At 72.5% G+C, this 165,613-nt stretch carries 113 protein-coding genes, 5 pseudogenes and 1 riboswitch (1 of these 119 cut by a window edge); of the genes and pseudogenes, 71 read left to right on the forward strand and 47 right to left on the reverse strand.

The genetic code is table 11. From position 1 onward, the window contains the following. A protein-coding gene (locus ACFZBU_RS20455) for an SDR family NAD(P)-dependent oxidoreductase (protein ID WP_391585032.1) crosses the window boundary here: on the forward strand, nt 1-578 show its 3' portion. The gene continues 214 nt to the left of window position 1, outside the view; 578 of the gene's 792 nt are visible here — the last part of the coding sequence; its start codon lies beyond the left edge, outside the window; the stop codon is at nt 576-578. 238 nt (nt 579-816) lie between these two features. Here the strand turns inward: ACFZBU_RS20455 and ACFZBU_RS20460 are convergent, their stop codons facing one another. Further along, nucleotides 817-2,406, reverse strand: a complete 1,590-nt coding sequence (locus ACFZBU_RS20460) for a PucR family transcriptional regulator (RefSeq protein WP_391585033.1) — start codon at nt 2,404-2,406, stop codon at nt 817-819. A gap of 367 nt (nt 2,407-2,773) precedes the next feature. Between ACFZBU_RS20460 and pruA the strand changes: the two genes are divergently transcribed. The 5 genes from pruA to ACFZBU_RS20485 all read left to right on the forward strand — a co-directional run bounded on the left by pruA (nt 2,774) and on the right by ACFZBU_RS20485 (nt 7,375). Continuing rightward, nucleotides 2,774-4,402 carry an L-glutamate gamma-semialdehyde dehydrogenase gene (gene pruA, locus ACFZBU_RS20465; RefSeq protein WP_391585034.1) on the forward strand — a complete coding sequence of 543 codons (1,629 nt, stop codon included), beginning with the start codon at nt 2,774-2,776 and terminating at the stop codon, nt 4,400-4,402. A 36-nt stretch (nt 4,403-4,438) separates the two neighbouring features. Continuing rightward, a complete protein-coding gene (locus tag ACFZBU_RS20470; RefSeq protein WP_391585035.1) occupies nt 4,439-5,368 on the forward strand; it encodes a proline dehydrogenase family protein in 930 nt (309 codons plus the stop codon). Nucleotides 5,369-6,069: 701 nt separating this feature from the next. Further along, the gene (locus ACFZBU_RS20475; protein ID WP_391585147.1) at nt 6,070-6,636 is read left to right on the forward strand and encodes an HD family hydrolase; all 567 of its coding nucleotides are present in this window, start codon (nt 6,070-6,072) and stop codon (nt 6,634-6,636) included. 233 nt (nt 6,637-6,869) lie between these two features. Next, entirely contained in the window at nt 6,870-7,133 is a 264-nt protein-coding gene (locus tag ACFZBU_RS20480; protein ID WP_391585036.1) for a hypothetical protein, read from the forward strand. Further along, nucleotides 7,130-7,375: a hypothetical protein gene (locus ACFZBU_RS20485; RefSeq protein ID WP_391585037.1), complete on the forward strand. Its 246-nt coding sequence runs from the start codon at nt 7,130-7,132 to the stop codon at nt 7,373-7,375. Before ACFZBU_RS20480 ends, ACFZBU_RS20485 begins: the two co-directional genes overlap by 4 nt. Nucleotides 7,376-7,418: 43 nt before the next feature. On the opposite strand, the gene ACFZBU_RS20490 is transcribed toward ACFZBU_RS20485, so the two are convergent. Beyond that, a complete protein-coding gene (locus ACFZBU_RS20490; RefSeq protein WP_391585038.1) occupies nt 7,419-7,841 on the reverse strand; it encodes a hypothetical protein in 423 nt (140 codons plus the stop codon). Nucleotides 7,842-7,879: 38 nt separating this feature from the next. After that, complete coding sequence (locus tag ACFZBU_RS20495) at nt 7,880-13,102, reverse strand: tetratricopeptide repeat protein (RefSeq protein WP_391585039.1); 5,223 nt, start codon at nt 13,100-13,102, stop codon at nt 7,880-7,882. A 211-nt stretch (nt 13,103-13,313) separates the two neighbouring features. Between ACFZBU_RS20495 and ACFZBU_RS20500 the strand changes: the two genes are divergently transcribed. Then, the gene (locus ACFZBU_RS20500; RefSeq protein WP_391585040.1) at nt 13,314-13,877 is read left to right on the forward strand and encodes a hypothetical protein; all 564 of its coding nucleotides are present in this window, start codon (nt 13,314-13,316) and stop codon (nt 13,875-13,877) included. 27 nt (nt 13,878-13,904) lie between these two features. Here the strand turns inward: ACFZBU_RS20500 and ACFZBU_RS20505 are convergent, their stop codons facing one another. After that, nucleotides 13,905-14,867, reverse strand: a complete 963-nt coding sequence (locus tag ACFZBU_RS20505; RefSeq protein ID WP_391585041.1) for a LysR family transcriptional regulator — start codon at nt 14,865-14,867, stop codon at nt 13,905-13,907. Between the two features lie 198 nt (nt 14,868-15,065). Between ACFZBU_RS20505 and ACFZBU_RS20510 the strand changes: the two genes are divergently transcribed. Continuing rightward, nucleotides 15,066-16,139, forward strand: coding sequence for an alpha/beta hydrolase family protein (locus tag ACFZBU_RS20510; RefSeq protein ID WP_391585042.1), 1,074 nt, complete (start codon nt 15,066-15,068; stop codon nt 16,137-16,139). A 9-nt stretch (nt 16,140-16,148) separates the two neighbouring features. Here the strand turns inward: ACFZBU_RS20510 and ACFZBU_RS20515 are convergent, their stop codons facing one another. The 3 genes from ACFZBU_RS20515 to ACFZBU_RS20525 form a co-directional block, all read right to left on the reverse strand. Continuing rightward, nucleotides 16,149-16,796 (reverse strand): response regulator, encoded by a 648-nt coding sequence (locus tag ACFZBU_RS20515; protein WP_391585043.1) that lies wholly within the window; start codon nt 16,794-16,796, stop codon nt 16,149-16,151. Beyond that, the gene (locus ACFZBU_RS20520) at nt 16,793-18,010 is read right to left on the reverse strand and encodes a sensor histidine kinase (RefSeq protein WP_391585044.1); all 1,218 of its coding nucleotides are present in this window, start codon (nt 18,008-18,010) and stop codon (nt 16,793-16,795) included. The genes ACFZBU_RS20515 and ACFZBU_RS20520 overlap by 4 nt, the downstream gene beginning before the upstream one ends. An 88-nt stretch (nt 18,011-18,098) precedes the next feature. After that, nucleotides 18,099-20,624 carry an ABC transporter permease gene (locus ACFZBU_RS20525; RefSeq protein ID WP_391585045.1) on the reverse strand — a complete coding sequence of 842 codons (2,526 nt, stop codon included), beginning with the start codon at nt 20,622-20,624 and terminating at the stop codon, nt 18,099-18,101. A 135-nt stretch (nt 20,625-20,759) separates the two neighbouring features. Here ACFZBU_RS20525 and ACFZBU_RS20530 point away from each other — a divergent pair. From ACFZBU_RS20530 to ACFZBU_RS20545, 4 genes and pseudogenes are all read left to right on the forward strand, one after another. Beyond that, nucleotides 20,760-20,978: pseudogene (locus ACFZBU_RS20530) on the forward strand (putative quinol monooxygenase); the annotation flags it as partial. 259 nt (nt 20,979-21,237) lie between these two features. Beyond that, nucleotides 21,238-21,543, forward strand: a complete 306-nt coding sequence (locus ACFZBU_RS20535) for a cupin domain-containing protein (protein ID WP_391585046.1) — start codon at nt 21,238-21,240, stop codon at nt 21,541-21,543. 264 nt (nt 21,544-21,807) lie between these two features. Beyond that, nucleotides 21,808-22,074 carry a hypothetical protein gene (locus ACFZBU_RS20540; protein WP_391585047.1) on the forward strand — a complete coding sequence of 89 codons (267 nt, stop codon included), beginning with the start codon at nt 21,808-21,810 and terminating at the stop codon, nt 22,072-22,074. Nucleotides 22,075-22,078: 4 nt separating this feature from the next. After that, nucleotides 22,079-22,327 (forward strand): hypothetical protein, encoded by a 249-nt coding sequence (locus ACFZBU_RS20545; protein ID WP_391585048.1) that lies wholly within the window; start codon nt 22,079-22,081, stop codon nt 22,325-22,327. Nucleotides 22,328-22,418: 91 nt separating this feature from the next. Here ACFZBU_RS20545 and ACFZBU_RS20550 read toward each other — a convergent pair whose 3' ends face one another. From ACFZBU_RS20550 to ACFZBU_RS20560, 3 genes are all read right to left on the reverse strand, one after another. Further along, on the reverse strand, nt 22,419-22,514 hold the full coding sequence (locus ACFZBU_RS20550) for a DUF397 domain-containing protein (protein ID WP_391585049.1): 96 nt from the start codon (nt 22,512-22,514) through the stop codon (nt 22,419-22,421). Between the two features lie 259 nt (nt 22,515-22,773). Beyond that, nucleotides 22,774-22,968 (reverse strand): DUF397 domain-containing protein, encoded by a 195-nt coding sequence (locus tag ACFZBU_RS20555; RefSeq protein WP_391585050.1) that lies wholly within the window; start codon nt 22,966-22,968, stop codon nt 22,774-22,776. Next, nucleotides 22,965-23,789 carry a helix-turn-helix domain-containing protein gene (locus tag ACFZBU_RS20560; RefSeq protein ID WP_391585051.1) on the reverse strand — a complete coding sequence of 275 codons (825 nt, stop codon included), beginning with the start codon at nt 23,787-23,789 and terminating at the stop codon, nt 22,965-22,967. Before ACFZBU_RS20560 ends, ACFZBU_RS20555 begins: the two co-directional genes overlap by 4 nt. 469 nt (nt 23,790-24,258) lie before the next feature. Between ACFZBU_RS20560 and ACFZBU_RS20565 the strand changes: the two genes are divergently transcribed. The 8 genes from ACFZBU_RS20565 (at nt 24,259) to ACFZBU_RS20600 (ending at nt 30,809) form a co-directional block, all read left to right on the forward strand. After that, nucleotides 24,259-24,576, forward strand: coding sequence for a hypothetical protein (locus tag ACFZBU_RS20565; RefSeq protein WP_391585052.1), 318 nt, complete (start codon nt 24,259-24,261; stop codon nt 24,574-24,576). Between the two features lie 143 nt (nt 24,577-24,719). Next, nucleotides 24,720-25,349, forward strand: coding sequence for a phosphotransferase (locus ACFZBU_RS20570; RefSeq protein ID WP_391585053.1), 630 nt, complete (start codon nt 24,720-24,722; stop codon nt 25,347-25,349). A 430-nt stretch (nt 25,350-25,779) separates the two neighbouring features. Then, nucleotides 25,780-26,202 carry a molybdopterin-binding protein gene (locus ACFZBU_RS20575; RefSeq protein ID WP_391585148.1) on the forward strand — a complete coding sequence of 141 codons (423 nt, stop codon included), beginning with the start codon at nt 25,780-25,782 and terminating at the stop codon, nt 26,200-26,202. Between the two features lie 26 nt (nt 26,203-26,228). Beyond that, nucleotides 26,229-27,077, forward strand: a complete 849-nt coding sequence (gene modA, locus ACFZBU_RS20580) for a molybdate ABC transporter substrate-binding protein (RefSeq protein WP_391585054.1) — start codon at nt 26,229-26,231, stop codon at nt 27,075-27,077. A gap of 80 nt (nt 27,078-27,157) precedes the next feature. Continuing rightward, nucleotides 27,158-27,964, forward strand: a complete 807-nt coding sequence (locus tag ACFZBU_RS20585; protein WP_391585055.1) for an ABC transporter permease — start codon at nt 27,158-27,160, stop codon at nt 27,962-27,964. After that, a complete protein-coding gene (locus ACFZBU_RS20590; protein ID WP_391585056.1) occupies nt 27,961-29,226 on the forward strand; it encodes an ATP-binding cassette domain-containing protein in 1,266 nt (421 codons plus the stop codon). The genes ACFZBU_RS20585 and ACFZBU_RS20590 overlap by 4 nt, the downstream gene beginning before the upstream one ends. A 17-nt stretch (nt 29,227-29,243) precedes the next feature. Next, nucleotides 29,244-29,696, forward strand: a complete 453-nt coding sequence (locus ACFZBU_RS20595) for a very short patch repair endonuclease (protein ID WP_391585057.1) — start codon at nt 29,244-29,246, stop codon at nt 29,694-29,696. Between the two features lie 9 nt (nt 29,697-29,705). Next, nucleotides 29,706-30,809 (forward strand): DNA cytosine methyltransferase, encoded by a 1,104-nt coding sequence (locus tag ACFZBU_RS20600; RefSeq protein WP_391585058.1) that lies wholly within the window; start codon nt 29,706-29,708, stop codon nt 30,807-30,809. A 109-nt stretch (nt 30,810-30,918) separates the two neighbouring features. Here ACFZBU_RS20600 and ACFZBU_RS20605 read toward each other — a convergent pair whose 3' ends face one another. The 3 genes from ACFZBU_RS20605 to ACFZBU_RS20615 form a co-directional block, all read right to left on the reverse strand. Next, nucleotides 30,919-31,644: a hypothetical protein gene (locus ACFZBU_RS20605; RefSeq protein ID WP_391585059.1), complete on the reverse strand. Its 726-nt coding sequence runs from the start codon at nt 31,642-31,644 to the stop codon at nt 30,919-30,921. Nucleotides 31,645-31,809: 165 nt separating this feature from the next. Then, on the reverse strand, nt 31,810-33,225 hold the full coding sequence (locus tag ACFZBU_RS20610) for a tetratricopeptide repeat protein (RefSeq protein WP_391585060.1): 1,416 nt from the start codon (nt 33,223-33,225) through the stop codon (nt 31,810-31,812). Between the two features lie 282 nt (nt 33,226-33,507). After that, complete coding sequence (locus ACFZBU_RS20615) at nt 33,508-34,431, reverse strand: NAD-dependent epimerase/dehydratase family protein (protein ID WP_391585061.1); 924 nt, start codon at nt 34,429-34,431, stop codon at nt 33,508-33,510. Nucleotides 34,432-34,549: 118 nt separating this feature from the next. On the opposite strand from ACFZBU_RS20615, the gene ACFZBU_RS20620 reads away from it, so the two are divergent. Next, nucleotides 34,550-35,578: a GlxA family transcriptional regulator gene (locus ACFZBU_RS20620; protein ID WP_391585062.1), complete on the forward strand. Its 1,029-nt coding sequence runs from the start codon at nt 34,550-34,552 to the stop codon at nt 35,576-35,578. A gap of 218 nt (nt 35,579-35,796) precedes the next feature. After that, on the forward strand, nt 35,797-37,026 hold the full coding sequence (locus tag ACFZBU_RS20625; protein WP_391585063.1) for a hypothetical protein: 1,230 nt from the start codon (nt 35,797-35,799) through the stop codon (nt 37,024-37,026). A gap of 68 nt (nt 37,027-37,094) precedes the next feature. Here ACFZBU_RS20625 and ACFZBU_RS20630 read toward each other — a convergent pair whose 3' ends face one another. Continuing rightward, nucleotides 37,095-37,826, reverse strand: a complete 732-nt coding sequence (locus ACFZBU_RS20630) for an ArsR/SmtB family transcription factor (protein WP_391585064.1) — start codon at nt 37,824-37,826, stop codon at nt 37,095-37,097. A 102-nt stretch (nt 37,827-37,928) separates the two neighbouring features. Between ACFZBU_RS20630 and ACFZBU_RS20635 the strand changes: the two genes are divergently transcribed. The 6 genes from ACFZBU_RS20635 (at nt 37,929) to cobM (ending at nt 46,997) form a co-directional block, all read left to right on the forward strand. Continuing rightward, a complete protein-coding gene (locus ACFZBU_RS20635; protein ID WP_391585065.1) occupies nt 37,929-39,077 on the forward strand; it encodes a CaiB/BaiF CoA transferase family protein in 1,149 nt (382 codons plus the stop codon). 303 nt (nt 39,078-39,380) lie between these two features. Continuing rightward, nucleotides 39,381-39,581 (forward strand): cold-shock protein, encoded by a 201-nt coding sequence (locus ACFZBU_RS20640; protein WP_026218153.1) that lies wholly within the window; start codon nt 39,381-39,383, stop codon nt 39,579-39,581. Between the two features lie 95 nt (nt 39,582-39,676). Then, entirely contained in the window at nt 39,677-40,804 is a 1,128-nt protein-coding gene (locus tag ACFZBU_RS20645) for a threonine aldolase family protein (protein WP_391585066.1), read from the forward strand. A 155-nt stretch (nt 40,805-40,959) separates the two neighbouring features. After that, nucleotides 40,960-41,058: riboswitch (cobalamin riboswitch) on the forward strand. A 197-nt stretch (nt 41,059-41,255) separates the two neighbouring features. Further along, nucleotides 41,256-44,903, forward strand: a complete 3,648-nt coding sequence (gene cobN, locus ACFZBU_RS20650; RefSeq protein ID WP_391585067.1) for a cobaltochelatase subunit CobN — start codon at nt 41,256-41,258, stop codon at nt 44,901-44,903. A 100-nt stretch (nt 44,904-45,003) separates the two neighbouring features. Then, nucleotides 45,004-46,239: a precorrin-6y C5,15-methyltransferase (decarboxylating) subunit CbiE gene (cbiE, locus tag ACFZBU_RS20655; protein ID WP_391585068.1), complete on the forward strand. Its 1,236-nt coding sequence runs from the start codon at nt 45,004-45,006 to the stop codon at nt 46,237-46,239. Then, nucleotides 46,236-46,997, forward strand: a complete 762-nt coding sequence (gene cobM, locus ACFZBU_RS20660) for a precorrin-4 C(11)-methyltransferase (protein WP_391585069.1) — start codon at nt 46,236-46,238, stop codon at nt 46,995-46,997. Before cbiE ends, cobM begins: the two co-directional genes overlap by 4 nt. 158 nt (nt 46,998-47,155) lie before the next feature. Here the strand turns inward: cobM and ACFZBU_RS20665 are convergent, their stop codons facing one another. Beyond that, nucleotides 47,156-48,382 carry a cobalt-precorrin-5B (C(1))-methyltransferase gene (locus ACFZBU_RS20665; protein ID WP_391585070.1) on the reverse strand — a complete coding sequence of 409 codons (1,227 nt, stop codon included), beginning with the start codon at nt 48,380-48,382 and terminating at the stop codon, nt 47,156-47,158. Between the two features lie 200 nt (nt 48,383-48,582). On the opposite strand from ACFZBU_RS20665, the gene ACFZBU_RS20670 reads away from it, so the two are divergent. Further along, nucleotides 48,583-49,332, forward strand: coding sequence for a cobalt-precorrin-6A reductase (locus ACFZBU_RS20670; protein ID WP_391585149.1), 750 nt, complete (start codon nt 48,583-48,585; stop codon nt 49,330-49,332). Nucleotides 49,333-49,551: 219 nt separating this feature from the next. Here ACFZBU_RS20670 and ACFZBU_RS20675 read toward each other — a convergent pair whose 3' ends face one another. From ACFZBU_RS20675 to cobG, 3 genes are all read right to left on the reverse strand, one after another. After that, nucleotides 49,552-51,096 (reverse strand): precorrin-2 C(20)-methyltransferase, encoded by a 1,545-nt coding sequence (locus tag ACFZBU_RS20675; RefSeq protein ID WP_391585071.1) that lies wholly within the window; start codon nt 51,094-51,096, stop codon nt 49,552-49,554. Nucleotides 51,097-51,244: 148 nt separating this feature from the next. After that, nucleotides 51,245-51,871, reverse strand: a complete 627-nt coding sequence (locus ACFZBU_RS20680; protein ID WP_391585072.1) for a precorrin-8X methylmutase — start codon at nt 51,869-51,871, stop codon at nt 51,245-51,247. A gap of 179 nt (nt 51,872-52,050) precedes the next feature. After that, nucleotides 52,051-53,388 (reverse strand): precorrin-3B synthase, encoded by a 1,338-nt coding sequence (gene cobG, locus ACFZBU_RS20685; protein WP_391585073.1) that lies wholly within the window; start codon nt 53,386-53,388, stop codon nt 52,051-52,053. Nucleotides 53,389-53,490: 102 nt separating this feature from the next. Here cobG and ACFZBU_RS20690 point away from each other — a divergent pair, with 102 nt between their 5' ends. Then, nucleotides 53,491-54,003 (forward strand): Fur family transcriptional regulator, encoded by a 513-nt coding sequence (locus ACFZBU_RS20690; RefSeq protein WP_391585074.1) that lies wholly within the window; start codon nt 53,491-53,493, stop codon nt 54,001-54,003. A gap of 118 nt (nt 54,004-54,121) precedes the next feature. Here the strand turns inward: ACFZBU_RS20690 and ACFZBU_RS20695 are convergent, their stop codons facing one another. Both ACFZBU_RS20695 and ACFZBU_RS20700 read right to left on the reverse strand, forming a co-directional pair. Continuing rightward, nucleotides 54,122-54,844, reverse strand: a complete 723-nt coding sequence (locus ACFZBU_RS20695; protein ID WP_391585075.1) for a polysaccharide deacetylase family protein — start codon at nt 54,842-54,844, stop codon at nt 54,122-54,124. A 505-nt stretch (nt 54,845-55,349) separates the two neighbouring features. Next, nucleotides 55,350-56,864 (reverse strand): MFS transporter, encoded by a 1,515-nt coding sequence (locus ACFZBU_RS20700; RefSeq protein ID WP_391585076.1) that lies wholly within the window; start codon nt 56,862-56,864, stop codon nt 55,350-55,352. 83 nt (nt 56,865-56,947) lie between these two features. Between ACFZBU_RS20700 and ACFZBU_RS20705 the strand changes: the two genes are divergently transcribed. Continuing rightward, a complete protein-coding gene (locus ACFZBU_RS20705) occupies nt 56,948-57,667 on the forward strand; it encodes a TetR/AcrR family transcriptional regulator (RefSeq protein WP_391585077.1) in 720 nt (239 codons plus the stop codon). Between the two features lie 93 nt (nt 57,668-57,760). Here ACFZBU_RS20705 and ACFZBU_RS20710 read toward each other — a convergent pair whose 3' ends face one another. From ACFZBU_RS20710 to ACFZBU_RS20730, 5 genes are all read right to left on the reverse strand, one after another. Next, nucleotides 57,761-58,018, reverse strand: coding sequence for a hypothetical protein (locus ACFZBU_RS20710; protein WP_391585078.1), 258 nt, complete (start codon nt 58,016-58,018; stop codon nt 57,761-57,763). A gap of 244 nt (nt 58,019-58,262) precedes the next feature. Beyond that, nucleotides 58,263-59,414 (reverse strand): cytochrome P450, encoded by a 1,152-nt coding sequence (locus ACFZBU_RS20715; protein WP_391585079.1) that lies wholly within the window; start codon nt 59,412-59,414, stop codon nt 58,263-58,265. Nucleotides 59,415-59,598: 184 nt separating this feature from the next. Continuing rightward, complete coding sequence (locus tag ACFZBU_RS20720; RefSeq protein ID WP_391585080.1) at nt 59,599-60,495, reverse strand: RNA polymerase sigma-70 factor; 897 nt, start codon at nt 60,493-60,495, stop codon at nt 59,599-59,601. Nucleotides 60,496-60,588: 93 nt separating this feature from the next. Continuing rightward, a complete protein-coding gene (locus ACFZBU_RS20725; RefSeq protein WP_391585081.1) occupies nt 60,589-61,791 on the reverse strand; it encodes an NAD(P)/FAD-dependent oxidoreductase in 1,203 nt (400 codons plus the stop codon). 167 nt (nt 61,792-61,958) lie between these two features. Further along, nucleotides 61,959-62,864 (reverse strand): alpha/beta fold hydrolase, encoded by a 906-nt coding sequence (locus tag ACFZBU_RS20730; RefSeq protein WP_391585082.1) that lies wholly within the window; start codon nt 62,862-62,864, stop codon nt 61,959-61,961. Nucleotides 62,865-63,191: 327 nt separating this feature from the next. Here ACFZBU_RS20730 and ACFZBU_RS20735 point away from each other — a divergent pair, with 327 nt between their 5' ends. The 7 genes from ACFZBU_RS20735 to ACFZBU_RS20765 all read left to right on the forward strand — a co-directional run bounded on the left by ACFZBU_RS20735 (nt 63,192) and on the right by ACFZBU_RS20765 (nt 70,311). Next, complete coding sequence (locus tag ACFZBU_RS20735; RefSeq protein WP_391585083.1) at nt 63,192-64,655, forward strand: 2-hydroxymuconic semialdehyde dehydrogenase; 1,464 nt, start codon at nt 63,192-63,194, stop codon at nt 64,653-64,655. Nucleotides 64,656-64,683: 28 nt separating this feature from the next. Then, a complete protein-coding gene (locus ACFZBU_RS20740) occupies nt 64,684-65,502 on the forward strand; it encodes a 2-keto-4-pentenoate hydratase (protein ID WP_391585084.1) in 819 nt (272 codons plus the stop codon). Next, nucleotides 65,499-66,323, forward strand: coding sequence for a 2-keto-4-pentenoate hydratase (locus ACFZBU_RS20745; protein WP_391585085.1), 825 nt, complete (start codon nt 65,499-65,501; stop codon nt 66,321-66,323). The genes ACFZBU_RS20740 and ACFZBU_RS20745 overlap by 4 nt, the downstream gene beginning before the upstream one ends. Continuing rightward, complete coding sequence (locus tag ACFZBU_RS20750; RefSeq protein ID WP_391585086.1) at nt 66,320-66,790, forward strand: RidA family protein; 471 nt, start codon at nt 66,320-66,322, stop codon at nt 66,788-66,790. The genes ACFZBU_RS20745 and ACFZBU_RS20750 overlap by 4 nt, the downstream gene beginning before the upstream one ends. 34 nt (nt 66,791-66,824) lie before the next feature. Beyond that, complete coding sequence (locus ACFZBU_RS20755; protein ID WP_391585087.1) at nt 66,825-67,409, forward strand: 3-hydroxyanthranilate 3,4-dioxygenase; 585 nt, start codon at nt 66,825-66,827, stop codon at nt 67,407-67,409. 199 nt (nt 67,410-67,608) lie between these two features. Then, nucleotides 67,609-68,676: an amidohydrolase family protein gene (locus ACFZBU_RS20760; protein WP_391585088.1), complete on the forward strand. Its 1,068-nt coding sequence runs from the start codon at nt 67,609-67,611 to the stop codon at nt 68,674-68,676. Nucleotides 68,677-69,174: 498 nt separating this feature from the next. After that, nucleotides 69,175-70,311 carry a glycoside hydrolase family 19 protein gene (locus ACFZBU_RS20765; protein WP_391585089.1) on the forward strand — a complete coding sequence of 379 codons (1,137 nt, stop codon included), beginning with the start codon at nt 69,175-69,177 and terminating at the stop codon, nt 70,309-70,311. A 130-nt stretch (nt 70,312-70,441) separates the two neighbouring features. On the opposite strand, the gene ACFZBU_RS20770 is transcribed toward ACFZBU_RS20765, so the two are convergent. After that, a complete protein-coding gene (locus ACFZBU_RS20770) occupies nt 70,442-70,828 on the reverse strand; it encodes a DUF427 domain-containing protein (protein WP_391585090.1) in 387 nt (128 codons plus the stop codon). Between the two features lie 272 nt (nt 70,829-71,100). On the opposite strand from ACFZBU_RS20770, the gene ACFZBU_RS20775 reads away from it, so the two are divergent. Continuing rightward, nucleotides 71,101-71,331: a hypothetical protein gene (locus tag ACFZBU_RS20775; RefSeq protein WP_391585091.1), complete on the forward strand. Its 231-nt coding sequence runs from the start codon at nt 71,101-71,103 to the stop codon at nt 71,329-71,331. A gap of 132 nt (nt 71,332-71,463) precedes the next feature. On the opposite strand, the gene ACFZBU_RS20780 is transcribed toward ACFZBU_RS20775, so the two are convergent. From ACFZBU_RS20780 to ACFZBU_RS20810, 7 genes are all read right to left on the reverse strand, one after another. Beyond that, the gene (locus tag ACFZBU_RS20780; RefSeq protein ID WP_391585092.1) at nt 71,464-74,379 is read right to left on the reverse strand and encodes a Z1 domain-containing protein; all 2,916 of its coding nucleotides are present in this window, start codon (nt 74,377-74,379) and stop codon (nt 71,464-71,466) included. Then, the gene (locus tag ACFZBU_RS20785; protein ID WP_391585093.1) at nt 74,376-75,428 is read right to left on the reverse strand and encodes a PD-(D/E)XK motif protein; all 1,053 of its coding nucleotides are present in this window, start codon (nt 75,426-75,428) and stop codon (nt 74,376-74,378) included. The genes ACFZBU_RS20780 and ACFZBU_RS20785 overlap by 4 nt, the downstream gene beginning before the upstream one ends. Further along, nucleotides 75,425-76,954 (reverse strand): ATP-binding protein, encoded by a 1,530-nt coding sequence (locus tag ACFZBU_RS20790; protein ID WP_391585094.1) that lies wholly within the window; start codon nt 76,952-76,954, stop codon nt 75,425-75,427. Before ACFZBU_RS20790 ends, ACFZBU_RS20785 begins: the two co-directional genes overlap by 4 nt. A gap of 159 nt (nt 76,955-77,113) precedes the next feature. Then, nucleotides 77,114-78,631 (reverse strand): CHAD domain-containing protein, encoded by a 1,518-nt coding sequence (locus ACFZBU_RS20795; RefSeq protein ID WP_391585095.1) that lies wholly within the window; start codon nt 78,629-78,631, stop codon nt 77,114-77,116. A 159-nt stretch (nt 78,632-78,790) separates the two neighbouring features. Next, nucleotides 78,791-79,189 (reverse strand): GNAT family N-acetyltransferase, encoded by a 399-nt coding sequence (locus ACFZBU_RS20800; RefSeq protein ID WP_391585096.1) that lies wholly within the window; start codon nt 79,187-79,189, stop codon nt 78,791-78,793. A gap of 254 nt (nt 79,190-79,443) precedes the next feature. Then, on the reverse strand, nt 79,444-80,994 hold the full coding sequence (locus tag ACFZBU_RS20805) for a hypothetical protein (RefSeq protein ID WP_391585097.1): 1,551 nt from the start codon (nt 80,992-80,994) through the stop codon (nt 79,444-79,446). Nucleotides 80,995-81,637: 643 nt separating this feature from the next. Continuing rightward, nucleotides 81,638-83,104 carry a DHA2 family efflux MFS transporter permease subunit gene (locus tag ACFZBU_RS20810; RefSeq protein ID WP_391585098.1) on the reverse strand — a complete coding sequence of 489 codons (1,467 nt, stop codon included), beginning with the start codon at nt 83,102-83,104 and terminating at the stop codon, nt 81,638-81,640. Between the two features lie 290 nt (nt 83,105-83,394). Here ACFZBU_RS20810 and ACFZBU_RS20815 point away from each other — a divergent pair, with 290 nt between their 5' ends. Beyond that, nucleotides 83,395-84,009 (forward strand): TetR/AcrR family transcriptional regulator, encoded by a 615-nt coding sequence (locus ACFZBU_RS20815; protein WP_391585150.1) that lies wholly within the window; start codon nt 83,395-83,397, stop codon nt 84,007-84,009. Here the strand turns inward: ACFZBU_RS20815 and ACFZBU_RS20820 are convergent. The 4 genes from ACFZBU_RS20820 to ACFZBU_RS20835 are packed head-to-tail and all read right to left on the reverse strand — an operon-like array spanning nt 83,987 to nt 89,343. Next, on the reverse strand, nt 83,987-85,852 hold the full coding sequence (locus tag ACFZBU_RS20820) for a dipeptide ABC transporter ATP-binding protein (RefSeq protein WP_391585099.1): 1,866 nt from the start codon (nt 85,850-85,852) through the stop codon (nt 83,987-83,989). The genes ACFZBU_RS20815 and ACFZBU_RS20820 overlap by 23 nt on opposite strands. Beyond that, nucleotides 85,849-86,709, reverse strand: a complete 861-nt coding sequence (locus ACFZBU_RS20825; protein ID WP_391585100.1) for an ABC transporter permease — start codon at nt 86,707-86,709, stop codon at nt 85,849-85,851. The genes ACFZBU_RS20820 and ACFZBU_RS20825 overlap by 4 nt, the downstream gene beginning before the upstream one ends. Nucleotides 86,710-86,713: 4 nt before the next feature. Further along, nucleotides 86,714-87,682: an ABC transporter permease gene (locus ACFZBU_RS20830; RefSeq protein WP_391585101.1), complete on the reverse strand. Its 969-nt coding sequence runs from the start codon at nt 87,680-87,682 to the stop codon at nt 86,714-86,716. Further along, nucleotides 87,679-89,343, reverse strand: coding sequence for an ABC transporter substrate-binding protein (locus ACFZBU_RS20835; protein WP_391585102.1), 1,665 nt, complete (start codon nt 89,341-89,343; stop codon nt 87,679-87,681). Before ACFZBU_RS20835 ends, ACFZBU_RS20830 begins: the two co-directional genes overlap by 4 nt. A 791-nt stretch (nt 89,344-90,134) precedes the next feature. On the opposite strand from ACFZBU_RS20835, the gene ACFZBU_RS20840 reads away from it, so the two are divergent. The 7 genes and pseudogenes from ACFZBU_RS20840 (at nt 90,135) to ACFZBU_RS20870 (ending at nt 127,195) form a co-directional block, all read left to right on the forward strand. Continuing rightward, complete coding sequence (locus tag ACFZBU_RS20840) at nt 90,135-93,056, forward strand: AAA family ATPase (RefSeq protein ID WP_391585103.1); 2,922 nt, start codon at nt 90,135-90,137, stop codon at nt 93,054-93,056. Nucleotides 93,057-93,255: 199 nt separating this feature from the next. Continuing rightward, nucleotides 93,256-102,843 carry an SDR family NAD(P)-dependent oxidoreductase gene (locus tag ACFZBU_RS20845; RefSeq protein ID WP_391585104.1) on the forward strand — a complete coding sequence of 3,196 codons (9,588 nt, stop codon included), beginning with the start codon at nt 93,256-93,258 and terminating at the stop codon, nt 102,841-102,843. 86 nt (nt 102,844-102,929) lie between these two features. Continuing rightward, nucleotides 102,930-112,502, forward strand: coding sequence for a type I polyketide synthase (locus ACFZBU_RS20850; protein ID WP_391585105.1), 9,573 nt, complete (start codon nt 102,930-102,932; stop codon nt 112,500-112,502). Nucleotides 112,503-112,629: 127 nt separating this feature from the next. Then, a pseudogene (locus ACFZBU_RS20855) lies at nt 112,630-124,918 on the forward strand (acyltransferase domain-containing protein); the annotation flags it as partial. A 171-nt stretch (nt 124,919-125,089) separates the two neighbouring features. Beyond that, a pseudogene (locus ACFZBU_RS20860) lies at nt 125,090-126,199 on the forward strand (alpha/beta fold hydrolase); the annotation flags it as partial. 52 nt (nt 126,200-126,251) lie between these two features. Further along, nucleotides 126,252-126,716, forward strand: coding sequence for a nuclear transport factor 2 family protein (locus ACFZBU_RS20865; RefSeq protein ID WP_391585106.1), 465 nt, complete (start codon nt 126,252-126,254; stop codon nt 126,714-126,716). Next, nucleotides 126,713-127,195, forward strand: a complete 483-nt coding sequence (locus tag ACFZBU_RS20870; protein ID WP_391585107.1) for a nuclear transport factor 2 family protein — start codon at nt 126,713-126,715, stop codon at nt 127,193-127,195. The genes ACFZBU_RS20865 and ACFZBU_RS20870 overlap by 4 nt, the downstream gene beginning before the upstream one ends. Before the next feature lie 258 nt (nt 127,196-127,453). Here the strand turns inward: ACFZBU_RS20870 and ACFZBU_RS20875 are convergent, their stop codons facing one another. Beyond that, nucleotides 127,454-128,134: a 4'-phosphopantetheinyl transferase gene (locus ACFZBU_RS20875; RefSeq protein ID WP_391585108.1), complete on the reverse strand. Its 681-nt coding sequence runs from the start codon at nt 128,132-128,134 to the stop codon at nt 127,454-127,456. After that, a complete protein-coding gene (locus tag ACFZBU_RS20880) occupies nt 128,131-129,030 on the reverse strand; it encodes a metallophosphoesterase (RefSeq protein WP_391585109.1) in 900 nt (299 codons plus the stop codon). The genes ACFZBU_RS20875 and ACFZBU_RS20880 overlap by 4 nt, the downstream gene beginning before the upstream one ends. A 218-nt stretch (nt 129,031-129,248) precedes the next feature. On the opposite strand from ACFZBU_RS20880, the gene ACFZBU_RS20885 reads away from it, so the two are divergent. The 3 genes from ACFZBU_RS20885 to ligD all read left to right on the forward strand — a co-directional run bounded on the left by ACFZBU_RS20885 (nt 129,249) and on the right by ligD (nt 132,078). Continuing rightward, nucleotides 129,249-130,031, forward strand: coding sequence for a BTAD domain-containing putative transcriptional regulator (locus ACFZBU_RS20885; protein ID WP_391585110.1), 783 nt, complete (start codon nt 129,249-129,251; stop codon nt 130,029-130,031). Nucleotides 130,032-130,161: 130 nt separating this feature from the next. Further along, nucleotides 130,162-130,932 (forward strand): thioesterase II family protein, encoded by a 771-nt coding sequence (locus ACFZBU_RS20890; RefSeq protein ID WP_391585111.1) that lies wholly within the window; start codon nt 130,162-130,164, stop codon nt 130,930-130,932. A gap of 177 nt (nt 130,933-131,109) precedes the next feature. After that, a complete protein-coding gene (gene ligD, locus ACFZBU_RS20895) occupies nt 131,110-132,078 on the forward strand; it encodes a non-homologous end-joining DNA ligase (protein ID WP_391585112.1) in 969 nt (322 codons plus the stop codon). Between the two features lie 22 nt (nt 132,079-132,100). Here the strand turns inward: ligD and ACFZBU_RS20900 are convergent, their stop codons facing one another. Next, nucleotides 132,101-132,349 carry a hypothetical protein gene (locus ACFZBU_RS20900; RefSeq protein ID WP_391585113.1) on the reverse strand — a complete coding sequence of 83 codons (249 nt, stop codon included), beginning with the start codon at nt 132,347-132,349 and terminating at the stop codon, nt 132,101-132,103. Nucleotides 132,350-132,855: 506 nt separating this feature from the next. Here ACFZBU_RS20900 and ACFZBU_RS20905 point away from each other — a divergent pair. From ACFZBU_RS20905 to ACFZBU_RS20915, 3 genes are all read left to right on the forward strand, one after another. Continuing rightward, complete coding sequence (locus tag ACFZBU_RS20905) at nt 132,856-133,665, forward strand: SGNH/GDSL hydrolase family protein (protein ID WP_391585114.1); 810 nt, start codon at nt 132,856-132,858, stop codon at nt 133,663-133,665. 174 nt (nt 133,666-133,839) lie between these two features. Next, the gene (locus ACFZBU_RS20910; protein WP_391585115.1) at nt 133,840-134,115 is read left to right on the forward strand and encodes a hypothetical protein; all 276 of its coding nucleotides are present in this window, start codon (nt 133,840-133,842) and stop codon (nt 134,113-134,115) included. Beyond that, nucleotides 134,112-134,327 carry a hypothetical protein gene (locus ACFZBU_RS20915; protein WP_391585116.1) on the forward strand — a complete coding sequence of 72 codons (216 nt, stop codon included), beginning with the start codon at nt 134,112-134,114 and terminating at the stop codon, nt 134,325-134,327. Before ACFZBU_RS20910 ends, ACFZBU_RS20915 begins: the two co-directional genes overlap by 4 nt. 48 nt (nt 134,328-134,375) lie before the next feature. Here the strand turns inward: ACFZBU_RS20915 and ACFZBU_RS20920 are convergent, their stop codons facing one another. After that, nucleotides 134,376-135,515 (reverse strand): acyl-CoA dehydrogenase family protein, encoded by a 1,140-nt coding sequence (locus tag ACFZBU_RS20920; RefSeq protein WP_391585117.1) that lies wholly within the window; start codon nt 135,513-135,515, stop codon nt 134,376-134,378. 101 nt (nt 135,516-135,616) lie between these two features. Next, a complete protein-coding gene (locus ACFZBU_RS20925) occupies nt 135,617-139,216 on the reverse strand; it encodes an indolepyruvate ferredoxin oxidoreductase family protein (protein WP_391585118.1) in 3,600 nt (1,199 codons plus the stop codon). Between the two features lie 367 nt (nt 139,217-139,583). On the opposite strand from ACFZBU_RS20925, the gene ACFZBU_RS20930 reads away from it, so the two are divergent. After that, complete coding sequence (locus ACFZBU_RS20930) at nt 139,584-140,414, forward strand: GNAT family N-acetyltransferase (RefSeq protein WP_391585119.1); 831 nt, start codon at nt 139,584-139,586, stop codon at nt 140,412-140,414. Then, nucleotides 140,411-140,944 carry a GNAT family N-acetyltransferase gene (locus ACFZBU_RS20935; RefSeq protein WP_391585120.1) on the forward strand — a complete coding sequence of 178 codons (534 nt, stop codon included), beginning with the start codon at nt 140,411-140,413 and terminating at the stop codon, nt 140,942-140,944. Before ACFZBU_RS20930 ends, ACFZBU_RS20935 begins: the two co-directional genes overlap by 4 nt. An 8-nt stretch (nt 140,945-140,952) precedes the next feature. Here the strand turns inward: ACFZBU_RS20935 and ACFZBU_RS20940 are convergent, their stop codons facing one another. Beyond that, the gene (locus tag ACFZBU_RS20940) at nt 140,953-141,513 is read right to left on the reverse strand and encodes a hypothetical protein (RefSeq protein ID WP_391585121.1); all 561 of its coding nucleotides are present in this window, start codon (nt 141,511-141,513) and stop codon (nt 140,953-140,955) included. Nucleotides 141,514-141,683: 170 nt separating this feature from the next. Between ACFZBU_RS20940 and ACFZBU_RS20945 the strand changes: the two genes are divergently transcribed. The 14 genes and pseudogenes from ACFZBU_RS20945 (at nt 141,684) to ACFZBU_RS21010 (ending at nt 159,479) form a co-directional block, all read left to right on the forward strand. Next, nucleotides 141,684-142,016: a hypothetical protein gene (locus tag ACFZBU_RS20945; RefSeq protein ID WP_391585122.1), complete on the forward strand. Its 333-nt coding sequence runs from the start codon at nt 141,684-141,686 to the stop codon at nt 142,014-142,016. A 202-nt stretch (nt 142,017-142,218) separates the two neighbouring features. Next, nucleotides 142,219-144,042: a glutamine--fructose-6-phosphate transaminase (isomerizing) gene (gene glmS / locus ACFZBU_RS20950; RefSeq protein WP_391585123.1), complete on the forward strand. Its 1,824-nt coding sequence runs from the start codon at nt 142,219-142,221 to the stop codon at nt 144,040-144,042. A 467-nt stretch (nt 144,043-144,509) separates the two neighbouring features. Further along, complete coding sequence (locus ACFZBU_RS20955) at nt 144,510-146,198, forward strand: AMP-binding protein (protein ID WP_391585124.1); 1,689 nt, start codon at nt 144,510-144,512, stop codon at nt 146,196-146,198. After that, on the forward strand, nt 146,195-146,716 hold the full coding sequence (locus ACFZBU_RS20960; protein WP_391585125.1) for an acyl-CoA thioesterase: 522 nt from the start codon (nt 146,195-146,197) through the stop codon (nt 146,714-146,716). Before ACFZBU_RS20955 ends, ACFZBU_RS20960 begins: the two co-directional genes overlap by 4 nt. Nucleotides 146,717-146,845: 129 nt before the next feature. Further along, a complete protein-coding gene (locus ACFZBU_RS20965; RefSeq protein WP_391585126.1) occupies nt 146,846-149,236 on the forward strand; it encodes an FAD-dependent monooxygenase in 2,391 nt (796 codons plus the stop codon). Between the two features lie 22 nt (nt 149,237-149,258). After that, nucleotides 149,259-150,308, forward strand: coding sequence for a carbon-nitrogen hydrolase family protein (locus tag ACFZBU_RS20970; protein ID WP_391585127.1), 1,050 nt, complete (start codon nt 149,259-149,261; stop codon nt 150,306-150,308). After that, the gene (locus tag ACFZBU_RS20975) at nt 150,305-151,414 is read left to right on the forward strand and encodes a cupin domain-containing protein (protein ID WP_391585128.1); all 1,110 of its coding nucleotides are present in this window, start codon (nt 150,305-150,307) and stop codon (nt 151,412-151,414) included. Before ACFZBU_RS20970 ends, ACFZBU_RS20975 begins: the two co-directional genes overlap by 4 nt. Before the next feature lie 43 nt (nt 151,415-151,457). Next, nucleotides 151,458-152,435, forward strand: a complete 978-nt coding sequence (locus ACFZBU_RS20980) for a fumarylacetoacetate hydrolase family protein (protein WP_391585129.1) — start codon at nt 151,458-151,460, stop codon at nt 152,433-152,435. A gap of 50 nt (nt 152,436-152,485) precedes the next feature. After that, nucleotides 152,486-153,298 (forward strand): Asp/Glu racemase, encoded by an 813-nt coding sequence (locus ACFZBU_RS20985; RefSeq protein ID WP_391585130.1) that lies wholly within the window; start codon nt 152,486-152,488, stop codon nt 153,296-153,298. A 29-nt stretch (nt 153,299-153,327) separates the two neighbouring features. Then, nucleotides 153,328-153,610 (forward strand): annotated as a pseudogene (locus tag ACFZBU_RS20990) (carboxylesterase family protein); the annotation flags it as partial. Nucleotides 153,611-153,625: 15 nt separating this feature from the next. Beyond that, nucleotides 153,626-154,420, forward strand: a complete 795-nt coding sequence (locus ACFZBU_RS20995) for a carboxylesterase family protein (RefSeq protein ID WP_391585131.1) — start codon at nt 153,626-153,628, stop codon at nt 154,418-154,420. Further along, the gene (locus ACFZBU_RS21000) at nt 154,365-156,008 is read left to right on the forward strand and encodes a hybrid sensor histidine kinase/response regulator transcription factor (RefSeq protein WP_391585132.1); all 1,644 of its coding nucleotides are present in this window, start codon (nt 154,365-154,367) and stop codon (nt 156,006-156,008) included. The genes ACFZBU_RS20995 and ACFZBU_RS21000 overlap by 56 nt, the downstream gene beginning before the upstream one ends. A 184-nt stretch (nt 156,009-156,192) precedes the next feature. Further along, nucleotides 156,193-157,524 (forward strand): serine hydrolase domain-containing protein, encoded by a 1,332-nt coding sequence (locus tag ACFZBU_RS21005; protein ID WP_391585133.1) that lies wholly within the window; start codon nt 156,193-156,195, stop codon nt 157,522-157,524. A 407-nt stretch (nt 157,525-157,931) separates the two neighbouring features. Then, nucleotides 157,932-159,479 carry an MFS transporter gene (locus ACFZBU_RS21010; protein WP_391585134.1) on the forward strand — a complete coding sequence of 516 codons (1,548 nt, stop codon included), beginning with the start codon at nt 157,932-157,934 and terminating at the stop codon, nt 159,477-159,479. 131 nt (nt 159,480-159,610) lie between these two features. Here ACFZBU_RS21010 and ACFZBU_RS21015 read toward each other — a convergent pair whose 3' ends face one another. After that, complete coding sequence (locus tag ACFZBU_RS21015; RefSeq protein WP_391585135.1) at nt 159,611-160,357, reverse strand: SDR family oxidoreductase; 747 nt, start codon at nt 160,355-160,357, stop codon at nt 159,611-159,613. A 224-nt stretch (nt 160,358-160,581) separates the two neighbouring features. Here ACFZBU_RS21015 and ACFZBU_RS21020 point away from each other — a divergent pair. Together ACFZBU_RS21020 and ACFZBU_RS21025 are read left to right on the forward strand one after the other, a co-directional pair. Continuing rightward, nucleotides 160,582-161,301: pseudogene (locus ACFZBU_RS21020) on the forward strand (low temperature requirement protein A); the annotation flags it as partial. Between the two features lie 133 nt (nt 161,302-161,434). Then, complete coding sequence (locus ACFZBU_RS21025) at nt 161,435-161,740, forward strand: hypothetical protein (RefSeq protein WP_391585151.1); 306 nt, start codon at nt 161,435-161,437, stop codon at nt 161,738-161,740. A gap of 96 nt (nt 161,741-161,836) precedes the next feature. On the opposite strand, the gene ACFZBU_RS21030 is transcribed toward ACFZBU_RS21025, so the two are convergent. From ACFZBU_RS21030 to ACFZBU_RS21040, 3 genes are read right to left on the reverse strand one after another with little or no spacing between them, the layout of a single operon-like run. Further along, on the reverse strand, nt 161,837-162,007 hold the full coding sequence (locus ACFZBU_RS21030) for a hypothetical protein (protein ID WP_391585136.1): 171 nt from the start codon (nt 162,005-162,007) through the stop codon (nt 161,837-161,839). Next, nucleotides 162,004-163,056 carry an ATP-binding cassette domain-containing protein gene (locus ACFZBU_RS21035; RefSeq protein ID WP_391585152.1) on the reverse strand — a complete coding sequence of 351 codons (1,053 nt, stop codon included), beginning with the start codon at nt 163,054-163,056 and terminating at the stop codon, nt 162,004-162,006. The genes ACFZBU_RS21030 and ACFZBU_RS21035 overlap by 4 nt, the downstream gene beginning before the upstream one ends. A gap of 13 nt (nt 163,057-163,069) precedes the next feature. Further along, complete coding sequence (locus tag ACFZBU_RS21040; protein WP_391585137.1) at nt 163,070-165,196, reverse strand: protein kinase; 2,127 nt, start codon at nt 165,194-165,196, stop codon at nt 163,070-163,072. Nucleotides 165,197-165,613 lie beyond the last annotated feature (417 nt).

Below are 165,613 nucleotides of genomic sequence, written 5' to 3' on the forward strand. Positions count from 1 at the left end.
CCGACGAGGCGCAACGGGCCAGGATCGTCCCGGCCGCCGAGGAGAGCCTCGGCGGGCCGATCGACATCCTGGTCAACAACGCGGCGATGGCCTCCTACGCGTCGTTGCGGGTGTATCCGCAGCGGCGTGCCCGGCTGCACTTCGAGGTGAACGTGCTCGCCCCGATGGAGTTGTGTCAGGCGGTGGTGCCGGCGATGGCCGGCCGCGGCGAGGGCTGGATCGTGAACGTGACCAGCGGCACCGCGCGGCCGTGGGCGGGGCCGCCGTTCGAGTTGGGCGTGTTGGGCACCAAGACCGCGGTGTACGGGGCGTCCAAGGCCGCGTTGAACCGGATCACCAACGCGTTGGCCGCGGAGCTGTACGGGACCGGCATCCGGGTGAACACCATCGAGCCGCGGGCCGCGGTGCTCAGCGAGGGTGCCGAAGAACTGGTCGGCGGGCAGTTGCGGCCCGATCAGATCGAGACCATGGACCAGATGGTCTCCGCCACGCTCGAACTGTGCGACGGCCCGGCGTCGCGCACCGGGGGCGAGTACGTGAGCCTGGACCTCCTGGCCGAACTGGGCATCCGGGTCTGAGCGTTCCGCCACGGGGCGACCGCAGTCGACCACCGGTTCGCCCAACCGACCCGGGCTCACGGCTCGTTGACCGGGCCGATCGCGTCTCGAGCCACGTGCGCCGCGCCACGTGCACCGAACCACGTGCACTGAACCGGCCGCAACCCACGCTTCGTTCGTCGAACGGACCGGCACCCCCCGGCCCGTTCCGCGGAGCGACCGTTCACCGAACGCCCCACCGCCCAACCGCCCCGCGCCCTCAATCCGGCAGCCGCAACAACAGCGCGGCGAGCAGACGGGTCTTGGGGTCGGTCCAGTCCAGGCCGGTGAGTTCGCCGGCCCGGCGGATTCGGTAGCGCAGCGTGTTGGGGTGGATGTGCAGCCCAGCGGCGGCGGCCCGCACGTCGCCCAGCGCATCCAGCCAGGCCAGCACCGAGTTCGCGTACTCCGTGTCGTGCTCGGCGTCGTGCGCCCGCAGCGCGATCAGCCGGGGGTCGCGGATCTGCCGCTGGTCGGTCAGCAGCGCCTGGACCTCGCCGTACAACACCTCCGGGCGCACCTCGGACAGCGCCGCCACCTCGGCCGACACTCCGCCGGCCGCCATCGCGTCCAGGACCCGATCGGCCGATTCCCGGGCCGCCACCGTGCGGGCCAGGCTCGGCGCCGGATCGCCCACCGCGCCGCGCACGGTGAGGCCCAGGTGCCCGTGCGCAGCCTCGGCGATCTCGTGTGCCCAACCGAGCGCCACCGATTCGGCCGGCGGCGCGGACAGCAGAACGTACAGCCGCGGGCCCAGCGGCGCGACCTGCGCGTGGCTGTGCCGGGCCGCCGCGTACACCGAGACCAGGTTGGCCAACTCGGTCCTGGCCAGTTCCTGGGACGACTCGTCCGGCGTGCTCGCCCGTACCGCGAAGCCGAGGACCAGCACCGGCCGCACCGGATCCAGAGCCAACTGCGCGGCGGCGGTCCGGGCCGCGACCGCGCCGGTGAGCAGGCCCGCGACGCTCTCCCGGGTCACGCCGGCCTCGGCGGGCAGCCGGGTACGTCGCCGGACCAGGTGCAGGGCGGCCACCCGTGCCGCGCCGAGCAGCACCTCCTCGGCCCGCTCGGCGAGCGGCTGCCGGCCCTCCTGGACCCAGATCGTGCCCAGCCAGCGCCCGCCCGCATGCACGCCGACCGCAAGCCGGCGGCGGATGCCCAGGTCCGGGCGCTCCTCGACGGCGACCACCTCGGTCGTGCTGCGCAGTCGGTGGAAGACGCCCCAGTCGCGCAGTCGGGCCATGTACTCCTCCGGCCCCTGCCAGCCCAGGATGGACAACCGGCGCAGTTCGTCCGCCTCGTCCGGCCCGGTGGCGCGCGAGTAGGCGAGCACCCGGTTGGCGCTGTCCTCGATGCTCACTCCGCCGCCGGTGAGCATCGCGGTGGTCTGGGCGAGCGAGAACAGGTCGCCGCCGTCCGGGGGTTCGGCGTCCGGCCGTTCGTCCAACGCGGCGTGCGCGAGGGCGGCGACCTGCTCCCAGCGGGCCTCCGGGCGCACCGAGAGCAGCACCACGCCGGCCGCGTCGGCCACTTCGCGCAGCACCGCGTGTTCGCCCTTGACCGCGACCGCCACCGCGCCGGCCGCGCCCGCCGCCCGGACCGTGCCCGCCGCCGCCCGGCCGCGCAGGCCGACCACCAGGAGCAGGTCGCCCTGCATCGCGTGCGGCTCCTCCTCGGGGTCGAGGATCGACACGTGCCGGACCAGGCCCTCCAGGCCGCCGCCGGCCGTGGCCACCCGGACCGGGCCGTCGCCGACCGGGCCGCCGAGAGCGGCCAGCAGTTCGCGGAGTGGGACGCCGCTTTCGGGCACGTGCGGCCCCTTCGTGGATGTTGGCCGATGAGCCAAGCGGGAAGTTTCGAGTTTAACCGATCGGATAAACACCCGGAGTCATGTCCGGCCTACCGTTGAGCGCGGGATCCGTGCCCGAATCGCTCGCGGATCAGGCATTCGGCGGCGCGCCGAACACCTGACCGGCGGGCCGCCGGACACCATCCCCCGCACCGCCGGACACCTCGACCGCCGGGCCGGCGCACCACCGGCGACCCGGACCAACCGGACCACCCGGACTGCCGGATCGCCGCACCACCCGGACCGCCGCACCGCCGACGACCCGGGCCGCGGCACCGCCGGACACCCGGATCGCCGCACACCCAGATCACCGAACAGGAGCGCCGTTTTGGACGCTGTGACCCAGGTCCCCGCCCCGGTCAACGAGCCGGTACACGACTACGCCCCCGGCACGCCCGCGCGGGCCCGCCTCGAAGCGAAGCTCAAGGAACTGGCCGCGGCCCCGATCGACCTCCCGATGACGATCGGCGGCGTGCGCCGGATGGGTTCCGGCGAGCGCGGCCACGTGGTCCAGCCGCACAACCACGCCGCCCGCCTGGGCACCTTCGCGCACGCCGGCACCCAGGACGCCCGGGACGCGATCGACGCCGCCCTGGCCGCCGCGCCCGCGTGGGCCGACCTGTCCTTCGACGACCGCGCCGCGATCTTCCTCAAGGCCGCCGACCTGCTGGCCGGCCCATGGCGGGAGACGCTCGCCGCCGCGACCATGCTGGGCCAGGGCAAGAACGCGCAGCAGGCCGAGATCGACTCGTCCTGCGAGCTGATCGACTTCTGGCGCTTCAACGTGCACTTCGCCCGCCGGGTGCTGGCCGAGCAGCCGATCAGCAGCCCGGGCGTGTGGAACCGGACGGACCACCGGCCGCTGGAGGGCTTCGTCTACGCGATCACCCCGTTCAACTTCACCGCCATCGCGGGCAACCTGCCCACGGCACCGGCGCTGATGGGCAACGTGGTGGTCTGGAAGCCCTCGCCCACCCAGACCTTCTCGGCCGTACTGCTGATGCGCCTGCTCGAAGAGGCCGGGCTCCCGGCCGGCGTGATCAACCTGGTCACCGGCGACGGGATCGCGGTCTCCGAGGTCGCGCTCGCGCACCCCGCGCTCGCGGGCATCCACTTCACCGGCTCCACCGCCACCTTCCAGCACCTGTGGCGCACGGTCGGCGAGAACATCGCCGGCTACCGCACCTACCCGCGGATCGTCGGCGAGACCGGCGGCAAGGACTTCGTGGTCGCGCACCCCAGCGCCGACCACGACGTGCTGCGGACGGCGCTGGTGCGCGGCGCGTTCGAGTACCAGGGGCAGAAGTGCTCGGCCGCCTCGCGCGCCTACATCCCGCGCTCGATCTGGGAGAGCGGCTTCAAGGACGACTTCCTGGCCACCGTCGACGGTCTGTCGATGGGCGACCCCACCGACCTGAGCCACTTCCTGGGCGCGGTCATCGACGAGCGCGCGTTCGCCAAGAACAAGGCCGCGATCGACCGCGCGCACGCCGACGACACGGTCGAGGTCGTCGCGGGCGGCAGCTACGACGACAGCGTCGGCTGGTTCGTCCGGCCCACCGTGCTGGTCTCGGCGAACCCCGACCACGAGATCTTCAAGGACGAGTACTTCGGCCCGATCCTGGCCGTGCACGTCTACGAGGACGACGCGTACGAGGCGATGCTCACCCAGATGGAGTCGGTGTCCGCATACGGCCTGACCGGCGCGATCATCGCGCAGGACCGCGAGGTCATCGCGCACACGGCGCACGTGCTGCGCTTCGCGGCGGGCAACTTCTACATCAACGACCGGCCCACCGGCGCGGTGGTGGGTCAGCAGCCGTTCGGCGGCGGGCGCGCGTCCGGCACCAACGACAAGGCCGGCGCGATGCAGAACCTGATGCGCTGGACCAGCTCGCGCTCGATCAAGGAGACGTTCGTCCCGGCGACGGACCACCGCTACCCGCACATGGGCTGACCCACCCTCACCCCACCGGTACTTCGGGAGAAGAAGATGCTCCGCAGCCCCATCCTCGCGGCGGCCCGCTCGCCGCGGACCCGCTCGCTGGTCGAGCACCTGCCGCCGACCCGGGCGATCGTGGACCGCTTCGTGGCGGGCGACGTGCTCGCGGACGCGATCCGGGTGACCCGCGAACTGGTCGACTCCGGACGCAAGGTGACGCTCGATCACCTGGGCGAGGACACCACGGACCGGTCCCGGGCCGACGCGACGGTGGACGCGTACGAGGCGCTGCTCGACACCCTCGGCGCGACCGGGCTCGCGCGCAGCGCCGAGGTGTCGGTCAAGCTCTCCGCCGTCGGGCAGTTTTTGCCCGGCGACGGTGAGCGGATCGCCTTGGACAACGCCCGGCGGATCTGCGTGGCCGCCGCGCGGGTGGGCACCACGGTCACCCTGGACATGGAGGACCACACCACGACCGACTCGACGCTGGGCATCCTGCGCGAGTTGCGTGCGGACTTCCCGTGGGTGGGCGCGGTGCTCCAGGCCTACTTGCACCGCACCGAGCAGGACTGCCGGGACCTGGCCCACGAGGGCTCGCGGGTACGGCTGTGCAAGGGCGCCTACCAGGAGCCGGAGTCGGTCGCGTTCCAGGACAAGGGCGACGTGGACCGCTCGTATGTGCGGTGCCTGCGGATCCTGATGGGGGGCGCCGGCTACCCCATGGTGGCCTCGCACGACCCGCGCCTGATCGCCATCGCGCGACACCTGGCGGACCTGGCCGGCCGGGCGCCGGGCAGCTTCGAGTTCCAGATGTTGTACGGGATCCGCCCGGAGGAGCAGGCCCGGATCGTCGAGCGCGGTGACCTGATGCGGATCTACCTCCCGTACGGCGCCGAGTGGTACGGCTACTTCATGCGACGCCTGGCCGAACGCCCGGCCAACCTGACCTTCTTCCTGCGGGCGATGGCCACGAAGAGCTAGCACCCGGATGCCCCACAAGCGCCGGACGGACCAACCAGGCCCGTCCGGCGCTTGCGCGTCCGGGGGCGGCTCGGCTCGGTTGCACCGTCGGCATCGCGCCTTCGACGGAACAATGCCCTTCTCCCGGCAAACACCCGAACGACCTGCCACGTACGTTCGCGATCCGCACGGGCGACTCCGAGGGGCTGGAAGTATCGAGTCGGCCGAGCCCACCACGGAAGCGTTGCCGAAAAGGGGCTTCGGGCCCGGCCGCGCGACGCCGCGGGTGGGGTGAACCGCTCCGGCCGGCGCCGCCATTTTGACCGGCCGGGTGATGGGGCCGCCCTTGTACATCTCGGCAGCGGGCGCGGTGACCGTCTCTCGTGCTCGGACGCCGTGTTCGTATTCGACCATCCACCGGGTGCCGTCGTGCCAGATCCTGGTGATGGTGCCGAGGTGGTGGTCGCGGGGGCCGAGCTTGCGCCACAGGTGGTCGCCGACCGACCAGGGGGGTTGGGCGGACATGAGCGCTCCTCGGATGCGGAAGGTGATGGCGGGGGGTGTTGCGGGCTGGGTGACGCGGCCCTGGGGTGGTAGTGCCTCGTTTGTGTGGCCCGGCTCCGGTACGACCGGCCCGGCCGAGAGCGGCGCCGCCGCGTGTTCGGATCCGCCTGTCGCAGACATAGAACACAGGTGAGGGGCACCGGGTGGGCGACGACGGCATGAACAGCGTGGCGAACTTCCTCTTCGAGGCGGGCACGCTCAAGAACCACAAGCGCACCGGATGGTGGATCGCCGGCGTCAAGGACCCGGAGTCGGTCGCCGAACACTCATGGCGGGCCGCGCTCCTTGCCTCGATCATTGCCGAACTGGAAGGCGCCGACCCGGCGAAGGCCGCGCTCCTGAGCGTGTGGCACGACACCGGCGAGACCCGCACCGGGGATCTCGCGCACATCAGCCAGAAGTACGTTGGCAAGGGTGACGCCGAGCGGATCGCCGCCGACCAATCGCTGGGTATGCCCGCGAGGTTGGGCGCGCTGATGCGGACGATCATCGGCGAGTACGAGGCCCGTGAAACCACCGAGGCTATCTGTGCCGGTGACGCCGACAAGTTGGAATGCCTCGTGCAGGCCTTGGAGTACCGCGATCAGGGCCACGTGAACGTCGATCGCTGGATCACCAACAGTCGGCAACGAATCCGAACCGAGTCCGCGAAGCGCCTCGCCGAGGAACTCTTGCGTACCGGCAGTCTCACCTGGCTGCGAAACGCCATGGGCGAAACCAAGTAGCGCAATCACAGGTGCACACCGGTTCGCGTACCGCACCCGTGTGCGACGGTCATCGATCACGGCCGGCGGCCGGGCCGAGGAGACGCACCGGCTGCGCGGGTTGTGACCTGCGGGGACTCCGGGAGCCGCCCGGGTGCACTCCGGGTCGTGTGTGCTCCACTCGTGTGCGCCGGGTGTCGATCGGGAATGGAGCGGTGCCATCCTGGGCGGTCACCGTGAATGGGAGGACGCCCATGCCCAGGACCACCGTCGTCCGCGGCGAGCGCATCGAGTTGCCGAACACGCTTGCGGAGATCCGCGCCGCTCTTCCCGAGGAGCGCCGCGAGGAGTTCGACAAGGTCATGTACGAGACCCCGCTCGATCGGCTCGAACGGGACGCCATCCTGCACTGGGCGCTCCCGCCGGAGGCTCAGGAGGACGACGAGGCCGCACACGAGCGTCTCAAGGCCGGCGACTTCGGCGACTGCGTGGACCGGGACGGGAACGCGATCACGTGAGCTACCGCGTGCAATACACGAATGAGGCCGAAGACGGCCTCAAGCCCCTGTCCTCCGGACAGGTCCGGTCCTTCAAGAACGCCGTGGACTCGTCCATCGGCCGTGACCCGTACGGGTCCGGCTCCGTGCAGGTCGGCGGCGATCGAGACCGCCGGGAGGCCACGATCTCAGGGGTGTTCGTCCGCTACACGATCAGCGCCGGAGTCCTGGTCGTCACCGTCACTCGCACCGTCGCACCGTGAACCCGGGCCGGGGATGGCCTCGTTTCGGGCGGGCCGTGGGGCGTCAGTGGGGGATGTCGATCGGGGGGAGGACTTCGGGGGTGGGGGTGAAGCGGGTGGGGGTGGCGAAGGTGCCGTTGGTGGGTGGGGGTTCTTGGTGGTCGGCGGTGGAGTCGGTGCGGCGGAGGACGACCAGGCCGGCGATGGGTGGGGGAGGGGCGTCGGGGGGCAGGAAGGGCTCGTCGGCGACGCCGGCGAAGGCTTCGCGGGCGGTGGTTGCCGGGTCGGGCGCGGCGTACTCCAGGATGTCGGCGCCCAATCGGCGGCCGGTGTTGCGCAGGTGCAGGTAGGCCGTCGTGCAGGCCTCGCGCTCGGCGGTGCCGACGGCCTGGGCCAGTGCCCGTTCGTAGGCGGCGTGCACCTCGGGTGGGGTGGCCGCCGGGGTGATTCCGAGGACGTCGTAGGGCGATCGCTCCGATGCGGGCATGTTCCGTGCTCCGAGGTGCGGGTGGTCGGGATGATCGGTCAGTAGTAGCCGTGGATGCGGGCTCGGATCTCGTCCAGGATCTCCCGGGTGCCGTCGGTCGGGTGATACTCGTTCGCGCGTTCCAGGTGGACGAGCGCCGTGTGGTTGTGGCCCATGTTCGCCTGCCGGACCCCCTCGTTGTGCAGCGCCAAGGCCAGCAGCACGGTGTTCTCGGGGGTCAACGGGATCGCCTCCAGGGTCCGGATCGCGTCCTGGTAGCGCTCCTCGCGCAGGTAGACCGCCACCAGAGCGTCCCGCAGTCGCGGCTCCTCGTGCTCGCCGAGCGCCCGGGTGAGCACCTCGATCGCCTCGTAGGCGCCGTCCTTGGCGAGCAGGTCGTAGGCCCGATCCACGACCACCACGATCCACGCCTCGCGCAGCGACTCGATCTCCAGGCCGCCGGCGATCTCGTGGCGCAACATCTCCTCGGCGACCTCGTAGTGCCGCGCGTAGTAGTGGTTGAACGCCAACGCGCGGCGCGTGGGCGGGTCGTCGCCGTAGTGCCGGGCCTCTTCGAGGAGGTCGATGGCCCGGTCGAAGTCCTCGTCCCGCTCGCGGGCCTGCGCCGCCGCCACCAACAACGCGGCCACCCGGCGACGCGCCTCGGCCGCAAGCGAGGAGCCGGCGATGGATGACCCGGTGACCGACGACCCGGTGACCGGCGAGTCGGTGACTGGGGACTCGGGCACCGCCGATTCCGGGGCGGGCGGACCCGCGACCGGCGATTCCGACGCCGAAGAGACGGTGGTGGCCGAGGAATCCGCCCCGCCGCCCGCAGCCGCGTCCGCACCCGCGTCCGCGAGTTCGAGTGCCTCGCGCATCGACGCCACCGCCTGTTCGCGCGCGCCGCCGCGCAAGGCGAGCCGTTCGGCGCTCAGGAACAGCGCGTTGGTCAGGCCGATCCGTCCCGCATCGCCGGGGTCCAGCGCGTACGCCTCGCGCATCGCCACGACCGCCTCCGCGACGGCCGCGTCGGTGTTCCTCGCCAACAACTCCATCACCAGCCCACGGAGTGCGCCGGCGGCCAACGCCCGGACCGACTCGTCGTCCGGAGTCAGCTCCAGTGCCCGGCGGACCAGTGCGATCGCGTCGCGGTACAGCTTGCGTTCGTGCGCCTGCCGGGCGAGTTGCGCGTACGCCCCGGCCAACGCCTCGCGCAGGCCCGGCCCGTCCGGAGCCAACGCCCACGCGCGTTCCAACAGCCCTGCCGCCTCGGTGTGTTCGCCCGGGTCGGCGGCCAACACGTCCTGCGCGGCCCGGATTCCGACCTCGGCCGCCAGGTTCGTCGCATCGGTCGGGAGCGGCGCGGCCTGCTCCAGACAGGCCAGCGCCTGTGACCATTCCCCGCGCCCGCCCAAGTCCCGGGCCCGGGCCAGCTGGGCCCGAGCGAGCAACGCGGCCACGCCGGGCGTCGCGGCCGGTCCGGCCAGTCCGGCCAGTGCGGTCAGGCCGGTGATCGCCTCGTCGAATCGACCCGCATCGATCAGGTGGTGGTACACGCCCAACGGGCCGAGCAGGTCGGCGGTGTGCGGATCCACCGCGGCCAGGACGGCGTCGGCGAGTTCGCGCCCGGCCGGGGAACCGTGCTCGGGATCGGTGACCCGTGCCAGGAACAGTGGACCGCACGCGATCGAGGCCGGTGCCGGCTCGATGCGCGCGACGCGTTCGGTCGCGGCCACCTCCAGGGCCCAGTGCTGCGCCAGTTCGCGATACAGCGCGGACACCGCGCCCTCGCTGCGTTCGGCGCGCTCACGCAACTCGCGGTGCACCCGCTCGATCTGCTCGGTGCGCGCGTTCCGGATCTGCTCGGCGGAGATCTCCCGCCCGGTGCGCGCCTCCAGGTCGATCCAGAACCTCGGGCTGTACAGCACCGCGGCCCACGTACCGCATACCAGTTGCCACATCGCGGTGGTGTGCCCCGCGTCGCCGGCCGAACCGGCGCGCAGTGCGGACAGCGCCAGACACTGGAGGTTGCGCACATCGGTGGGCACCGCGCGTTCGAGGTCGAGCCGGATCGCGATCGAGGCGTCGTGTCGATCCGCACGGGCGTGCGCGAGCGCCTGCCACGAGCGCAGCAGCGGCCGAGCCCGACGTACCTGCGGCAACTCCGGTATCAGCCGGGCGGCCCGTTCCACGTCCGCCGCCGCGGCGACCAGGTCGGCGCTGTGCACGGCGGCGCGGCGCACATACACCCGAGCCGCGATCAGCCTGCCCTCGTCGGTCGCCCCGGGGCCGGCCAACAACTGTTCCAGGCCTGCCAACGCCGCGTCGCGATCACCGCGTTGGGCACGCAGCAGCGCCAGCAGGTGGTGCGCCGAGGTGCGGTCGCTGCCGCGGGCCCAGCGGATCAGCTCGGCCTCCGCGGCATCACCCGCCCCGGCCCGATGGGCGCACGCGGTCAACGCGGCCAACATCGCATCCACGCAACCACCACAACGCGAGGGGAGTTCGGTCCCGGCAGCCCTCAGCCCGCCGACGTCACCAACTCCACCAACCCCACCGGTATCGCCGAGCCTGCCAGCCCCACCAGCCCCGCCAACCCCATTGACCCCGCCACCCCCACCCAACACCCCATGATCCCCGCAATAAGCCCGCCCACACTGACCGCAAGCCGCCCGCGCCGATGCCGCACACCCGGCCGTCTCGCACATCGCCGCGTGCGGTTCCGGCTCCGTCGGACCGGGCACCACCAGCGCCTGCCGGTATGCCTCCGCCGCGTCGTCCCACCGGCGCCCCCGCGCCGCATGCATCCCGCGCACCGCCCACGCGGCCGGTTCGGCCTCCACCAGCGCACCCAGCGGTACCGTGCCCGCGCCGAGCGCGAGCCGGGCCAGCGGTGCCAGGTGGCCCACCCGCGGATCGGCCACCGGATCGAGCGCGGCGGACAACCGCACGGCGACCGCCGGTTCGCCCGCGTACAGCGCCGCGATCGCCAGATGCACCCGGATCCGCCGATCGCCCGGCACCAGCGCGGCCGCCGCGCCGAGCCGATCCCGCGCGGCCGTCAACGGCGCGCCGCGATCGCGGCCGAACCGCAACAGCTCGGCGCCCTCGCGAAACAGCGTCTCGGCCAGCGCGACCCGGTAGCCCTCGTGGTCGGGAAAGGCATCCCGACACGCCTGCCAGTGCTCGCGCGCGAGCGCATGGTCGCCGGCGGTGAGCGCCGCGCGGGCCAGCATGTCCCGGGCAGTGGCCACGTTGTGCGCGCGGATCGCGTCGTTGACCCCGCCCGGCGCCGCCCACAGCTCGTCCGCCCGCTCCACCCGACCCAGCCGGGCATAACCCAGGCCCAGGTGGAAGCGCGCCGCGCCGGTCGGCTCGGTACGCACCGGCCCCAGCACCTCGATCCCGTCCGCGACCCGGCCCGCCGCGATCCGGGCCGCGCCCAGGCGCACCACGCCCGGCGTCCAGTCCGGCCGGGCCGCCAGTCCGCTCTCGTACGCCTCGGCGGCGCGGCTGTGCTCACCGGCGTGCTCGCGCACCAGGCCCAGCCCGAAGCGGGCCGGCGCGTATCCCGGGTCGACCCGGACCGCGGTCTCGAACTCGCGCTGCGCCAGCGTCCATTCGTCCTCCAGGACGGCCAGCTGTCCGCGCGCGTAGTGGGCCCGCGCATCCCCCGGTGCGGCGGCCACCGCGGCCTCGGCGTCGGCCCGCGCCGCGCCCAGGTCGCCCTCGTCCCGATAGGCGATGCCGCGGAACAACAACGCCTCGGCGGCCAACGGCGAATCGTCCTCCACCCGGTCCAACACCCGCCAGAACGAGGCGATCGCATCCTGCCGCCGCTCGCGCCGCAACCGCACGCACGCCTGCCGGTGGTGCGCGAGCGCGCTGTCGTCGCCCGCCTCGATCGCCGCCGAGAACGCGGCGTCGGCCGCCTCCAGTGCGTCGGTCGCGCTGTACGCGCGGGCCAGCAGGTGGTGCTGCGCCGCGTTGCGCCCGCGCACCTCGGCCAGGTGCGGTACCGCGCCCGCCGCGTCGCCCTGCTCGAACAGCGCACGGCCCAGGCCGAACCGGGCCCGCGCATGGCCGGGTTCGGCGGCCACCACCCGCTCGAAGCAGGGCGCCGCGGCCGCGAAGTCGTCGTCCTGGTCGTGCAGCGTGCCCAGGGTCAGGTTGGCCGCGAGGTGCCGGGGCTGCTTCGCCAACACCCGGCGCAACACCGGGAAGGCCGCCGAGCGTTCGCCGCGGGCCAGCGTGAGCGTGACGAACTCCATCTGTACGTCCGCGTGTTCGGGCAACAGCTCGGCCGCCCGGCGCAGCGGTTCCAGGGCCGCCGCGTCCCGGCCGAGCGCGTGCTGGGCGCGGCCCAGCCCGAGCCAGGCCTGGGCATGGGTGGGGGCCAGCGTGCAGGTGCGGGTGAGTAGGGCCACGGCGGCTTCCAGCGCCGCATCCCGGGACACCTTGTCGGCGGGCTTGCGGCGCAGGTGGGTCAGCGCCATCGCGTACAGCACCTCGGGCCGCTCCGGCTCGATGGTCAGCGAGCGCTCGAACGCGGCGAGCGCCTCGTCCGGACGACCGGCGTCGCGGTACAACCTGCCCAGTTCGTACCCGGTGGCCGCGCGTGGCACGAGCCGGTCGGCGCGCTCGAACGCGGCGATCGACTCGGCCGCCCGACCGAGGTCGCGCAGTGCGCAGGCGCGGGCGTACACGGCCCATTCCAGCCGCGGTGCGCCCGCCTCGATTCGGCCCGCGAGTTCCTCGATCGCCACCAGCTCGCTCTTCGGCAGGCCGGCGGCCACCGCGCACCTGGCCTCCAGGAAGTCGTACGCGACGTGGTCGGGGTCGGTGTCGGTGCGGACGACCAGGTCCACGCAGATCGCGACGTCCAGCGGCCCCGGCTCGGCCCGCCGGGTCGCTTCCGCGGCGGTCAGTTCCAGCGCGGCGGCGGGCAGCGCGGTCAGCGCGAACGCGGTGCGGAAGGCGGTGATCGCGTCGGCCGAGCGACCCTGCCTGCCGGCGACCTCGCCGAGCCCGATCAGCGCCCGCCCGCGCGTGCCGGAGAGCGTGTCCGGGGTATCGGGCCTGCCCAGGGCGTCGGCGACGCGTCGATAGCCGCGTTCGGCGGCGGCGAACCGGCCCGCCCGGTGCGCGGCCTCGGCCTGGGCCAACAGCGTCTCGGCGCGGGCCGCGACCGAGGCGGGTCTGCGGCGGAAACCGAACACCATCAGAGCGGCCACCAAGGCGATGAGGGCCGCGACGGCGGCGAGAAGCGGGACCGTCATCGGGCGGCCCGCGGGGTATGCCGAACTTCGTCGATCAACGGGTCCCCCGACCGTTTATCCCAACACCGTTCATGCAGATATCGAGCGCTCATGCTAGAACACCGATCATCGGACTTTCAGGTGCTCGGCGAGCCCGGGTTGGGCAAAATCGCGCCGCGTGCGGACAAGCCGACACCGATGCGCCGAACGGCTCCGACTACCCTCTGTGGCCATGACCTCCACACCGCCCCCGGATCGACCGACCGAGCAGGATTTCCGCCGGTTGTTGGAGCGTACCGGCGCCGAGCTCACCCCCGGACTGACGGTGGACGAGTTCGATTCGGTGGAAAAGCACTTCGGTTTCCGGTTCGCCGCCGATCACCGTCTGTTGTTGTCGGTAGGCCTGCCGATCGGGAAGGGTTGGCCGAATTGGCGCGATGGCAACGCGCGCGGCCTCAAGGCCCAACTGGGCTGGCCGGGCGAGGGTGTGCTGTACGACGTGGAGCACGGCGCGTTCTGGCCGCCCGTGTGGGGCGCGCGTCCGGCGCAGTTGCGGCACGCGCTCAAGTCGGCGCGCTACCACCTGGCGCGGGTGCCGACGATGGTGCCGGTGTTCGGCCACCGCTATCTGCCCGGCACCGAGGGCCAGTGGGGTCACCCGGTGTTGTCGATGACGCAGACCGACATCGTGGTGTACGGCGCGAACCTGACGAACTACCTCACGGTGGAGTTCGCCGACGGCGGGATCGAATACGCACCGGCGACCGTCCCGTTCTGGTCCGACCTGGTCTCCTGAGCTCCGAAAGCTCCGAAAGCTCCGGAGTCAGTCGGCGAGCCGCGCGTGGTCCGGGTCCGGCAGCCAGTCCCGGGTCGGGTCGTGGTCGAGCCAGCGTTCGCGGGCGCCGATCCGGGCGAACGCGCGGAGCAGGTCGGGCAGCCGCGGATGCGGCCGATCCGCGTTCCACAGCAGCGACCACGCGTACAGCGGGGTGGGCCCGACCAGTGGGATGGAGCGCACCCCGCGGGCGCCGGCCGGCAGCGGGCGGTCGGCGGGCAGCAGCGTGAAGCAGGTGGGATCGGTACGCAAATGGTCGACGAAGTGCTCCAGGCCCAGGTTGGGTCCGGTGGCCCACTCGGTGATCCCGAACGCGTCGGCGAATCGTTCGAAGAAGTCGAGTCGATCCACCGCCGCCGGGCACCACAGCACACTGCCGCGCAGCTCGCTCGGGCGCAGTTCGTCGGCGCCGGCCAGCGGGTGGTCGATGCCGAGCACGGCGTCCACCGGTTCGAGCCGGACCGGCCGATGGGTCAGCCCGTGCGGCGCGCCGATGGGCAGCGCGTGCACCCGGCCGAAGCCCGCGTCCACGTCGCCGCGTGCGATCGCGGCGGCCACCGTCGGCAGGTCGCGGCCCGCGCCCGGCTCCAGGTCCGGACCCGGCGCGGCGTCGATCACCCGAGCGAGTGTGCGCATCGGCCCGTACAGGTGCCCCCACGCGTCCAGCCGCAGGGCGGGCCGGGTCTTTCCGAGCGCACCGACCGCGAGGTCGGCGGCGGCCAGCGCCCGACGGGCCGGCTCCAGGAAGCGGGCGCCGGCGTCGGTGAGCCCCACGCCCCGGCCGCCCTTGCCGCCGCGGTCCACCAGCGCGACGTCGAGCTCGGCCTCCAGCCGGGCCAGCCGCTTGGACAGCGCCTGCTGGGTGATCGCCAACTGCTCGGCGGCCCGACCGAAGTGCCGCAGCTCGGCCACCGCGACGAAGGAACGAACCCGGGCGAGGTCTAGATCCATGCCGCTCACCATAGGCCGCCGCCATCCATGGCCGGCTGCCTGGCATGCACCGCTCCTCACCACGGGCGACAACCGACGGTTGTCGGTGACGCCGGGCGGTTGTTGGACCCCGGCCCGGCCCCCGATGTTCTCTGGTCGTCTTGATCCCGACCGGGAGGCCGAGCAGTCCCCGACGAACAAGAGAGCGCAGCCGCCACCATGACCCCGCCTTCCCCTTCCGTCACCTCCACCGTCTTCGAACTGCCCGGCTTCCTCCCGCAGTTCGTCGCCGGCAATCGCTCCCGGGCGATCGTGTGCGGGGTGGACCCGCACGAGTACGACCGGGTCACCGGCGGCCTCGGCACCCTCCACGACTGGCTGCCCGCGTTCCGACGGGTCGGCGAGGCGTACCGCGCGGCGGGTGAGCGGTATGCGGCGGGCGGACACGTGGTGTCCGCGGGGGACGCGTTTCGGACCGCCGCCCGCTGGTTGCACTGCGCGACGTTCCCGCCGCTCGCCGAGCACACGCGCACGATCGCGGCGGCGCGGGAGGCGGATGCCGCGATGGGGCGGGCGTTCGGCTACCTGGACCCGGAGGCGGTGCGGATCGAGGGGGAGGGGTTCGCCGGATGGTTGCGTCGGCCGGTCGATTCGGCGCGGCCCGTCCGGGTGGTGCTCGTGGTGCCCGGCCTCAACTCCGGCAAGGAGGAGTTCCACGCGGTCGACGAGGCCCTGCTGCGGCGTGGCGTCGCGACCTTCTCCTACGACGGGCCGGGCCAGGGCGTCCTGGTCGACGGCGCGCCGCGAGCCGACCACCACCGCGTGGCCGGTCGGGTGATCGACGCCCTGGCGACCCGCGCCGACCTCGACACGAGCGCCGGCGTGGGCCTGGTCGGGATGAGCCTGGGCGGCTTCCACGCGATCCTGACCGCCGCGCACGAACCACGCGTGGCCGCAACCGTCGCGGTCAGCGGCCCGTACCGGCTGGACTGGGCCGAGCTCCCCGTGTTCGTCCGGGAGACGCTCACCGTGCGGGCGGGAGGTGCGGGCGCCGCCGAGGAGTTCGCGCGCCGCGTCGACCTCGCCGGGATCGCCGCTCGCATCGGCACGCCGCTGCGGGTGGTCGAAGGCGGCGACGATGTCACGCCCGGGGTGCTTTCCGCCGAACGCGCCGGTCACGAAGCGGCCCGGGGCGAGGTGCTCGTGGTGCCGCACGGCGACCACCTGCTGTGCAACGCGCAGTCCGAGTGGCTTCCCGAGACCGCCGATTGGCTCGCGGACCGGCTCGGATAGCCGACGGCCTCAGCGGGTCAGCCCCGCGTCGTGGGCGATCAGGCCGGCCTGGGTGCGGTTGGTGCAGTCGAGCTTGGTCAGGGTCCGGGACACGTACGCCTTGACGGTTGCTTCGGTGAGATGGAGGCGGCCGGCGATCTGGGAGTTGGACAGCCCCTCGCCGAGGCAGCCCAAAATCTCGGTCTCCCGCTCGCTGAGGTTGCGGATGGCATGCCGGGCGGCCCGGCGCGCGCTGTCCCGGGCGGCGCTCGCGCCGATCAGATTGCGGGCGGCGGCGGGCGACAACACCGTGTTGCCGTCCGCGGCCACCCGCAGCAGCGCGACCAGGTCCTCGGGCGGGGTGTCCTTGAGCAGGAAGCCGACCGCGCCGGTGTGCAGCGCGCGCAACACGTGGTCGTCGGTGTCGATCGTGGTCAGCACGACGACCCTGGGCGGTGTGTCGAGCCGGACCATCCGGCGCAGCGCGGAGAGCCCGTCCACGCCGGGCATGTGCAGATCGAGCAGGACCACGTCGGGGCGGTGTCGGACCACCTGCTCCAGTGCCTCGGCGCCGTCGTACGCCTCGCCGACGATCTCGATGTCCGGGGCGCCGCCGAGGATGGTGCGCAGGTGCGCGCAGACCATGCGTTCGTCGTCCACGAGCAGGAGTCGGATCATGCGGCACCTTCGTGGAGGTCTCGGTGGGTCGGGTGGGTCCGGTCGGTGGTGACGGGTGTGGCGATCGGGACGAGCGCGTCCACGACGAAGCCGCCGGTGTCGTCGGGTTCGGCGCGCAGCCGGCCGCCCAGGAGTTCGACGCGTTCGCGCAGTCCGAGCAGGCCGGTACCGCCGGCGCCGAGGTCGACGTCCGGGGGCCGTGCCGCGGCGGTGTTCGCGACGGTGACGCCGATGCCGGCGGTCTCGTACCGGATCGACACCTCGACGTGTGCGCCGGGTGCGTGCTTGTGCACGTTGGTCAGCGCTTCCTGCACCACGCGGCGCCCGGTACGCACGGCGGCCGGCGCGTCGACGTCGCCCGGGGTGCCGGTCACGGTCAGCTCGATGGACACGCCCGCCGCCCGCGAGTCGGCGATCAGATCGGATACCTCCAGCCCGGTCGCCCCGCCGCCGCGCGCACTCGCGCCGGCCGGTGACGGGTCGTCCGGGTCCCGCAGCATCGCGACCAACTCGCGTAGCTCGGACAGCGCCTGACAGCCGGTCGACCGCAACTCCTCGGCGGCCGAGCGCACGTCCTCGCGCTCGGCGATCGTGCGCAGGGCGCCCGCCTGGAGCACCATCAGCGAGACCCGGTGGGTGATCATGTCGTGCATCTCGCCGGCCAACCGCCGTCGTTCCTCGGCGCGTGCCTGCCGGTCGCGTTCGACCTGTTCGCGCTCGACCCGCTCGGCGCGCTCGGTCAACGCGAGCAACAGGCCCCGGCGGGAGGCCAGGTACATCCCGAGTAGCAGCGGGGTGCCGATGGCGAGGAACTCGACGAACAGGTCCGAGCCCGGCTGGGTCCGCCACGGTTCGCACATGGTCAGCGCGAGCCCGGCGGCGAGTGCCCAGCGCACGGGCCGGGTCGGGGCGTACGCGCCGAGTGCGTAGGCCGAGAAGGGCGCGGCCAGGACCGGCCCGCCGAGCGACAGCGCGAAGACGACCCCGGCCGAGGCGAGCGGCCGGCGGCGGCGCAGCACGAGGGCGAGGCCGGCGACGACCTGGACGAGAATCCCCCACCACGGCACGTGTCGTGGCGTCTGCCACCCGTCGCCGTCGAAGGAGTCGAGCGCGCGCAGCAGTCCGGCCAGGGCGGCGACCGACGCCGCGAGCAGGACGTCGAACACGGCGGCGCGGGGGATCGACGCGGCGGGCGGGCGATGCACGTTCGGCACGTTCGCCAAGGTACCGGCACCCGTCCACCCGTCCGGCCAGTCGCCGGGCATGCCGACCGCGAGCCGGCCCGGGACGATCCGCCGCACCTCACTCGGTCCCGAGCGCGCCGAGCACCGACATGCGCGCCGCCCGCCGGGCCGGCCAGGCCGCCGCGAGCACGCCGACGCCGATCGCGCCGAGCACGAACAGGGCGATCCGCGACCACGGGACCGTCGCGCCGAGCGGTACGTTGCCCAGGTCGATGCCACGCACCGCCAGGACGCCCACCGCGACGCCGAGACCGACCCCGAGCAGGGCCCCGAACAGCGAGATCAGTGCCGCCTCCAGCCGGATCAGGTCGCGCACCCGGCGGGCGTCCAGGCCGATCGCGCGCAACAGGCCGATCTCGCGGGTGCGTTCGAGCACGGACATCGCAAGCGTGTTGACGATGCCGATGACCGCGATCAGGACGGCCATGCCGAGCAGACCGTAGACGATGTTCAGGAGCAGGTCGATGCCGGCCGCGAGACCCCGACGCAACTCGCCCTTGGACTGCACGCGCAGCGCCGGATCGGCGCCGAAGGCCCCGTCCAGGGTGTCCCGCAGCGCCTTGGCCTCGCCGGGCAGGCTGCGAACGAACACCTGGCGGCCGAGCGGGCGTTCCAGGTGCGGGTCGAGTGTGCGCGTGGAGACCAGGTAGGGGGTCACGATCGGGTTGCCCCGGTAGATGCCGCCGACGCGCAGGGTGCCCGAGACCCCGTCGGGAAACGTCACGGGTACGGTCGAGCCGACCTTCAGCCCGCGTTCCCGCGCCTCGATCCGCTCCACCAGCAGGTCGGTGGCCAGCGCCTCGGGGCCGCCCTCGACGAAGTCGAACCGCATCACCTGCGGGCCCGCGATCGGGTCCAGGGCGGCCAGTTCGCGTTCGCCGCCGGCGATCTCCGCGACGGTCGAGCGGTACACGCTCGCGGCGGCGACGTGCGGGAGGCGGCCGATGCGCTCGACGGTCGCGGGCGCGATCGGGTCGCGCAGCGTGGTGGACACCGCGTAGTCGGCGGTCAGCCCGCGGGACGCCGCGTGGTCGAGGCTGTCCCGCAGCGAGGCGCCGATCACGGTCAGTCCGGTGACCAGGAACAGGCCGATCATCAGGGCCGAGGCGGTTGCGGCGGTACGGCGCGGATCGCGCAGCGCGTTGCGGCTCGCAAGTCGGCCGGTCACGCCGAACACCCGGGTGAGCGGGCGGGCCAGCATGCCGATCACGGCCACGGACAGCAGCGGGATCAGCATCAGCACGCCGGTGACCGCCACCACCCCGCACACCACGATCAGCACGGACTTGGCGTCGCCGTCGGGCGCGGTTCGCACGGTCGCGTATCCGCCGCCGATGCCCAGCACGATCAGGAGCAGGCCGAGCAGATTGCGGCGCAGCAGTTTGGCCGGGCCGGGCAGGTGCGCCCGGAGCGCGGCCATCGGGGGGATCCGGGCGACCTTGCGGGTGGGCAGCCAGGCGGCGGCGACGGTGACGCCGACGCCCACGAGGAGGGACCACAGGATGGTGGCGGGCCGCACCACCAGTGGGCCGCGCGGCGGTTCGGCGTCGGTGCCCCGGAGCAGGGCGAGCAGTCCGGCGGCCAGCGCGATGCCCAGGAGGAGGCCGAGCAGCGCGCCGATCAGGCCGGTGGCCAGTGCCTCCAGGCGCACCGAGTTGGTGACCTGGCGCCGGGTGGCACCGACCGCGCGCAGCAGTGCCAGTTCGCGGGTGCGCCGGCCGATCAGCATCGTGAAGGTGTTGGTGATGATGAACGTGCCGACGAATAGCGCGATGCCGGCGAACACGAGCAGTCCGGTGGCCAGTCCGGCGGTGCCGGCGGCGGCCAGATCGCGGCGCTCGCTGGTGAGTTCGGCGCCGGTGACCGCCTCGGCGCCGGCGGGCACCAGGGCGCGCACGGCCTGGGTCAGTGCGGCGACGGGCGTGTTCGGCGGCGTGGAGACGGTGATCAGGTCGTAGGCGCCGGGGGCGGCGAACAGGCGCTGCGCGGTGGCGGTGTCGAACAGGGTGAGGGTGGCGCCGAGCCGGATCCGGGCGTCGTCGGCGTGCACGGTGCCGACGAGGGTGGCGTCCAGGGTGCCGCCGCCGGCGACCACGCGCAGCCGGTCGCCGACCCGGTAGCCGGCCTCGCGGGCGCCCGCGTCGTCGAGGGCGACCTCGCCGGCGGCGGTCGGCGCGCGGCCCGAGGTCACCCGGTACAGCGGATCGGCGCCGTCCGGACCGGGTGCGTGGTTGGTGCCGACCGCCTCCTCGACCCGGCCGACCAGGTGCCCGGCCCGGTCGACGACGACGGCGGGTCCGGAGACCGAGCCGCGTACGTCCCCGGCGCCGGGCAGCGTGCGCAGCCGATCCACCAACCGAGCGTCCAGGGCGGGGCGGTCGGGCGTGTCCCGGTCGGGGTCGGCCCGGATGCCGACGGCGACACCGGCGAAGTCGTCGGCCGCGGCCGACGCGGAGGCCTCGGTGATGCTGTCCTTGAGGGTGAGCACACCGGCCACGAACGCGACACCGAAGACGATCGCGAGCACGGTCAGGGCCAGCCGCGTGCGCTGCGCGGCGAGGGTGCGAAGGGCGTTCTTGAGCATGGGCGACGTCCTGAAAGCGGCAGATTTTCCGCGACCGACACCGGTCCGGCCGCACCACCCTCGCGCGGGCCCGGGTGCGACCGATACGGCCGAGCGAAGGCCGCCGACGCCGCCGATCGGGCCAAGCCCGGTCCGATCGGACCGGGGCGATCAACGAAGGGAGCACCCGGAGTCGGGTGGGCGAGCCGCTGGGCCGACCGGACCCTCGACGCGATGATCGCGCCGTCCCGGGCCGAGGAGGGCTGCGTCGCCTACCGGCCGTACGTCGACCCCGAGCGCGCCGACCGCATGATCATCGTCGAGGAGTGGGCGGACAGCGTGGCCCTGGAGCACCACTTCACCCTGTCCCACTTCAAGCACGTCGCCCGAGTCCTCGACGAAATCCTCGCCGAGCCCTTCACCCTGCGCCGCCTCACCGACGCCCCCGGCCTGAACGAGGGGCCGGCCGGGCGCCATTCGCCCCGGCCACCGGAGCTCGCGGGGTGCGCCCGGCAGGTTTTGCCGAACGGTCGACCACTTCCTCCTCCCGGCCGGATAGCTTCCAAGCCATCCATCGATCTCGTGTGCGGGCCCGTTCGGCATGACCGACCGGGTCCGGGAGGAGGGGTGTGTCATGAATGCGGTCAACCTTGCGGAGATCGCGGCCGGCCTGCCGCAGGCTTGGAGTTCTCGCGCGTTGGGCACGGTGGGGGCTGCCTGCGTGAAGGTACTGCGCATGGACGAGATGCCGGTGCGGGAGGAGAGCCACGCGGCCGGCGAGGCCTTGCTGGTCCTCGACGGCCGGCTGGAGATGAAGGTGGACGGCGAGCCGGTGTCGGTACGGGCGGGCGAGCTGTTCATGATGCCGGCGCGAACTCCCCACACCGTCCTCCCGGGAAGCCGCGGCACTCTGGTGATCGTGGACGTGCCGCAGGAGTAACGGCCTTCGAGCGGACCTGGGCGGGATACTTGCTCTCGATGCGGATGGACGACTCCGATGTGACGCACCCGGCGGCCTCCCGGCTGCTTTGGACGCGCTGTTCGACCGACACGGCCCGCATTCTCCATGGGTCGGCGACCCATCAAGTGCGTTCACCGCTCTCACAGCGCTCGCAACGGAGCCCATGGCGCATTGGGAAGCGCGTTTGTGTATTGCTCGCGCGCCCTCTTGTTGCTCGCGGCGCCCGAACGACACACTTGGATCATGGCGAAACGAACAGCGATCGTGCTTGGCGAAGAAGTCGAGTTGCCGGAGACCCTCGCCGAGATCATGGCCACTGTGCGGCCCCACGAGGTGGCCGACTTCATGGCCGATGTGTGGAACACACCCCTCGATCAACTAGAACGTCGGATGTCCCTGGGGTGGGCGATCGGCCCAGCCGCGCGCGATGCCGACGAGGCAGCGGCCGAGCGCGTGCAGGCCGGTGACTTCACCGGTTTCGGCGACATCAATGGGGATTCGGTGAGGTGATGCGGTGAGCCGATACCGAGTTCAATACGCGAACGAGGCGCGCGATGCCTTGTCGAAGTTGAGCGACGGTCAGCGCCGCTCGCTTGAGCGCGATGTCGAGAGCAGCATCGGCAATGATCCGTACGGCTGCGGCTCGTCACCGGTGAAAGGCAATCGCGACCGTCGAGACGTCACCGTATCCGGGGTGTTCCTGCGCTACGAGGTGAGCAACGCGGTTCTCGTGGTGAGCGTGCTACGAGCACAAACCTTCTGACCCCGCTGGAAGCCGGAGTTGGACCTGCGCTGGATCGGTCGCACGCCGAAGCCCCGTCACGTGAGGTGACGGGGCTCGGTCGGTTGGTGGATCAGGCAGTGCGCAGTGTGGACAACAGGGCCGACCAGGATGCTGGGGCGAACGCCAGGTGGCCGATGCTCGGGTCCTCGGAGTCCCGGACAGGCACCGCTGAGACGCCCGGGGCGACTTCGATGCACTCCGCTCCTTGGGGGCGCTGTAGCTCGACTTACGCCACATCGCATGACCGAGTTTGGGCTCAAGGGTCATAGTGACCTCCCTCTATTTTTCTGGACCAATTGTCGTGCCTCGTCCTCGATTTGGGCAGCGGGTCGGGGATGCTTAACGCTGCGGCGACACGGTCGGTTGCGCAGCCGCACGACGAAGCCCCGTCGCCTGAGGTGACGGGGCTTCGGTTCTGCGGTGTGTCAGGCGGTGCGCAGTGTGGACAGCAGGGCCGACCAAGCTGTGGGGGCGACCACCAGGTGGCCGACGCCCGGGTCTTTGGAGTCTCGGACAGGCACGGCGGAGAAGCCCGGGGCGACCTCAAGGCACTGTCCCCCGTCGCCGTTGCTGTAGGACGACTTGCGCCAGGTTGCGGCGCGCGCATCGATGGTGTTCATTGTTTGAACTCCCTTATTGCTGCGGTGATCATCTCTGCCGTGCGTGTCCGGTCGAGCGCATTGACACGCAGATGATCGTACGTTTGCTGGCGCATGTCTGCTTCCAGCGGGTCCTCGAATAGCTGCCCCGAATTGCTGTACTCCAGGTACGCGACCTTCGACCAGTCTGTGCGCGTCAGCAGGGTCAACGATCCCCCGAGCGCGGGATGCGGACCATGGGAGAACGGTAGGACCTGAATCGTGGTCTGTCCCGAGTCGACGAGTGGCAACAGGGATTCGAGTTGTTCGTGCATCCCTGGGTGGCCTCCGACCGGTCTCCGGATCGTAGCCTCATCCAAGATCACCCAGTAGCGCGGCGGATTGGCGCCGGTCAGCCGGTCCTGCCGCGCGAGGCGACCCGCGACCAAATCGTCGATCCGCTCGTTGCTCGCAGTAGGATTGAATGCTCGGATGAGGGAGCGCGCGTACGTTTCGGTCTGAAGGAGCCCCGGGATGGTCAGTGCTGCGTATTCGGCGATCGTCCGAGCCTCAGCCTCGATCCGCATGAATGCGTCGTACTTGTCCGGGTGCGCTTCGCGTCGCGCGGTCTCCCACATGCGTGTCAGGACGCCTGTCGTTTCGTAGTACGCGTCCATCTCTTCGCTGAATCCCTTCGGAGCGAGCCGTCGCGCTGACTCGATGTCTCCGATCTTTGTCTTCGCACATTTCAGCTCCTCGGCAACCTGTACAAGCGTTAGTCCGGCTGCCTCACGGAGTAGACGCAACTCGGTTGCATACAACTTTCGTGCCGACGAAGTATCCGGGCGTTCGGTGCCGTTCACACGGCGATCTTCCGCAGTGCGGGGCCTGCGACCCATCATCAACTCCCTGGTTGGCCAATTCCGCATTTCCGAATGCGGACGCTCCGCGGGTTCCAGTCGACCTAACGCGGTGCAACAGTCCTGTACACACGGTAGTTGGGTGCAGTCGGGCGGGAGGGAAGACTGATGAAAAACTCCGCTAAGCGGGACCAGTTGGACGCTGTACTTCCGGCCATCCCACGTCGCGAGCCGGTAGGCAACTCGGCGCCGTGGCCGTGGGGGGACGGTCTTCCCGATCGGGAGCCTCCGTGTGCGTGTTCGCCGAACTGCCGGTATTTGCACACGGATCACTGAACCGCGTTGTCGATTCCGTGAACCGGAAGAAAAAGACCAGGGGCCGAGCGTCGCCGCCCCGAAGAGCGACAGCGGCCGGGCGTCTCGATTCCAGGCGGGGGCCCGGCCGCTGTCTCCATCTATCCACCGTGAGGCAGTGATGGAGATTCAAGAGTATCGAGCGATCCGGGTCGGTTCGCGTGTTCGGCATGTGGATGGACATGCGGAATTGCCGGAGGGGACGGTTGTTGCGCTTCCGGCCGCGTCGGAGCGGGTTGCCGTTGTGCAGCCGTCCGGGGCCGGGCGGTCGCCCTACCTGTGCCCGGTCGGTCATCTGGTTGCGCTTGATTCGGATGGCGAACTGGCGCGAGTGGTGCGGGAATTGCGGCGCGTCGATCAGTTCGGGTGCGCCGCCGGCGGGCCGCTTTCGGTGCCGATCGTGCCCGGCGGCGAGGCCGTGCGGGAGGCGAGGTGAGCAGGCGATATGGGTGGCACGAACTGCCCTGCCAGGTAGCTGAGTTTGTGGAGAAGGCAGTCGGCCCGGTGCGTTCGGTCGAATCCGTCGCCGGGCCACACACCAGTTCCTTTGCCGCGACCGTCAGTGCTTCCACCGGTCTCGTGTTCGTCGAGGCCGCCGAGGAGGCCGGCGCGCCGTTGTCCGCGCGGGCGCAGACGAGTGAGGTCGCGGCGAGTGCGGTGACGGGCATCCTGTCTCCGCGCCTGTTGCATCACGGGGCAGTCGACGGGTGGCGGGTTCTGGTGTTCGACCATGTCGAGGGGCGGCCCGTGCGGCTGCGTCTCGGCTCGCCCGACATGGCCCAGGTGGTCGGGGTCGTGGACCGGATCGGGCGGATCCAACCGGGGCGAAGTGCCGGGCTGCCCACGCTTGTCGGGCGGCTTCGGGAGCACCTGCCGCCCGGACGGACCGGGCCGTTGTGCGGCAATCGGCTCCTGCACACCGATCTGACCTCGGCCAACATGATCATCCGTCCCGATGGGCGGCTGTCCGTCGTGGACTGGGGGCAGGTGGCCCTCGGTCCGAGGTGGGCGGAGGTCGGCTTTCTCGGCGCGGCCCTGCTGCGCGAAGGCCACAACCTCGGCGAGGTGCGTCGTTGGATGTGGCGATTCCCCGAGTGGCGTCGCACGCCGCCGACCGCCCGCCGTGCGCTCGCCGAAGCGATGGTCGGCCAGGCGTCCGGCCGGGACACGTGGTGGATCAGCCTGATCGAGCCGCCCATCGCGGGCTGACCGCGAGCGGGAGGTCGCCACGCATGCCGGCGAGGCGACCTCCCCCTGCGGCCTCCCTCTCGCGGTTCCGGCTACGCGAACAGGCGGAAGTGCCTCGGCGAAGGCGGGCACGGCTGGTGGCGCCGGAAGCCGATCCGCCCCGGTCTCGCTCATCCCCGTGTCGCGCGGCCGGGAGCGCGGCCCCGGGGCGGACGCGAGCATCGACACGACCGTGACACGACCGCCCACCTCACCGCCCTCCTTACCGCCGACACGTCCGACGCTGCGACCGCGCAGGGTATGCATGTGTATCGGATTTGCGAGGTGTGTGGCCATGAGCTGCTTGCATCTGCAAGGATGGGATTCGCATGTGGCGGCTTTTGCCGGGGCGTGTGGGTGTCGGCTCTGCTCTGTGGGGGAGGTGCTCGTGGCTAGGATCCCGGCCGTGAACATGTTCGGGATCGGTGATGCGGCGGCTCTGCTCGGGGTGAGCGCGGACACGGTGCGGCGGTGGGTGGACTCGGGTCGGCTCGACGCGCGGCGGGACGAGAACGGTCGGCGGGTGGTGGAGGGTGCGGCGCTCGCGGCGTTCGCCCGGTCGGCGGCGGCCGGTGACGCCCGTGCGGACAGTGAGCGGCTCGGCTGGTCGTCGGCGCGCAACCGCTTCCGCGGCATCGTCACCGACGTCCGCAAGGACACGGTGATGGCCCAGGTCGAGATCCAGGCCGGACCGTACCGGGTGGTCTCGCTGATGAGCGCCGAGGCCGCGGACGAACTCGGCCTGGAGGTCGGGGTGCTCGCCACGGCAGTGGTGAAGTCGACGAATGTCATGGTGGAGCGGACCGAGGGCGCGCGCGAGCACTCCCTCGAATAGCGGGGAGCGGACACACGATGGGCGCAATGGGCACGGTGCGGGCCGGACGTGCGGTCTCGGCCGCGCTGCTCGCGGGGGCGTTGATCGCCCTCGCCGGATGCGGCGGCGACGACGAGGGCAAGGACGACACGAAGGTCGGCGGGGCCACGCCGCCGGCCGGTGTCGGGGGATCCGCGTCCGCCGGTGACGGAAAGCAACTCAAGGGCACCGTCACCGTGTTCGCCGCAGCCTCGCTGACCGAGACGTTCAGCGCGCTGGGCAAGCAGTTCGAGGCCGCGCACCCGGGCGTCACGGTCAAGTTCAACTACCTCGGCAGCTCGGCGCTGGCCGCGAGCATCAACCAGGGCGCGCCCGCCGACGTGTTCGCCTCGGCCGACGCGAAGAACATGAAGCTCGTCACCGACGCCAAGAACGCCGACGGCACGCCCACCGCGTTCGCCAAGAACACGTTGCAGATCGCGGTCGCGCCGGGCAACCCGAAGAACATCAAGTCGCTCGCCGACCTCAAGCAGGGTGGCCTCAAGGTCGCCCAGTGCGCGCCGCAGGTCCCGTGTGGCGCCGCCGCCAAGACCGCCCTCGACGCGGCCGGCGTCAAGTTCACCCCCGCGACGCTCGAACAGGACGTCAAGGCGGCCCTGACCAAGCTCACCCTCGGCGAGGTGGACGCCGCACTCGTCTACCGCACCGACGTCAAGGCGGCCGGCGGCAAGGCGGTCGGCCTGGACTTCCCCGAATCCGCGCAGGCGGTCAACACGTACCCGATCGTCCCGCTCGCCAAGGCGCCCAACGCCGACGCGGCCAAGGCGTTCGTGGCCTTCGTGCTGTCCGAGCCCGGCCGGACGGCCCTGACGGCGGCGGGCTTCCAGGCACCGTGATCGAACCTCCCCGGGCCTCCCGCCGCCCACGAGACGCACGCACGCCGGCCGTACGCACGCGGGCCGGGCGCCCGCGGGCCATGCGCGGGCGAGCCGAACACCCCCGGCGCGCCGGCGCGCCGTTGGCCCTGCTCGTGCCCGGCCTGATCGGCCTGGTGTTCCTGGTGCTGCCGCTGGTCGGGCTGCTGGTCCGGGCGCCGTGGAGCGACCTGGGGAGTCAGCTCGGCAGTACCGAGGTCCGCGAGGCGCTCAAGCTCTCGCTGTTCACCGCGACCGTGGCCACCGGCATCGTGCTGGTCCTAGGCGTGCCGCTGGCCTGGCTGCTGGCTCGGACCGATTTTCCCGGCCGTCGGCTGGTCCGGGCGCTGGTCACACTTCCGCTGGTGTTGCCGCCCGTGGTGGGCGGCGTCGCGCTGCTTCTGGTGCTCGGCCGCAAGGGCATCGTCGGCGAGTGGCTGGACGACACGTTCGGCTACACGCTGCCGTTCACCACGACCGGCGTGATCGTGGCCGAGGCGTTCGTGGCGATGCCGTTCCTGGTGATCAGCGTCGAGGGCGCGCTGCGGGCGGCCGACCCGCGCTACGAGGAGGCCGCGGCGACGCTGGGCGCCTCCCGCTGGACCGCGTTCCGCCGGGTCACCCTGCCGCTGATCGCGCCCGGTGTGGCGGCCGGCGCGGTACTCGCGTGGGCCCGCGCGCTCGGCGAGTTCGGCGCGACCATCACCTTCGCCGGCAACTTCCCGGGCAAGACCCAGACCATGCCGCTCGCCGTATACCTGGCCCTGGAAACCGACCCGGAGGCGGCGATCGTGCTCTCCCTCGTGTTGTTGGCGGTGTCCGTGCTGATCCTGGCCGGCCTGCGCGAGCGCTGGATGACCACCTCGTGACCGGCGCGAACGAGCCGAGCGGAGCGGACCGGGCGACGGGCCCTGCCAAGCCGGGCCCGGACCGGGCGGCCGACCCGGACCACGCGACCGCCCCCGAGCAGCCCACCACCCGCGCCGCCGGCCTCGACGCCCACCTCGTCGTCGTCCGCGACGCGTTCCGCCTGGACGTGCACCTGACCGCCGCGCCCGGCGAGGTGGTCGCCCTGCTCGGCCCCAACGGCGCCGGCAAGAGCACCGCCCTGCGCGCCCTGGCCGGCCTCACCCCCCTCGGCGCCGGACACACCCGGCTGGCGGGCGTCGACCTGGAGGATCCCGAACGGCGGCTGTACACACCGCCCGAGCGGCGCCCGGTGGGCGTGGTCTTCCAGGACTACCTGCTCTTCCCACACCTGTCCGCGCTGGAGAACGTCGCCTTCGGCCTGCGCTGCCAGGGCGTGGGCCGACGCGAGGCCCGGAGCCTGGCGGCGGACTGGCTGGACGGGGTCGGCCTGGCCGAACACGCGGGCGTCAAACCCGGTCGGCTCTCCGGCGGGCAGGCCCAGCGGGTCGCGCTCGCCCGTGCGCTGGCCACCCATCCGCGGTTGCTGCTCCTGGACGAGCCGTTGGCCGCGCTGGACGCGCGCACCCGGGTGGCCGTGCGGGCGACGCTGCGTCGGCACCTGGCCGACTTCGACGGGGTCGCGGTGGTGATCACCCACGACCCGCTGGACGCGATGGTGCTGGCCGACCGGCTCACCGTGATCGAGGCGGGCCGCGCGGTCCAGACCGGCACGCCGGCCGAGGTGGCCCGCCATCCGCGCACCGACTACGTGGCGCGCCTGGTGGGCCTGAACCTGTACCGCGGCACCACCTCGGCCGGCGGCGTCGACCTGGCCGCCGGGCAGCGCCTGGTGGTGGCCGAACTCCCGGACGCTGCCGAGGTGTTCGTGGCCTTCCCGCCGGCCGCGGTGACGCTGTACCGGACTCGCCCGGACGGCAGCCCGCGCAACCTGTGGCAGGTCGAGGTGGGCGGCATGGAACCGCACGGCGACACCGTCCGGGTCGAACTGACCGGCCCGGTGCCGCTGCTCGCCGACGTCACACCGCTCGCCGTCGCCGAACTCGAACTCGCGCCGGGCAAGCCGATCTGGGCCGCGGTCAAGGCGACGGAGGCGCGAGCGTACCCGGCCCGAGCCCCGCACTCGGCGCGGCGATTCGGCCCGAGTGCTGCCTCCGGCCCGCTGCCTCCGGCGCGGCGCGCCGGCCGTCGCCGGGCGCGATGACAGTGTGACCGTGCACCATGGTGTCCGTGACGAGCCTGACCACCACGGAAGCGACCCGCGCGCGGATGAGTCGCCAGCGCAGCAAGGACACCGGCGTCGAGGTCGCGTTGCGGCGTCTGCTGCATGCCATGGGCCTGCGCTACCGCGTGCACCGCCGCCCGCTCAAGGGCATCCGCCGCGAGGCGGATGTCGTGTTCGGCCCGACCAAGGTCGCCGTCTACGTCGACGGTTGCTTCTGGCACGGGTGCCCGCAACACGCGACCTGGCCCAAGCGCAACGCCGAATTCTGGAAGGCCAAGATCGAGGGAAACCGCACCCGCGACGCGGACACCGACCGACGGATGGCCGAGGCCGGCTGGCTCGTCGTCCGCGTCTGGGAGCACGAGGACGCGGTCACCGCGGCGGCCAGGGTTCGGGATGCCGTGATCGCAAGGCGCACGGCCGGCCAAGTGCTGCGGCCGCAGCACTAACCTGTCCGCATGGCACGACCCATCACCATGATCGACCTGTTCGCGGGCTGCGGTGGAATGACGTCCGGATTCGCCGCCGCGAAGGGCTTTCGGCCGGTCATGGCGGTCGAGTGGAATCTGCACGCGGCCGCGACCTATGCCGCCAACTTCGGCGAGGCGCACATGCGCTGGGGCGACATCGCGGAGATCCCGGACCGGGACATCCCGCGCGCCGACCTGATCATCGGCGGCCCGCCCTGCCAGGGCTTCTCCAATCTGGGCAGCCGCAACGTCGAGGACCCGCGCAACAAGCTCTGGAAGGAATACCTGCGCTTCGTGCGCCGGGCCAGGCCCAAGGTGTTCGTGATCGAGAACGTGGACCGCTTCCAGAAGTCCGCCGAGTTCGCGCTGTTGCTCGCCGAGGCGCAGCCCGGCGGCCTCCTGGAGGGGTACGTGCTCACCGACGCGCTGCTCCCGGCGGTGGACTACGGCGTTCCGCAGCGCCGCAAGCGGGCGATCGTGATCGGCTCCCGGATCGGCGGGATCGCCGTCCCGGAGCCGACCCACGGTCCGGGCCTGTCACGGCGTTGGAACACCGTCCGGGACGCGATCGAGCACCTGCCGCGCGTGCCCGGGACGACCAGCCTGCCCGCCTCCAGGACCGAGTTCTTCGGGCGCACGGTGCCCGGCGTGTTCAAGGAGGCCGACCTGCACCTGGCCCGCACGCCGATCGAGCGCTCGCTGCTGCGCTACGACTGTGTCCCGCCCGGTGGCGGCCGGTTCGACCTGCCGGACCACCTGCTGCCGGACTGCTGGCGGAACAAGAAGTCCGGCACGACGGACGTGATGGGCCGGATGCGCTGGGACCATCCGTCGCTGACCATCCGGACCGAGTTCTACAAGCCCGAGAAGGGCCAGTACCTGCACCCGCAGTGGAACCCGGACGACCCGACCGACCGGGTCAACCGCCCGATCACGCATCGCGAGGCGGCCCGACTCCAGTCGTTCCCGGAGACCTTCGTGTGGTGCGGCTCCAAGACCGAGATCGCCCGGCAGATCGGCAACGCGGTGCCGCCGCGGCTCGCGGAGGCGATCGCCCGCCACCTGAAGCCGCGGTTGCAGGCGGCGGGGTAGGGCGAGAGCGGGGCGCGGCAGGCCGGGGACAGGCGTGGTGGGACGAGAGCCGGCGCAGTAGGGCGAGAGCCCGGAGCAACGTGCCCGGGCCGCCCGCGCCGGCCGAGGCTCAGGTGCTCGGGGCACCTTCGGCGCCGGCCTCGTCCTCGCCCGAGGCGTCGCCCTCGCCCGGACCGGCGTCGGCCGCCTCCGCGTCCAGGCCGTACATCCGAGGCGGCAGCTGCTGCTCCGCCCAATCGAGGTCGGCGTCCAGGTCGAGCCAGATCCGGTCGCGGCGGTCGGCGGGCGTGTCGAGGTGGATCGCGACCCACGTGAAGATGCCGCACACGGTGGCCCGGTCCCGGTCCGGCGCGGCGATCTGGGCGGCGAACCAGACGGACACGCCGGCGCGGGTGGGGATCAGGTACCGCTCGTCGTCCGGGGCCGGTCGGCCGGTGGTGGCGCAGCGCGGCGGTTCGAGGATCTTCATCCAGGTCAGGACCGCGCCGGGGGCCTGGTCCTCGAAGCACTCGGTGACCGACTCGCGGATCGCGCCGGCCGGGTCGTCGCCGAGCCAACCGAACCACGCGTCGTCCTCGACCAGCTTGGCGAAGTCGTCCTGTGGCGGCCCGTGCCGCGGGTTCTCCCGGTACTCGCCGGTCAGCAGTCCGTCCGGGCCGACCACCCACGCGCCGCGGATCGCCTCACCGGGGACGTAGCCGTTGGGATCGTCGGCGAACGCCGGGTCGATCTCGGCGACCGACCCGCCCGGGCTCCGGGCTGCCGCCGCCGCCAGTCCCGGATCGTCCGGAATCCGGCGTCGCGCTCCGGAGCCGGTTGCCCGGGACTCACCCATGTGTGCCACTCTCCCGTGTCGCCGATGCGGTCGATGTCGTCGCGGGTCGCTCGGCCCGGCCCGTGACGAGTGCGCAATTCTCGCGCATGCGACGCGGGCGCTCTCGGCCGACCCGCGGCGGGGCCGGGTACTGCGCCGCGATCAGTCCGCCGGCCGTCGGGCCGGTCAGCGGCCCCAGGCGACGGTGATCGCGGCGGTGTGTTCGGCGGCGCGCTCGCGGGCGTCGGCAGCCTCCGCCGGCCGGCCCAGGGCGTCGGCCAGGCGAGCGCGGCCGAGCCAGTTGTACGGGCTGGTCGGGCGCACGTTGATCCGTTCGCTCAGCAGTGTCCGGGCCAGGTCGTGCCGGTCGGCCCGCAGCGCGGCCTCGACCAGGGTCTGCTGGATCGCGTCGCGCTGGGCGTGGCTGCCGCCGAACGTGTTCAGGCGGTGCCGGATCGGGAGGAGGATGTCGACGGTGTCTGCGTACCGTCCCTGCTCGAAGGCCACCAGCGCCCGGCAGACCGGCAGGCCGACCTCCGCGGTCATCGTGTGGTTGGCCACGCGCGGATGCGGCTCGGCGAGCCAGGTCTCGCGGTCACGGACCACCGCCTGCGCGGCGGCGATCCGGCCGGCGCCGAGGTAGGCCATCACGGCGTGGGTGTCGTTGAACGCGTAGTACGGGCCGTCCGCCCGGGCCGCCCACGCGTCGGCGACCCGATTCCAGCGCTCCACCTGCGGGTTGCCCGCGAGGTGGATGCGCCACAACAGGGCCGAGGCGTCCAGGAGTTCCATGGCCAGGCCGGCGGACTTGTCGTGGTGCAGCACCGCGTCGTGGACGGCCAGCGCGCGGTCGATCGCGCCGGCCTCGATCGAGAACAGGCCGTAGTGCCACCAGTTGTGCACGTTCAGGTAGTTGCCGCTCGTCCAGTCGGCGGTGCGGGCGTCGAGGAAGCGGATGCCCTCGGCGAACCGGCCCTGCATCTCGTACGTGTGCACCACCGCGTGGATCGCCCACACATCGCGCGGATTCGCCGCCACGGCGGCCAGCCCGGCCTGTTCGGAGCGCGCGTAGTGGCCGGCCTCCTCCAGGCCGAACGCGGCCATGCCCAGCACCGGCCCGTAGTGCGGGTCGTCCCGATCCCACGCGCTCAGTACGCCGCCGACCCGGTCGCGCAGTCGGAGGGCGTCACCGGTGAGGAAGTCGATCTGATGGCCGACCGACAGCGCGAGCGCGTCCCGGGGATACGCCACGACCACCTCGTGCAGGATGTCGCCGGCCAGGTGGATGTCGCCCGCCAACCACGCATCCGCGGCCCGCATGTGCGCCACCTCGCGGGCGCCGACCCTGGTCGGGGTGGGCACGAAGGCGGCGTGGCGCGCACGCGCGGCGGCGGCGTCGACCGACTCGGTGCCCAGCAGGCCGAGATAGGCCGCGAACACGTTGGCCATCGGTGCACCCGGGTCGGCCGAGAGCATCGCCTCGACCTCTGTACTCACCTCCGGCCGGAAGAACAGCAGCGCGTCGAGCGCACGTTCGTAGTGCCGGATCGCCTCCGGGCCCATCCCGGACACTTCGAGCCCGTGCCGATCCACCGTGCTCATCGCGGGGTCCTTCCGTCGCGCCGTTCGCCGTGGATCAAAGATGGCACGTCGGGGCCCGCGGCCGGACCCCGACGGGCCACCGTGTGCGCCGCGGCCGGCGCCGGGGAGCCGGACCGGGCCGACGACGGGGCCGATGGGGACGACCGCGACGAACAACGGGCAACCGGGCCGGCTGCGGCGGCTCGCCGGCCGCGATACGGCGCGTGCCCCTCCGACGCCGCCCCACCCGCGTGCGGCACGGCGAGCCCGCGCGTCGTGGATCGCCGTGCGTGCGCCGACGTCCTACCCGCGTGGCACCGCGAACTCCGCCAATGCGGTGTCCAAGGGCGTGGCCACCACGTCCAGGGTCTTCGTGGTGAACGTCGCGTCGAGGGTGGAGCCGCCTTCGGAGAGGTAGAGCATCTCCTCGACCTCGGCCATGATCGAATTCTCCCGGCCGATCGTGCGCACCTCCTCGGCCGTCATCCGGGTCAGTCGTGGAACCGGCGAGCCGGTGAGTTCGGCGAGGCGGGCGGTGACGGCGCGGGTGGAACCGGTCGACGAGGGTACGTGCCACGCCCGGCCCCACGTCTCGGTGGAGCGTGCCGCCGCAACCAGCGTGCGGGCCACGTCGCCGATGTAGGACCAACTCCGCGGTGCGTCCGGGTCGCCGGGGAGTGCGGCGGGGGTGCCGGCGAGTACGTGCGGGACGACCAGGAAGTTGTACAGCGAGGCCGCATCCGCGCCCACGAAGTCGCTCGCGCGGACCTCGGTGACCCGGGCCCGCCCCGCGTCGTGCGCGGCGAGCGCCTGCGTCCACATCGCCGCCCGCACGCGGCCCTTGACGGTGGTCGGCGCCATCGGCAGGTCCTCGGTCATCGGCCCGTCCACCGGGCCGTAGCCGTACACGTTGCCGAGCATCACATAGCTCGTCCCCGTCCGCTCCGCCGCCGTGAGCAGCGCCGCGGCCAGCGGCGGCCAATCGATGGGCCAGCGGTCGTAGGCGGGCATCGCGCAGTTGAACAACGTCCTTGCTCCCTGCGTGAGTTCGACCAGACGGGCGGCGTCGTTCGCGTCGGCGGCGATGCGTTCGATCAGCGGATGCTCGGGGCCGGTGCCGCGGCGGGTGACGATCCGGACCCGCTCGCCGGACTCGGCGAGCAGCAGTGCGGTGGCCGAACCGGTGGCGCCGGCACCGACCACGACGTGGAAGACGGAGGAGGACATGTTCGCTCCAGGAAGGGGAGATGGGGAGGAAGGGCGTCCGAAGGGACGTGATCACCCTCCCGTCCGCGCCCGGTCGTACGGTAGTGGCCGGAATGCCAAACATCCGGAGGTTCGGGCCATGCATCGAATAGCCGTGGTGGCCGTGCCGCCGGTGACCACGTTCGACCTGTCCATCCCGGAACTGGTGCTCGGCGCGGTCGACGTGGTCGACGGGGTGGCCGGCTACCGGGTCCGGGTGTGCACCGCCGAGCCCGGCGCCGTGGTCGGCACCGGCAGCCTGGACATCGTGGTGCCGCACGGCCTGGACGCGATGGACGACGCCGACACGGTGATCGTCACCGGTACCGGCGCTCGGGCGGACGCGGACCCGCGCATCCTGGCCGCGCTGCGTACCGCCGCCGCGGCGGGAAAGCGGGTGGCCTCGATCTGCACCGGCGCGTTCGTGTTGGCGCAGGCGGGCCTGCTGGACGGGCGCGCGGCCACCACGTACTGGACGATGACCGAGGAGTTCCGCCGCCGCTTCCCGGCCGTGGACCTGCGGCCGGACGTGCTGTACGTCGAGGACGGGCCGATCCTGACCTCCGCCGGCCTGTCCGCCGGGATCGACCTGTGCCTGCACCTGATCCGGACCGACTACGGCGCGGCCACCGCCAACATCGTCGCGCGTCTGGTCGTCGCGGCACCGGTACGCCCGGGCGGCCAGGCCCAGTTCATCGATTCGCCGCTGCCCCCGGAAAGCGGCGTATCGCTCGCCGACACCCGCGCCTGGGCGCTGGCCCGACTCGACGAACCCCTCACCCTGGCCGACCTCGCCGCGCACGCGAACACCAGCGTGCGCACCCTGACCCGACGCTTCCACGCCGAGACCAGCCTCAGCCCGCTGCAATGGCTGCTCCACCAACGGGTGGACCGCGCCCGGGAGTTGCTGGAGACGACCGATCTGTCGATGGAACTGGTCGCCCACCACAGCGGCATCGGCACCACCGACTCGCTGCGCAAACACCTCGTGCGCCGCACCGGCCTGACCCCCAGCGGCTACCGCGCGGCATTCACCCGGATCCCGGCCGGCATCGGCGAAGTCCCCGGCGTGTCACGGGCCTTCCGCCGCCTTCCCGCCGACGGCGGATCGCCGACACAGAGTTCGTGAACCGGCGGCGGGAGCGGTGCGGGCGGCCCCGGTGACCGTGGAAGTACCGGCATCCGAGCCGGCGCGGTACCGGCGCTACTCGGCAACTGTCCGGTGCAGGATCGACCGCGGCGCGCAACCCGGCCCGAGCGCCGGACGGGGCCCGGGCCCGCGGCGGTCGGTTCGGGAAACCGGGGCTCCGGTTTACCCGACTCGCGCCTACGTGGGATCGTCGGACGATGTACGAACCAGGCCCGGGCAACAGCGCGCTCCCCGAGCCGCTTCGGGGGCACGGGCAGGACGACACGCCCTTCACCCATCGGGGCGTCGGCGACGCCGACGTGGTCCTCGACGTGCCGGTGCCGGGCCAGGTGGCGCTGATGCAGATCGAGAGCGCGCCGGGCGAACGCCTGCGCCTGTGGCGGATCGATCGGCCGGGTGGGCCGGCCCGTACGTGTGTGTACAACGGACCTCCCGAGGGCTCCGATGCGAGCATCCTGACCTCGGACGAGGGCCGGCGGGAGCTGACGGTCGTGCGCGTCCGGTGCGCCGGCGCGTGGACGTTGCAGCTCAAGAACCCGGATGCGGCACGGGAGTTCGATGGTTCGGTCGAGGGCTTCGGCAACGAGGTGCTCCGGTACACCGGGCCGCTCGGGGTGGGCAGGCTCAGCGGTGCGCCGTCGGGTGGTCCGGTCGACGTGCGGTTGGTGCCGCCGTCGACGGCGACCGACAGCGGGGCGTGGCAGGGGATCGACCGTCATTCGGAACGCCCTTGGCAGTCGGGGGAGTTCCAAGTGGTCGGGCCGCGAATGATGGTGGTCACCGCGAGCGGGCCCTGGTCGATCGACATCGAACCGACGACGCCGATTCGGCCCGATCTGTCGGCGGGCACCTTCGTGCTGCACGGCACCGGCGACCTCGCGGCGATCCTGCCGATCACGCATCCGAGCGAGACCTCGGTGTTGGAGGTGGTGTGGGTTTCGGGGGCCGCATTCAGCGTGAAGTGCGGGGAGTACGGGGTCCGGCGGGCTCCCCGCCACTGGCTGGGACCGAGACGCCCCTGTGTGCGGTTTCGGCTCGGCGTCGAACTCTGGGCGCGCGGAGTGCCGGTCCGGATCTTCGGGCAGGGCAGCGAGTGGGAGCTGCGGACGACCACACCCCGCGACGCGCCCTCGGGCACCGGTCTCGGCGTGGCCGACTACGACGCCGCCGACCTGGCCTGGTTCCGCAAGCTCCCGACGCCGGTGTTCCCCGGCCGCGACCGACCCGGCGCGGATGCGACGCCCGGGGCCGGGCGGTGGCTACGGCCGGTGTGGTCACCCGGGGCCGAAGCCGACGCGGAGCCCGACGTGGGGTCCGATGCCGGCCCGCACCACTCGCCGAACGCACCGGCTTCGCCTCGACCCGGGCGCTCTCGGGCCCGCCGCCTGCTGCATCGGTTGCGACTGCGGTCCCCGTCCGGCGACTGACCGACGAGCCGCAGCGAGCCGCCCGACGGCGTTCGCGCCGACCACGTCGCCGTCCGGGGCCGGCTCGGTCACGCCACCTCGAACTCCGCCTCCCGCATCCCCAACAACCTCCCCAGTTCGGCGCGCCCCAGGTCGGTGACGCGGACCGCGCGGCCCGTGCCGACCCGCTCCGTCCAGCCACGGTCGCGGAACAGCCGGCACAGTTCGGCGCCGGCCGTGCCCGCGAGGTGGTGGCGGCGTTCGGTCCAGTCCAGGCACGGGCGGGCCAACGGGCGTTTGCGCGACGTGGTCAGGTCGGCGCCCAGGTCGGTGAGCCAGTCGATGCCGGTGTCGGTGAGCGCGAAGCCGGCGTCCTGGCGGAGCAGGTCGCGGGCCGTGAGCGCGTCGGTGACGGCCACGCCGAGTCGGCCGGCCAGGTGGTCGTAGCAGGTGCGGCCCCTGGCCAGGGCCGCGCCGGCCGAGTGCGCGCGCAGCGAGTTCGCCGGTCGGGGGGTGGCGGGCGTCGCGTAGGCGGCCAGGTCCTCGACCATCCGGGCCACCCCCGCGTCGGCCAGCCGGACGTAGCGATGTCGGCCCTGCCGCTCCTGGACCAGCAGACCGCCCTCGACCAGCCTGGTCAGGTGCTCGCTGATCGTGGACGGCGCGACCCGGCAGTGCCGGGCCAGCTCGCCGCCGGTCCAGGCACGCCGATCCAGCAGGGCCAGGCAGACCGCCGCGCGCGTCTCGTCGGCGAGGAGCGCGGCCAGGGCCGCGAGTCGCGGGACCGAATCCGGGTCGGTGGCGCGTGCGATCGAGTCCATGCCGTCATCATCGGCCGGCCATGCTTCGGCACGCGCCGAAGGGTCGGCCGGACCTCCCCCCGACGCCTCGTCCCCCTCCTGACGCTCTGCCAGGATGGACGCGTGCTCCTACCTCTCGCGGGCGTCACCGTCGTCTCCCTGGAACAGGCCATCGCGGCGCCGTACGCGACCCGGCAACTGGCCGATCTCGGCGCACGCGTGATCAAGATCGAGCGACCCGGTGCGGGCGATTTCGCCCGGGCGTACGACGAAACCGTCGAGGGATTGTCGAGCCATTTCGTCTGGGCCAACCGGGGCAAGGAAAGCCTCGCGCTCGACCTCAAGGACGAGCGGTCGGCGGAAATCCTGGACCGGCTGCTCGCCCGCGCGGACGTGTTCGTGCAGAACCTGGCGCCCGGCGCGGCGGATCGGCTGGGCCTGGGCGCGGCGGATTTGCGGGCCAGATTTCCGCGGCTGATCGTCTGTGGAATATCGGGTTATGGGACTTCCGGTCCCTACCGCGACAAGAAGGCGTACGACCTGCTCGTGCAGTGCGAGGCCGGGTTGTTGTCGGTCACCGGCACGCCCGACGCGCCCGCCAAGGCGGGTATTCCGATCGCCGACATCGCCGCCGCGATGTACGCCTTCACCGGCATGCTGACCGCCCTGTACGAGCGCCGAGTCACCGGCGAGGGCAGCGCGTTCGAGGTGTCCATGCTGGATGCGCTCGGCGAGTGGATGGGTTTCCCGTACTACTTCGCGACCTACGGCGGTACGCCGCCGCCGCGCACCGGCGCCCGGCACGCGGCGATCGCGCCGTACGGCCCGTATCGCGCCGGCGACGGCGGCCAGGTGTTCGTCGGGGTGCAGAACGACCGCGAGTGGGCCGCGTTGTGCGAGCGGGTGTTGGGTCGGCCGGACCTGGTCGAGGACCCGAGATTTCGGACCAATTCGCTGCGGGTGGCCGGCAACGAGCGGCTCACCGAGCTGATCGAGGCGGTCTTCGCGGACCGCACCGCCGCCGAGATCGTGGCGAGCCTGGACGAGGTCGGCATCGCCAACGCCCGGATGCGCACCGTCGCCGAGTTCGCCGAGCACCCGCAACACGCCGCCCGGGACCGATTGCGGACGATCGACTCGCCCGTCGGTCCGCTGCGTGCGCTGCTGCCGCCGGTCACGGTGACCGGACGCGAGGCGGCGATGGGCGCGATCCCGGCGGCAGGCGAGCACACGGCGGCGATCCTGGCCGAACTGGGCATCGAGCCGACGTGAACGATCGGCCTGCCCGCCCGGGCCGGGGGGCTCGGGGCGCGGCGGCCGCAGGAGCGATCGGCGGGGTCGTCGGGGTGCCGCGGGAAGAAATATTTTCCCGGGTCCCCGGATCGGCGACTTTTCCGTGCTAGCCTCGAGGCAGTTGCAGTAGTGGTTCCCATGAATTTTGTGAGCGCCTTACGGTCGTGACCGTCGGGCGCTTTTTGTTTATGTCGAACCGGGTTCATGTGAAAAATGGATTGCTGTTGCGACTTGGACTTGTGCATGTGCACATTTCCATTTGGCACCACGAAGGAGATTTGTATGGCTACTGGAACCGTGAAGTGGTTCAACGCGGAAAAGGGCTTCGGCTTCATCCAGGCGGACGACGGCGGCCCGGATGTTTTCGCGCACTACTCGGCGATCCAGTCGCAGGGCTACCGTGAGCTTGTCGAGGGCCAGAAGGTCTCCTACGACGCTGTTCAGGGCCAGAAGGGCCCGCAGGCGGAGAACATCACCGTCTGACGGCACACATCATCGACAGGCACGGCCCGCACCGATTCGGTGCGGGCCGTGCCTGCGTTCGCTCCCCCCGCCGGCCCGCGGTGGATGATGCCTGCATGGCATACCTCGCAAACGACGACCGCACCGGCCGGCTGCGCGCGATCCGCGCATGCGACCGGATCCTGTCGGGAGTACGACCCGCCACGGTCACCGAACGACTGGCCCGGCTGTCCGCATACGCGCAGGAGCGGATCGACCCGGACGAATGGCCCGACATGTACGGCGACGGCGGCGCGGTCGCCCGTCTGGAGGCCCGCACGGCCGAGCTGCTCGGCACCGAGGCGGCGCTGCTGTTCCCCACCGGCACGATGGCCCAGCAGGTCGCGCTGCGGTGCCACGCCGGCGCGACCGGTTCGAACGTGGTCGGCATCCACCCCAGGGCGCATCCGCTGACCTACGAGCGCGACGCGGTGTCGGTCCTGTCCGGGCTGCGGCCACTGCCGCTCACCCAGGGCCCCGGTCAGATCACCGCCGAGGACATCGGCACCGCCGGTGAGCCATTCGGCACGCTCTTCTACGAACTCCCGCTGCGCGACCACGGGTTCGTGCTGCCCTCGTGGGACGAACTGCTCGCGACGGTGCAGGCCGCCCGGGACCGCGACGCCGCGCTGCACCTGGACGGTGCGCGGTTGTGGGAGAGCACCACCCATTTCGGGCGCGGGCTCACCGAGATCGTCGACCTGTTCGACTCGGTCTACGTCTCCTACTACAAGGGCCTGGGGGCGAGCGCCGGTGCGGCCCTGGCGGGCGGCGCCGAACTGATCGAGGAGGCGCACGCCTGGCGCCACCGCTACGGCGGGCGGCCGTTCCAGAACTGGCCGATGGCACTGGAGGCGCTCGCGGCGCTGGACGAGACGCTGCCGCGGCTGGCCACCTACGTCGCGCACGCCCCGACCGTGGCGGCCGGCCTGACCCGGGTGCCCGGGGCGATCGTGCACCCGGCCGTCCCGCACACCCACCAGTTCCAGATGTGGCTGCCGCACCCGGCCGAACTGCTCACCCGGGTCGGATTCGAGCACGCCGCCGAGCGCGGCGTGTGGCTGGCCGGCGGGTGGACCGAGCCGGGCCCGCCGGGCCTGTCGTACACCGAGATCACCGTCGCCGATCCCGCGCTGGAATGGACCGCCGACGAGGTCGCCGCCGAGTTCGGCGCGTTCGTGGACCGGGTGCGCGCGAGCCGCTGACCGACGGCGCCCGGGCCCGGATCGGGCCGTAGGCCGGTTTCCGCGGTGACATGTGTCACCACCGGTGCCGACGCCGATCCGGGCATGTTGCGTCAAGGCGGGCCACTGAGCGATGCTGGCCCCGCGCCGGCCCTACCGGCGCGGGGAGGGCGTGGCAGGAACCCGGTGCGATCCCGGGACGGTCCCGCCACTGTGACCGGCTCCGCCGTACGTCGTCATTCGACGGCCACGACGTGACCGGGAGTCAGGAACTGCGCGTCTCACCCCGAGTCCGATGGGGCGAGGACCCCGGAGAGGCGCTCCAGGTGACGATTTCGTCCTGCCGGCGTTCTTGCGTACGCAGCTTCGACTGCCATACCCACCTCAGCGACACCCCCGCGCGCCGCCGCGGCGCGTTCGACCGCGACATCCACCTCGTGGCTCGCCACGCCGGCATCGGCGGAGGCGCCCGGTGATTCTGCTCCTGTCGACATCCGACACCGACCTGCTCAGCGCCAAGGCGAGCGAGGGCGAATGGCGCCTGGCCAACCCGGCCCGCGTCGAGGTCGCCGACCTGCCCGCGCTCCTGGACGGCACCGACCTGGTCGTGGTGCGCCTGCTCGGCGGGCGCCGCGCGTGGGAGGCGGGCCTGGACGCGCTGCTGGCCGGCCCGCGCCCGGTCGTCGTGCTCAGCGGCGAACTCACCGCCGACGCCGCGCTGATGGAACTGGCGACCGTACCCGCCGGAGTGAGCGCCCAGGCACACGCCTACCTCGCCCAGGGCGGCCCGGCCAACCTGACCCAGCTGTACCGCTTCCTCTCCGACACGCTGCTGCTCACCGGACACGGCTTCGAACCGCCCGTCGAGGTGCCCTCCTGGGGCCGCCTGGACCGTTCGGCGCGCGAGATCGACGGCCCGGCCGTGGGCGTGCTCTACTACCGCGCCCACCACCTCGCCGGGAACACCGCGTTCGTGGACGACCTGTGCGCGGCGATCGAGGACGCGGGCGGCCGGCCCGTACCGATCTGGTGCGCGTCGCTGCGCGGTGCGGACGAGTCGTTGTTCGCGGCGCTCGGCGAACTCGACGCGCTGCTGGTGACCGTGCTCGCGGCGGGCGGTGCGGGCGGGGCCAAGCCCGCCGAGGTCTCCGCCGGCGGCGACGACGAGCAGTGGGACGTGGGCGCGCTCGCCGGCCTGGACATCACCATCCTCCAGGCGCTGAACCTGACCACCAGCCGGGCCGAATGGGAGGCCGGCGACGCGGGCCTGTCGCCGCTGGACGCGGCCACCCAGGTCGCGGTGCCCGAGTTCGACGGCCGGCTGATCACGGTGCCGTTCTCGTTCAAGGAGACCGGCACCGACGGGCTCACCCACTACGCCGCCGACCCCGAGCGGGCCGCACGGGTGGCCGGGATCGCGGTACGGCACGCCCGACTTCGGCACATTCCGGTCGGCGAGCGCAAGATCGGCGTGGTCTTGTCCGCATACCCGACCAAGCACTCCCGGATCGGCAACGCGGTCGGCCTGGACACCCCGGCGTCGGCGGTCGCGCTGCTGCGCGCGATGCGCGCGGCCGGCTACGACGTCGGCGCCCTCGACGGCGCCGACGCGCTGCCCGGGCTCGAACCGCCGGACGGCGACAAGCTGATCCACGCGCTGATCGCGGCGGGCGGCCAGGACCCGGAGTGGTTGACGGAGGGTCAGCTCGAAGGCAACCCGGTCCGCATCTCGGCGGCCGACTACCGCGAGCGCTACGCCAGGCTGCCGCTGGGGCTGCGCGCGAACATCGAGGAACACTGGGGCCCGCCGCCCGGCGAGCTGTACGTGGATCACTCGCGCGACCCCGAGGGCGAGATCGTGCTCGCGGCGCTGCGCGCGGGCAACGTGATCCTGATCATCCAGCCGCCGCGCGGCTTCGGCGAGAACCCGGTGGCCATCTACCACGACCCGGACCTGCCGCCGAGTCACCACTACCTGGCCGCCTACTGGTGGCTGGACGCACCCGCCGGACCGGGCGGGTTCGGCGCGCACGCGCTCGTCCACCTGGGCAAGCACGGCACGTTGGAGTGGCTGCCGGGCAAGAACCTGGGCCTGTCCGCGGAATGCGGCCCGGACGCGGTGCTCGGCGACCTGCCGCTGATCTACCCGTTCCTGGTGAACGACCCGGGCGAGGGCGCCCAGGCCAAGCGGCGCGCGCACGCGATCATCGTGGACCACCTGGTGCCGCCGATGGCGCGGGCCGAGACGTACGGCGACCTGACCCGGCTGGAGCAACTGCTCGACGAGTACGCCAACGTGCAGGCGCTCGACCCGGCCAAGGGCCCGGCGCTGCAGGCGCAGATCTGGACACTGATCCAGGCCACCAGGCTCGACCACGACCTGGGCATCACCGACCGGCCGCACGAGGCCGAGTTCGACGACCTGATCCTGCACCTGGACGGGTGGTTGTGCGAGGTCAAGGACGCGCAGATCCGCGAGGGCCTGCACATCCTGGGCAGCGCGCCCACCGGGGAGGGCCGGATCAACCTGGTCACCGCGATGTTGCGGGCGCGCCAGGTGTGGGGCGGCAAGGCCGCCGCGCTGCCGGGGCTGCGCGAATCGCTCGGCCTGGTCGAGGGCGGCAGCGCCTCGCGCACCGAGACCGACGACGCCGAGGACCGCGCGCATCGCCTGGTGGCGGCGATGGAGGCGGCCGGGTGGGACCCGACCCGGGCGCCGGCCGTCACGCACCGGGTACTGGGCGCCGAATCGGCGGCGGTCGCCGACGTGTTGGCGTTCGCCGCGACCGAGATCGTGCCGCGGCTGGACCGCACCGGGGACGAGATCGGCGCGGTGCTGCACGCGCTGGAGGGCGGCTACGTCGCGGCCGGGCCCAGCGGTTCGCCGCTGCGCGGACTGGTCAACGTGCTGCCGACCGGCCGCAACTTCTACACCGTGGACCCGAAGGCGATCCCGAGCCGGTTGGCCTGGGAGACCGGACAGGCGCTCGCCGACTCGCTGTTGGCCCGCTACCGCGCGGACAACGACGGCGACTGGCCGCGCTCGGTGGGCCTTTCGGTGTGGGGCACCAGCGCGATGCGCACCAGCGGCGACGACATCGCCGAGGTGCTGGCGCTGCTGGGCGTGCGCCCGCTGTGGGACGACGCGTCGCGCCGGGTGACCGGGATCGAGGCGATTTCGCTCGCCGAGCTGGGCCGGCCGCGGGTGGACGTCACGGTGCGCATCTCCGGCTTCTTCCGGGACGCCTTCCCACACGTGGTGCTGCTGCTCGACGACGCGGTGCGGCTGGTCGCGGAGTTGGCCGAGCCGGACGAGGACAACTACGTCCGGGCGCACGTGCGCGCGGACACCGCCCGACACGGCGACGCCCGCCGGGCGACCACGCGCGTGTTCGGCTCCCGGCCCGGCGCGTACGGCGCGGGGCTGCTGCCGCTGATCGACGCGCGCACGTGGCGCGACGACGCGGACCTGGCCGAGGTGTACGCGACCTGGGGCGGCTACGCCTACGGCCGGGGCCTGGACGGGGTGTTCGCGCGCGAGGACATGGAGGACGCGTACCGCAGGATCGCGGTCGCGGCCAAGAACACCGACACGCGCGAGCACGACATCGCCGACTCGGACGACTACTTCCAGTACCACGGCGGCATGGTCGCCGCCGTGCGCTCGCTCACCGGCACCGCGCCGGCGGCCTACATCGGCGACTCGACCATGCCGGACGCGGTCCGCACCAGGACGCTCCAGCAGGAGACCGCCCGGGTCTTCCGCGCCCGGGTGGTCAACCCGCGCTGGATCGAGGCGATGCGCAGGCACGGCTACAAGGGCGCGTTCGAACTGGCCGCCACGGTGGACTACCTGTTCGGCTACGACGCCACCACCGGCGTGGTGGCGGACTGGATGTACGAGAAGCTCGCGGGCGAATACGTCCTGGACGAGACCAACCGGGAATTCATGCGCACGTCCAACCCGTGGGCGCTGCGCGGAATCGCCGAGCGACTGCTCGAAGCCGCCGACCGGGGCATGTGGGAGAAGCCGGAGGCGGCCACGCTGGACGGGCTGCGCGAGGTGTACCTGGACGTCGAGGGCGATCTCGAAGGCGGCGAGGACGCCGGGGATGGCTGAGCGGGCTTCCGGGGCCGGGGCCGGGGTCGACGAGCCCGGTCCCGGCCCCGGTCCGGCGTCGGAGCCGGGGTCGGGGTCTTCGGGTGTCGGCTCGGTAGTCGTGGTCGGGATCGGGGACGACGGCTGGGCGGGACTCTCCGAGGCGGCGCGGGCATCGGTGCGCGCCGCCGACGTGTTGGTCGGCGGCGAACGGCACTTGGCCATGGTGGCGGACGCGTCGGCCGAGCGGGTCCGGTGGCCGTCGCCGTTCTCGGCGGCCTTCGTCGCCGACCTGGCCGGGTCCCGGAAGGTGTGCGTGCTGGCCAGCGGGGACCCGATGTTCTACGGCGTCGGGGCAACGCTGGTGCGCGGGTTGGGCGCGGAGCGGGTCACCGTGCTGCCGGTTTCCTCGTCGGTCTCGTTGGCCTGCGCCCGGCTGGGCTGGGCGGTGCAGACCGTCACGGTGATCAGTGCGGTGGGCCGACCGCTCGACACCCTGGCGGCCGAACTCGCCACCGACGCACGGGTATTGGTGCTGAGTGCGGACGGGCTGACGCCGGGGCGTGCGGCCGTGCTGCTGCGCGAACGCGGCTTCGGGACGAGCACGGTCACCGTGCTGGAGCACCTGGGTGGTCCGGCCGAGTCGGTGTGGCGGGGCAGCGCCGATGCGCTCGCGGCGTCCCCCGAGCGGCGATTCGCGGATCTGAACGTGGTGGCCGTGCGGTGCGCGGCGGGTCCGGGGCTGAGCCGGCTGGCCGGCCTGCCGGACGATGTCTACGCGCACGACGGCCAGTTGACCAAGCGCGAGATCCGCGCGGTGACGTTGGCCGCGCTCGGACCGCGACCGGGCGAGCTGTTGTGGGACGTGGGCGCGGGCAGCGGCAGCATCGGGATCGAGTGGATGCGGACGCACCCGACCTGCCGGGCCGTCGGCTTCGAGACCCGCGCGGATCGGGCCGAACGGGCGGCGGCGAACGCGATCGGGCTCGGCGTACCGGACCTGCGGATCGTGGTCGGCCGGGCGCCGGATGTGCTCTTCGGCCCGACCCCGGACGCGATCTTCATCGGCGGCGGGTTGACCGTGCCCGGCGTGGTGGAGCGCTGCTGGGCCGCACTGCGTCCGGGCGGCCGGTTGGTGGCCAATGCCGTCGTCGCCGAGACCGAGGCCGAGTTGGTGCGGCATCGCGCCGTGTACGGCGGGGAGTTGACCCGCATCCAGGTCACCCGGTCCGCGCCGGTGGGCCGGTTCACCGGGTGGCGGCCGGCGATGCCGGTCACCCAGTGGCTGGCCGTGAAGCCTGCGTCCGTGTCCACCCCAGACATGTCCACCTCCGACGAGGAGCAGTCCAGCCCATGACCGTCCACTTCATCGGCGCCGGCCCCGGCGCGGCCGATTTGATCACGGTGCGCGGGCTGCGGATCATCGCCGCCTCGCCGGTGTGCCTGTACGCGGGCGCGCTCGTGCCGCGCGAACTGGTCGACGCGGCACCGCCCGGAGCCCGTCTCGTGGACACCGCCGAACTGAACCTGGACCAGATCGTTGAGGAACTGCGCGCCGCACACGCGGCGGGGCACGACGTGGCCCGGCTCCAGTCGGGGGACACCTCGTTCTTCAGCGCGGTGGCCGAGCAGCAGCGCCGGCTCGACGCGCTCGGCATTCCGTGGGACATCACCCCGGGCGTACCGGCGTTCGCTGCCGCCGCGGCGGCGATGGGCCGTGAGCTGACGCTGCCCACGGTGGGACAGACGGTGATCCTGACCCGAGTGGCCGGCAACGCGACGGCGATGCCGCCGGGCGAGGACCTGGCCACGCTGGGGCGGTCCGGCGCATTGCTGGTGCTGCACCTGGCGGTGGGGCAAGTGGAGCGGGTGGTGGCCGAGTTGACCCCGCTGTACGGCGCGGACTGCCCGGTCGCGGTGGTCGCGCGCGCATCCCGCCCGGACGAATTGATCGTGCGCGGCGAACTGGCCGACCTGGTGTCCCTGGTGCGTGACAACGGGATCAAGGCGGTGGCGATCATCATGGTCGGCCGCGTACTGGGCGAACCGGGCTTCTGCGACAGCCACCTGTACAGCGAGATCCGCGATCGCACCGAGCCGAGGCCGGTGGGGTGAGCCGGGCGAGGCCCGGTCGGGTTGCGGTGGGACCGGGGGGCGGGTCGGGACTCGGATCGGGGCTTGGGCCGGAGCCTGGGCCGAGACTCCGGTCGTGGCTTGCGTCGAGACCTGGGCCGCCGCTCGTTTCGGAGTCGAGCCGGGTGGCCGGGTTCCGCCTAGGCCGGCGCGGCGCGGCCGACGATGGTGCCCGTGCGGTTGATCGCGATCACGTCGACGGTGATCGGGAGTTCGCTGCCGTGCAGCAGGGCCCGGGCGGCGTCGCGGGCGGCTTCCGCGACGGCGTCGCCGAGCGGGATGCCGGCTGCGCGGGCCAGTTCGAGCGCGTGCAGGGCGGTGTTCGCGGCGCGGATCCGCGCCGCCGACTCGGCATCGCCGCCGACCGCCGTGGCCCGGTCGGCGAGCGCGTCCAGGTTCACCTGCGAGCGGCCCGAGTGCAGGTCGAGATGACCGTCGGCGAGCTTGGAGAGCTTGGCGAAGCCGCCGGCGATGGTCAGCCGCGGGATCGGGTGCCGACGCAGGTACTTGAGCAGCGCGCCGGCGAAGTCGCCCATGTCCAACAGCGCGGTGCCGGACAGCCCGTACACCTCGGCGCCCACCCGCTCCGAGGTGGTGCCGGTCGCACCGAGCACGTGCGTCTCGCCGGTGGCCAACGCGACGTCGATGCCGCGGCGGATCGAGTCGATCCAGGCCGAGCACGAGTACGGGATGACGATGCCCGTGGTGCCCAGGATGGACAGGCCGCCCAGGATGCCCAGGCGCGGATTCCAGGTCTGTTCGGCGATCCGGGCGCCGTCGTCCACGGACAACTCGACGGTGACGTCGCCGGTGCCCCCGTGCGCGGCGGCCACCCGGGCCACCGCTTCCCGGATCAGCTTGCGCGGGACGGGGTTGACGGCGGGCTCGCCGACCGCGAGCGGCAGGCCGGGCAGGGTCACCGTGCCGACCCCGGGGCCGGCCCGGAAGGTCACGCCGGTACCGGGCGCCGCGTGCCGCACGGTGGCCCGGATCAGCGCACCGTGCGTGACATCCGGGTCGTCGCCGGCGTCCTTGACCACACCGGCCATCGCCGCTCGGGGTGCGCGGTCGTGGGCGGCGGGGTGCTCGATGGACGGTGCTTCGGCCGCGGGATCGTCGGTTGTGGGCTCGTCGATCGCCGGCTCACCGGTCACGGGTGCCTCGGCCTCGGGCCGGTCGGCCGTGGGCTTCGTCGTCGTGAGTTCCTCGACGGCGAGCGCGAACGCGGGTGTCTGGCCGCCGGGCAGCCATACCGTCACCGGGTCGGGGAACTCGCCGGTCAACAGGGCCTGGTAGGCGGCGGTCGTCGCGGCGGTCGCACATGCCCCGGTGGTCCAGCCTCGGCGCAGGCGATCGGGGCGGTTCATCGGTCGAGGAGCCAATCGTGAGCGGATCGAAGGAAACACGCACTGACGCGCCCGGCGGGCCGCCGACGAGCGCCGGGCCGGCGGACACGGCCTCGGGAGGCACACACGGTGCGGTGGACGCGGTCGGCACGCCCGGCCCGATCCGCGCGAGCGGTCCGCTCGACCCGCCCGGCCCGGACGCCTTCGGCGACGCCGGCCGCGTGGTGCTGCTGCTGGGAGGTACCGCCGAGGCTCGCGTGCTGGCCGCGCGGTTGGTCGAGGTACCGGGGCTGCGGGTCGTGTCGTCGCTGGCCGGGCGCACCGGCGCGCCCGTGTTGCCGGTCGGCGAGACCCGTGTGGGCGGTTTCGGCGGCGTGCCCGGTCTGGTCGCGTGGTTGCGGGCCAGGGCCGCGGTGGCGGTGGTCGACGCCACCCATCCGTTCGCGGCCCGGATCTCGGCGAACGCGGTCGCGGCGTGTGCCGAGGCGGACGTCCCGCTGCTGCGCCTGCAACGGCCGGGGTGGACCGCCGTACCGGGTGACCGCTGGTATCCGGTCGACTCCGCGGACGAGGCCGCGCGGGTGTTGCCCGGTCTGGCCCGGCGGGTGTTCCTGACCACGGGTCGGCTGGAGACCGCGCCGTACGCACACCTGGACGACCTGTGGTTCCTGCTGCGCAGCGTCGAGCCGCCCACCGGCGCTCTGCCGCGGGCCTGCGAAGTGCTGTTGTCCAGAGGCCCGTTCACGGTCGAGAACGAGATCGCGCTGCTGCGCGACCGGCGCATCGACGCGATCGTGACCAAGGACAGCGGCGGTGCCCTCACCGCGGCCAAGCTCACCGCCGCCCGCGAGCTGGGCCTGCCGGTGGTGCTGATCCGCCGTCCCGAGGTGCACGCGCCGGAGCAGGTCACCGACACGGCAGCCGCCGCGCGGTGGGTCCTGACCGGGTCGGCCGCGGCGGCCGGAACGTGAGTCGCGCACGCTCCTCACTGTGACACACGGCCGCCGCCGGTCGATCTTGGCACCTGCACCGGGTCGCGGGGCGGTCGTGCCGGGCGCCGGCTCCGGACCTGCTCGTGGGCCGGTCGCGCCGGGCGCCGACGCGGGACGCGGTCGCGCATCGCTCGCGCCGCGTGCCGGACGGGTCGGCCCGACCCGAAGGAGGATCGTGCACACGGGTCCCCCGGCGGGTCAGGCCGGGTAGCGCCGCGGCGTGTACACGCCGGTGCTGCCGTCCGGCCGGCGGTAGGTGCGGGTCTGCGACGAGCCGATGATCAGCAGCGTACGCATGTCGACCACCTCCGGGTCCAGGTCGGCCAACCGGACCACGTGTACGGCCTCGGTCGGGCCGCCGACGTCACGGCCCACCACGACCGGGGTGTCCGGGGCGCGGTGCTTGAGGAACAGATCGCGGGCGTCGGCGACCTGGGTGCGCCGGGTCTTGGAGGCCGGGTTGTAGATCGCGACCGCGAGGTCCGCCTCGGCGGCGGCGGTCAGCCGACGCTCGATCACGTCCCACGGCTTGAGGATCGCGGACAGGCTGATCACGCAGAAGTCGTGGCCCAGCGGCGCCCCCGCACGAGACGCCACGGCCTGCATCGCGGACAGCCCGGCGACCACCCGGACCGGGACCTCGGTCGCCGTCTCGTGCGCGGCCTCCAGCACGGCGGACGCCATCGCGAACACGCCCGCGTCACCGGAGGACACCACCGCGACCCGGCCACCCGCCTCGGCCAACCCGATGGCGTGGCGGGCACGTTCGGCCTCGACCCGGTTGTCGGTGCGATGCCGCTTCTGGCCGGGCCGGGGCTGGACTCGGTCCACGTACGGGCCGTAGCCGACCACGTGGTCCGCCGCGGCGAGCGCGGCGTGCGCGTCGGGGGTCAGCCATTCCGGACCGGCCGGCCCGAGCCCGACCACGTCGATCGAGCCGAGCTCGCCGGTGGGTTCGGGCACCACGTACGCCGGCTCGGGCTCACGCGGCGTGCGGTTGGTCGCGAACTCCCCGCCGGGGGAGGCCGATGGGGTGATCACGAGGGAGAAGTACGGGACCTCCTCGGGGACTACGTCGGCGAGCGGGCGCACCTGTTGCCGATCGGTGGTCGCGCGCTCCACGTACCACGTGCGATCGGCCAGCCCGGCCTGCTCGAACGCACCGCGTACGGCCGGGAAATGCCGCTTGCCGAGCTTGATCACCGCGGCCGAGTCGGTGGTCCGCAGCCGGGCCGCGAGCACGTCGGGCGGGAGCGTACCGGGCAGGATCGTGAGTACCTCGTCGTGCTGCACGAGCGGTCGGCCCAGCACCGCGGCGGCACCGCTGACCGAGGTCACCCCGGGGACGACCTCGACCGGGTAGCGGTCGGCGAGGCGTTCGTGCCAGTACATGTACGAGCCGTAGAAGAACGGGTCGCCCTCGCACAACACCGCGACATCGCGACCGGCGTCCAGATGCGCGGCGATCTCGGCGGCGGTCGAGTCGTAGTAGTCGGCGAGCGCGCCGTCGTACCCGCCCGGGTGATCGGTGCTCTCGGTGGTCACCGGGTATTCGAGCGGGAGGCGGACCTGAGTGTCGCTCAGATACGGCTCGGCGATGGTGATCGCGACGCCGCGCGCACCCTTCTTGACCGGATAGGCGACCACGTCCGCCGAGGTGATCAGGCGATGCGCCTTGAGGGTGATCAGCTCGGGGTCGCCCGGGCCGAGGCCGATGCCGTACAGGCGGCCGGTGGTGGTCACGCTGTGCTCCTGGGGGTGGGGGTGGTGTGGGCGGCGGCGTACGCGGGTCGGGTTCGTCGAAACTCGGGCGTGGGCCCGGGGGCACGGGACTCGGGGCTCACCGAGCCCGGGTGTTCGGGTCCGGACCCGGGTCCTCGGTCGTCGGTGCCTATTCTTGTTCGCTCGCCAGTGCGTTCAGTGCGGCGGCGGTCATCGCGCTGCCACCGCGGCGGCCGTGCACGACGAGGTAGGGGATGCCGGCGGGATGGTCGGCCAGGGCCTGCTTGGACTCGGCCGCGCCGATGAAGCCGACCGGGATTCCGATGATCGCGGCGGGGTGCGGAGCGCCCTGATCGATCAGTTCGAGCAGTCGAAACAGCGCGGTGGGTGCGTTTCCGACCGCGACCACGGCACCGGCCAGGTCGTCGACCCACAGGTCCACGGCGGCGGCGCTGCGGGTGGTGCCCTGTTCGGCGGCCAGGCCCGGCGTACGCGGGTCGGTGAGCAGGCAACGCACGTCGTTGTCCTTGGGCAACCGCTTGCGCGTCACTCCGGACGCGACCATGTTGGCGTCGCACAGGATCGGCGCACCGGCACGCAATGCCTCGGCCCCGGCCCGGGCCACCTCGGGGTGGAAGCCGACATCGCGGGGGAGGTCGGTCATGCCACACGCGTGGATCATCCGAACGACGACGCGCGAAACGTCCTCGGGGAAGCGGGCCAGATCGGCCTCGGCCCGGATGGTCGCGAACGAACGCCGATAGATCTCGGCGCCGTCCTTGATCCAGTCGTCCACGTCGGCTGCTCCTTTGCCCGATTTGCCCGATGGGGTGGCGATGGTTGTCGTTGTCGGCCCGTGGGCCGCGGTCGCGGGGCTGTGGTCACGGCCGCGCGATGCCCGGTCGGCCGGGCGGCCGGTGGGAGGGTATGGAGCTTCGTGACCCATGGACCTGCCGGGCGGGGGCCGGTCGACCGTCATGCCGGGGTGGAGGGTCGGGATGCGCCCGGTGCGGGCGGGCGGATCAAGGGCGCGGGTGACGGTGTGGGCGCGCGGTCGGGCGGGACGGTTTCGTACGTGCCGTCCTCGCGGGCGACCAGCAGCGTCGCGCCGGCGGGCTTGCCGCACGCGCGGGCGCAGCCGACCCAGTGCGTATCGGGTGCGTCGTCCAGGGTTGGGGAGCCGTCGACGGCCGGCCGGTCGGGGGTCGGATGATCGGCCCGTCGGGAGGCTCGGCCCAGTGCGTGGCGGCCGGCCTCGGTGCGGACGTCGGCCAGCGCTCGGCGGCACGCGCCCAGGCCGCTGCACGCGGTCACGCCGCGCCACGGTGAAGCGGGGTCGCACGGCAGGCCGGCGGCTTCGAGGGCGGCCGTGGTCGCGGCGGGATCGGTGACGTCACGGACCACGACGCCTCGGCCGCTGGTGATCCGCAGCTCGGCCCGCAATCCGACCAGGGCGGCCAGATGATGCTGCGTCAGGCGTCCGAGTGGTACCAGGGCCCCGATGGCGAAGCGGCCGTCGGATTGCGCGAGTACCCCGATCGGCGGTCGGCCGTCGGCGCGTCGGCGCGGTCGGGCGGCGTTCGGGGTGGCCGCTGCGTGGTCGTGGGCGCCCCCTGTGACGGGTTCGGAGCTTGCGAACGGGGCCGGGGCGGCTGCGAGGGTGGCGGCGAACCGGGCGGCCCCGTCGGGGAGTTCGCGGATGTGCCAGGCGCCGGAGTTGGCGCGGGCGGTCAGGAACGCGCGGGCCGCGTGGACGATGGCCGCCGAGGCGTCGGTGGGGTCGAAGCGCCAGGTGGTGTCGTGGCCGGCGACGTGCAGCGCGAAGGTGTGCTCGGCGAGTGCGACGAGGTCCAGGTCGTGGCGGGCCGAGGCGATCGGGAGTCCGCCGTCGTCGATGCCGATCAGGAAGCGGCCGGAGAGGGCGGTCAGGTCCGGGGCCGCGCACAACGCGTGGTCGACGGCGGTGAGTACGGCGTCGGCGTCCAGCAGGGCGTTCGGATCGCGGCCGGCCAGTGGACTCGCCAGGATGTTGCGTACGCGGTCGTGGCTGCGCGAGGGCATCAGGCCGGCCGCGGCGACGGCGTCGGCGAGGGCGGGCAGGTCGGCTTCGGCCAGGCCCCGCAGCTGGATGTTCGCGCGTGCCGTCAGGTCCACCGACCCGGTACCGAATCGCCTTGTCAGACGGGCCAGTTCGGTAAGCCGATCGGGGGTGAGCCGCCCGCCCGGGAGGCGTACGCGCGCGATCAGGCCGTCGTCGGCCGGTGACGCGTCCACGACTCCGGGGCAGGCGTCGTCGCGCTCCCGGACCACCACCGCGCCCACCGTCCTTCGCCGTGCCTCGTCGCCTCGTATCGGTATGCCCGGCCTGTCACCCCATGTCGGGTTGCCGACCGGCCAGATGCGACACTGTTGCATATGGACGACGGTGTACAGCACCCCACCCCCGACCCGGTCGCCGAGGCGGTGCGGCAGATCCGCGCGCACGGCGAGCGGGTCACGGTGGCGCGCACCGCGGTGCTTCGGGTCCTCGCGGACGCCGACGAGCACCTGAGCGCCGACGCGATCTTCGCCGCGGTCTCCCGAGCGGCGCCGGGCGTGCATCGCACCACCATCTACCGCGCGTTGGACGCCCTCGAACGCCTCGACCTGGTCGCCTTCACCCGGCTGCGCCACGACGCGGCCACCTACCACCTGGCGGGCCACCTGGTGGGCGGCACGCACGTACTCGTACGCTGCCGCCACTGCGGCACGGTCGGCCACGCGCCGGGCGACCTGCTGGACGAGGTCGCCGCCCGGCTGGCCGCCGAACAGGGCTTCACCCTCGACCCGACGGCCGTGGCCCTGACCGGCCGCTGCGACACGTGCACGAAGCACCCGAGCACCCTCACCCACGCCCGCCCGAACAGGCCCAGCACAGGTCGCCCCTGAACGCGCCCCCGCCGCGCCCGCCCGACGCGGCGACGGAGGCGGCCCCCCGCGCTCGGCCCGCCGCCCCGCCCGCGCCGTCGGCCCGCCGTCACGGCCGGCCGACGGTGCGGGGTGGGGGTCAGGTGGGTTGGACGAAGCGGTAGCCGGCGGCCAGGAGCTGGGGGAGCCATTGTTCGAGGGCGGCGACGGTTTGGGAGCGATCGCCGCCCGCGTCGTGATTGAGGATGATCGAGCCGGTCGTGGTCGCGGCCAGGACGCGCTCGACGATCACATCCGTGCCGGGTTGCGACCAGTCGACGGGATCGACCGACCAGCCCAGTGGCCGCAGGCCGTTCGCGCTCAGTGCACCCATCACCTCGGGCGACCAGCGCCCGTACGGTGCGCGGAACCAGCCGACCCGAAGGTCCGGCAGGACGCGGTGGATCGCGGTCAGGTTGCGTTCCACCTCCTCCGCGACGCCGGTCGGCGAGAGTTGTTGCAGGTCGGGGTGCGACCACGAGTGGCCGGCGATCGCGTGGCCCTCGTCGTGGATCGTGCGGAGCAGGCGGGGGTGGCGCTCGACTGCCGTGCCCACGACGCAGAACGTCGCCCGCACCCGGAATCTCCGCAACATGCGCAACACCTGCGGGGTGTACTCGGGATCGGGTCCGTCGTCGAAGGTCACCGCGATGCGCTGCGGTCCGGCCTTGACCTCGCATACCGGTTCCTGGACGAAGGCGGGGCGGGGGGTGGGCTGTCGGTCGGCGGCGCGGGCGGACGGGGTGGCGGTGGCGAGAAGACCGAGGGTGGCGGCGGCGCCCATCAGCAACGTACGGCGCGACGTGGCAGAGGTGGTGTCCATGCCGAGTGTCTTGCACATGTCCGGGACCGCGTTTGCGAGGACACGCACGACTCCGCCGGAGTTCACCGGTTCGGCCGACCGGTGTGCCCGACCCGGGCACACCCGACGCCGGACCCCGCCGGCAGCGCCGCTCCGCTCCGCGCCGAAGCCGCGACGAACCCGGCCGGCGATCACCCGACCGAATCCCGACCGAATCCCGACCGGACCCCGCCCAGACCCCGACCAGCTCGGGAGCGAGCCGAGAGCGGGCCCGGACCGCACCCGGCCTGCCCCGATCCGACCTCGGCGGTACACCCGCGCTCGCGCTCATCCCCGCGACCGACCCGAACCCCCGCCCGCCCGCGGACGTACCGCGCCGACGCCGGCTGCCAGTATCCGTACATGATCAAGTCACGGGGGACCACCGCTTCGTCGTCGTCCCCGCCCGCCCCCGTCGTTCCACCCGCTTCGCGTCGGGTGATCCTGGCCGCGCACGCGGCGGCGTCTCCGACCGGATCCACTTGATCTACTTGCGCCCGGCGTGGTGTCGTTCGGTGGCCACGCCGACCACGATGCCGAGCAGGGCGGCCACGCCCATCAGGCCCGCCTGGATCTCGAAGGCTCGGCTGAATCCGTCCACCGTGGCCTGTCGCTCGAGGATGCCGGAGGCCATCCGGTCCTTGGTGTGGTTCGTCGCGATCGTGACCAGGACCGCGATGCCGATCGCCGCGCCGATCTGCTGACAGGTCGTCACCATGGCCGAGGCGACGCCGCCTTCGCCCTCGCCCGCGCCGCCGGTCGCCGTGTGGATGATCGCGACGAACGCCACGCCCAGGCCCAGACCCGTGACCACCAGGGCGGGCAGCAGGTGCCCGGTGTACGAACTGTGCTCGTCCAGACGACTCATCAGCCACATGCCGCCCGCGGCGATCGCCGGGCCCACGCTGACCGGTAGCAACGGCCCACGGTTCGCGATCAGTTTGGTGGACACCGCCGCGCCCAGGCCCATGCCGACGCTGAACGGCAGGAACGCCAGGCCGGTGTCCATCGGCGACCACCCCTGGATCCGCTGCATGTACAGGGTCAGGAAGAAGAACATCGCGAACAGGCCGCCGGCCGCGACCAGGACCAGGACGTCCGCCAGAACCAGGTGCCGCATCCGCAACAGCGCGCGCGGCAGCAGCGGTTCGGCCGCCGAGCGCTGGCGCAGCGTGAAACCGAGCGCGAGCACCGCCGCGATGGTCAGGCCGAGCAGGGTCCGGGTCGAGCCCCATGGATGGGTGGGGGTCTCCACGACGGTGTACACCAGGGTCAGAACGGCGGCCGTCCCGATCGCCGCACCGGCGAAGTCCGGTACCCGACGCACCGCTTCACGGTCGTCCGGTCCGATCACCCGGGGCAGCGCAAGCAGGGTGAGCGCGCCGATGGGCAGGTTGATCAGGAAGATCCAGCGCCAGTGCGTCCACTCGACGAGCGCGCCGCCGAGCAACAGCCCGGTGGCTGCGCCGAGTCCGGTGAGCGCGGCCCACGTGCCGAGCGCGCGGGCCCGCTCGGCCGGTTCGCGGAAGGTCGCCAGCAGGATGGCCAGCGCGGCGGGGGAGAGCAGCGCGCCGGCGATGCCCTGCGCGGCCCGCGCGCCGACCAGCACACCGGAGTCGGGGGCGATCCCGCACACGGCGGAGGCCAGTACGAACAGCACCAGGCTGATACCGAACAGGCGACGCCGGCCCAGCAGATCGGCCAACCCGCCACCGATCAGCAGGAAGCCGCCGAAGGTCAGGAAGTACGCGTTGGTCACCCAGGACAGCGAACTCTCGCTGAAGTCGAGATCGTCGCCGATGGTCGGCAGTGCGACGTTGACGATCGTGTCGTCGACGAGCAGTACGAACTGGGCGACGCACACGAGCAGCAGGACGAGTTTCGGGTTCACCGGGCGGCCGGCGGATCCGGCGGCGACCGCGTCGGGTGCACCGGGTGTGTCGGACGGGTTGGAACGGGCCCCGATCGTGGACTCGGTGGCGGGTATCCCTGAGGAAGCCATCGGATGTTCCTACGTTCGTAGAAGTAAGTTCTATAGTTGTAGAGAATATTTCTACGAGCGTCAAGCTCGGGGATAATGGACACATGCCGCACGTCAACGATCCCGACAGCACGCCCGAAACCCCTGCCACGACCCCGGCCACGACCTCGGTCGCACCCGCAACAGCCGTGACTTCCGCCACGCCCGCCGCACCTGCCACGTCCGAGGCGGCCGGTTCGGGCGCCGGCACCGGGAAGGTGGATCGGCGCACGCTGATGCTGGACGCGTCGATCCGGGTGCTTGCCACCCATGGCCTGCGCGGGCTGACCCACCGGGCGGTACAGGAGGAGGCGGGCCTGCCCAACGGCTCGGTCACGTACTACTTCAAGACCCGGGATCAGCTGATCCTGGCGGTGATCGAGCGAATGGCCACGCTGGACAGGGCGTACGCCGGCGAGGTCACGCACGAGCTGCTGCGGATGACGGCCGTCCGGCCGATCGCGGTCGACTATGCGCAACTCGCCCGGTTCACCCGCTCCTGGTGGGACGCGACCCGCGAAGTGCAGTTGGCGCGACTGGAGTTGGAACTCGCGGGCGCACGCGAACCGTTGGTGCGCGAGGCGCTGATCCGCTGCCAGGCCGAGTTTCGCGGCTTCGCCGAACTGGTCGCACTGGCACTGGGGTCCACGAACGCGCGCCTGGACGGGCACATCATGCTCGCGATGCTTCAGGGTGTGCTGTTCGACCACGTCACGCGCGACTGGGACGACCCGCAGATCCTGGAGATCGGCCTGCGTCGGGTGATCGAGTCGGTGACGCTGTGACCGGGGTCCGGTAACCCCGGCGAACGGCGGCCGGACTCACCGTCGGATACGACACGACGGAGGCCGGCCGCCGGGCGCGGATGCGCCGCGCGGTCAGCGCTTGTGGACCGGCGTGTCCGAGTCGTGGACCACGTTGGTGATTCGGCTGACTCCGTCGACCCGCGCGGACAGCGACGGCAGGATGCCGAGCGAAGGTCCGACGGCCAACGCCACGATCATCAGCCCGCCCATCGCGGCGGCCTGCGTGGTGCGTCGGGTCCACCAGCGCACGCCCGACGGCCGGTCGTGGGCCCCTCGGTCGGGTACGCGGTGCTCGTGCACGTGCGTGGAAAACGCTTGGCGAACAGACATCTGCTCCGACTCCCCATCCATCGCACGCCACCCTTCGACGGTCGGGAGGTCGCGCCGCCGGTCCCCTGTCGTGCTGCCTCCACTGTCCTGCTTTTCGGTCGGGACGTCACCGGAAAACCGGCCGCCGCACAGGGTTCTCACACAGTTGTGACAGTTCCCTGGTCCCAGGGGCCGGGAGGACCGAAGCGATTCGGGGGATTCGGGCCATACCGATCCGGAGCACACCGCTTCCGGGGCGCCTCGGTCAGTCGCCGAGTTCGACCGGCAGGGTGCTCAGGCCGCGGACTCGCACCGACGGCTGCCAGGAGATCGGTGCGTGGCGGCGGGCCTTCGGGAAGCGGGTCAGGATGGTGCGGACCGCGAGTTCGGCCTCCAGGCGGGCCAGCGGTGCGCCGATGCAGTAGTGGATGCCCTGGCCGAAGCTCAGGTGGCGGGCCGCGTCGGGGCGATCCGGCTGGATCCGGTCCGGGCGGGCGTAGCGGCGCGGGTCGCGGTTGGCCGAGGCGATGGACAGGAAGACCGTGTCGCCGGCCGGGATCGTGACGCCGCCGAGTTCGATGTCCTGGAGCGGAAAACGGCGGATCGCGAGCAGGGCCGGCGACATGTGCCGGGCCACCTCCTCGACCAACGCCGGAACCCCCGCCGGATCGTCGCGCAGCGCGTCGCGCAACGCTTGGTCCTCGATCGTCGCGTACAGGGCCCCGGCCATCAGGTTGGCCGAGTTCTCGTAGCCCGCGAAGAGCAACAGGAAGGCGAGCGAGGTCAGTTCGTCCTCGCTCAGCCGGTCGTCGGCGTCCCGGGCGGCGATCAACGCGGACAGCAGGTCGGGTCCGGGGTCGGCGCGTTTGGCGGCGAGCAGCGCGACGAAGAACGCGTACATCTCGCGCACCGTCGAGCGGATGCCCTCGCGGGTGGCGTCCGCGCCCAGCACGGCGTTGGTCCAGGTGCGGAAGTCGGACCGGGACTCGGCCGGGACGCCGAGCAGTTCGCAGATCACGCCGACCGCGAAGGGCGACGCGAAGTCCTTGACCAGGTCGATTCGTTCGCGGCCGGCGAGGTCGTCGGCCAGGGACTCGACGGTGCGTTCGAGGCGTGGACGCAGGTCGGCGGTGTGCCGTGGGGTGAAGGCCTGGCCGGCGAGGCGGCGCAGGCGGGTGTGGTCGGGCGGATCCATGTTGAGCAGGTTGGCGTCCAGGGCGGGCGGGAGTTCGAATCCCTTGTAACCGCCGGGCTTGGCATGCCTCTTGTCCAGCGAGAACCGCGGGTCGCCCAGTGCCGCCTGCACATCCGCGTACCTGGTGACCAACCACGCCGGGCTGCCGTCGGGCGCGACGATCGCGTGTACGGGTCCGGCCTCGCGCATGCGGGCGAAGACGCCGTGCGGGTCATGGGCCATGGCGCGGGCGACATCCACCGGAAACCGCTTTCGTTCGGCAGCAACGGTTTTCCAACCTAGCCCGCACCGCACCCGCGAGGCGAACGACCTCCACCCGCATGGCCGTCCGGCTGTGGCCGCGTTCCTCGGTGACGGCCGCGACCCCCGGTCCCTTTCTCGGGCGGGGGTCGCGGCCGGTGTCGCGTCAGTTCAGGGTGAGCGGCGTGGCGGCGGCGATGTGGGTGAGCTTGGCGGGGTTGCGGACGAAGTAGAGGTCGGTGACGAGGCCGTTCTCGAGACGGATCGCCATCACGCTGTCGATCTCGCCGTCGACGCGCAGGAGCAGCGCCGGATCGCCGTTGACGGTGGTGGGTTCGCTGGTGAGCGTGCCGTCCTTGTCGCCGAGGGCGGCGAGGAGGAGGCGGACCACCTTCGTGAGGCCCCTGACCGGCCGGAGCGCGGCGCTCCTGACGCCGCCGCCGTCGCTGATCAGGACGACGTCGGGGGCGAGCACGTCGAGCACGCCCTGCAGGTCGCCGGTCTCCACGGCGTGCCGGAAGGACGCGAGGGCGGCCTGCGCCTGGCGTGCGGAGACCACTTCGCGAGGGCGGCGGGCGTCGACGTGCTTGCGGGAGCGGTGGGCGATCTGGCGGACCGTTGCGGGGGTCTTGCCGACCGCCTCGGCGATCTCGTCGTAGCCGACGTCGAAGACCTCGCGCAGGACGAACACCGCTCGCTCGGTGGGCGAAAGGGTCTCCAGGACGAGCATCACGGCCATGGACAGGCTCTCCGCGAGCTCGACGTTCTCGGCGACGTCCGGCGAGGTGAGCAGCGGCTCGGGCAGCCAGGGGCCGACGTAGGTCTCCTTGCGCCGCCGCAGGGCCCGCAGCCGGTCGAGTGCCCGCCGGGTCGCGATGCGGACGAGGTATGCGCGCCGGTCGCGGACCTGCGCCAGGTCGACCTCGACCCAGCGCAGCCAGGTCTCCTGCAGGACGTCCTCGGCGTCGGCCGCCGAGCCGAGGATCTCGTAGGCCACGGTGAAGAGCAGATTGCGGTGGGCGACGAAGGCGTCGGTCGCCGGATCCCCGGTGTGGTCTCGCATCCTCGAATCCTTCCATTTCGTTCATGGCGGCCCCTCCCAGGGGCCCGGCCGTGGGGGAGCGGGCGGCGCCCGGGCCACCCGCTCCGGGGAGGACTACGACACGTGCACCGGCCGGCTCGCGCGCGCGTCCCGCACCCGCTGCTGCCGGGAGTCGTCCTTGGCCTTCAGGACGCGTGCGCCGGGCTTGCGCGCCTCATCGGAGAGCTGCTTGATGGTGTGGGAGACGACGAATTCCTTCAGGCGCGCGCCCGGGCGACCGCCGACGTGGAACCGGACGGCGGTGTCGTCCTTGCGTGCGAACTGGAAGATGCCGGCGCCGCGGCCGAGGCTGACGCACAGTCCGGCGAAGGCGATGCCGACGGCTTCGGGTTGCCTGCCCTCGATCCGGCGGAGCACGGCATCGGCGGCGTGCGGGCCGAGCTGGACGGCGGATTGGCATCCCATCCGATAGGCGAGGCCCGAGGGTGCGGCCGCGTCCCCGGCGGCGACGATGCGGTCGTCGTCGATGCTGGTCAGGGTCTCGTCGGTGAGCAGGCGCCCCGTCTCGTCGGTGCTCAGGCCGCTGCGGACGGCCAGGTCGGGAACGCCGAAGCCGGCGGCCCAGATGGTCAGCCGGCCGCGCACCTCGCGGCCGTCGGCGAGGCGCACGGCGTCGGCCGTCACGGACGCAGCCTTCGTACCTGGGCCATCCAGAACGGTCACGCCGAGGGAGGCCAGTCGCTTGGCGACGAAGCGGCGGCCGTTCGGGTGGAGGTAGGGGCCGAGTTGCCCTCCGCAGACGAGGGTGACGGTACGACCCGCCTCGGCGAGCTCGGCCGCGGTCTCGATCCCGGTGGCTCCGCCGCCGACGACCGTCAGCGCCGCGGTGGCGGGCGCGGCGGCCACGGCTTCGCGCAGCCGCTCGGCCTCCTCCAGGGTCGCGATGGGGTAGGCGAACCTGTCCGCGCCGGGTACCTGCGGCGCGCCGCTGCGGCTGCCCACCGCGTAGATCAGGTGGTCGTACCCGAGGGTGCCGCCGCCGGCCAGCGAGACGGTGCGCGCCTGCCGGTCGATCCCGGTCGCGGTGTCGACCACGAGTTCGACGCGTTCGCTCAGGACGTCCTCGTAGTCGACGACCGCGTCGTCGGACCCCGCCACCAGCTGGTGCAGGCGCAGGCGCTCGACGAAGGTCGGGCGCGGGTTGACGAGGGTCACGGCCACGTCGTCGCGGCCGGTCAGGCGGTTGGCCGCGAGGACGCCGGCGTATCCGCCGCCGATCACGATGACTTCGGTCCGGCCGCCGTTGTGCTTCGTCATGGTCCTTGTTCCGTTCGCTCGGGGATTCGCACACAAGGCGCCGGGCGAACGGAACTTGTGACACGGTGTGGCCCGGATCACACTCGGTGGGGGGTCAGGGCGCGTCGGACGGCTGGGAGGCGGCGCCGGTCACCGGCCGGAGACCCACGCCCGGCGACCGGCCCGAGCTACCGGATCGTGCTGTCGGAAGGTCGGTGTTCGGCTTCGTTCCAGGCGCGGGGCAGGAAGTCCCCGATCAGCGGGGCGATTTCCGGGAGCTTGTCCTCCAGGGCGAAGTGGCCGGTGTCCAGGATGTGCAGCTCGGCATCCGGGAGGTCGGCGAGGTACGCGTGTGCGCCCGGTTCCGGGAAGAAGATGTCGTTGCGGCCCCAGAGGATCAGCGTCGCCGGGCGGTGCTCGGCCAGCCAGGCCTGCCACTTCGGGTACAGCTCGACGTTGGTGTGGTAGTTCAGCGCCAGATCGACCTGGGCCTCCTTGCGCCCGGGCCGGTCCAGGAAGTGCTGGTCCAGGGTCCAGCCGTCGGGGGCCACCAGGGTCGGGTCGGCCGTGCCGCCCTCGTACTGGCCCCGGGTGACCGGCAACACCAGGAGTTCGGCGGCCTTCTCCCGCGCGCCCGGCACGTCGGGGGTGAGCGCGATGAAGTCGCGGGCCATCTCGGACAGGCCCTCGGTGTACGCGTTGGCGTTCTGCACGATCAGCCCGGCGACGGCCGCAGGCCTGCGCTCGGCCAGCCGCAGGCCGACCGGGCCGCCGAAGTCGAAGGTGTAGAGCACGTACCGGTCCAGACCGAGCGCGTCCACGAACCCCTCGACCACGTCGGCGAGCCGCTCGAACGAGTAGGTGAACCCGGCGGGCGCCTCGGTGTGCCCGAATCCGGGGTAATCCGGCGCCACCAACCGAAAGTCGTTGCCCAATGCGTCCATGAGCCGCCGGAACTGATGCGAGGCCGACGGAAACCCGTGCAGCAGAAGCAGCGTGGGCGCATCCGCGGGCCCGGTCTCCCGGTAGAACACCCGAACCCCGTCGACGTCCACGAAACGGTGTGCAACCTGGGGAATGGCGGCGATGCCCATGATCTCTACCTTCGTCGGCGTGCTGATGACTCAGTTGTACAGTCGGGCGAACTAATGGGTCAAGTGAAATCCAATCATTAGGAAGGGGATGTGACCCACCACCTGTGGGGACGCGGAGCGCCCATTGCATCCGGAGCGGCGGTCGGCCTGCGCGGGGTCGTATCGCAGGACCGGATCGGTCGACGTGCCCCCTGTTGCGCGGGCGGCCGGGCTTCCGTCGAGCCATATCGAAAACGATATGCATTACGGTCCAAAGGGCATTGGACGGGCATGTCGTCGCCGAGAGAAGCTCCCTGTGTGACGGGGCTTGTGGCGAAGGGATGGGCGATGGCACGGTCGGCGGCCGGGGAGAGTGTGCTGCCCGCGCACTATGTGGCGGGTGAGTTCACCCGGGCGGGTGACGGGGCGTTTCCGCTGGTGAACCCGGTGGACGGGGCCGTCGTGGGGGAGGTGCCCGAGGCCGATCGGGCGATCGTGGATGCCGCGGTCGTGGCGGCGCGTGGTGCGCTCGGCGAGTGGGGCGCGGCGAGCGTCGAGGTGCGGGCCGAGGCGATGCGGCGGATCGCGGACGGGATCCAGGCCCGGTTCGACGAATTCGTGGATGCCGAGGTGGCCGACACCGGCAAGCCGCGCGAGCTCGCGGCGGGCGTCGACATCCCGCGCGCGATCGGCAACTTTCGCGCCTACGCCGACCTGCTCTACGGGCGGCCCGAGCGCGCCCACTCGACCGCCGTGCCCGGCTGGAGCGGCGGCGCCGGCCAGGCGCTCAACTACACCGTGCGCCGCCCGCTGGGCGTGGTCGCGATCATCTCGCCGTGGAACCTTCCGCTCCTGCTGCTGACCTGGAAGGTGGCCCCCGCGCTCGCGGCCGGCAACACCGTGGTCGCCAAGCCGTCCGAGGAGACGCCGTCCACCGCGACGCTGCTCGCCGAGGTGATCCACGACGCCGGGCTGCCCGTCGGCGCGTTCAATCTGATCCACGGTCACGGTGCGGGAGCCGCCGGAGAGTTCCTCACCGCGCATGCCGGTGTCGATGCGATCGCCTTCACCGGCGAGTCGGCCACGGGCAGCGCGATCATGCGCAAGGCCGCCGAGCACATCACCCCGGTGTCCTTCGAACTCGGCGGCAAGAACCCGGCGATCGTGTTCGCCGACGCGGATTTCGAAGAGGCCGTGGCGGGCACCGTACGGTCCGCCTTCACCCACTCCGGACAGATCTGCCTGTGCACCGAGCGGGTCTATGTCGAGCGCTCGATCTTCGCCGACTTCGTCGCCGAACTCGGCGCACGGGCACGGGCGTTGACCGACTACGGGCCGATGATCTCGGCGGCGCACCGGGACAAGGTGCTGTCCTACTACCGGCTTGCCGTCGAGGAGGGCGCCACGGTCGTCGCGGGTGGCGGGGTGCCGAGCTTCGGCGACGAGCGCGACGGGGGATTCCACGTCGAGCCGACCGTGCTCACCGGCCTGGCGCAGAGCGCGCGCACCGTGCAGGAGGAGGTCTTCGGGCCGATCTGCCACGTGCTGCCGTTCGACACCGAGGACGAGGCGATCGCGCTGGCCAACGACAGCCGGTACGGCCTGGCCGCGACCGTGTGGACCGGCCGGCTGTCCCGCGCGCACCGGGTCGCCCCGCGCGTCGAGGCGGGGATCGTGTGGGTCAACTGCTGGAATCTGCGGGACCTGCGGACGCCGTTCGGCGGGATCAAGGCATCCGGGATCGGCCGGGAGGGCGGCGAGTACTCGTTGGACTTCTTCTCCGAGCCTGTGAACATCTGCATCAAGATCTGAAGGATCGGTTCGTGACGGTGACGGTGACATGACGGAGACAGAGACAACGATGAATGCCATCGACGACGCCGCCGCGCGGCTGCTCGACGCGGAGCGGACCGGTGTGCCGTGTGCGCCGATCCGCGACCTGATCACCGGCGTCGAGGACGCGTACGCGGTCCAGGAGCGACTGACTCTGGGCCGGCTTGCCGAGGGCCGCCGACTGGTGGGGCGCAAGATCGGCCTGACCTCCGCGGCCGTACAACGCCAACTCGGCGTACAGGAACCGGACTTCGGCATGCTGTACGCGGACATGGCGGTGCCGGACGGTGCCGAGATCCCGGTCGGCGCCGTGCTCCAGCCCCGGGCCGAGGCCGAGGTCGCGCTCGTGCTGGACGCCGACCTGACCCACGAGCGGCACACCGTCGCCGACCTGATTCGGGCCACCGCCTTCGTGCTGCCCGCGATCGAGGTGTGCGGGAGCCGGGTGCGGGACTGGGACATCACCCTCGCGGACACCATCGCGGACAACGCCTCCTCCGGGATGTACGTGCTCGGCAACCGACCGACGGCGCTCGGCGACCTGGACCTGCGCCTGGCCGGCATGGTTCTGGAGCGGCGCGGCGAGCCGGTCTCCACCGGTACCGGCGCGTCCTGCCTGGGCCACCCGCTGAACGCCGCGCTCTGGCTCGCGGACACCCTCGTCCGGCTCGGCCGACCGCTGCGCGCCGGGGACACCGTGCTCACGGGCGCGCTGGGCCCGATGGTGGCGGTCGCCCCGGGCGACGTACTGGAGGCCCGGATCGACGGGCTCGGCGACGTCCGGGTCGCATTCGCGGCGACGACCCCGCAGGAGGAGACCTCGTGAGCAACAACCGACTCGAAGCCGTGACCGGCGTCGAAGACCGAGGCCACGCCGACGCCGAACTCGTCGCCCGCCTCGCCGACATCCTCGACGAGGCGGCCATGACGCATCGGACCGTGGCCCGTCCGACCGACACCACCGACCTCGACCTGGCCACCGCGTACCGGGTGCAGCGCGCGGTGATCGACCGCCGGCTGGCCCGGGGCGAGGCGCTGATCGGCGTCAAGATGGGCTTCACCAGCCGCGCCAAGATGGTCCAGATGGGCGTGGACGACGTGATCTGGGGCCTGCTCACCGACGCGATGCTGGTCGAGGAGGGCGGCGTGCTCGACCTGGCCGACCTGATCCATCCCCGGATCGAGCCGGAGATCGCGTTCCTGATCGGCAGCCCGCTGTCCGGCACGGTCACCCCCGCGGAGGCGGTCCGTGCGATCGCCGGGGTCGCGGTCGCCTACGAGGTGCTGGACTCGCGCTACGCCGATTTCCGTTTCACGCTCCCCGACGTGATCGCGGACAACGCCTCGGCGGCCGGCTTCGGGTTCGGCCCGTGGCACGACCCGGCCGGGCTGGACCCGAGCAACCTGGGCCTGCTCGTCGAAGTCGACGGGCGCGTGGTGGCGAGCGGTTCCTCGGCGGCGATCCTGGGCAACCCGCTGCGTTCGCTGATCGCGGCGGCCCGGCTGGCCGCCGAAGCCGGCCTCGAACTCCGGCCCGGATGGGTCGTGCTCGCGGGGGCTGCCACCGCCGCGCTGCCACTGCCCGAGGGCGTGCACGTGCGCGTGTCCGCGGCCGGCCTGGGCCGCGCGGAGGTGACCACCCGATGAGCGCCGACGACGGCATCCTGGTCGCCGGCAAGGCCACCCCGCGCGGCCGATTCCCACACGTCAAGCGGGCCGGTGACTTCGTCTACGTGTCCGGCACCAGCTCCCGGCGGCCGGACGGCACGTTCGTCGGCGCGAGCGCGGACGCGATGGGTACCACCGACCTCGACATCCGAGCGCAGACCCGGGCGGTGATCGAGAACATCGCCGACCTGCTCGCCGCAGCCGGCGGCGGCCTGGCCGATGCGGTCTCGCTCACCACCTACCTGGTCAGCATGAACGATTTCGGCGGCTACAACGAGGTCTACGCCGAGTACTTCGACGAGACCGGTCCCACCCGCACGACCGTCGCGGTGCACCAACTCCCGCATCCGCACCTTTTGATCGAGATTTCCTGCGTCGCGTACCTGCCGCGGCCCACCCGATCCACCCCGTCGAACCCCACCGCCGCCGGCGCCGTCGAGTCCTGAAGCGACAGCGACGACGCGAGAAAGGGACCGCGAGATGAGCCTGCCGAAGCTGACCAATGGCATGCCGTTCAACTTCAACCGGTGGATCGACGAGCACCGCGACCTGCTGAAGCCGCCGGTCGGCAACATCCAGATCTGGACCGAGGCAGACCTCGTGGTCACCGTGGTCGGCGGGCCCAACCAGCGCACCGACTTCCACGACGACCCGATCGAGGAGTTCTTCTACCAGCTCCAGGGCAACATGGTGCTCCGGGTGATGGAGGAGGAGGGCAAGCCGCCGGTCGACGTTCAGATCAACGAGGGCGATGTCTTTCTCCTGCCGCCGCACGTGCGGCACTCGCCGCAACGGCCGGAGGCCGGCAGCATCGGCCTCGTGGTCGAGTTCAGCCGGGCCGAGGGCCTGATCGACGCGTTCGAGTGGTACTGCGTCGAGTGCCACCGGCTGGTGAACCGCGCGCCGGTACAGCTGCGTTCGATCGTCGACGACCTGCCGCCGCTGTTCGAGGAGTTCTACGACGGGGACCGGACCTGCCCGCACTGCGGCGCGGTTCACCCGGGCCGGGAATGGCCCGAGGAACTGCGCCCACGGACCGTGCCGGGATCCGACGCCTTTGCGTGACGCCGGTCCGCGTGCGCGCGGTCCGTGGGGCTCGGGCCCGTGTGCCTGAGGCTCGTGCGGTCCGCGTTCCTGCGGTCCGTGGGACTGTCGGCACCGGGCCCCGCGACCCGATCTCCCCTCACCCGAGCCGCACCCCTCACCCGATCTCCACCACTGCCCCGACCGCCGGCCGAGCCCGGCGGTGAACCACGGAGGTTCCGTGACTGTCATCGACGTCCACTCGCACGTCTTCCCGAGGATCTCGCAGGCCGAGAGCCGCATCCTGACGGGCGCGGGCGAGCCGTGGCTGCGGGTTCACGGCGACGGCACCGGGATGATGATGAGCGGCGAGGACGAGTACCGTCCGGTGATCGCGCCGCTGTGGGATCCCGAGCGCCGGTTGGCCGACATGGACGCCCTCGGCGTGGACGTACAGGCGATCTCCTCGACGCCGCTGATGTTCGGGTACGCCGCCGAGACCGCCCGTGCGGTCGAGTGGTGCGACCTGGTCAACGAGCGCATCCTGGACTACTGCGCGCTCGATCCGGGGCGGTTGTTGCCGCTGAGTCAGGTGCCGCTCCAGGACATCGGCGCGGCCTGCGAGACCGCGTCCCGGGCGGCGGCGGCCGGTCACCGCGGTGTGCACATCGGCAACCACGTGGGTGAGCGGTACCTCGGTGACGACGGGATCGTGGAATTCCTCGCGCACTGCGCCGCCGAGGAGATCCCGGTGCTCGTGCACCCGTGGGACATGCTCGGCGGCGAGCGCATGCGCGGGCACATGTTGCCCTGGCTGGTCGGGATGCCCGCGGAGACCCAGCTGAGCATCCTCGGGATGATCCTCCAGGGCGCGTTCGAGAAGTTGCCCGAGTCGCTGAAGTTGTGCTTCTGCCACGGCGGTGGCAGCTTCGCGTTCCTGCTCGGCCGAGCCGACAACGCCTGGCACAACCGGGACCTGGTCCGGGCCGATTCGCCCAGGCCGCCGTCGGAGTACGTGCGCCGGTTCTACGTCGACTCGGCCGTGTTCGACCCGCGCGCGCTGCGACTGCTGGTCGAGGTGATGGGGCCCGACCGGGTCATGCTCGGAACCGACTTCCCGTTCCCCCTGGGCGAGTCGGACCCCGGCGGCGTGGTCCGGGCCTGCCCGGAACTCACCATGGAGCAGCGCGAGTCGATCCTCGGCGGCAACGCGGCACGATTCTTCGGACTCGGCGCGCGACGAGCCCGGGCCGCCGGGCCCGCCGGCACCGCACCCGAGGCGCCGGACCTGGTGAAGGCCGCGAACTAGTGCCGCGCCCGGCAACGTTTGCCCCGTCGCGGTGTTCGGTGCGGTGCATCGGCGTGCCGCCGGAACGTTCTCGTACTGGAGTACTCGGACGTTTCGGCGGGGCGGCGAGGTGCCGTGCCGGGCGCCGCGACGGGGTGAACGTTGCCGGGCGCGGCACTAGGCCGTGTCCGGCCCCACCAAGATGCGCCGGACACGGCCTGGCGGGCGGACGTGCACGGGAGCCGGTTTCGCCGAGGAGGCGGGGCCGGCTCCGGTGTCTGCTCCGGGTCGGCTCCCGTGCCGGTCCGCGCCGAGCCGGTATCGCCCGGGACATGAGACGAATTCCGCCCGGGCCTTGACTGGTATAGACCATTCGTATTGAGTGAGCCCCGCAACACCCCGTCCAGGGGCCTCGATCGAGGCAAGCGCCGGTCCCGGTACGGCCATCGAAGTACGTGTATCGGTACTTCCGTCGATCACGCGCAGTGTGTCGTCCTGTGCGAGGGAGTGGGGCTTTCCATGGCGAGAAAACGGATCGTGGCGTTCCTGTTGGCCATCGCGGTGATCGGGGCGTTGGCGGCGGTGCTGCCGTTCGCCTCGACCGCGTCCGCGGCGAGTTGTGCGACCGGATGGAACTCGTCGGCCGTCTATACGGGCGGCGCGACCGCCTCGTACAACGGACACAACTGGGGCGCCAAGTGGTGGACCCAGGGCGAGGTGCCCGGAACCACGGCGGTCTGGGCGGACCAGGGCTCGTGCGGCGGTGGCGGCGGAACGACCACGGGTGGCGCGACCGGTGGCTCGACCGGGGGTGGCGGCGGCACCTGTACGTTCCCGAACTGGGTTGCCGGCACGTCCTATTCGGTCGGTGACGTGGTGCGCTACAGCAACGGAAACCTCTACCGGGCGAAGAACGCCAACCCGGGCTACGACCCGGTGATCAGCACCTGGTTCTGGGAGCCGTTCACCTGCGGCGGCTCGACCACCGGCGGCTCGACCACCGGGGGAAGCACGGGCGGAAACGGCGGCAACCCCGGTGACTTCGTGGTGAGCGAGGCGCAGTTCAACCAGATGTTCCCGAGCCGGAACCCGTTCTACACGTACGCCGGCCTGACCGCCGCGCTGAGCGCCTACCCGGGCTTCGCCAACACCGGCAGCGACACGGTCAAGAAGCAGGAGGCCGCGGCGTTCCTGGCCAACGTCAGCCACGAGACCGGCGGTCTGGTGTACATCGTCGAGCAGAACACCGCGAACTACCCGCACTACTGCGACGCCAATCAGCCGTACGGCTGCCCGGCCGGGCAGGCCGCCTACTACGGGCGCGGTCCGATCCAGCTGAGCTGGAACTTCAACTACAAGGCGGCGGGGGACGCGCTGGGCATCAACCTGCTCAACAATCCCAACCTCGTCCAGACCGATCCGGCCGTCGCCTGGAAGACCGGCCTCTGGTACTGGAACACCCAGAACGGCCCCGGCACGATGACCCCGCACAACGCGATGGTCAACGGGGCGGGCTTCGGCGAGACGATCCGCAGCATCAACGGCGCGTTGGAGTGCAACGGCGGCAATCCGGCGCAGGTGCAGAGCCGGATCAACCGTTACCAGTCGTTCGTGGCGATCCTGGGCACGAGCGCCGGCAACAACCTGAGCTGCTGAGTCCGGGCGCGGGGCGGGCGGGCCCAGGACCGGCCTCGGCGGGCCCGCCCCGCGCTTCGGTACGTGTGCGTGTGTGTCTGCGTGCGTGCGTGTGCGTGCGTAGGTGTGGGGAAGCGTGTGGCGTCGCGGGTCAGGCCGGCGGTGCCGGCGGCTCGCCCTCGACGGTTATCCGGGCGACGGTGTCGTAGAAGCACAGGTGCCCGGCGATGGCGGGGACGGCGTCGATCGGGTCGGGATACTCCCAGGCCACGTCGGTCCGCGGGCCGGTGGCGCCGTTGCCCAGGTAGGTCCAGTAGGAGGCCTCGCCCTTGAACGGGCACGTGGTGTGGGTGTCGGTGGGCTCGAAGCGGGTCAACTCCACGTCGTCCGGCGGGAGGTAGTACCGGATCGGCAGCCCGGTCTCGAAGAGCACGACCGGCCGCTCGGATCGGGCGACGATCTCGCCGTCGATCTCGACCGTCACGGTCTGCGTGCTGTGCACGGTCGTCACGAGGTGACCCCGCGGGGGTGTCGACATGCGCATCTCCTTGGGTGTCGCCGGCGGTCGTGGCGCCGCCGGACGTCCTTCGGACAACCGGCACGGTCGACGAACCATTCCGGGCCGGTGTGGATCGGCGTCGTCCACCGAACGTGTGAGAAACGTGTGGATCGATTCAATTGGTATAGACCTATTGCTCGGGTCCAGGGCACCGGCTAGCTTTTCAGGGTGCGCGCCGGCACCACAGCACAACCCGAATTACCTTTCCAGCGAACCGAGTTGCTCTCGGGGCGAGAAATGGAGTCGAGCACATGCGCAAGGCTATGGCGGGTGTCGCGTTGACCGCGGCGTTGTTGGGCGTGGGGGCTGCCGCGCAGCCCGCGATGGCGGACCCGGCCCCGGGTGGCAGCTTCATCTTCTACGGCTACTACCCGTCGCAGGCGTCCTGCGACGCGGCCGGCCGCGCCGCCGCACCGGCACACGGCCCGGTGTACCTCTGTCTCAACAACGGCGGCACCCTCTGGTCGCTCTGGGTGCACTAGGCCGGACACGGCCCAGGACCACGGTGTACCAGGACCACGATCCGACGGCCGGGCCCGGGCGTCGGACGAGGGCATGAACGGGGCGGCGCCACCGGCAGGTGGGCCGCCCCGTTCGGGCATGCCGGGCGGCGGTCAGGCCGGCGCCGCCACGATCGCGGAGGCGGCCCGGGAGGAGTCCTTGGCGCGGAAGGCGACGAGGCGGCGGTCCGGGGAGACCGCGCTGCTGGGCGGGACCAGCGCGAAGGCCATCACGAGTTCGTTCCGATCCGGCTCCATGGTCGGGTAGATCAGCAGGCAGCCACGACGCGGCGCGACCAGGCCGTCGGCGACCGGGTCGCCGATCGAAGGCCCGCTACCGGCGATGCGCCGGGCCGCGTAACGATGCGGCGGAAAGCTGACCTTGTTGAACAGGGTGCCCGTACGTCGGTTTCGGCTGACCACCGCGAGCGGGCCGAAGCCGTGCAGGGTCACCGACGCGCGATCGGGATCATGGAGTTGCGGGGCGATCACGACCCAGTCCTCGATGTGGCCGGCGATCCTGGGGTTCTCCAGGTACACCAGGTCCGGGCCGAACTGGCCCGGATCCGACCAGCGCAGCTCGCGCAACACGGGCAGCAGCCGCGTATTCGTGATCCGACCGAGGTATGCCGGGAACCGGCGCAGTCGATCCTCCACCGGAAAGGCCAACTCCACCTGCCCCGGTTCCAGCGCGGCGATCACCGGGGCGAACCGCTCGACGTTGTGCCGTAGGTCGGCCGGTTTCGTCGGATATCCCGACCGTTCCACCCACAACCCCGGCGACCGGGTCTCCACCAACTCCGCGTTGAACATCTTGTTGCGCGCGGTCGGCCTGAGCCACGGCAACCGCTGGGTGACCAGTGGCGGGATCTGCGCCGGGGTCACCTGGGGAGCGCCGTCGACGAGTTCGGCGTACAGCCGGAGTTGGTCGCGAAATTCCTCCTCGTCGCGACAGATCGCCTCGAACGCCTCGTACAGGTCGCCGTTGCGACCGCCCTCGTCCCGGCCGATGTACAGCCGAACCAGGTCGCGATAGTTCTTCCGGAAACCGAACCAGCGCCCCATCTGCATGAGCGTGTCGCCGGCGAGCGTCTTGCGCCGGTAGTAGGAGACGGTCAGGCCCTCGATGGTGAAGCCGCGCGAGAGCTTGGCGCCGCCGACCAGGATCCGCCAGACCTTCTGCCGGTCGAAGTCCGCGGTGCGCTGCTCGATCTCCTTGTCGCCGTTGATCACCACCACCGGACTGCCGATCGAGTCCTCGATCCGCATCGCGGCGATGCCGATGTACGGCGCGATGTCGGCGTACGACCCGGGGATCGCCGCGCCCGCCGCGTGTGCCTCGCTGACCGGTCGCACGTCCTGCTCGTACAGCCGGCGCAGCCGGGCCTGCGCGCCCGAGCCGAGGTAGCCCGCGCGGCGCCAGATGGCGTTGATCAACTCGGCTTGGTCCCGGTGTACATGCGTCTTCACCGACTCGTGCACGAGCATGGTGTGATGCCGGAAGTGGTCGGCGCCGAGACCGTAGTCCTCGCGGAACAACTTGATCGCGCCGGTCAACACGAACATGTCGATCGCGGTGCACAGGTCCGTGTCGTCGTCGTCGTGCAGCGGCCGAACCGAGCGTACGTGGGCGAGACCGGCCGAGTTGGCCACCGTGCGCTCGTCGGCGGGGATCGTGGAGTCGATATCGTGGAAGTCCGCGACGCCCATGTAGCCGTCCGGGCGATCCAGCGAGATGACGAAGTCCTTGGGGAAGATGTCCTCGGCGTCGGCCGGATCGATGAACACGTTGGCGAACGGGGTCGCGGTGTAGCCGACGTACTGGGCGCGCGGCAACATCCCGAGCAGTTCCGAGATGATGCCGTTGATCGCGGTGCGCTGAACCTGGTCCTGCGCCCACTTCCTCGGGTCCGAGGTGTTCACCGACGCCTGATCGGACTCGTCGTCGATGATCAGCGTGGGGATCTCGCCGCGCTCGGTCTTGATCCGGCCGAGGTCCTTGACCAGCTTCTTGAGCACCGAGGCGTTCTTCTTGACCACCATCAGCCGGGCCGAACTGCGGTGCAGGTTCTCCGGCGCGTACAGCGGGACGAACCGGTCGGCCTTCTCGAACTCCAGCGCGCTGAGCCCCTGACGCAATGCCTGGTAGTCGTCCTGGTGCCGGGTCAGTCGCACGATGTCGAAGCCGCCGAGCCGCGACGGCAGCGCACCGTGCCGCAGGAACCTGCCGTCCAGCCGGTCCCGGTCGTCCAGGTAGTCGTAGTCGCGGAACGCGAGGGTGCCCGCATCCGGATCCTGGCCGTAGTAGATGTTCTCGACGCCGACCAGTTCCATGTCCAACCGGCGCTGGGTCTGCGCGCGCAGTGCCTCGATGGTGCCGGTGAGCACGATCACCAGGCGGTAGCCCGCGTCGATCGCCTTGGCCACGACACCGGTGAAGTTGGCGGTCTTGCCGCTCTGTACATAGCCGACCACCAGGCCCTTGGACTGGTACGGCTGTTCCCCGGCCGGGTCGGCGAGTCGTTCGACCACGCGGGTCGTGTCGCGATCGAGTGCGGCGACGGCCTCCGGAGCCCACTTCTTGCCCAGCAGGGTGTCTCGATAGGCGTCCCAGTAGTGGCTGTGGTGTCGGGCCACCTCCTGGGTGTACCAGGGATCGCAGCCCTCGTCGGTGATCACCACGGCGCCGCTGCCGCGCGCGAACGGTGAGCGTCGATCCAGGAGTTCGCGGGTCGCCGGTTCCAGGCCCAGGGCCTGGTAGGTGGCGGCGCGGCGTTCCCGGGTGTTCGACGCGGGCTCACCGTCGGCGAAGTCCCAGCGGCTGAGCCGGTCGCGCCACAGGATCAGCAACGGGTCGTCCGGGTGCGCGTGGTGCAGTCGGCGGCGCAGCGCCGGCTCGCCGAGATCGGGGAGCGGCCCACCGTGTTCCTCGGCCTGGTAGGCCAGCGCCTTCGCCAGGTTCCTGGGGCCCGTGGCCATGCCACCGAAGGCCGCCCGGTGCAGTGCGAGCAGCGCGAGGTCGTCGGTCACCGTTGCCCGTCCTTCGGGTCGTGCGGGTCGGACAGGCCCGACGCGACGTCGGGCGGCAACATGCCCAGGTCGACGGTACGGTCGAGTCCGTCCGGGGAAGGGGCGATCGAGGGGATCAGATCGGCGACGTCGATGCGGTAGTCGATGTCGACGATGCGCACCGTGACGGACTCGGGCAGGGCGTCGAGGAGGCCCTGGGTCAGCCGAGGAAAGTCCGCGTCCACCGGGAACGCGAGCGTGGCCCCGGCCGGCGCCCAACGATGCTCGCGGGGAATCGCGTGCCCGCCGGCGGTGACCAGGAGACGCCGGGCGTCGAAGTCCTCCAGGGCACCCGGGGCTTCCGCGCGGATGGCCGAGCGGATGCTTTCGATCAAACCGAGTACGGTGCGACCGGCGTCGCTCTCCTCGACCATGTGCGAGACGAACCACAGTGGCCGATCCGCATGCGGCGTGAGCTGGGTCAGCCCATGGATCGTGTGCACGCGGGCCCGCCCGGCAACGGTCTTGACCTCGATGTCGTACGGGCCGACGGTGAAGTCGTGGTCCGCGCACTTCGGGTTCTGCCACGCGTCGACGGCCGCGTGCCAACCCCGGGCCGCCGCCAGGCCGATCAGCGTGAGCAGTTCGCCGAAGAGGCCGATCTCCTCTTCGAGCGACATCTGCCGACCTCGGGCCAGCAGCTTGCGCCAGGCCATCACCGTCGTCTGCACGGCCGCTACCGGAGCGACCCCATCGTTCTGGACACGGTCCGCGATCTCACAACACACGATGTGGAACTCGCGGAGCAGCTTGGTCTGTTCGATGAACACCTGGAGGAACTGCTCACCCCCGTCCAACACACACACCGCCCGAATCCCCTGCGTCCCCAGTCGCGGCGCCTTCGTGCCGGGCGGGACCGGGATGCGCAGGGCCGGGCGCAGGCCGCCCGCCTCCAGGTGCCAGTACAGCGGCGGGTCGCCCTCGACCGGGATCAGCATCGGCATCCGGTTGTCGAGGTGGTCGCGCAGCGCGTCGCAGCTCAGGTGCCTGCTGCGACGATCCGAACTCACGAGGCGGCCTCGGGGCCGTACTTGGCGGTCTCGCTCTTGACCGCGGTCAGCAGCAGCGACTGCCACAGGTCCAGGTTGTCCTTGACCCGCGGGCCGATCCGCTCGCCCGTGAACGCCTCGTTCATCAGCAGGTAGAGCAGCGTCTTGAGCACCGGCACGTCGTTGAGGCCGCCGCGTCGGCCGCCCAGCAGCGCGGCGCGGAACTGCTTGTTCAGCAGCAGTCGGCGCTCCTCGCGGTCGATCGCGAAGAACACGTCGCCGCCCAGCGGCGCCCAGCGCACCTCGATCGGCTCCTCGCCCGGTACGAAGGGGAGTTCCTCCTCGATCGCGGCGCGCAGCTCAGGGGCGAAGCCCTTCCCGGGCGGCAGCACCGCCTTGCGCTCGCGGGTGGTGGTACGGGCCTGCCGGTAGGCCCCCTCGGCGTCCTTCAGGAACTCCAGGAAGGTCCGCCCGTCGGCGTCGGTCGCGCGTTCGACCGCGTCCACGAAGCCCGGGATCGGCTGTAGTTCGGCCTTCTTGACGGTGAGTCCGAACGCCTGCTCCGACTCGGCCGGCAGGTCGAATTCGATCCGGGCCAGCGACAGGTGTTGCTCACCCTGACGCAGCCCGTGCCAACCGCCGGCCTGCACGAGTCGGTCGTTGCGGTAGGCGTACAGGCCCTGGCGGGCCAGGATGCCGCCGGGGAGGCGGAACTGCTCGGCGTTGGAGCGCGGTGTCCACACGTGGGCGGTCAGCTCCAGAGCGCCCACCCCGTCCAGGGTGGTGGTGAACGTGCGCGGGTACCCCGGCAGTCCGGAGATCGGGTAGCCGAACGGGTCCACGCCTTGGACCTGCCAGGTCATCGGCGGCGTCGCGTCGTCGGTGCCGGAGACCGCGATGGTGATCCGGATCCGCCCGTCGGCGAGGAAGCGGTGCAGGTGCAGGCCGAGGTGGTCGGCCAGCGAGCGCATGGTCTTGGTGAGGTAGATGTCGGTCTGTCCGGCGTCACCGCGTGCGGGGAAGTCGCGGACGCCGTCCCAGCGCACCGCGGTGCCGTTCCACATCACGTACTCGTCGTACAGGTCCAGGAAGCGCTTGGCGAACTCCAGCTCGACGATGTCGCACTGGAAGCTCTCCTGCGCCTGCTCGGTACGCCAGCGCCGGCCCACCGTGCCGGCCCGCTTGGCCCGGCTGATCACCGTGACGCTCTCCGCATGGCTGAAGGACGCCGCCTTCAGGCCCATCCCGAACATGCCGAGCGCCTTGTCGCCGTACGTGCGCCGCTTGCCCACCGTCATCGCGGTGTCCAACTCGGCCTCGGTCATCCCGCGTCCGTTGTCCACGATGATCAGTGAGGTCAGCAGGTCGCCGCTGCGCCGGAAGTGCACGACGACATCCGAGGCGCCGGCGTCGATCGAGTTGTCCACCAGGTCGGCCACGGCCTCCTCGAAGCGGTAGCCCTGACTGGCCAGTCCCTTGATGTACCCGGGATCCGGGGGCAGGTGCTTGCTGCCGCTCGTAGGTACGTCGAAACGCCAGTCGTCCATGCCCACCCCTGGATCCCACACCCTCGGTGCGCGCAGTCGCGCGCCCGCCCCATTTGCGCTGGACCGACCGTAGCGGTTGGGTCGGCAACCCAAAAGCGGAACGCACGACTCGTGACTTGCGCCGCACCCGGACGGGGCCTGGGCCGGGCCGAGCGGCGGCTACAAACCCCGACGCAGTCGAGGCCGGGCGAAGTCGGCCCAGTGGCTCGGGAATTCCTTCTCGATGCGCTGCGCGAGCGCGACCTCCTCGCCGTAGAGCAGGCCCCACGTGAAGGAACTCTCGCCCGCGCCGTGGGCCGCGATGGCCAGTCGGCGCAGGGCCTTGCGGGTCTGCACGCTGTCCTGGTGCGTGCCCAGCAGGCCCTGGATGCGCTTGGCCCGCTTGGTGAGCCGCTTGGCGGGTTTGCCCAACGCCGGGCGGGTGGCCTCGCCCGCGTAGCGGACCCGTTTGGCGGCCTTGCGCACCTCGTGCAGGGCCGTGTCGCGGGCCCGCCCGGCGGGGGAGCGCAGCGCGACCCGGGCCCGCCTGGAGATCCGCCGATCGCTCCGGCGCAGGGCGGCCGCGGCCGGACGGCGGGCCGGTTGACCGGCCCGGGCGGTGAACGGCGGCCGGGCGAGCAGGGCGTCCAGCGCGTCCAGGAGGGCGAAGTAGCGCGCGCCGTCGAGTTCGGCGAGGATCCGGACCCGGGCCTCGGCGCGGCGCCGCGCGTCCCAGGCGGTCAGCCGGGCCTCCACCGGTCCGAGCACCGCCTCCGCGGGCAGCGCGGCGATGCGTTCGCGCAGCCGTTCGACCAACACCTCCTGGTCCCGAACCCGACCCAACTCCGACGCCAGCCACTTGAGTTCGGCGCCCAGGATGCCGGTCACCCGCTCGTCGAGCACCCGCGAGAAGACCCGGAACGCGCTGCGCAGCCGTCGGGTGGCGACCCGCATCCTGTGCACCGCGTCGGGTTCGTCAAGGCGCACCCGGGGGTCGTAGGCGAGCAGCGTTTCCACCTGTTCGCGAACGTAGTCCAACGCCACCGCGCCGGCGCTTCCCGCGCGCGGCCGCGCGATCCGGCGCTCCGGCCGCAGGCCCGCCTCGGCCAGCGCGTGCCCGAGCTTGGACGCCGCCTCGGAGCGCCGCCAACCGCCCTTGGTCAGCCGCCGATCCAGCGCGTCCAGCAGCGGCGGCTCACCGTCCACCAGTTCGACCTCGACCTCGGTCCAGGACATCGTGGTCACACCCGGCCCGACGAACACCTCGGCGGTCACCGTGTCGTGCGCGATCTCGGCCAGGGTCGGCCCGCCCGCCCGGACGATCCGCACCTCGCGCACGGTCCGCAGGCGCACCGTCGGCACCGGCTCGCCGCCACGCGTGTACGCCCGGATCCGCACCGCGAGCCCGTTCGGCACCTCCCGCTCGGACGCACCCAGCGGCTCCCGTACCTCGTCCCGCGCGTCCACCCCGGCAGGCAGCTTCAGATGCCACCCGGCATCCGCGCCCCCGGTTCGTCGGCGCAGCGTGATTCCGCGCGCGGCCAGCGCCAGACCGGGCGTGTCGAAGTACATCGCGTCCAGCTCGACGGTCTTGCCGACCTCGACCCGCACCCCGTCCGACATCCCGGCGAAGTCGGGCAGCCCGACCCCATCCGGCGCAACATACTTGCGCTCGACCTCACGCACGACCTGGGCCATGGCATGCACCTGCTTCCTCGCGGCGTCGCGAGGGCTCGACCGGGTCGTCGAGCACCCCGCGGGGCGGATGGCCGACGCGTCCGGAACCGGAGCCGGCCGACCGGGCTCGCGGATACCTGTGCCCGATTCGACCGGCCCGACACGGGTGGGCGGGCCGGCTCAGGTGTCGAAGGTCCAGGCGAACATGACGTGGTCGGACTCGGTGTCGGCCGTGGCGGAGCGGTAGGTCGCGACGGCGGCCTCGTTGTCGCGCTCGGTCAGGACCCACATGCCGTAGCAGCCGCGTTTGCGGGCCAGCTCGGCCAGCGCCTCGGTGAGCGCGCGGCCGATGCCGTGGCGTTGGTGGTCGTCGGCGACCGCCAGCTCGTACAGGAACATCTCGGTGCCCTTGTCCGGGTGCGTCGTCTCGACGCCGGTGACCATCCCGACCGGGGTGGAGCCCACGTAGGCGAGCAGGATGTGATGCCCGGCCTCGCCCAGGAAGCGCGCCGCCCAGTCCGGGCGTACCGGGTCGTCGAAGAGGTCCCCGGCCGCGATCACGTCCGCCACTGTCGTCACACGCCGAATCGTCGCCACATTCGTATCCACGACGACATTCAACGAGATTTGGCCCCATTCCAGAAGCCGTTGCAGGCAATGGACACCCCATGGTCGGGGTGGGTGTGGGGGCGTTTCAAGCATGAATGCGGTCATTGGTACGGGTCGGGTATGGGTGTTGTCGAGGGTCGCCCGTGCGATTCCCGGGCAGCTTCGGTCCCGGTGCGGTCTCGCCGCCGCGCGTCGCGCTGGTTGCGCGCCGGCAGGCCGGAGTGCTACTTGTCGGACGACCTCATGCCGAACGACAGTGCGCGGCGCACGTCGCGGCCGGCCTGGCGGGATTGGGCCCAGACGGTGCGCGAGATCGCGCGGATCGGTTCGAGCGTCGCGCGCCAGGCGTGTGCGAGTGCGCGGGAGGTCGGTGCCAGGACCGCCGTCCTCGCCCACACCAGCGGTCGCCGGATCAGCACGCGCAGCGCCCGAGCGCTCGCGCCGCCCAGAAGCACCGTACGGCGCCCGACGCGGATCGCCGGTCGGACCGTCGCGAAGTGCAGTCCCCGGCCGAGCGACCGGCCCGCCGACATGGTCCTGCGGCCGACCCAGCGCGCCGGCAGCACGATCAGGAAGCGCAGGGCCCGACCGATCAGTCGGACCAGGATCACGGTCTTGTGCCCCGCCCAGCGCAGCGGCAGCACGATCAGGAAACGCAGGGCCCGACCGATCAGTCGGACCAGGATCACGGTCTTGCGGCCGGCCCAGCGCAGCGGCAGCACGATCAGGAAACGCAGCCCCCAGCCGAGGGCCCGACCGAGGGCACGAACGAGGCGGACGACCCGATGCCAGGCCCAGACCACCGGTCGGGCGACGACCGTCTCGAACACGATCCCGATGCCGCGCCCGATCATCGCGAGGCCGCGCCCGGCGAGCCGCACTGCGCGCAGGGCGCCGCGGCCGGCCCAGCGGATCGGTACGACGAGGCCGAGGTAGAGCGCGCGTTCGGCGATTCGGGCGCCCAGGCGCAGGCCGCGTCGGACCAGGTCGGCTCCGCGGATCAGTCCGCGCCAGACCCACGCGGCCGGCCTCGACACGGCGTGCCGGAGCACGAAGCCCACGCCTCGCCCGAGCGCGACCAGGACACGTCGGCCGACTCGCGCACCGGCCACCACCCGGCGCCCCAGCCACTTGAGCGGCACGATCAGTACGTAGTGGAGCCACCGTGCGAAGCCGCGACCGATCACCCGGGCGGCCCGCCAACCCCACCGGGCGGGCACCACCAGAAGCAGGTACAGGGCGCGTACGAGCCCGGCGCCCAGCATGCCGGCGACGCGGACCGCGAAGCGGGCGAGTGCGACCAGCCCGGCGCCGAGCGGACGCAGCAGCGCAGTCCGGACCCAGCGCAGCGGCAGCACGACGGCGTACCGGCCGAACAGCCGCAGCCCGCGCCACAACACGTCGACGGCCAACCACCACAACCCCCGGCCCACCGCGAACACACCGACCCGCACGGCCTTTGCGAGCGGGACGAGGATCAGCCTCCACAGCCACGTGTCGAGCCGGCGCCCGACGGCCAGGATCGTCCGCACGATCGGGACCAGGAACCAGTCCCACACCGCGATCTCGAGTGCGCGCCCCAGCCCCACCAGGAGTCGACCGGCGGGGAACACGATCCGGTCCCGGGTGCCCCGGGCCGTCACCTTGAGCAGTTCCCATGCCAATCGGGTCGGCAGCAGCACCATCACCGCGATGATCCGGATCGGCCAGCGGATCAGGTCGTAGAGCAGACCGGTCGGTTCCGGTGCGCGCTCGGGCGTTTGACGACTCGTCATCGGTCGGTCGGGCTTGCGGGGGTCCGCCTTCCGGAGGTCCGGCCCGTGCGGGTCCGTCTTCCGGAGGTCCGTCTCGGGCGGGTCCGCTTTCCGGAGGTCCGTCGCCTCCCGGTCCGTCGGGCGATCGAGCGGCATCCGAGACGCCGTCGTCTGCCCGTCGAGGGACGGGGGTTCGTCGCCCTGCCGCGCGGCCGAAGGGTCTTTGCGCAGATCAACCGGACTACCACCGTCCGATTGATTGCCGTCGTGCACGGTTTCCTGCATGGCGTCCCCCCGAGGTGACCCGGCTCCCCGCCGGATCCTGCCTCCTTGGGACACCGCGGCCGGCGCATCCTCACGCCCCGTATGCGAGGAATTTTTCGGGCGGGATGGGTGCGGCGGTCGACCCGGAGGCGGACGCGAAGGCCGCGCGGGGGTCGAGGCGGGATCGCCCCGGCCGGCCGATCCCGCGCCGCACCGACGCGTGCCTCCGCGCCCGCACCGACCGAACGACCCCCGCGCCCCGCGCCCTGCTCCCACGCCCGACCCCCGCACCCTGCCCTTCCGCGCCACGGCGCGTGTGTACAGGCCCGGTCCGCGCGCCGCCCAGGCGATCGCGGGCCGGGCTCGGACTCGGGCGCCGGCCCGAGTCCGATCAGGCCTCCTAGCGGGCCGGTTCCGGCAAGGGCGTGCCCTCCGCCGGCAACGAGGCCGTGTCCGGTTCGGCGGCCGTGGGCGCGGCCGGTGCGCGGCGCACCAGCAGGCCGACCGCGCCGACCACCACCGCGATGGCGATCAGGTACCCGAAGGTGCCCTGGAATGCGGACACCACGGCGTGGCTCTCGGTGCGCTTCTGCAGCACCAGTGCGGCGATGGCGATACCGAGCGTGCCGCCGATCTGGTTGCCGAGGTAGACGGCCGCGGTCGCGCTGGGTACCGACTCCGGGGCCACCGAACCGAAGACGGAGGACATCGCGGGCGCGCCGACGAAGCCCAGTCCCGCGCCGGTCACCAGCGAATAGCCCACCAGGATCGCCGTGTTCGTACCGGCGTCGGCGGTGCTGAAACCCAGGATGCCGAGCGCGGCCAGCACGCCGCCGAACGGGATCAGCGCACGGGCGCCGACCCTGTCGAACAGTTGGCCGGCGATCGGCATACCGATCCACACGCCGACGCCCTGCGGCACCAGCAGCAGGCCGGCCGCCATCACGCCGCGGTCGCGTGCCACCTGGTAGTACAGCGGAATCAGGAACAGCAACGAGAACAGCAGGATGCCGGTCAGGAACACCGCGCCGATGCCGACCGCGAAACCGCGGATCCGGAACAACCGCACGTCGATCAGCGGGTGCTCGGCGCGCAGTGCGTGCAGCACGTAGCCGATGATCAGGGCGGCGCCCGCGACCAGCGCCGCGATCACCCGCGGTGCGCCGAAGCCGCTGTCGCCGGCGGCCTGGGAGAGGCCGTAGACGACCGCCGCGAAGCCGGGGCACAGCAGCGAGATGCCGCGTGCGTCCAGCGGCGGCGGCTCGCCCTCGCGCGGCGGATCGGCCGGGATCTGCCGGTAGGCGAGCGCCAGGGCGATCACGCCGATCGGCAGGTTGATGATGAACATCCAGCGCCAGTTGGCGTGTTCGAGCAAAACGCCGCCGAGCACCGGGCCCAGGATCGGACCCAGGGTGACCACGGCGCCGACGATGCCGATCATCTTGCCCGCCCGCTTGGGCCCGGCGGCCAGGGCCAGCATGGTCAGCAGGGTCGGCTCCAGCGCGCCGACGCCGATGCCCTGGAGCACCCGGAACGCGATCAGGCTCTCCGCGTTCCAGGCGATCGCGGACAATGCCGAGCCGGCCAGGAAGACGGTCAGGCCGGTGAGCCACACCGTCTTGCCGCCGAATCGGCCGGCGGCCCAGCCGGCCAGTGGCACGGTCGCGGCCAGCGCCAACAGATAGCCGGTGGCCACCCATTCGATGGTCTCGAGTGGTGCGTCGAAGTGTTCGCCGAGGGTGTCGATGCCGACGTTGACGATCGTGGTGTCCAGGATCCCCATCACGCCGCCGAGCAGCATGACCAGCATCAGACGCAGGAGTGGCCCGTCGATCCTGGTCTCGGGGTCGGGAGGTGCGGTGGCCATGGATGCCTCCAAGTTACCGATGAGATCAGTTAACTAAACTCGCGAGTAAAAATTAACAGCACGTCTGGTAACGTCGCAACATGGTCGAGGGAACGAAGAGGTCGACGACGCGAGCGGCCGGCGACACGGCGGCACGGAGCACGCCGGCGGGCCGAGCGACGACCGGATCGCCGACAACCGGATCAGCGCCCGCGGGACCGTCGGCGGCAGATCCGACGACGACCCGCGCGCCTGCGCCCCCTCCCGCCCACGGCACGACGCGCGGCCGGATCGACAAGCGTCGGGCGATCCTGGCCGCCGCCGAGGCGGTGTTCACCCGTGAGGGCTACACACTGGCCGGCATCGATGCGATCGCCGCCGAGGCCGGCGTGTCCAAGCCGACCATCTACAACCACCTCGGCGGCAAGGAGAACCTCTTCCGCACCGTCATGGTCGAGGCCGCGATCGAATCCAGCGGCCGGATCCTGGCCGCGCTGGAGGCGTTCCCCACCGATGCCGAGGAGTTGCATCCGCGGCTGACCGCGATCGCTCACCGCGTCGTGCAGTGTCAGGCGGGCGAGAAGGGTTGGGCGCTCCAGCGGCTGGTGTACGCCGAGGCGGCGCGCTTCCCGGACCTGTACGACACCATCCGCGAGGGTGGCACCGTACAGATCATCGACGCCCTGGCCGGCCGACTGGCCCGGCTCGCGCACGGCGGACACCTGGACATCGACGACCCGGTCACCGCCGCGAACCAGTTCCTGGCACTGATCTCCGGCGACCTGCCCACGCTCACCGCGCTGGGCACCCGGCCGGTGGACGACGCGGCCCTCGATCGCGCGGTGACCGCCGGGGTGACCACGTTCCTGCGCGCGTTCGCCCCGCGTGAGGGCGCAGGCGCGGTCACGACGCGGCCCCGCCACTGAGCACCCGCCCACCGCGCGCCTCCGGCTCCCCGGGGCCTGCCGCACTTGCCGGACCCGCCGCGTCCGCCACCTCACCGGCCGCCGCCGCGACGGTCTCGACCGCCACTGCGTGCGCCACCGCCGTACCGTGCGTCACCGCTGCCCCGGGCGCCTCCGTCACCCCGGCCGTCTTCCCCACCTCTACCCCCACCGCCGCAATCGGGCGCGGTACGGCGGCCAGCAGCTCGCGCGTGTATTGCGCCTCGGGCCGGATGAACACCCGCTCGGCGTCGCCGCTTTCCACCACCCGGCCGTCCTTCATCACCAGGATGCGATCGCTCACGTGCCGGATCACCCCCAGATCGTGCGAGATGAACAGCAGCGCCAGGCTCAACTCGGCCCGCAGGTCGGCGAGCAGGTCCAGGATCTGCGCCTGGATGGACACGTCCAGCGCGGACACCGGCTCGTCGCACACGATCAACTCGGGCGACGGTGCCAAGGCCCGGGCGATGGCCACCCGTTGCCGCTGGCCGCCGGACATGTCGCGTGGTCGCCGATCCAGCAGATCCGTGGACAGGCCGACCTGATCGAGGAGTTCGAGAACCCGGGCGCGATGCGCGGCCCGGGTGGAGCGCAGCCGGCCGCCCGGCAGCCCCGCCGCGGCGACCGCCTCGCCCAGGATGCGGGCGACCGGATACCGGGGGTCGAACGAGCCGAGCGGGTCCTGCTGTACGGCCTGGATCCGGCCGCGCGAGGCGCGCCGCGCGGATTCGGGCAGCTCGCTCCAGGGCGCGTCGCGAAAGCGCACCACACCCGCGTCGGGACGCTCCCAACCCAGCACGATCCGCGCGACCGTGGTCTTGCCGGACCCGGACTCGCCCACCACGCCCAGGGTTTCGCCCGACCGCAGCGCGAACGACACGTCCCGGACCGCGTCGTGCCCGGTGCCGTCCGGCCCGCGGAAGCGCTTGCCGATCCCGGTCGCCTCCAGCAGCACCGCGCCCACCGGCGGCGCGGCGGGCACCGCGACCCGGGTCGAGCCGACCGGTGCGGACAGCCGGGTCCCCTTCGCGTCGGCCGACGGCACCGCCGCGAGCAGTGCCCGGGTATAGGTGTGCTCCGGCTCGGTCAGGACCCGTTCGGCGGGCCCCTGTTCGACGATTCTGCCCGCGTGCATCACCGCGATCCGGTCCGCCAGCCGGGCCACCGCGGCCAGGTCGTGGCTGATCAGCAACACGGCGGTGCCCCGCTCCTTGAGCCGGCCCAACAGGGTGAGCACCTGGGCCTGCACGGTGACGTCGAGCGCGGTGGTCGGCTCGTCCGCGAGCAGCAGTTCGGGGCCGCCGGCCAGCGCGGATGCGATCAGGGCGCGCTGGCGCAGGCCGCCGGAGAGCTGGTGCGGATACTGCCTCGCGCGGCGCGCCGGATCCGGGATGCCCACGTCGTCCAGGAGTTCGAGCACACGATCGCCGACCCGAGCGCGTGGTACCACCGCGTGGGTGCGCAGCGCCTCGGCGACCTCCGCGCCGACCGTGCGCAACGGGTCGAGCGAGACCAGCGCGTCCTGGAGGACCAGGCCGATCCGGCGGCCCCGGAGCGCCCGCCAGCGCGATTCGGACAGCATGCTCAGGTCGGTGCCCGCGAAGGCGAGTCGGCGGGCGCTCACCCGGGCTCCGCCCCCGGTGAGTCCGACCAGGGTGCGCGCGGTGACGCTCTTCCCGGAGCCGGACTCGCCGACCACGGCCAGACATTCGCCGCGTGCGAGGGTGAACGACACGTCGCGCACCACCGGTTCTCGGCCGGGAAAGGCGACGTCGAGTCCGTCCACGACGAGCAGCGGCTCGGTCGGGGCAGTGGTGGTCATCGGGGAATCCCTCCGGCGAAACGGGTACGGGCATGCCGACCGGCCACGTTCACCGCGATCACGGCGCAGGTGACCGCGGCGCCGGGGAACACCCCGATCCACCACGCGGTCTCCAGGAAGCCGCGACCCTCGGAGAGCATCGCGCCCCATTCGGGCGAGGGCGGTTGCGCGCCCAGGCCCAGGAAGCTGAGCCCGGACGCATAGATCAGCGACGTGCCGAAGCCGACCGTGCCCAGCACCAGGAGCGGCCCGATCGCATTGGGCAGCACATGCCGCACGATCAGCACGGGTCGGCGCAGACCCAGGCCGGCCGCCGCCTCGACGTATCCCGAACGCCGCACCACGAGCGCCTCGGCGCGAACCAGGCGTGCGTAGCCGGGCATTGCCGCGATGGCCACCGCGACCATCACGTCCACGGTGCCGCGCCCGAGCAGGGTGACCACGAACAGCGCGAGCAACAATTCGGGCAGCGACAACATGATGTCGGCCAGGCGCATGCAGATGTGATCGGCGGCCCGGCCGCCGAGCGCCGAGAGCAGCCCCCAGGCGGTGCCGCCGACCAGGGCGAACGCGGTTGCGCCCAGGCCCAGCAGCAGGGAAGGGCGGGCGCCGTGCAGGACTCGGGCGAACACGTCGCGGCCGAGTTGATCGGTGCCGAACCAGTGCTCGGCGTCGGGACCCCGCAGGGCGGCGAGCGGATCGGTCTCGATCGGTGAGGTGCCGGTGAACAGGCCGGGCGCGAGCCCGAGCAGCGCGAACAACACCAGGACGGCGAGCGCCACCACGACGCTCGGACGCGGGGTGCCGTGTCGGCGGATCCGGACTCGCCGTTTCCCGGGTGCCGAAATCCCGCTCATTCGCTCATCCCTTCCGCAGTCGTGGGTCGACGACGGCGTAGAGCACGTCGGTGAGTTGCGAGATGAGCACGAAGACCAGGGCGGCCAGCAGCACGACGCCCATCACCACCGGCATGTCCTTGGTGTTCACCGACTGCAGGGTCAGGGCGCCGATGCCGGGCCGGGCGAAGACCTTCTCGACCAGCACCGTGCCGCCCAGCAGGGTCCCGGTCAGCCAGCCCGACAGGGTCAGCAGCGGGATCGCCGCGTGCCGGAAGGCGTGCCGGGCCCGCACCGCGCCCCGGCTCAGTCCGCGCGCCCGCGCGGTGACCACGAACGGCTCGGCCAGCGCCTTCTCCAGGCCCTCGCGCAACACTTGGGCCAGCACGCCGGCGATCGGCAGGGCGAGGGTGACCGCGGGCAGCACCAGCGTCTCGATGCCCTCGGCGCCGGCCACCGGGAACCACTGCAGGCGGAACGAGAACACGGTCAGGAGCACGATGCCCAGCCAGAACGACGGCGTGGAGACCGCGACCAACTCCCAGGCGCCGAGCGCCGAGCGCAGCACCGACCGGCGCCCGGCGGTGGCAAGCGCCGAGACCACCGCGATCACCACCGCCAACACCAGGGCCGCCATCGCCAGTTCGAAGGTCGAGCCGAACTGCTCGCCGATCAGCGCGGACACCGGCTGTTGGAGCTGATAGGACTCGCCCAGTCGGCCGTGCAGCAACTCGCCCAGATAGTGCAGATATTGGCTGAACAGCGGGTCGTCGAAGCCGTAGTCGGCCCGGATCTGCGCGCGCACGGCGGGGGACGCGGTGGTCTGCGGGCCCAGCAGCGTGGCCACCGGATCGCCCGGCAGCAGCTTGAGCCCGGCGAACGCGAGTGTCGCGGCGCCCAGCAGCACCGAGGCGATCGCCACCAGCCGCCCGCCCACCGCGCGCAGGACGCGCGGCAGCCGGGCCGGCTCGACCGATGTCACGGCGACGGTCATCGCCGCGCGGTCCACACGTCGTGGAACAGCGGCCACGCGTTCGGGTCCAGCCGCAGACCGTTGATCTGCTTGCCGGTCGCGAACAGTGTGGTGGCCGAGTAGAGCGGCACCACCGCGGCGTGCTCGACCACCCACGCCTGGGTTTGCGCGTAGAGCCGATCGCGGGTGGCCCGATCCAGTGTCGCCGCCGCCGCGTTGGTCCACTCGTCGATCTGCGGGTTGCTCAGCCAGGCCGCGTTCTGTCCGCCGGTGCTGGGCAGGTTCGCCGAGTTGAAGTACAGCCGCAACACATCCGGCTCGAACCGGGCCCAGCTCATGTCCAGCACGTCGTACTTGCCGGCGTACGCGTTCGTGGTGAACGCGCCCAGGTCCAGCGCCGGCCGCTGGACCTCGACGCCGATCTTCTTCAGGTCCGCCTGGACCGCCTGAGCCAGGATGTCGCGCTGTTCGCGCACCGCCGCCGGTGCACTCGGCCACTGCACGCTCAGCCGTTTGCCCTCCCGGGTCCGGTAGCCGTCGCCGTCGCGCGCGCTCCACCCGGCCTCGTCCAGCAACCGCCCGGCGAGCGCCGGGTCGTAGGGCCAACTGTTCTCCAGCGACCTGTCGTAGGCGGGTGTGGCCGATCCCAGCGGGCCCCAGGCACGCCGATACTGGTCGAAGTAGATGGACTGGATGTTCGGCCCGATGTTGATCCCGCGCTGCACCGCCCTGCGCACCCGCTCGTCGTCGAACGGCGCCCGGGTGGTGTTCAGGAACAGGCTGTACACGGCGCCGGCGAAGTCGTGGCGCAGGATGCGTACGTCCGCGCGCCCCTCCAGGCTCTTGACGTTCACCGGCGGGATCGACCCGGCGATGTCCACCTGACCGCCGGCGAACGCACCCACCCGGACCGAGTCCTCGGTCAGGAAGCGGAAGGTGAGTTTGTCCAGGTAGGCGGCGCCCTGGTGCTTGGATCCGGCGGGCGCCCAGTTGTACGCCGGGTTGTTCTCCAGGGTCAGGCTCTGGCCCTTGGTGTGCGCCGCGAACTTGAACGGCCCGGTGCCCACCAGGTGCGCGCCGCCGGCGCACAGCTTGTCGCCGCTCGCGGCCAGGGCCTGCGGCGAGTAGAAGCCGAGGTAGGCGGTGCTCGCGGCCTGGAGGAACGGCGCGAACGGCTTGGCGAAGGTGACCTTGACGGTCGCCGGGTCGAGCACCTCGGCGCCGGTGTAGGGGCCGAGCAGACTGGCCGCGTACTGCGACTTGGTGGTCTTGGCCGCGATCCTGTCGAAGTTGACCTTGACCGCGTTCGCGTCGAAGGCGGTGCCGTCGGTGAACTTCACGTCGGTGCGCAGCTTGAACGTGTAGCTCGTCAGGTCCGGCGCGGTCTCCCACGAAGTGGCCAGCCAGGGATGGAAATTGCCCTGGTCGTCCTCGGAGACCAGCGAGTCGAAGACGTTGCGCTGAATGGACGCGGTGATGTCCTGCGGACTGACGTGGATGTCGAAGCAGGTCGGCTCGGTGTTGATCGCCACGGTGGCGGAGCCGCCCTTGACCGGCGGACCCGCGTCCGCCTCCGCGGCGGCCTTGCCGGTCTCGGTGGTGGAGGAACAGGCCGACAGGACCAACGCGGCGGCCAGGGCCGCACCGACGATTCCGGGTAGACGTGGTCGGATTACGCGCATGGTCGAGTCCTGTCGAGAGTGGGAGGTGATGCGAAGGGGCGCAGGGCGAAGCGATGACCGCCGCCGGCACATCCAGGAAGGTAGTGGCGCCGCGCCGACCCCCAGCACCCCTAACGAACCCCTACCGACCCTTGTCGGTACGCGCGGGATCGGGATGTTGGCCGGAGTTGTCCGCCCGGGCGGCATTCGTACGCCCGGCCCGCGGCAAAATGGGGCGAACGGTGCGTGCGGGTGTCGGCTTTCTTTCGCGACACCTTCGTGTTGACGCGACGCGGGCGGATTTCTAGACTGCCGTTCAGCTATGAAGCGAAAGTCCGGATCACCGACTCAGAGCTTTTCTACTTCTTCTTCGGAGATGGCCGTGCAGGGGACCCGTGGTGCGAGCGCCTCGCGACTCGCCCTGGTGTCCCGCCTCGACGTGGACCTCGCGCGCATGTCCAGCGGACTGTGTCGCTGAATCCGTCGTCGTAGGGATCGTTCGTCGGGTCGAGGCCCATGTGTTGCCCGGTGACGGGTGTGCCCGTCAGCGGGTGCGCATGGCCGTCGCACCCGTACATCCGACCAGGACCGGATCGATCCCTCTCCGTTTCCGAGGTCTCCTCGGGCTTGCCGGCATGCCCGGCGGCTCCGGCGCCCCGGGCCCCGAAATCGTGCGTCCCGGTCGTATCGAGGTGTGGATATCGTGCCTCGCCGCGGACCCGGGGGTGGTACGCGCGTGGGGAAATATTAATCAGAGTTAATAGCGAATTCAACACGCGGAAACGCATGGATTTCCGCCGGGGGAGTGGCACGTGTTTTTCGTGGGGCGAACCGAGGAACTCAGCCGATTGGATACCGCCCGGGCCCGCTGCGCGACGGGCGTCGGCGGCGTGACCACCGTCTGCGGACCCGTGGCGGTCGGCAAGACCGCCCTCCTGCACGCCTTCGGCGATCGGCCCGCGACCGACGACGCCCTCTTCCTGCGTGCCGTGGGCACCCCGATGGAACAGGACTTCCCGCTCGGCGTGGTCCGCCAACTGGTCCAGTCCGCGCCCCTGGCGGACGCGGACGCGCAGCGGATCGGCAGGCTCCTGGACGACGGCGCGTACACCGCCGCCTTCGGCGGAACCGACGCGTTGGATGCGACCACGGTGCGTGCGGTGCACGAACTGTGTGCGGTGATCCTGGCGTTGGCCGTAGCGAACCCGGTCGTGGTGGTGGTGGACGACATCCAGCACGCCGACCCGGTGTCCCTGCAATTCCTGGCCCACCTGATCCGTCGGATCCGCAGCGCCGCGGTTCTGGTGTTGCTCGGCGAGCGCGAGCACGCCGCCGCGCCCTCGGCCGCCTTCGCCGCGTTCTCCGCGGACGTCGAACGCCAGCCGCACCACCAGCGGATCCGCCTCGGACTGCTCGGCAAGGGCCCGATCACCGAACTGCTCGGTCACCATCTCGGCCCGGTCGCCGCCGCCCGGTTGTCCGCCGACGTGCTCGAACTCAGCGGGGGCAACCCGCTGTTGGTCCGCGCCTTACTGGAGGACATGGGCCCCGGGGCGCGCTCCGACCCGGCGCGGCGCCCGTTGCGGCCCACCGTCGCGGACGCGTACTGCCGGGCCGTGGTCGGCTGCCTCTACCGGCTCGACCCGGCCACCGTGCAGGTCGCACGCGGACTGGCCGTGCTCGGCGAATCCGAGACCACCGAGGGCCTGGCCGAACTGCTCGAACTCGAACCCGCCACGGCCACCCGCGCGGCGCGCACCCTCAACGACGCCGGCCTGGTGGCCTGCGGCAGATTCCGCGACGACCGGGCCCGGTCGGCGGTGCTGGACACGATGACCCGCCCGGATCGCGAGCACGCGCACGGCCGGGCGGCGACCCTGCTGCACATCGACGGCGCCCCCTCCGAGTCGGTCGCCAAACACCTGGCCGGCGCCGGGGACTTCCGCGCCCCGTGGGCGGTGCGCACGCTGCGCGAGGCGGCCGAGACGGTGGTCGCCGAGGGCGATCTGCGGCTCGCCGTGGACTACCTCAAGCTGGCCGAACGCATCGCGCCGGACGAATGCACCCGGGTGTCGATCAAGGCATTCCTGATCGGCCTGGAATGGCTGGTCAACCCGGCCGCCGCGGCCCGACACGTGCCGTGGCTGGCCACCGCCGTACGGGACGGCCGGCTCGGCGGGCGCGACGCGCTGGTGTGCGTGCGCTACCTGGCCTGGTACGGCCGACTCGACGAGGCCAAGGCCGTGATCGACGCCGGTTGGCAGTCCTGCGCGCCCGGCGAGGCGGACGCATGGGTCACCGCCGCCGAGGCCCGCGCCGCCCGGACCTGGCTCAAGTACTGGTATCCGGCCGGGGACGCGGGCCCGCCCGGGCCCGAACCGGAGGTGTCCCCGCTGCCCGCGACCATCGGCCGGATCGAGGGGCTGGATCTGCTGACCGCCGTACTGGCCGGCCGGCTCGGCGGCGACCAGGTGTACGACCGCGCCGAACGCATCCTGCGCGGCTCGCGCCTGGAGGACGCCACGGTGGAGTCGCTCACCTCCACGCTGACCGCGCTCGTCTACGCCGATCGGGCCGCGCAGGCGCAGGAGTGGTGCGTCGCGCTGATCGACCGGGCCGCCGCCCGGCGCAGCCCGATCGCCCATGCCCTGCTCGCCGCGGTGCTCGGCGAGATCGCGGTCCGTCAGGGCGACCTGCTCGGCGCCGAGGACAGCGCCAAGACCGCGCTGGCCCGGATCGTGCCGGAGGGCTGGGGGGTTGCGGTGGGTGTCCCGCTGGCCGCGCGGATCTCCTCGGCGGTGGCCCGGGGCGACCACGAGCAGGCCGCTCGCTACCTGGAACTGCCGGTGCCGGGGGCCATGTTCCGCACCCCGGCCGGACTGCACTACCTGCACGCGTGCGGCCGGTACAACCTGGCCACCGGCCGCCCCGACGCGGCCCTGCACGACTTCATGTCCTGCGGCGAGCTGATGATGGCGTGGCGGATGGACCTGCCCGGGATCGTGCCGTGGCGGGTCGAGGCGGCCCGCGCCCACGTGCGGTTGGGCGATCCGGACGCGGCCCGGGAACTGCTCGCGGACCAGTTCGAGCGATTGCCCGACGAGCCGTCCCGCACCCGGGGACTCGCGCTGGGCGTCCAGGCCTCGGTCGTCGAACTGCGTCGCCGACCCGCGCTGTTGTGGGAGGCGATCCGCGAACTCCAAGCCTGTGGCGATCGCTTCGAGCTGTCCTTGGTCTTCGCCGACCTGGGCGACGCGTACCGCGAGCTGGGCGAGTTCGGCCGGGCCCGGCGCGCGGCGCAGCGGGCCCGGCAGCTGTCCGAGATGTGCCAGGCCGCACCGCCGCGCACCCTGGTGCGGACCGAGCGGCTGGCCGCTGTACCCGACCGGGACGGCGCGATACCCGAGGCGCCGGAGCCGGCGCCGCTGCACGAACCGGCCCGGATCGGCGAGTCCGGCCGGGTCGCCGAGCCCGGTCGGGTGCGCGCGCCGGAGCCGCCCGCGATGGTCGCGGAGCCCTCCGGCGTCGAAGAACAGTTGGGCGCGGGGTTGAGCGACGCCGAGCGCCGGGTCGCGGCACTGGCCGCACAGGGTCAGACCAACCGGGAGATCTCGCGTCGGTTGTTCATCACGGTCAGCACCGTCGAACAACACCTGACCAGGGTCTATCGCAAACTCGGCGTGGCCCGCCGACTGGACCTGCCGCCCTGGCTGGAGGAGGAGATCGCGGGCTGAACGGCCCCCGACCGGGGGTGGGACCGGCTCTGCCGCGCCGACGTGTGGCGGATTCGGAACACCCCGGTCGGGGGCCCTTTCGTGGGTCCTCGCCTGTGGGGTCGGTAGGGGATCGACAGGGGTTATCGGGGTGGGGTGCGCCGGACGAATCTGGAGACCGTTCGGCGCAGTCGTCGCCGTTCGGGATCGGACCGTTCGGATGAGGGGCGAGCACTCCGCGATGATGAGCCGCGAGAACACCACCGGCAGCAGCGACCGGCACGGCACCGCGATCGCCGTCATCGGGACGGCGTGCCGGCTGCCGGGCGCCGCCGACCCCACCGCGTTCTGGGAACTGCTGCGCGAGGGCGCCGCCGCGGTGGGCGAACCCACCGCAGCGCGTCGACGCGGCGCCGACCTGCGGCCCGGGGGCTACCTGGACCGGGTCGACGCCTTCGACGCGGCCTTCTTCGGGATCTCGCCGCGCGAGGCGGACGCGATGGACCCGCACCAGCGGCTGTTCCTCGAACTCGGGTGGGAGGCCGCCGAGGATGCCGGCCTCCCACCCGGATCCCTGGCCGGCACCCGGGCCGGGGTCTTCGTCGGCGCGATCGCCAACGACTGGTCCACGGTCGTCCACCGGCACGGCACCGATGCGATCACCCGACACACCTTCACCGGCGTCGCCCGCGGCCTGATCGCCAACCGGCTGTCCTGGGCCCTGGATCTGGGCGGCCCGAGCCTGACCGTAGACACCGCGCAGTCCTCCTCGCTGGTCGCGGTCCACCTGGCCTGCGAGAGCCTGCGCAGCGGCGAGTCGACCGTCGCGTTCGCCGGCGGCGTGCACCTCAACCTGGCGCCGGAGAGCACCGTGGCCGCGGAACGCTTCGGCGGCCTCTCGGCCGACCACCGCTCGTTCACCTTCGACGAACGGGCCAACGGCTTCGTGCGCGGCGAGGGCGGCGCGGTGGTGCTGCTCAAGCCGCTGGAGGCGGCACTGGCCGACGGCGACCCGATCCACGCGGTCATCCACGGCAGCGCGATCACCAGCGACGGCGACACCGACGGATTCACCGTTCCGGACACCGGCGCGCAGACGGACGTGCTGCGCCGGGCGGCACACGCGGCGGGCATCACCCCCGAACGGATCCAGTACGTCGAACTGCACGGCACCGGCACCCGGGTCGGCGACCCGATCGAGGCCGCCGCCCTGGGCGAGGCGTACGGCGCGGGGCGAACGGGCGCCGATCGGGTCGCGGTCGGCTCGGCCAAGACCAACGTCGGCCACCTGGAGGGCGCGTCCGGCATCGTCGGCCTGCTCAAGACCGTGCTGGGCATCCGGCATCGCACCCTGCCCGCGAGCCTGAACCACACCACCCCCAACCCGGCGATCGACCTGGACGCGGCCGGCCTGCGGGTGCAGACCGAACCCGGCCCCTGGCCGCACCCGGACCGCCCCCTGTTCGCCGGGGTCAGCTCGTTCGGGATGGGCGGGACGAACTGCCACGTCGTACTGGGCGAACCGCCCGCCACGCGCTCCGCAGACCTGCCCGGAGCACGCGCGTTCACCGAGGCCGCCGCCGTGCTCCCGTGGCCGCTGTCCGCCCGCGATCCGCAGGCGCTGCGCGGTCAGGCCGAACGGCTGCACGCGACACCGACCGCGCTCACCGCGCCGCAGGACGTCGCGCTGACCCTGGCCGCCGGCCGGACCGCGTTCGAGCACCGGGCCGTCGTACTCGGCGCGGACTCTGCCGAACTCGTCGAAGCCACCGCCGCGTTGGCCGCCGGGCTGCCGACCGCCCGTGCGGTGACCGGCCGCGCCCGCCCACACACCTCGACCGTGTTCGTCTTCCCCGGCCAGGGCTCGCAATGGATCGGCATGGCCGGCGAACTGCTGCACACCTCGCCGGTGTTCGCCGCGCACCTGGACGCCTGCGCCGACGCGCTCGCGGCCCACGTGGACTGGTCGCCGCACGACGTCCTGCGCGACGCAGCCGGCGCGGCCTCCCTGGAGCGGGTGGACGTGGTACAGCCCGTGCTGTTCGCCGTGATGGTCTCGCTGGCCCGCCTGTGGGAGGCGTTCGGGGTCCGCCCGGACGCGGTGATCGGGCATTCGCAGGGCGAGATCGCCGCCGCGCACATCGCCGGCGCGCTGACCCTGGCCGACGCGGCCCGCCTGGTGGCCCGACGCAGCCGACTGCTGGCCCGCCTCGCGCCCGGCGGCGGCATGGCCTCGATCCCGCGCCCCGCCGACGAGGTGCGCACCAAGCTCGGCGACCGGGCCGACCGGGTGGGCATCGCGGCGATCAACGGCCCCGCGTCCACGGTGGTCTCCGGCGACCGGGACGCGCTGGACGCACTGCTCGCCGAGTACACCGCCGCCGGTGTGGATGTGCGGGTCATCCCGGTCGACTACGCCTCGCACTCGCCGCACGTGGAACCGCTGCGCGCCGACCTGGCCCGCGAACTCGCCGGGATCGAACCGGCGCCGAGCCCGATCGTGTTCTACTCCACCGTCACCGGCGGCCCGCTGGAGACCACCGAACTGGACGCCGACTACTGGTACCGCAACCTGCGCGGCACGGTGCGCTTCGACGACGCGGTCCGCGCCGCGCTCGCCGACGGCCGGCGCACCTTCGTCGAGGCGAGCCCGCACCCCGTGCTGACCATGGGACTTCGGCAGATCCTGGACGCGGACGAGACCGCCGGCGCGCACGCGCTGACCGTGGGCACACTGCGCCGCGGCGACGGCGGCCCGCGCCGATTCTCGACCTCGCTGGCCCAGGTGTACGTACACGGCACCCCGGTGGACTGGACCGCCGCGCTGCCGGCGAGCGCCCGACGCACCGCGCTGCCCACGTACGCCTTCCTGCGCACCGCGCACTGGATCGCCGAACCCGCCGAACCCGCCACCGCTTTGCCCGCCGCCGCTCCCGACATCGCCGTGCGGTCGGCCGCACCCGAGGACCCGGCCACGGAGCCGGAGTCGGCCGCCGCGACCGGGCCCGATCCGCTGACCCTGGTCCGCGCCACCGCCGCCGTCGTGCTGGGCTATGCCGGCCCGGGTGCGGTCGACCCGGACCGCACGTTCAAGGACCTCGGCTTCGACTCGGTCGGCGCGCTGGAGTTCCGCGACCGGCTGGCCGCCGCGAGCGGGACCCGGCTGTCCGCCTCGCTGACGTTCGACCACCCGACCCCCCGGGCGGTGGCCCGCCGACTCGCGGACCACACGGCCGGCACCGTGCCCGCCGGCGTGGGACCGTCCGGGGCCGCACCGACGCCGGTCGCGCACGAGGACGACCCGATCGTCGTCGTCGCGGCCGGCGGCCGGTGGCCCGGCGGCGCGGACACCCCCGAGGCGCTGTGGGACCTGCTCGCCGAGGGGACGGACACGATCGGACCCTTCCCGAACAACCGCGGCTGGGACCTGGACGCGCTCTACGATCCCGAACTGGCCAGGCCCGGCACGTCCTCCGTGCGCGCGGGCGGCTTCCTCTACGACGCCGACGCGTTCGACCCCGGCTTCTTCGGGATCAGCCCGCGCGAGGCGGCCGCGATGGATCCGCAGCAACGCCTGCTCCTGGAGACCGCCTGGGAGGTGGTCGAGCGGGCCGGCATCGCGCCGAGCACGCTGCGCGGCACCCGGGCGGGCGTGTTCGTCGGCGCCATGCCGCAGGACTACGGGCCGCGCCTGCACGAGGCACCCGAGGGCTACGGCGGCCACCTGCTCACCGGCAGCCTGAGCAGCGTCGCCTCCGGCCGGTTGGCCTACACGCTGGGCCTGGAGGGTCCGGCCCTGACCATCGACACCGCGTGCTCCTCGTCCCTGGTCGCCCTGCACCTCGCGGTGCGTGCGCTGCGGGCGGGCGAATGCACCCTGGCACTGGCCGGCGGCGTCACGGTGATGTCCACGCCGGGCATGTTCACCGAGTTCAGCCGCCAGCACGGGCTCGCCCCGGACGGGCGGTGCAAGCCGTTCTCGGCCGCCGCCGACGGCACCGCGTGGGCCGAGGGCGTCGCGCTGGTCCTGGTGGAGCGCCTGTCCGACGCCCGTCGCCTGGGCCACCCGGTACTCGCGGTGGTGCGCGGCAGCGCGGTCAACCAGGACGGCGCGTCCAACGGGCTGACCGCCCCCAACGGCCCGGCCCAGCAGCGGGTGATCCGCCAGGCGCTGGCCGACGCCCGGCTGACCCCGGCCGAGATCGACGCGGTCGAGGCGCACGGCACCGGGACCACACTCGGCGACCCGATCGAGGCGGAAGCGCTGCTCGCCACCTACGGTGCGGACCGTCCCGACGATCGCCCGCTCCTGCTCGGCTCGGTCAAATCCAACCTCGGACACACCCAGGCCGCCGCCGGGGTGACCGGCGTGATCGCGCTGATCGAGGCGATGCGGCACGGCGAACTCCCACGCACCCTGCACCTGGACGCACCGTCCCCGCACGTGGACTGGTCCCGCGGCGGTGTCGAGCCGCTCGCCGCACGGACCGCCTGGCCACGGCACGATCGGCCGCGCCGCGCGGCGGTGTCCTCGTTCGGGATCAGCGGCACCAACGCACACGTCATCCTGGAGCAGGCCCCGCCGACCCCGCCCTCGACCGGTACCGACCAGGGCGGCCCGTGGTTGTTGTCCGCCGCGAGCGAGGAAGCGCTGGGCGCCCAGGCGGCCCGGCTGCGCACCCACCTCGCCGACCACCCGGACGCCTCCCTCGGCGACGTGGGCTTTACGCTCGCCGACGGTCGGGACACCTTCGCCCACCGTGCGGTGGTCACCGGAGCCGGCCGAGTGGACCTGCTGCGCGGTCTCGACGCACTGGTCGACGGAGTCGATGCGGCGAACCTGATCCGCGGCGAGGCCCGCCCGGCCGGGTCGCTCGCCGTGCTGTTCGCCGGCCAGGGCAGCCAGCGCGTCGGCATGGGCAGCGAACTGTACGCGGCGGAGCCGGTGTTCGCTCGCGCCCTGGACGAGGTACTGGTGTACCTGGACGCCGCCCTCGGCCGCCCCCTGCGCGACCTGCTGTTCGCCGCGCCGGACAGCCCCGAGGCCGCGCTGCTGCACGCGACCGAGTACACCCAGCCCGCGCTGTTCGCGGTGGAGACCGCGCTGTACCGCCTCGCCGAGTCGTACGGGATCCGCGCGGACCACCTGATCGGCCACTCGATCGGCGAACTGACCGCCGCGCACGTCGCCGGCGTGCTCACCCCGGCCGACGCCGCGACCCTGGTGGTGGCCCGCGGCCGGTTGATGGGCGGTCTGCCGGCCACCGGCGCGATGATCGCACTCCAGGGCACCGAGGAGGAGATCGCCGAACTGGTCGCCGGACACGAGGCGCACGCGGGCATCGCGGCGATCAACAGCCCCGATTCCGTGGTCGTATCCGGTACCGCCGAGATCGTCGAGGAGCTGGCGGCGCGATGGGGCGCGACCGGTCGCAAGAGCAAACGACTCCGGGTCAGTCACGCGTTCCACTCGCCGCACATGGACGCCGTCCTGGCCGAGTTCCGCACCGTCGCGGCGGGTCTGCGCTTCGCCGCACCGCGCATCCCGATCGTGTCCAACCTGACCGGAGCGGTGGCCGACGCCGCCGAACTGGCCGATCCGGACTACTGGGTTCGGCACATCCGCGAGGCGGTCCGGTTCCGCGACGGCATCCGTACCCTCGCCGAACTCGGCACCACCACCTACCTCGAACTCGGCCCCGACGCCGTGCTCACCGCACTGACCCTGGCAAGCCTGGACGACCCCGCGCCGGTCGTGCTTTCCGCACTGCGCGCCGACCGCCCCGAAGCACGCACCTTCACCGGCGCCCTGGCCCGCCTGCACGTCACCGGCACCCCGCTCGACTGGACCCCGGCCTGGGCCGACCGCGCGGTGCGCCGGGTCGACCTGCCCACGTACGCGTTCCAGCGCCGCCGGCACTGGCTGGACGCACCGCAGCCCGCCGCCGACCCGACCTCGGCCGGATTCGACCCGAGCGAACACCCGCTGCTCGGAGCAGGCTTCGAACGCGCGGACGGCTCCGGCCGGGTGTGGACCGGCGTGTTGTCCGCCCGGACCCCGTGGCTGGCCGAGCACGCCGTGCACGACACGATCCTGCTGCCCGGCACCGCCTTCGTCGATCTGGCGCTGTACGCCGCCGCGCAGGTCGGTGCCGGCGGCCTGGACGAACTCGTGCTGGCCGCACCGCTGGTGCTGCCCGCGGACGGCACCGTGCGGATCGAACTCGCGGTGGGCGCCGCGGACGCGGACGGCACCCGACCGGTGACCGTGCACTCGCGTACCGCCGACGCCGGCGACTGGACCCGGCACGCCGCCGGCCGGCTGACCCCGGCCGAAATCGCCGAAACCGGCCGGGCACAGGGCGCGTGGCCGCCGCCGGACGCCGTGCCGGTCGACGTCGAGGATTTGTACGGGCGGCTCGCCGACCTGGGCTACCACTACGGCCCGACCTTCCGCGGCCTGCTCGCCGCCTGGCGGCACGGTGACGACCTGCTCGTGGAGGTCGCGCTGCCGGAGTCGACCGAGGAGACCGGCCACCGGGTCCACCCCGCACTGCTGGACGCCGCGCTGCACGGCGTGATCGGGCTGTTGCCCGGGGCCGAACCGGGCGCGCCCACCCGGTTGCCGTTCGCGTGGGCCGGGGTCACCGCACACGCCGCCGGCGCCCGCGAACTGCGGGTGCGGATCGCCCCGATCGGCCCCGACGCGGTCGCGCTGACCGCGGCCGACGCCGAGGGTACGCCCGTGCTGTCGATCGACCGGCTGACCCTGCGGGCGATCCCGGCCGAGCGGCTCGGCGCGCGCCCGGCGGCTGCGGGGGACCCCTGGTTTCAGGTGCACTGGGTGCCGGTGCCGGGGGTGGTGCCGAGCCCGAGCCCGGCGCCGGGCGCCGACGTCGAGGCCGAAGTCGAGCAGGGTCGCTGGGTCGTGCTCGGGAGCGGGGGGTCGAGCCCGCTCGGATCCGCCGCCCAGTCCGCGGCGTTCGGTCGGCCGGTGGAGGTGCACGCCGACCTTGCCGCGCTGCGCACCGCGCTCGTCGGCGGGGCGACTCCGCCCGCCTACGTGCTGGTGCCCTTCGATCGGCCGATCCCGGCCCTGGGCACCGTCGTCGCCACCCACGCGGTGACCGAGCGGGCCGTCATGCTGCTGCGCGAATGGTCGGCCGAACCACGCCTGGCCGACATCGAACTCGTCCTGGTCACCCACGAGGCGGTCGCCACCCACGCCGGCGAGGACGTCCGCGATCTGACCGCCGCCGGCCTGTGGGGCCTGGTCCGCGCGGCGGCGGGCGAACACCTCGGCCGACTGCGCCTGCTCGACCTGGACCGACACCCCGACTCGGCCGCCGCGGTGCCGGCGGCGCTGGCCGGCGGCGAACCGCACCTCGCCCTGCGCGGCGGCGCGATCCTGGCACCGCGACTGGCACCGATACGTCCCGAGGACGCGCTCGAACCGCCCGCTCCGCCCGCTCCCTGGCGCCTGGACGTGACCGAGCCCGGCAGCATCGACAACATCGCGCTGCTGCCCGCCCCCGAGGCCGCCGCACCCCTGGCGCCCGGCCAGGTGCGGATCGCGGTGCGCGCGGCCGGGTTGAACTTCCGCGACGTGCTGATCGCACTCGGCGGATACCCCGGCGCCGCCCGGATCGGCGCGGAGGGCGCCGGCCGGGTCCTGGAGGTCGGCCCGGACGTGACCGAACTCGCGGTCGGCGACCGGGTGATGGGCCTGCTCCCCGGCATCCTGGGCTCGCACGCCGTGGTCGACCACCGAATGCTCACCCCGATCCCGGCGGGCTGGACCTACGCCCAGGCCGCGACCGTGCCGGTGGCGTTCCTGACCGCCTACCACGGCCTGATCGAGCTGGCCGGCCTACGACCGGGCGAATCGGTACTGGTCCACGCCGCCACCGGCGGAGTCGGCACGGCCGCGGTGCAACTGGGCAGACACCTGGGCGCCGACGTCTACGGCACGGCAAGCCCGGCCAAGTGGCCCACACTGCGCGCCCAAGGGCTGGCCGACGACCGGATCGCCTCCTCGCGCACCCTCGACTTCGAGGCCGGCTTCCGTGCCGCGACCGCGGGACGCGGCATCGACGTCGTACTCAACTCGCTGGCCCGCGAATTCACCGACGCCTCACTGCGGTTGCTCGCGCCCGCCGGCCGGTTCGTCGAGATGGGCAAGACCGACCCGCGCGAGCCGGCCGCGGTCGCCGCCGCGCACCCGGGCGTCGACTACCGCGCCTTCGACCTGCTGACCCTGGAACCGGCCCGGATCGGCCGGATGCTTCGGGTATTGGCACCGCTGTTCGCGGCCGGCACGCTCACCCCGCTGCCGGTGACCGCGTGGGACATCCGACACGGCGTGCGGGCGCTGCGCCGGCTGAGCTCGGCCCGACACACCGGCAAGCTGGTACTGACCGTCCCGCCCGTACCCGGGGGCCTCGACCCGACCGGCACCGTGCTGATCACCGGCGGCACCGGCGCGCTCGGCGCACTCGCCGCCCGCCGGCTGGTCACCCGGCACGGCGCCCGCCGGCTGCTGCTGGTCGGCCGGACCGGACCCGCAGCCCCCGGGGCCGACGAACTGCGCGCCGAACTGGCCGCATCGGGCGCCGAGGTGCGGATCGCCGCGTGCGACGTGGCCGACCCGACCGCCCTCGCCGAGCTGCTGGCATCAATCCCGGCCGCCCACCCGCTCACCGCCGTCGTGCACACCGCCGGCGTGGTCGCGGACGGCACGCTCACCACCACCGACCCCGAGCGGCTGCACGCCGTGCTGCGGCCCAAGGTGGACGCCGCGTGGAACCTGCACACCCTCACCGCCGACCTGGACCTGTCCGCGTTCGTGCTGTACTCGTCGGCCGTCGGCGTCCTCGGCAACCCCGGCCAGTCGGCCTACGCCGCCGCCAACACGTTCCTGGACGCGCTCGCCCACCACCGACACAGCCACGGCCTGCCCGCGACCTCGATCGCGTGGGGCCACTGGGCCGAGGCCGGCGGCCTGGCGGCGCACCTGACCGACGTGGACCGCCGCCGGATGGCGGGCAGCGGACTGGCCCCGATGAGCACCGAAACCGGCCTCGACCTGTTCGACCGCGCACTGGACACACCACTGCCCGCCCCGCTCGCGGCCCGGCTCGACACCGGCGCGCTGCGTCCGGACGCGGCCACCGAACTCCTGGCCGACGTGGCTCGCGCGGCCACCCCCGGGCGGGTACCCGCACAACGCGGCGCCCCGACCCGCGCGGGCGCGGCCCGCAGGCCCGCGGCCGGGATCCGGGAGCGGCTCGCGGGCCGCCCGGTGGACGAACAGCGGCGCGAGTTGCTGCTGTTCGTCCGGGTCACCGCGGCAACCATCCTCGGGCACGAGGGCCCGGCCGCGATCAAGCCCGAACGCGGCTTCCTGGAGACCGAGTTCGATTCGCTGGGCGCGATCGAGCTGCGCAACCGGATCAACGCCGGCACCGGTCTGGAGCTGCCCTCCACGCTGATCTTCGACCACCCCACGCCGATTGCCCTGGCCGAGCACCTGCGCGAGCGCCTGTTCGCTGTGACATCGCCCCCGGCTGCCGGCCCGCTGCTCGCCGAACTCGACCGGTGGCAGGTCTCGTTGACCGACCTACTGGCCGACGGCGCGGTCCCGGACGAGGACTTCCGCACCGGAGCGGTCAGTCGGCTGTACGACCTGCTGGGTCGGCTCGGGGCCGCCGCTCCCGGGGATCCGACCACGGCGCTGATCGAACAGCTCGGCGCGGGCGGCGACGACGAGCTCTTCGACTTCATCGACAACGAACTCGGCATCTCCTGAACCCGGCCCACCCACCGCCCCGCGGGGCGCCCAGTACTCGCACCACGACCACGGCGAAGCCGCCGCACGGAAAAGGCAGATACCCCATGGCGAACGAAGAGAAGCTGCGTGACTACCTCACCCGGGTGACCGCCGACCTGCACCAGGCCCGGCGCCGGCTGCGGGAGAACGAGGAAGCCCGGAACGAGCCGATCGCCGTGGTCGGGATCGGCTGCCGACTGCCCGGCGGCGTGCACTCGGCGGCGGACCTGTGGCAGCTGGTGGCCGAGGGCCGCGACGCGATCGGCGGCTTTCCCACCGACCGCGGCTGGGACCTGGACGGCCTGTACGACGCGGACCCGGACGCGGTCGGCAAGACGTACACGCGTCAGGGCGGGTTCCTCTACGACGCGGCGGAGTTCGACGCCTCCTTCTTCGGCCTCTCGCCCCGCGAGGCACTCGGGGCGGACCCCCAGCAGCGGCTGCTCCTGGAGACCGCGTGGGAGGCACTGGAGGACGCCGGGATCGACCCGGCGGCCGTTCGCGGTTCGGCAACCGGGGTGTTCGCCGGCGTGATCGCGCAGGAGTACACCCCGCGCCTGTACAAGACCACGCCCGACCGGGTGGACGGTTACGTGTTGACCGGCAGCACCACGAGCGTGGCGTCCGGCCGGATCTCCTACACCTTCGGCTTCGAGGGCCCGGCCGTCACGGTGGACACCGCATGCTCGTCCTCGCTCGTCGCGCTGCACCTGGCCGCCCAGTCGCTGCGCTCGGGCGAGTGCGGTCTCGCGCTCGCGGGCGGCGCGACGGTGATGGCCTCGCCCGGGATGTTCGTCGAGTTCGCCCGCCAGCGGGGTCTGTCGGCGGACGGCCGCTGCAAGGCGTTCGCGGGCGCCGCGGACGGCACCGGCTGGGCCGAGGGCGTGGGACTGCTCGTCCTGGAACGGCTCTCCGACGCGCGCCGGGCCGGACGCCGGGTGCTCGCGGTGATCCGCGGCAGCGCGGTCAACCAGGACGGCACCAGCAGTCAACTGACCGCTCCCAACGGCCCGGCGCAGCAGCGGGTGATCCGCAGCGCGTTGGCGAACGCGGGCCTGACTCCGGCCGACGTGGACGCGGTCGAGGCACACGGCACCGGCACCCGGCTCGGCGACCCGATCGAGGCGCAGGCCCTGCTGGCCACCTACGGCCGCGACCGCGCTCCGGAACGGCCGCTGTGGCTGGGCTCGTTGAAGTCCAACATCGGACATGCGCAGGCCGCCGCCGGGGTGGCGGGCGTGATCAAGATGGTCCAGGCGCTTCGGCACGGCGTACTGCCCGAAACGCTGCACGTGGACGAGCCCACGTCGCACGTGGACTGGTCTTCGGGCGGCGTACGACTCCTGACCCGGGCTCAGCCGTGGCCGGAGACCGGGGCGCCGCGTCGGGCCGCCGTCTCCGCCTTCGGGGTCAGCGGAACCAACGCGCACGTGATCCTGGAACTGCCGGACGAAGACGGTGAGTCGGCGCCGGTTCGGGCGCAGGCGTCCGCGCCGTCGACTCCCTGGGTGCTCTCCGGCAAGTCGGCGCAGGCACTGCGGGCCCAGGCCGCCCGGCTGGCCGACCACCTCGACGCGCAACCCGGCGCGGGAGCCGAGGAGATCGGCTTCTCGCTCGCGACCTCGCGCTCGGTCTTCGCGGAACGGGCGGTCGTGGTCGGCGCGGATCCGGCCGCACTGACCACCGGGCTCGGTGCGCTGGCGCACGGCCAAGCGGCACCGGGCCTGGTCACGGGCTCGGCCGACGCGGCCGGCCGGACCGTGTTCGTCTTTCCCGGTCAGGGCTCGCAGTGGACCGGGATGGCCGCCGACCTGTACGCCCAGTCCCCGACCTTCGCGGCCCGCTTCGACGAGTGCGCCAAGGCGATCGAACCGCACGTCGACTGGTCGCCGGTCGAGGTGTTGGCGGGTGTGTCGGGTGCGCCGTCGTTGGATCGGGTGGATGTGGTCCAGCCGGTGTTGTGGGCGGTGTTGGTGTCGTTGGCCGAGGTGTGGCGGTCCTTCGGTGTGACCCCGGATGCGCTGGTGGGTCATTCGCAGGGGGAGATCGCGGCGGCGGTGGTGGCGGGTGGGTTGTCCCTGGAGGACGGCGCCACGGTCGTCGTGCTGCGCAGCCGGGCCATCGTCGCGCTGTCGGGTCGGGGCGGGATGGCGTCGGTGGCGTCGGCCGAGTCGGAGGTGCGGGCACGGATCGCCGGGTGGGGCGGGCGGATCTCGGTCGCGGCGGTGAACGGACCGGGTCAGGTGGTCGTGTCGGGAGAGCCGGAGGCGCTCGCGGAGCTGGTCGCGTCGGTGACGGCGGAGGGTGGTCGGGCTCGCCTGATCCCAGTGGATTACGCGTCGCATTCGGCCCAGGTGGAGGAGATCCGGGAGCGGATCGTGGCCGATCTGGCCGGGATCACGCCGGTGTCCGGATCGATTCCCGTGTGGTCGACGGTGACCGACGACTGGATCGATACCGCCCGGCTGGACGGCGCGTACTGGGCGACCAACCTGCGCGAGACCGTGCGGTTCGCGGCGGCGGTGCGCGGACTCGTGGAGGCGGACCACGGTGTGTTCGTCGAGGTGAGCCCGCACCCCGTACTCACCGCCGCGATCCAGGAAACCCTGGAGGAGGTCGGCGCGGCCGACACCGTGGTCGTAGGCACGCTGCGCCGGGACCAGGGCGACCTGGTCCGGCTGCACACCTCGCTGGCCGAGGCGTTCGTGCGCGGCGTGCCGGTCGTCTGGGACGCGGCGTTCGAGGCGGAGGCGGTCGGGCGGGTCGCCCTGCCGACCTACGCCTTCCAGCGCGAACGTTTCTGGTTGGACACGGGCGAGTACGCGCCGCCCACCGCGGCGGCCGTCGACTCGGCGTTCTGGGATCTTGTCGAGGGGGGCGACCGCGCGGGCCTGTCCGCCGCGCTGGGCGACGTCGACGGCGATCTGGCCGAGCCGCTCGGTGCGGTACTGCCCGCCCTGTCGTCGTGGTGGGAGCGCCGTCGCTCCGATGCGGTCGGCGACGCGTGGCGGCACCGGATCGTCTGGCGCCCGGTGGCCTCCGCGAACGAGGGCCGACTTGCCGGGACCTGGTTGCTGCTGGTCCCGGAGGGGTTGCAGGACACGCCGTGGGCCGAGTGGTTCGGCGCCGCGCCGACCGCCTCCGGGGCCCGGGCACTGCCCGTGGTCGTCGGGCGGGATCGGGTGGATCGCAGCGCGCTGGGTGCGCTGCTGGCGGCGGCCCTGGCGGCGGCCGACGAGCCGGTCGCCGGAATCGTGTCGCTGCTCGCGCTCGCCGAGGGTCCGGTCGCCGGTTTCCCGGCGGTGCCGTGGGGCGCGGCCGCGACGGTGGCGCTGATCCAGGGACTGGGCGACGCGGGTGTGTCGATTCCGGTGTGGGCGGTTACGAGCGGTGCGGTCTCGGTCGGCGACGAGGACCCGGTGCGGGCGCCCGAACAGGCTCAGGTATGGGGCTTCGGTGGCATCGCCGCGGCCGAACTGCCCGACCTGTGGGGCGGCCTGATCGACGTGCCGGCGGAGATTCCGGCCGACGCCGTGCCCGCACGATTGGCCTCGGTGTTGTCCGGCGCGGCCGGCGAGAGCGAGATCGCGGTCCGCGGTTCGGCGGTGTGGGCACGCCGGTTGGTCCGGGCGCCGCACGGCGCCCGCGCCACCGGGTCGTGGCAACCGTCCGGGACGGTGCTGATCACCGGTGGCACCGGTGCGCTGGGCGGGCATGTGGCCCGCTGGGTCGCCGGGCGCGGGGCCGCGCACGTGCTGCTGGTGAGCAGGTCGGGAGCCGACGCCGCCGACGCGCCGGAACTCGCCGCGGAACTGGCCGGACTCGGCGTCCAGGTCTCCTTCGCGGCCTGCGATGTCGGCGACCGGGCCGCGCTGGCGGACGTACTCGCCGGCATCCCGGCCGAGTTCCCGCTGACCGCCGTCTTCCACGCGGCGGCCGTGCTCGACGACGGGCTGATCGCCGATCTGAGCATCGATCAACTCGACCGCGTGTTGCGGGTCAAGGTGGACGGAGCCCGCCACCTGGACGAGCTCACGCGCGACCTGGACCTGTCCGCGTTCGTGCTCTTCTCCTCGCTCGCGGGCATCTGCGGCGTGCCCGGTCAGGGCAACTACGCACCGGGCAACGCCCATCTCGACGCGCTGGCCGCCCAGCGCCGGACCGCCGGGTTGCCCGCGACCGCGATCTCGTGGGGACACTGGGCCGGCGGCGGGATCGCCGCGCCCGAGGTCGAGCAACGATTGGCCCGCCAGGGTCTGCGGATGCTCGACCCGGAATCGGCCGTCCGGGTACTGGGACAGGTACTCGACGCCGACGAATCCCACCTGACGGTGTGCGACATCGACTGGGACGTGCTGTTCCGGGATCGACGCGCGCCGCTGGTGGGCGAGTTGCGGCAAACGAACCGCCCGGATGCCGCCGCGCCCGCCACGCCACGCGCCGAACCGGGCGCCGGCGGGAACGACTTCGCGGCTCGGCTGACCGGACTCGGTGCCGCCGATCGACTGCGCTTCCTGGTCGAGGTGGTGCGCACCCAGGCGGCGGTCGTCCAGGGGCATCGCAGCGCGACCGCGGTGGATCCCGGAAAGCCGTTCCGCGAGCAGGGGTTCGACTCGTTGACGGCGGTCGAGCTGCGCAATCGGCTGACCGCCGAGACCGGCCTGCGGCTGCCCGCGACGCTGGTCTTCGACTACCCGACCCCGAACGCGCTCGCCGAGTTCCTGCGCGGCGAACTCCTCGGGGAGGTCGAGACGACCGACGACGCCACCACCGCGCAGGGCGAGGCACACGCCGACGATCCGGTCGTGATCGTCGGGATGGCCTGCCGGCTGCCCGGCGGGGTGACCTCGCCGGCCGACCTGTGGCGGCTGGTGGCGGCCGGCACCGACGCCGTCGGCGAGTTCCCCACCGACCGGGGCTGGGACGTCGAGGCGCTGTACGACCCCGATCCGGACCGGGTCGGCACGTCGTACACCCGCCGCGGCGCGTTCCTGCCGGACGCGACCGAGTTCGACGCGGCCTTCTTCGGCATCTCGCCGCGTGAGGCGCTCGCCATGGATCCGCAGCAGCGGCTGCTCCTGGAGACCGCGTGGGAGGCGTTCGAGCGGGCCGGGATCAACCCCGACACGCTGGTCGGCAGCCGGACCGGCGTGTTCGCCGGAATGGCCGGACACGACTACGGGCGCGGATCGACCGAGACGCCCCCGGGCCTGGAGGGCTACCTCGGCACCGGGAGCGCGGGCAGCGTCGCCTCCGGTCGGATCTCCTACTCGTTCGGCTTCGAAGGTCCGGCGGTGACCGTGGACACCGCGTGCTCGTCGTCGCTGGTGGCGCTGCACCTGGCCGCCCAGTCGCTGCGCTCCGGGGAGAGCGACCTCGCCCTGGCCGGGGGCGTGGCGGTGATGGCCACACCGGGCATGTTCGTCGAGTTCTCCCGGCAGCGCGGGTTGTCCGTGGACGGTCGTTGCAAGGCGTTCGCCGGTGCCGCCGACGGCACGGGCTGGGCCGAGGGCGTCGGCCTCCTGCTGCTCGAACGCCTGTCGAACGCCCGGCGCAACGGGCACCGGGTGCTCGCGGTGGTGCGCGGCAGCGCGGTGAACCAGGACGGCGCGTCGAACGGGCTGACCGCGCCGAACGGCCCTTCCCAGCAGCGGGTGATCCGCCAGGCGCTCGCGAACGCGGGGGTCTCGGCGGCCGATGTGGACGTGGTGGAGGCGCACGGGACGGGGACGACGCTGGGTGATCCGATCGAGGCGCAGGCGTTGTTGGCCACCTACGGTCAGGGTCGGGATGCGGATCGGCCGCTGTGGTTGGGTTCGTTGAAGTCGAACATCGGTCATGCGCAGGCCGCCGCGGGTGTGGCGGGTGTGATCAAGATGGTCGAGGCGTTGCGGCACGGGGTGTTGCCGAAGACGTTGCACGTGGACGAGCCGAGTCCGCATGTGGACTGGTCGGTGGGTGCGGTGCGGTTGTTGACGCGGGCGCGGCCGTGGCCGGAGTCGGATCGGCCGCGTCGGGCGGCGGTGTCGGCGTTCGGGGTGAGCGGGACGAACGCCCACGTCATCCTCGAACTTCCGGAGGACGACGGTCGGCAGGTCGAGGAGCCCACGACGCGGCCCACGGGCGGCGTGTTGCCCTGGGTGTTGTCGGGTCGGACCCCGGAGGCGCTGCGGGCGCAGGCCGGCCGGATCCGAGGTGCACTGGGCGAGGACCCCGTGGACGTCGGCTTCGCACTGGTCACGTCACGCGCGCTGTTCGCCGAACGAACCGTGCTGGTCGGCGATTCGGCCACGCGGGCGGCGGGCTTGGACGCGGTGACGCGCGGCGAGGGCGCCGCGGGCGTGGTGACCGGGTCGGCCGGGCCGCTCGGGAAGACCGTGTTCGTCTTTCCCGGGCAAGGCTCGCAGTGGGCGGGCATGGCTGCGGAACTTCACTCCCAATCACCCGTGTTCGCGGCGCGATTCGAGGAATGTGCGGCGGCCCTCGCGAAATTCGTCGATTGGTCGCCGGTCGAGGTGTTGGCGGGTGTGTCGGGTGCGCCGTCGTTGGATCGGGTGGATGTGGTCCAGCCGGTGTTGTGGGCGGTGTTGGTGTCGTTGGCCGAGGTGTGGCGGTCCTTCGGGGTGGCCCCGGATGCGCTGGTGGGTCATTCGCAGGGGGAGATCGCGGCGGCGGTGGTGGCGGGTGGGTTGTCCCTGGAGGACGGCGCCACGGTCGTCGTGCTGCGCAGCCGGGCCATCGTCGCGCTGTCGGGTCGGGGCGGGATGGCGTCGGTGGCCGAGCCGGTGGCGGCGGTCGGTGAGCGGCTTGCCGGGTGGGGCGGGCGGATTTCCGTTGCGGCGGTGAACGGCCCCGGGCAGGTGGTCGTCTCCGGAGAGCCGGAGGCGCTCGCGGAGCTGGTCGCGTCGGTGACGGCGGAGGGTGGCCGGGCTCGCCTGATTCCGGTGGACTATGCGTCGCATTCGGCGCAAGTCGACACAATCCGTGAGCGGATCGTGGCGGATCTGGCCGGGATCGCGCCCGTCTCCGGGACCGTCCCGGTGTGGTCGACGGTGACCGGTGACTGGATCGATACGGCGCAGCTGGACGGCGCGTACTGGGCGACCAATCTGCGCGAGACGGTGCGGTTCGAGGAGGCCGTGCGGGGGCTTGCGGCGGCGGGGCACGGGGTGTTCGTGGAGGTGAGTCCGCATCCGGTGTTGACGTCGGCGATCGAGGCGACGTTGGAGGAGGCGGACACGCCGGATCCGGTCGTGGTGGGTACGCTGCGCCGCGACCAGGGCGGCCTGCAACGCCTGTACACCTCGCTGGCCGAAGCCTTCGTCCGCGGCGTGCCGGTGGACTGGACCGCCGCGTTCGCCGGCGCTCGACCGCGCCCGGTCGATCTGCCCACGTATCCCTTCGAGCGCAGGCGCTACTGGCTCGACGCCGGGGACCAGGCCGGGTCGACCGGGTCGAAGGGCGGCGGTGCGGGACCGGTGGACACGATCGACGCGGCGTTCTGGGCGCTCGTGCAGAGCGGCGACCGGGACGGGCTGGTCGAGGCGTTGGGCTCGGACGCCTCGGCGGAGTCGCTGGAGGCGGTGTTGCCGGCACTGTCCTCGTGGTGGGACCGCAGGCGCTCCGGCGCCACGCTGGACGCGTGGCGGCACCGGATCGTCTGGCGCCCGGTCGGTGGTTCCGAGCCCGGCAGCCTGCGCGGCACCTGGTTGCTCGTGGTGCCCGAGGAGGCGGCGGCGACCGCCTGGGCGGATTTCCTGACCGCCCTGCTGGCCGACGCCGGGGCCCGGGTCGAACGGGTGCCGGTGGCGCGCGACCACGGTGAGCGGGAGGCGCTGCGGGTCCTGTTGACAGGACGGCACGAGCCGGTCGCGGGTGTGGTGTCGCTGTTGGCCCTGGCCGAGGGCACGGTGGACGGGTTCGACGCGGTGCCGTGGGGTGCGGCGGCGACGGTGGCGCTGGTTCAGGCGCTGGACGACGCCGGTGTGCCCGCGCCGCTGTGGGCGGTCACCGGTGGTGCGGTGTCGGTGGGCGCGGCGGACCGGGTCCGGGTGCCCGAACAGGCACAGGTATGGGGCTTCGGCGGGGTCGTCGCGGCCGAGAGCCCGCAATCCTGGGGCGGTCTGATCGACCTGCCGGGCGAGTACCCGGGCCCCGACGCCGAAGCACCCGCGTGGGCCCGCCTGGTGGCGGTGCTGGCCGGTGCGGTGGACGAGAAAGACGTCGCCGTGCGGTTGAGCGGGGTGTGGGGGCGCCGGTTGGTGCGTGCGCCGCTCGGTGCCGCGCGACCGGCCGGGACATGGCATCCGTCGGGCACCGTCCTGGTCACCGGTGGCACCGGTGCGCTGGGCGGGCGGGTTGCTCGCTGGGCGGCGGAGCGCGGGGCCGAACACGTGCTGCTGGTCAGCCGTACCGGCGCGGACGCGCCCGGTGCGGGCCGGCTGGCCGAGGAGGTGCGCGCACTGGGGGCCAGGGTGTCCTTCGCGTCGTGCGACGTGGGCGACCGGGACGCGCTGGCGGCCGTACTGGGCGCCATTCCGGCGGAATTCCCGCTGACCGCGGTGTTGCACGCGGCGGCGATCCTGGACGACGCGGTGATCGGCGAGTTGACCGTGGAACAGCAGCAGCGGGTGTTGCGGGTCAAGGTGGACGGCGCCCGACACCTCGACGAACTCACCCGGGACGCGGACCTGTCGGCGTTCGTGCTGTTCTCCTCGATGGCCGGCCTGTGCGGCGTCGCCGGCCAGGGCAACTACGCGCCGGGCAACGCGTATCTGGATGCGCTCGCGGCCCGGCGTCGGGCCGACGGGTTGCCGGCGACCTCGGTGTCCTGGGGGCACTGGGCCGGTGGCGGGATCGCCGCGCCGGAGATCGAGGAGCGACTCGGTCGACAGGGGCTGACCATGCTCGATCCGGAGCTCGCGGTCGAGGCGCTGGGGCGGATCCTGGACGCGGACGAGAGTCACCTGGCGGTGTGCGACATCGACTGGGACGTGTTGTTCCGAGGCCGTCCACACCCGCTGGTCGCGGAACTCCTGCGCGCACCGGTGACATCGGCCGGAGCAACCGGCTCGGCCCCGGCCGCGGTCGAGACGGCGGCGGGCAGGTTGACCGCGGCGCTGGTGGAACTGGCCGAGGAGGAGCGCCGGCCGCATCTGGTCCGGCTGGTGCGCGCCCAGGCGGCGATCGTGCACGGTCACCCGTCCGCCGACGCGGTGGCGCCCGGAAAGCCGTTCCGAGACCAGGGGTTCGACTCGTTGACGGCGGTCGAGCTGCGCAATCGGCTGACCGCCGAGACCGGCCTGCGGCTGCCCGCGACGCTGGTCTTCGACTACCCGACCCCGAACGCGCTCGCCGAGTTCCTGCACGGCGAACTCGTGCCGCACACGGTCCCGAGCGCCGACGCCGTGCGGGCCGAGATCGACCGGTTGGAGGAGTTGCTGGCGCATGCCGCCGCCGATCCGGCCGAGCACGCGGCAACCGCGCTACGCCTGGCCGAGATCGCCGCGCGCTGGGCCGCCGGCACGCCCGCCGACGCCACCGACCGGGCCGAAGTCGCGAGCATCGCCGAGGAGATCGACTCGGCCGGCGACGACGAGCTCATCGAATTCATCGGCAAGCAGTTCGGCATCTCCTGACTTGTCGGTCCCTGCGAAAGGCACAACCATCATGAGCGACCAGCAGATCCGCCACCTGCTCAAGCGGCTCACCGTCGAGCTGCACGACACCCGGGAACGGCTCAAGGAAGCACAGAACCAGACCCCCGAGCCGATCGCGATCGTCTCCGCCGCGTGCAGGCTGCCCGGTGGCGCCGAGTCGCCCGAGCAGTTGTGGCGCATCCTGGCCCAAGGCATCGACGTGGTCGGCGACTTCCCGCAGGACCGCGGCTGGGACGTCGAGGAGTTGTACGATCCGGATCCCGATCGCCCCGGCACGTCGTACACCCGGCAGGGCGCGTTCCTCTCCGACATCGCGGGGTTCGATGCCGAGTTCTTCGGCATCTCGCCACGCGAGGCGCTCGCCACCGACCCGCAACACCGGCTCCTGCTGGAGACCGCCTGGGAGTTGTTCGAGCGGGTCGGCATCGACCCCACCACGCTGGCGGGCAGCCGGACCGGGGTCTTCGCGGGTCTGAACGGCCAGGACTACGCGGCCCGACTGACCGCGGTGCCCGACGAGGTCGGCGGTTACATCGGCAACGGCAATGCGGCGAGCGTGGCGTCCGGGCGGATCGCCTACTCGTTCGGGTTCGAGGGTCCGGCGGTGACCGTGGACACCGCGTGCTCGTCCTCGCTGGTGGCATTGCACCTGGCGGCGCACTCGCTGCGCAGCGGCGAATGCGACCTGGCGCTCGCGGGCGGCGTGACGCTGATGGCGTCACCGCTGGGGTTCATCGAGTTCTCCCGGCAGCGCGGCCTTGCCCCGGACGGACGCTGCAAGGCGTTCGCCGGCGCGGCCGACGGCACCGGCTGGTCCGAGGGAACCGGCCTGGTTCTGGTCGAACGGCTCGCCGACGCACGTCGGTTGGGCCATCGGGTGCTCGCGGTGCTGCGCGGCAGTGCGGTCAACCAGGACGGTGCGTCCAACGGGCTGACCGCGCCGAACGGCCCGGCCCAGCAGCGGGTGATTCGGCAGGCGCTGCGCAATGCCCGGCTGACCGCGGCCGACATCGACGCGGTCGAGGCGCACGGCACCGGGACGACGCTGGGCGACCCGATCGAGGCGCAGGCGCTGATCGCGACCTACGGCCGGGACCGGCCCGAGGACCGGCCGTTGTGGATCGGCTCGGCCAAGTCCAACATCGGGCACACCCAGGCCGCCGCCGGGATCGTCGGCGTGATCAAGATGATCGAGGCGATGCGGCACGGCGTGCTGCCCAAGACGTTGCACGTGGACGAGCCGACCCCGCATGTGGACTGGTCGGCGGGCGCGGTCCGCCTGCTCACCGAGGCGCGCGCGTGGCCGGAGACCGGGCGCCCGCGTCGGGTCGGCATCTCCGCCTTCGGCGCGAGCGGTACGAACGCGCACCTGATCCTGGAGCAGCCCGAACCCGTCGAGGCCGATGCGGCCGTCCGCCCCGTCGAGACGGGTCGGTCCGACGAGGCCGTCGGATCGGGCGCAGAACGCGCGGGCGGGATGTCCGCCGTGCCGTGGCTGCTCTCCGCGCGGACACCCGCCGCGCTGCGCGCCCAGGCGGCAAAGCTCGCGGCACACGTCAGGGGCGCCGCGGTCAGGGCGCGCGACGTCGTGGACATCGGCCATTCGCTGGCCACTTCCCGGGCCAGGTTCGACGAGCGCGCCGTGCTGGTCGCCGCGGACCCGGCCGGGTTCCTGGCCGGCCTCGACGCGCTCGCGGCCGACACGGCGGCCACGGGCCAGGCGCGCGGTTCGGCCACCGGATCCGGTTCGCTGGCCTACCTGTTCACCGGCCAGGGCAGCCAGCGGGTCGGCATGGGCCGCGAACTGTACAACTCCTACCCCGTGTTCGCCGCCGCGTTCGACGAGATCGCCGCCGCGCTGGACGGCGAACTCGCCGGGCACGTCCGACATCCGCTGCGCGACGTGGTGTTCGGGGTCGCCGAGGACGCCGCCGAGCAGCTGGATCGCACCGTGTACGCGCAGCCGGCCCTGTTCGCGGTCGAGGTCGCGCTGTACCGGCTGTACGCGTCGTGGGGCCTGCGGCCGGACTTCGTCACGGGACACTCGCTCGGCGAACTCACCGCCGCACACGTCGCGGACGTGCTCTCGCTCGCGGACGCGGCGACGCTGGTGGCGGCCCGGGCCCGACTGATGCAGGCGATGCCGACCACCGGCGCGATGATCGCCATCCAGGCCACCGAGGAGGAGGTCGTCGCCGCGTTGGCCGGGCGCGAGGACCTGGTCGGCATCGCGGCGATCAACGGTCCGCACGCGATCGTGCTCTCCGGTGAGACCGACGCGGCACTCGCGGTCGCCGCCGGGTTCGCCGAACAGGGCCGCAAGACGAAGCGACTGCGGGTCAGCCACGCGTTCCACTCGCCGCTGATGGCCGGCATGCTCGCCGAGTTCGAGCGGATCGCGGCCACGCTCACCTACCGGGCGCCGCGCGTTCCGGTGGTCTCCAACCTCACCGGTCGGCCCGCCGGCATCGAGGAACTGGGCGACCCCGGACACTGGGTGGCGCACGTGCGCCACGCGGTCCGCTTCCGGGACGTGATCGAACACCTCGCGACGGCCGGCGTGACCACGTATCTGGAGCTGGGCCCGGACGGCGTGTTGACCGCGATGGCCCAGGACACCCTGGCCGAGGCGCCCGCCGGCGGCGAGCCCGCCGCTGACAAACCCGCGGCCGACGAGCCCGCGTTCGCCGCCGCGCTGCGTCGGGACCGGCCGGAGCCGGACACCGCGCTGCTCGCGCTGGGCACCGCGTACGCGCACGGCCACGAGGTGGACTGGTCCGTGCTGTACGCCGGTTCCGGCGCACGTCGGGTCGACCTGCCGACCTACGCCTTCCAGCACCGGCGGTTCTGGATCGAGCAACCGGCAGCCGGTCCCGCGAACGCGTCCGGGCTCGGGCTCGCGGCGGCGGACCACCCGCTCCTGGCCGCCTCGCTGCGGGTGGCCACCGGCGAGGTCACGGCGGCGGACGGCGGAGCCGATGCGGTGCTGCTGACCGGCCGACTGTCGGTGCGCACGCATCCGTGGTTGGCCGACCACGTCGTGTTCGGTTCGGCCCTGGTGCCCGGAACGGCCTTCGTGGAGGCGGCGATCCGGGCCGGCGACGAGGTCGGCCTGGACACCGTCGACGAGTTGGTGATCGAGGCGCCGCTGATCCTGCGCGAGCGGGACGCGGTGCATCTCCAGGTGGTGGTCGGCGACTCGGCGGGCGAGCGGGCCGACCGGCGGTCGATCGCGGTGTACGCGCGGCCGGAGCACGCCGAGCCGGACGCGCCGTGGGTGCGGCACGCGGCCGGCTTCCTGAGCGCGTCCGGGGATGCGCCGAGCGCCGCCGCCGAGCCCGAGCAGTGGCCGCCGGTCGGTGCGACGGTGCTCGACGTGAGCGGGGCCTACGCCGCGCTCGCCGAGGCGGGGATCGCATACGGGCCCGTCTTCCGGGGCCTGCGTGCCGCCTGGCGGCTCGGCGACGAACTGCTCGCCGAGGCCGCGCTGCCCGCCGAACAGCACCCGGACGCGGCCCGGTTCGGCCTCCACCCGGCGCTGCTCGACGCGGCGCTGCACATCGCCTCGGTACGCAGCCTGGACGAGTCCCAGCCGGGCGAGGGCCGTCGCCTGCCGTTCGCCTGGAACGGTGTGCGACTGCACGCCGCCGGCGCGACCGCGCTGCGTATCCGGATCGCGATGACCGGCCCGGGGGAGCTGACCTTCAGGGCCACCGACGAGAGCGGCGCTCCGGTGGTGTCGATCGAGGCGCTGGCGACCCGGCCGGTGACGGCGGATCAACTGGACGGGACACACTCGGCCGGTCAGGACGCGCTGTTCGAGCTCGACTGGATCGAACAACCCGCGGTCGGTGCGCCCGGTACGACCGCGGTGATCGAACTCGACGCGGACTCCGGGCGGCTCGACGACGGCACCCTCGTGCTGGTGGTCGAGGCCGCCGCCGAGGACCCCGTCGGCGCCGCGCACCGCGAGAGTGCCCGCGCCCTGGCGGCACTTCAGGGCGACGCCGAGCGCATCCTGGTGCTCACCCGCGGCGCGTTCGCCGTGGCCGACAAGGAGGTACCCGACCCGGCCGGCGCGGCGGTGGCCGGCCTGGTCCGCTCGGCCCAGTCCGAACAGCCGGGCCGGATCGTGCTGATCGACCTCGACGCGGACACCGCCGTGCCGACCGCGGCGTACGCGACCGCGCTCGCGGCCGACGAACCGCAACTCGCGGTGCGCGCGGGGGCGCTGTACGTGCCGCGGCTGCGCCGGCCCGTGCCGCTGGATCCGCGCGAAGTGCGCGGCTGGGATCCCGAAGGCACCGTCCTGATCACCGGCGGCGTCGGGGCGCTCGGCGCCCTGTTCGCCCGCCATCTGGTGGTCGAACACGGCATGCGGCGGCTGCTGCTGACCGGCCGTCGGGGGCCGGACACCCCCGGAGCGGCCGACCTGGTCGCCGAGCTGACCGGGCTCGGCGCGCACGTGCGTGTCGCGGCGACGGACGTGTCCGACCGGGAGGCCCTGGCCGCGCTGATCGCGAGCGTGCCGGCGGCCTACCCGCTGACCGCCGTCGTGCATGCGGCCGGGGTGATCGACGACGGCGTGCTCGACGCCCTCACCCCCGAGCGGGTGTCCGCGGTACTGCGGCCCAAGGCCGACGCCGGCTGGCACCTGCACGAGCTGACCAGGCATCAGGACCTGGCGGGCTTCGTGCTGTTCTCCTCGGTGGCGGCGGTCCTGGGCGGACCCGGCCAGGGCAACTACGCGGCGGCCAACAGCTTCCTGGACGCACTCGCCGCCCGGCGCCGCGCGCTCGCCCTGCCGGCGGTGTCGTTGGCGTGGGGCATGTGGGCCGAGGCGGGCGGGATGACCGCGCACCTGGCCGAGGCGGACCGGCAGCGGGCGGCCCGGGCCGGGATCCGCGCGCTGGCCTCGGCGGACGGGCTGCGGCTGTTCGACCAGGTGGTGCGGCCGGACGGTGGTTCGACCACGTCGGACCGGGCCGTGCTGATTCCCGCACCGCTGGATCCGGCGGGTCTGCGGGCCCGACCACACGCCGTACCCGCGCTGCTGCGCGGCCTGGTCCGGCCGCAGCGGCGGCAGGCGGTCAAGGCGGCCGGCGCGGCCTCGCTCGCACAGCGGTTGGCCGGACTGGGCCGGGCCGAGCGCGAGCAGGTACTGGTCGACCTGGTCCGCGCCGAGGTCGCCGGCGTACTGGGTGCCGATCCCGAGGCAGTCGGCGCCCGGCGGGCGTTCGGCGACCTGGGTATGGACTCGCTCACCGCCGTCGAACTGCGCAACCGGCTCAACGCCGGCACCGGCCTGCGGTTGCCCGCGACGCTGGTGTTCGACTACCCGACGCCGGCCGGGCTCGCCGAATACCTGCGCGGCGAACTGCTGGGCGACGTTGCGGACGCGGCTGCGCCACCGGCCGCAGCGAGCGGGCCCGTCGGCATGGCGGACGACCCGATCGTGATCGTCGGCACGGCCTGCCGACTCCCCGGCGGCGTCGCCTCATCGGGTGATCTGTGGCGCCTGGTCGAATCCGGCACCGACGCGGTGGGGGAGTTCCCGACCGATCGCGGCTGGGACGTCGAGGACCTGTTCGACCCGGACCCGGAGGCGGCCGGCAAGTCGTACACCAGGCACGGCGGATTCCTCTACGACGCCGCCGACTTCGACGCGGGCTTCTTCGAGATCTCGCCGCGCGAGGCGCTGGCCACCGATCCGCAGCAGCGGCTGCTCCTGGAGACCACGTGGGAGGTGATCGAGCGGGCCGGCATCGACCCGACCACGCTGCGCGGCAGCCGGACCGGCGTGTTCGCCGGCGTGATGTACCACGACTACGCGCCGCATCCGGGCAACGTGCCCAGCGCGTTGGAGGGTTACGTCGGCAACGGCAACGCGGGCAGCGTCGCCTCCGGTCGGATCTCCTACTCGTTCGGCTTCGAGGGCCCGGCGGTCACCGTCGACACCGCGTGCTCGTCCTCGCTGGTCACCCTGCACCTGGCGGCGCAGTCGCTGCGGCTGGGCGAAAGCGATCTGGCGGTCGCCGGCGGCGTGGCGGTGATGGCCTCGCCGGGCGCGTTCACCGAATTCTCCCGGCAGCGCGGGTTGTCCGTGGACGGTCGTTGCAAGGCGTTCGCAGGGGCTGCGGACGGCGTCGGCTGGGCCGAGGGCATCGGCATGCTGCTGCTGGAGCGGCTCTCGGACGCGCGGCGCAACGGGCACCACGTGCTGGCGGTGGTGCGCGGCAGCGCGGTGAACCAGGACGGCGCGTCCAACGGCCTGACCGCGCCGAACGGCCCATCCCAGCAGCGGGTGATCCGCCAGGCCCTGGCCAACGCCGGGCTCGCCGCCGCGGAGGTGGACGCGGTCGAGGCGCACGGGACGGGCACCACGTTGGGTGACCCGATCGAGGCGCAGGCGCTGTTGGCCACCTACGGTCAGGGACGACCGGCCGATCGGCCGCTGTGGTTGGGTTCGTTGAAGTCGAACATCGGTCATGCGCAGGCCGCCGCGGGTGTGGCGGGTGTGATCAAGATGGTCGAGGCGTTGCGGCACGGGGTGTTGCCGAAGACGTTGCACGTGGACGAGCCGAGCCCACATGTGGACTGGTCGGCGGGCGCGGTGCGGTTGTTGACCCAGGCCCGGCCGTGGCCGGAGACCGGCCGACCGCGTCGAGCCGGAGTGTCCTCGTTCGGGGTCAGCGGCACCAACGCGCACGTGATCCTGGAACAGCCGCCGCTGGAGGCCGAACCTGCGCCGAACGACCCGCGGCCCGATGTGGTGCTGCCGTGGATCGTCTCCGCCAAACGGGCACCGGCCCTGCGCGGACAGGCGCAGCGACTGGCCGCACTGGCCGCCGCCGACCCGGACCCGGTGGACATCGGCTCGGCCCTGATCGCCACCCGGGCCGCACTCGAGGAGCGCGCCGTGGTGATCGGTGAGCGCGGCTCACTGGGCGCGGGGCTGGCCGCGCTGGCCCGCGGCGACTCGGCCGCCGGCGTGGTGACCGGCTCGGCGGCCGGCACGCTCGGTCGCACGGTGTTCGTCTTCCCCGGCCAGGGCTCGCAGTGGCCCGGCATGGCCACCGAACTCCTGGCCCAGTCGCCCGTGTTCGCATCCCGCTTCGGCGAGTGCGCCAAAGCGCTGGAGCCGTTCGTGGACTGGTCGGCCGTCGACGTGCTGACCGGGGTCGAGGGCGCGCCCACGCTGGACCGGGTGGACGTGGTCCAGCCGGTGTTGTGGGCGGTGCTGGTCTCGCTCGCCCAGGTGTGGCGCTCGTACGGGGTGACCCCGGACGCGGTCGTCGGCCACTCGCAGGGCGAGATCGCCGCCGCCGTGGTCGCCGGCGGCCTCTCGCTCGCGGACGGCGCGCGGGTCGTGGCGTTGCGCAGCAGGGCGATCGTCGCGCTGTCCGGGCGCGGCGCGATGGCATCGCTGGCGCTCACCGAGTCGCAGGTACGAGCGCGGATCACCGAGTGGGACGGGCGGATCTCGATCGCGGCGGTGAACGGCCCCGGGCAGGTGGTGGTGTCGGGCGAGCCCGACGCCCTGGCCGAACTGGTCGATTCGGTCACGGCCGAGGGCGGCCGGGCCCGACTGATTCCGGTCGACTACGCGTCGCACTCGGCCCAGGTGGACGAGATCCGGGACCGCATCCTGGCCGACCTGGCCACGATCGAGCCGGTCTCCGGCTCGATACCGCTCCGCTCGACCGTCACCGGCGAGTGGCTGGACACCGCGACGATGGACGCCGCCTACTGGGCGGACAACCTCCGGGAGACCGTGCGCTTCGAGGAGGCCACCCGCGCGCTCGCGGCCTCCGGGCACGGCGTGTTCGTCGAGGTCGGCCCACATCCCGTGCTGGTGGCCGCGATCCAGGAGACCCTGGAGGCCGCCGAGGCGACCCGGTCGCTGGTGGTCGGCACGCTGCGCCGCGACCAGGGCGGCGCGCAGCGCCTGTACACCTCGCTCGCCGAACTGTGGGTGCGCGGCGTCGAGGTCGACTGGAGCACCGCCTACGCCGGATACCGGCCGCGGCGGGTTGAGTTGCCCACCTACGCGTTCCAGCGCGAGCGGTACTGGCTGGACGGGAGCCGGACCGCCCAGGGCGCTGCGACCGGGTCCGGGCCGCTGCCGGGCGAGCCGGAGCAGCGGCCCGCCGAGGACGCGGCACCCGCACTGCCGGGTCGGCTCGCCGGTCTGACCGGCATCGAACGCGACGCCACGATCCTGGAGTTCGTGCGCACCGAGACGGCCGCCGTGCTCGGGCACGGGGACCCGGTCGCCATCGAACCCGAACGCGCTTTCCGCGAACTCGGGTTCGACTCGCTGACCGCGGTGGAGTTGCGCAACCGGCTGAACGCGGGTTCGGGACTGCAACTGCCCGCCACGCTGATCTTCGACCACCCGACCCCGGCGGGTGTCGCCGAGTTCCTCGCGCGACAACCGGCGATCGCGGCTCCGGGTCTGCCGCTGCCGGCCGCTCTGGGCGAACTCGACCGACTTGATGCCGCGCTGTCCGCGGACCTCGGCGACACGGACCGGCGGTCGGCGATCATCGACCGGCTGCGGAGGCTGGCCGACAAGTGGAGTGAGCCGGCCGTCACCGCGGGGCCCGCGATCTCCGACGAGATCGACCTGGACAGCGCCAGTGACGAGGAACTCTTCGGCCTGCTCGACGGCAACCTCGAATCCTTCTGATCCCCCCGGACCCACCCACCCCACCAGGAAAGGCAGTTCCATGTCGGACGAAGACAAGCTCCGGGGATATCTCAAGCGTGCGCTGGCCGATGTCCGCCAGGCCCGCAACCGGGTCCGCGAGGTGGAGGCGAGCCGGCACGAGCCGATCGCCATCGTCGGGATGGCCTGCCGGCTGCCCGGCGGCGTCGAGTCGCCCGAAGACCTGTGGCGGCTGGTCGAATCGGGCACCGACGCGGTCGGCGAGGCGCCCACCGATCGCGGCTGGGACCTGCGCGACATCTACGACCCGGACCCGGATCGACCCGGCACCACCTACACGACCGCGGGCTCCTTCCTGCCGGACGCCGGGGACTTCGACGCGGCCTTCTTCGGCATCTCGCCGCGCGAGGCGCCGGCCATCGACCCGCAGCAGCGCCTGCTCCTGGAGACCGCGTGGGACGCGTTCGAGCGGGCCGGCATCGACGTCACCGGGCTGCGCCGGACCCGGACCTCGGTGTTCACCGGGATCGCCGGCATCGACTACGCGCCGGCCCTGGATCAGGTCCCGGAGGAGTTGGAGGGCTATCTCGGCACCGGAACGCTCGGCAGTGTGGCCTCCGGCCGGATCTCGTACACCTTCGGCTTCGAGGGCCCGGCGGTGACCGTGGACACCGCGTGCTCGTCGTCGCTGGTGGCGCTGCACCTGGCCACGCAGTCGCTGCGCGCGGGCGAGAGCGATCTCGCGGTCGCGGGCGGGGCCACGGTGATGGCGTCGCCGATGGGCTACGTCGAGTTCTCCCGGCAGCGCGGGTTGTCCGTGGACGGCAGGTGCAAGGCGTTCGCCGCGTCGGCCGACGGCACCGGGTGGGCCGAGGGCGTCGGCGTGCTGATCCTGGAACGGCTCTCCGATGCCCGACGGCTCGGCCACCGGGTGCTCGCGGTGGTGCGCGGCAGCGCGGTGAACCAGGACGGCGCCTCGAACGGCCTGACCGCGCCCAACGGACCCGCACAGCAGCGGGTGATCCGGGAGGCGCTGGCCAACGCCGAGCTGGCCACGAGCGATGTGGACGTGGTGGAGGCGCACGGGACGGGGACGACGCTGGGTGATCCGATCGAGGCGCAGGCGTTGTTGGCCACCTACGGTCAGGGTCGGGATGCGGATCGGCCGCTGTGGTTGGGTTCGTTGAAGTCGAACATCGGTCATGCGCAGGCCGCCGCGGGTGTGGCGGGTGTGATCAAGATGGTCGAGGCGTTGCGGCACGGGGTGTTGCCCAGGACGCTGCACGCCGAGGAGCCGACGCCGCATGTGGACTGGTCGGCGGGTGCGGTGCGGTTGTTGACGCGGGCGCGGCCGTGGCCGGAGTCGGATCGGCCGCGTCGGGCGGCGGTGTCGGCGTTCGGGGTGAGCGGGACGAACGCCCACGTCATCCTCGAACTTCCGGAAGCCGAGGTCGAGATCCCGGCGGAGCGGGACGAGCTGCCGGAGCCGGCGGTGTTGCCGTGGGTGTTGTCGGCGAAGACGCCGGAGGCATTGCAGGCGCAGGCGGGTCGACTCGCGGAACGGCTCGGCGCGGACCCGTCACCGCGGACCGCCGATGTGGGCTTCTCGCTGGTGTCCACTCGGGCCACCTTCGGCGAGCGGGCCGTGGTGGTCGGCGACCGGAACGCGCTGATCCACGCGCTGGACGCGGTACGCCGCGGTGATTCCGCGACCGGCGTGATCACCGGGTCGGCCGGGCCGCTCGGGAAGACCGTGTTCGTCTTTCCCGGTCAGGGTTCGCAGTGGTCCGGGATGGCTGCGGAACTCTTCGGCCGGTCACCGGTGTTCGCGGCCGGTTACGAGCAGTGCGCCAAGGCACTGGAGCCGTTCGTCGATTGGTCGCCGGTCGAGGTGTTGGCGGGTGTGTCGGGTGCGCCGTCGTTGGATCGGGTGGATGTGGTCCAGCCGGTGTTGTGGGCGGTGTTGGTGTCGTTGGCCGAGGTGTGGCGGTCCTTCGGGGTGGCCCCGGATGCGCTGGTGGGTCATTCGCAGGGGGAGATCGCGGCGGCGGTGGTGGCGGGTGGGTTGTCCCTGGAGGACGGTGCGCGCGTGGTGGCGTTGCGCAGTCGGGCGATCGTGGCGTTGTCGGGTCGTGGTGGGATGGCGTCGGTGGCCGAGCCGGTGGCGGCGGTCGGTGAGCGGCTTGCCGGGTGGGGCGGGCGGATTTCCGTTGCGGCGGTGAACGGCCCCGGGCAGGTGGTCGTCTCCGGAGAGCCGGAGGCTCTCGCGGAGCTGGTCGCGTCGGTGACGGCGGAGGGTGGCCGGGCTCGCCTGATCCCGGTGGACTATGCGTCGCATTCGGCCCAGGTGGAGGAGATCCGGGAGCGGATCGTGGCGGATCTGGCCGGGATCGCGCCCGTCTCGGGGACCGTCCCGGTGTGGTCGACGGTGACCGGCGGCTGGGTGGACACCGCTGCGATGGATGCCGCGTACTGGGCGACCAATCTGCGCGAGACGGTGCGGTTCGAGGAGGCCGTGCGGGGGCTTGCGGCGGCGGGACACGGAGTGTTCGTGGAGGTGAGTCCGCATCCGGTGTTGACGTCGGCGATCGAGGCGACGTTGGAGGAGGCGGACACGCCGGATCCGGTCGTGGTGGGTACGCTGCGCCGCGACCAGGGCGGCCTGCAACGCCTGTACACCTCGCTGGCCGAAGCCTTCGTCCGCGGCGTGCCGGTGGACTGGGCGGGTGCCTACACCGAACACCAGCCGGATCGCGTCGAGTTGCCCACGTACGCCTTCCAACGCAGGCGCTACTGGCGGGAGACCCTCGCCCGACCCGCGGCCGACGCCGCCGCGCTGGGTCTTCGTTCGGTCGACCACCCCCTGCTCGGCGCGTCCGTGCGTACCGGCGACGGCGACGACGTGTTGCTGACCGGACGGATTTCGGTGCGTTCGCATCCGTGGCTGGCCGATCACGCGGTCCAGGGCACCGTGCTGTTGCCGGCCTCCGCGTTCCTGGAGTTGGCGGTGCGGGCCGGGGACGAGGTGGGATCGGCCGTACTGGACGAGTTGGTGATCGAGGCGCCGCTGATCCTGGCCGATCCGGACGCGGCCGTGCACCTGCGGGTCGCGGTGGCCGCGACGGGCGAGGACGGACGCCGCCGGGTCGCGGTGTTCTCGCGGGAGGAGTCGGCCTCGGACGACGCGGAGTGGGTGCGGCACGCCGGCGGGTTCCTCGGGCCCGAACCGGTCGAGGCCGAGGACGTGCCCGAGCCCGGCCTCGGCGACTGGCCCCCTGCCGACGCGGTCGAGGTGCCGGTGGCGGACGCCTACGAGCTGTTGGCCGCCGCCGGGATCGACTACGGGCCGGTGTTCCAGGGGCTCCGGGCGGCCTGGCGTGCCGACGGGGCGCTGTTCGCGGACATCGAGCCGGCCGAGGAGCAGGCCGACGACGCGGCCCGGTTCGGAGTGCATCCGGCACTGCTCGACGCGGCGCTGCACGTCGCGGTGGTGGATGCGCTGCGGCGCGCCGAGGAGGCCGACGAACCGGCCGCGATCAGCCTCGCCTACGCCTGGAACGGCGTGCGGCTGCACGCGACCGGGGCCGCCCGACTGCGGGTTCGACTCACCCCGGTCGGACCGGACGCGGTGTCGATCGAGGCCTTCGACGAGACCGGGGCGGCTGTGCTCTCGGTCGGGTCGCTGGTCTCGCGCCCCGTGCCCGGTGGCCGGCTCGCCGGCGCCGGCAGCCGACCGCGGGTGGTCGGGGCCGACGCGCCGAACCCGGGCGCCGCACGGCGGACCCGGCGGACTGCGCGCTCGGCGCCGGCGATCGCCCGATCGACGCTCGCACAACGGCTCGCGGCGGCCTCCGAGGACGAGCGGGTGCAGATTCTTGCGGACCTGGTGCGCACCGAGCTCGGCGTCGTGCTCGGCCACGCGGCCGACGAGTCGGTGGAGGCCGACCAGGCGTTCCTGGAGGTCGGCCTCGACTCGCTGACCGCCGTGGAACTGCGCAACCGGCTGGCCGGCGCGACCGGTCTCCGGCTGCCCGCCACGGTCACGATCGCGCACCCCACCCCGCGCGCCCTCGCCCTGCACCTGCGCGCCGAGCTGGCCGAACAGAGCAAGTCGCCGGTGTCGCACCCGGGTTCGGAGGAGGCACCCGTCGAGCGCACCAGGGGCGCGCTGGCCGCCTTCTACGTCCAGCTGTGCGCGGCCGGGAAGTACAACACCGCGGCCGAGGTGATCATGGCCTCCGCGGGCCTGCGGCCGTCCTTCCCGGAGGCCGAACGGGACCGACACGTCAAACCCGTGCTGCGCATCGCCGGCGGCGATGCCGGCCCCGCGATCGTCTGCTTCCCGTCGCTGAGCGCGATCTCCGGGCCGCACGAGTACGCCCGGTTCGGGCAGGTGTTCCAGGGCGAGCGGGACGTGTTCGTGATCCAGACGCCGGGCTTCGCGGCCGACGAGTCGTTGCCCGATCACGCCGACACGCTGCTGCGCATGCACGTGGAATCGGTGCGGGCGGCCGTGGGCGATCGACCGTTCATCGTGGTGGGGCGCTCGATGGGCGGCTGCATCGCGCACGAGGTGACCCGTCGACTGGAGGCGGAGGGAGTCCGGCCGCTCGCACTCGGGCTGATCGACACGTTCCCGATCGACACCGCGCTGGTGCCGGGCATGGACTGGTGGCTGCCCGCGATGATCGAGGGTCTGCTCGGCCGGGTCGCGCAGTACGACATGACGCTGGACGACACCAACCTGAGCACGATGGGCCTGTACCAGAGGCTGTTCGCGGACTGGAAGCCGCAGCCGATCGCGACGCCCACCCTGGTCGCGCAGGCACAGACGCCGGTGGCGGGCACCGTGATCGACCCGGAGGGTCGCTGGGACTGGCGGGCGTACTGGCCGCTGCCCCACGACCTGATCGGTATCACCGGCGACCACTTCACCGTGCTGGAGGACCACGCCGACCTGACGGCGACGACGATCGTGGACTGGGCGGCCGGGCTGTCCGGGTGACCCGCGCCACCACCGCAGTGACCCGCAACACCACTACGAGGCTGGGAAATTCATGACGAAGGTACTGTCCCCGGTGGATCTCGCCGAGATCCACCGCACGCTCGCGCTGTTCGCGCACGTCTTCGACAACGGCGACGTGGCCGGGCTCGACCTGGTGTTCACCGAGGACGTCGTGGTCGAGATCGGCGTCGGCCCGGCGCGGGCCTTCCGGGGCATCGCCGAGTTCGCCGAGTACACCCGGGGCAAGAGCGCGGCGACGCCCGACCACCACACGCTCAACACCACCGTCGAGGTGGACGAGCACGGTCAAGTCCAGGCGCGCAGTCGCTACATCGGGATCAACCCGGCCGGTCGGCTCACCGGCGGCGAATTCCTGGACATTCTGCGTCGCACGCCGGCCGGCTGGCGGATCGCCTATCGATCGAGTCTGCCGCGGGCCCCGCGGCAGGCGGGCGCGGGCGTGGTCAAGGCCGAATTCCCGCTGCCGGTCCGGCTTTCCGAGGTGGTCGCGCCGTGACCGCCGGACCGACCCTGCGCGCCGAGGACGTCGCGGAGATCCACGACGCGCTCGCGCTGTTCGCGCACGTCTTCGACAACGACGACATCGCGGAACTCGGGCGGGTGTTCACCGAGGACGCGGTGATCGAGAACACCATCGGAAGCGGTTACACGATCGACGGCCTGGCCTCGGCCCGGCAGTTCACCGGTCGGCGCAGCCCGGACACCCCCGACCACCAGACCCTGGACACGGTGCTGCTGGTGGATGCGAGCGGCACGGTCCGGGCCCGCAGCCGCTACATCGCGACGCTGATCGACGGCGAGGTGCACGGCGGGGACTACTACGACATCCTGGAGCGCACCGCACGCGGTTGGCGGATCAGGTACCGGGTCTCGGTGCCGCGGCACCCGATCCTGGACCGGATCGACCTGCCGGCGCAGTTCGCCGACGCGTGGCGACCCACCGCGGAGAACGTGGTCCGGTTCGAGCGGGACTGACCGACGAATCCGGGGCGGGACCGACGCGTTCGGGACGGACCGGCTGTCCCGCCCGGAAGGGGCCGTCGGTCACGCCCGGCCCGGAACGGCCGACGCACCCGGGCGGAACGCGGCCGTCACCTCCGAGGTGGGCCGGCCGTCCCGCCCGGAGCTGACCGGCCGACGCGCCCCGGAAGGAGCGGTCGACGCGTTCGCGGCGCCCGCCCCACGGACCCGGGCCGGGGCCCGAGGACACGCCTCGGGCCCCGGTCGACCGACTCAGTTCCGGCGGGCCACCGCGATCGTGGTCAGGGCGATGCCCGCATCGACCTGCCAGCGTCCGGCGAACCCGTCCAGCGGGCGGTCCTCGATCAACAGTCGGGCGGCGAAGGTGCCGGCCGCCGGGTCGAACTCGATCTCCGCCTCGGCGAAGTCCAACCAGCGCTCGGTGAGTGGGAACCACGCCTTGTAGACGGACTCCTTGGCGCTGAACAACAGCCGGTCCCAGGCGATGTCGGGCCGGCGGGCGGCCAGGTCGGCCAGGTGTTTGCGCTCGGTCTCCGACGAGACGGTCGTCAACACTCCGTCCGGCAGCGGCAACGCCGGTTCGGCGTCGATGCCCAGCGTGAGCAGCGCGGCCCGATCCGCGACGGCGGCGGCGCGATATCCGGCGCAGTGCGTCATGCTGCCGACGACGCCCGCCGGCCAACCGGGTGCACCGCGCAACCCCGGCAGCAGCGGCGCGGCCGGCACCCCCATCCGGGCCAACGCCCGTCGCGCGCACCTGCGTACGGTGGTGAACTCGCGGCGGCGCTTGTCCACCGCCTTGGTCAGCAGCGCCTCCTCGGCCGGGAACAGCGGCGGCCCGTCCGGGTCGTCGAAGGATTCCTCGGCGAAGACCTCCGGCGGCAGTATCCGGGCGATCATCGAACCTCCGGCGTCGGCTCGGGAGACGGTCATCGGGCGCCCGCCTGCCGGCCCGAGCCGGTGGTCGCGGCGGTGTCGGTGCTCTCGGCGGGCACGATCCGGCGCGGGATCGGCCGCCGCAACCCGTTCTTGCGCTCGCGCGGATAGCCGAGCGAGACCTCTTCGAAGCGCACCCCGTCGTACCACGTGGTGCGCGGGATGTGCAGGTGGCCGTACACCACGGCGGCGGTCGGGAAGCGGCGATGCCAGTCGGCGGTCAGGTCGGTGCCGCACCACTGGACGAACTCCGGGTGCCACATCACGTCCGTGGGCTGCCGGACCAGCGGGAAATGATTGACCATCAGCAGCGGCGCGGCCGGATCGGCCGCCGCCGCGAGTCGGCCCTCGCTGTACGCCACCCGGGCCCGGCACCACTCGCCGCGGCTCGGATAGGGGTCGGGGTGCAGCATGAACTCGTCGCTGCACACCACGCCCGCCTCGTACGCGGCGTCCAGCGCCTCCTGCTGCGTGGTCGCGCCCGGCGGGCGCCAGGTGTAGTCGTAGAGCACGAACAGCGGTGCCACGGTGACCGGGCCGCCCGGCCCGTCCCAGACCGCGAACGGATCCTCGGGGGTGAGTACGCCCAACTCACGGCACATCGCGACCAGATGCCGGTAGCGCCGCTCGCCGCGCAGTTGCACGGGGTCGTCCGGGGTGGACCACAGCTCGTGGTTGCCGGGCACCCAGATCACCCGCGCGAAACGGTCGGCGAGTAACCGAAGGGTCGCCATGGTGTCGTCGACGTGTTCGGCCACGTCACCCCCGACGATGAGCCAGTCGTCGTCGGTGCGGGGCCGGATGCCGTCGACGATCGCGCGATTGGACGGGATTGCGGAATGCAGGTCGCTGACGGCGTACAACGCGCGCTCGGGCGAACGGGCAGTGCTCATCGATCGACCATAGGCGGATTCGAGGGGTTCAGGGAAGGCCGACGCGGCCGAGTGCGGTTACCGCGCAATTCCCGTGCAAGCCCGCGTAGGGGTTGGTCAGGGGTACGCGACACGCCCGCCATATGTCACCGTCGTCTGTGAGCAGATCCGGACTGCCGGTGAGCGAGGCCGGACTACCGGTGAGCATGACCCCGACCGCCAGAGAGAGGGAAGAGCCGTTGCGGTACGAGATTCTCGGCCCCGTGCGGATCGTCGACGGTGCCGAGCCGCGTACGATCGCCGCGCCCAAGCCGGAGACCCTCCTGGCCGCCCTGCTCGCGCGCCGGGGCCAGTTGTTGACGGTCGACCAGATCGTCGCCGAGATCTGGCCCGGCGCCCGACCGCAGCGAGCCAAGTCCACGGTGCACGTGTACGTGTCCCGACTGCGGGCGATGCTCGGCACCTCGGGACCCGCGCGCAGCGGCCCGTTGGCCACGTGTGCCGGCGGCTACGTCCTGCACACGGGACCGGACCGATTGGACGCGGACGCCTTCCACGGCCTGGTCGACCGGGGCCGGGCCGGTCTGCGGGCCGGGCGCCGGCACGAGGCGGCCGAGACGTTCACGAGTGCGCTGGACCTGTGGCGTGGGCCGGCCTACGCGGGTGTCGCCCACGGTCCGATCGTGCGGGCGCACTCCGCACGCCTGGAGGCGTCCCGGCTGGAGTGCCTCGAACTGCTGGTCGAGGCCGACCTGGCGCTGGGCCGCTATCGGGAGAGCGTCGCCCGGCTGTACGCGCTGACCGCCGAGTATCCGCTGCACGAGAACTTCGCCCGGCACCTGATGGTCGCGCTGTACCACTGCGGCCGCCGCGGCGAGGCGCTCACGGTGTACCAGGACGCCCGCGCCGCGCTGCGCGAACTGCTCGGCCTGGAGCCGTCCCGGGCGCTGCGCGAAGTCCAGCACGCGGTGCTCACCGGCGTGGAACCCCTGGGCGCGCGCACCGACTCGCTGGCAGGCTGACCACGGTCGCTTCGGCGACGACGACCGCGGCGGTCGTCGCGCCGGCAGCCCCTGCCATGGCAGCCACGAGCAGACCCGCCACGACCGCGGCGGTCACGACCACAGCAGCGACGAACAAGAAGGGCTCGTCATGACAACCGCCTCCGCCCTGTCGGACGCCTGGATCCGCCGGTTCCACCCGACGCCGCATCCGCTCCCGCGCCTGGTCGCCCTGCCGCACGCGGGAGGCTCGGCGAGCTTCTGGTTCCCGCTGTCGGCGGCGCTGAAGAACCGGGCCGAGGTGCTGGGCGTGCAGTATCCCGGCCGCCAGGATCGACGCGCCGAACCGCTGATCGACGACGTCGCCACGCTGGCGGACCGGATCACCGCCGCGCTGGATCCGTGGCTGGACGACGGGCGCCCGCTGATCCTGTTCGGCCACAGCATGGGCGCGGTCCTCGGCTTCGAGGTGGCCCGTCGGCTGCGGGTGCGGCCGGCGGCGCTGATCGTCTCCGGCCGGCGGGCCCCGGACCGGCAGCGCGACGAGAAGCTGCACCTGCTCGACGATGCGGGGCTGGCCGCCGAGCTTCGCTCGATGAGCGGGACGGACGCGAGCCTGCTGGCGAACGACGAGGTGTTGCAGATGGTGCTGCCCGCGCTGCGCGCCGACTACCGCGCGATCGAGACGTACAGGTGCACGCCCGGCGAACCGCTGGAGTGCCCGATCACCGTCCTGACCGGCGATGCCGACCCGAAGGTCACCATGGACGAGGCGATGTCCTGGCGCGACCACACCAGCGGCACCTTCGCCCTGCACACCTTCTCCGGCGGCCACTTCTATCTGACCGAACACCAGGCCGCGGTGACCGCACACATCGCCGACGCGATCTCGGCGGCGACGGGCCGCCCGCAGACCGGCTGAGCGGGCAAACCTCGCGGGCGCGGCGCCGGCTCCCCGGTGCTCGCTCGAATGGCTCCCGATCCCCGGCGGGGCAGCGGTCCGGGAGAAGCGGGTCGGTGGGCCTCGAATCGAACGGGTGTGCGAAGTGCGCTCCGGGCTCCGCCGGCGGCCCCGGTGCGCCCCGCCGATGATCGAGGCATGGCCGGTCAGGATCAAGTTCATGCCGTGTTGCCCGAGATCGAGCCGATGCTGGCCACCTCGGCGCCGTTGCCGGGCGAGGGATACGACCTCGACTGGGGATTCGAGATCCAGTGGGACGGCGCCCGTACGGTGGTGTACTGCGCGGGCGACCGAACCGTGCGGCTGGTGTCCGGCGACGGTGCGGACGTCACTCGCACCTACCCCGAACTGGCCGGGATCGGTGAGCAGCACGGGCAGCGGCAGGCGGTCCTCGACGGCGAGATCGTGGTCCTGGACGACCGCGGGCGGCCCGACGTCGAACAGCTCCGTCGGCGGATGGGCGTGGTCAATCCGCGCAAGGTGGCCCGGCTGACCATGGACGCGCCGGTGCACCTGATGCTCTTCGACGTGATGTACCTGGACGGCCGGTCGCTGCTGTCGACCCCCTACCGAGAGCGCCGGATGTCGCTGGCCGGCCTCGACCTGACCGGCCCCCGGTGGTCGACGCCCGAGTGGACCGAGGGCGACGTGCAACACGCCTGGGCGACGAGCCTGCGGAACGGGTACGAGGGCATCGTCGCCAAGCGCCTGGCCTCGGACTACCAGCCCGGACGGCGTTCACCCGACTGGATCAAGGCCAAGCACATCGAGACGCACAGCGTGGTCATCGGCGGCTGGATCGAGGGCCGAGGCGAGTTGCGCGGTCTCCCGGGCAGCCTGCTCGTTGGTGTCGACGCGCCGGACGGCCTGCGCTTCGCGGGCATCGTGGAGCACGGCCTGTCCGCCGCCGAACTCGGTGAACTCGGCGAATACCTGGGTGCGCTCTCCCGCTCCGACACACCCTTTGCGGACTTCGTCGACGTTCCCGGCGCCCAATGGGTCGAACCGCGCCTGGTCGCCGAGGTCACCGTCTCCGGCTGGACCACCACCGGCCGACTGCGCAACGCCACCTGGCAACGCCTGCGCCCGGACCTGACGCGGCGCTGAGCGGCGCGCCGGCCGGGTCGCCTCACGGGTTCGACGGGCCGTGGAAGTAGTGACCCTCGTCGAGGTCGCCGACGAGGCCGGGGCCGGTCGGTTGCCAGTTCGGCAGTTCGCGGGTGAGCGCACTCGACGTGGGGATGTCGGTCGCGAAGAAGGCGCTCAGCCAGCCGAAGTGCCCGCGGGCCTCCTCGGGCGTGACGGCCGCCGTCGGGACGTCGAGGTGCCGGCCGATCAGCTCGGCGACGGTACGGACCGGGACACCCTCCTCGGCCACACCGTGCAGGATCGAGCCCGCCGGCGCCTGTTCCAGCGCCAGGCGGAACAGGCGCGCCGCGTCGGAGCGGTGTACCGCGGCCGGCGGTCGGACCCGTCGCCGACATAGGCGGACACACCCTTGTCCCGGGTGATGCCGATCAGCATCGATACGAAGCCGCGATCTCGCTCGCCGAACTCGAGGGCGTGATCGCGGGTGGATGACCGCGCGTCCCGGGGCGGTGACCGCGGGCGGGGTGATCGTCCGTCCCGAGGTCGTGACCGCCCGTGGGTGATCGTCCGTCTCGGGGCCGAAATCCGCCTATGCAGGGTGATTCGGGCGCGGGACGATGAGTCTCCACATCGAGTGCCAAGGGCGACGACTGCGGAAGGGTCGGACGTCGAAAGGGCGTTCCGACTCGGGCGGTTCGACGGGTCAGCGGATTCGCTTCAACGGATTCAGGTACGACAGCGCAACGCCCGACGACGCCTCCGACGACGTCCCCACGTCCGCCGAGGAGACCATCCGTGCTCTCGCTGCCTCGCACCCTGTCCGCGACGGCCGTCGCCGTCACCGTCGTCGCCGGCACCGCAATCGTCGCGCCGACCGCCCATGCCGCGACCGCCTCGAACTACGCGGCGCTGGGCGACTCGTACAGCGCCGGTGTCGGCGCCGGCAACTACCTCCCCGACAGCGGCGCCTGCAAGCGCAGCGCCAACGCCTATCCGGTCCTGTGGAACCGGAGCCACCCGGGCACCTTCGCCTTCGCGGCCTGCTCCGGAGCCAAGACCGCCGACGTGCGCGCCGGTCAACTCTCCGTGCTGAACTCCGCGACCTCGTTGGTGACCATCAGCATCGGCGGCAACGACGCGGGTTTCGTCGACACCATCATGACCTGCGTGCTGGCCTCCGACAACGACTGCTCCGTCGCCGTCGCCAAGGCCAAGACCTACGCCACCGAGAAACTCCCCGCCGACCTCGACGCCACCTACGCACAGATCCGCAACCGCGCGCCCAACGCCCGCCTGATCGTGCTCGGTTACCCGCGCCTGTTCGAACTCGGCTCGTGCTTCCTGGGCCTGAGCAAGTTCAAGCGCACCATCTTGGACCAGGCCGCCGACACGCTGGCCGAGGTCACCCGGCAACGCGCCGCCGCCGCGAACGCCGATTTCGCCGACGTCCGCACCCGCTTCGCCGGACACGGCGTCTGCGCCTCCAACGCCTGGATCCACGGCGTCACACTGCCCGTCGAAGAGTCCTACCACCCCACAAGCAGCGGCCAAAGCCAGGGCTACCTCCCCGAACTCCAAGCCCACACCGGAATCCGAGTCGGCTGACCCCGCAGCCCGCCCGACAGGCGCCGGCCACTCCCAAGCCGCCGCGGCCGCCCCGATCGCCAACGCGCTCGGGGACGGCCGCGCGCCCGCAGGCGGGCGGCGCGCACCGGTCGCGCACTCCGCCCGTGTGCGCCGGCTACCGGTCACCCGGTGCGCAGTGCCACCCTGGACGGCATGAGCGACCGACCGGTGATCACGACCGCCTTCCAGGGCCGGACCATCCAGCTGCCCGGCACCCTGGCCGACATCCGCGCCGCCCTTCCCGAAGACCGGCGTGCCGCCTTCGACGACGAGATCAATCACGCGCCCCTGCGGCAGATCGCCGCCATCGCCGTCCACTGGGCATCCCCGCCCGAGCTGAACGCCCAGGTCGAGGCCGACGCTGCTCGCGTCCGAAGCGGTGACATGTCCGGCCTCACCAACGCCGACGGCACACCCTTCACGCCATGAGCGGGTACCGGGTCGCGTACACCGACCTCGCCAGGTCCGGCTACGCGGCCCTCGACGCGAACCAGCGCAGGGCCTTCGATGGTGACGTCGCAGCCATGGCCCGCGACCCCTATGCCTGGGGCGACCCCATCCGCGGAAACCGCGACCGGCGCTCCGCCGCGCTCGGCGGTGTCATCACCGAGAACGAGTCAGCGCGGGCGTCCTCACCGTGACGATGCTCAAGGTGGTCGGGATCTGATTCACCCGCTAGCCGGTTCCGCTCAGCGGGCGAACCCGCGGGCAATCACCATGCGTTGGATCTGGTTGGTGCCTTCGAAGATCTGCATGATCTTGGCTTCGCGCATGTAGCGCTCGACCGGGAACTCGCGGGTGTAGCCGCAGCCCCCGAAGACCTGGACCGCGTCCGTGGTCACCTTCATCGCCGCGTCGGTGGCGACCAGCTTGGCCACGCTGGCCTGCCGGCCGTACGGGCGGCCCAGGTCGCGGCGGCGGGCCGCGTCCAGGTAGGTGGCGCGTGCGGAGTCGACGGCGGCGGCCATGTCGGCCAGCAGGAAGCCCAGGCCCTGGTGGTCGACGATTCGGCGGCCGAACGTGGTGCGTTCGTTGGCGTAGTCCACCGCCGCGTCCAATGCGGCCTGGGCCAGGCCGGTTGCACACGCCGCGATGCCCAGCCGGCCCGAGTCCAGCGCGCTCAACGCGATGGCCAGACCCTGCCCCTCGGCGCCGATCAGGCGGTCCTGCTCCAGGACCGCGCCGTCCCAGAACGCGCTGGTCGTGGGCACCGCGTTGAGGCCCATCTTCTCCTCGGGCCGACCGAACTCCAGGCCCTCGGCCGCTCCCGGCGCCAGGAAGCAGGAGATGCCCCGACTGCCCTCGCCGGTTCGGGCGAACAGGGCGTAGAAGTCCGCCTTGCCGCCGTGCGTGATCCAGGCCTTGGTGCCGTTGATCCGGTAGCCGTCGGCGACCGGGCGCGCCTTGCAGATGATCGCCGCCGCGTCGGAGCCCGCGTGCGGTTCGGACAGGCTGTAGCCACCGATCAGTCGACCCTCCAGCATCTGCGGCAACCACCGCTCGCGCTGGGCGGGCGAACCGTAGGTGGCCACCGGGAAGCAGGCCAGCGTGTGCACGCTGGTGGCGACCGCGACCGCCGCCCAGCGCGCGGCGAGTTCCTCCAACACCTGGAGGTAGACCTCGTACGGCTGACCGCCGCCGCCGTCCTCCTCCGGGTACGGCAGGCCCAGCAGGCCCACCTCGCCCAGGACGCCGAACAACCCTTCCGGGTAGGACTCCTCGCGCTCGTGCCGGGCAGCCACGGGCGCGAGCTCGCGGTCGGCGACGGTACGGGTGAGATCGAGCAGGTCCTCGGCTTCCCGAGTGGGCAGGAGGCGGTCGACGGTCACGGCTGCTCCGGAGGTCGGGGAGGAGGCGGGGGAGGGGAGGAGTTGTGCGGGAGAGGCGGGCCGGCCCGGGTCGCCCGGGCCGGCCTCGGCGAACGGGCGGGTCAGCCCGCCGTGACGAGCTCGGTGCCCGAGGTGCCCGAAGCGTCCGAGCCGTCCGAGCCGTCCGAGGTGCCCGCGACGGCCGCGGGTGCGGTCAGCGCGGCCAGTGCGGTCCGTACCGCCGTGCGGTATTCGGCGACCCGGGCGAGCTTGATCTCCTCGTAGCCGCGGATCGTCTCCGGGAGCGCCACCAGCTCGACCACCGCGTCGACGTTGGCCGCGGACAGCTCGCGCAGCGCCGTGCGGACCAGATCCCGGTACTGCGGCACCAGTTCGCGCTCCACCCGACGCACCTCGGCGTAGCCGAACAGGTCCCAGCGGGTCCCGCGCAGCCCGCGCGCCGCGCGCAGCGCCCGGAAGGCCGGACCTGCCGTGCGGCGCAGCCGGATCTTGCGGTTCATCCCCAGGTAGCGCAGCACCGGCGGGTGCAGCAGCACCGAGACCGCCGCATCCGGACCGAACTCGGCGTCCCGCCGGGCCTGTTCCACCGGGTCCAGGTGCAGGCGGGCCACCTCGTACTCGTCCTTGTACGCCATCAGGTGGTGCAGCGCCTTCGCGTAGGCCACCGCGACCCGCTCACCCGCGGCCGCGCCCGCCCGCTCGACGGCCAAGGTCCGGATCGCGCGCACGTCGTCGGCGTACCGGCGGGCGTAGGTCGCGTCCTGGTAGCCCGTCAGGTCGGCGATCCGCGTGCCCAGCACCTCACGCAGCTCCGCGTCGCCGCCCGAGCCGTCGGCCAGCGCGACCGAGGCCGCGTCGACCTCGACCACCGCGCGCGGCGGCGCGGCGACGGCGGCGGCGAGCACCGCGGCCGGGTCCACGGCCATCGCCCGACCCCAGCGGAACGCCGCCAGGTTCTTGGCCACGGCCGCGCCGTTGAGGTTGATCGCCTGCTCGATCGCGTCCGCGCTCAGCGGCAGGCAGCCGTGTTGGAACGCGGCGCCGATCAGGATCATGTTGGCCGGCATGTGGTCGGCGAACAGCGCCTCGGACAGGCCCAGGGCGTCCAGGTACAGGTTGTCGGCCTGCCGGGTGGCCGCGTCGATCCGCTCCAGCGTCTCGGTCGGCGAACCGGGCAGTGCGATCTGGTTGGTGACCATCGCGGCGGTCGGCACGATCGCGGTGTTGACCACGGCGATGGTGCGCTCCGGGTCGGCGGTGGCCAGGTTGCTCGCCGCCGCGGTGCCGAGCAGGTCGAAGCCGATCAGCACGTCCGCGCCGGCCCGCGAGGCGCGCAGCGCGCCGTCGATCGGTCGGTTCGAGATGCGCAGGTCGGACACCACCGGGCCGCCCTTCTGGGCCAGACCGGTCTGCTCCAGGCCGGCCGCGTGCAGCCCGTCCAGGTGCGCGGCCATCTGCAGGATCGAGGACACCGTCACCACACCGGTGCCGCCGATGCCGGGCATCCGCACCAGCAGGTCGGTGTCGGCGAACCGGGGCTGCGGCAGGGCCGGTTCGAGTGGCAGGTCCGGTATCTGCCGGGCCTTGCGGGTACCCGGCTCGACCAGCAGGAAGGACGGGCAGTCACCCTTGAGGCAGCTGAAGTCCGAGTTGCACGAGCCCTGGTGGATGTGCGTCTTGCGGCCGAACTCGGTGTCCACGGGCTGCACCGACAGGCACGTGGACTTGTCGCCGCAGTCTCCGCAGCCCTCGCACACCCGCTCGTTGATCACCACCTTCTCGGCCGGCGTCGGCAACTGCCCACGCTTGCGCAGTCGGCGCTCCTCGGCCGCGCAGCGGTCGTCGTGGATCAACACGGTGACCCCGTCCAGCGCGGACAACTCGACCTCGGCCGCCGAGAGTTCGTCGCGGTGCCGGACACTGGCGATCGGATCGAGCCGAACCCCGCGGTAGCTGCGCGGGTCGTCGGTGGTGACCACCACCCGGCGCACCCCCTCGACCGCGAGCCAGCGGGTCAACGCCGGTACGTCCAGGCGGCCTTCGGCCTTCTGGCCACCCGTCATCGCGACCGCGTCGTTGTACAGCAGCTTGTAGGTCATCTTGGCGCCGGCCGCGACGGCGGCCCGGATCGCCAGCGAGCCCGAGTGATGGAAGGTGCCGTCACCGAGGTTCTGCACGAAGTGCTTGTCGTCGGTGAACGGCATCAGGCCGATCCACTGCGCGCCCTCGCCGCCCATCTGGGTCAGCCCGAGCTGGTGCCCTCGGCCCTTGCCGTCCAGCGCGATCATCACGTGGCAGCCGATGCCGACACCGACCAGGGTGTCGTCCGCGGTGCGGGTGGACGCGTTGTGCGGACAGCCGGAACAAAAGTACGGGGTCCGCGAGGCCAGCATCGGCAGCGCGATCCGCGACGGGCGCTTGGGCGCGAGCGTGGCCAGGTACGCGGTCGCGGACGCCGGCAGGTTGTCCGCGCCGATCCGGGCGGCGACGGCGCGGGCCACGTCGTCCGCGCCGAGCGTGCCGCGCGCGGTGAGCAGCGGGCGGCCGGTGTCGTCCCGGCGACCGACGATGCGCGGCGCGTCGGGACGGCGGTACAGCGCCTCCTTGAGGCGGGCCTCCAGGAACGGCACCTTGTCCTCGACCACCAGGACCTCGTCCAGACCGGCGGTGAGTTCGGCGAGTTCGGCGTCGTCCAGCGGGAACGGCATGCCGATGCGGATCAGCCGCACGCCGAGCGCGTCGACCGCGTCCAGGCCGAGGTCGGCGAGTGCGCGGCGGACCACCGAGAACGACACGCCCGCGGCGAGGATGCCCAGACGGGCGTTCGGGGTGTCGCGCACGATCCGGTTCAGGCGGTGCTCACGGGCATACGCGCGGGCCAGGTCGAGTCGACGGGTGATCAGGTCGTGCTCGGCGTCGAGCGCGGCCGGACCGACCATCGTGGGCAGCGTGCCGCGCTTGGTCGCCGCCGGGACCGGGATGTCCCTGCCCCACTCGGACACGTCCACCGTGGTCGACGCGTCGGCGATGTCGGCGACGATCTTCAGGCCGGTCCACAGGCCGCAGGCGCGGGACATGGCGACCGCGTGCAGGCCGAACTCGACGATCTCGCCGACCGTTCCCGGCGCGAGCAGCGGCATCGACAGGCTTTCCATCATCGGCTCGCACGAGCTGGGCACCGTCGAGGACTTGCTGCCCGGGTCGTCGCCGATCCAGGCGACCGCGCCGCCGAGCGGGGCGGTGCCGGCCATCGTCGCGTGCCGGATGGCGTCCGCGGCCCGGTCCAGGCCCGGGTTCTTGCCGTACCAGAAGCCGGTCACCCCGGCGTGCCGGGCGCCCGGGGTCTGGTCCACCAACTGGGTTCCGGCGACGGCGGTCGCGGCCAGCTCCTCGTTCAGGCCCGCCTGGAACACCACGCCGGCCGGGTCCAGGAAACGCTTGGCGCGGCCCATCTCCAGGTCCACACCACCCAGCGGCGAACCCTGGTACCCGCTGACGAAGACCCGCGTGTCCAGGCCGCGCGCGGTGTCCAGCCGGCGCTGCTCCAGGGTCAGCCGGATCAGCGCCTGCACACCCGAGATCAGCACCCGGCCCTGCTCGGCGGTGTACTTGTCGTCCAGGGACACCGAGGCCGCGGTGGGCGCCGCGGGGGACGGCGACTCGGGGGCCGGAAGCGAAGGCGAAGCCTGATCTGTGCGCACGAAAGCCTCCGTCGAAACCGGGTGGGGTGGGGGTGGGGTGCGGTAAGCACACCAACGGCGCCGTCCGGACGCAAGTACCTTGCGGGATCTCGGGTGAAAGACGCAAAGATCTTGCCCGTGCGGCTGATGGGAGTGACTTAGTTTGCGCGTGAAGCAGGTTACCCACGAGTTGGGTTTCGGTGCGTGTCGTTCGACCCGGGTGCTCTCGGGGTAGCCGAGGGCCCGGAACGAGTGCGCGCGGGGTGGCCGAAGACCCGGTGTGGGTGACCTCGGAGTTGCCGAGGATCCGGTGCGTCCGGCGCGCATCGCAGGCATCGTGGGTGCGGGCCGAGCGAAGGGCGGTGCGGACGGGATGGACGATCCGACGGTGCGGGAGCAGACGGTCGCGCAGGCGCGGACCCGGGCACCCGCGCGGGACGCGGAGGTACGGGAACTGCGTGCGCTCGACGAGTTCCGCGATGTCGAGCATCTGTACGGCGGGATCTGGCCGGCCGTGCCGGGCCAGGGCCCGCCGGTGAGCGTCGAACTGCTGCGGGCCTTCGCGCATGCCGGGAACTACGTCGCCGGGGCCTATCGGGACGGCCGGCTGGTCGGCGCGGCGGTCGCGTTCTTCGGCGCGCCGATCGGCGAGACGCTGCACTCGCACGTCACCGGCGCGCTGGCCGGAAGCGGCGTGGGCTTCGCCCTCAAGACGCATCAGCGGGAGTGGGCCCTCGCCCGCGGGCTGCGCCGGATCACCTGGACGTACGACCCGCTCGTGCGCCGCAACGCGCACTTCAACCTGGCCAAGCTGGGCGCGCGACCCGTGGAGTACCTGCCGAACTTCTACGGCGAGATGGTGGACACCGTCAACAGCGGCGACGCGAGCGACCGGGTCCTGGCGGTCTGGGAGCTGAACGACCCGAGGGTGGCGGCGGCCGTGCGGGGCGAGTGCATGTCGATCGTGCCGCCTGCGGAGGCCGAATCGGCGCTGGCCGTGCGCGACGGCCGGCCGGTGCTCGCCGACACGGAGGCCGAGGTCGTGCTCGTCGCCGTCCCGGCGGACATCGAGGCCCTGCGCCGGACCGACCCCGACGCGGCCCGATCCTGGCGGCAGGCCCTGCGCGAGGCACTGGGCGGGCTGCTCGACGGTGGCGCCACGGTCCTGGGCTTCGACCGGGAGGCGGGGTACGTGGTGTCCCGGTCGCGAGTCGGATGAGATCGCCGCGAACCTTCGTCATCCGGAACGTGCGGGCCGCCGATCTCGACGCGTGCGCGGCGCTGCTCGCGCTGCACGAGGGTGGTTCCGTGGCCGCCGAACCCGCCCCGCGAGCGCGCGTCCGTGCGTGGTTCGACCGCCCGGACGGCTGTTTCCTGGTCGCCACCGAGCCCTCGGACCGGGCCGACCCGGTGGTCGGCTACGCCCGCGCGGTACACCTGGACCCGTCGCCGACGGCCCCCACCGGCTACTACCTGGCCGGAATCGTGGTCGCCCCCACCGCCCGACGCACCGGCCCGGGCCTGCGCCTGACCCGAGCCCGCCTCGCCTGGATCGCCGAACGCGCGGATTCGGCCTGGTACTTCACCAACGCCCGCAACACCGCCTCGCTCCGCCTGCACGCATCCCTGGGCTTCCACGAGGAATCCCGCGACTTCGCCATCCCGGGTGTGTCCTTCGCCGGCGGCCGGGGGATCCTGGCTCATCTCACCCTCGACGACTCCCCGTGTCCGATCGGGAGCCGACGGTAGCCCGCGCGTCACCCGCCGGGTGTGTGCTCCGGCGCCGGGGCGAAGGTCCAGGTGGGGTGTTGTTCGGTGAGGAGGGGGAGGTGGGTGGTCCAGTCGGCGGGGGTGAGGGGTCGGGCCGGGCGTAGGGCGATGGTCTGGGTGTGGTCGATGGAGAAGCCCCAGGAGAAGCCGGCGAGCGGGACGACGTGCGGTTCGATGGTCTCGGCCATCGGGGTCCAGGCCAGAAAGGTGTGGGCGAGCCAGGTCATCGGGGCGCGGGTGTAGCGGGCCGGCGAGTCGAAGAGGGTGGGTGCGACGCCGAAGTAGCAGTACGGGGACCCGCCTTCGGCGAACAGCGGGAAGGGATCCATCTCGAACTCCGCGCCGGCGGAAGCACCGTCGGTGGAGCGCACCAGTTGCACCCAGCCGAACAGCGCGCCGTAGCCGCGGGCCGGATAGGCGATGTGCGCGGTGAGGCACGGGAAGTCGCGGGCCTCGGCGGTCTGTCCGATCGCCGCCGGGTCTTCCACGCGCTCGACGGTCACCTGGATCGAACCGGTTCTGCCTTCGCGTACGAACGGGAACCTCATCCCGTCAACCTGCCCGCACGCCGGGTGGGGGGCAAGGCCGAAAGTGGCCGGCGTGTGGCGGCGGCGCTCGGCGCGCGAGCGCGGTGGTGGTTGTTGTCTCGGCGAGGGAGGGTGGGTCTTCGGTCCGCCGAAACCATTTGGTTGAGTCCGTTGAAGGTCCTTTTGGGTGCATGACTGCCTCAGATCTGCCCGAATTCGGGCAGATTCTTGCTGTCGGTGCCGGGCGGGTCCAGGATCGGGGTGTGGCCGATGGCGAACTGGTGGAGCGGATCGCGGCGACGACCGGACTGGCGCCTGCCGAGGCGGAGCGGATCGTCGAGGACGTGCTGGCCTGGTACCGCGAGCCGGTCGAGGAGTACGTCCGGCGGCGGCACCGGCATCATCGGGTCTACGGCAAGCGCAATGCCCAGATCTACCGCCTGATCGCCGCCGAACTGGACGAACGCCTTGTCGCACCACCGGAGTTGACCGAACGCCAACTGCGCCGCGTCATCTACGGCTGAGCGGATCGGGCCGGCGCGGCCCGGGTGCCGTCGGCGTCGCCGGGAGGTCGGGAGGCCGGGCGAGGTGGCCGGCCGTGCCGGTCGAAGCCATGCCCACCGGGTGCCCGGGAGCCGTCGGGCCACCCGAACATGCCGACCCGCCCGAAACATCACGATCGACCGGGAAACATACCGACCTGCCAGGAGCAAGGAGCGCAGCAACATGTGCGGAATCGTGGGCTACATCGGCGCGCAGCAGGCCGCCCCCATCCTGCTGGAGGGGCTGAGCCGACTGGAGTACCGGGGCTACGACTCGGCCGGCATCGCGGTGCTGGGCGGGCGAGGTGCGGCCAAGGTGTTCCGACGGGTGGGCCGCGTGCATGCGCTGGCCGCGGCCGTGCCGGCCAAGACCTCGGGGCGGGTCGGCATCGGGCACACCCGCTGGGCGACCCACGGCGCGCCCTCGGAGGCCAACGCCCATCCGCACGCGTCGGCGGACGGCCGGATCCAGGTCGTGCACAACGGCATCATCGACAACGCGGCCGCGCTGCGGGCCAGGCTCACGGCCGAGGGTGTCGAGCTTGCCTCGGACACCGACACCGAGGTGCTGGCGCACCTGGTCGCCCGCTCGACGGAGGATACGCTCGAAGCCGCAGTGGTGGCCACGCTCGCACAGGTGACCGGTACGTACGCGATCGCCGTCGTGGACGCGGCCGATCCGGACCGGATCGTGGTGGCCCGCAACGGCTCGCCGCTGGTGATCGGGGTCGGCGAGCGGGAGATGTTCGTCGCGAGCGACGTCTCGGCGCTGGTACGGCACACCAGTTCGGTCGTGCACCTGGAGGACGGCGAACTGGCCACGGTCACGGCGACCGGTTTTCGTACCTTCACCCGGGAGCACCAGGACGTCGCCAAGACGCCCACCACCGTCGACCTCACCGTCGAGGAGCTCGAACTCGCGGGCCACGAGCACTTCATGCACAAGGAGATCCACGAACAGCCGTCCTCGGTACAGCGCATGCTGGGCGGGCGTCTGGACGACCGGTTCGGTTCGGCTCGGCTGGACGGGCTCCGGATGGAGCTGCGCGAGCTGCGCCGGTTTCGTCGGGTGAAGGTGCTCGGATGTGGATCCGCCTACTACGTCGGCCAGTTGGGTGCCGCGCTGATCGAGGACCTGGCCCGGGTGCCGGCCGACGCCGAACCGGCCTCGGAGTTTCGCTATCGCAATCCGGTGATCGAGCCGGACACGCTGTACGTCGCGGTCAGCCAGTCCGGCGAGACCGCCGACACGCTCTTCGCGGTGCGTGAGATCCAGCGCAAGGGCGGTCGGGTGGTCGGCCTGGTCAACGTGGTCGGCTCGTCCATCGCCCGGCAGTGCGACGGCGGCATCTACCTGCACGCGGGGCCGGAGGTCTCGGTGGCCTCGACCAAGGCGCTGACCCACATGTCGGTGGGCTTCGCGCTGCTGGCGCTGGCGCTCGGTCGGGTGCACGACCTGTCGCATGCGGACGGGGCGCGGATCCTGGCCGGCCTCCAGGCGCTGCCCGGTCAGATCGCCGAGATCCTGGCCGACGAGCAGACCGTGGCCGACGCGGGCCGGCGGCTCGCGGACGCGCGCAGCCTGTTCTTCATCGGCCGGGTACGGGGCTATCCGGTCGCGCGGGAGGCGGCGCAGAAATTCAAGGAGATCACCTACCGGCACGCCGAGGCCTACCCCAGCAGCGAACTCAAGCACGGCCCGCTCGCACTGATCGACGCGGACCTGCCGACGGTGGCGATCATCCCGGACGACGACCTGGTCGGCCGCAACCTGGCGGCGGCACACGAGATCCGCGCGCGCGGCGGTCGGCTGACCGTGATCACCCACAAGGGCGTGGACCTGGGCAACCTCGAAGCCGACCGCATCGACGTCCCGCGCAACGAACCCGAACTCGACCCGATCCTCCTCACCATCCCCACCCAACTCCTCGCCTACCACGCGGCCCGCACCCTGGGCGAGGACATCGACCGACCCCGAAACCTCGCCAAGTCGGTGACGGTCGAGTAGCCCGAACGCGGGCCCCCGAATCCGCATCGAGCCCGCCCCCGGAACAACCGGAGGCGGGCTCGCCCCACGCCCGCCGCGCAACTCCCGGCGCGGAATCGCCGGCACACCTCGGGCGCCTGCCCCTCGAGACACCCCACGCACGCCCCAGGCCGCACAGCGCCGCGCACCGCGTCCCGTGCCACGTCGCGCCGCTCCCCGCTCGGCTCCGAGGCGCTCCGCGCACCGCCCACTGCTCCGCCACCGCACCGCCTCGCGCCCGCCCCGCCCCGCGCCGCGCCGCACCCGCCTCCCCGCCTCGGTCGCCCGCCCCGCGAGGTCACCGTGTGGTGATTTGCGTGGATTGAGAGCGTCCCGGGCATGCGTCCTGGGCTGTTGCCCGGGAATCTATCGCGTTACATTGACTGTCGTCAGGATTGGTAGATACTGGCTCCGCGACTCCCGCTGACACCAGGATGAGGTGCGCGCACATGGAGCTGTTTCCTTCTGCTCACGTCGACACGTTCAGTCGTGATCGACTGCCACCGGCCGAGTTGTGGCCCGAACTGCGTTTCGAACTACCGGAATTGCGTTACCCGACCCGGCTCAACTGTGCTCGGGTCCTGTTGGACGACACCGTGGAACGGCTCGGGCCCGACCGGCGGTGCCTGGTCACGCTCGACGACCAGTGGACCTACGGTGACCTGCTGCTTCGGGCCAATCAGGTGGCCCGGGTGCTGACCGAGGATCTCGGTGTGGTGCCGGGCAACCGGGTGCTGCTGCGAGGACCGAACAATCCGTGGCTGGTCGCCTGCTGGTTCGGCGTGCTCAAGGCGGGTGGTGTCGTGGTCACCACGATGCCGCTGCTCCGGGCACACGAGCTGACCACGTTGTGCGAGATCAGCGTGCCCACGGTCGCGCTGTGCGACCACCGGTTCATGGACGAATTGGCGTCGGCCCACGTGCCCGGGTTGACCACCCTCGCCTACGGCGGCGCCGAGCCGACCGACCTGACCAGCCGCTGTGCGGACAAGAGCGGCGAGTTCGAGGCGGTGGACACCGCGTGCGACGACGTCGCGCTGATCGCGTTCACCTCCGGGACCACCGGTCGGCCCAAGGCCACCATGCACTTCCATCGCGACGTGCTGGCCAACTCCGACACCTTCGCCCGGCACATCCTCAAGCCCACTCCGGACGACCTGTTCGCGGGCACCCCGCCGCTCGGGTTCACCTTCGGCCTCGGCGGCCTGGTGGTCTTCCCGCTGCACGTGGGCGCGGCCAGCCTGCTGCTCGAACACGCCACGCCCGAGCGGCTGGCCCGGATCATCGCCGAGTACGGCGTCACCGTGCTGTTCACCGCGCCCACCGCCTACCGGGCGATCATGGGCGCCGGCCTGGCCGACCTGCTCAAGGGCGTCCGGCGGTGTGTGTCGGCGGGTGAGGCGTTGCCCGCGGAGACCTGGCACGACCTGCACGCGGCGACCGGGATCGAGCTGATCGACGGCATCGGCGCGACCGAGTTGTTGCACGTCTTCGTCTCCGCCGCGGACCAGGACATCCGCCCCGGCGCGACCGGCCGCGCGGTACCCGGCTTCGAGGCCGTGGTGCTCGACGCGGACGGCCGGCAGGTGCCGGACGGCACGCCCGGGCAGCTCGCGGTCAAGGGTCCGACCGGTTGCCGCTACCTCGACGACCCGCGGCAGACCAGCTATGTGCGGGACGGCTGGAACATCACCGGCGACACCTACATCCGCGACGCCGACGGCTACCTCTGGTACCAGGCCCGCAGCGACGACATGATCGTCTCGTCCGGCTACAACATCGCCGGCCCCGAGGTGGAACTCGCCCTGGCCGCACACCCGGACGTCGCCGAATGCGGCGTGGTCGGCGCGCCCGACCCCAGGCGCGGCCTGATCGTCAAGGCGTACGTGGTGCTGCGCGAGGGGGTGGCCGCCGACGCGGAGACCGCCACCCGTATCCAGACCTTCGTCAAGCAGGCCATCGCGCCGTACAAGTACCCGCGCGCCGTCGAGTTCGTCGCCGCCCTCCCGCGCACCGGCAACGGCAAGCTGCGGCGCGGCGAACTGCGCGCCTGGGCCCAGACCGGCGCACCGCCGGCGCCGGCCGGCCCGATACCCCCGGCCGCTGCCGCGAACTCCCTTGCCCCGGACGCCTCGTGAAAGGCAACGAGATGCAGGACGCCCGCCCGACCGAGACCGACCGACCCGACCGACCCGACCAACCCGACCCGGCCGACCCGGTCGAGGACTCGGCCGACGCGGCGACGCTGCCGTCCGTGCTGATCGAGCGCCGGGTCGAATGGGTGGACACCGACGCCGCCGGCCACTACCACCACTCGGCCGTACAGCGCTGGGTGGAGGCGGCCGAGGCGGTCCTGCTGCGCCGACTGGGCGTGGCCGACCTGTTCGGCCGGATCCCGCGGGTGCACTACGAGGTGGACTACCGCGAGCGGTTGTGGTTCGGCGAATCCGCGCACACCGCGCTGCGGGTCGTGCGGGTGGGCGCCAGTTCGCTGCACTACGAGTTCGAGGTGCGCGGCACCCAGGGCGTGGCCGCGACCGGTCGCCTGTCCGTCGTGCACTGCCCGCCGGACGCGAAGGGCGCCCTGCCCTGGCCCGACGACATCCGGGCCGCGCTGTCCCGGGGCGGCCCGCAACGGCCGGAGTCGTACGCCTGACCGCACACCGGCACGAGGGCTCGAACGCCGCAACCACGAGCCCTCGACCCGGACCGGATATCGCGCCCTGTTGACGACCGTGGAATTTATTACATACGCTCGGGTAGGCCCGGAACATTGGAGGACGCTGTGCGCATCGCAGTCATCGGTGGCGGGCCGGGTGGGTTGTACTTCGCCGCCCTCGCCAAGCAGCTCTCGCCGGCGGCGGAGATCACCCTGTGGGAGCGCAACGCTCCGGACGACGTGTTCGGCTTCGGCGTGGTCTTCTCCGACGAGACCCTGGACGGCATCGCCCAGGCCGACCCGCAGATCTTCGCCGCGATGTCCGAGGGGTTCGCCCGCTGGACCGACATCGACATCCGCTACGGCGGCAGCACCCTCACCTCCGGCGGGCACGGATTCGCCGCGCTGGGCCGGGAGCGGCTCCTGCGCATCCTCCAGGAGCGGTGCGCCGCGCTGGGCGTGGACCTGCGCTACCGCACCGAGGCCCCGGACGTGACCGAACTCGCGCGCACCCACGACCTGGTGGTCGCCTCGGACGGAGTGCGCTCCACGGTGCGCGAACGCTACGCCGACACGTTCCGGCCGAGCCTGGACGAACGCGGCTGCCGCTACATGTGGCTGGGTACCGACAAGGTCTTCGACGCGTTCACCTTCATCGTGGACAAGCACGACTTCGGCGTGGTGCAGGTGCACGCCTACCCGTTCGACGACCGGCGCAGCACCTTCATCGTCGAACTGGCCGAGGACGCCTGGCGGCGCGGCGGATTCGCCGAGTTCGCCGGCCGCGACCTGCCGCGCGGCGCCAGTGACGACGCGGGCATCGCGCGCTGCGAGGCGCTGCTGGCCGAACACCTGGACGGCCACCGGCTGATCCCGAACAACTCGCGCTGGATCAGGTTCAGCACGGTGCGCAACGCCACCTGGCACCACGAGAACGTGGTGCTGCTCGGCGACGCCGCGCACACCGCGCACTTCTCCATCGGTTCGGGCACCAAGCTGGCGATGGAGGACGCACTGGCGCTGGCCGCGTGCCTGAACGAGCACGCCGGCATCCCGGCCGCGCTCACCGCCTACGAGGCCGAACGCAAGCCGGTGGTGAGCTCCACGCAGCGCGCCGCGCAGGCCAGCCTGGAGTGGTTCGAGAACATCGACCGCGCGGTGGGCCAGGCACCCGAGCAGTTCGCCTTCAACCTGCTCACCCGCAGCCGCCGGGTCACCCACGCCAACCTGCTCGAACGCGACCCCGAGTTCGTCGCCCGAGTGGACGCGGCGTTCACCGCCGGCCGGCCGGACCGGGCGGACGCGGCGCCGATGTTCCAGCCCTTCCGGCTGGGTTCGGTCCGGCTGCGCAACCGGGTGGTGGTGCCGCCGATGGCCACATATGCCGCCCGCGACGGACTCCCGGGCCCGTTCGAGTCCGCGCACCTGGGCGCGCTCGCGCTCGGCGGCGCGAGCCTGGTCTTCGCGGGCATGACGGCCGTACTGCCCAACGGCCGGGCCACCGAGGCCTGCCCGGGCCTGTGGTCGGACGCGCACGAGGCGGCGTGGCGAGACGTGGTCACCCGGGTCAAGGAACAGGCTCCGGACGGACCGCTGCTGGGCATCCAGCTCAGCCACGCCGGGCGCCGCGCGGCGACCACCGTGCCGGACACCGGCGGTCGGAGTGTGCCGCTGGGGGCGAATGGATGGCCCACGGTGGCCGCGTCGGCGGTGCCCTGGGACGAGAACAGCGACTTCCGGCCGCGCGAGGCGGACCGGACGGACCTGGACGCGATCACCGCGGCCTTCGCCGCGGCCGCCGCGCGGGCCGACCGGGCCGGCTTCGACGCGCTCGAACTCCAGTACGGCCACGGCCATCTGCTGTCCGGCTTCCTGTCCCCGCTGACCAACCTGCGCGAGGACGAATACGGCGGCTCGCTCGCCGGGCGGCTGCGCTTCCCGATCGAGGTGCTGTCCGCGGTGCGCGCGGTGTGGCCGACGAACAAGCCGCTGGTGGTGCGGATCTCGGCGAGCGACTGGGCCGAGGGCGGCACCACCGAGGACGACGCGGTCGCGATCGCCCGGGCGTTGGCGGCGGCGGGCGCGGACGCGATAGACGTGTCCTCCGGCGAGGTGGTACCGCAGGAGCGGCCCGCCTACGGGCGCGGCTACCAGACCCCCTTCGCCGACCTGATCCGCAACGCGACCGGCGTGCCGACCATCGCCGTCGGTGCGATCTCCACCTACGACGACGTCAACTCGATCCTGCTGGCGGGCCGCGCCGACCTGTGTGCGGTGGGCCGCGCCCACCTGTACGACCCGATGTGGACGCTGCACGCCGCCGCCGAACAGGGCTACTCCGGGCCCGGCGCGCCCTGGCCGAGCGCATGGCGTCCGGGCAGCCGCAAGCCGCCCGGCGCGGGCAGCGACCGGGTGCCGCCGCGGCTGCACCTGCTGCGCGAGAGCGTCGAAGCGGTGCCGCGGCGCTGGCGGCCGGAGCAACATTCCCCGTTGGTGGCCGCACCCGGCCGGCGCTGACCCGGACCACGAGGAGCCCGATATGGACAATCCCACCCCGCCGATCGTGCTGACCGGCGAACAGCGCGACAACCCGCCCAGGTTCAAGGCCGCGGCCGTGCAGGCCGCGCCGGTCTACCTGGACGCGGCCGCCACCGTGGCCAAGGCGGTCGACCTCATTCGCGAGGCCGCCGCCAACGGCGCCGAGCTGATCGTCTTCCCCGAGGTGTTCGTGCCCGGGTATCCGTACTGGAACTGGACGATGAATCCGGTCCAGGGCTCGCCCTGGTTCGAACGCCTGTACCGCTCCTCGGTCGACGTTCCCGGCCCGCACGTGGAAGCGCTGCGCGCCGCCGCCCGGGCGGCCGGCGCCGTGGTGGTGATCGGCGTCAACGAGCGCGGCCCGCACAGCATGGGCGTGCTCTACAACACCATGCTGACCATCGACGCGGACGGCGAACTGATCGGCGTCCACCGCAAGCTGGTGCCCACCTGGGCGGAGAAGCTGACCTGGACCGGCGGCGACGGCAGCTCGCTGCGCGTGCACCCGACCGGGATCGGCCCGCTCGGCGTGCTCGCCTGTGGCGAGAACACCAACACGCTGGCCCGCTTCACCCTGCTCGCCCAAGGCGAACTCGTGCACGCGGCAAGCTACATCGCACTGCCGGTGGCACCCGCCGACTACGACATGGCGGACGCCATCGCGGTGCGCACCGCCGCGCACAGCTTCGAGGGCAAGGTGTTCTCCGTCGTCGCGTGCTCGACCATCTCGCCCGAGATCGTCGACGCCATCGCCGGCGACGACGCCGAGGTGCGCAAACAGCTCGGCCGCGAACGCAGCGCGCTGTCCGGCATCTTCGGCCCGGACGGCCACCCGGTCACCGAACCGCTGATCGACGACGAGGGCATCGTCTACGCCGACATCGACCTCGCCAAATGCATCCAGCCCAAGCAGATGCACGACATCGTCGGCCACTACAACCGCTTCGACATCTTCCGGCTGAACGTGGACAACCGGCCCCGATCGCCGATCACGTTCAGCCACGAAAACGCCCCCACGCCCGTCGCACCTGCCCCCGAGGAGGAGAAATGACCACCCAGGACGACAACATGCTCGGCCGGGCCCGCGTCTCCGACACCCCGGAACTGAGCGCCTACTACGCCGAGTTGGCCGAACGCGAGGCCGGCGCGCTGTGGACCGTGGCGAACGAGATCGAGCCCTGGTACCCACAGCCCAAGTCGGTACCCACCCTGTGGCGCTACGCCGAACTGCGCCCGCTGGTGCGCAAGGCGCTCGATCTGGTCAAGGCGGACGACGCGGGCCGCCGCGTGGTGATGCTGGTCAACCCCGGCCGCCGGGACGTCAGCGCGGCGGCGGGCCTGCTCTACACCGGACTCCAGATCATGGGGCCGGGCGAGTCGATGACCGCACACCGCCACCAGGCCGCCGCACTGCGATTCGTGCTGGAGGGCACCGGCGCCTGGACCATCGTGGACGGCGAGAAGCTCAAGGTCGGCGCCCGCGATTTCGCGATCACCCCGAACGGGACCTGGCACGAGCACGGCAACGAGTCCGACGACGCGCCGGTGATCTGGCAGGACGGCCTGGACATCCCGCTGGTCAACGCGCTGGACGCGGGCTTCTACGAGGTACACCCCGACGTGTACCAGGTGCCCGGCAAGGTGGTGAACAGCTCGGTCCTCACCTACGGCGGCAACCTGGTGCCCTACGGCACGGAACGGTGGACCCGGCCGTATTCGCCGCTGCTGGCCTGGCCGTGGGAGCCCACCTACCAGGCCCTGCTCGACCTGGCGAAGGCGAGCGAGGGCTCGCCGTACGACGGCGTGATCATGGAGTACACCAACCCCGTCACCGGCGGCTCGGTGATGCCGACGATGAGCGCGCACATCCAACTCCTGCGCGCCGGACAGGCGACCAGGGCCCACCGGCACACCGGCTCGGTCGTCTACACCGCGGCCAAGGGCCACGGCGTCTCGATCGTCGGCGGGCAGCGCTTCGAGTGGCACGAGGGGGACGTCTTCGCGGTCCCGGCCTGGGCCTGGCACGAACACGCCAACCTGGACGCATCCGAGGACGCGGTGCTGTTCTCGTTCAACGACTTCCCGGTGATGCGCTCGCTCGGCTTCCACCGCGAAGAGGCGTACGTCGACAACGACGGACACCAGCCGACCCCGTGATCCCCCGATCGGCGCGCCTGGGCGCCCGATCGTCGATCCAACGATGTGCGACACCCACGACGACCCGGGCGGCGCGACCGCGCCGCCCGGACGCAAGGACAGTGAGGACACCCCCATGCGCCTGGTCACCTACACCGTCGACGGTTCGTCGGCCCGCCTGGGCGCCGAGGACGGCGCCCACGTGATCGACCTCGTGGCACTCGCCGCCGCCTCGGGCACCGAACTCCCCGGCGACCTGCTCTCGTTCATCCGCGCGGGCGCCGAGGCGTTCGACACCGCACGGGACCTGCTGAGCGGCGACCCGGCCGGCCGACCCGCCGACGCCGTGCACGCGAGCGCCGACGTACGGCTGCTGGCGCCGCTGCGGCCCGGGAAGGTCATCGGCATCGGGCTCAACTACGTCGAGCACGTGGCCGAATCCAACCGCACCCTGGACACCGCGAAGGAGCTCCCCGAGCGCCCGGTGCTGTTCGGCAAGCCCGCCACCGCCGTGACCGGCCCCGGCGCACCCATCCTGCACAACGGCAACCTCACCCAGCAGCTCGACTGGGAGTGCGAACTCGCCGTCGTGATCGGCCGGACCGCCTACAAGGTGAGCGAGGCCGACGCGTGGGACCACGTGTTCGGGTACAGCATCATGAACGACATCAGCGCCCGCGACCAGCGCCGCTCCGGGCAGTGGTTCTTCTCCAAGGGCCAGGACTCCTACGCCCCGTTCGGCCCCGCCGTGGTCACCGCCGACGACATCCCGGACGCGCAGGCACTGGACCTGTCGCTGCGGGTCAACGGCGACGTCAAGCAGAAGTCCAACACCCGGCACATGCTCTTCGACATCCCGCGCCTGATCGCCGACATCTCCTCCGGGATGACCCTGGAGCCGGGCGACGTGATCTCCACCGGCTCTCCGTCCGGCGTCGGCGCGGCCCAGGTCCCCCCGCAGTACCTGCGCCCCGGCGACGTGGTCGAGGCGACCGTGGAGCGGATCGGCACCCTGTCCAACCCGGTGATCGACGCCCGCTGACGCGCGGCTCGCCCCCACCCTCGTTTCCGGTATTCAGCAGGAGGACCTCCGTGCGTCAACACCCCTACCGCATCGGCCAGATCGTGCCGAGCTCGAACGTCACGATGGAAACCGAGGTACCCGCGATCCTGCGGGCGCGCGAGACGGTCGCGCCGGAGCGCTTCACGTTCCACTCCAGTCGGATGCGGATGACGCACGTCACCCCCGAGCAACTCAAGGCGATGGACGCCGACTCCGACCGCTGCGCCGTCGAACTCTCCGACGCGCGGGTGGACGTGCTCGGCTACGCGTGCCTCGTGGCGATCATGAGCATGGGCCTGGGCTACCACCGGGTGTCCGAGGAGCGGCTGCACAGCCGGACCGTCGAGAACAACGCACCCGCGCCGGTGGTCACCAGCGCCGGCGCGCTCGTGCACGGGCTGCACACGATCGGCGCGCGCAAGGTCGCCCTGGTCGCGCCGTACATGTTGCCGCTCACCCGCACGGTCGTGGAGTACCTGGGCCACGAGGGCATCGAGGTGCTCGACTTCGAGGCGCTGGAGATCCCGGACAACCTCGACGTGGCCGCGCACGACCCGCTGCGCCTGCCGGGCATCGCCGAGCGGCTCGAATACGCGGACGCGGACGCCGTGGTGTTGTCCGCGTGCGTGCAGATGCCGTCGCTGGCCGCGATCGAGGAGGCCGAGCAGCGACTGGGCAAGCCGGTCGTCTCGGCCGCGGTGTGCACCGTGCACCAGATGTTGCGCGCGCTGGACCTGCCCGCCTTCGCGCCGGGCGCCGGCCACCTGCTGTCCGGGAAGTTCGCGGACGCCCCGGCCGCATCCTCGGGTGCCGCCTCCGCCGGCGCGGGCTCGGCGACGTGACACCTGGCCGGGGCGACCGCGACCCCGTCGTGAAGCTGCCTGCCGGCACGCTGCGCGGTCGCACCGAGGACGGTCTCGCGGTGTTCCGCGGCATCCCGTTCGCGGCCGCCCCGGTCGGCGACCTGCGCCGGCGTCCGGCCCGGCCGCATCCGGGGTGGGACGGCGTGCGGGACGTGGCCGCGTACGGGCCGAGCGCGCCGCGGATCGGGCGGGTCGACGCGGTGCTCGGCGGCCACGGTGCGCCGCCGTTCGACGAGGACTGCCTCACCCTCAACGTCTGGACCCCGGGCCCGGACGACGCCCGCCGCCCGGTCCTGGTCTGGATCCATGGCGGCGCTGGCCGTGCACCCCGAGGGACGCGGTCTCTTCCGGCGCGCGATCCTGCAGAGCCCGCCGTTCGGCGTGACCACGCCCGATCGGGCCCGGTCGCTGCGCACCACGGACGCGCTGCTGGACGTGGCCGGCGTCGCCGACATCGCGCAGCTGCGGGCGCTGCCGTGGGAGCGGCTGGTCGAGGCCACGATCGCGATGTTCGGTGTGCAGGCCCGCTGGGGGCGGTGGCCGCTGCCGTTCCTGCCGCTGATCGACGGCTCGACCATGACCCGGCACCCGCTGGCCGCACTGATCGACGGGGAGGATGATCCGGATCCGGACATCCTGCTCGGCTGGACGGCCGACGAGGCGGGCTTCGCGTTCGGCGCCAACGACATGTACGCGAACGCCACCGCCGAGCAGGTTCGGGCGCGCTTCGCCGAGTCGTTCGGCGCGCGAGCGGGCGAGGCGTACCGGATCTTCGCGGCCGAGCGCCCGGATGCCGACCCGCTCGGGTTGCTGACCGACCTGGCCTCCGACGAGCTGTTCCGACTGCCGGGGGCCGGGGTCGGCGCATCGGGGGCGGTGGGTTCGCGCGCTTCGACCCCTCGCGCCGGGCCGGTGGCCGGCGTGTCGGGGGCGGTCGGTTCGTGCGCGTGGGCCATCGTGGCGGGTCGGGCGATTTGCGCGCTTCGACCAATGATCGTCGCGGTGGAATACTGGCACGCCGTTCCCCCATGGAAGGAGGCCCTGGATGGGCTTCGGGCCCAAGTCCATGGCCACGCTCGGCAAGGCGATCACCGGCCGTGATCTTCCCGCCATGAATTCCGCCGGAGCATCGGGAGCATCCGGGGCACCCCGCATGCGCCGGGCATTCGGGAGCCACAGCCGGGCGGACATTCTCGTCGTGATCGTGGCGATGGCCGTCGACCTGCTGGGCTACGCGGTCACCGTCCGCGGTCCCGGGCCCGGCGAGACGGCGGGCAACATCGCGTTCCTGGTCGTGTCGGCGCTGTGCCTGATCGCGCGTCGGCGCGCTCCGGTCCGGGTGCTGCTGCTGGTACTCGTCCTCCAGGTGGGACTGAACCTGTTCAGCGACATCGGACAACGCTTCGGCTTCGTCTTGGCGGTCGCGCTGTACACCGTCGGGCTGTCCTGCCGGCCCAGGACGGTCGCCGCGGCTGCGGTGCTCACCATGGCCGCACTGACGTCCGGGTACCCCGACGCGGACCTGCCGATCTTCTACAGCCTCAGCGGCGATCTCGTGGCGACCGTGTTGGTCGTGGGCGCGAGCGCGGCGGTGCGGCACTGGCAGGGCCAGGTCGAGGTCAACCGCGAGCTGCTGGCCGAGCGGGCGCTGACCGAGGAGCGCCGGCGGATCGCCCGCGAACTGCACGACATCGTGGCGCACCACATCACCACGATGCATCTGATGTCCGGCGGCGCCCGGGCCAGCCTGGAGCGCGACCTCGACGCCGCGCGCGGCGCGCTGCTCACGCTGGAGGCATCGGGGCGGGTCGCGCTGGACGAGATGCGCCAGCTGCTCGGCGTCCTGCGCAGCGACAAGGATCCGGAAACCGCGCCCTCGGCCCCACAGCCCGGCGTCGAAGACCTCGACCGGCTGATCGCCGAATCCTGCCTGGCCGGCCTGCCGACCGAGCTTCGGGTGATCGGCACGCGCCGCGAGTTGTCGTTGCCGGTCGGCCTCGCGCTGTACCGGATCACCCAGGAGGCGCTCACCAACGCCCGCAAGCACGCCGGCAGCGCGGCCATGGCGCAGGTGCGGCTGGAGTACCTGCCGGATGCGGTCGCCATCGAGATCCGTGACGACGGCGGCAGCGGCAGCGGCAGCGGTGACGGCGGGGGCTACGCGAGGACCGGCGGTGGGCACGGGCTGCTGGGGATGCGCGAGCGGGTGGCGGTGCACGGCGGGTCGTTCGAGGCGGGGCACGTTGCGGGCGGCGGATTCCGGGTCGCGGCGAGCATCCCGGTGGCGGCGGTGGAACCGGTCGTCGAGCCGATTGTGGGGCCGGGCGGTGGGTCGGGTGCGGGGACGGTCGCCGAGCCGGTTGTGGGGGAGGTAGCCGAGCCCGTTGCGCGGTCGGGCGGTGGATCGGCCGGGGAGCAGGTCGGTGGCCCGACGGGGGAGCCGGGGGCGGGGGCCGTGCCCGCCGCGCTCACCCACCTGAGCCCGGTGGAAATCGAGCTGCTGCGCCTGATTGCCGCGGGCAGGGCAGGCGGCGAGATCGCCGAGGCGATGCGGATCGACGGCCCGACGGTCGCGCGGTACGAGAGCGAGCTGCTGGGCAAGCTGGCGCTTCGGGACCGTGCCCAGGCCGTGGTGGTGGCGTACGAATCCGGCCTGGTCCGAGTCGGTCACACCACCGCGACGCGCTGACGCCGAGGGGTTCGCGGTGGTGCCCTCGTGGCGGGGCGCTCGTGGTGCGCCCGTGGCGGGATGCGGGCACTTGTGCGTTCGCACCAAGGGTCGCCCTCGGGTTCGTCGTCACGGCCATGAGCCGGAGCGCCCCGTCGGCGTAGCGTGCCGGTACGCCGCCCGGCCCACTTGCGAAAGAGGTCCCATGACCGCAACCGTCGAACCCGCGTACTGGAATGCCCGCCTCGTCGAGCTGATTGCCGAATTCGACGTCCCGGGTGCGAGCCTGGCGTTTCTGCACGAGGGGGAGGTGCACTCCTTCGCCGCCGGAGTGCTCAACAAGGACACCGGGACACCGGTCTCCACCGACTCGCTGTTCCAGATCGGCTCGGTCTCCAAGGTTTGGACGGCAACCCAGCTGATGCTGCTCGTCGAGCAGGGCCGGCTCACGCTGGACACGCCGGTCGTCGACCTGCTTCCCGAGTTCAAGGTCGTCGACGCCGAGGTGACCAAGACGGTGACCGTGCGGCACCTGCTGACGCACACCTCCGGCATCGACGGCGACCTGTTCACGGACACCGGGCGCGGCGACGACTGTCTGGAGAAGTACCTCACGGCCTGCGCCGAGCTGACCCAGATCCACCCGATCGGGGAGTCGTTCTCGTACTGCAACTCCGGCTTCGTGATCGCCGGGCGGATCATCGAGCGGCTGACCGGCAAGACCTGGGACCAGGCGCTGCGCGAGCAGATATGCGAGCCCCTGGGCCTGACGCACACCTGGACGCTGCCGGAGGACGTGCTGCGCTTCGGCGCGGCCACCGGGCACGTCGAGGACGGCAACCCGACCCCGGTCTGGGGCCTGCCGCGGTCGATGGGGCCCGCCGGGCTGATCTGCGCGCGGGCGAGCGACGTGGTCGAGTTCGGCCGGGCCCACCTGGGCACCGAACTGCTGGCCGCGCCGGGCGAGATGACCGTGCCGCAGGTGCGCCTGCCGAACCCGTACACGCTCGCGCCGGAGTGGGGGATCGGCTGGATCCTCGACGAGTGGTCCGGCCACCGGGTGATCATGCACGCGGGCAACACCATCGGCCAGTCCGCGATGCTCTGGGTCATGCCGGACACCGGCACCGTGGTCTGCCTCCTGGTCAACGGCGGCGACTCCGGTGCGATCCAACGCGCGCTGGGCCGCGAGCTGTTCGCCGCGCTCGCGGACGTCGAGATGCCGGAGCAGCTCGGCCCGCCCGAGACGCCGGTGGACGTGGACGTCACCGGGTACGTCGGGACGTACGAGCGGGTGGGCTGCCTCGCCAAGGTGAGCGTCAACGACGACGGCAAGCTGCACCTGCACATCGAGGTCACCGGCGCGCTGGCCGACATCTCGCCGGACATGCACTGGGACCTGGTACCCGTCGACGCGACCACGTTCGTGGGCCGCCGCGAGGGCAGCCCGCTGTGGGACAACGTGGTCTTCTACGAACTCGCGGACGGCTCCCGGTACATCCACATGGGCGTACGCGCCACCCCGAAGACGGCCTGATCCCCTACTTCGCCGGCCACCGCGCGGGTCACGCCCGCGCGGTGGCTCGGACGAAGCGGGCCCGGGGGCGCGGTGCACGGCGAAGGCGTCTTCCCGCCGTTCGGCCCGGGTGCACGACCCGGCGGTGGGCCGGCACATCCACCGGGTGGCCCGGGAGCAGGGGCGGGGCCGCCGAGATCCCGGCCTTCCTCCCCGTACCGGCCCGCCGACGAGGCGGTGGCGCCGCACCGGGACCCGAGCGGCGCCACCCGACGCGGTGACGGCCCGCCGGGTGGTGCGGGTGCGGGTCCGGGCTTACGGTCGAACGAGTGGGCGGGATCACCGCCCGGGTGGGCGGCCCGCCGCCCCTCCCGCCGGACGGCGCCGCAGGGACGCGGCCCCGGCAGCGCAGGACCGCAGGACCCATCATGGCGAAACCGTACGCGTCACCCTCGCAGACCGCCGCGGCCTCCCAGCGAAGCGGCGGCAGTGGCGCCGCGCTCGCGGTGATCGCCTCGTGTCAGTTGATGGTGGTCCTGGACATCACCATCGTGAACATCGCCCTGCCGCACATCCAGCGCTCGTTGGAGTTCTCCACCACCAGCCTGTCCTGGGTGCTCAACGCCTACACGCTCACCTTCGGCGGCCTGCTGCTGCTCGGTGGGCGCGCCGGCGACATCCTGGGCCGGCGGCGGGTGTTCGTCTTCGGCGTGTTGTTGTTCGCCCTCGCCTCGCTGCTCGGCGGATTCGCGCAAAGCGCCCCGCAACTGCTGGCCGCCCGAGCGATCCAGGGGGTCGGCGGCGCGATCGCCTCGCCCACCGCGCTCGCGCTGATCACGACCACCTTCGCCGAGGGCCCGGCCCGTAACCGGGCCTTCGGCGTGTTCGCCGCGGTCTCCGCAGGCGGTGGCGCGATCGGATTGCTGGCCGGCGGAATCCTGGTCGAGTGGCTGGACTGGCGGTGGGTGTTCTTCGTCAACGTGCCGATCGGCGTCCTCATCGCCCTGGCCACCCCGCGCTACATCCGCGAGTCCGAGCGACATCCGGGCCACTTCGACCTGCTCGGCGCACTCACCTCCACGCTCGGGATCAGTTCGCTCGTCTACGGCTTCATCCGCGCCGCGCAGGAGGGCTGGCGGGACGCCCTGACACTGGCCGCGTTCGGGGCGGCCGTGGTGCTGCTCGCGCTGTTCCTCGTGATCGAACGCAACTCCCGGCAGCCGATCACTCCGCTGGCGATGTTCGCCGACCGCAACCGGGCGGGCGCCTACGGCATGATGTTGTGCCTGGCCGCGGCGATCTTCGGGATGTTCTTCTTCCTGACCCTGTTCGTGCAGGACATCCTGGGCTTCAGCCCGCTGCGGGCCGGTCTCGCGTTCCTGCCGATCAGCGCGGTGATCGCGGTGGGCGCGGGCGTCACCTCGCAACTGTTGCCGCGTTTCGGACCCAAACCGTTCATGGTCGGCGGCGCGCTCCTGGCGGCGGCCGGACTCGCCTGGCTCACCCGTACCGACATCCACAGCACCTACGCCGGGAGCATCCTGGGGCCGACGCTGGTGTTCGGTGTGGGCATGGGCATGCAGTTCGTGTCACTGACACTGATGGCGGTGTCCGGGGTCGCCGCCCGGGACTCGGGTGCGGCGTCCGGCCTGCTGAACGCGATGCAGCAGGTGGGCGGATCGCTCGGACTGTCCATCCTGGTCACCGTCTTCGGCACGGCGAACCGCAACGAGGCCAAGGAACAGGTGCCCGACTTCCTCGCGCAGGCGAGCCCGGCCGAGCGGGCGAACTTCGAGCGCACGGGCGAACTGCCCGCCCCGTGGAGTCACCAGGTGCTGACCACGGGCATCTCCGCGGCCTTCGTGGTGGCCGCGATCTTCGCGGTGATCGCCGCGGTGGTCGCCCTGTTCGTCATCCAGGTGCGTGCCTCGGACCTGGAGAGACTGCGCGGCGGAGGCCCCGGGCCGACCGGGTGATCAGCCGCCGATGACGACGGATTCGACGCCCTCGTGGTCGGTGGTGCGCTCGTCTCCGGCACCCGGGGGGATGCGGTGCGCGTGGGCGGCTTCGCCGCATCCCCCGGGGCAGGCACGGGCGTGCCGGGCGCCTATGCGGCGGACTTCAGCCAGTCCTCGTAGGTGATCTCGCCGAGGACGGCACCGTCACCCGGTACGAGCGTCGACTCGTCGGGTACGGCCCCGAAGTAGTGCGCAAGCGGGTCGGTGACCACCTCGCGCGGATCGCCCCAGGTCGCCAGCGCCTTCCGGAAGAACTCGTCCATCCGGTACCGCGTGGGGCCGGCGATCTCGATCATCGTGTTCAGCGGCGTGCCGACCGCGATCCTGCCCACGTTCCGCGCGACATCGTCGCCCGCGATCGGCTGGAAGGCCACCGGGGCGATGTGCACCTCGTTGCCGGTCGTCGCCTCGTCGGCGATCCGCCGGGCGAACTCGTGGAACTGCGTCGCGTGCACGATCGAGAACGGGATCGACGATTCCCTGATCAGCTGCTCCTGGGCGATCTTCGCCCGGAAGTAGCCGATGTCGGGGCGCCGGTCGCTGCCCACCACCGACAGTGCGATGTGGTGGCCCACGCCGGCCTCCTTCCCGGCTGCCAGCAGGTTGCGGGTGGAGGTGGTGAAGAACTCCAGTACCGCGGCGTCCTCGAAGGACGGGGAGTTCGACACGTCGACGACCACGGACGCGCCCGTCAGAACCTCGGCCAGCCCCTTGCCGGTAAGTGTGTCGACGCCGGTGTTCGGCGCTGCCGCGACCGCCTCGTGTCCGTGCTCGCCCAGCTTCGTCACGAGCTTCGAGCCGATCAGGCCGGTCCCTCCGATGACCACGATCTTCATGCCAGGCCCTCCTGTTTGCCGGGACTTCGTCCGCGCCCGGTCGTCAGCTAAGACCGGACACCCCGAGCGGCTGTGACAACCCCGCCGAAAAAACTCGTGCCGCGGATCTCGGACGCCGTGTCACAAGCGGGCGCCCTGCCCTGTCTTGTCGGCAGAAGGACTCACGAGCCCGAAGGAGCGAGTCCGTGCCACCAGCAGTCGGCGAGTACCGGATCCGGATCCGGATGACCGCGCGCGCGATCGACGAACAACACCGCACCGCGAGCCCGCTCGAACTGCTCTTCGATCTCACCTTCGTGGTGGCGGTCTCCGCGGTCGCCGCCCAGTTCGCGCACCACGTCGCGGACGGGCATGCCCTGAGCGGGCTCGTCCCGTTCCTCCAGGTGTTCTTCGCCGTGTGGTGGGCGTGGATGAACTTCACCTGGTTCGCCTCGTCGTACGACACCGACGACGTCGCCTACCGGCTGCTGACGATGGTGCAGATGGCGGGTGTGCTGGTTCTCGCCGCCGGGGTGCCGGCCACCGCGAACGACTCCGACTACCGGCTCATCACCGTCGGTTACCTCGTCATGCGTGTCGCGCTCGTCGCGCAATGGCTGCGGGCCGCCGTCCAGCACCCGGCGGGCCGGCATACCGCCCTGCGTTACGCGGCGGGCATCACGCTCCTGGAGGCGGGCTGGATCCTGCGTCTGCTCCTGGCGGAAACGCACGCGCTGCCGGACCCGGCCCAACTCCCGTCCTTCCTGGTCCTGGCCGGTCTGGAACTCTCGGTGCCCCGGTGGGCGGAACGCACCGGCCCCACCACCTGGCATCCGCACCACATCGCGGAACGCTACGGCCTGTTCACGCTCATCCTCTTCGGCGAAAGCGTGCTCGCCGTGTCCAAGGGAGTGCGGGCGGCACTCGACGCCGAGCTCGGCGGCTCGCTCGTCGTCATCGCGGGCTCCGGCCTCGTCCTGCTGTTCGCCCTGTGGTGGCTGTACTTCCTTTCCGGCGGGGGAGGGGCTCAGCGGCCGTCGGCACGTCTCCTACCTGTGGGGATACGGCCACTACGGCGTCTTCGCGGGCCTCGCGGCCCTGGGCGCCGGCCTGGAGGTCGCGGTCGAACAGACCGGACCCGACCTCGCGGTCGCACCGCTCGCGGTCTGCTACGCCGTGGCCGTTCCGACCGCCGTCTTCATCGTGCTGCTGTGGCTGATCCACATACCCGTCCTGGACCGGCACGTGATCCGCCCCCGCGCGGTGCTGTGCGCGGTCGGGGCCGTCCTGCTCCTGCCGGCGGTGGCTTCGCACATCGGGGTCGCCGCCGTGGTCGCCGCGCTCGCGGGCACAGCCGTCCTCCTGGTCGTCATCACCTTCCCCGCCGCGTCCCGGCACCACTGAACGCCCACCTGGGCCGGCGCGACGACACCCCCGAGCCCCTCGACGGATCGGGCGAACGAACAGCCGGTTGGCGGGTCCCGTGGCCGTGCGGCCCGCTCAGTCCCGTCCGGTGTACAGGCGCAGCGTGATCGGGCCGGCGGCGAGGGCGATGACGGCGGTCGCGGTGAGCGCTCCGGCACGGCGGCGTTCGCGACCCTCGGGGAGCAGCACGTCGATCGGGTCGACTCCCGATGCGGTGGGCGTCGTTGCGGTGGCGGGGGTGCTCATGTGTACGCGTCCTCGTGGTCGGCGGTGGCCGGATCCGCCGTACGGCCGGTCAGTGCGAGGAAGGCCTCGTCCAGGCTGGGGCGGCCGAGGGAGAAGTCGGCGATCCCGACCCCGGCGTCGGCGAGCCGGGTCATGGCGTGCCCGACCCGGCGGCCCACGTCGGTTGCGCCGGCAGTCCCGGTCGGGGTGGCGAGCAGCATGGACAACGCCAGTGGGTCGGCGGCGAGTCGGACCGTCCCCGCCAACGCCTCGGCCAGTACCCGCCGTGCCGTCGGGTGCTGTTCGCCGTCGAGGAGCCGCAGGTGCAGGGTGTCCGCGCCGACGCGCGCCTTGAGTTCGGCGCTGGTGCCCTCGGCGACGATCCGCCCGTGGTCGACGACCGCGATCCGCTCGGCGAGCCGGTCGGCCTCCTCGAGGTATTGGGTGGTGAGCAGCACGGTCGTTCCGGCGGCGGCGACCCGCTGGACCAGCTCCCACACCCGGTTGCGGCTGCGCGGGTCCAGACCGGTGGTCGGCTCGTCCAGGAACAGCAGGTCGGGAGTGGTGATCAGGCCCGCGGCGATGTCGAGCCGGCGGCGCGTGCCGCCCGAATAGCCGCCCACCGGCCGGGCGGCCGGACCGGTCAGGTCGAACGCCGCCGGCAGGTCGTCGGCGCGCTTGCGGCCCGCGGTTCGCGACAAGCCGTGGAGTCGGCCGAGGACCAGCAGGTTCTCGTACCCGGTCAAGTCCTCGTCGAGGGAGGCGAACTGGCTGGTCACCGCGACCCGGGCGCGGATGGCGTTCGTCTCGGTGCGTACGTCGTGGCCGAGAACGCGGGCGGTGCCGCCGTCCGGTCGGGTCAGTGTGGCCAGGATGCGGATCGTGGTGGTCTTGCCGGCGCCATTGGGGCCGAGGAACCCGAAGACCTGGCCGCGCGGGATCGTGAGGTCGATCCCGTCCAGTGCCCGGTGTGTTCCGTAGAGCTTGACCAGGCCCCGCGCCTCGATCGCCGGATGATGCCCGCCCCGTAAGCCACTTCGACCGAAGCTGCTGCGCTGCTCGCACGGGATGCAGCGTGGTGGCTCAGCCGCCGAGCGAGTCGGTCACCAGTTTGAGGACGGTGTCGGTCAGGGCGCAGGTGTCCAGCGTGGCGCTGCCCTTGTTCGACTCCTGGCTGACGTCCACGCTGATGAGTTGGGCGTCCCACGCCGTGGCGGATGTCTCGCGGACGTAGGTCAGCGACGCGATGCAGAACGATGTCCTTTTGGCGTCGGACAGTTCGATGCCGTTCATGCCGCGCACCGTGATCGGCTTGGAGTCCGAGGCCACCTGCTCGGCGTCGCGCTTGTAGGTGATCGCGACGGTGTAGGTCGAGTCGCCGTTCACCAGATCGACCGAGCAGCGGTAGGGCAGGTTGCGGCTGATGCCCTGGTACGTCCAGCCCTGGACTTTGGGCGCCGACGCGTCGATCGAGTTGCACGGGTCCTTGCCGATGAGTGTGTGTCCGGTCGGGGCCGTCGCGCGCGGCGCCAGTTTGGTGACCTTCGGGGCGATGAGGACCGCGTACGACTTGGCCGTCGCGCAACCCTCGGCCCACGGTGCCTGGTCCGATCCCTTGTTGGGGTAGTGCTGGTTGACTTGCACCGCCGCCCCGAACCCGGTGTCCCCGAAGGGGAGGGTGACCGTGCAGGTGTTGGCCGACGCGGACGCCTGCTCCTGGAAGAGTGCGACGCCGTCCACCGGGACGGCGGTCAGCTTGGCGCGTTCCTCGGCGGTGAGCGGGACGCCCAACTCGACCCGGAACCGCACACTGAGGTCGGTCGCACCGCCGTTGCTCGCCACGATCTGGCACTCGGTGAACTTCTGGGCCTGGCGTGTCGTCTCGACGACGACCGAGCCGAAACGCTTCGGGAACTCACGGTCGAGCATCGCGCAGGGGTCCGTCGCCCGGATCTGCGACATGAGCGGGACGGTCGCCTCGCGGGTCTCGGCTTCCGCGGAGGTGGCGGGGACCGCGTCGGCTCTCGTCCCGGATCCGCCGGCGGGTGAGGCAGGGGGTGCGGTCGAGTTCCTTTTCGCGTTCGGGTCGGCACCGGGGGTCGTACTCGAGCCCAACGGACTGCCTGCGGTGCCCTTGCCTTTGCTCCCCGAGTCGTCGCCGTCCGCCCACTGGATGGGGAGAACAATCGCAAGTGCCGTCGCGGCAACGGCCGCGACAGCGCCGATCACGAACTTGCGGCGCGGGGCTGCCGGCTTCTCGGGTGCGGGCGCCGGTGCGGGCGGCGAGCCGGGCAAGACAGGGGCAGGGAGCATCATCGGAGGCATGCGCGGAGGGGCCGGGATACCGCCAGGGACACCATCCCCGGCCCTGCCGTCGGTCCCGAGGGCAGCGAGGCGTTCACGTACCTCCACCGCGCTCTGCGGCCGGTCCTCGGGCGCCTTGGCCAGCAACGCGAGAATCAGCTGCCGCAAGTCCTCCGGCAGCCCCCGACGTTCCGGACCCGGTGGACTGGGCAGCGCGGTCAAGTGCTGCATGGCGATGCCGTACATGGACTCGGCGTGGAACGGCGGCCGCCCGTCGACCAGGGCGTACAGCAGGCAGCCCAGTGAGTACAGGTCGCTGCGGTGGTCCGCCTTCTCGCCGCGCGCCTGCTCCGGGGACATGTAGTGCGGGGTGCCCAGGATCGCGCCGGTAACCGTCATCGGCGTGTGCCCGGCGTCCGGTTCGACGATTCGGGCGATGCCGAAGTCGAGTACCTTGACCGACCCGTCGGTACACAGGAAGACGTTGGCGGGTTTGATGTCGCGGTGGACCACACCGCGCGCGTGCGCGTGCTCGAGCGCGATGCACACCGCGCCGCCCCAGGCCACCACGTCGGCGACCGGCACCGGAACTCCGGTCATGAGACGGGCATTCAGCGCGGTGCCGGCGAGCAGTTCCATCACCAGGTAGGGCGTCATCCGCCCGCCGACCTCGGCCCGCCCGAAATCGTGCACGGTCACGATCGCCGGGCTGCCCAGCGCACCCACGATGCGCGCCTCGCGCTCGAAGCGGTCGGGCGCGCCGCCGGGGTTCGCGGCGTACGACAACAGCTTGACCGCGACATCCCGCCCGATGCGCTCGTCGCGGCAACGCCACACATCGCCCATCCCACCGCTGCCGATACACGCGACGCAGCGGTAGCGGCCGTCGAGGAGCAGACCTTCCACGGTGAATCCCCCGGTAGTGGTTCGAGCGCCCATCGCGGCCGCGCCGCGATCAGGGTACGGGCACCGCGGGAAGCTCCCTCAGCCTGGGGCGCAACGCCTCCACAGCCCACGCCCGCCGCGAATCCCGCGGTCTCCACCTCGGTCGATCCCACGCGGACCGGCGACTCGATCGACGACGCCCCGGCGGTCGCCGAGTATCACGAACCGGGAGGCGATCGACAGACACAGACCCCGTCAACGACGAACGCCCGCCTCGGCCGAAGCCAAGCACGGGTGCCGATCGACGCAGCCCCGAAACCAACGATCGTGGGGCAATGATGTGTGGGCCGTTCACGAGTGAGGCTGACGTGCGAGAATGGGTCGAACTGATGCTCGGTTTCCCGTGTGTTCAGTGATCGCTTCCCGCCGGCCGTGAGC

This window comes from Embleya sp. NPDC008237, from assembly GCF_042956465.1.
Taxonomy (GTDB): domain Bacteria; phylum Actinomycetota; class Actinomycetes; order Streptomycetales; family Streptomycetaceae; genus Embleya.

What these genes read in the sequence shown, in the direction of transcription:
- ACFZBU_RS20735 (WP_391585083.1), top strand. Translation starts at nt 63,192, where the DNA reads ATGGCACGGTCGGCGGCCGGGGAGAGTGTGCTGCCCGCGCACTATGTG.
- ACFZBU_RS20665 (WP_391585070.1), bottom strand. Translation starts at nt 48,382, where the DNA reads ATGAACCGCCCCGATCGCCTGCGCCGAGGCTGGACCACCGGGGCATGT.
- modA (WP_391585054.1), top strand. Translation starts at nt 26,229, where the DNA reads ATGGGCACGGTGCGGGCCGGACGTGCGGTCTCGGCCGCGCTGCTCGCG.
- ACFZBU_RS20850 (WP_391585105.1), top strand. Translation starts at nt 102,930, where the DNA reads ATGGCGAACGAAGAGAAGCTGCGTGACTACCTCACCCGGGTGACCGCC.
- ACFZBU_RS20995 (WP_391585131.1), top strand. Translation starts at nt 153,626, where the DNA reads ATGGCGGCGCTGGCCGTGCACCCCGAGGGACGCGGTCTCTTCCGGCGC.
- ACFZBU_RS20820 (WP_391585099.1), bottom strand. Translation starts at nt 85,852, where the DNA reads ATGACCACCACTGCCCCGACCGAGCCGCTGCTCGTCGTGGACGGACTC.
- ligD (WP_391585112.1), top strand. Translation starts at nt 131,110, where the DNA reads ATGGCCGGTCAGGATCAAGTTCATGCCGTGTTGCCCGAGATCGAGCCG.
- ACFZBU_RS20740 (WP_391585084.1), top strand. Translation starts at nt 64,684, where the DNA reads ATGACGGAGACAGAGACAACGATGAATGCCATCGACGACGCCGCCGCG.
- ACFZBU_RS20720 (WP_391585080.1), bottom strand. Translation starts at nt 60,495, where the DNA reads ATGCGAGACCACACCGGGGATCCGGCGACCGACGCCTTCGTCGCCCAC.
- glmS (WP_391585123.1), top strand. Translation starts at nt 142,219, where the DNA reads ATGTGCGGAATCGTGGGCTACATCGGCGCGCAGCAGGCCGCCCCCATC.
- ACFZBU_RS20945 (WP_391585122.1), top strand. Translation starts at nt 141,684, where the DNA reads ATGACTGCCTCAGATCTGCCCGAATTCGGGCAGATTCTTGCTGTCGGT.
- ACFZBU_RS20640 (WP_026218153.1), top strand. Translation starts at nt 39,381, where the DNA reads ATGGCTACTGGAACCGTGAAGTGGTTCAACGCGGAAAAGGGCTTCGGC.
- ACFZBU_RS20645 (WP_391585066.1), top strand. Translation starts at nt 39,677, where the DNA reads ATGGCATACCTCGCAAACGACGACCGCACCGGCCGGCTGCGCGCGATC.
- ACFZBU_RS20595 (WP_391585057.1), top strand. Translation starts at nt 29,244, where the DNA reads ATGGTGTCCGTGACGAGCCTGACCACCACGGAAGCGACCCGCGCGCGG.
- ACFZBU_RS20790 (WP_391585094.1), bottom strand. Translation starts at nt 76,954, where the DNA reads ATGGACGACTGGCGTTTCGACGTACCTACGAGCGGCAGCAAGCACCTG.
- ACFZBU_RS21005 (WP_391585133.1), top strand. Translation starts at nt 156,193, where the DNA reads ATGACCGCAACCGTCGAACCCGCGTACTGGAATGCCCGCCTCGTCGAG.
- ACFZBU_RS20705 (WP_391585077.1), top strand. Translation starts at nt 56,948, where the DNA reads ATGCCGCACGTCAACGATCCCGACAGCACGCCCGAAACCCCTGCCACG.
- ACFZBU_RS20940 (WP_391585121.1), bottom strand. Translation starts at nt 141,513, where the DNA reads ATGAGGTTCCCGTTCGTACGCGAAGGCAGAACCGGTTCGATCCAGGTG.
- ACFZBU_RS20535 (WP_391585046.1), top strand. Translation starts at nt 21,238, where the DNA reads ATGAATGCGGTCAACCTTGCGGAGATCGCGGCCGGCCTGCCGCAGGCT.
- ACFZBU_RS20795 (WP_391585095.1), bottom strand. Translation starts at nt 78,631, where the DNA reads ATGGCCCAGGTCGTGCGTGAGGTCGAGCGCAAGTATGTTGCGCCGGAT.
- ACFZBU_RS20500 (WP_391585040.1), top strand. Translation starts at nt 13,314, where the DNA reads ATGACCTCCACACCGCCCCCGGATCGACCGACCGAGCAGGATTTCCGC.
- ACFZBU_RS20600 (WP_391585058.1), top strand. Translation starts at nt 29,706, where the DNA reads ATGGCACGACCCATCACCATGATCGACCTGTTCGCGGGCTGCGGTGGA.
- ACFZBU_RS21030 (WP_391585136.1), bottom strand. Translation starts at nt 162,007, where the DNA reads ATGAGCACCCCCGCCACCGCAACGACGCCCACCGCATCGGGAGTCGAC.
- ACFZBU_RS20690 (WP_391585074.1), top strand. Translation starts at nt 53,491, where the DNA reads ATGGACGACGGTGTACAGCACCCCACCCCCGACCCGGTCGCCGAGGCG.
- ACFZBU_RS20835 (WP_391585102.1), bottom strand. Translation starts at nt 89,343, where the DNA reads ATGCGCGTAATCCGACCACGTCTACCCGGAATCGTCGGTGCGGCCCTG.
- ACFZBU_RS20475 (WP_391585147.1), top strand. Translation starts at nt 6,070, where the DNA reads ATGAACAGCGTGGCGAACTTCCTCTTCGAGGCGGGCACGCTCAAGAAC.
- ACFZBU_RS20555 (WP_391585050.1), bottom strand. Translation starts at nt 22,968, where the DNA reads ATGAACACCATCGATGCGCGCGCCGCAACCTGGCGCAAGTCGTCCTAC.
- ACFZBU_RS20630 (WP_391585064.1), bottom strand. Translation starts at nt 37,826, where the DNA reads ATGGACTCGATCGCACGCGCCACCGACCCGGATTCGGTCCCGCGACTC.
- ACFZBU_RS20970 (WP_391585127.1), top strand. Translation starts at nt 149,259, where the DNA reads ATGGACAATCCCACCCCGCCGATCGTGCTGACCGGCGAACAGCGCGAC.
- ACFZBU_RS21000 (WP_391585132.1), top strand. Translation starts at nt 154,365, where the DNA reads ATGGGCTTCGGGCCCAAGTCCATGGCCACGCTCGGCAAGGCGATCACC.
- ACFZBU_RS20955 (WP_391585124.1), top strand. Translation starts at nt 144,510, where the DNA reads ATGGAGCTGTTTCCTTCTGCTCACGTCGACACGTTCAGTCGTGATCGA.
- ACFZBU_RS20730 (WP_391585082.1), bottom strand. Translation starts at nt 62,864, where the DNA reads ATGGGCATCGCCGCCATTCCCCAGGTTGCACACCGTTTCGTGGACGTC.
- ACFZBU_RS20510 (WP_391585042.1), top strand. Translation starts at nt 15,066, where the DNA reads ATGACCCCGCCTTCCCCTTCCGTCACCTCCACCGTCTTCGAACTGCCC.
- ACFZBU_RS20890 (WP_391585111.1), top strand. Translation starts at nt 130,162, where the DNA reads ATGACAACCGCCTCCGCCCTGTCGGACGCCTGGATCCGCCGGTTCCAC.
- ACFZBU_RS20845 (WP_391585104.1), top strand. Translation starts at nt 93,256, where the DNA reads ATGAGGGGCGAGCACTCCGCGATGATGAGCCGCGAGAACACCACCGGC.
- ACFZBU_RS20525 (WP_391585045.1), bottom strand. Translation starts at nt 20,624, where the DNA reads ATGCTCAAGAACGCCCTTCGCACCCTCGCCGCGCAGCGCACGCGGCTG.
- ACFZBU_RS20585 (WP_391585055.1), top strand. Translation starts at nt 27,158, where the DNA reads ATGCGCGGGCGAGCCGAACACCCCCGGCGCGCCGGCGCGCCGTTGGCC.
- ACFZBU_RS20750 (WP_391585086.1), top strand. Translation starts at nt 66,320, where the DNA reads ATGAGCGCCGACGACGGCATCCTGGTCGCCGGCAAGGCCACCCCGCGC.
- ACFZBU_RS20935 (WP_391585120.1), top strand. Translation starts at nt 140,411, where the DNA reads ATGAGATCGCCGCGAACCTTCGTCATCCGGAACGTGCGGGCCGCCGAT.
- ACFZBU_RS20910 (WP_391585115.1), top strand. Translation starts at nt 133,840, where the DNA reads ATGAGCGACCGACCGGTGATCACGACCGCCTTCCAGGGCCGGACCATC.
- ACFZBU_RS20490 (WP_391585038.1), bottom strand. Translation starts at nt 7,841, where the DNA reads ATGCCCGCATCGGAGCGATCGCCCTACGACGTCCTCGGAATCACCCCG.
- ACFZBU_RS20540 (WP_391585047.1), top strand. Translation starts at nt 21,808, where the DNA reads ATGGCGAAACGAACAGCGATCGTGCTTGGCGAAGAAGTCGAGTTGCCG.
- ACFZBU_RS20575 (WP_391585148.1), top strand. Translation starts at nt 25,780, where the DNA reads ATGTTCGGGATCGGTGATGCGGCGGCTCTGCTCGGGGTGAGCGCGGAC.
- ACFZBU_RS20810 (WP_391585098.1), bottom strand. Translation starts at nt 83,104, where the DNA reads ATGGCCACCGCACCTCCCGACCCCGAGACCAGGATCGACGGGCCACTC.
- ACFZBU_RS20470 (WP_391585035.1), top strand. Translation starts at nt 4,439, where the DNA reads ATGCTCCGCAGCCCCATCCTCGCGGCGGCCCGCTCGCCGCGGACCCGC.
- ACFZBU_RS20695 (WP_391585075.1), bottom strand. Translation starts at nt 54,844, where the DNA reads ATGGACACCACCTCTGCCACGTCGCGCCGTACGTTGCTGATGGGCGCC.
- ACFZBU_RS20480 (WP_391585036.1), top strand. Translation starts at nt 6,870, where the DNA reads ATGCCCAGGACCACCGTCGTCCGCGGCGAGCGCATCGAGTTGCCGAAC.
- ACFZBU_RS20625 (WP_391585063.1), top strand. Translation starts at nt 35,797, where the DNA reads ATGTACGAACCAGGCCCGGGCAACAGCGCGCTCCCCGAGCCGCTTCGG.
- ACFZBU_RS20515 (WP_391585043.1), bottom strand. Translation starts at nt 16,796, where the DNA reads ATGATCCGACTCCTGCTCGTGGACGACGAACGCATGGTCTGCGCGCAC.
- ACFZBU_RS20880 (WP_391585109.1), bottom strand. Translation starts at nt 129,030, where the DNA reads ATGAGCACTGCCCGTTCGCCCGAGCGCGCGTTGTACGCCGTCAGCGAC.
- ACFZBU_RS20725 (WP_391585081.1), bottom strand. Translation starts at nt 61,791, where the DNA reads ATGACGAAGCACAACGGCGGCCGGACCGAAGTCATCGTGATCGGCGGC.
- ACFZBU_RS20975 (WP_391585128.1), top strand. Translation starts at nt 150,305, where the DNA reads ATGACCACCCAGGACGACAACATGCTCGGCCGGGCCCGCGTCTCCGAC.
- ACFZBU_RS20755 (WP_391585087.1), top strand. Translation starts at nt 66,825, where the DNA reads ATGAGCCTGCCGAAGCTGACCAATGGCATGCCGTTCAACTTCAACCGG.
- ACFZBU_RS20865 (WP_391585106.1), top strand. Translation starts at nt 126,252, where the DNA reads ATGACGAAGGTACTGTCCCCGGTGGATCTCGCCGAGATCCACCGCACG.
- ACFZBU_RS20505 (WP_391585041.1), bottom strand. Translation starts at nt 14,867, where the DNA reads ATGGATCTAGACCTCGCCCGGGTTCGTTCCTTCGTCGCGGTGGCCGAG.
- ACFZBU_RS20830 (WP_391585101.1), bottom strand. Translation starts at nt 87,682, where the DNA reads ATGACCGTCGCCGTGACATCGGTCGAGCCGGCCCGGCTGCCGCGCGTC.
- ACFZBU_RS20495 (WP_391585039.1), bottom strand. Translation starts at nt 13,102, where the DNA reads ATGACGGTCCCGCTTCTCGCCGCCGTCGCGGCCCTCATCGCCTTGGTG.
- ACFZBU_RS20610 (WP_391585060.1), bottom strand. Translation starts at nt 33,225, where the DNA reads ATGAGCACGGTGGATCGGCACGGGCTCGAAGTGTCCGGGATGGGCCCG.
- ACFZBU_RS20805 (WP_391585097.1), bottom strand. Translation starts at nt 80,994, where the DNA reads ATGACGAGTCGTCAAACGCCCGAGCGCGCACCGGAACCGACCGGTCTG.
- ACFZBU_RS20770 (WP_391585090.1), bottom strand. Translation starts at nt 70,828, where the DNA reads ATGTCGACACCCCCGCGGGGTCACCTCGTGACGACCGTGCACAGCACG.
- ACFZBU_RS20620 (WP_391585062.1), top strand. Translation starts at nt 34,550, where the DNA reads ATGCATCGAATAGCCGTGGTGGCCGTGCCGCCGGTGACCACGTTCGAC.
- ACFZBU_RS20765 (WP_391585089.1), top strand. Translation starts at nt 69,175, where the DNA reads ATGGCGAGAAAACGGATCGTGGCGTTCCTGTTGGCCATCGCGGTGATC.
- ACFZBU_RS20605 (WP_391585059.1), bottom strand. Translation starts at nt 31,644, where the DNA reads ATGGGTGAGTCCCGGGCAACCGGCTCCGGAGCGCGACGCCGGATTCCG.
- ACFZBU_RS21015 (WP_391585135.1), bottom strand. Translation starts at nt 160,357, where the DNA reads ATGAAGATCGTGGTCATCGGAGGGACCGGCCTGATCGGCTCGAAGCTC.
- ACFZBU_RS21010 (WP_391585134.1), top strand. Translation starts at nt 157,932, where the DNA reads ATGGCGAAACCGTACGCGTCACCCTCGCAGACCGCCGCGGCCTCCCAG.
- ACFZBU_RS20615 (WP_391585061.1), bottom strand. Translation starts at nt 34,431, where the DNA reads ATGTCCTCCTCCGTCTTCCACGTCGTGGTCGGTGCCGGCGCCACCGGT.
- ACFZBU_RS20825 (WP_391585100.1), bottom strand. Translation starts at nt 86,709, where the DNA reads ATGAGCGGGATTTCGGCACCCGGGAAACGGCGAGTCCGGATCCGCCGA.
- ACFZBU_RS20775 (WP_391585091.1), top strand. Translation starts at nt 71,101, where the DNA reads ATGCGCAAGGCTATGGCGGGTGTCGCGTTGACCGCGGCGTTGTTGGGC.
- ACFZBU_RS20700 (WP_391585076.1), bottom strand. Translation starts at nt 56,864, where the DNA reads ATGGCTTCCTCAGGGATACCCGCCACCGAGTCCACGATCGGGGCCCGT.
- ACFZBU_RS20980 (WP_391585129.1), top strand. Translation starts at nt 151,458, where the DNA reads ATGTGCGACACCCACGACGACCCGGGCGGCGCGACCGCGCCGCCCGGA.
- cobM (WP_391585069.1), top strand. Translation starts at nt 46,236, where the DNA reads ATGACCGTCCACTTCATCGGCGCCGGCCCCGGCGCGGCCGATTTGATC.
- ACFZBU_RS20915 (WP_391585116.1), top strand. Translation starts at nt 134,112, where the DNA reads ATGAGCGGGTACCGGGTCGCGTACACCGACCTCGCCAGGTCCGGCTAC.
- ACFZBU_RS20715 (WP_391585079.1), bottom strand. Translation starts at nt 59,414, where the DNA reads ATGGCCCATGACCCGCACGGCGTCTTCGCCCGCATGCGCGAGGCCGGA.
- ACFZBU_RS20710 (WP_391585078.1), bottom strand. Translation starts at nt 58,018, where the DNA reads ATGTCTGTTCGCCAAGCGTTTTCCACGCACGTGCACGAGCACCGCGTA.
- ACFZBU_RS20875 (WP_391585108.1), bottom strand. Translation starts at nt 128,134, where the DNA reads ATGACCGTCTCCCGAGCCGACGCCGGAGGTTCGATGATCGCCCGGATA.